We start from the raw sequence: 230,686 nt of genomic DNA, 5'->3' as shown, positions 1-230,686 counted from the left end.
TCATTGCCTGTTCAAAATCCAATGTTTTAGCCAATTGAAGCAAACGACCGCTGCTTTCTTCTTTCAACAGGAGATGATACTGCAATTGCTGCATCAATAAATTCCGTTCTACCATCATGAAGCCCTTTCTGTATTGGCTCAACCAAAAAGAAAGTCGGATGGCGGTAAGGGCCTGCTCTTCGTCAAAATAGCTGGCTACAAAACTGTTGTAGTGAGCGGTTAACCCAAATAGCAGGTTAAGCTTTAGTTCCAAGGCTGCGTAATTGGAAAAATCGACAGGTTTTAGTTTTTCGACGGCATCTATCTTTCCAGAATCTACCATAAAATCTTTGGCGTACCTGCCAAACAGCTCACGCCTGTGATGCGCAGATTTTTCGGGCAATGCATCTGATAGTTTTGCTGCAATTAAAAAATTATAGGCCTTGGGCTTAAAATAGCTTAGTAAGCCCAGGTTTTGCAAATAGAGGCTTTTGATGATCAAGGTGTCTTTGGCTTGTTCGCCGGTATAACTGGCCCCAGCTATCAATTGGTCAATCAGCATTGGCGATTCACCGTGTCTTGCCAACAAATGGTCCAGTATTTCGTTTCTGCGTGGCAAATCCACTTCATCGTCGGTGGTCAGGCTCATCAAGCCCCTGATGTATGGATTATAGGGGTCTTTTTGATAGGCGATCCAGCTTTTTTCGTCCAATTCCTTACCGGTTTCCAGCTCGATTCCATAATTAAAAATCTGGTTGTTTTTAAGCAGTCCCCTGATATTCGGAATATCGTAAACGGATTGGCCAAAATAAGTGGGTGCAAAACTTTGGTAAGGTGCCGGATAAAGCTGGTTGGCCTTTTGATACACGCTTTGATGGGCATAAAAATTTTCCAGATCGGCCGGCAGGGCGCTTTGTGCATTCTTAAACGAAAACAAAGTACCAATGTTGGCCAATTGTGCAAACTGGTTGGCCAGCACCTGATCAAAAAGCGTAAGGTAGCCTTTCAACTGTTTAGATTGGGCAATCTGAAACGGCTGGGCATTGGTCATGATGGCATCGTGGCCAACTGCATATATCTCGGGAAAGGTGTTTTGGATGGAATAATAACTGCCAATGTCCCTGAATTTGCTTTTTGGCAAACCTTCGATTGTGGCAGGTTCTGCTACAACTATCGGATTAACCTTACCTTGAAGGCTTGCAGTTGGGTCGAGTTCAAGTGCGGTATTGGCTACAGCCAAAGGCCTTCCTTTTACCTGAATTGTTAACCCATTGCCCAGCGATTGTTGCCAATCTATTTTAATAACAGTGCGCTCATTTTCTACAATAGCCGTAAGCTTTTCCAGCCCATCCAATTTAAGGTCGCTTACCGCAACTACTCCCTCCGTGCTTTCCATCAGCTGCATCAGTTGTACCAAACGCAGCGTGGTTTGGTGACTGCCCAAATCTTCGTCCAAAATCCAGCCGTTGGCCAGTTGCGGTCCGTTAAAGATCTCGTTGCTCGGTATTTGTTGTTCGCTTAGGTTTTTATTGCCCTGTTGTTTGGCTTTCGGAAAGATAAAATCGGCAATTCGCCTATCCAGGTTAGCCAGTATTTCCTGTTGGCTCTTTTCTGGCTCGATTACAATGGTACCCGTGATGAAGTGTTTTTTTGACGGCATGACCTGTGGCATCAGGAATACTTCGCCAATATTTCTGCGTTGCTGCAGGGCAAAATAGGCCTCGGCACAAACTCCTTTTGCATCGTACGGAGCAGTTTCGTCAAGGAGCAAGTACACGCTGTAAACACCTTGTATAAAAGCTGAAGGATGCAACGGAAACACCTGTACATTTCGGAGCGCAGGCATTGAATCGATCAGGTATCTCCTGTAATCGTTTAAGGTAACGGGGCTTGTGGTCAGGATTTCTTGTGGCCTGTAAAATTGGTCGGCCACCTGCAGCTGGCCCGATGCCTGGGTAAGGATGTCGGCAATAGCGAAATTATTGCAATAACCCAGCTCGGTTAGGGCAAAGCACAGCTGTTCTAAAATGGTGATGCCCGGATCGCTATCGTTCAGGTTGGTCCATTCCGTGTCTACATGCTGTTGGATATAGCGAAGCCCTTCGTCTTTAAGCTGCTTAAAATTCTGGCTCAAAGGCGGCGGGGTATTCAAGATATAGTTCATCTCATTCATAACTTACCTCGCATTTTAACTGATGGTTTAAACAAGGGACAATTAAGGTGCTTGCCTTTAGTGGGCTTACAGTTTGGCGTATCTGTTTGTCTGTATCTTCATTGGCGAGCCAGGTTTGGAGCGATGTATCTGTGACTTCCACAACTCCATCAATATTTTTAATGAAATTGACTACTTGGGCCATGCTAATGGATTCTTCGATCGTTACCTGTTGGGCATTGCTCTCGGCCCATGGTGATAGATAGCGGTTGAGCGCGGCGCCAATGCTTGCCTGCATGACACTGGGCTCAAACCCTTCTCGAATACTGATTTTCGCCGAAACTAGGAGGTACTGCATTTCAAAGGGTTGGGCATTGATAGTGGTGAATGCCGAACTGCGCTGCGAAACGTAACGCTGGATATCCTTAACCAAAACGGGTGCAACCGCAGGCAATAAGGTATTGCCTGCTGATCCGATCTTGGCTTTGCCAACCAGATAAATGATAATTTCTCGGGTAAGCTGGCTATAAACAGCCTTGGCATAAAATATTTCGGGAAATTCGCTTTTGATCAACAACAAACAGTCATCAGCGTTTCTTAGCCTGTCTTTTGTCTTCAGCCTTTTAGCAATCCTCTGGTTCATCATCCTGGCTTCCTCGGCCGCACGTCCACCAAATGAGGGAAATGGTTGTATAAGTGATTTAATGGCCGGGAACTTTAGCTTAGGCTGTGAAATCGCATTGGCGGGCAAGGATGGCACTTCATTTAGGGATTGCCAGCTTCCGGCCATTCTTTCGGCTTCAAATCCGTTGGTTTTAACAAGATAGATTTCGGCAAATAACGACGGATCTTCTGTTGTTGCTAAACAGATGCAATAGCTGCCTTTGGGCATGGTGTTATTCTGTACAGCGATGGAATTGGGAATTTTTACTTGCAAGATGCCAGAAGTACTTAAATTACCAGTGCCATCGGCTACCACTTCCAGCACTTGCCAGCCGGTTTCGCTCCAGTAAAAACAAGAAAGCGGCAATGAAGGCCTTTTATTCGACAATTGAGGCTTTACTTCAAAATATACCGACAAAATACTGGTAGGCAAAAGATCCTGCAGCTGCAAAAACAAAAATCCTTGGTAAGGAAATTCAGGTACCATTGGCAATGTTTGGCTATCGGTGCCAAAAGCAAAGCTCGAATTGACCCTGCCCTGTTTTTGATCATAGCCTAAATAATTGCCAAAAGGTGTAAAATGATAGCAGGCTAAAGGATAATCAGTATTCTTGTTTTGGCCAAGCAAATAGCTTTGCTTGGCGGTGTAGCCAGCTTGTGTAGCATTTAGCAAAGGGGCAAATGGAATTTTTGCAGGTTCTTCAAACTTTTTGCTTCTTTTATTGATGAGCCTTGCATTGGCTAAAGCCTGCTCGTAAACAATGGCAGGATAAAGCTCCGATCCAAAACCATAAGCAGGTACAGCCAATTGCAACTTGATAAACCCATTGGCACTTTCCTCATGATAAGCAAGAGCCTGCAACTGCATGGTGGCATCGGGCTTGAGCAAAGCTGGATCTGGCTCACAGCTGAAATGCGTAGCTTTGAGCAGCTTGAAATCGGCATCTTCATCAAATAAGGGTACCGAAGCCGGAATATGCGTTGGATCGGTTTCACTTACGGCATTAAGCGGCAACCAGGAACGAGCTTGGAGCAGCTTAAAATCAACCTTAAAACCTCCATTATAAAAAGGCTCTTCAAACAGGTCTGTGCTTTTGACAAACCAGCTTTTAACCCAGCGAAAAAACCTGCCCAACCAAGTTTTTTTTTGATTTTGTACAGCTGTCCATTTTTGGTGCAGGTAATCGTTATAGGCTTTGTAATACACGCCAAAATCGTCTGGAAGATTGCCCCAGTTTAACGCTAAGCTTAGTTTTTGAAGGGGTTTGCTGAAAATCTCACTGCTACCCACCAAAAAATTGCTGTTCAATAGAGGCGTTGTTCCAAAAATAGGATAAGGTGCCTTTGCAATAATGCCCCCATGATCGTTGTACAACTGCAGGTTGTTGATGCCGCTTACCTCAACCTCAATATCCAAAGCAATTACCTTACCCATCTCCCCACTTTGCGGAAAGTGCTGGAACATCATTTTGAACATAGGCCAATCTGCTTTAAAACCGTTGATGGCCTGATCTAAAATAGGTTCGATTGCGGGCTGGTCGGGCAAAAGGTTAAATTGCAACTCCAATCGCTGGTTTTGGTCCCTGCCAATAATAGCTGTAGCTGTAGGCACCATGTTTAGCCAGCCCGTAGCCGTACTCAGCGCGTAAGATACCGTTTCTAATATGGTCAAATCCAGCAATCCATTGTATTCAATGCCGATATTGATCAAACGGTTGCCTTCTTTGAGCAGCAACATAGGCGATGCAAAGGCAATGCCCATGGCTGTTTGCACCGATAATGACGCTTGGAATGGTGGCCAAGCCATCAAGTGGTTATCAGCGTCCTTTTTCGGCGTACCCGGATCAGCTACGCTGCCCAAATAATAAGATACCTGCTGTGTGGCAACGGTAGTTTTAGTGAAGGTTTGCAGGTTGGTAATTACTGCAGGATTAAGCCAAAGCCCTTTTGCATTGACAAAATAAACAGGGTTTTTCTCGGCATCTGTACCGGCATCCAAGGCAGTGCCCGGCAGCAGCCAAGCAAGCGAATCGTTGGCCATTAGTTCGGCACAAACAAAAACGCGATCGGCTTTGGCCGGCTCTGCAACCTGTTGCAATATATCCTGATAATAAAAATCGAGATGCTTGTCCGAGAGCTTGTTCATCTCGGCTTGCTGTATTTTTAGCAAATGCACAAAACTTCGCAACAGCGTAGTGTCTGGATGGATGCTCTTGCCGGCACTTAATTTTTCGAATGCCGGCTGCGCATGATTCACCACATTGTTGAAAAAGACAAATATTTCGTCTCCGGCTTTGGCAAGGGATTTGAATATGGCCTCGGGTTCGTTTTTGCTGATCGGATGTTGCAGGTTTAGAACTTCCCAATAAGGCTGCTTATTTTCGTACTTCTTCCAAACCAGTTCCTCGTGTGTTTGAAAGGCATTGAGTTTGCCAGGGTCAAATTTGCTGATGCCGGGAATGATGGTGGTTGAGAACAGCACCTGCCTAAGCGATGAAATAGCCCAAAAATATTTGCTATATACATTTTCTACCTGCAGCAGGATATAGGTTTTAAGCTCATATTCTTCTACGGTAGCCTGCAAATAGTACACCCATCTTTTGAGGTACACAAAGACCTGAAAAATCTGCTCCAGCATGTCGTTGATGCCAATGCCTATTTTACCCAATTCGATGCCCTTGGTAAAAAGTTGCTGCAGCCTGGTTTTGGTTTTAAAATAAATGGCGTGCAGGTCGGCAACTTTGGTTTTGGCTATGGTAGCCACTAAAAAAACGGGGTCTTTGAGCAAAAAAGGAGCCCAATTGCCATTTACGGTGTTGTCTTGGTCGTAAAAATTAATCAATGCCGCCAACTCGCCCAAAAAGAAAAGCCAATCCTGCTCTGTTCTGGCATCAACCAATTGGCTGGTGGCAGCGAGCGACTTTTCTATAGAAGCCAGTGAGCGATATGGATTAAAGGCAACCATCAGCTCAGATTGGTCCCTTCGTTCAGGTAAAAAGGAAACACATAATTATGCCGGGTGTTGGTGGTATTGTAGCGGTATTTCACCAATATTTCGACCCTGCCGTTGCTTTTGTCGGCAAAAACAACTTCTACATCGGTTAAGGTAATGCGGGGCTCGTTATGCAGCAGGGCATTGCTTACCGCATCCTTGATTTCTCCCTTGAGACTTTCGTCCATACGCCTGAAGAAAAATTCTTGCAAACCCGAACCAAACTGGGCATTCAGGTTGCGTTCGCCTACTTTGGTCTGCAAAATGATGTCGATCGAATCGTTTACGTTTTCTTCTAGCCTGCTGAGGTTTACCCGATAGTTCCCTGATGAAAAAGTAACCGGAAACGACCAGCCAGAGCCTAAAAAACTATTTTCGTTAGCTGCCAATTTTTATCCTCCTATCATTACGTTCATAGCGCCCAGCATGATCTGGCCGCCGTGTGCAGTTTGATCGCCCAGTCTTGCCGCCGGCATTTTGCAGATTTTTACCGTAGCCGATCCTTTAGTAATCACATCTGGCGGGCCTACGCAAACCAGCATGTCGCCCACTCGGGCTGCAGGGAGCTTTCCGATCAGCACATTAGGTGCTCCGGGTCCGGTAATTGGTCCGCCTACATGCGGAATGGGTACCACAGCCGGTGTTTGCATCGGACATTGGTGAAAATCTGTAATTCTTGCTGCTGGTGGCATATGCGTTTTAATTAATGTTGATCATTGCACTTTGCAAGGTCATGTTCATCGAACTCTGCACCGTTGCCTTCATTCCTCCGTCAACCGAATATTCGGTGGTGGCGGTTTGCTTCACATTGATGCCCTTAACCACGACGTCGCCGGCATCTGAGCTTACCTTAACGCCCTGTTTGCCCGAAATAGCCACATTTCCATCGGCCTGTAGCGTAATGTTTTTCGGGCTTTTCATCGAAATGCCACTGTCAGACATTGTTACCGTGTTGCCATTATCGTCGGCTATCGTAATCTTTTTGTTTTCGTCGTCCAGAATGATCTTGTTTTTATCGGGTGTAGAAATGGTGAAGATCTTTTTGCCGTCGTCGAACTGGATGTAAATACCCGATTTGGAAACAATGGCTTTTTGTGTGTTTTTCTGGTTAGGTGTTAAGCCCTCAAAAGGTTTGATTTTGCTGTTGCTGTACAAACTGCCCAAAATAATGGGATAGCGTGGGTCTTCGTTCAAAAAACCAACAATAACCTCATCGCCAACTTCGGGCAGAAAGAAGGCACCTGCGCCACTGGTAGAGTAAAAATTGGAAAGCCGGGCCCAAAGCCCTTGTCCCTGGTTATCTATCAGCGGTACGTCTACCAAAATCCTGAACTGCGAATCGGGATCTTCATACATCTGCTTTACGGTGGCATTGAACAATCCACGGGCACCCGTTAACAAATTAGAGGCCGTTGGCGCAGTAACATCGGGTTCTTCAACAAACCACAAAGGCGAAAGACCGATTGCTATTTCGGTGGTCCAATTGCCCTCGGCTATAGCATGTTTCAGGCCCGAAACCAAATGATCGCCATTAAAACGATTGCCCAAACCAACCAGGGTAATGTACTTGCCAAGCTCCAACAAACTGGTGCCTTGTACTTTGGCTTCGCCCCTTATTTTTGAATATTCGCTTTTAACCAACTGGGCCTTCGACCAATTTTCGAGATCTGTTTTTTCAAAAGGCGCGGTACTTTGCAGCTCATAATTGGCCAATCCTACTACTGCAGCCAGTTTTTTTGACGACAAATTGCCTGGGCCATCTACATCGCACTTGCTCACCGACGAGACCACCGTTTGGGTTTTGAAATCCCATGTACTGGCATTCACGCTGCCATATTGGCTTACCGAATCGAGGTCGGCGTTAAACTCCAGTAATCCATCGCCATATTTAACCTGCATCACCGATTTTGTAGCATCAGGTTTAAATACATTCAGTTCGCCGTTAATGGTGGCTACTAACAGGCCGTTGATTTCGGCCCTCGACAAAATGTAATCCCAATCGGTTACATAATGCTGCACCTGCTGAGGCCAGGTGGTGCTGGTTGCGGCTACTTTGGCGCTCAGCCCGCTGTAATTGCCAACAATTTTCGAAATGATATCGCTATCCTTTTGCTTTTGATAGGTTAAGCTTTTCCTGCCTACGGTTGTCTTAATGGCTACATCCCTGCATTCGATATCGAGCGAGGAGCCTATAAATTCATCAATCCTTATTGATTGCCGGGTAATGATTCCCTTAAAAATAACTTCGTTTTTAGAATCGTAGCCGGCTTCTATCGTCACTGCTTTGCCTGGCAAAAACACATCTGACGAACTGGCATCGAACTTTCCGGTATCTGATTGGCCATCGAGGATTACAAAACCAGCCGAGGCCACTTTATTGATGCGTTTATGCACATGCACCGAATGGATTGCCCAATCGTCGCTAATGCTTTTGTTGTCAATTTTGATGGTAAAGGTGGCCAAAGCACCACAGTCAACTGAATCTGGCATGGCTAAGGTTGAATTATGGGTGGAAAAACCAACTTCTCAATTCCCTTCAGGTTCCTGAATTTGTTGAGGTCGTTAAACTGGGCAACCTGAACATAATTGGCGTCATCGTTCCAAATGTTTTGACAAAGTTGGGGCAGGCTCATGCCTTCTACCACGGTAACCAGATGGCTTACATCGGGCGAAGCCTTCTTCTGCTTCTTTTCCAATGTTTTAACCGAGATGTACTGCGAAAAGGCGAGCGAAATCTTGGCACGCAAAGGGCTTCCATCGGGTCTAAAAAAGGTATAGGAAGTATCGAAAGAGCCTAACACACCCTTAAAAACGATATCTTTGCCCCATTGTACCTTTACAAAATTTGGCCGGTGGATATCTCCATTATAGGTATACACAATGTTTTTTAAGGCCTCTATTTCTGCCGTAAGATCCAGCCTCTTCGAATCGACGATTCCCGTACAGTCGATTACGATATCAAAGCTCAGCTTATCGCTTGGCGTACTTTGGTACTTTTGCGAGCCAGAACTCGAATCTGGTGCCTGCTGGTGGTTATACTCGATGCTGCGATCCCATTTGATGCTTTCGGGGTTGATCATCACCGAATAAGGATTACCCTTAAACGGCTTCTGAAACTCGGCATCGGTATAGCCGGTAATTTTCAACAGTTCTAAACTTGCTTCCATAACTTTTGCTATCTGTTGTACAAATTATTGCTTTGCTGCATAGCCATCATCCTTTTGACCTCGGCCATAAGCTGGCGTTTAAGCAACTGCAGCTCTTTGCCCCCAATGGCCGACTGGTTCTTTTTGGCATTGGCTACGATTTCGGTTTTGATAACCAATTCCCTGATTTCTATGGGCATAACTGTTTCCTTAAATTTGACACTTATTTAGCGGCCGATACATTGAAATAGGTATAAGCCAATTCAATCGACTCGATCAGCAGTTCATTTTCCATCGATTTGAGGTCGGATACATTGTATTTAACCGGATAGGCCTTATGGAAAGTCCACATTTTGGAGACTTTGCCATCGGCAGCCAGCAAACTCACCGATACATCGTTCGTTTCTACCTGCTTATGCAAACCTTCGTCTAAAGTACTGGCACACCAATCGATAAGCTTAGAGCCGCTTGGGATCATGGCCCTTCTCAGCACCAGATTCTGTCCTGTTGCCACAGTGGGAAGCTTGTACTTGAAGCGGTTTTCCCCACCTGATGCAACCTCCTCAATGCCCAGTTCTTTTGCAATGCCCGATACTTCTTTAAAAGCCGCATCCTCATCTTTGAAGGAGAGCTTAAAATAAAAGCTAAGCGGATAGTTACTTTCCATTGGTTATGGTCAGCTTTTCGTGTGCAATCTCAATGGTATCAACCGCTACCTCGTTGCCATCAGACTTGAGGTCTGTGCTGGTAATCTTGGTTGGCCAGGCATTATCCAATTGCCATTGCATGGTTACTTTGCCGCTCTCGTCTAAAAGCTTGATCAGTACCGTTCGCCTCTTGATCAGGTTCATGGTTACTTCCTTGTGCCAATTCCAAAAGGTATTGTCGTTTACAAAAACCCCTCTTTTCATGGTTACGTTGCCATACTTGGTTAAACCTGGCATTTTTACCGTAGAAAAAAGCGGGCTATTGCTCTTTCTGTATTCTATAATCTGATTTTCGACATCCATTCCAGATACTTCCTGAAATGCTACGCCTTTTAATTCTGTTCCTAAATCTACTTCGAAGCGAAACTTGGGCATTGGCCATGTTGCGCCTTCTTTGCTACCGTCTTCAGCCATGATATTTTATTTTTAAAATTTTGTTTAACAATTTGATTAACTAGATACAGCCATTTGCTGTTGGAAAGTAAGGATGATGAACTCTGCCGGGCGTACAATGGCTACTTTTACCTTCACTTTCATAAAACCCAACAAAAGATCGTCGGAGGTCATGGTGGTACCCAGCCCGCACTCTACCGAAAAAGCATCTGCTGCACTTGCCCCCTGCAACCCACCTTCTTTCCAAATGGTGGTTAAAAAACCACTGATCATTGCCTTGACAGCTTCCCAGGTGTTTTTTACGTTAGGCTCGAACACATAGGCCCTCGCGGCCAGTTTACACGACTGTTCTAACAAGGTCATGGTTCTGCGTACCGAAATGTATTTCCAGTCTTGGCTGTTGCCATCTAAGGTTCTGGCTCCCCAAATGAGAATACCAATGCCGTTAAAGAAGCGAATGGCGTTGATGGATTTGCCCGATACGGCATCCATGTTCAAACCACCCTGTTGACTCTCCGAAAGCCTGATAGGCAAGGAAGCCACACCGACCATCGATGTATTTGCTGGCGCCTGCCATACGCCTTGTGTATTGTCTGTAGAGGTAATTACTCCTGCAATTGCACCGCTTGGTGGCAATAAGTTGGCATCGGTTAAAACATGCTTGATAATGGTGCTGTATACCTTGCTCGAATTGATCAGGGCATTATGGTACTGGGTTACGGTTAAAGGCGTACCCGCTGGACTTTCGATATTCGACAAAATAGTACCCGCCGCCTGGTTTGGATTGCTGGCTGGATTGATAAGCGGTGCCAATTGCTTCACATCGCCACCAAAAAGGTTGGTGTAATCGATATCTGAATTTTGCATAATGGTTGTACCCACAAACGGATAATAAGCAGCGCCGTAATTCAAACCCACCATTCCGGTATTGTTCCTAAAGGTTTCGATATCCTTGGTGTACATGATGGGATCTGGGTTTTTGCCGCCAATTATGTCAAAAATGGCTACCGAGGTCTGCATTTGTGTACACTGCAACAACATCTCCTGCATCAAAGTGCCATTATCTTGTACCGAGAGCAGCGTGGCTTCGGGGCAGATGTACATGGTTGGTTCCTGCTCGTTGAGCAACAGTTCGAGACCTTTTTTAAGATCGTTGAGCTGTACATTAGGGTTAATAAGCTGTTCGCCAATCGCAGCTGGCTTGCCCGACGGGGCTCCATAACTGCCAATAGATACGATATAAGCATCGCCGCCACCATTCTCATAAAAAAGCCTGATGCTATTGTACAGGTAATAAACCGTGTTGGGGTCTGGCAAAATAGAATAAAACTGGTCGTTAATAAGCATGTAGTTATTATCGGCCGGCTTGCTCTTTTGTGCCACCATGTAATAGGTTGGACTGTACTGCTTGGTAGGGCTTGCCGGCGGCGCAGGGTCAGGGTAGCAATAAATAGCCTGAAACTCGGCAAACGATGTGATTTTTTGCGGCACATTCAAGTACGACCGGCCTTCGTACAAGGCTTGGGGCGTATACCCTATAAATGCTGGGACGGCGGTTGCCACCGCTACAACAGAATTCGAAAAAGCGTTCTGTTCATTCAAATAGACCCCAGGGGACTTAATGTTTGACTCATTCATAAATCTTGTTTTTTATTTTAGTGTTGCTTAAACATATACATACATGGGTGATGAAAATTGTTGGCTGTCTCCTATTTTTACCTGTCCAAATCTGTGCGGATCTGGGCATGGAAGGCCTTTTAATACAAATTTGACAGGAGCCGATTTTGAGGGCGATGTTTCGTGATGCGCCGTGGGTCTATGCAGCAGGTCGAATTTGTATTTAGGCACCTCGCTTAAAGGCAGCAATTCGTGGCCAGAAGTAAAAAGCAAAGCCGTTTGGCCAGTAGCTAACACTACAGCCGTTGGGCCAGTAAACTGGATATTGCCCTTGCCCGAAATCAGTGGATCGGCCAAAACAATGGCGCTTTTGTTAACCACATAATACTGCCATTGCGTAGCCTTGGCTTTTAAGCTGATGGCAAATACGGTGCTTTTGAACGGATGCGACAACACATCGTTGAAATGGATTTTCAATTGGCCTATTATGCCAGGTGCTAAAGTTTCGTCGCTATAGTTTTCGGCCAGTAATTTGTTTTCGTCGGCAAGCTTGCCGCTATCGTAACTCAGTTTGCCTGAACTGTCAATCGGAAATGCGGTAAAATAAACAAAATCTGCCCTGAGGCTTTCCATTTCAAAATCAAAAAAGGCATCAGCACTGACCTGCTTAAGGTAGGCCAAAAAAACCTCGCAGGTTTGCAACGTATTCGCATACAAATCAAAACCTCCAACCCTATTCACAATTTTGAGTTCGAACCTTTTTTGAAGTGCCTGGGTTATTTTTCCAGGCTTGAAACGAATGCACTTGCACAAGCCGTCTTCAAAATAAGAGTGGCTCATGTTTACGCTGCAAATCAATTTAAAAGCAGTTGTGATCATGTTGCCACCTGATTAGAAGTTTGAACAATAGCCCCATCAAAGCCTCTAACCTGATGACCTTGAATATTAATGAGCCTCATTTTATAAATGACCGAAGGCTGGTATTTTGCTCCCATAGCCGTCCATAAACCCTGCATCTGCTGGTAGTTTATTTTTTCGATTTCAAATTCCAATCGGTCGAGGCCTGCCGGCAGGTTAGCAAACGAATAAGCATTGACCAAGGTATTCACCTGAAAAAACAGCATGACCTCGTTCAGGAATTTGAGCGACTCTTTATAATCGTCGAAATTTGAGCTGACCAAAACATAGAGGTTATACCTTTCGTCGGGGTTTACGTCGGCATAATTGCCATTGGCCATTTGTTGGTGACGGGTATAAAAAGGCTGTATGGTTTCTTTTTCGATATTGATTAGCGAAAGGATAACCTTGTTTTTGTTGATTTCGGGCACCGATCCATTTCCTTCGATCAGATTGTTCAAGATCACCTTGCTCTCTTCGAGCGCAAACCGGTTTCTTAAAAACTGATCCATCAAATCATTCGTAAATTGGAGCGCTTTGCTTATCATCGCCGATTTAATTTATGGGGTGAGCGTGCTGATTCAAATGTAGCGCGAGAAGCAAGGCGAGACAAGATTTTGCCATATACCTTTCGTAGACAAGAAGATGGGCAAACAACAAATTTCCGTATACAAACCGTAGACAGGCCGTAATTTTGTATACGCCAACCCATGCACAAAAGCAAGCGCAGTGTTTTAAACCAAAAATTACAAAGGATTTTAACTAACTGTTTACGGTTCTGAGATAGCTTCTCAGGTCTTGATTTTTAGAAAGTGACATCTTTTTCTTCAAGCGGTACTTGTGTGTACGTACGCTTTCCTGGTTAATGCCCAACAGGTTTCTGATGTCGTCGTTGGTCATGTTCATTTTCAGGTAGCAGCAGTATTTGAGGTCGATGGTGGTTAACGAAGGATATTGCTGTGCCAAAGTGAGCAAAAAGCTCGGGTCGGTTTGTTCAAAATACAGCTTAAAATCATCCCATAGCTTTTTATTGCCTGCCGATTGCTTGATGGTATTTACAATGGCGGTCAGCTCGGCCCTGGTGGCGTCGTTTACCTGCGGGTATAGTTCGGCAATACGTTCTTTAACCTTGGCCAGCACTTCAACTTTCTGATCGAGCTCAAGTACATATCTGCTCAAGCTGCTATCGTTTTCATACCTCTCAACAATTTTTTCGGTTGCAACAGCAATTTCCTGCGATATGGGCAAAGTGGGTTGGTTAAGCAAAAATACAGAATTGATGCGGCTGGCCAGGTAGGACTCATTGGCAATGTGCTCCTTGGCAAAAGCAAATACAATCCTTCTTTCATTCCAAACCAAGGTTTGGGCCTCTGCCTGCGAAACGAGGCAGATTACCGGAATATTCAAAGGTCTTAAAAAAACTTCCAAGTCATTCAATACAGGTTGGTTATCCCTAAAACACAAAACAATCAAGTTTGGTTCCATGGCTTCAGCAATCCGCAGCAGGTCGGCAGTACGGGTGGCCGAAACCACACTATGGGCAAAAGTGCTGCCCTTAGTGCCGTTAAGCACCAACGCCAGGTTCGCTGTATCATCACAGCCAATCAAGATTAATTTTTCGCTGCTCATTCTAATACCTGTTGAAAAATTCAATGTGTATTGATGAAATGCCTATGGCGCCAAGAAAAGGTGTGATTTAATAGATCTAAAATGGCTGGCTTAGGCTTTCAGAAAGAAAACAAATACAATTGCTTATCTTAATGGAGCAATGCGTTTAAGGTGAGGCTTTTTGGCGTAAATAAATGTTCATGAGAGCGTTGTACTTAGTTAAGGATGAAAACTTCAATAGTCATTAAAAACAATTTGGGCTTGCCAACACTATCCTATTGCAAATAAGCATAGGCAAGAAGGACCGGAATAGAGAGGAAAAATCTACGATTGCGATACTAATGAAGCTAATTTAATTAATTTAACTACCGATTGTAGCGATGTAAAAAATTAGAGCATTTGCAAAGACCTTCTTACAGCAAAGAGCCTCCGTTTTTGGAGGCTCTTCGACATTAAAGTAGATAAAAGTGCTTAGATACGCTTAAAATGAATGGGGGATATATTCATTTTCTACACTCCCATCATCATACAGTTTAAGCAGGGCATAACCCGGCGGGGTTTCCAAATAATAGCCTTTTCCGGCCGATTCGGCATCACCTTTGCCCCACCAAAAACCGCTCATGGCTCCATTGCAGCAATAAAGCACTTCGTTATAACTCGTATGGTCAGCCAAGTGGTTATGGCCACTCAGGCAAATGCGAACCTTGTCTTTATGTTTATAGAAAAGGTCTTTTAGTTTTTTACAATCCGAATGGCCACCGCCAACCAATACCTGCGTAGTGCCCAAAATCGGATAATGGCACATCAGCAATACTGGCGTACGGGCGGGCAGGCTTTCCAGTTCGTTTTGCAGCCACTTAAACTGCTCTTCGTCTAAAGAAATTTGGCTGTTGTTGCCATCTAAGATGATGAAATGCCAGTTCTTCTTTTTAAAGCTGTAATAACGATTCGGAATTTTCAGGCGTTTAACTGCGTAATCCTTCCCATACATGGCATCGGTTTTTGCTGGCGCCTTCCACCACATATCATGGTTGCCCAGGCAACTGAAAACCTCATATTTCGCAATGGTTTTGATGCACTGATCCCATAGGGCCCACTGCTCAATTACCTGCTCTCTTATTACGCTATCATAAGAGGCATCATTGATAGAATCTCCCCCATTCAAAAAGAAATCGGGCTTATGATTGTCTATGATATGTTGCAGGCATTTGGTAAATCGTTCGGGTGCCTCATCACCTTTTCTAATGTGTACATCGGTAATATGAGCTACTTGAAGCGCTACTTTCTTGTTTTTGCTTTTATTCTGCGGTTCTACAAATGCCTGCGTACCTTCCGTTAAGGCCGCGCCTGTGGCAAGGCCAGCGACTTTAAGCAATGTTCTTCTGGATATTTTCATAAGTGTTTTTAGCCTACTATTTTTTAAAAGCGGTTACCAACCAAAAATTTGTTTGAGGTTTGGATTGAGTACGACATCCTGATTAGGGATTGGGCGATAGTAATATTTGGACTCTACAAAATTACGGGTAACCGATTCGGTAACAATTGCGCCACCTGATGTGCCATTTTTAAGAAATACGGTTGCATCAGAGCCAATGGTTCCTGTACGGTAGTAAATGAGCTTGACGCCTAGAGCATTCACTTCCTTTTGAGACTCTCCCGGAATGGTCTGCGAACGGTCTATCAAGATAACATCTTCTATTCCGTCTCCGGTGAGGTCATATTTACCTAAACCAGCAAAATACATACCCTCTGGGCTTTTCGCCAGCAATTGGCCCGCCTTCCAACGCATCAAATCATCGTAGCGGGTATTTTCGAAAGCAAATTCTACCCTGCGTTCGCGTCTAATCTCTAAAATAACGCCTTTGTTGGTTGCAATATTAGGATATTGAAGTACCATTACCGGATCGGGGTTGGCATTGGCCTGTGCCAAATTCAAATCTGGCAATCCGGCCCTCTTTCTCAACAAATTAACAGACTTGTCTAACTGAGCCTGGGTTAGCGTGCCCAATTCGGCTTGGGCTTCTGCATAGGCCAACAAAATTTCGGCATAACGGTATACCGGAAAATCGACGCCATTTAACGTGTTGTTGTCTGTACTGTTTACATAGCCTTTCAATTGGTGGTAACCGGTAAAGTTTTTATTCAGGCGTTGGATATAAGGTGAAGGATTAGCTGCACTGATCCACCCCGGATATACCAGGGTTTGCGCCATGCGCGGGTCTCTGTTTTCGAATTCCTTTACAAAACCCAGTTTGTCGTAATTGGCAATGTCTGTAAATCGGCTACCGTCTTTCATTAAATAGCTTTGTACCAAGTCTCTTGCAGGGGCCTGTTCATAATCGCCAAAAACCGTACTGTTTACATTTTGCCCCTTGTTTTTTGCCAGGTCGAAAACATTGGTCAATATCACTTCCGGATTGGTGGTTAAATCCTGGCTCGAGAAAAGCGCCCCATAATCTGAAGCTGGTTTTCCGGTATTGTAAATGGAAAACTTGCCCGATGTCATGACCTCGTCGGCGATCTTGGCGGCTGTTTGCAAAAAGGTGCTTGCCGTGGCCTGAAGGTTAAGCTCGTCGTGATATTTACGATAAGTGCCTTCATAAAGGGCTGCACGGGCATATAAGGTAGCCACCGCCCATTTGCCAGGCGTGCCAACGGGTACTTTCTCCCTGACGTTTTTATAGGCGAAATCCAAATCAGCCATTATACTGTCTACAATCAAGGTTCTGGGATCGCGGGCTTTGTACAAATCTTTGTCGTCCGGACTTAAGGTTTTCGAGTACCAGGGCACATCCGAAAAACGCTTTACCTTGGCCAGATAAAACTCTGCCCGGTAATAACGGGCCAAACCTATGTAATGCCTTTTAACATCTGAAGATACAGCCGCCTTATTATAATTTTCTAAAAAATAATTGATGTCGCGAAGCCGGGTCCAGCTCCAGCCTCCGGTTATATTTTGCGAATTGGCATTGCCCAGCATTACATTCTTGACTTCTACTGATGCTGTCGTAGCCACGTTGTCGCTGCTCTGATCGTTCAAATAGCTATTTCGGTCTGGCAATGCTAAAAGTCCATTTACATAAAGAGCCAGGTCTTCTTCGGTATTGAAGAAAAGATTTGGCGAGATGGAGGTTTGCGGAAACCTATCCAATTCGCTCTTTTTACAGGCACCCACCAAAAGCATTAAGGCTGCAAAAAGGATATATATCGTATTTTTTTTCATCTTATTAGGGTTTTGGGGTAGCGATGAAACGCTTATGAGGTTTAGGCTGCAAAAGCCTAGCTGTTTCACCCCTACAGGTTAAGTGATTAGAAATCTAGGTTCAAGCCAAATGCATATTTTCTCTGGTACGGATAGGCCCAAGCACTCGAACTTTGGTTAATGGCTTCTGGATCTACATATTTTTTGATAGACGAGAATTCGTAAACATTATCCAGCGAAGCAAAAAACCTTAGGCGGCTGGCCCTGATGCGGCGGCTCAGCTTCGCTGGCAAGGTATAACCCAGCGTGATGTTCTTGATGCGCAGGTAAGCACCATTTAACAGGTATTTGCTTTGCGGAATATCTAAACCCGCACCATAGTTTGCATCGGCCAACCACGACTGTAATACCGGATAATAGGCATTCGGATTGGCATCGGCCAAGCCAGCAGCCAGGTAAGATGCAGAATGTTTTGCCCTTTGGGCCGGAGAATCGGCAGTTGCCCTATAAAAATCCAAGTTCCAAGGATAAACATTGGCATAAGGTTGCTGATAAGGCCCCCAAAACAAGTAGTGGTGCGGATAAAAATCGCGTTTCAATACACCTTGCAAAAAGATGCCCAAATCAAATCCATTCCAATCCATGTTCAAATTGGCACCAATGCTATAGCGATCGGCACTATTGCCAATGATCTTCAGGTCTTTGGGATTATTGGCGCTTAAGCCACGCTCTATTTTGCCATTGCCATCTAAATCTTTGTATTTTGGCCAGCCCGGTACTACAGACAAGGCTCCCCAAGGCACAATGGCACTTTGATCAAGCGCTTTGATTTCGGCTGCATTCTGAAAGAAGCCATCATTCTCCAGTCCCCAGATCTCGCCAATATTTTGGCCCACTCGGTATGAAGAGAATAGGTTTTGTTCGTTTTTAAATTTGGTGATTTTAGACTTCGAATCGGCCAAGAATACTTTTGCGGAGAAATTGAATGGCTGGCTACCCAAATCGAACTTGTCTCTGTAGGTAACCGATAGCTCCCAGCCTTTTGTTCGTAAATCGGCTGCATTTTGCGAAGGCACGGTAGTGCCAAGCACGGCAGGCAACTCCTGTCCGTTGGTCAACATGCCCTTGGTATCGCGGCTATAGTAATCGAATGTCAACAAAAACTTATTGTTGAACAAACCGATATCTGTACCCATGTTTAGGGTTGATACACGCTCCCAAGTATAATTGTTCGGGTCGATAAGCAATTTTGGCGAGCCTGTAATTACTTGACGTTGCGTGCCGTCAATCAAATAGCTCGAAGTGCCTGTTGGCAGGGTTTGAATATAGGCAAAATCGCCTACATTCTGGTTGCCCAGGTCACCATAAGAGGTGCGTAGCTTAAAGGTAGAAAGTACGGGTTCCAAAGGCTTCAAAAAGTCTTCAGAACTGGCTATCCAGGCGAACGACCCCGATGGAAAAAAGCCCCAACGGCTTTTAGAAGGAAATCTCGACGAACCATCGTAGCGACCTGTTCCTTCTAAAATGTAACGGTCTTTGAAGGTATAGTTAAGCCTCCCAAAAACGCTTTGTGTGGCATAAGCACTATAGGTGGCCCCAATTTTTGCCTCGCCAGAGGTTAAGCCCAAATAAGGCAATGAAGACGAAAGCAACAAGTCGCGTTGGGCATTTACCGTCGAATAATTATAGTCTTCGCTGTTAAAGCCCACCATGGCACTCAAGGCATGGTCGCCAAGCGTTTTTCTGTAGGTGGCATACAAATTATAGGCGTTATTATAAAGGTAGCCGTTGTTTTCGCTCACAAAGCCATTGCCACCTTCCTCTCTGATATCTTTTGGCCCATAGCCTATTTTGTATTTTTTAGAGTCGTTATGGTATTTCCATAGCTCCCTTTTAAAAGATGCATCCGCGTTTACGGTTAAATCGCCCTTTAAAAAAGTAGCGGTTGCACTGGCAATGTTCTGAAAGCCAAACATGTTTTGCAGGTTATTGCCACCATCTACCAGCTTGGCGGCCAACCTGCCGGCATCGGTATTGGCCCAAGTTCCGTCAGGATTTACGGCTACATCGGTAGGTTTAAGGTAATATAAATCGGTAAGGCTGGTATTAGGCAAGGCCCGTTTGGTTTCGTAAATACTCAAATTGTTGTCCAACTTTAACCAGCTTAAAGGTGCAAAGCCCAATCTCGACCTCAAGGTATAGCGGTCCCAATAATCAGGAGCCAGTTTGTTCAAGCCGTTGTCTCTTCCATAATCGGCAGAAAGGTAATAGGTTAAAGGCTTATCGTTTAGGCTTGCCCCGCCCGAAAACGACAACGTATGGTTTTGCGATATGCTCGAATTGTTGAAAAAATAACCGTACCAATCGTTGCTGCCCATGTAGGCCCATTTGGTGGGGTCGGCCGGGTCTAGCCTGGTATCGGGAATAGAAGGATTATCGGAGCGTTCTCTTGCCCATTTATAATATTCGTCAGAAAAGTTCACATAATCCCATGGTGTATTATCGGTAGAGGTTTCCAGCACCCTCGAAAAGATATAAGGGTCGGTTACTGGTTTTGGCAATACCGTAGGTTTTCCCCACGATACAAATGCGTTATAACTGATGCTCTGCCTACCTGCTACGCCTTGTTTGGTGGTAACGAGAATAACCCCAAAGGCCGCCCTGGCTCCGTAAATAGCGGCTGAAGCCGCATCGCGAAGCACGGTAAATGATGAAATGTCTGATGGATTTAAGCGCAACAGGTCGTCATAGCTAGTTGCCGGAATACCATCGATAACCACCAATGGCGAGCCCCCGTTAATCGATGTATAGCCCCTGATGTTAACCGCCGGAATTGAACCCGGAGCACCGCCGCCATAACGGATGTTAAGCCCTGGACTTAAGCCCTGTAGCCCTTGCAATACGTTGACCGCAGGTCTTGACTCGAGCTCCTTGCCCGAAATCTGGTCTATTGCACCGGCAATATTGATTTTTTTCTTGGTGCCAAAACCAACTACCACTACTTCATCTAATTTACCGTGGTCGGGTTCTAAGACAATGTTGAGTTGAGTTTTGCCATTGAGGTCAATCGCTACTTGTTTGTAGCCAATGTAAGTAAAAATCAAAACTGCATTTGAGGGTACGTCGTTCAAAATATATTTTCCGTTGCTATCGGTGGCTGTATGCTGGCTACTGCCTTTTACACTAATGTTGACAGACGGTATGGGGCCTTTGGTTTCGGCATCGGTCACCTCCCCTTTCAAGACGATACGTTGCGCGAAGCCGTTTAATGCAAAGAGCATCAGGCAAATCATAAGTAATTTGTTCTTCATAGTCAATTTGTTTGTTAAGTTTTAAAGTTCTAGTTGCTAAGCCGAGTAAAGACTGGGCAAATCTCTCCTCTGAATATTACCTTCAAGTTAAATCTAAATAAATAAATTGAACATTCATTCAATTTATATTTAATTAAATACTAACACTCAACACACAGTATTTCATATCTTTAAGCGCTACCAATCAACCTAAAAAAACTTGCTTAAAACAGACTAGAACGATTATCTACAAACTAAAAAGAGAGATAACTCTGTAAATAAAAACAGGATGTGCTTGCAAAAAAATAGAACAACTTAACAAATGTGAAAAATTCGCAACACCAGATTTTTAAGCTAAATTGCATTTTGAACTAAAAAAAATGGGAAGAAAAAGCCTAAAAGAAATCAGGCAGCTAGAAATTATAAAGATGTTTTATAAGGTTGCCAAAAAGGAAGGCTACGAAAATACATCTATTGCGAAAATTGCTAAGGTAATGGATATCAATCCAAGCTTGATTATCCATTATTTTGAAACCAAGGAAGACCTCACCTATGCCTTGATCGACTATATTTTAGACCGGTACCTACTGATTTACAGTATCAAAAGCAAAGACGGCATTACCAAGGAAGATTTGAAACAAACCATCGAACTCCTGTTTTCGAAGAAATGGAATACACTATTTGATGACGGGTTATTCTATACTTTTTATGCCTTGGCCTTCAGGGAAAAAAAAATCAAGGCGAAATACAAAACCATCCTCGATTCGTTGCGGCTAGCCTTGGCCGATATGATCAGCCAATGCAACGCGAGGCAAGAAATACAGGTGCCAGCGCCAAAAATAACGGCCGATTTTATTTTCGTGATCCTGGACGGTGCTTATTTCTACCTCTCTATGGAAACAGATAAAAATGCCTATGCCTTAAGGCTTGAAAGCTATAAGCAAAAAGCTTTTGAGCTATTGGGAATTACCGCTTAGTTTTTTTGGACGCCTGCTGGTTTTTGAGCCAGCGCCTCAAGGCATATAGTCCAATAAACATCCATAACAAATTGGCAACGGCATTAGGCAGGTCATTGCTGTGAAGGGCAATGGTTACCAAACATAGCGCCCCCAATATATTGAACAATTGGAAACTTACCGATTCGGCTTGGATAATACCCATACTCAACAGCAGATAGCCTATGGTGCAAAGTACTACGCCGAGCCAGCCAATACTTGTAAAAATGATTTCCTGCATGGTTTAAACTAATGCCGCAAAATTAGCATAAATACATGAATTGCCATTGCTTATGTCTTCAACAACCGTATCATGGCTTTATTGTCCAACTCTTTTACCAAATCTATGGCCCTTAAACCGCTATGATTGTAAGAATTGGCACTTGCACCTTTTAGCCGCAATAGCTTGACCAATAAAGGCTAAATGGCCTTTCATTGTGGCCAGCATCATTGCCGTAAAGCCTTTTTCGTTTTTAACATCCAAGTTGCTGTCGCCTTTGGTCAATTCATGCAACAAGTAATTCTCTTTCCAGTTCCATAACTGCCTGTTAACTGTGCCACAACAAGCCAAGCCATCAAGAGTTTAAAAAATATGGTCCATAAAAACCACAAGGCCTCCAAAAAATTTGGAGGCCTTGTGGTGATCGGCTATAAAAACTAGAATTTAACCGTATTCAGTTTTTGATCAACCAATACGCCATCAAGTGCTTTCAACTCAAATTTTACCTTGCGTTTGGCTTTGAGTTTCAGGATAAACAAATCCGCGCTACCATTTAGGCTTTCCTTGTTGCCCACATTTACAAAGGTTGGATACAGCACCTTTTCGCCGTTGGTATGCAGGCGATCGTTGGTTAAATTATCCATCTGCTTGGTATTGAGGCTTTGTACGCCTACAAACTCATAATCCTGTGCATTGTATGGCAAAGCAAAGCTAAGGGCATTTACCGATTTAAGATCTACCCCTTTAACTTTGACCTCAACGATTTCGTCTTTGTTGTAGCTTGGCTTATTGCTGGTTAATAGAAGTTTACCTGCTACTTTGTCTAGCTTGCTATCGGCCACGCCACCTTCAAGTTGCGTAGCGACTACCGAGATGTCGTAAGCATCGATCAAACTGTTCTTATCGATATCGCCATTGCTGATGTAGCCTTCAAAATCGGCATCCCCTTTTCTCAAGCCCGTGTAGTTGATGTAAGAAGTCAGGTCGTTTTTATCGATCAAACGGTCGTTGTTGATATCGCCAGGCAAATAGCTTTCGGTACCAGGCACTTTAAACACATAAAGTTCTCGGCCCGAGCCAAAGCCCCCAACGCCATCGGTCACGGCTATTTTGATGTAACGCGCGGATGGATGGCCCGCAAAATTGAACACCTTCAAATCGCCCACGTTTTTCCATTCAAAATCGCCTGCTGCTGTCCAGTTCTCTTTGTTGGTGCTGTAAAAGACCTTGCCTTTCAGCAATATGCCGTTTCCTCTGCCCGTACGTGGCAGGTAATGGAATTTTTCAAGCTGGTTAATCGATTTCAGGTCGATAATCATATCGAAAGGAACAGCCTTAGCACCCCATTTGGTGTGCCACATGTTACCTTCGTCAAAGTCGAACAATTTATCGATGCCTTCCCCATCCTGATTTTCGGCAGTGGTTTCGGCTACTATGCCCTTAATGGCAAACTCTAACGGATTGGTTTTGGTTTTGGCACTCAAGGTGGTCCATTCAGAAGCCCCATCTTTATTTACAGCCCTTAACTTAAAGGTATAAGCGGTTTCTGGCACCAAGCCATCAAACAAGAAAGTAGTGTCTTTGATATGCGTATAGTGCATATCATTAAAGTCTATCTCGTAAAAATCGGCACCTGTTACAGGCTTCCATGAAGGCTGTAAGGTATAAGCTTCTCTATTTTGCTCGCTCACCTGAGCATTGTTTGGCGCGTTGAGCTTGCCCGAAGATACCAGCTGTTGATTGGCTGGTTCGAAACTAAAACCTTCAACGCTTAGTTCAATTGCGTTTGCTGTGATATCGGTAGCGGCCAGTTTAACCAGCAGTTGCGGGTTCTTAGCCATCACCACTTTTTCAAATTCGCTTCCCTTGGTGGCAAAACGGTTCAGGTTTGGCTGTGCGTCATAAAAATACACGTTATCTTGTTTCAGGAAATCTTCCATCGAACGTGCTTCGGTAAGCCTTAGCTTGCTGTTTCCAACTTTAGCCATCAGCTTTTTGGGCTTAGCTGTAACGTTAATTTTAAATTCAGTGGCTTTCTCCTTCACAAAACCATCAAAACTGCCTTGTGTCGGGTGGATGGTAACAGTTACCTTGTTGTTTTTGTCGAGTTCGGTTTCGATCAGGCTCGAAGTACCTTTGCCCAGTTTGTAGGCTTCTGTAGCGCCATCGTCATCATATTCGGTAAACGAACTCTTGCCAAAAGGATAGAGTTCGTAAATACGCAGGTTTTTGTTAATGCCTGCAACGTTATTGTTTGGGTTGGCCATCGGAATAATGGCTCCGTTTTTTACAAATACGGGCAGTTTCCAGATTGGTGCGTCAAAGCTGTTCAAAATGCAGTTGCCGGTATATTTTTCACCGGTAAAATAATCGATCCAAACACCTGCTGGCAAATAAATACCATGACGAACGTCATTGCCTTTATCGTCTGATTTGGTAGCCTGATAAATCGGTGCCACCAAAAAATAAGGGCCGTACATAAACTGGTATTGTGTTGCCGAACCCTTGGTGTAGGCATTAGGATAATCGAGAAACATGGCCCTCATGATCGGCATACCTGTTAATGCCTCTTTGGCAATGCTGTAGGTATAGGGAATCAACTCCGACTTCAACTTCAGGTAGTTACGGTTGATAGAAGCCACAGGCTCGCCCAGTGCATGTGGATATTTCTCATTAGCGCCCCAGCCATCCATGTTCAATTCCATCGGGGTAAACGTTTTCCATTGGAAGTCTCTGGTATTCACAATTGGGTTTTTGCCACCAAAAATACCATCCATATCCGAGGTAATATTAGGCTGTCCAGACAAGCCCGAACCCAAATAGGTTGGTATATGGAAACGGATGTATTCCCAAACGCCCCCGGTTTGGTCGCCAGACCATACGCCCGCATAACGTTGCGTACCTGCCCAGCCATCAAGCGAAATGATAAAAGGCCTGCTGTTATTGCCGTAATAAGGCATGATCTGCCCTACATCGGCCACGCCGTTTAAACCAAACGAATAGCCCGCACCTACCCAAGCTACATCTGTTTTCAACACGCGAACTCCGGCATCCCTCACCTCTTTAATAATATCCCTTTGTAAAAGCGCGCTGATTGTTGATTTCGGGTGAAGGTCCGACTGTGTCCATAGGCCAATCTCTACGCCGTTTTTACGGGCATAGTCGCCCAGGTTTTTGAGGTTTTGAATATTGCCGTCCAACGTTTCCGTTTGTCCGTAGCCGGCACCATAGCCATCGTTAGGCAATATCCAACCCAAAGGCATATCGTTGTTTTTATAGCGGTCTATAACCCCGCGGGCCGAAAACTGGTAGTTGTTCTTTTCGCCATTCAGTGATTCTTTGATGCCTCCGTTGTCTTTTTGGCTTTCTTTGTAGCGTTTGCCATCTTCAAACAAGATGCCTTTTTCGTCTTCTTTCCAAAAGTCGCGGTTGTAGGCATTCAAGTGGCCTTGGTAAAAGCCGAATTTTGGCAAAAGCACCGGATTGCCGGTCAATTGATAAAAATCATTTAAAAGCGCTACGGCACCGTCATCTACCATTAAAAATACATCCAGGTAATCGGTATCGTGGGCTATTTTAACCTGTCCTTTTTCCTTGGCGCCAAAATCGTACCTTCCTTTTTTAAAAGTATGCCATAGCAAGGCATAGCCGTTGGTAGACCAATAATATGGCGTTGGTGAGGCTACGCCACCATCTGTCCAGCTGTTTTGGTTTTCAATGGCAATGGCTTTGCTTTTATGCGAAAAACGGCCGTTTTGTACCCCGCCACCATAAAAATACTCTTGGGCACCTTCTTTAAGCGCAAGCGTAACTTTCCCTTTTTCGAAATTGATAGGCGCCGATTGCTCTAGGGCAACTGCTTGGGTAGCCTGATTAATCACCTTAAAAAGACCTGTACTTTTGGCTATTTGAATGGTAATTTTTGCTGTAGAGATGATGATCTGTCCATTCTGATCGCTAAGCTTAAGTCCTGCAATCGGTCTGCGCGGGTTTTCGACCAAAATTTTAGCTTCGGGTTTAGCTTCCGGATCCCTGAGGAAGCCATCATTATTGTCTTGAAAAAGCCTAAAAATGCTTTCGCCATAAAAATCGAAGGTTAGGCGCTGCTGGTCGGCAAGCAACAATTCGATGGTCGTAGGGTTGAGCTGTCTTGCACTAACTACCTGTGTTTTTTGGGCAGGTTGTTGCTTTACCAAGTTAGCTGGCGTAATTGCCGAAACGGATAAGGAGCCAATCAGCAAAGGAAAGGCAAGTGCGAGCAGGGCTACGCTTTTGGGCTTGGTTTGCCCAACGATTTTTGTCATAGTCAATAAATTTTTCATAGATAGGAACCAATCGCTGCATAAAGCAGGTATTGAGGTGCCTAATATAGGCATTATGGAAAAAAAATTAACTTATAGATTATAAAGAATATATGACAAAAGGAAATTAGCTCAGGTACTGCCTTCCAAAACGCAACTTATATCGCTGCTTTTCTTCAAAAAACATCCAAGCTGGAACGTGGGGTTTACGAAATAGGTATTTATACCCATAGTTTATGGTATTCGACCCTATTGTACACGGTAACAGCATTTTAGAAATTTGATTTAAAATTATTAACCACTTTTTAAATCCAATTTTTATGAAAAATTATTTCTACTTGATGATGGCTGTATCCATGCTATTTTTTGGAGCCTGCAAAAAAAATACAGACAGCCCTGAAGAACCTGCAACTACCGGTGGCTCGGCAACCTTAACTGCAAACAATTATGGCGTAGACGGCACTGCATCGGGCAAATTCAGTTCTACTAAGGCGGGCATTACCCAAACTACCGTAGCGGGTATTACCACTTTTGCCATTTCGGCCATTAAAGATGGCAGCAACGAATCCATCAATATCATCGTGCCTCGAAAAATTACCACAACTGGTAAGATTACTTTCGTTTACAACGACTCGAGTAACGGCGGCATTACCTTTTCAAAAGATTATACCAAACCTGCCGATGGCGCATTGAACTATAAAACCGATGCCTACAACAATACCACCAAAGGTGGCGGCGAATTGAACATCACCAAGCTCGATGGCAGCAAAATAGAAGGCACTTTTTACTTTGTAGCCATCAATGCCAACGGCAAGGAAGCATGGGCCGAAAATGGAGCATTTAGCGGGACCATTAAATAAGAAAGCCATGAAAAAGACCTTATTACTCATTTGCTTGCTAAGCTTGGGCCTGTTTGCCTGCAAAAAGAGCACCGAAGAACCTGCTCCAGAAACCCCGAAAACAGAAGAACCCACTACTTCTGGAACGCCTACCGAAGGCAACATTCAAATTGTTGACAACGCCAACAATACGGCTAAATACGACGATAAAACCATAACCGTCAAATCTTTTACCATCGAAAAGGTATTGCCTACCATTACCAATGGCTATGCGCAAGTGACGATCCAATCGATAGAAAAAGACGGCATTTTTAACAAGTATGGCATCGGCATCAATATGCTTTCGGGCTTGCCGGCTGTAGGCGTTAAAACCAATGTCGTTGCAGGAACAACCCCCATTATCGGGATCAATATTTTCCAAGACGGCACCATTTACTCGTACTCTGCCATGAACGGCACCTTTACCGTAGATGCCAATGACGGCCATAACGCCACAATGACGGTGAGCGACATAGACATAAAGCAAAGCTATACACAAGGTTTCGACGCAGCCAATAAACGCTTCAAGCTCAAGTCTTTTAAAATCAAATTCGCCTACTGATTTTGCCTGAAACCATGTTGCGTTTATTCCTGGTCTTGTTAGGCCTTGGTTCAAATTTAAGTGGCCTGCCTGGACAAACGCCAAAGCCACAAACCGAAAGCGAGGTACAACAGGTAGTTGCCAAGACCATTAACGGACTTCTGGCCAAGCCATCGTTCAAAAACAAGTTGCAAAGAAAATTCCCGGGCTTTCAGGGCCAGGTTACTATCGATCTGGGCATCAACTACAAGGGCAAAGCGGTTTCTTTCTATGTCGTGGCACAAGAGATGGCACCAACGGATTTCATCGACTTTTTGTCAAACCAGATTCTCGCCTGCCACTTCCCAATCAAATTAGACAAACACCAACTGATTAAAATCCGGCACACCTTACGGATTGAAAACTAAGCAAATTATTTCTCCATGAAAAAGCTCACTTTACTTTTACTCTTGGCCCTTTTGGGGCTCCAATCGCATGCCCAGTTCGGCAAACTCAAAGAAAAACTAGGCGGTTTGGTTGGCGGTGGCAAAGCCGGAAAAAAAACGGGCAACTTTAACACCGTATGGGAATCAGAATTTTCGAATAAGGCCAGTCGCTTGGCCATGACCAACGAAAACGGCACCTACATTTTGGGAACAGACGACAATTCTGCCACCGTACTGAATGCCGATGGCAAAGAAATTTGGAGTGGCGATTACAAAAAAATCACCACCAATAAAACCAATTCCTGCGAATTTCAATATTTCATCCACGACGAAAATGGGGGCTATTTGTTCCTCTTCGACCGCAAATCGCTCGGCAAAGACCGTATTGCAGTCATAGATGTAGCTTCGGGCAAAGAACTCTGGAATTCTGAAAACTACCAGAACCTTTTGCCTAAAGACGCCAATGAAGATACCGAAATCGAAACTGTTAAATACTTATCGGAACTCGATGCCTTTTTGATTACGCAAAAAGACGCATTGAATTTGGTAAAGGCTAAAACCGGTGAAAAAGTATGGGAAACCAAACGCTTTACCGGATCAGTAGGCAAATACCGCTATGACAAAGCAAGCAACACCATCGTCATGTTCAACTACAAGCCAACTTTACTGGCCGCCTTGTTTTCGGGCTTTAAAAACCAACTGGTAAAAATTGATGCCAGCAATGGCGAAATCCTTTGGGAAAACGAATTTAGGGGCACGGTAGAAAAGGAATTGGTAACCAGAAAAGCTGTGGCAGACCTTGAGGTTAGAGGCAACCGTATTTACTTTTGGCTAGACGGTCTGCAAACCTACGACATGGCAAGCGGAAAAAAGCTTTGGGAGGTAACCTACGAAAACGATATGCGCAAAAGCGGAAATGCCTTGTTTGGCGGCAGCCAAAAAGCTATTTATCGCACGCTTGCCGATCCGATATTTACAGATGATGCCGTATACCTGGTTGTTTTTGGCGGCGCCAACAAAACCAAATATGTAGAAAAGCACGACTTGCAAAGTGGCAAGCTGATTTGGCAATCGGAAAAGATTACGGGTGCGCTTTCCATGCCCAACATCTATAAAACCGGCAACAGAATCATGGTACAAGTGGGTGGCAAAGTACAGGTACAGGAAATCAAACACCGCAGGACTTCTTCAGGGCTTGAAATAGAATACAATGTGTATTACGACTATATGGCGCAAAAAAACGGCATCCTTTCTTTAGATGACGCCACTGGCCAAACCGTATGGCGTTCCGAGCGTTTCGACAAAAGGATTACCGACATGATCATCGACCACGACAAAACCGTTTTTGTAGGCGATGGGGATGAGTTTTACGCCTACGACATCGTAACCGGCAAACAACTCTTTGATGTAAAGCACAATGATGCCAAAGTGGGTAAGGCTACCGATGTAATCGATTTTGGCGACAATGTGGTGGTACTTTCTGAAAGGGGTTTGGCTAGCTATAAAAAAGCCGACGGCAACAGAAACTACGCAACCGAGAAAATATCCGGCGTTGACTATTTCTACCATTTGGGCGACAATTATTTTCTTCGCGACCAAAAGAACGCTAAAAACATCATTTACGGGGTCGACTTGAGCAATGGCGACATCAAAGGCAGCGTAAGCTCCAAAGGCAAAGGCGGAAGTCCAGTTTATGGGGCTGGCATCGATATTACTGCCGATGGCGAATACATCTTTGCCTTTAAGGGGAAAAAATTAGAAAAGATCAAAGTAAACAACTAAAACAACATGGCCGGAAATTAGATTTTCCGGCTTTTTGTTCTATTTTAGATTGTCCTTGCACGTCCCTTTGCCAAGACATGAACGCTACAATTAACCTTTCTACATGAATTCTACCAATCCCAGCCTGAATATTTTAATTGCCGACGACCACCAAATGGTGATAGATGGCTTAAAAAGCATGTTGCAACATAAACCCGAATACGTAATTGCCGGGGAAGCGAATAACGGCCAAGCAGCTTTCGAACTGATTGTTGCCAACCCCCAACAGTACAACATACTCATTACCGATATCAGCATGCCACTGCTTAGCGGAACCGAGCTCTGCAAAATGGTCAAAAACCAGTTCCAGCATATCCAGGTGCTTATTTTGTCGATGTACAACAATACACAGGCCGTGAAAGAGGCTGTTAATGCCGAAGCAGATGGCTATATTTTAAAAAACAGTGGCCAAAACGAACTCCTGCAGGCCCTGCACCGCATTGCCAACGACGGCACTTATTTCTCGCAGGATATAGTGCCCATTATCTACAACCAATACCAGAAACAAAAAAGCCAGGAGGAACAATTGAAACAGCTCAGTACCCGCGAAAAAGAGATTTTGATGCTGATTACCAACGAACATACCAGCGAAGAAATAGCCGACAAACTGTTCATCAGCAAAAAAACAGTAGACAACCACCGGCAGCATCTCTTAGAAAAATGCAACTGCCGCAGCACGGTAGGTTTGGTTAAGTATGCCATTAAGAATGGGCTTATCAATTTTTAATTCATTGTTCGAAAATACAAGTTATGCCAGGGCATTCAACCTTCATCTCATTTTGCCATAAACTTCTGTTTACAGCATGCCTTTGCTTAGGTTTTTCAATCGCCAGGGCCCAGCAGGAAAGCGATATTGCCAAACTCAACGACAAACTGGCCAAAGCAAAAACCGACATCGAAAAAATAGATGCGCTAACCGAACTGGGCAATGCCTACGCTTATGGCAATAACGATTCGCTAAAAGTTTGGCACTATGCCGATTTGCTGATGACGATGGCCAACAAGGCCGACAATCATATGGGCAGAGGTACCTCCTGCTATTTAAAAGGCATTTATTTCTTGCGAAAAAGACAATTTAACCGAGCGATCGGTCTCTTTCAGCAATCGGCGGTTCATTCGCGCTTGGCCAAACATACCATGAACCATGGCAATGCCTATTTTGCCATAGCCCAATGTTATGGCTACTTGGGACAGCCTGAAAACGCTATCGAGGCCTACAAACAGGCAAGAGATATTTATGCCACACAGGCCAAACTGGCGCAGCTCCTCATCAATACCGACCTTATTCTCTATCGGCTAAACGAAGCCAGAAACAACTACGACGCTTCCCTAACTTACCTGTTCGATGCACTCAAAACCAGCGAAGCGATGCCTAGTAAGTATCGTTATACCGAAATACTCATAGACTTGGGCAATAGCTATTGGCGACTTAAACAATATGAAAAGGCTAAAAGCCATTATCAAATGGTTATAGCTTATGCGCAGCAAACCAAAAACAATATCGAAATCGGAAATGGCTATGCGGGCCTGGGCTTGGTTTACCTGGATGAAGCCAATTATCCGGAGGCGAAAAAATTTACCGAAAAAGCCCTTGAAATACTGCGCAACTATCCTTTGGAAAGCGCCAGGCTCAATACCGTTTATAACAATCTGGGGGGTATTAACCTAAGGCTTGGCCATTATGAAGAAGCCATTGTTTACCTCAAAAAATCGTTGGATTATACCGAAAAAACCAAAGACGTATCTGCCACCATCGTATCGCAGGCCAATATTGGTTATGCCTATGCGCAATTGAAAAAATTTGAGGAAGCCGATAAGTGGTTCGAACTGGTAAAAAAGGCAAACCTCAGCGCCGCCTACCCTTATGCCTTAAGCAATCTGTATGCGCATTTGGCCAACCTGGATTCGCTGAAAGGCGATTTTAAAAATGCCCTTGACCACAAAAACCTTTATTACACCTATGATCAGAAAGATGCCAACCTCAAGGTAAGCCAACAGCTTAATCAATTGAACGCCTTGTATGAAACCGAGAAGAAAGAAGCACAGATTACCCTACTTAACAAAGAAAAGAGCATAGACCTGCTCAAACTCAGTAACCAGACGCTGCAATTAGCCAAAAAAGAACAGGCCCTGCAAATCAACCAGCTCGAAATCAACAGTCAGCACCAACAACTCATCAGCCAAACGCTCAGCGCCAAGGAAAAGGAGCAAGACATCAAATACCTGAAAAAACAAAACCAGATCCAGCACTTGGAACTGCGCAACAAAGCCCTGCAAATTAAGCAGCGCAACCTGATTCTCATTGGCCTTTTGCTTTTATTTACCGTTTTGGCTTTGTTAGGGTTTTCGGTATACAAACGCCACAAAATCAAATTGCAGAACGAAATTTACCAACAACAGGAACTAGCCACCAAAGCCCTTTTTGAAGGCGAGCAACAGGAGCGAATCCGTATTGCGCGCGACCTTCACGATAGCATTGGACAAATGTTATCGGTAGTAAAAATGAACCTTTCCAACCTGCAGCACCAACAGCCCGAAAATGCGGTTGCCGACCGTACGTCGCAATTGGTAGACCACGCCATAGACGAAGTGAGGCATATCTCACACAACCTGATACCCGAAGAGCTTAATTTTGGGCTTTTCAATGCCATTGAAGAACTTTGCGATAAAATCAGTGCCGGCGGTACCCTAACCACCTTAAAAGTACCCAACCACATCAAAAACTACCCTTTTAGCAAACAGAACGAACTCAGCATTTACCGCATTGTGCAAGAGGTGCTCCATAACATGGTTAAACATGCCCAAGCCACCAAAATAGAAATCGATGTAGTGGATAAGGTACAAAGTTTTAGCATTGCAATCAGGGATAATGGTCAGGGCTTCGACCCTAAAAGCCTCAAGCAATCTAAAGGCATAGGCTGGAAAAACATTTCGGCCAGGGTAAACCTGCTCAATGGCAGGTTGCGAATACATTCAGAAAGGCTGAGTGGTACGCAAATAGAAATTACACTACCCTCAAGTTAAGACGAACGAAGAATCGGCACCTTACCTATTGCTTTCTCGCGGCCGCCATTAATTGCCCGATCATGGCTTCCTTATTCCTTTTCAGTGCTTCACCATAAGACCTGGCGGCCTCATCAATAGGCAAATGCGCATTAGACCATAAAATCAGCTCTACCAAAACAGGCAAAAGATCAATACCCTTATCGGTTAAACGGTAAAATATCTTGGCCTTGCTTTCCGGATGCTCTTCCCTAGCCAAAATGCCCGTTGTTTCGAGCAACGATAGCCGATCGGCCAAAACATTGGTAGCTATTCTCTCCTTGGATCTTAAAAACTCGTTGTAGGTATTTTTGCCGTTCATCAAAATATCGCGCACAATAAGCAACGACCATTTGTCGCCAATGATATCCAAGACTGAACTAAGGGGGCAACCCGATCTTACCTTAAGTGGCTTCATTGTTCAAAGCTAGCAAATTAACTTGCAAATAACAAGTTGATTTATTAGCTTTGGTTCTAGACAATTAAACCCGGAAAATATGCTTACTGCAATCAATCCCAAGCTACCCATGCGCGACAAGGCCGTTACCAAAGATTTCTACTTGAACAAATTAGGTTTTCAGCAATTTGGGGGCGACTACGATGGCTACCTGATGGTAGAAAAAGACAATATCCAAATTCATTTTTTCGAATTTAAGGCACTGGATCCCAAAGAAAACTATGGACAAGTGTATATCCGTACCAACGATATTGGCAACCAATTCCAGTTAGCCAAGGCACAGCATGTGAATAGCACCGAACTGGAGCACAAACCTTGGATGCAACGCGAATTTTCGATACTCGATCCCGACAACAACCTGCTTACTTTTGGACAGGAGGTTTTTTAAAGAAGTCCATCGGCCAAACAACGGCTCAACTTACATGCCTTTACGGCATTATTTTGTATTGGCTTTTATCAACAAGGCCATGAGATCCTTGTCTAGGTCTAGCCAATACTTAAATCTTGCATCGATAACCTGCAGGGCAGCGGCATTATCTTTATAAAATTCCTTCAGGTCGGCTCTGAATTTGTTGTTCAACATGTTTTTTAAAAACAAAAAAGCTTGGTCTGGTTTTTCGAAGGTATAAAATACTTGCTTAGTCGAAAATGTGCCACCGGCAGTTTGGATGCCATACATATAAAGGCTTGATTGAGGACCTGTATAAATGGGCGATAGGAACTTTTTTTACCGTCTTTAATAGGTTTCGATACAAAAGCATATTGCTTGCCATCGGCAAAAAAGCCATAGCCATGTATATCAGCAGGCAGGAATTTGATGGTACCTTTTGCATCATCGACTACTTCAACTTCCTCATTAAAATCATTTGTTTTTTGGCCAAAAAAACCTTTTTTAACTTTGATTTGGGCTTTAACCGTATCATTGTTTTGGGTAATGTAATAACCTGGCAAGGCTGATTGCGCCTTGGCATCACCAATGATGAGCAAAAAGACAAATGCCATAAAGAATAGTTTCATTTTCAGAGCTTAATTTCGTTTTGAAATCTGGATATAAATCTATCCTTTTCGGAGGAGAAAAAACGGCTATTTTACTGTTAGAAAATTGTTTTCTTTATTTCTCAGCTCGGTTTCTATAGTTTTTAACCAGTACATAAACCGAGAAGGCAAAGGTAATGGCATAAATAACAGCTAACCCCGTATGTTCGAACTGGAGATTTTCGAAGTCGAATTGCTTCCATAATGTACATCCCAAAATAATGGCAATAACGCCAAAAATAAATGACGATGCTTTTTTCTTTTCCATGTTTTTAACGTTTTACGGCATACAATTCTTTTAAGCCTACCCTTATCTTAGGCCTATGCACTAGGTCAAAAATAGTTTTTCATTTGTTCAATTGCAACGGCGTTCTCACTAAAATCCGTTCAAAATCAAAAGGGATGGCAGCTACCCCATCCCTAGTATCCGATTTTTTCCTAGTGGCTGCAGCAGCCGCCCAACGTAGTGGATGTTTTGTTATGATCGTTGCCTACCTTATAACCGGCTTTTTCAATCGCCGCTATCAATTCTTCTTTAACCTCGTCGCTATCAACAGTTGCAACAAGTTCTCCGTTGGTGAGTTTTTCTACTTTTAATCCGTCGATGTCTTTAATGGCGGCTCCCACCCTCGATTGGCAGTGTGCACTTTGCATATCGGGTATGCTTAATTTTACATTTTCCATGTTATTTTTGGTGATTTAGGTTTCCAGCACAAAGCTGTTTATTAAGTTATTTTTAGGGTTTCAAGATTTATCCTGTATCTATTTTTTCCATTTCAGGCGCAAGCTGTTGCCTACTACGCTTACGCTGCTTAGTGCCATCGCTGCACCAGCAATCATCGGATTAAGCAAGAAGCCATTGATCGGATAAAGAATGCCCGCCGCTATCGGAATACCGATAAGGTTATAGATAAATGCCCAAAACAGGTTTTGCTTTATCGTAGCCACTGTTTGTTTAGATAAAGTGATGGCTTGCGGTATTTTGGTCAGATCAGATGAAATAATGGTCATTTTGGCTACATCCATGGCAATATCGCTCCCTTTGCCCATAGCTATGCTCACATCGGCTGTTGCCAATGCGGTGCTGTCGTTGATACCGTCGCCCACCATAGCTACTACTTTGCCTTGCTGTTGCAGTTCTTTCACAAAATCGGCTTTGTGTTGCGGCAATACTTCGGCCTTGTAATGCCCAATGCCAGTCTGTTCGGCAATGGCTTTGGCTGTTGCTTCATTATCGCCGGTAAGCATATAAAGGGCTATGCCCATTGCTTGCAATTGCTTGATGGCAGCTACTGATGTTTCCTTGATCTTATCTGAGATGGCAATAACGGCAAGTGCTTTATTGCTGTTGGCAAACCAGATTACCGTCCTAGACTCCCGGCCCCAACCGTCGGCTTCCCGTTGCAGTTCGTCGGCGATGGAAATATGATTTTCTGTCAGTAGTTTTTTGTTGCCTACCCAATAAGTTTCGTTGTTGTAGGCGGCTCTGGCTCCTTTACCGGTAATACTATCAAATGCCGATAAAGAAACGCTTTTCGTAGCTTCTTCCAGGTGTTTAACCACCGCTTCGGCCAAAGGATGTTCTGATTGTTTTTCGATGCTGAACAGAACATCCTGGGCATATTGATCGTTGTTTAACCATTTCACAGCCGTAACCACCGGTTTTCCTTCGGTAATGGTTCCGGTTTTATCCAACACGATAGCGTTTACTTTTTTGGCCAGTTCGAGGCTTTCCGCATCTTTAATCAGGATGCCATTTTCAGCACCCTTGCCTACCCCTACCATAATGGCTGTAGGCGTAGCCAGCCCCAAGGCACACGGACAAGCAATAACCAATACCGTAACGGCAGCCAACAATCCTTGTACCAGGCCGTTATCGCCTCCTAAACTTAACCATAACATAAAGGTAAGAATGGCGATACCCATTACCACGGGTACAAAAACACCCGCAATTTTATCGACCAGCTTCTGTACAGGCGCCTTGCTGCCTTGCGCATCCTGTACCATCTTGATAATTTGAGCCAGCATAGTGTCTTTGCCTACCTTTACCGCTTTAAACCTGAAGCTGCCTTTTTGGTTAATGGTACCGGCAAACACTTTTTCGTGCTCTGCTTTCCATACGGGCACCGGCTCGCCGCTCAGCATGCTTTCGTCTACATACGAATTACCCGAAATGACCAGGCCATCGACAGCAATTTTTTCGCCGGGTTTTACCAATATTGTATCGCCGGTGGCTATGGCTTCGATTGGTGTTTGTATCTCGGTTCCGTCGGGCTGTATTACGGTAACCGTTTTAGGTTGCAAACCAATCAGTTTTTTAATCGCCGACGAGGTATTGCCTTTGGCTTTTTCTTCCAACAGTTTGCCCAGCAGAATAAAAGCTACGATAACCGCCGCCGCTTCAAAATAAACATGGGCGTGTAAGCCGCGTTGATGCCAAAAATCGGCAAAGAACATGTTGAATACACTGAAAAGATAGGCAATGCCTGTACTCAATGCCACCAGGGTATCCATATTGGCCGAACGGTGCCTGGCTTGTTTCCAAGCATTGACAAAGAAGTCTTTACCCAGCCATAACACTACCGGCGTTGCAAATGCCCACATCATTTGGTTGGCATAAGGTATATCCATCATGAACATGCCAATAATCACCGCGGGCAACGAAAGCAACACTGCCCAAAAGGTTTTGGTTTTTAGGGCCTTGAATTTCTCTTCGTGAATGGCTTCCAGGGTTTCCTGCTGCGCGCGCTCGTCTGTGACCAGCAAATCGTAGCCAATTGCCTGAACTGCCTTTTGTAATTTCAAAGCATCTGTCATGTTGGGCAGATACTCAATGCTAAGGTTGCCCGTTGCAAAATTTACAGAAGCACTCACTACGCCAGGCTGGTGTTTTGCCATGCTTTCTACGCTGCCGGCGCAAGAAGCGCAGGTCATGCCCAAAACCGGAAAAGCATGTTTAACGGTCGTAACACCATAGCCTAAATCTTTGACAGCCTTAACCGCTTCCGATACTACTTCGGCATCGTTAACTGTAATAGCCGCCCTCCGGTTATTCAATTCAACTTTGTGGGTTCGGATGCCTTTTACCTGTGCCAGTCCTTTGTCAACAATTAATGCACAGTGTTCGCTTTCTACATCTTCGAGGGGAAGAAAAACGGTTTCGTTATCGCCAGTTGCCATATATCGTATGTTTTATTTACGATACAAAATTGGCCAAAAACAGGTGTCCGAATGTTACACTATTTAGATAAAAAGTTATAACATTTACATCTTGGCTGTACGAGGCATTGGCAAGCCCATCAAATGGTTATACCTCGTCTAATGGTTTTCTTTTTTCTGCCTTAACCTGCTTGAAATGGCTCGGTGTAAGTCCGGTTACTTTTTTAAACTGGTTGCTCAGGTAGGCTACGCTCGAATAATTGAGCCGATAGGCTATTTCGCTTAACGAAAGTTCATCGTATACCAATAATTCTTTTACCTTTTCTACTTTTTGGGCAATGAGATATTTTTCGATAGTGGTGCCCGTTACCTCAGAGAACAGGTTTGATAGGTAGTTGTAATCGTGTTGCAGTTCGTCGCTTAAGATATCAGACAGATTACGCTTGGCATCGGGTTCGTGGTAGTGCACCAGCCCGATAATGATATTCTTGATCTTTTCTATCAGCTGACTTTTTTTGTCGTCAATCAGTTCAAAACCCAAGGGTGCCAAGGCCCCATTCAGCACTTTCTTCTCCGTGGCCGTCAACTCCTTTGCTAATGCAACCTCTCCCAGCCTAACGCTTTTTGCAGTTATGCCCAACTTGTCAAGCGCTTGCTGTACCACCAGGATACAGCGGCTGCAAACCATGTTTTTTATAAAAAGAGTATACATCTTGGCACCAAATCTACAGACTTATATCGGATAAATTTATCAAAAAAAGTTTGGTTACACGCTGGCAAATGCCTGAACACCTCTTGAGCAACTTTAAAAGATATCGCATTTTATATTCAAAAAATTGATACAACAATATTTGATATATCAATTATATTTTATTTATATTTGCGCATTCATAAATGCCTGAACTGGCCTATACACTATAAAGCTTACAACAATTTAATTAAAGAATATCCCTAAAAACATGAAGCGAACCATTTTAACCTCGATTATGATCCTGCTAACCACAGCTCAGTTCTTTGGGCAAACCGTAAAGCTGACCAAAACAGAAAAAGAACAGGTGATTAACAGTTTGATTGAAAAACTGAATGACAATTATATCTTCCTCGATGTTGCCCAAAAGGCATCAAAAAACATCAAAGCATTGCAAAAGAAAGGCAGTTATGACCAAATTGAGGAACCGGCAAAACTGGCGAAACTCCTAACAGAGCAGTTGCGTGAGGTGGTGCACGACAAGCACCTTAATTTATGGTATAGCCCCAAAAAACCGGTTGCCCCAACCTCACCACAAGCACAGGAAGAATCTTTTATGCGCCAGATGAAACGGGCTAACCTCGGCCTACCCAAAATAGATATTCTCGAAGGCAATGTCGGTTACCTAAAAATAGAGGGTTTTGGTCCGGTAAACAAAGTTGGCGAAACCTGTAGCGGCGCCATGATGTTTCTGGCCAATACCGATGCCTTGATTATTGACCTGCGCAACAACCAAGGCGGAGAGCCCGACCTGGTGCAGTACCTGGCCAGTTATTTCTTTGACGACAAGCCCGTACTGATCAACAGCCTTTATTACCGCAAAAAAAACAAAACCGACGAATATTGGACGGTTCCGGTGAAAGGCAGCAAATACATTGATAAGCCCGTATTTATCCTGATCAACAACTCAACTTTCTCTGCCGGAGAAGAACTGGCCTACGACCTTAAAACACAGCACAAAGCAGTATTAGTAGGGGAAACTACCGGTGGAGGCGCAAATGATGGCGAGGTTTTCGAATTGGGTAATGGATTTTTCGCTTTTATCCCAACCGGTAAAGCCATCAATCCAATTACAAACACCAACTGGGAAGGAACCGGTGTTGAACCAGATGTAGCCGTATCTGCCACCAAAGCACTTACAACAGCCCATCAAATGGCGCTGAAAGCCGTGATGGAAAAAATGCCCGAACAAGAAAAGCCCTTTTACGCCAAAGCGCTAGCCAACATCAAGGAGTAATATCATGAACAAACATTTTCTAGTTATCGCTTTATTTGTGTTATGCTCGGTTTCATGCCACAAGTCTGACCTTACCAATCCGATGGACAACATTCCTCAAATGCAATACAAGAACCTGGAGGATAGACGAATAACTTTTGGCAACAGCTATGCTTGCGATGTGGATGACGACGGGGTAAACGATTTTGCCATTCACACCGAATACCTTGGCAAGCCAGCAGAGCGTGTTGATTGCCAACAATTTTATTTTAGTGGTGCATTTCTCACTTATTCGCCGGTAGATTCGAACGAGCAAACACCATTGTTAAATACGGGAAATGCGATTGGAAAGAACAGCTATGCTAACCACTCCTGGTACAATGCCACGCACCTTCTATTGTCGGAAAAGGTAATCACCATGTCGGGTAATGATTATTGGCAGGGAAAATGGAAAGAGGTTTCGCATAAATACCTCGCTTTTGCAGTTAAGAAAAACGGCAAGCTCCATTATGCCTGGCTAGAATTATCGTTTTCCCAAAGTACTGAAGCGCTGATCCTGCATCGCGTGGGAATTGCCGTGCTGCCAGAAAGGGATGTCTTCGCCGGGAAATAGACTTTTAAACAAACAGCGCAAACTTGTTCGCATCAAAGCCTTTTCCAAAAAACCGGCTTACAAGAGGCTCTATTTATTTAAAAATGCTCATTTTCTCATCGTAAACAGGGCTCTGAATATTTAAGAAATTCAGGACACTGTGAAATACATAGTTTTGAGATAACATTTTATTGGGCTTGAGCTGTTTTGAACTATTATCAGAATACCAAACTATAAAAGGAATCTCATATTGTTCTTTAGGTGCAAAACTAATAGGCACTCCATGCATATACAGGTTTTTTTCGCCCAAAGATTCGCCGTGGTCTGACACAAAAAGCATAGCGCTTTTGTATGCTTTTAATTGTTTCAGGTCTTCAATTACCCGGTGAAGGATATAATCGGTGTAAACAATGGTATTGTCATAAGCATTGATCAGTTCTTCTTTAGAGCAGTTGGCCAATTCAACACTGTTGCACACGGGCTTAAAGGTTTCAAATTGTGGCGGGTATTTTTTGCTGTATGTTGGGCCATGGCTTGTACTGGTGTGCAGCACGATCAGTATCTTGTTTTTCTTGCTGGCCAAAATCCGTTCTTTTAATCCGGTTAACAGCACTTCATCGTATTGGCAACCTTCGCCCTTGCAATCCTTACCCAAAATTTCTTGGTTCTGGTATTCTTGGATATGAACCGGAGGCTCGCCCCAGTTTGTGGTTCTCCAAACAACGTCTACATCATTCCTATATAAATAATTAGGCAGGATTTCGTATAAATCGTCGCTATTGGTATGTTCTAAAATACATTTTACGCCTGCAGTGGTGTACGTGGCGCAGGATGTGGCATTAAAATGAAACAAATTCTGTGTTTGCGCAAGCAGCGGGTTCGTATTCTTCTTGTAGCCGTACAAAGAAAAATTTTGGCTTCTAGCCGACTCGCCTATCACGAGCACTACAACAGATTTCTCATTATCCCCGATGGTGGCATTTGGCAATAAAATTTCTTTCTTATTTTTTTGTTGCTCATGGATATAAAAACGTGAAATATTGACAACATAAGACCAAGGCATTGCCAAGCCTCCCAATTGTTTGGAATTTTTATCGATCCATAGCCAGTTGCTGGCATTGGCAAACACCAAAACGACAATAAACAACAGCGTTAACGAAGAAGTTAGAAAGAACTTCTTTAAGGATACATTTATTATTTTGACCTTAATAAGGTAGATGGCGGGGATTATACCGAGTACAACAATGTACAAGATAAGCTTTACAGAAAAAAAGCTGCTGGCTTCTTGGTAGTTGGTATTGAGCACATTGCCAATCATACTTTCGTCGATGATCACGCCATAAGTGTTTACAAAGTAAACCGCAACTGCGCTCAGGACAAAAAACAAGACCAGCAAAGATTTTCCAACAATCCGCGACAGAAAAAACAGCAGATAAAAAACAAAGGCGTTGGTAACCAGCATGAGGACCACCAGGCTGACGATAAGTACCATACTACTCAGGCTTTTATAATCGATATGATTAAAAACATAAGCATAAAACGGAAAATGAAAAAATAAAAAATTCAGCAAACTCATCAATAAAACAAAATGAGTTATCCTTAATTCAGTTTTTAGTATAGCCTTTAGCATAGACATGAATAACTTTAAATAGTGTAACTACCAAACTCGCCAGTGAAAGGTAAAAAATGATCAAATTTTCGTCAATGATTTTGTTGATTGCGCAAATACAGCAAACCAGGAAAAACAAAACAATAATTGGATAGTATTTTTTATCGCCGATCCATGCCCAAATCCTATATTTTCGGCTGATAAAAATACCGGCAAGCCCCGCAATATAGCCTATAATACTGCCTATTATAACATCAAGCGGATAATGTGCTCCTATGCCCACCCTGGTAAACGCGAGGATCAATCCCGCGATGATTATAAAAAAAGACCACAAAACCTTATGCTTCGGCTTTTGGGGCATCAATGAGAAAAGCAGCACGGCAAGTATCGTAAAAATTGTAACCGAATGTCCTGATGGCAAGCTGTTGTGCCCGGTCAGTGTTTTTCCGACGATCACAAAATCATGATGATCTAAAACTACGGCAGGCCTCGGCACTGCAAATATATACTTTAAAAGCTTGGAAAATGCACAAGAAACCAACAAGCCCGATAGTAAAGATTCCCATATTTTTGGGGCAAACACAATAAAGAGACCCAGAAACGATAAAAAAATCGATGCATCTCCCATTTGCGTAAGGTTATATTGGAGATGGGGATATTGGCTCAGGCTGTGGTTAATAAAAAGGAAACCGGATTTTTGGATCTGAATGTATTGATTAACGCCCAAGGCACCCCAACTATACAGCAATGCAGCAATTGCAGCCAACAAAAGTACGGGTAAAATAAACAAGGACAGCTTGAGTTTTGCGTAGTTCTTTAAAATATTTATCTCCATTATTTTTTGTGCTGATTGGTTTGCGCCTTAATTAGGGTGGTTTCGGACGATTGAAGGATTAAATGCTATTCCACCATCAAGCAGAAAATACAATGAAAGGGACACGAGAAGGGTTTGAGGGACGTCCCATATTTTTACTTGTTAAAAAAACAAATTACTGTATCAATTTTGTAGTAATTCTGAATTTACTAACCTAATAAAAAGTTGGCATATTATTTCGGAAACCCATATTAAATTTCAGCCTTAGAATCTGCCTGTTTTTTTCAGGCAAGGTTGCTGGACAGACAAAACAAAAAAGCCCCCTCTGTTTTCGCAGAAGAGGCTTTCGTTTGTCGGGGTGGCAGGATTCGAACCTACGACCTCCACATCCCAAATGTGGCGCGATACCGGGCTACGCTACACCCCGATCGGTATCTTGAGCTCAAGAATAAATTCTTAAGGCTGCAAAGATATAAAAATACCGACAAGATGATAAATTTTTTAAAAAATATTTAACCTATAAGCACAAGTTATCATCAGCCATCGCTAAAACTTATAGCTGTAGCCTAATCTAAAAACCTGTGTTTCTAAATAGTAGGTGCTTTTTAGCGTAAAACCATTGCCTATAACCGTTCTTTTGGTTTTGGGGCTATTGAAAAGATCGGTGCCATTCAAGAACAATTTGCCCTTCCCTTTTTGTAGCTGTCGCTTAATGCCCAAATCGACCGAAAACCTAGAACCAATGGTGCCCTGTGGCACAATATAACTTTGGCATCGGTTATTTTTTGTAAATTGAGGCAAATCAGTAAAACCGAAGTGTTATGTGGAAAATCTATGCCCTGCTTTCGGCCTTTTTTGCGGCAGCCACAGCCATTTTGGCCAAAGTTGGCATCAAAGGCATCAACGCCAACCTGGCAACGGCCATCCGTACGGTGGTTATCGTTTTTATAGCCTGGGGAATTGTATTGGCCACCGGCGAAATCAAGGAGATTAAAACGCTTACCAAACAAAATCTTATTTTTTTGGCACTTTCGGGCGTAGCCACAGGCTTATCGTGGATATTCTATTTCAAAGCCTTGGAAAAAGGCGACGTCTCGAAAGTAGCGCCCATTGACAAGCTCAGTGTTGCCATTGCCCTTGGTTTGGCCTTCTTGATTTTGAAAGAACCCATTGAAGCCAAAACCCTGATCGGGGCCTTGCTGGTGGTGGCTGGCAGCATTATTATTATCCTCTAGTACGCCCAAAAGAATTGCTTTTTCTACTACAGTATTGCTACAGAATGTTTGAGTTGATTTAAATTAAAAACTCATGAAAAAAAGATTTTTTTCGCTAGTGGTCTTGCTAGGTTGCGCGCTGCTAGGTACTGCCCAACAAAAAATCGGGCTTCATTTGCTCAAAGTCCATAAAATTGAAAGCGACGGTGGCTGGGACTACCTCTCTATCGACCAAAAGAATGGCTTATTGTATGTATCACATGGCAATCAGGTTAACATCATCAATAAAAACACAGGCGATTCTGTGGGCATCATCCGCAATACCCAGGGTGTACACGGCATTGCCATAGCCAACGAATTTAACAAGGGCTATACCAGCAATGGCAGAATGGGTTCTTGTACGGTTTTCGACCTGAAAACTTTCGCGGTAATTACACAGGTAAACGTTGAACAAAATCCAGATGCCATCTTTTTCGACAGCTTTTCTAAAAAGGTATTTGTTTTTAATGGCAAAAGCATGGATGCCAGCGTTATCGACCCTAAAACCGACAAGTTGATAGCAACCATCCCATTGGGTGGCAAGCCCGAAACCGGTGTTTCGGATGGCAAAGGCAAAATTTATGTAAACATGGAAGATACCGGCGAAATTATCTGTTTTGATGCCAATACTTTTAAAGTGCTTTCAAGATACAAGCTCAAAGGTGGCGAAGAACCTTCCGGATTGGCCATAGACAAAACGACCTCGAGATTGTTTACGGTTTGCAGCAACAAGGTAATGATTGTTATGGAAGCCGGCACTGGCAAAGAATTGGCGGTTTTACCCATTGGTGGTGGTGCCGATGGCGTAGTTTTCGACGAAACCACCAAAACCGCCTACAGTTCGAATGGCGAAGGCAATATAACGGTGGTCAAAGAATTAAACGCCCAACGTTTCGAGGTACAGGAAACCATTGCCACCAAAACAGGCGCCAGAACCATCGCCTTAGATACCCAAACCCACCATTTGTTTTTGCCTACTGCCGATTTTGAAAAAGCGGCGACGGCGAATGCACGCCCTAAGCGGGTTCCAAAAACCTTTCAGGTATTGGAATTTGGCAAATAACCATCCTATCGCCCCGAACCAAACAGCAATATTGCTTAACTGGACCGGGGCGATTCTATTTTTTCCATTAGCGGTAAAATTTCCTGATCAGGCTTGGCAAGGCAATAAGCAATAAAGGCAGGCCAACAATAAAACCACCAATTACGGCAATAGCCAAAGGCTGATGCAGCTGTGCTCCGGCACCAATACCCAGGGCCAACGGCATTAAGGCAATAATCGCACCCAAAGCAGTCATTAATTTGGGGCGCAAACGCGTAGAAATGGCATAGGTAATGGCATCGTCTACATTTTTTTCAGGCAGCGATTCTTTAAACTGCAGGAAAGTAAAAATGGCATTTTCGCCAATAATGCCCACAATCATAATCAATCCGGTATAACTGCCCACGTTTAATGGCGTATGGGTGATGAATAGCGCCAGGTAACTGCCCGAAATCCCCAACACGGCAATCAACAAAATGAGGAAGGCAATCTTAAAATCCTTGAACAAAAACAAAATAACGCTGAAAACCAGCAGGCTCGATGCAATTAAGATGGTCAACAATTCGGCAAAAGACTGTTGCTGTTCCTTGTAGGCCCCGCCATATTCGATGTGGTAGCCGGAAGGCAGGTTAACTTTTGAGCCAACGGCCGTTTGGATATCTTTCATGGCACTGCCCAAATCGCGGTTGTCTAAACGCGCGGTAACCACTCCTATCGACTGCAAGTTTTCCCTTTGTACTTCGGCACTGCCGGCCTGTATCGCTACCTTGGCCAACTGCTGTATCGGAATGGCCGTTCCATTGGGCAGGAATATCTTCATCCTGCCAATATCCTGGATACCAAAACTACGGCTGTTGGGATATACCATACGAATAGGCGACAGCAATTGCTGATCGTATAGATCGCCAATGAGGTTGCCCTGCATGGCCGTTTGTACCTGCGTTTGGAAACTCACAGGCGTAATGCCATATTGGGCCAACAAATTGAAATTAGGCTGAATATTGACCGTTGGACCCGAAAGCACAATACCATCAAAAACATCGGCCGTGCCGTTCACTTTCGAAACAATAGCAGCCACTTTTTTAGAAAGCGACTGCAATGTGGCCTGGTCGTTGCCAAAAACCTTCACTTCGATAGGTTGCGTAGAACTCATCAAATCGCCGAGCATATCTCCTATCACCTGTCCAAAATCGATTACCAAAGCCGGCTGGCTACTTTCAATTTGGCTACGGATTTCCGAAATCACTTCTTCTGTGGTTTTGGTCCTGTTTGGCTTCAACTGGATCAGGTAGTCGCCGGTATTGGGTTCGGTAATAAAAAAGCCCATTTGGGTACCTGTACGCCTCGAATAAGCCTGTACTTCGGGTATTTTAACCAGCTTTTTTTCTACTTCTTTCAACATCCTGTCGGTTTCTTCGAGCGAAGTTCCCGGTGGCGAAGCATAATCGAGTACAATACTGCCCTCGTCCATTTCGGGCAGGAATCCGGTTTGGAGATTTGGAAACACCAATACCACAGACAGCAACAACAAGGTCAGCAAAGCAAAACTGATCCACGAACGTTGGATAAAGTAGCGCACCCAGCGCTGGGATTTCACTTCCTGCACCTTTGTTTGGGCACGCAGCGCATGCTTTCCGCTATTTTTGGTCAGCAAAAGGTAAATCACCGGTAAACCGATCCAGGTTACAAAAAACGAGCACACGAGGGCAATAATCATGGTATTGGTCATCACCTGAAAATAAGAGCCGGCAACCCCCGTCATCAGTACAAAAGGGATAAAAATAACGATGGTACTGATAGAAGAACCCAACATGGCCGGAAACAGGTAATTAATGGCCCTAATGAGCAGGTTTACGGTTGGTTCTTCCGGATGCTCCTCATGTGTACGATGAATTTGCTCTACCACCACAATGGCATCGTCGATGATCAAGCCGATAGCCGCCGCAATGGCACCCAAAGTCATGATGTTTAGCGAATAGCCTACAAAGTAGAGCACAATGATGGTTAGGCAGAGCGTAATCGGGATGGTGATCAATATCGTGGCGCTGGCTTTAAGCGACCTTAAAAAAACAATGGCTACCACAATGGCCAGGGCTAGGCCAATCCAAAGACTGTCTCTAACGCTTTTTACCGATTCATTTACAAAATCGGCCTGTACATAATAAGGTTTGATGCTTACGCCCGCAGGCAACATCCTTTTCAATTGCTTTACTTTAGCATGCATTTGGGCTGATAAATCGACCAGATTGGCATTGGGCTGTTTGATTACCGCAATGAGCACGCCATCCTTGCCATTGGCATTGATGCGAGTATACTCTACGCTTTCCTGTATTTTGACGTTGGAAATATCTTTCAGCTGCACCATACGATTGCCTTTCCGGGCCAGTACCAGGTTTTCTAAATCAGTTTTGCTTTTCACCGTGGCATCGGTAACCGAGAGGTACAGGAAATGCGATTGCGAAAGATAGCCATTGGACTTCATGAAATTGGTTTGCCCCAAAGCGGTGCTTACCTCGTCGGGCGAAATGCTCAAGGCCTGCATTTTTTGCGGATCGAGCTCGACCCAGAATTCTTTGGTTTTGCCACCAATCACCCTGATTTCGGACACGCCGTTAACTTGCGATAAAAAGGGCTTAACTGTATAATCGGCTATGCGTTTGAGCTCGGCAGGCGATTTGGAATGGCTTTCTAAACTGTAGCCACTTACCGGCAAAATGGAAGGGTTCATTTTCTCGACCGAAATATTTACCCCAGGCGGCAAGAAGCCACTTATCTTTGCAATTTGTGCCTCGATACGTTGCTGACTGAGGTCGATATCGGCACCAGGGTTCATATAGGCCGATAATTCGCAGCTGCCTCTACTGGTGGTGCTCCTTACCAACTGCAAGTCGGGTACTTGTTTCACGGCATTTTCTAAGGGCCGGGTTACCGTAAGCACCATTTTATCGACCGGCTGAAGCTCGGCCTCGGCAATGATTTTTATTTTGGGAAAAGTAATTTCTGGAAACAACGAGGTTTTGAGCTGCAGAAAGGAATAGGCTCCGCCCAGCAATACAATAACCAATACGGCCAGGATAGGATTTTTATGGGAAAGAAAAAAGTTCTTCATCTTATTGCATGATTTTGACCTTCGCCGTATCGGCTATGCCGTAATTCCCAGTAGTTACAATACGATCGGTTGGCGCAAATTTGGGACTGAGCACCTCTACAAAGCCATTATTTTCGATTCCTTTTTTTACGTTTACCTTAACGGCGGTAGAATCGTTGATCATTTTCATTACCCAAAACTCTTCTTCGGTTTCATTGGCCAATAGGGCCGATTTAGGCAATACCTGGGTATTTGCACGGTTGCTTTTAATCAGTTTCACTTTGGCAATCAGTCCTTCGGGAATGGTAGTGGACGCATTTACCTTAAGGATATAGCGTTGGGTTTGCGCCAGCGAATCGACCGAAGGCATGGTACCCGCCAAGCTACCCTGCAGGCGCTGTCCGTCGGGCAATTCAATGCTGATGTTTTTGTTGATATGGATCAGTTGGTTGTACTCATAAGGCAAATCGAGCAAAAACACCAAACTGTTGCGGTTGCTGATGGTAGCCAAGGCCTCACCATCTTGAACGTAATCGCCTTTTTGGTGATTTACCTGTACAATCAGGCCAGCTTGGGCGGCCCTGATCTGGGCAACACCAGAAAATTTGAGGCTGGGATCGAGCTTGTTTACGCTGTTGCCAATGGCCTTGGCTTCTTTGGTAATCAAACTGAAAAGCAATTGTCCGTTACCCACCTGCTTGCCGGTTTGCGCATTGGCGGTTTGGATATAGCCGTTGATGTTTGCCTTGACAAAACTTTTTTGCAGGTAGGCCGATACGGCGTTTACATCAATGGTTTCCAACAGCGAGGTATCTGCCACCGAAACTACCTGTACAGGTGTGACAGGTACGGGCGGTTCGGCTTCAGTATCGGTTTGTTGCTGGCAGGACGTTAAAGCCAATAGTGCAAAAACCGCAGGACATAAAATTTTGATAGCGCCTTTCATATGAATTAATTGTTCCAGTAGTTAAATTGATTAATAAGTTTGAGCCTATTGATGGTGGTTTGTCTCAACAGTTGCTGTGCGGCCAGGTAATTATTAATGGCAATGACATAATCTGCCACACGCACATCGCCGGTGCGCAATAGTTTGCTGTCTACCTCAATCAGTCCCTTGGCAAACTTAAGCTGCTGGTTCAGCGGACCAAACAAGCTTTCGCTGGCATGGAGCTGTTGCGCAATCAAACGCAGCTGTTGTCGCTGCTGGCGCAGAAAGAAATCTTTGTAATAGGCCGACGACGACAGGCCCAGGCTCAGTTTTTCGTATTGCATTTTGCGCTGATGCCCGTCGTAAATTGGAATAGACAAGGTAAAACCCACACTTGTCCCAAAATTTTTATAGGGTTGCAACACAAAAGAAGAATTATAGCCACCATTGGCATACACGCCAAATTTGGGCTGGTAATTGAGGTCAATAGCTTGTTTTTGGTTCAGGTTTTTCAAACTGTCGATGGTAAAACGCCGCACAAAAAAGCCGTTGTCCATTTGCGCCACCTTGCGCTCTAATTTGGGTTCGGCCAGGGCCACCGTAGCCGTATCTGTAATTCCGGCCAGGTAGTTCAAGTTGGCATAATCATTTTTGTACTGGATTTCAGCCTGTTTTAAAGCCAATTGTTGTTGTTGCAGGGTAACCAAAAAGGTAAGGTATTCTGATTGCTTGTACACATTGCTACGAGTCAATTGCTTAAGCAGGTGCTCCTCTTGCTGGAGCAAATGCGTAAGTTCTTGGTTAAATGCCACTTCTTGCTGACTGGCATAAGCCGAAATGTATTGATCGGTTATTGATTTTTTAAGATCGAAAAGCGAAAGCTGGCTGGCATATTTAACCGAATCGTTTTGCAACTTAACGCCTGCTAGCTGGTTATTGATTCTTTTTTTGTTCAGTACATCGTAGTTAACGGTAAGCAAGGCTTCTAAAGCCTGTCCGTTGGTGAGCACTTCATCGTAGCCATAGCCCTTAACTACCGGCGCATATAAACCCGCAGCACTGGCCGAAACTTGTGGCTTTTTGGTGGCAAGCGCCAGGAGGCTATCTATTTTAAGCGATTGCTGCTGGTTTTTGTAGTCTTTGAGCACGGGACTGAGGCGTATGGCTTCCTGCAGGAAATCGTCGATGCTCTTCAATTGCGTTTGTGCGCTAGCTACAAGGGCCTGCATGAGCATTATGGTGCAAAAAATCAAAAATCTCGAGATGATTTTCATCAATAAAGCGGATTTATTGTACTTAAAGTTATTGAAGAAAGTTGAAGAATTGCCACCATTAGACAGTCGCATCATCAACTTGATTTTAAAATTTATAACTGGCCATCAGCCCGTTAGCACCCTCCTGCCTATAGGGCATTACCGAAAGGTTTTGTACCGATTTACTGGTAAATACCCTTCTGATGTAAGGATAAACAAGGTAGGCGATTTTGGTAGAAGCTATACCAAAGCCCGCTCCCGCAACCACATCGCTAAACCAATGCTTGTTGTTGTACATGCGCAAAGTGCCGGTAGCCGTGGCTACAAAATAACCCGCATAGCCGTACCACGGCGAAACGCCTTTATACTCTTGGTATAAAAATTCGGCTGCTGCAAAAGCCGAGGCCGTATGGCCAGAGGGGAATGAATTGAAACCCGAATGATCTGGGCGAGGACGCTGTACCCCATTTTTAACCAAATGGGTTGAAAGCCCCATAATGGCTGCCGAGGTTACATACAGCATCGAAGCGTCCAATAAATTGTGCTGGCCTTTTATTCCGGCCAGGTTCAGTCCGTAAACAGCCAAGGCCGGCGCAAACTGGATGTAATCGTCAACATGGGCTGCAAACAGCGGGTGATCTTCCTGCAATTCGGCCCTGGTGCTTTCATCAAGTTCCTTTAATGCACCATTGTTGTAAACCGCGGCAAAGCCATAACCCATTAAGGCTACAGGGGCAATAAATGCAGCAGGCCTGAATTTAAGCGGTTTTATTTCCTGGTGGATATTCCGTAATGCGATTTGTTGTGCATCTGCCAAAGCCAGTGTATCTGGCTGCTGTGCTAAACAGGTACCAGCCGTACACAACAACAGCAGGGTGCCTGTTAAAGTGTTTTTCATTTTGGAGAGAGGTAAACTAAGGTTTAATGGAATTGCCCTGGGCATCAAAAAGCAAATCTTTGCCTTTTACCTCTGCCTCGTAAACTACTTTGCCATCGGCTTTGGTAATTTTGGCCGCTTCGGCAACTTTTTGGCCTTTCAGCTTCATTTTTACCGCATCTGGCAGTTCAGACACCTTAATTTCTACTTCGGTTTCCAGCAATACGCCTTGCGGGGTATACACTTCACTGGTTTCTTTGCCGTTTAAGGTAAATCCGGCTTCAAAGTTGGCTTTTTCCATCTCCCAGCTTACCTTGTTCAAACCCGCATGATTTTTGGCAAAGGCCGCTTTTACCGTGGCCGGCACTTTACTGGCATTTACTTTTTGGGCATAGCTTGTCGAAACCGCAAGCCCTAGTGCTAAAGATAATACAGCTATTTTTTTCATGGTGCTCATTTTTGAATAAAACTAGCATCCAATTATGTAGCAATTCTGTAGCTAAAATGTAGAAATCCTAAAGCCTTAGCTAGGGCTTAAAATTGATGGTAAACTGATGCTGCTGGTGCTGATACGCATAACGGATCTCGAAGCCATACAAGGCACAGATCTGTTTGCCAATGGCCAATCCAAGACCCATGCCCTCAGAAGCGGCCGATTTGGAAAAGCGTTCGAACAGCTGATGGTCGAGTGCTGCATTTTTGCCCGTATTGCTGATTTGCAACGAATCGGCCTGCAGCTTGATGCTCACAGTGCCGCCGGTGTGGTTGTGCCTAATGGCATTGCTTAGCAGGTTGTTCAACAGAATATCGGCCAGGTACTTGCTCATTTGCACGGTACAAGGTGCCAATTCGAGGTGCAAAACAAGGCCATCTTTTTCGAAAAGTTCTTGAAACTGCCTGGTTTTATTGGCCACCAGCTCTTCCATCGCAATCTCCTGCAAATCGGGAATGAGGTTATTTTCTATTTTGGCCAACAGCAGCAGCGATTGGTTGATCCTAAACAAACGCCCAACGCCATGATAAATATCTTCCAGTATTTCGCCCTGCTCGGCGGTAAAGGATTCGGTCTGCAATAACGAATCGAGCTTGGAATTGATAATGGCCAAAGGGGTCATCATTTCGTGCGAAGCATTGTCGGCAAAGCTTTTAAGTTCCTTATAATCTTGTTTTACGCGGGCAGCCATGGCATTAGCCGAACGGTTCAGCTCCCTAAATTCGTCAATATGGGTAGGCTCCTGCACAATATCGCCCATCTTGGTCAGTTCATAGGTCTTCATGTGGTTCAGGATGGCATAAAAAGGCCTCCATAACCTATTCAATACAAAGCGATTGATGAGCATGAGGGCCAACAACAGGATAATGGTTACCCCCAGCGTAATGAGCAGGATAATGCGTACCAGGTCTTCCGACTCTACCCTTGATTTGATGATGGTAACCTCATATTTTCTGCCGTTCAGGCTTACCGAAGTCACCAAACTTCTGCCCGGTTCGGTTTCGTGCTCTTTGGCATTGAGGTATTCGGTATAATAGAACCTGCGAACACCTACACTGGTATCGCGCAGTTCGCGGTAATGCACCTGCTGGTCGATATAACTGGAAGGCAACGGCAACTTACCGTAATGCTTGACATATTGGATAATCTCTTCTTCTTCCACCACCAGATCCTTATCCAGTTTTTCGGTAAGGATGAAGTGGATGACGGTATAATAGATAATGCCAGTGATAATAAGCACCAGCAAGGAAACAAGCAGGTTAACGCGGTTATATCTGGTGGCCAATTTCATTTAATTGCCAAATTTATAGCCAATTCCGTAAATAGACTTGAGGTAATCGGGCGAACCGTTTTCCAGCAGTTTTTTGCGCAGGTTTTTGACATGGGTATAGATAAAGTCGAAATCGTCGGCTATATCCATTTCATCGCCCCACAAATGCTCGGCCATGGCATTTTTGGTCACTACCTTTCCCTTATTGGCCAAAAAATAAACCAGTAGCTCAAATTCTTTTTTGGTGAGCGCCACCGGCTTTTTGCTCACGGTAACGGTCATGGCCATTACGTCTACATTAATTTCATGATAGGCAATTACATTGTCGCCATCAAAATTCTTGCGCCTTACAATGGCACTTACCCTGGCTTTGAGTTCGGAGAGGTGAAATGGTTTTACCAAATAATCGTCGGCGCCCAAATCGAGGCCTGCCAGTTTAGAATCGAGCGAATGCCTGGCCGAGATGATGAGTACACCATCCTTCTTTTTCAGTTTTTTCAGGTCCCTCAGCAGTTCCATACCCTCGCCATCGGGCAAGCCAAGATCGAGCAGAATACAATCATAACTGTAAAGGGCTATTTTTTCGGAGGCCGACCGGTAGTTCGAGGCCGATTCGCAAATATTGCCCTCTTCCGTAAAATAGCTCAATATGCTATCGCGTAAAGCCTTCTCGTCTTCGATAACCAGGATTTTCATGTTTCAAATTAATGAAATTAAACGTCAAGAACACAAATCAAATCAATTGTTGCAGCAGGCGGATGTTTTTTTCTTTGCAAATCTGCAATTTATGCCGTCCGAAGCTGGTGAAATATTGGTGGTTCAGCAACATTTTCAAATTGATCGAATTCCATTGCAAAGGGGTATACTCCAAACCGATTACCTCTTCCCACTCCTGCTTAAGCGACTGCGCAAAGGCGAGGTAGTTATCCATCGAGAAATGATAAAAATCGGCATCGCAGATTACCTTTTCTACAAGGCAAACAGGCTGTTGCGGAAACCGGGTGGCCAAAATGCAGGTGCTTACCTCGTCTAGCCGGTGCTTGGCCAAACCATAAGCAGCCAAAAACTGAACCGCGATTTCTACACTGGCCAATTCATGCTGCTGATAGGTTTCGGTATAGCCGGTATCGTGGAACCAGGCGGCCAACAGTACTGTTTCGAGCTCTTCGGCATCAAGACCGGCATTCATTCCAATCTCCCGGGCAGCGTTCACTACATATTGGGTATGGGCCACATTGTGAAAATAGAGCTTGGCACTCAGTTTCTCGCGAAAGAGCTGCTGCACAAAATCACTAACCAAAGCCTCTAACTGAACAAAATCCATAACTTAATAACGCACAATTTAGCGGTTAATTCTGTAGAGATTTTGAAGTAAACGAATTCGGCGCAACGAATTGAAAATTGTTTGCAACTATTTGGCACCCTGCTACGTCTAAGTTAAGTGGCCGGGCTTAAGCCCGGCTACACCAGCAAAACCAAACCAACTACAACATGACTTCTAATCATACTCAAAACCAACAACTTGAACAGTTTAAGGTAAACATTAAGATTAGGCTTGCCTTTTTATGGACAGCCGTAATGTTCTGTTATGTATATGGCGATTTCTTCTCGCTTTTTGTACCGGGCCGCCTCAAAAATCTCATGGCCGGACATTCGGGCGTAGGCCAAACCACACCTTATGCCTTATTGGGCTTTGCCCTGATGATGAGCATTCCGGCGCTGATGATTTTCCTCTCGGTTTCATTAAAAGCGAAAGCCAACAAAATAGCCAATCTGGTGGCTGGACTTCTGTTCAGTTTAATCATGGCTATGATTTTAGCTACTTCTCTAGACAAATGGATGTTGTTTTACGGCTATTTGGCCCTTGTAGAGATTATTTTAACCGCCATCATTGTATGTCTGGCTATTACCTGGCCAAAACAAAACCCCAACAACCATGAAGACTGACCAAAAAACCGCACGCCTTGCCGGAGCCATTTACCTGGTGGTAGTGCTTACCGGCACATTTAGCTTGGGCTATGTACCTTCAAAACTTATTTTTTGGGACGAGCCTGCCAAAACACTGCATAGCTTAACCGAATCTGTACAATTGTTGAGATGGGATATAGTGAGCAGCATGCTCTGTTACCTAGCCTTTTTGGCCTTGCCCTTAGCTTTGTACCAGCTCTTGAGGCAGGTAAACGAAAACTGTGCTAAACTGATGGTTATTCTGGCTATCGTAAGCGTACCCATTGCCTTGCTTAACCTGCAACATAAATTTGATGTGCTCACCTTGGTCGATGCGCCGGCATACCTCAAGGGCTTAAGTACCCAGCAGATTCAGGAGCAGGTACTTTTCTCGCTTGATAGCTACGGCCATGGCATTAAAATCGTGCAACTGTTTTGGGGCTTGTGGTTGTTGCCTTTTGGTTATTTGGTTTACCACTCCAACCGGTTACCAAAAGTATTGGGCATCTTTTTGATGCTGGGCTGTTTTGGCTACCTCATCAATGTTTTTGCAAGCATCGCCATGCCTCATTACAGCAGTTATGGTATAGCAAGCTACATCAGGATGCCAGCCAGCATTGGCGAAATAGGCGCCTGCTTATGGTTATTGATAATGGGAATTAAGGCAAAGAAAAATGTAGATTAATCAGTTCAAAAACAACAAGCTAACGTGACGCTACTTAAACAAATCATTTACCTTGACGCGAACAAAATAAAGATCGCCAACGCCTTCGTATAAAATGCCGATAGTGTTTTCGTCGATCATGGTCAGCGCCGAATAGCCATACGATTCGCGTTCGTCGATAAGCAGCTGTGCCCCTTCGCTCCAGGTTTGCCCGAGGTCTAAACTGGTTTTAAGCGTCAGATTTTTCCTCGAAACCGACGAATTGGGATTGCTGAAAAACAGCACGTCTTTTAGCTTGCCCTTTACTTTGGCCCTGGCACGGATGAGGCTGCCCATACAAATAGGGTCGGCTAAGGTATTGGCCGAAGTAGGATGCATCTGCCAGGTTTGTCCAAAATCGTTGGTCGTGGCTATGCTCCTGAATTTTCCGGCATTGTCTCGCATGTTGAGCAGCAGTTGTCCGGGCGAGGTTTCTACCACAGCGCTTTCGGTGGTATTGTTTTTGGCACCTATGCCAGCTTTCCAACTTTGCCCATGGTCTTTGCTGTAAATTATGGTGGAGTGTGGCAGTTTATTTTCATCCCAATATTGCGCCGGAAACACCAAAGTTCCATCGGCCATTACCGAGCCCGTACCCGGACCGTTAAAAAACAGGTTCCACTTCGGATTTTTTACTTCGGCGGTAATGCTTGTCGGTTTCGACCAAGTCAGCCCATCGTCGGTACTCTTTACCAAAACCAATTGCCCAGTTTCATCAGGCAAAAGCCCTGGTTTTGAACCAGCTATAGAACGATTGCCCTTGCTCCATAAGGCAGCTACCCAAAGGGTATGGGTTTGGGTATCGTATAAAATAGCAGGATCGCCCACCCCATTGTTTTCGTTGGGCTCGCCCATGTCCATAACTACTTTCATCGGCTCCCACGTTTCGCCCCTGTCTAGACTTCGGCTCATGCCTACATCAATATTAGCGGGCAAATCCCTGGCATTGAGGTAACGGATATCGTAAACCGAAATCAGTGCACCAGCAGCTGTGGTGGCAATGCCTGGTATGCGGTAGGTATTTACCTTGTCGTCGCCATGCTTCCTAACTATGCTTCCTATCCTAAACACAAACTGCTTCCTGTTCAAACGGACCTGCTTGCCGTTGTCGACCAAAAAATAATCGGGTTGCAGCATCAGCTGATGTGCCAGCTTTGCCGAGTTTTTCAGCACGATATTAAGCCAGAGGTGATGCCCGTTAAAAGTGTACGATCCGTTGAACTTGATGGTAAATTTCCGGCCTTTGATTCGGGTTTCGCCCAGCAAACGTCTGCTTGTAAAATGGCTTAGTGTATCAGAATCATACAGCTCTATTTTTTCGATATCGTTAAGTACTTCGGCACCAATGGTACCCGAAAAGGCATTTAATCGTAATGGGCTTGGATTTTCAACAGAAAACCTGAGCACGGGGTTTTGATTGGCTTGCGTAAAAACAGGCTGATTTTTGGCCAACAGGCTGATTTTAATGTCTTGAGCGCTAACCGGAGCAGGCCAAAAAAAAACCGTTGCGGCTAACCATAGGAAGATGTTTTTCATGAAGATATTAGGTAGTTGTTGTAACACCAAAAATAGGAATAGCACCGATATAATCCATAAAAATTATCACCTATGCCCTATCGCTTCATTTTCGGCTCAAAATTTGCCATCATCTCAACAAACCAAATCGACCTCCATGAAAAACCTGGTTGCGCTATTGTTATTGGCCTCATTTGGCTTTAATGTTGCTGCTCAAAAAAAGCCTGTGGCTAAACGGAAGGTCGTTTTGGGTACTACCGAAGCTTTTGAACAGTTGCCTAAGCTTCGGGCCAATGAGGTATCTGAAGCTGCATTTAACCAATTGCCAAGCCCCAAGGCTTGGACCATGCCCTATGTTGAAACCGAAAACGGCCATTTTTATATCCAAACGGCCAAAGGCAGGCAAAAATTTAAAACATACAGCAATGGTGGTGCGCGCAAGGGATGGAACGGCTATGAACTCTTGGGCTTTTTGTCACGTTTAAATTATTATGCCATTTCCAACAACTCATCGGCTGAGGGTATTGGTTTTGGACAGTTGTTTTTGCTCGACGCTAAAAACGGGTTTAGATACCCTATTGCTTCTTTTGGCGACTGGCATGTGGGTTTGCCTCTCCCATCGGTAAACTACTTGAATTTTGTTTATTACGAAAACACCGCCTATCAACATAAAAACACAGATATCGGTGTTTTGCAATACGACCCTAAAGCGCCTGTAGGCCAGGCTTGGAAAGCGATCGCCAGTTTGCATAGCAATGATTTTGCCGTGGAAGAAATCAGGTGGGCCAGCGACAGTGTATTTTACATCAAAGGCTATGAAGAAGTTTACCAGCAACAAAAATGGTTAAAAAACTACAGCTATTATCAAGTTGAACTTCCGCAAAACAGTGGCCACCCTAGCATCAACCGGCAGTAGTTTCGAGATCTTGATATACCAATAGCTTGCCCTCAAAACAATACCAAATTTGGTTTTCGGCAACAAAATACGGCGAGGAAGGATCTCTATCTATTTCCCTTTCCAATTTGGCGGTTGGCAGGTGGTAGATGATCATTTTATCGCGTTTGATGATCACAAGTTTTTCGTTGTTGAGGTATTTGGCATCATTGAAATTATCGTAGTAATGGCTATATGGAGTTTCGATAACCTGAATTGGCTTCTTTTCTTCGCTAGGAATGGCATAAACATAAATATTCATATTTCCTGGATAAGTATAATACAGCACTACAAATTCGTCTAGTCTGTAATTAAACGTCAGGTTTCTGAAAGCCCCCTCAAGCCCCACTTCAGCCATATCATAATGTTGCTTTAAGGTTTGGCCATCCAAAACTTCAACAATTTTAACACCTTGGGCTCCATAAGTTGGGTTTTCAGCAATAAAACCAAACCTACCGGTATGGCCTAAAGCAACCAGTTCTTCGATATATTCATAATCAAACTCCTTTTCTCCTATTAAATCTTCATTACCCAGCAGTTCAAAAAACGTCTCTTCGCCAGTTTCGGGCCAAAAAACCAATAGATCGTTAAAATCAAAAAACGATTGAGAATTGATGACGAAAAGTTGGTCTTGGCCAAAAGCGGCATGAGCTATATCCTTGTGCTTAAATGTCTTTTGGATCTGCTGTCTACCATCAAACCCATAACGCTCAAAACTAAACTCATCGAAATTACGACCGTCGCTAATCAGATTGGAGTTGTGATAGCTATAGCTGAACACCCGGCCAAATAAAATAACTTCTTCTTTTTCAAAATCGACCTTGAAAAAATGGAGCATTTCCAGCTCTCTAAATTTTCCGGCCACACCATTATTCGTCTCATGAAATTGTTTTTCGGGTGCGTAATTGGGATAATTATGGGGAAAGCCCGACCGGTATAAAGGAAAATATTCGGTTATCATTTTCGAAAACGATAAATCCAGGGCAAATTCGTTCGCTAGCTGCTCATCTTGCGTATCAATGATGGTTAAGTAATAATAGCCGTCCTTTTTATAATGAAGCAAAGCCAGCTTATGCCTTGCCGAACAATAATCCAATCGGACGATGTGGTATTGTTGCCCGAAAACGTCAACATGACCGCCACCTATGTAAATCGGTAATGCTGCAACTTTCTCTTCAGGTTCTTCGATAAGGTCATGATTATCTTTATTAGATTGGAGGAAATACTCCAAATCACTTTCTCTTTTTGGTTTCATCAGCCATTTAACAATCCCAACTATGATTAAAACGATGACGGCTATGCTTGCGCCCATGCTATTTAAGCTTTTTAATTAAACATTAACAAATTAATCAAACTTAAGTCAATTTATAACAAAAGGATTCCAGCTTTCAAGTTTTTGTTATGTTCTTCAGAATGTCTTCATATTTTAAACCTAAATTTATTGGATATGAAGGCAACCTCCCAAACAATTACACCCAAATACTCGTCCAAAACGCGTTTTTGGCACTGGGCTAATACATTGGTCATTTCCGGATCGTTATTAACCGTATTGGTCAATGCTACCTTGTTCGATGGCGGTTCGAGCAGCAGTTTCATTCAAAAAGAGCTGGCCAATGCTGGTGCCAACGTTTCGCAACAACAAGCCAGGTCGGTAGCGCACGGCCTCGAAGACCAGGTTTGGGATGTACATAGCTATTTTGGCTACGCCTTGGCCGCGCTATTCCTTTTTCGGATTATTGCAGAAATAGCTTCCAAAAAGGATTACAGCTTTATTCAGAATTTTAAGCTCACCTTAAAACGCTACCTGTCTAACCAAGCTGTTAAAAGCCAGGCCAGGTATGAATTGGGCATCAAATCGCTCTATGTTCTCTTTTATGTACTGCTATTCGTTATGGTAGCCACCGGCCTTACCATTGCCTTTAAAGCCGAACTTGGCCTTGACAAATCCTTCAGTCATTCGCTAAAAGAAATCCACGGGTTTTGCATGTACCCTATCCTCGGCTTTATCGCTTTGCATGTTGGCGGGGTTTATTTGGCCGAAAACAAGGATAAAAAGGGAATTGTTTCTGATATGATTAACGGAGGGCTCAAAAACTGAATATGACGACCAATCACCACGAAACGCACCTCAAAAGCTCCGACTTCATTACTGATGTAGTGATTGGGATGAGCGATGGGTTAACAGTACCTTTTGCATTGGCAGCCGGCCTGAGCGGCGCGGTAAGCAGCAATGCGATTGTGATTACGGCAGGCATCGCCGAAATTGTGGCTGGTTGCATTGCCATGGGACTGGGTGGGTATCTGGCCGGAAAAACCGAACAGGAGCACTACGAAAGCGAGCTGCAAAGAGAATACGATGAGGTAGCGCATGTACCCGAAAAAGAAAAACAAGAAATAAAGGACATTTTCGCCGCTTATGGCATCAGCGAAAGCGGGCAGGAACTGTTGGCCAATGAACTGTCGCGCGACAAGGATAAATGGGTCGATTTTATGATGAAATTTGAACTGGGACTGGAAAAACCGAATGTCAACCGGGCCCGAAATTCGGCGCTTACCATCGGTACGGCTTATTTTATAGGTGGCCTATTGCCCCTATCGGCTTATTTTTTTACGGCTACACCGGCCAACGGATTGATAGTTTCGGCCTTGTTCACTACCATCTGTCTTTTTGTTTTTGGCTATTTCAAAAGCAAAATTACAGGCCAACGCCCTATTGCCGGCGCACTCAAGGTAACCTTAATCGGCTTGCTTGCCGCCGCCGCCGCCTTTGGCATTGCCAAATTGGTGGCATGATTAATAATAAACTGCAATAAAAACGTTAAATACACCATATGAAAAATCTTTTGCTGATTGCCTGCTACCTCCTAATCACTTCATTTACGGCTTGGGAGCCTAATTTCGAAAATGCCAAGAAAACGGCCAAACAAGACCATAAACTTATTTTGCTCAACTTTTCGGGTTCCGATTGGTGCGGCCCCTGCATACGCATGCACAAGGAGATTTTTGGGGATGCTGCATTTTTGGAAATGGCCGGAAAAAATCTAGTCATGGTTAATGCGGATTTTCCCCGAAGCAAAAAAAACCAACTGGCACCCAATATCAAGAAACAAAACGAAATATTGGCCGACAGCTACAACGCCTCCGGAAAATTTCCTTATACCGTTTTGCTCAATGCCGACGGCAAAGTAATCAAAGCTTGGGATGGTTTGCCCGATGAAAATGCCCAGGCTTTCGCCAACGAAGTAAAACAGCTCTGCGATGCCAACAGATAGCGCCATTGCGACACTCCAGGCCTTTAAAAAGGCAGAAAAACTGATGGGCAACCGCTTCGAGATTACGGTAGTTGGGCCAGATCAGGCATGGGCCGAAGCCAAAATCGAGTTGGCTATAGCCGAAATCAGGAGAATAGAGCGCCTGCTCACAACTTTTGACGAAGAGAGCCAAACCAACCAAATCAATGCCCAGGCTGGTATTGCACCCGTAAAAGTAGACCGTGAGGTTTTCGAATTGGTACAACGTGCTCTGCGAATTTCGACAATTACGGATGGGGCTTTCGACATTACCTACGGTTCGATAGACAAAAGGCTTTGGAATTTCGACCGGCAAATGACGGCCTTACCCGACGAAAGTACGGCCCGAAGCCTGGTTAGGCTCATCAATTATAAAAACGTCATTTTAAACGAAGCCGACTGCAGCATCATGCTCAGAGAAAAAGGCATGCGCATTGGGTTTGGGGGTATTGGCAAGGGCTATGCAGCCGAAATGGCCAAGGCTTTGCTACTTAAAGAAGGCGTAAAAAGCGGTATCGTTAATGCATCGGGCGATTTGACTACCTGGGGCAACCAAGCCAACGGCAGTCCCTGGACCATTGGCATTGCCAATCCCGACCACCGAGAACTGCCCTTTTCATACCTCAATGTGACCGATATGGCCGTGGCTACCTCTGGCAACTACGAAAAGTTTGTTCAGATCAACGGCAAAAAATATTCGCACACCATCAATCCCAAAACCGGACTGCCGGTTACGGGCATCAAAAGCGTTACCATCATCAGCCCGAATGCAGAAATTGCCGATGCCATGGCCACACCAGTAACCATTATGGGTATTGTGGCAGGACTGAACCTGATCAACCAGATCAAACATTTGGCTTGTATCATTATTGACGACGACAATCGGATTTACACCACAAAAAACATCAATATACAATGAGAAGAAGGAATATTAAAAATGGACTTGTCCCCGCCGTGATAGCGGTTGCGGTACTGCTCGTTTCTTCCTGCACTACGGTAAAGGAATACCAAAAAAACAAGCTCAACGATGCAGAAATGGCTTTGGCTAACCGCAAGGTGGAAAAAACAGAATTGAGTTTTCAGGGCTATCGCGAAGGATCTTCAGGAGCCAATGCCGGCAAAAGTGGCGGTGGCTGTGGCTGTAATTAACCAAGAAACAAGATGAAAAAGATATTTTTAACCGCTGCCATGGCTTTTGCACTGTTGCACACCCAGGCACAAACAGCTACTCCTAAAGAAAATACGGGTTTTGAGAGCCGGAAGCTTAAACTCGACGAAATTAACCTGGTATCGAGCTATTACACACAAAACGGCAATAACGCTGCCGTAACCGGGGGCATCGGATCGCAAAAATTGAATGATATTGCCAATGTGTTCGATGTAAAGCTAAGCAAGTACGATTCGAAATCGAGAAAGCATACCTTTGGACTGGAAGTGGGCATAGACCATTATACTTCGGCCTCGTCTGACATGATAGACTTGCATGCCAATTCATCAGCTTCGCATGCCGACACGCGCATCTATCCTTCGCTAAGCTGGAGCATGGAGAACGAGAAAAAGGGAACCACCTGGGCACTGGGCTTATCTTCCTCGAGCGAGTTCGATTATCAGTCGTTTGGTGGCAATGTGAGCTTTTCGGCCAAAACAAAAGACAGAAGCGGCGAGTTTACCGCCAAATTGCAGACTTACCTGGATCAGGTTAAGCTGGTACAGCCTATCGAACTGCGAACGGGGGGACTCACGGGGCATGGCGAGAACTATGGCTCGGCCGCCAGAAATACCTTTGCGGGTTCGCTCTCCTATTCGCAGATCATCAATCAAAACCTGCAGATCATGTTCCTGGCCGATTTGGTACAGCAAAACGGCTACCTGAGCCTGCCTTTTCACCGGGTATATTTTAATGATGGCAGCGTACACCAGGAGAATCTGCCCGATAGCAGGTTGAAAATTCCGCTGGGTTTTAGAGCCAACTACTTTTTGGGCGATCGTTTCATCATCAGGACCTATTATCGTTTCTATACCGATAATTGGGGCGTAAATTCGCATACCGCCGACATCGAAGTACCCATCAAGGTGACGCCTTTCTTCTCGATCAGTCCGTTTTACCGTTATTATACCCAAAGCGCAGCCAAGTATTTTGCACCTTACCAAGTACATACCGCAGCCGACCAATATTACAACAGCAATTACGACCTGGCTAAGTTCAACAGCAATTTTTATGGAGCCGGCATCCGCTTTGCACCGCCAAAAGGCGTATTTGGCCTGCAACACCTGAGCATGCTGGAGTTGCGTTATGGCCATTATACCAAAAACATCAACATGAATTCTGATATTATTTCGTTGAATATCAAGTATAAATAAGGCTTCGATTGCCCTGAATCAAAACCTCTAAACGTAAATGTTTGGAGGTTTTGCTTTTAATCCAGATTTTCTCACCTCGAACAAAAAAGTCTCTCTGCTTTCGCAAAGAGTTTTTTTTATTATAGGAGCGGATAATTGCGATCGTTAACAAATCACTTAAAGAGAAAATAAGCGCACTTCAATAACCAGGAACAGCTATTCACTTATTGCATATTAAAATTACATTGGTTTTTTTGTATTTTTAGTGCTAAAGCCAATTCAAATTGAATCCACCTAAAGTCCATTTTCATTTTGCCACTTATCTCATTTTTTTATGGTTTGCTTTGCCGCTACTGGCTCAAGGACAGGTAAGCCATTTAGCCGATTCGCTTTTAAAAAAACTTGAAAAGCCAAATCTGCTTGATACAGCGAAAGTGAATACGCTAATTAAGCTGGGCAGTGCCTACTACGGTACCGATCCAAAAAAAATGTTGGATTATGCTCAGCAGGCAACCTCGTTAGCAGAAAAAGCAGGTTATGAAAAAGGGCTTGCGCAGGCGTACCGTCAATTGGGCATTGCCCAGTACACTATGGGTAATTTTCAAGCCGCTGAAAAAAGCTTTGCCAATTCGCTGCTGGTCAACCAAAAGATCAAAGATCAAAAGGGCATCGCTGCCTGCCTATCCAATTTGGGCAGCGTAAACATGGTGAGGAACAATTATCCCGTAGCCTTAGACTATTATCAAAAAGCCATCCGCATTGCAGATGAACTAGACGACCAACTCTCCAAAGGTATCAGCTATGGAAACATGGGGGTAATTTACAGCGAATTGCAAGATTATGACATGGCCCTTAAACACTTTCAGGGTGGTTTGGCCATACACCAGAAGATAAACTATGCCATCGGTATTGCTACCGGACTGGGCAATGTGGGTAATGTGTATTTCAAACAGAAAAATTTTGCCAAAGCACTCGACTTTTACCAACAGGCTTTGGCCAAGAACGTAAAGCTAGGTTCAAAGTTTAATATCGCAAGAGAATACGGCAACATAGCCAACACGCAAACCGAATTGAAGAGCTATGAGGATGCCTTTGAAAATTATGCGAAGGCTTTGGAGATTAACGAAGAACTGAAGAATAAAAAGGGGGTCGCCGTAAATTTGCAGGGCATAGCCAATTACTATTTCCTGACACAACAGTACCAAAAGGCGATTAGCTTTGCCCTGAGAGCAAACAGCCAGTCGGAGGAAATCAATATCTTCGATGTACAGAAAGAAAGTTTCAATACCCTGTCAGACAGTTACGAAAAGCTAAACAGGGCCGACAGCGCCTATTATTACTACAAAAAATTTGTGGCTGTTAAAGAAAAAATCGAGGGTGACGCCAACCGCAAGCAGGTAACCCGCTTGGAACTGAAATATGAATTCGATACCAAAGAAGAAAAATATAAAACAGCGCAGCTTTTGGCCAACGAAAGGCTGAACCAACAGCAGTTGATGTTGTCGCTTAACCAAACCAAGCTGATGGCCAGCAACAAAGAGCGCGATTTGGTAAGGCTCAACTATCTTAAAACGCAGGCGGAACTCCAAAACCAAAAATTACAGAAAAAATCGCAAGACAAACAGCTGGCATTGGTTCAAAAAGAAAAAGCCATACAAGAGCAACTCGCAATATCATTGTCCCAAGACCAGAAGCTGAAGGAGTTGCACATCAAGCAATTATGGCTGTATGGCATTATTGCCATCATTGGCGTTGTGTCGGTGCTTAGTTTCATCATTCACCGGCTTCGCATCATTTCGCTAAAAACCAAAAGTCAGCTGGGCCAGCAAAAGGCTGATCAGCTTCAGGCCGAAATGCAGATGAAAAGCGACCTCAAGGAAGCTGAAATGCAGACCCTGCGTTCGCAGATGAACCCGCACTTTATCTTCAATACACTTAATTCAATCAATAGTTACATCATTCAAAGCAAGAGCGAAGCGGCTAGCGGCTACCTCACCACTTTCTCCAAACTGATGCGCAACGTACTGGAGCTTTCCAGAAGCAAGACGATCACGCTTAAGGCCGAACTGCAAACCCTTGAGCTCTACCTACAATTAGAAGCACTCCGTTTAGAACATAAGTTTTCATACACCATAGCCGTGGCTGATGAGGTGGAAGTGGAACTGCTCAAAATCCCACCGCTCATCATCCAGCCCTTTGTAGAAAATGCCATTTGGCATGGGCTGCACAACAAAGCCGAGAACGGCCACTTGCTTATCGATATCACGGAAGTTGAAAATAATCGGCTGAAAATAATTATTGAAGATAATGGCGTAGGGCGATTGGCTTCCTCTAAACTTAAAAAGGGACAAACCAACCATAAATCTTACGGAATAGATATCACCATCAACCGGATCAAGATGCTGAACGAAGGAAACGAAGTCAGAATTATAGATTTATACCAACAAGAAAAAGCTACTGGAACCAGAATAGAAATCTTTTTAAACACCTGATTATAATGATCAAAGCTATTATTATTGATGATGAAAAGCATTGCATTGTAACGCTTACGCACTTGTTGGAGAGCTTTGCCGACGTACAGCTGGTGGCCAGTACGCAAGACAGCACGCAAGCGGCTTCGCTCATTGCCAAACACAAGCCTCAATTGGTGTTTTTGGATATTGAAATGCCCCAAATGAACGGTTTCGAGGTCATCAATCAATTTCCTTCTCCCGATTTCAAGGTCGTATTTACTACCGCCTATAACCAGTATGCGCTACAGGCCTTGCGCCTAAACGCATTGGATTACCTGCTCAAGCCCATTGACAGACAAGGAATTGAGGAAGCCTTGGACAAGTTCAACAAACAAGAACTGAGCATCAGCAAGGACCAGGTAAAAAACCTGCATCTGTTTACCAATGGCAAAATGCAAGATACCATTGCCCTATCTACCACCCAGGGTTTATTGTTTGTTAAAATTGAGGATATGATGTACCTGGAAGCTGATAGCTGCTATACCCATATCGTGATGAACGACAAGAGCAGGCACCTGGCTAGCAAAACCATGGCAACATTTGAGGAAGTACTGACCGACAACCCCTTGTTTTTCAGGGCACATAAGTCGAGCATAGTGAACTTGAAATACATCAAGCAATACATCAGGGGTGAAGGCGGAGACCTCATTATGCAGGATGGCAAAGCCATTGCCTTGAGCCGCAACCGCAAGCAGGATTTTCTGGGATTGTTTAAAAAAGTTTAAATGGCGATCCGCAATCGCAAATCAATTGGCCTTATTGCACTTGTTGCGGGCCTTGCCATCATCCTGTTCTGGGGTGCAAACCTCTATAAAATCTGCTCGCTCCCTTTTACGGGTATAAGTACCGATGCAGAAGTAATTGGCTATAAAATAAGCAGCAATGGCGCACGTAAGGTACAAAAGCCTTCAACTACCAAAAGCTTTGCTTCGGGACGCAGTCCATTTTTTAGTTTTGTTACGGCTGGAGGCGATACCGTGGTTACCTATAGCAATGCGCCACAGATTTTTGTGCTGTTCAACTACGACATTGGCGACCATATTACCGTTGCCTATCCTTCCAAAGCGCCCCATCAAGCGGTAATCTTAAATTGGAGAGAATTTCCAGGGCTCCTCTTGATGATTGCTTTCGGACTGCTGATGCTGATTATTTCAAAAAGTTATTTATCGAAAAGCCATCAGTAAACCGACTCTACGAGAAAACGTCTTCCTTTCAATGAGCTTTCAAAATTACGCATTTCAATAAGCCGTTCATGTCGTTGGCTTAACGCAATAAAAACAAATCCTTATTCTGTTCATCTTGCAGCCAGTAACAACTGTTAGTTTATGAGCAGATTCTTATCACTTGTCTTTTTGGCGTTTTTTACCGTCTCTTGCAATACGCCTTACTACAGCAGTGTTAACAACATGGCTGGACAGCCAGCAACTTTAACATTAAGCAACGGGCAAATCCTGTCGGGAAAAATCAGAGTAAATTCATTTGATAGCTACAGCTCCATCAGCAGTATTGCTTTTGCTGAAGGCGTAAGCAAATCGTACCAAACATACGGATTGAATGACATCCGTTTCCTGTTTGTAAACGGCAGCAATTACAGTGTGAAAAACCTGAAAGGGAATGAAATGTGGGGAGGCAATGCCCTGCGTTTTGTAAAAGAGCTTACGCCCATGAATGGCAGCTTACAGCTGTTCGAAAATGAAGTACTGAGTAAAAGTACCGATGGCACGCTACACAGGGAGCAACAGCTTTTTGTACAATTACCGGGCAATAACTTGGATGTCTACAATGCGCAGAGCGACAAGTTCATTCCCAACTTCGATGTAAAGGTACCGGCCATGCTGGCCGCCTGCCCATCGCTATGTGAAAAAATCAGCAATAAAAACAAAGACTTCTTCTATGCTTTTGTAAACCAGGGCGAAACACGCCGTAAACAGGTATGGATGAACATCGTTAATGCCTACAACCAATGCCAATAGCTTTGTTATGAAAAAACTCTTCAAATCACCCTACTTCATTGTTTTGTTGATCACGTCACTTGTTTCGTGCAAGAAAACAGCAACCATCATTCCTAGCCCTGCACCGCAGCCAACGCCTGTTTTAAGCGAGGCCAAACAACTTATCGCTTATGGCTTTAGCAAGAACGACAATCCAACCCTAAGTACCGATGTGGCTGCTGCAATTGATGAAACCAACAAGACCATCAAGGCCACCCTACCCTATGGCACTGACCTAAGTGCTTTAAGGGCCAATTTCACAATTGCTGCCAAGGCCACGTTAAAGATCGGAAGCGTCGTGCAGGTCAGTGGCACCACTGCTAATAACTTTGGGCAAGCCCTTACGCTTACCGTTATCGCCGAAAACGGCACCATGCAGAACTATACCGCAACCATCGGACTTGCCCAGCCACCGGCAGGAAGCAGCGATATAGTGATTAAAAGAGAAGAGTTTGCGGCCGGCCCACCGGTACAAACTGTGCCGATTTTAACAGCAGATTACACCTACAACAGTTCAAATTTACTTTCAAGCTATAAAGATAGCTATGGCACTTATCTATTTGACTACGATGCCAATGGATTACTGAAAACGCAAATTGTAAAAGACAACAATGGCAACACCAGCAATACGTTTACCTATACCCTAAATGCAGCCAAACAGGTGATTATCATTGCGGGAACATACGGACAGACCCAGGAGAATTTCACCTATGGAAACGCAGGCGAGTTGACAAAATATACCAAAAGCTATTACGGCGTAGTAAAAGACACCTATGAATTTACCAACGATAGCAAAGGGCGTGTCAAAACGGCAAAATACACCAGCTCCAATGATGCGGCAGGTACCTATACCCTTTACAGCTATGAGTATTATGATGCCATTTACGATCCCGACCCCATGATCGGTGTGTTCATCAGACCGGGCGTTCTCTATGGCATCGAGCCGTCTACCCGTAAAGCTTATGCCCTTAAAGGCTATAGCTCTCAAAAATACGACAATAACGGCGCAATAGGAAGCCAAACGGTGAGAGCCTATGCTTATACCACTAACGCCAATGGCTTCATTACCAGTTTACCCGATGGTTATGGAGGAGCTCTTTATAAATACACTTTTAAATAACATTTAAATTCAATACAATGAAAAAATTATTCTACAGCATTGTAGTTTGCCTAGCAACAATGGCTACGGCCCAAGCCCAAACTACGCCCGTTCAACCCAAATCTACAACGCCAAAAACGGTAGATAAAGACGTAAAAAAACTAGAAAAGAAAACTTCAAAAGCGAAGACGTTGATGGAGAGAGAACAAGAAGAAAAGAAAACTGAAGAGCAGGCCAAGCCTAACCCCATGAAATCGAAAAGCACTGAAAAGGCAATAAACCCGCAGCCTTTCCAGCCGGCTGGAGCCCCTTCAAAAAAAGTTCAGAACAGCAAGGTTAAAAATTAGAAATATGAAAATGATGTCAAAATTATTAAAAGTACGTAGTCTCGTGCTGTTATCGGCCCTGTTTTGTACAATTTCGGCCTGTAAAAAAAAAGACGACCAACCTACTAAAACAAATTATCCTGAAGAAAATCCACTCAGTGCTTTTTTGGCGACAACAGGATTAAACCAAAATAATATCTCCTTCACCAATCCCACCTCTTTTGAAATGGGCTTTGGCTTTAAACCCAAGGTAAAAGGCATAATCAAAGGCATCACCGTGAAACTCCCTTATGCAAACAGCGCTCTGAAGGTAACCATTTGGGATAAGGCAACTTCAAATGTCATAAAAACTGTTTTTGTAAATGTTCCCAATCCCGATCAGGAAATAAGCGTGGCCTTTGCCGATTTAGAAGTTGCCAAAAACACTGAATATGTCATTTCCATCAATTCCAACAAATTTTATAACCACAGGCGTACGGACAACGCTACCATTCCCTATCCCATTGATGCCGGAAACATAAGTATTACGGGTTCCTACACCAGTAGCACAAGCCCGGTAAGCATACCTACAAATGCCCGTACAACCGAATTTACCGGCGATTACAGCTTTATTTTTAAACAGACCGAATAGGTCTCAAATCTTTGCAAGGATGAAAAATACCATAAAATGCATAGCCCTGATCATGTTGCTTGCAACTACAAGAGGCTACACACAAGCGGATGTCCGCAAGAAAGCGAGCACAGAAATTACAGCTGTCATGCGCAAAAAGGCCGATGCTATTGGCATGCGTCCCATGTACGACAATGCACAGGAGGCAGACAACGGTTACATTTATTCCAAAAAAATGGACCTTGACCAGTTCAATACAGATGCCATTTACATGAGCAAAGCAAAAAATACACCCTTCGCGGTTTATGGTGCCATTGCATTAAAATATAGTGAGTTGGGTGCCATCCGATCTGAAATTGGCTATCCACAAATGGACGAGGTCAAAATGAAAGACGGTGCCTATCAGTTTTTTGAACGGGGCGCCATCTACTGGGGCCCAAAAACCGGAGCTCACCTTGTTTTGGGCGATGTATTGCAACGCTATATGAACGAAAAGTATGCCAATGGCTTTTTAGGATTCCCTACCGAAGATCTTAAAATTACACCCGATGGCAAAGCCGCCTACTGTTATTTTGAGGGTGGCTGCATCTACAACAATAAAAAATACGGTGCGTTTGTAGTGGCTGGCCATATTTTGCGGAAGTGGGGTGAAGAACGTTACGAACGTGGTTTCTTGGGCTATCCCATTGCTGAGGCCAAAGCAGCCAAGTTGGGCAGCAAATCAAACGAAATTACCCATTGGAGCCAGGAGTTTGAGGGCGGAATGCTGGTGGCTAACACCGATGGTCCGCAGGTACAACTGGTACCCGGCATGAACATGCAAAATGCCAAAGATTTCCCTGGCATTTATGCTACCTACCGGGCATTGGGTGGTGTGAACAGTTGGTTGGGCCATCCTACAGAAAAAGCCATGCATGGCAGCGGGGTTTGGTTGCAACAGTTTATGAGGGGTTACATTTACCGTAAAGACAACGATGCCATCGGCTACACCATTCGCAAAGGCCCAATCTGGAACGAGTTTGCCAAAAGAGGCTGGGAAAAAGGTTGCGGATACCCAACTGATAACGAAATGGTGAAAGGAAACACGACCTATCAGGTATTTAGCAAAGGAACCATTTATTATTTGGGCGATGTGAACCAAACGCTCTGGAAAGAGGGCGACAATGGGCAATGGTACCTCGACGGTAAAGGCAATGGCAAAGGTGCCATATCAACTTATTAAAAACAAAAAAATGAATAAAAATACAATGCTTCTTTTGGCAGCTATGGCGATAGCCCATGGTGCCCTTGCACAGAATAAAATTGATGCAAATTATAAAAAGCCAGCACTGGGCAATAAAACAAGTACCATTGCCGCTAAAATTCCGTTTAACAAAGATTTGATGATCAAGGTTTATGGCAAAAGCGAATCAGACAAAGTACTTGACAAATGCCAGGCAGAATACGATGCCTTCGACCAAAGTGGCGATGAGGTCTGGATCTATTCCGACGAATTTTTCAACGGCGAAAAGAAGATCCTGAAAATTGGCGATTATACCCTTTTGGGCAGCGCTACGACCAAAGAATTAGGCACCAACTGGAACGATAAGATCAGCAGTATGCTCATTCCGCTTTCGCTAAAAGTCACTGTCTTTATAGATGATAAATTTAAGGGACTATCCACTTCCACTTCGGGCTATGGCGTTATCAGTATGGAAACCGGGGCTCTGGGTTTCAAGGGCGATTACTACACGTTCAAGTCGGGTGGCAAATACAGTAAGGGCGGATTATACTTTGTCAGCGGCCAAACAGGTGCCGAATGGATCCTTGCCAACGACAATATATCCAGTGTCAAAATCTACCCATAAATTGATGCTTAAAGTATTGTTCTTAGCGGTCTTACTTTCACTGTCAGGCTGGGTAGAAGCCCAATCTACCAGCTGGAAAAAATATGGCATGGAGAATACCCAGCTCTATTTTTTCAGGTTGCCTGTTGGTATCGACAACCATGCTCTGCAGGTTCATGTAATAAGTGCTGCAAATCAAAAATTGCCCAAACGAATGTATTTTGATGGACAACAAATCATACAACAAAACAGGTTTGTATACATGGATAGGTCAACCAACATCTTTTACGGACAAAAACTGCCCTTTTACCTGCCCGCTAACGTTTGGGTATTCGCTTTCAATTATTCGGATGGCTTTTTATTGGTAGATGACAATATTAAAATCAAGATCACTTCGCAGGACAAGAGCACAACGGAAAAGTGGCAACTGCCAGAAATCTTTGACATGCGGAACGATTTGGCACTTTCTTTCAGGCAATATGCTTCTTTATCGCCAACCGAGCTATCGAGCAGATACATCTCCATTTTATCGCTGCAACCAAAAGCAGGAGACCCTTTGCCCGATACGACCTTGGTTTACAGCCTTAAAAAGATGCCTGCAGGAATAAAAATGATCTGCACCAATCTAAATACCCAAAGCCATGCTACACAGGAATTTGAGATTAATGGCGCTTTACGCTATCGAAATGAGCTGTTCTTTTATGTGCCCATACCGGCAGCAACCAAACCTGTAGCAAAACATCCCGACCAATGTAATGGTAAAATGACCGATATAGCAGGTAACATTGGCTTTGCCAGTGGCTGTATCACCGGCAACGGAAGCGGAAAATGTGCGGGCATTTTACAGCATAAAGCCACAAAAAAATACAAAGTGACCATCATTATTGAGCCCTAAAACAAAGTTGGAGTTTCTTCCTTGGCCAGGAACGCAACAGATGACCCACATCGCTACATGACGGCTTTTTACGGCATTAATTACCTCCGGCTACTCCGCAAAATTTCATTATCTTAGATTAATGAAAGGCATTAGCTACGAGGGAATTAAGAGATAAGAAGTAATGTTGTAGTCATTTAACTGTATAGTGATGTTTCTAAAAGAGATTAGGCCGAGCTTGCCAGTGTCTGAATTTGTCAGGCTTTACCGCATCATCGATTTCACGTTTCCCAACGATGAGCCAATTCCTCCAAAATTATACACCCCCCGCCCAGAACATTGCCTACAGTTTTTTCTGACACCGACCGTGATCGATGTGCTTGGAAAGCACATCAGCATTAAACCAAAAAATGCATTATTGGCCGGACAACATACTTTCGTGAACAACAGAACCGTGTACAAGAATTTTTTGTCGCTGCAAATCGTGTTTATGCCTGGCGCGTTATATCGTTTGCTTGGCATTGCTGCCGATGAACTAACGGACAGGTTTATAGAAGCCGGAGATGTTATAGGGCCAGCAATTGAAGAAATAACCGAACGCCTTTATCAGGCCGCCAGCCATCAGGACATGATTGCTATCGCCGAAGAATTCGTTAAAGGATTGGCCTGTACTACGAAAAAGGATAGCAGAGCCATTGATTTGGTTGCCCAGCAAATGCTAAGGCTAAATTGTTCGTTGGACCATTATGTATCGGCCGCTTTTCTTTGCCATCGGCAGTTCGATCGGCAGTTTATCAAAAGAATAGGGATTACGCCCAAGGAATATTTGAAGATAGTACGGTTTGACCAGGCCTTTAGGATGAAAAATGCTACGCCGCAAATGAGCTGGTTTAACATTGCCATTGCCTGTGGATACTATGATTATCAGCACCTCAGCAAAGATTACAAGGCATTTACCGGCTATTCGCCATCCCGGTTTTTTGCTATGGACTCACCCGAAAGGCAACTTGGATTTGAGGAGGTTTACTAAAGTCCATTTCTTACCAATAGTTTAGGGCGAAGATTTTACAATTTTAAGCCATCAAATTTTAGAGAATGGAAAGAAAAAAATTTCTAATGCAAAGTTTGGGTGCAGCGATGCTCTTCATGCCCGGAAAATCGGCATTGGCACAGCTTAAATCAACCGATAACCCGTTTAAGGTTCCTGCCGGGAAAGGCCGTTTTGGCGAATCATTCTTATACAAGGGCAAACATCCGAACGATATCAAGATATCCGGAAAAGACACAGATGGGCAACTAGCCATGTTTGAATACATAGGTTACGATAAAATTGGCCCCTCGCTACATGTTCATTTTGACCAAGATGAGGTTTTTTATGTAGCTGAGGGAAAATACCGCTTTGTAGTTGGCAAAGAAACCATTTTGATGGAGGTTGGCGATACTATTTTTCTGCCACGCAACATTCCACATACCTGGATACAGTTAACAGACAGGGGAAAGCTGGTTTATTTTGTACAGCCTGCCGGCAAAGCGGAAGAATTTTTCCGAACGATGAACAACCTAAAACATCAACCCACCAAAGAAGAAATTGATAAGATACACGAAGAATGCGGCATGAAGGTGGTAGGCCCACCGTTAACCTTGTAAAACGGTTTTGCAAATTGCCATGCTTTCGACAGGCAAAAAGTAATTTGCGCAAACCTAGGCGAAGCACATATTTTATCCTCCAAGCTTCAAAATCCGGCATTTTGTCGGTTATGTGATGATTTCCTAAGCGCAATTTACGCCAGCACCACCCATATGGACTGTGGTGACATGGCTAAGAAATGCCAACTCCCGTACCGCACCAAAAACATGAATTTTATCTCGTTTCAATAAGCCAAGCTAACACTTGGCTTATTGATGTCGATATGATTTAATCCTGTTAATAAATTAGCAGTGAAACTAGCAAGCTATAAGTACAGCTGTCTTTAAAATGTGAGCAAGTACCACCCAGCTTAAATAAATTGATAAGATATGGCCAGAATGAAATTTAAAATCCTAACCATCACCCTGATGTTGCTTGCCAATTTTTGTGCAGCACAGCAAAATTGGTTCAACCTTTATACTGATACTGCAGCTGAAATACGCGATGCGAGAGCAATTACCTCCAAATTTATTGCTGATGTTGAAAAGATAAGTCCCTCAACCAAAATAAAGGTTTCAACCATTTTAAACACCACCCCCTATCTGATCTATTATGATGGCTCACAGGAAACAAAAACTGTGAATCTGCCTATTTGGGCACAGGTCATTGAACCTCAGAAACAGTTCTTCTATAAGTTGGGAGGCAGCGAGGATGAAGGAAAGCGGATCTTCGGACTGTTCTTCAACGGGTTTTATTTGTCCCACGAATTGGGACATGCTCTGCAGCACAAGGTTCAAGGAAAACTGCTCTCACCTTATCAAGATGAGTTTTTCGCCAACCGAATCGCCATGTTGTGGTGGCGCAAGCAGGGCAGGTCGAAAGAATTGGAGCAATGTTATCAATATGCCAAAAAGATGTACGCCCAATTGCCCAATCCTGTTCCCGCAGGACAAAGCGTAGAAGAATACTTTGTTAAAAACTATGAAGAAGCGGCCAAAGATCCTTTTGTTTATGGCTACATGCAGTTTGGACAGTTTATCAGTGTCTACGAAGATCAATCGCTGCCCCGTTTTAACGCATTTGTTAAACGGTTTTTGAAACAAAGAACTAAAAAGTAAGATGAAACATCTATTTTTCATATTGATAATCACCCTTTGCGCGCAACTTGCATTGGCCCAGGTGGCCAGACCTGTTGCCTTGCCTCAAAAGTTAGCACAAGAAAATCCGGAGCTTAACAAGTTTAAGCTTTTAAAGCCACAAGGCGAAGCTTGGTTTTACGAAGATGCCAACTACAAGGGGCAGAAGTATATTCTCAAACGTGGTTTATACACCCTTAAAAACCTCGGCATGAAAGCTAATGATTTCTTCTCCTCGGCAATTATCCCCCAGAATTTGAACGTACTGGTTTTTGAGGATGATAATTGTTTGGGAGATAATTATAGTTTACAGAACGATAACGTATATGAACTTCCAAGCCCGTCTACATTCAATTCCAACTTCGAAAAGGTGTTGATCAAGAGTGGAAAAACCACATTAAATCAAGAATTAAGCGGCTATAAAAACATCAATGATAAAATAAGCTCTATTCTTATTTGGTCCGATCAGGATGAAGTTATATTTTATTTCGACTGCAATTACAATGGCACCAAATTATCGGTAAAGCCGGCGAACACCCGTTTCGTCACCAATTTCTCGAGTGCCTATAACTATGCCGCAGGCTTTTGGGGATACAATAATTTGCACAAACAAAGCCTTGCAGATCAAATTAGCTCGCTTCAATTGAAGGGTGTGGTAGAAAGCGTAACCATTTACTCCAGTGCAGAGTTTAACCTTAAAGATGGAGGAAGAGCAAAAATCATTCGTACAGATACTCCCTGTCTAACCGATGTAAGTTTCACCACTGAAAACAGCCTAATCATAGGCAATTCCAACTGGAACGATAGAATATCTTCCTTCCGCATCAACCTGAAGCCCGGACCTGTTATCATCGAGAACTAATACACCACTTAAATTTAATATTATGAGAATACTTATCACTATCCTTTTCAGCCTATTTTTGTTAAAAAGCCAAGCACAGGACAAGGCTAAAAACATGGCTGAGGCTCGAGCCAAAATGCAGGCATTGATGTCAAAAATGCAACAAAACCCATCAAAAACGGAAGGAAAGATTACCTACACCGTTAACGGAAAAACCTATTCGGTAACCAATGGCATCAGTACCGTAATCATTAACGGGAAAATTGGCGATATTTCTGATAGCGCACATACCGTTAGCATCGGAGATGGAAATGTACACGCTTTTAAGGTGGGGCAAAGTTACGACTGTAAAGGCTTAACAGTAATGGTAGATGGTGTGCAATATGTCCGTAGAAGTAAGGATAATATCGCTACGATAACTTTTTATAATGGCAAATCAATGAAAGGAAGTTTTTCCGGCACGGTTTATAACGAGCAGAGCAAAAAAACATTGCCTGTTTCAGGAACCTTTGAACTTTCCAACATTACGAAGATCTAAAAACCACCACAACCGTTAAAGCCATATTGATCGTTACCTGTTGTTCAGTTTGCGGAATCTTAGTCCGAAATGTAGATCCCTACAATAATTTGATTGAATTTCAGTCTATGATAGATTCTTGCTAACCCAACTAAAAAGATCAAAATGGGTTGCCAAATAGGCCTCATTTTCTTTGCTATTTTTCGGATAAATTGTTTGTCGGGGTGGCAGGATTCGAACCTACGACCTCCACATCCCAAATGTGGCGCGATACCGGGCTACGCTACGGTGCCCCTGTTAGCGGGGGAAACCAATCGAACACCTCTTGCTTCTCCTGACGTCGACGCTGGCTTTTTTGTTTCATGCTCGCACTTCGAGCTCAAAGGCTTGGCGCTTCGCCAAACAAAAAAAGCCTCTCTGCTTTCGCAAAGAGGCTTTCGTTTGTCGGGGTGGCAGGATTCGAACCTACGACCTCCACATCCCAAATGTGGCGCGATACCGGGCTACGCTACACCCCGATCGGTATCTTTTTGCCCTTTCTTGTAAAGGGATTGCAAACATAAGAAAACGGCATCACAAATGAAAATAGAAATAAGCATTTTTTTAGCCTAAATCAACATCCGCACTGAACAACAAGCAGTTAATTTTTCATTGGCATCAAATTTTTCTTATTGATCAGGTTTTTAATCGTCATACCTGCTGTTGCTGATGCATAATTTGATGCTTTTTAGGAAGCAGTTTTCGCGCTAAACCAGTTTAAAACAAGCCTAAATACCGGCTTTGAGGCATTGTTGCATAACAAGAAAATCGAGTTTCTCTTTGATCTACTGCAATTCGATCCACACCGGCGCATGGTCGCTTGTTTTTTCCCATCCCCGCACCTGTTTATCTACACCTGCACTGCGCAATTTTGCTGTCAGGGCATCGCTGAGCAGGAAATGATCGATCCGAAGCCCCGCATCGCGACCGTAGGCATTTCTAAAATAATCCCAAAAAGTGTATATCTTTTCTTCTGGGTAAAGCTTTCTGATGGCATCTGTCCAGCCTTGTGCCAACAGTTCCTGGTAGGCTTCACGGGTTTCGGGTCTGAACAAGGCATCGTCTACCCAACGTTCGGGCTTGTACACATCAAAAGGCGTAGGAATAACATTGTAATCGCCCACCAACGCCACAGGCAAGCCCTGATTAAGCAACGATTGAGCATGCAGCTTCAGCTTCTCAAACCATTGCAGCTTGTAGTCGAATTTTGGCCCGGGAGCCGGATTGCCATTGGGCAGGTACAAACAGCCCACTACCATATCGTTTACAATTACTTCTAAATAGCGGCTATGTTCGTCAGCATCGTTATCGGGCAAGGCGCGCCTCACTTCCTTCATTTCGTGGCCACGGCTCAGGATGGCTACCCCATTCCAGCTTTTTTGGCCATGCCAGATGGCCTGATAACCAGCATTTTCGATGGCTTTGATTGGAAACTTGTCTTGCGGAGCTTTCAGCTCTTGCAGGCAAACTACATCGGGCTGGCTCTCGCCAAGCCAGCGGAGCAGCACCGGCAGATGCCCATTTACGCCGTTTACGTTGTAAGTTGCAATTTTCATGGGATATGGTTTTGGAAGTTTAACCTAATTTAAGCATGATCAAGGCAAAAATAAAATGTAGAGCCAACACCAGGTTCGCTTTGTACCTTGATTTCGCTGAGGTGAAGCTTCAAAATTTCGGAAACCAGGTATAAACCAATGCCAAAACCTGAAATATTGCTCGAATGAAGGGTATGTACACGGTAAAACCTTTCGAAAAGTTTTTGCTGGTCGGCTGGCGTAATCCCCATGCCCTCGTCGCTTACGCTTATTTTAACCTTTGCTGCTCCTGTTTCGCAACATACTTTGATGAGGCTTTCGGTGCCCGAATATTTGGCGGCATTGCCCAACAAATTGAGCATCACCTGCCCTATTTTATCGCGATCGGCACAAATAGAAGAATCCTTATCCATTTGCAGCACGATTTCATGCCCCGGGAACAGCATCTTTGCCTCAAGAATCAGTTCTTCCAACAATTCGCAAAGGCTAAATGTAGTTTTGTTCAACGGCATCCTCCCTTCTTCCAAGCGCGACAGGTTCAGAAAATCGTGGATCATATTGGTCATTTTTTTGATCTGCACATCTGCCTTCCCCAAAGCGCTGACCGTAAATTCGTCGGGATTTTTTTTGGCCCTGGCCTGCAAGAGCTGAACATAGGTTTTGATAGAAGTCAGCGGCGTTTTCAGTTCATGGCTTACAATGGCCATAAAATCGTTTTTCCGCTGGTCTTCCTGCTTTTTCTCGGTAATGTCTCTGGCAATTTTAGATACGCCAGTAATTTCGCCGGCCTTGTTTTTGATGGGCGAAATGGTTAAAGACACATCGATGATTTTACCGGTTTTAGTAACCCTTTTGGTTTCAAAATGCTTAACCCGTTCGCCTTGTTTAAGTTTAGAGATAATAAGGGGTTCTTCTTCCTTGCGATCAGGAGGAATAAGGTTTAAAATAGATTGGCCGATCATTTCTTCGGACGAATAGCCAAACATGCGTTGCGCCGACGGATTCCAGCTGGTAATGATGCCGGTTAGGGTTTTGCTGATGATGGCATCGTCTGTTGACTCGATGATGGCCGCCAGTACGGCTTCTTTTTCTTCTTGTTTCCTCAGTTCGGTAATGTCTCTGGCTATTTTAGATACGCCAGTAATTTCGCCGGCCTTGTTTTTAATGGGCGAAATGGTTAGGGAAACATCGAGGATTCGTTTGTCTTTGGTGATGCGCTTGGTTTCAAAATGATCCAAACGTCCTCCCGAGCCTAAAATCCTTAAGATTGTTGTTTCTTCGTGATGGCGATCGGCGGGGATGATCTTCAGGATGGGCTGGCCCAGCATTTCTGTTGCGGTGTAGCCAAATATCCTTTCGGCTGCCGGATTCCAGCTGGTTACGATACCATTTAGATCTTTACTTACGATGGCATCATCAGACGATTCGACAATTGCGGCAAGAATTGCGCTATGCTGACTTAAGTTCTGGTTAGATATCATCTGTTCACAATAGGATTGATTTGCAAAATATGCAATTGCATCAACATTTGGAAACAGGAAAAGTTGTGGCTATTCAAACTTTTTAGGCAACAACGACCAAAACCTATTGTTTACCAAGCATATGGGGTTTGGCTACCTGCATTCGGCCACATGCCCGTGCGAATGGGCATTAACGCCAGGCGACAAGAATGCTATTCCCAAATCTGCACTACGCAAGATCATCAGTGCCCCCAAAAACAGCATAAACCAAGGCATGTACCTATTTACGTTAAAACTGATGTACTTTCGCAAAAACAGCCTGCTCATTGAGATGATAAGCATAAGCGGACTTGTACCCAAGCCAAACAGCAACATAAAAAAGGCACCGTCTTTTGGAGTTCCGGTGTTCAGCGCTGTTGCCAATGCCAAATAAACCATGCCGCATGGAATCAATCCGTTGAGCATGCCTACAAAGAAACCCCAAAACGGCAAACCATAAAATTTACCCAACAAATTGCCTATAGGCTTGAGCATGCGCTGCTGCAGACTTGCCAAGCGACCAATGTATCGGCCGCTGAACTGCAACAAGGCAAAGGCTATCAGTATTGAACCTACAATCAGGCTCAGTGTTTCCTGACTGGTAAAAACTTTTAGGCTGTTGCCCACGGCACCAACCAACAGGCCTAACAAACCATACACCAGAATACGGCCCAACTGATAGGAAACCAGTTGAAAAGCCGTACCTAACCAACTTTTTTGTTGCAAAGGCATACTCAGCATAAGCGGACCGCACATTACGGCGCAATGCAAACTGCCTAACAACCCCAACAAAAAAGCCAAGGGCAAACTGCTCATAACATCAGGTCTTTTTTAAAGAAATAAGCCTTTTGGCGGTTTGTCCACCGCAGCTCTACAAACCACAAACCCTTGCGCAGCTTAGCCCTGTCGAGCAGGATAAGGTTGGCCTGACCAATGGTGGCCCCGGTTTGCCTGACATCATCCTTGGCTGCCGAAGCACATTTGAGCTTCAGGTCGTAAGCCACGCTGTCTGACAGCTGTATAATAACCTGGCTTGCAGTTATGCTGATTTTCGGTTCGGCCTTGTCGGCAAAAACATTGTTGATGGCTTTATAATCGACATCATAATTTATGCCTCTCTCGTAATAATCGTCTTCCATCAAAGCATCGTTGCCATGCACTTTAAACATGTATACCACCATGCTGATGATAAACAACATGAAAATGGCCATTCCTAAAACTATTTTTCTTCCCCAGTTCATTTTAAAGCGATTGATTGGTGGTTAATAACTGTTTAATTGCGTACCGAGCGTTAATCAAGGCTGCGAGAAGAACGTGGTGCTTGCCGTACTGACGACCTTTTGCTTGGCCACCACTTCAAAAACCACTGCCGATTTATAGGTTTCGATAGCCGAAGCCTTCTTAATCAGGAAAAAAGTAAGCGTTGCTGTTCCTTCCTTGGGCAACACCAAAGGTTTTTGGATAAACTGGATACTGTCTTTTGGATCTTTAGACCGCAGCACAAATGTTATGGGCTTATTGGTTTTATTGATCAATTCGGCATTGTACAAATTGCTTACCGTGCCGTCTTCCCTAAGCTGGTAAAGCGTGCCACTGGCTCTTAAAACCGTGGTTTCAACATCCTGCCTTTTGTAAATCAGGCTCGAAAACACCAGCATGATGACCGCCAGAACTACCATGTAACCATAAGCTTTGATACCCAAACGGTAAGGTTTTTGGTGCTGGATAAAATCCTGATGGTAAAAGCCGATAAGATTTAGGGGCTTGTTGATTTTGTGCATCACCTCGTTGCAGCTGTCGATGCAGGCCGTACAGTTAACGCATTCCAACTGGGTTCCGTTCCTGATGTCGATACCAGTTGGACAAACCTGCACGCAAAGTCCGCAATCGATACAATCGCCTCTGGCCGTGCTGGCTTGGCTACGTTGCAAATGCCCCCTCGGTTCGCCACGTTGTTGGTTATACGCCACTACCAGGCTCTGGTTGTCTAACAACACGCCCTGCAAGCGTCCGTACGGACAAATAACGGTACAAACCACTTCGCGTACATAAGCAAACACCCCATAAAAAACGAAGGTGAAGATCCAAATAGATGCAAAACCGCTCATGTGCTGCGCAACAGGCTCGGTCATGATCTTATACAGCACATCGGCACCAATCATGTAGGCCAAAAAAGTATTGGCGATGCCAAAAGAGAGCAAAAGAAAAATCAAATGCTTGCTTCCCTTTTTCAGGATTTTTTCGGTATCCCACGCTTGGGCATCAAGTTTTCGCTGCTGATTGGCATCGCCTTCTATCCAATATTCTATCCTCCTGAAAACCATCTCCATAAAAATGGTCTGCGGACAGGCCCAACCGCACCATAGCCTACCCAATATTACCGTAAAACAGACAATAAAGATGATAAACAGCAACATGGCCAAAGCAAACAGGTAAAAATCCTGCGGTGTAAACAGCAGTCCGAAAAAAACGAACTTTCGTTCCAAAAAATTGAGCAGCACCAGTTGTTCTCCGTTCAATTTTAAAAACGGAAAAGAGAACAAGCAAAGCAGCAAAACGTAACTTACCCATTTACGGTAGGTATACAGCCTGCCCGAAGGTTTTTTAGGGTAGATAAAGTTCCTACCGCCTTCCTTAACGATTTTATTTTTTTGGAGTGCTTTCATTTTTCAGCGTATCAGTTGCTGCTTTGGCTTCATATTTTTCGCCTTGCGGAGCTTTGGCATTAGCCGGATGGCTTCCCTGCAACGAAACAATGTAATTAGCTACTTCGGCAATGTTAACAGAACTCATGCTTTTCTCCCAACTCACCATGCCTTTAGCCGGCACGCCGTATTTAATGGTTTTAAAGATGTCGTTGATGCTGCCTCCATGCAGCCAAAACTCGTCGGTAAGGTTAGGCCCTACCAAGCCCTGGCCGTGCTCGCCGTGGCAGGCAATACAATTGGCCATAAATACGTTTTTGCCATTTGCAATCAAGGTTTTATCTATTTTCACCGTATTCTCATCAACCTTGTTTACCGATTGAGCCAAGAATTTACGCTTGTCTTCGGCCGCTTTGGCCATTTCGGTTTCGTACTCCTGGTCTTGCTTTTGCCCATACTCGCCAATATGGTAGTAATAAATATAGCCCGCCGCAAATATCATGGTTCCGTAAAACAGGATATTGAACCATTTGGGCACCGGATTGTTGAGTTCGTGGATGCCATCGTAAGCATGTGGGATAACAAGTTCCTGCTCTTGTTCAATAGGCTTTAAGCTTAACAGTTTTGACCAGATACCAGGCTTCGATTTTTTGGTTTTGAGCCATTCTTCGTAATCCAATGGTGGCTCTGGTACATATTTCTTGTAAGGTGTTGGATGCAGCTGTTCTTTGGCCATCACCTTAAAAGCTTTGAAAAGCACCACCGAAACCAACAACAAGACAAGGGCAAACACCAACAGGGTTAGTACCAAAATTTCGGTTACCGAAAGGCCAATGCCTGGCTCTGGAATGGTTACGGCCTTGGCTTCCTGCTGGGCGGCCAAAACTGCAGTGCCAATACCCGAAAATACTACTATAAGGCTAATCTTTTTCATGGGCAACATCGGTTTGAGGGTCTTCTATTGGCATCCTGCTCATCAGGTTGCTGTGGTTTTTATTAAGTTTAACAAGGTAAATGCCTACGACTATGAAAAATACCATGAACATGATCAATGAGCTGATCAGGTAAAATTCGCCTCCGGCCAGGTCTTTAATTTGATTGAACATCGGTTTATTGATTTGAAGGAATGGTGAACTTATTTGCTTTGATGTCTACGCCCAAACGTTGCAGGTAAGCAATGATAGCAATGATTTCGCGATCGCTTTTTACAGTAATGTTATTCTGCTTCAGGTCTTTTGCAATGGTGTTGGCCTGCTCGGCAAGTACCCCATTGGCATCTCTGTCGAAATCGGCACGATAGGGCACGCCCAGTTTTTGCATGGCCCTGATTTTGCTGGCCGTAGTGGTGGTATCGAGCTTTTGCTGGATGAGCCAAGGATAAGACGGCATAATGCTACCCGGCGACATCGACGTAGGGTCTAACAGGTGGTTGAAGTGCCAAGCGTTGGAATATTTGCCTCCTTCGCGGTGCAAATCGGGCCCGGTTCTCTTGCTTCCCCATAAAAACGGATGGTCGTACACAAATTCTCCAGCCTTGCTGTACTCGCCATAGCGCTCGGTTTCTGAACGGAACGGACGAACGGTTTGCGAGTGGCAGTTTACACAGCCTTCTCTGATGTAAAGATCGCGCCCTTGCAGCTCTAAAGGGGTATAAGGCTTAACGCTGGCAATGGTTGGCACGTTAGATTGGATGGTAAATGTTGGCATCATTTCTACCATACCGCCAATCAGAATTACAATGAGCGAGAAAACCATAAATTTCATCGGCTTGCGCTCCAATACGCGGTGCCATTTTTTATCAGCCGGATCGGTCTCTTCAATCGTTTTTGGCAAAGCCATGGCTTCGGCAGGTTCGTTGGCTACCAGTTTGGCTTTGAGCATGGTTTTGGCCAGGTTAACCGTCATTACAATGGCACCCAACAGGTAAAGCCCACCACCAATGGCCCTAAGTACGTGCATAGGAATAATCTGTAGCGTAGTGCTTAAAAAGTTGGAATATTTAAGCACGCCATCGGGTGTAAACTCTTTCCACATCAAGCCTTGGGTAAAACCTGCCCAGTACATCGGGATGGCATAAAAAAGGATGCCCAAAGTACCTATCCAAAAGTGGAAAGAGGCCATTTTTTGAGAGTATAGTGTTGTTTTGTAAAGTCGTGGTACCAACCAGTACAAAATACCAAAGGTTAGGAATCCGTTCCAGCCTAATGCGCCAACATGCACGTGGGCCACAATCCAGTCGGTAAAGTGGGCAATGCCGTTGATTTGTTTAAGCGAGAGCATCGGCCCCTCGAAAGTGGCCATACCATAAGCGGTTAGGGCCACCACCATAAATTTGAGGGTTACATCTTCCCTCACTTTGTCCCAGGCACCGCGCAGGGTAAGCAAGCCATTGATCATACCGCCCCAACTTGGTGCAATAAGCATGATGGAAAAGGCCACACCCAACGATTGAGCCCAACCCGGCAAAGAGGTATATAGCAAGTGATGCGGACCAGCCCAGATGTAGATAAAAATAAGCGACCAAAAGTGCAGGATACTTAGCTTATACGAGTAAACCGGTCTGTTGGCCATTTTAGGCAAGAAATAGTACATCATGCCCAAATAAGGCGTGGTTAAGAAAAATGCTACCGCATTGTGCCCATACCACCACTGTACCAAGGCATCTTGAACACCAGCATAGATATAATAGCTTTTAAGAAAAGAAATTGGCAACTCGAAAGAGTTTACAATATGCAATACAGCGATGGTAACAAAGGTGGCAATGTAGAACCAGATGGCTACATACAAATGGCGTTCGCGACGTTTAATAATGGTGCCAAACATATTGATGCCAAAAACCACCCAAATGAGGGTAATGGCAATATCGATGGGCCATTCGAGCTCGGCATACTCGTGCGAGGTGGTAAAACCCATTGGCAGGGTAAGCACCGCCGAAAGAATAATGAGTTGCCATCCCCAAAAATGGATTTTGCTCAACGTATCGCTAAACATACGTGCCTTGAGCAGCCTTTGCAGCGAGTAATATACCCCCATAAAAATGGCATTGCCCACAAAAGCAAAAATAACCGCATTGGTGTGCAAAGGCCTGATGCGGCCAAAGGTGGTGTATTGGCTGCCCATGTTCATGGAAGGCTTAAACAGCTGCATGGCTACCAACAGCCCTACCGTCATCCCGATAATGCCCCAAACAATGGTGGCTAAGCCAAAATTGCGGACAATCTTATTGTCGTAAGTAAATTTTTCTAATTGCATAAAAGAAGCTATTGATTTGTTGTGTTCAAAGGTATTTCGGCAAGCCGGTTGCCATGGTGATGGCAGTTACAGCTAAAAGTGATCTTAGTCAGTTTTTTCATCTTGTTTGGCCGGTTTGGGGTCTTCAGGCGCATCGGGTAGTTCATCGTCAAACAAAACCCTGATGCCAGGCGTATGCACATCGTTGTGCTGGCCATCTTTCAGGGCCCAGAAAAAGGCACCCAAAAACACCAGCGCCATCAGTACGCTGCAGCCAATCAAAAAATAGAGGATGTTCATTGCAATTGATTTTGATGTGCATAAAAACGGGTTGCCAACGTGGTAAATCCAATAATGGTAACGGTGCTCAATGGCATGAGCACCGCTGCAACCAAGGGATAGAGCGTGCCTTGTACGGCAAAATACAATCCAACGCAGTTATAGGCGATGGCTATGGCAAAGCTCGTCTTGATGATTTTAAGACCAGCTTTGCTCAATTGGTGAAAATGAGGCAAATAGGCAAGCGAAGAGCCTTTGAGAATGGCATCGCAGCCTGGCGTAAAGTTGTTGATGTTATCGGTAAGGGCGATACCAAAATCGCTTTGTTTGAGGGCGCCGGCATCGTTTAGCCCATCGCCCAGCATCATAACGGTGGCATGTTGCTGCAGTGTTTGGATCGCTTCGAGCTTATCGTGCGGACTTTGCTGAAACCTGATGTCGGCATTGGCCGGAAAAATCTGTTTCAGGTACGCTTCTTCCGTATTGGTATCGCCAGAAAGCACTTTGAGCTGAAAGTTTTTTTGCAGCTTCCAAATGAGTTCTGGCAAATGGGCACGCCATTTTTGTTCGACGCTAAAACAGCCTTTGTAGCTGTTGTTGATGACCAAATGTACCCCGCTGCCAACACCAACCTTTACATCGAAAGGCAATATGGCCTGACTGCCTGCATATACCATCTGCTCGTTTACCCAGCCTTTAATGCCTTTACCGGGGATTTCCTTGTATTTGGTAATGGGATAAAACTTGTTAAAATCGAGGTATTTTAAGATCCTGCGACTTAAGGGGTGAGCCGAATGGCGGAGCAAAGACACCACCATCTTTTTTTCTTCTTCGGTTAAAAGCCCGGTAAAACAAACATCGGCCTGCTCAGTACTGGTTAGCGTACCCGTTTTATCGAAAACAATGGTATCGCAGTGGGCCAAACGCTCAACAGCATCGGTATTTTTAACATAGAAGCCCTTTTTATCGAATACCGAAAGTATGGCCGATAAGGTAAAGGGCGTGCTTAAAGCCAGCACACAGGGGCAGGCCACAATAATAACAGCCGTAAAGGCATTCCAGGCTTTGGTGCTATTGCCTTGGGCAAACCAATAGGCCAAGGTGCCAAAGGCCAAGACAAATACGGCTAGGCTAAAATACTTGGCTACGCTGTCGTTAAAGCCTTGGCTATTGTTGCCTTTGGTGTATTCTTTGTTCCATAGGCTGGTCAGATAGCTCTGCGAAACAGGTTTTACCACCTCTACTTCTATAGCCTCGCCCAGCTGTTTGCCACCGGCATAGGTTATTTCGCCCAAAACCTTTTGCTGGGGCTCTGTTTCGCCGGTTACAAAACTCATGTCGAGCCAGGCCTCTCCTTTCATCAGTATCGAATCGGCTGGTATAAGCTCTCCATTCCTGATCCACAGCCTGTCTCCCACTTTGAGTTCGGCAATAGCCGTGGCATGTTCCTTGCCATTTTGCAAGGTAGTAACAGCTATGGGAAAATAAGAACGGTAATCCCGGTCGAAAGAAATATGGTAATATGTGCGTTGCTTTACCCATTTGCCCAGCAGCAGCAGAAAAACCAATCCTGTTAGCGTATCGGCAAAACCCGGACCGTTCATCAACATGGTTGATATGGCCGTCCTGAGCAAAAGCACAGCAATAATAAGCGCCAAAGGCGCATCCAGGTTTATATGGCCGTGTTTAAGGCTGGTTAGGGCCGAGGTGAAATAATCGCGGGCACAGTAAAACGTTACCGGCAAACAAAAAAGCAGGTTTAACCAGGCAAACAGCTGCTGAAACTCTTTTTCGGTGATCGACAAGCCAAAATACTCCGGAAAGCTGAACAGCATTACATTGCCCATGCAAAACCCAGCCAAGGCAATTTTTAAAATAAGGCTCTTATCTGTTGCCTTGTGCTTCTCTTTTACCACATCCTGCAGGCTCAACAAAGGCTCGTAACCGATATTAGTCAGGATTTCTACTGCTTTTCGCAAAGAAATCTCCTGATTTTTGAAGCTAATGCTGACTTCTTTCTTTATAAAATCGATTTGCGAGCGATAAATGGCAGTGTTTATCTTATACAAATGTTCTAACAGCCACACACACGAACTGCAGTGAATGGCAGGAATATAAAAAGTAACAATCGTATTTTCCTTGTCCTTATAGTCGATCAGTTGATCTACAATTTTCGGCTCGTCGAGGTACTCAAAATGCGAATGCCCTTCTGAACGGCTACCCGGTGCATGGTTGTATGCATAATAATTGCACAAGTTGTTCTGCGACAGCAATTGGTACACGCTTTTGCAGCCGGTACAGCAAAAGTGCTTATCGTCGAAAAGGAGATCGGTACCATGGATTACGTCGCCACAATGGTAACAGCTTAGGCTTTGTAGTATTTCCTGATTTTTCATGGTGGTTAAACTGCACTGCTAAAAAGAGTGGTTGCTGGTTGTTTTTGCCAAAGCCTTTCGTCAAAAGCCATACACACATTCCTGATGAACGATTTTCCTTCGGTGGCCAGCCTAATCTCATTGCCTGTGATGGCTACCAGCCGGTCGTCTATCAAAGGCTCAAGCCTTTGCAGCAACATGGCAGGCACTTCGCCGTCAAAACGGGTGGCGTTTTTGCACATCAGGTTCAGAATGTGTTGCCTAATGTAAAGATCGCGTTCGTTCAAGATGTGGCCTTTTTCTATCGGAAAACAGCCATTCTCCAATTGTTGCAGGTAACCTTCTACGGTTTTTGCATTTTGGGCAAAGGCACCTTGGCAATCGCTGATAGACGAGACGCCAAGTCCGATTAAAATTGGTGTATACTGATGGGTATAGCCCATAAAATTACGATGCAACTGATGGTTTTGGCTCGCCTGATACAGCTGGTCGCTTTTTAAGGCAAAATGATCCATCCCAATCTCTTCGTAGCCAGCCTCCAGCAACAGGTTTCGGCCAGTGCGGTAAAGCCTGAATTTTTCCTCGCCTACTGGAATATCTTTTTCGGTAAAATGGCGCTGGCCCGGTTTGAGCCAAGGCACATGGGCATAGCTGTAAAAGGCAATACGGTCGGGGCGCATGGCAATAACTTCGGTTATAGTTTGTATGAGCCCCTCAAGTGTCTGACCAGGCAAACCGTAAATCAGATCGAAATTGATGGATTGGTAACCGATAGCCCTGGCATCGTGCACGATCTTGATTACCTGTTGGGTAGTTTGAAAACGGTTGATCATAAGCTGCACCTTGGGATCAAAATCCTGAATGCCCAAACTCAAGCGCCTAAACCCCAACCTGTGCAAAGTATCTAAATGATCGGGTGTGGTATTGTCTGGATGCCCTTCAAATGAACATTCTGTCATTTCCCCGGCTTTACCCGCGATGGCATCAATCAGTCTTTCCAAATTTGCCGGACTAAAAAAAGTTGGGGTACCGCCACCCAAGTGAATTTCTTTGATTTTCGGACGCTCGCCCAGAACCGCACAATACATCTCCCATTCTTTAATCAAAGCAGCAATGTAAGGCAATTCTACGCCATGGTTTTTGGTAATGCGGGTATTGCAGCCACAATAGGTACATAAATGCTCACAAAACGGCAAATGGATGTAGAGGCTAATGCCCTCCTCTTGGTTGTTGGCGTACGATTTGAGCAACTGGTCGAACCATTGCTGCTGGCTAAACGTTTCGTTTTCCCAATAAGGCACCGTAGGATAACTCGTGTACCTTGGTGCCGCCACATTGTATTTTCTGAGCAATGATACCGTATCCATTAGCGTTGGTCTATTGGTTTGATCCGGCAACTATTTTGGCAACAACAGGCATCGCCTACACATTTTCCCTGCGCCCAATTATCGAGGTTTTTAACCACTTGGTACATGGTCTTCATTTCGCCTCCGTTTTCGAAAGGCACATTGGCCAGCTTGAGGCCCGCATGGGCAACGGCCGATAAGTCAATGTGATCTATCCCAAAAGAAGCAGCGGCGATGTATTTGATGCCTAAGGCCTGCAAACCTTTAACCAGCTCGGCATCAAGCGCATCTTCGTTAAAAACAATCAGTGCTTCCTTGCCCTGCGCAAAAGCCAGGGTATCGAGGGTTAAGCTGTTGCTGATAATCGTGATATCGTGCTTTTTATGGTTGGCCAAAATAAGCCATTCTTTTTCTTGGGGTTTGATATGGTACGCTATTGCTTTCATCTGCATATTTTGATATATACAAAACTAAAGCATGGGCAATGGCCAGCTGATGAGCGCGGTTAGGCAAAAAAATGATATTCGTCAGAAAAGGGCGAAAGGCCAAAGTGGAAAGCAGAAAGTGAAAAGCCTATTCACTATGGACCATAGGCTATAGACTATAAACCAACCTACTGCTTAATATTTTTCAATTTCTCGATAGAAACGATATGGATGGCATTGCCGTTTTTTTCGATGAGTTTTTCGTCTTTAAAATCGGCGAGCATCCGGCTTACGGTTTCGCTGGCTGTACCCACCAAGGCGGCCAGATCGTCTCTCGAAATGCGCAGCGTACATTCGTCCGATTGTTTGTCGCCAAATTTGTGGGCCACATCAACCAAAGCTTCGGCCACCCGTTTGCGTACCGAAAAATAGGCAAGCCTGAGCAGTTGTTCATCTTTATGTTGTGCGTTGTTTGACAGCATGCTCATAAAAGCACCCGAAACTTCCTGATGGTTTTGCAGGTAGTCCATAAAATCGGCCTTGGCAATAAGCAACAGCTCTACATCGGCAAGCGTTGCCGCATTATCGGTATAAGAGGTGCCATTGCACAGACTTTCGTAACCAAAAAAATCGCCGGCATGAAATAGGGTTGAAGAAAGTTCGCGGCCGTCTTTTGCACGTTTATAGGTTTTAACCTGCCCTTTAACCACATAATAAAGATACGAGGGATGGTCGTGCTCTACATAAATAATCTGCTTTTGGCCAAAAGAACGGGTTTTGCCCTTGGCCTTCAGTTCGGCAAACAGCGTTTCCTTATCGCCAGCCAGCGCTTTGAAACCTACGGGTTTATGGCGCTTTTTAAGCCTGCTTTCTATGGCATTAAAAAGTTCTACATCGTCGAAAGGCTTGGTCAGGTAATCGTCTGCGCCCATTTCCATGCCTTTGCGCATATCGCTACGCTCGGCCTTGGCAGTCATAAAAATAAAGGGGATACTAGCCGTTTGCGGATTTTTCTGCAACAAATAAAGTACCCCATAGCCATCCAGTTCGGGCATCATAATATCGCACAAAATAATATCGGGCGTATGCTTAATGGCCAAATCCACCCCAATTCTTCCGTTTTTGGCGGTAAAAGTAACATAACCGGCCAAATCGAGTATTTCTGCCGTGCTTTCTCTAATATCGTCGCTGTCTTCTATAATCAGGGCTTTTTTCATGTGCTGTTAAAATCTAAAATGTAACCTAAACGTAGTGCGTACCTTTTCTTCGCCGATGTAGCTTACGGTTCCGTCCATCAATCCAACGTATCGCCTCACAATATTAAGGCCCAAGCCGGTTCCCGGAATGTCGCCGGTGTTATGCGCCCTAAAAAAGGGTTCGAACAAATTGTTGCGATCGGCCAAGGGAATGCCTATTCCATTGTCGGTAATATCAATGGTCAGTTCGTTTTCCCTGATGGTGCTGTTAAACTGGATCATGGTATCTTCACCAGAATACTTAATGGCATTGGAAATGAGGTTGATGATACAGTTTTTAAGCAAATGCTGGTCGAGGTAAACCTGAGCGGTAACGCCTTTGTGCTCGTACACAATCAGCTGGTTCTGCTTGCTAATGAGCTGCATCTCTTCGGCAATTTCTTCGGCAAACGAAATGATATCAAACCAGTTGGCATTGGGCTGTACCTTTCCAGCCTCCAGTTTTTCCAACGACAGGAAATCGTTGAGGATGGTGGTAAGGTTATTGATCGAGTTCCTGATCTTGTTGGTGTGCTTTTCTACATTGGCCACATCCTGTTTCAAGGTATATTTATCAATGAGCGAAGCCGAAAGCTGAATAGCGCTCAACGGTGTCCTAAATTCGTGCGAGGCCATGGAAACGAACCTTGTTTTGAGCTGGTTCAGTTCCTTTTCCTTTTCAAACATTTCGCTCACAACCTCTTTGGCCGTTTCGAGCTCGTTGATCAGTTTAATGAGGTCTTGCGTACGCTCCTTTATCTTTACCTCCAGTTCTTCGGTATAGCTTTTGATTTTTTTTTCGTCTTCTTTCTCCCTACTCAAATCGTGGATAAAGCCGGTAAATATCTTCCTGTCGCTAAATTTCACTTCGCTTACGCCCAACCTGAACGGAAAAGTGCTGCCGTCTTTACGCTGGCCTGTTACTTCCCTCCCGATGCCAATAATTTTTTTATGCCCCGTGTGGTTGTAATTGTAAATATAGCTGTCGTGCCTGGCCCTATCTGGCTGAGGCATGAGCATGGCTACGTTGTTACCAACCGTTTCTTCGCGCGAATAGCCGAACAACTGCAGGGCGGCAGGATTGATATGTTCTATCAAGCCCTTATCGTCAATGGTAATGATACCGTCGATGGCATTTTCGATAATCGCGTTTAACAGTTGTGCTCTTTCCATTGCTTATCTTGTATCCAAATATAACGAGTTTTCGTACTATTTGATTTCAATGGATTCAATAATAGTGTCCGACAGTGCATTTTCGGCGCTCAACAGCTCCTGTTCAATCTTTTCTTTTACAAATAAGGCCTGGCTAGCGAGCTGATTAAACAGATATTTATAGTAATCGATACCTGAAAGCAACTGGTTTTTGAAACGTTGCAACTGATTTTGCTTTTTCTCGTTAAATTCTTTCAGTTGCGTTTGCAATTCGGCCTGCAGGTAGTCAATGTACAGGTTCAGCTCCTTGATAAAGAAGTGTGGCCTTTTTACGCTGGCCAACAAGTCGGTTTTGCCGTAAATATGGCCTACCATGGCCTCCAAAGAATAGATTTTTGAAAAATAGGCCAAATTAGGTCCCGGACAAATGGCTACTGCTTTGTTTTCTTTGGGCTTAAGCATCTTGTTTTTAAGGTAAACCGAGCTGGTCAAGCCTTCGCATAGACAGGCCTTTTCCGTAATCTGTCCAAAGCGCTCGTCGTACTCTTTTGCCGGAAGATCCAAAGCCCTGAGTTCGTTGATTTTGAGGTACTGGTATTCCCTTGATGCCGTACAAATGGGGTTTGTAGTAAATTCGGTATTGCTGCACAGGTATTTTTTGGTGCAGGGGCTGCCTGGCCTGCCTTTTTTAATGCGCATTAAGCGCTGCGCATCGATGCTGCTTTGCCTAAAATTATTGAATGGCACACCCAAGGGTGAAGAGCCGCTGAGGTAGAAATCACTTTCTGTCGAATCGGCTAGCTGCTGCAAGGTCTCCTCATCAACATTGGTTACCTCGGGCACCAATAAAAATGGGCTTCCCCAACCTGTAGCGTCAAGCTGATAATGCTTCAATAAAAATTCGTTTTCCTTGGCGGTGCCGATGCCACCTTGTACGCTGAGCTTTTGTACCGGCATACAAATATTGCTCATGCCTTTTTCTTGCAAGGCCTGTACATAAAGCTGATACAGTTCTTCGAGCATCATCTGCCTTTTCTGCTTAAATTCTTCCAAAATCGGTCCCAAAAGAAAACCTTCGGTAGCAAAGGCATGCCCCCCACAATTCAATCCAGATTCTATCCTGAATTCTGAAACCCACAAACCCTTTTTGGCCAGGAACTTGGCCTGAATAAAGGCCGACCTGAAATCGCTTACCTTCAAAATCAGCTTCTTGTTGAGTTGTCCGTTCTTGTCTGGAAAGAAATCGGCAAATTTTTCGATATAGCTGTACAAACGAGGGTTCATGCCCGCCGAGAGGATAACCGAAGAGCTGAGGTTGCTTTCGGCAAAACCGCGCAGGGCAGCCAAGGCGTCGGTATTTTCATCGCCGGTATATTCGTCGTTCTGGTTAAAATTGGCTTTATCTACCTTGGCCATGATGTTAACGTCGATAGCACCCAGCTGCAGCTGTTTTTTAAGCAGGTTTTTGAAAATTGTTTTGCGCTCGCCTTCTGGATAATCCATCAAAAGCTCATAACCTTGTTTCAGTTGCGATTCTTCCGGCAGCAGCTCAAAATACCTGCAAATATCGGTTCCAGGCTCGAATTCCTGTTGCTTGAGTTCTTCAAACTGCTTATTTACCTCCTCGTTCATCATATTGAGGTAGGCCGTAATCCTTTGCGAACGGCTGTTGGGCGCTTCTTTTTTGATGGCTAGGTAAGGTTTTCCTTGTTTTTCGGCATAATAGGCGCGCATCCTTTCAATCAGTTCGTCGTCTACAATAGAAACAACAGATGAAATACCATATTTGGCAACTTTTAAGGGCGTATCTATCGAATAGCCTAAACCTAAAACGGGGATGTGGAATTTGTGGATCATGTGAATCTGGTCATGCTTGTTGATCCAAAATTAGCGCAAAGCCTGAGGACCGAAGACCATATTTATCACCAAAAAAAATGATTAATATCACTTTTTTAAAGGAGGCAACAAGCCAAAGCCCAACTAACGACAGCAAATGCCATAGATTACAATTCAATCAATCCTGCACATAATCATAACCAAAAGTGATTGCCGTCAAAATATGACCAAACCGATCTGCGCAATTTTGTAGCAACAAATTAATCAATATGAAAGCGCAAAGCCAAACCCCTGTTGCCAACACCTTAAGCCATAAGCATTATATCTACATCGGGTTGTTCATTCTCCTGTTGCAGGCCATTTTCCACCTTTCGGTAGATGCATCGATAGTCAGGCATCCCAAAAACAAAGCGCTCAAAGTGCAAAGCGCCCAACGAAACGGCTTATAGAGCGTAGTTTCAATTTGTTGGCAGGAAGATAAATTTTATTGGTCATTCCAAAAAGCATTCCTATATTGGTGAATTGTTACATCTTTTTGACTCATCCCGTCAATGAAACCACGTCTCCCTATCAAATGCCTGCTCCTCCTGTTGCTTTTGGCGCAGTGTTTTGTTTCTACAGCCAACAATCCGCAGGAAACCAAGGATAAGCAATTCAACGAAACCTATACCAAAATAGCCACTGAAATCGCATCCTCGGATATTAAAAAAGCCTTAAAGATGTCGGATTCGCTACTTTTAACGGCGCATGACGATTATCACAAAATGAAATGCCTAATGTTGTTGGCTACCTTGTACCAGCGTTCGGGCAATTTTGCCAGGGCCCTGGTCTGCGCGGCCGATGCCGAGAAGTTGGCTCCTGACGATGAAAAAGGCAATGCCTTTAAAGTACGGATTGCTGGCTTTCTTTCAACGCTTTATCGGGATGTAAACCTGACCGAACAGGCACGCAAGTATCTTGAAATTGCCGAAACCACCAATTCAAAGCTCCAAAAATCGCCGGCCACTACTATTTCGCAAGCGCTTATTCTTCAGGAAAAAGCCTATTACGCCATCGAAGAAGACCGTGATTACAGATTGGGCCTGCAACAGCTTGCACAGGCAGAAAAAGGCTTTCTCGAAGTGCAAGACCAAGCCTCAAAGAACGTATTTTTGGCCACCAACGATCAGCTTTCGGGCCTTTGCTATTTCAATTTAAAAAATTATGCCAAGGCCAAAGCGAGCCTGCTTAATGCCATTACCCGCTTGGGCAGCACAGAAAGCGAACTCAAGGCTTTTATTTATTGTGGCCTGGGTGATGTTGAGCTGGCCGAAAAAAGATATCAAGAGGCATTGAGCAATTACAAGCTGGCCGAAAGCTATGCCCAACGTTCCAATAACTCCAATGCCAAAATCGGCCTCAGCAAAAGCATGGCTAACTATTACAGTGTTATGGGCGACGCCAAAACTGCCCTGGTTTACCAAAATGCCTACTCAAATCTCTCAGACGAGCGTGCCGCAGCCACCAAAAAGATTTCGAACCAGTTGCTTGCCGAGCTGAAGGAAAAAGAAACTGGAAGCAACCGTCTGACCTTGTTGCTAACCGGCGCTTCGGCTTTGTTGCTGGTTGCATTGATCGTGATGTGGCTGTTCAAAAACAGGAAAGAAAAAGAGAACCGGTTCAGGTACGAGCAACTGATCAAAAAAATGGAAGCGCTCCAACAAGCCGACAAAACACCGGCCCACAGCCTTTTACCAAAAGCAGAGCATAGCGAGCTCATGTCTAAAGAATCAGAAGACCGGCTCCGCGAAGGGCTTGCCAAATTGGAAGAAAAGCACTTTTTTCTGCAGGGCGACATCTCATTATCAGGCTTGGCCAGCGAACTGAATTCGAACACGCGCTATGTTTCTTATATCATCAACAAGTACCAGGAAAAGGATTTCAACAATTACATCAATGCCTTAAGGATCGATTATGCCTTAAACGACCTTCGTACAAATCCGATGGTACGCAAGTACAAGATTGCCTACCTCGCCCAAAAATACGGCTTCTCGTCGCACAGCAAATTTGGCGCAATATTTAAAGGGATAACCGGAATTTCGCCTTCGGTATTCATCGAAAACCTGAACAAGGACGATAAGGAAAAACGAATACAACGCGTTACCCAAGAAGCCTCCTAAAGGCAAAGTATGGTTGGCAAAACCAATCAATATACCAAATTCATTGCCGAAAGGTGCTTTAAGCGCCTAAACATTATCCGTTTTAACGAATCTGGATAGTGCAACCGTTGCAATGCGCACTTATTCTCTGCAGGTTTGCAACAGCATCTGCAAAATCAAATGCAGGTACCCTGGCCTGTGATGACTATTGTATTTTCAATTACGCTTTTTTCTATCCTTTCGGCTAATATGCTGCTGGCTTTTAAAGTCTGTCGCTTAAAACCCATTGCCAAATTTGGGCTTTGGGCCAACATTGCATTGTTTATAGCTTTTGTTTGCGCCAGTAATCTTTTCGGTCTATTTGGCACCGATGCTTTTAGGTTGCCTTTTCTCCCTTTTCTGGTGCTAGCCGGACCTTTTGCCTACCTGTTTAGCTTAGCTGTAATAGACGAATATCCTAAAAACAGCAAGGTTTGCCTACACCTGTTCGTGCCCCTGCTGTTGATTATGCTCTCTCTTAAGGCAAATATCTTTAAAGGGTCGTTTTTTGCAACGCATACCACTACGGTTTGGCTCATGGTATGCTCAACGATATTATCGATTGGTTACCTGATGGCAGTCATTGCCAAGGCCATGTCTAAAAGGCATACCAGCGGCAACCATGCTGCTTTTTTGCTGTTGATTATTACACAGTTGCCTATGGCGGTCATGGCAAATATTGTAGGCATAGCCTATAGGCATACCTCTAAAAATCCGGAAGGTTTCTTTGTACCCGAAAGCACGCTCATCGTCAACTGGCTGGTCTTCCTTTCCATGGCTTTGGCCCTTTTCAGGTATTTTACAAAACAGCTTTCTGCAAAAGAAGCTACAGATGCCGAACAAAAACAATATCACAAATCGCCCCTAACGGCAAAAGACATGGAAGAAATTGCCAAGCGCCTGCTGATGGTGGCTGACCAGGAAATATACATGGAAGCGGAACTTTCATTGAAAGGATTGGCCAAGGCCATTCAAGCGCCTATACACCATGTTACACAAACCCTTAACATGCAAATGAAAACGGATTTTTATGGGTTTGTAAATGGGTACCGGGTAAAGATGGCCTGCAGAATGCTTCAAGAAACCGATATGGCCATCGATTTGATCTGGCAGGAATGTGGCTTTAATTCACGCGCCACTTTTAACCGCCATTTTCGCACGGCTACCGGTACCACGCCAAGCAATTACCGAACAGGCAAAACTGAGCTAAATTCGTGCTTAGCCTAAATCCATACACAAACCTGATACGGTTTCTTCACTTACTGTAACTAATCGTTTACAGTTTTAATTTTATGTTATATATTTGTCGTTAATGTAAAACAACAATCTAAATTAACCATCGCCTATTTTCATCTAATCAGCTCTCAAATCCAATTAAGTCTTGTCACGTATTCTTAAAAATGCCAATGGCAATTTATTTTCTAATTTTCGCACAGGTATAAAACTTTACCGTAAAGACAATCTCCAAAACAATCTCAGCAAGCTGAACAGCGCAGTGGCCAGCCTACAGTTTGCTCCCTCCGACCGATTGAGGATAGGCTATGCTTATGATTTTTCGGTTGGTCCGCTTCAGGGATATAGTTCTGGAACCCATGAACTATCCGTTAGCCTTATGTTCGCCAGGAAACACATCCCGATGCTTAGTCCTCGTTTTTTTTAGTCGGTTTAAAGGAATGCTTCTGTAAAGAAAACACGCTTAACAGTACAGAAACAAGCGAAAATATGATTACTTTAGGGCATTCAATCAGTCCTAATGAAGTATCACTACCAATTCGTATCTAAAACTATTGTTCGAATAGAGCTTATACCCGAAGACCAAAAAGATATCGCCTTAATCGAAACGCTTTCAACTTCAGCCGAAAACGATCTCAACTTGAAGGAACTCTTTAGAAAAGGCTTTGAAGCTTACGATTCCAAAGCTGAGCTGACTAAGCTAAAATTCATGAATTTTCCAAGGGTAGCCCTTTGCTCTTATATGCCAATAACTAAACCAACTAATCCCTTGCTCGAGGAAAAAGAAACACCGGCAGGTCAGGTTTCAGGCCAGCTTTCCTTTCTGTAAGTTTGGCTAATGACCCAACCTTATTACTGTTGTGGAAATGCCTATTTGCGAATGGCAATAAGTGCAATCCTGCTGCCAGTATATACGAATTGATCGGGCAAGCTATGTGAGTGGTAATGGTAAAATATTGCTATCTGGATAATCAATCCCGCCACTTCTCAAGGTTAAAGATCTGGCAGAACCCAGAGAAGGTTTGACAGCACAAGCCAATTCAGTAAAAGAACACAACTGATTGACCCCGGTCCGCCAAAAATAGAATACCTATAAATATTTGATTACGAAAAAGATAAATCGAACCTTAAATTGGCGACACAGGATCAGCTACAGCGGTTTGTACAACCGGTATAAGATTAATTACTTCCAGCATTTTCTCAGTTACAATACGATATTCTTGGATTGGTGGTACTGCCACACTGAAACTCGTACTTGCCTTGCGGATATTTTGGCGTGGGATTGTCCGTAACTTCAAGCGGAGCCATTACCTGTCCATTATAGCTCGGCATGGTAGTTTGTTTGGTAGAGCCATTGCCCAGTGCTACGTCTTTGGCAGCCACATTTCCGTTCCAGCTATAGTCAATCATCGCATCCAGCAGGCGGTAAACACCATAATAATCCAGGGCGTCATATGTCTTGCGGGAAGTGGGCATTGCGTGTTCTGTAAGATAAGTGTATCCTGCAACAGTTGATGTTTTGAAATAGATGAAATCCTTTTCACTGTTGGGGATGTTGATGTTCTTGAAAATATCAATCGCCATTCGGTGGTCGTTGAAAACATCATCCTCATAGATTTGAGTAATCATTTTAGTATTGGGTGGGAAATCCTGCAATTGCTGCTGTGTAGAATAATTGGATGGACTCCCCCAGTTAAAAGCATACCACGGAGCCATCGTAAAGAGAAAACGACCGTCTCCACCCCATCCTTTTTCTTTAAATGCTTTGTATGCCAAACCGATAGACGCTCCGCCCCCGAACGAGTGCCCCATGAAGCCCACTTTTTTGGTATCAATAATATTGGGATAATTGGCTGCCGCGGTGGTAAAGCCATCCCAAAGCGTTTCGTAGCGGTGATCAATGCTTATATCGTAAGTGCGGTAAGGCACGAAAACAACTACATAACCTTTTTTGGCAATAAAGTTATACAGTCCGATATTGTACGTTTTGTCTTCCCCTCCGTAAGGATGCGAAAAAAAGATGGTGGGCTGAGGAGTGGTAATTCCCTTGGGATAAAAAATACTTACCTGCGTGCCGTTGTATTCCGGATTGGGAAAATCTATCTCGGCCACTTCATAGGGGCCGTCAGACCCGTACCCTGATGCAGGTTTTTGGATAGGTCCTTGCAGGGTGTTGTTTGCGGGCGGATCTGTAGGTGCAGATTCATCGCCGTTTTTGGAACAGGCAATCATGGAAAAAATCGTAAGCGATACCGCTATATAAAGTACGAATAACAATCTTGCTTTCATGGTTTAAATTATTTGGATTTTCTGTTTTTCATCTTATCTTTCATTTCATCTTGCATAGCTAGATATTTAGTAAACTGGTCAGGAGCAAGTATCCCTTTCAATTCCTTTTCCTTGTCTTTTTGTGCAGCTTTCAACTTTTTGAATTTTGAAAATTTGTTATCACTGCCTTTCAGTACGGGGTCGTTCATTTTGGCGTATTTCAGGTTGATGGCACTTACCTGGCCGACTTGAGTTTCGTTGAGCGCAAGCTTGTCTTTCATCCATGCGGTCTGCAGCTGCGCCCGTTGTTCGGGAGTTCCGCCTTTCATTGTTGAATCCTGTGCACTGGCGGTTTGGAATAATGCCATCATCAGGATTAGCGACAGCAACTTGATTAGGTTTTTCATAATATCCTATTTTTAAAGTTTTGACGATGTAAAAATATAAACCTCCCGGATGCCGTGCTGAAATATCAAGGTGTAACGGCAAAATCCAAGGGTGAAATATCTTAACCGTTCAGCCAGTTTTTAAATACGTAGCTCTTGCCTTGCTTACCAACACATTTGCGGGAGTAGCGGGACTGATTTTTACAAAAAGCCGTCCGTTAAAGTGATGTTCTATTTCGGAGATGGCCTTGCGGTTAATGATGTATTGTCTGTTGGCACGAAAAAAAACACCAGGGTCCAGTTGCTTTTCAAGTTCTTCGAGCGTTTCTTCAATGATATATTGGCGAGCATCGAGGGTATGTGCGTACACCTGTTCGTTGGCAGTGTAGAACCAAGCTATCTGACGCGATTCTACGGGAATGAGTTTGTCACGGTAAGCAATAAGGAAGGATTTTCTGAACGTCTTTTCCGGCTTCTGCATCAGCTCCAGCAGGGCGGAAATATCGGGATATGCGGGGGTTGCGTTTCCCTGTGCAGTCAGGCTTTCAAATTTGGCTAGGGCAGCCTGAAGTTCCTCTTCGTCAAAGGGTTTTAAAATATAATCGATACCGTTGTTTTTAAATGCCTCAATGGCATGGTTGTCGTAAGCAGTAACAAAAACAACAGGTGTATTGACTTTTATTTTCTTGAATACCTCAAACGAAAGACCGTCGGCTAAACGGATGTCGGAAAAAATAAGGTCGTAGGAATACGGATGTTCCGAAAGCCATTCCAGTGTTTCCTGCACACTTTCGGTCATTGTCGCAATGCGGATTCTGTCATCCGCATTTTGCAGCAGATATGCCAGGTTCCTTGCCGTAGCAGCTTCATCTTCTATGATCAGTATTCGTATTGTTTTCATCCTTTTTATTTTATATTTTGACCAAAGGCAGCTTCGCCATAAACAGTTTATCGGTACATATAATATCGATATTTTTATCTGTCAGCAGATGGTAGCGTTCGTTTAGATTGGCTAACCCGGTTCCGGTAATTTCGCCCGTGAATGTTATGGGCTGAAGATTGTTGGCGACTATCAGCATTTGGTTTTCCACGTATATCCTCACCGTCAGCGGATTTTTCTTTGTGGAAATATTGTGTTTGGCAGCATTTTCCAGCAGGGTCTGGAGCGCAAGATGAGGTATTTGGGCGTTGCGGAACTCGGCCGCTACGTCAACCTCAAGCCGGAACGAATCTTCCAAACGCATTTTGACAAGATGAACGTACGATTCGGCAGTATTCAGTTCGTCGGAAACGCTTACCAACCCTGCTTTTGAGTGGGTAATGGCGTTGCGGAATATCTTAGAAAGATGTAAGATATAGTGCTGTGCAAGCGGCGGATTTTCCCGCACAATGCCGGACAGGCTGCTGAGGGAATTAAAGAGAAAATGCGGATTGAGCTGCGATTGCAATAATGCCAACTGCGACTGCAGGTTGGATGCCTTGAGGTCGGCATTGAGCAGGTCTTTTCTTTTGCTTTCGCGTATCAGCAGTACAATGCGTATGAAAACCGCCACCAAAACGCTGCTAAGCACAAAACGAGCTGTGTACCCCTTCAGTAACATATTTTTCTGATGTACATCGCCAAAAAATCGATGCTGGATATACGCTCCGGCAAGGATAAAAACAACCACAACAAATCCGTTCCAGAAGTAGTAATTGCCAGCCTGTTTGTTTTGCCTGTAACCCGCCAGAAACCTGCCTTCTGAAAGGTTAAGCACGAACAAGGCAATGCAGAAGAAATAGTTATATAAGAACTGAAAGCCATATTCAAAAATATTGAACTGCCAGTACCTGGCCACGATACCATCTTCCCGCAAAGCCAGCAACCGCGCTGCATTGACCATCAGCGCAATAAAAAAAGCACTGTACCAGCAAATGTTTCGTTCTGTCCTGTTCATTTTACAAAGTAAAAAAAAATAGATGAACCGGCGGGTTCCCTACCGGGTAGACAGGCTATATTCGGAAGTGATGCGGGAAAATTCGAAGGTGAAATGTAGGATTGGAAAAACCATAACTGATTGACCCCTCTTCGCCAAAAACAAAACGTTTGTAAACGCCTGATTACAAGAAAGATAAACCGAAACCTGAAATTAGCGACAAGGGGCCAGCTACACTGGCTTGTCCAGTCATACTCATTACCGTTGACTTGCATATTTTCATATGCCCAAACGTTAAACAACAAAAAAGCCCAACTTTTCAGTTGGGCTTCAATTGCTGGCGGTGAGGGCGGGATTCGAACCCGCGGTACCGTTACCAGTACGACAGTTTAGCAAACTGTTCCTTTCGGCCTCTCAGGCACCTCACCGTTTCTCAAAATCGTTGTTTTGAGGTTGCAAATATAGCAATTCATTGATGTTTGCAAAAAAAAATTACACAGTTTGTAAATAATCTATACGCACATGATAGATGCTCATCAGCATAGTCTTGAATATCAGCTTTATAGTTTCTAAATCTTTTAGCGTCAAATCGCAATCATCCAATTGGTTCTGTTCCAATTTGTAGTTGATGATGCGTTCAACCAGGTCGTTGATGTTCTGTGCATCCGGATTTTTAAGGCTTCTGGAAGCGGCTTCTACCGAATCGGCCAACATGAGCACACCGGTTTCCTTCGAAAAAGGAATCGGCCCCGGATAGCGGAAAATATTCTCGTCTACGAATTTCTCTGGCGAGTTCTTTAAAAACGACTGGTAAAAATAATCGACCCTGGTGTTGCCGTGATGCGTTCTGATAAAATCGATCACACTTTCCGGTAAGCGGTTTTTGCGTGTAATTTCGATGCCTTTGTGCACATGTTTGATGATGATCTGGGCACTTTGCTCGTAAGGCAACTTATCGTGCGGACTAGTGGCTGTATTTTGGTTTTCAATAAAATACTGCGGATTTTCCATCTTCCCAATATCGTGGTACAAAGCCCCTGCCCTTACCAGCAAAGCATTGCCGCCTATCTTAAAAATAGCGGCTTCGGCCAGGTTGGCCACCTGCAAGGAATGCTGAAAAGTACCTGGCGCTTTAAAAGCCAGCTCGCGCAACAGTTTGTTGTTGGTATTGGTCAGCTCGATCAAGGCCACGTCCGAAGTAATGCCAAAAACACGTTCAAAAGCATAAATCAACGGATAAGCCAACAGCGACAGCAACACGCTGAATACAAATGGCAGGAAATTGGCCCATTCTATCTGTGCAAAAGAACCTTCCCTGAGCAGAGCGATTCCTACAAACGACACAAAATAAGCCCCCAAAATAAAAGAAGCCGAAATCAGCAGCTGCTCGCGTTTGACCAAGTTCTTGATGCTGTAAATGGCCACCATGCCCGCCGTAGTTTGGTAAAACACAAACTCGAAGCTGTTAGGCACGAAAAAACCAGCAATCAAAATCACCAACAAATGCAGGTTCAGCGCCAAGCGCGTATCGAACAGAATACGAATAATGATCGGTACGATACAAAACGGAATGTAATACAAGCTGCTGATGTTAAGCTTGATGGCCCAGGTAAGCGCCAACAGCATGGAAGTAATCACCAGCAAAATAAGCGACAGCTGACGGTTATCGGCAAAAATATCTTTCCTGAAAAGGTGCAGAAACACCATCAGCAACGAAATGATAAAACCGACCAGCAACACTTGCCCCAAATAAACCAGGCGGTTATCGCCAATGGTTTTGGTCTGCGCTTCATAAGCTTCTTTGTACGACAACAGCTTTTGATACACATCATCGTCTATAATACTGCCTTTGGCTACAATCAACTCGCCTTTCTGAACCATGCCTTTGGTAGTAGAAAGGCTATTTATCGTATTTTTCTCTACAGTAAGCGTCAAAGCTTCATCAAAAACCAGATTAGGTTTCAGATGGCTTTCTATCAGGTCTAAAATTTCATCCTTAATGGCCGGTCGCGCCGATCGGAAATTATTTTTGAAGTAATCCAATGCGCTTTCGGTGGTGTAAACATCCTGAGAATTTACCCTTTGCGAAATATGGTCGCGCAGGAAAGTAAAATCGTAATGCTTGCCATCTTTCTGGTGCTTGGCCGACAGGCCGATAATTCCCTTTTTATAAACAGCCTGCAACATATTGTAAGCAGTTTTCTTAGCGGCTTCCTTCTCGTTTTCCGGGAAGGCATTCGATTTCCACTTTACGTCAAATTCATTTAAAAAAGCCTCACCCTGTCCCTTAAACACTTCATCGTCATACTTATAGATAGGCAATACGTGATTAAGGGCGTCTTTCTTGTCGCTGACCACCTGCGGGTTGGTTTTGAGGATGGCGAAACTAAATGGCGAAACGAGGTCTTTGTTAAGCCAGGCCTTGTTTTTTTCAAACTCGTACCTGAACCTTGGCTGCTTGGGCAGGTAAAGCGTAATAATGAATACACAAGCCACCATCATGATGTATTTGATGTTGGACGAATATTTTCGATAAAGGACTTTCCGCGAATTCTTTCTGATTTTGGCCAAAATTGTACAGCTTGATTAGTTCAAAATTAAGATTATTTTTTTCAATCACCTACAATTAGTTTACGGGGCACTATAGTGGCCACCCTTAAATTGCCGGATTAACCACTTGTTTGATGGTTAAATGGCAATGCGATGAATCGCAAACTGAAAACGGCCAACTGATTACTGCAGCCCGGCATCCGTAAAATTCTTTCCGATTTATTTGCAAATCTCAATTTTTATGTTTCACTTTATGATATCAAATTAATATCATTATGTATACAGAAAAAATCATCAAACCGCCTTCAGGTTATTTAACCCTAGTGTTGTTTTTAGTATTACTTGCTGGTGGCATTTTCGCCCTCACCCAAGAAAGCTTCTTTGCTGGCAGTGCCATTCTAGTTTTTGATTTTATATTGGTTTTGCCCGGACTGATTATTGTAAACCCCAACGAATCGCGTGTGCTTACCCTTTTCGGCAAGTATGTGGGTACGGTAAAATCCGACGGCTTTTTCTGGGTTAACCCCCTAACCGCTAAAAAGAAGCTTTCGCTCAGGGCACGCAACTTAAACGGCCAGCAGTTAAAGGTGAACGACAAAATGGGCAATCCCATCGAAATCGCCGCTGTAATTGTTTGGCAGGTTAAAGAAACCGCCAAAGCTACTTTTTCGGTTGAAAATTACCTGCAATATGTAAATATCCAAAGCGAAGCCGCCGTACGCCATTTGGCCAACAGCTTTGCCTATGATAATCTAGAGGACGAAAGCGCCGACATCACGCTAAAAGACGGTGCCGACAAAGTAAACATGCTTTTGGAAGAAGAACTGAACGAACGCCTCTCAAGAGCTGGAATAGAGGTGATCGAAGCCCGTATTTCGCACTTGGCCTATGCCCAGGAGATTGCCAGCGCCATGCTGCAGCGCCAACAGGCCGCCGCCGTTATTGCCGCCCGCCGACTGATTGTTGAAGGTGCGGTAGGCATGGTAGAGATGGCCCTCGAAAAACTCTCGCAAAAAGGCATTATCGAACTAGACGAAGAACGCAAAGCCGCCATGGTAAGCAACCTCCTGGTGGTACTTTGTGGCGATAAGCATGTACAACCCGTAGTGAATACCGGCACCTTATACAACTAATGGAATTTGAAGAAAAACAACGACTCAACTTTTGGTGGCTCTATATCCTTTTGGGTATAGAGACCATCATCGTGTGCAGCGTGTTCTTGCTCGACAAGAACGGGTTAAATCTACAAAGTCTTAAAAAAATGTATTTCCTGCCTGTTTTGGCTGTCCTGCTTCCCTATTTGTTGATTTACCTGATCAACAAAAGCGCATTGGTCATGAAAATAGACCAATGTGGCATCGCCTACCGGTTTTCGCCATTCGCCAGACGGGCAAAAACCATTTCGTGGACACAGATCGACAGGCTCTACCTCAGAAAATACGATGCGCTTAGCGAATATGGGGGCTGGGGCCTGCGCAGCAAGCTCTGGTTCAAATTCAACGACAAGGCTTACATCTTTAACGATAAATCCATCGGCCTGCAGGTAGAAATGGGCAATGCCAAACGTGTGCTTTTCAGCATTGCACAACCCGACGAGCTTTCGCTCTTCTTGATCAATTTTAAACGTCAATACAACATAGGAGCTATCGAAACCGATGTCAGAGAAAGATAAAAAAGCATTTGTGTTAAGAATAAACCCTGCCTTGCTCAAAGAAATCGAGCAATGGGCAGCCGACGAATTTCGCAGTACCAACGGCCAGATCGAGTACTTGCTTAACGAAGCCGTAAAGACCAAGAAAAAAGGCCGTTCCAAAAAATCAACCGGCCTGGATTAGGCTCGCCACCGCTTTTGTTTAGCCTTTTGAACACACATCTAAAGGTCAAAATCAGTTGCTTCTGCCGTAATTTGGGGCCAAATGACTAACTTGCGCCAACCAAATATCAAAAAGATCAATATATGAGAGAAGTCGTAATTGTAGTTGCCGTAAGAACGCCCGTGGGCAGTTTTGGTGGCTCGTTAGCTGGATTTTCGGCTACGCAACTAGGCGGATTGGCCATCAAGGCAGCCGTAGCCAAAGCCGGATTGGCACCAGAAAATATTCAGGAAGTATACATGGGCAATGTGCTGTCGGCTAATTTAGGACAGGCACCGGCTACCCAAGCTGCAAAATTTGCCGGTTTGCCCGATCTGCCAGCCACTACCATTAACAAAGTATGCGCATCGGGCACCAAAGCCGTAATGCTGGCGGCACAAAGTATTGCACTAGGCAATGCCGATATCATTGTAGCCGGAGGCATGGAGAGCATGAGCAACGTGCCTTATTACCTAGACAAGGCACGCAACGGCTACCGTTTAGGCCATGGCCAATTAACCGATGGCTTGATTAAAGATGGTTTATGGGATGTGTACAACGACTATCACATGGGCTCAGCTGCCGAGCTTTGTGCCGAAACCTGTCACATCAGCCGCGAGGCGCAAGATAATTTTGCCATCGAATCGTACAAAAGAGCACAAGCTGCCCAAAGCGCCGGCAAATTCAGCGATGAGATTGTTCCCGTAGAAATTAAAGACCGTAAAGGCGAAATCACCTTGTTTAGCAACGACGAAGAGCCTGCAGCGGTAAAATTCGATAAAATCCCAAGCCTAAAACCCGTATTTAAAAAAGATGGCACCGTTACCGCAGCCAATGCATCGACCTTGAACGATGGGGCAGCGGCCTTGGTACTGATGAGTGCCGAACGTGCCAAAGAAATGGGCATTAAGCCTTTAGCTAAGGTATTGGCCTATGCTGATGCCCAACAAGCGCCTGAATGGTTTACCACTGCGCCGTCTAAGGCCATCCCCTTGGCTTTGAGCAAGGCAAACCTTACAACTGCCGATGTAGACTTTTTCGAAATCAACGAAGCTTTCTCGGTGGTTTCATTAGCCAATAATCAGGAGCTCGGTCTCAAAGAAGAACAAGTGAACGTTAACGGTGGTGCCGTAGCCATTGGCCATCCACTGGGTGCCTCGGGCGCCAGGATCATCGTAACCCTGCTTTCGGTACTGGCCCAAAACCAAGGCAAAATCGGCGTAGCCGGTATCTGCAATGGAGGTGGTGGCGCCAGTGCAATAGTGATCGAAAATCTGCGTTAACCTTAACAAAACGAGTTGGATGTTTGACGCAGTTAGAAATTATACAATCCTCATGTTATTATGTTGTGCATTTACCAGGTTAAGTGCACAACATAGTTATAACCTCAACAACGACCCCAAACTCAATGCCTATCAGGATTCGTTGCGCATTTTAAGCGACGAAACCTTTATGGCCCAAGACAACCAGAGCCGTTTGGAGAAAAATGCACAGTTTGTAAAGAAATTTGTGGCTGCGCTGAAGATCAATGGCTCCTTTAACTATGGTTTTGATTCGCTTAAGCGCATTTCCATCCTCAAATCGCCCGACAATTCGTTTCGCATCATCACCTGGTTTATCCCCACCGACGAAGGTGGCTACCGCTATTATGGCACCATACAGTTGCCCCACGTCAATGGCGCACTTAAACTTTACCCCTTAACCGACGACACCAACAATCTGACGGATGCGAATGTCATTACCAGCAACAAAAATTGGTTCGGAGCACGCTATTATGAAATGGTTCCGGTAATTGTTAACGGCAAGCAGCCTTACTTTATCCTTTTGGGCTGGAAAGGCAACAACCAAAAAACAACCAAAAAGGTAATCGATGTCTTATCGTTCGAAAAAAACGAACCCGTTTTTGGCAAAAATATTTTCGAAGTGAGCAAAAACGGACCTACCAAGAACCGTGTAGTGTTCGAATACAACAAGCTCAACTCCATGACCCTGACGGTAAATGCCAAAGTAAACATGATTGTGTTTGACCATTTAGCACCCTACGATCCAAAAATGACCGGCAATTTCGAGTATTATGGTGCCGACCTGAGCTTTGATGGCTACAAGCTCACCTGGGGCAAACTGTCTTTGGTAGAAGACGTAGAACTTAAAAACGAGCCCTCACCCAACGACGACTACTACGGCAGACCGGTAAAGGCTTCTACCATTGTAACCAAATCTGGCCATTGAGTCCAAATCCCTGCTCAAAACTTAAAAATTTGCTACTCTGCCTACATGTACTTATATTGCGGGTTATACACACCTTGAAACTAGAACTATTTTAATCATTTATGTCTGCTACCCCTAAAGTAAAACACCCCAAGGGACTACCTTTCCTATTTCTTTCCGAAATGTGGGAACGCTTCGGCTACTATTTAATGATCGGCATTTTCACCTTGTACCTTAAAGACGTGAAGGCCGGATTTGCTATGACTGAGGCCGAATCGGCCGATTTGTACGGTACATTTATTGCGCTCGTATTTTTAACGCCCTTTTTGGGTGGCCTGATTGCCGATAGGTACCTGGGCTATACCAAATCTATTGTTATTGGGGGCTTGATGATGGGCGTTGGCTACTGCCTGATGGGCGTACACAGCCTCACCATGCTCTATTTGGCCATGACCCTGGTTATTATAGGCAACGGTTTTTTTAAGCCCAACATCTCTACCCTACTGGGCAATATCTATTCAACCCCCGAATATCAGGACAAAAAAGACGATGGCTACAACATCTTCTACATGGGAATCAACGTGGGTGCTTTTATCTGTAATTTCTTTGGCGCGGCCATGTACATTATGCTGGGCTGGGAATATGCTTTCTTGGCCGCAGGTATCGGTATGTTTATCGGTGTAATTGTATTTTTAACCGGCTTGAAGCATTACCGGGCCTTTGATATTAAAAAAGGCGTACAAGAAGGCGATATGTCCTTTGCCAAAATCGCCATGCTTATCCTTTTTCCTTCGTTAATTGCAGGAGTTATTGGATGGATTGTGCCCACTAAGCTTTTGGGCCATGCCCTGGTAGGTTCCAACTCAACCGACGCCTTTATTTTTGCCTGTTTGCCGGTAATTTATTTTTATGGCTCTTTATATTTCAAGGCCAGCAAAACCGAAAAAAGACCTTTGGCTGCCTTATTAACCATTTTCATCGTGGTTATTTTGTTTTGGGCGGTATTTAAGCAAAACGGAACAGCACTAACCACTTGGGCCGATCGCTATACCAACCGCGAAGTAAGCAACCCTGCGGCCAAACAGGCTTTTTCAAGCCTTAGCCTTTCGCAAAACGTCGTTTACCAGAAAGATAGCGTGGCTTTGTACGACGAGGCATTTCGCCTGCAGAAAAAAGATGGTGTGGTACAAAAAGAATTCAACTACCCTACCTATTTTAAAAACGTACCTGCAGCCCAATTGCCTAAAGAAGGCGAACATGTAGAGCTTTGGGCCACCAATTTAAGCTTGTCTATCAATCCGGCCTGGGTAATCATCCTTACGCCGCTGATTGTGGCCTTTTTTACCTGGCTAAGGCGAAGAGACAAAGAACCGAGCACTGCCAGCAAGATTATTTTCGGTGTATTTATATCGGCACTCTCGGTATTGGTTATGGTGGGTGCGGTTTATGCGGGGGGCAACGGTTCAGAAAAAGTTTCAGTGCTCTGGCTCATGGGCAGCTATGGCGTAATCACCATAGGCGAACTGTTTTTAAGTCCGATGGGCTTGTCGTTAGTTTCTAAGCTCAGCCCGGTAAGGATTACCTCGCTGATGATGGGTGGCTGGTTCTTGTCTACCTCTATCGGCAACAAACTTTCGGGCGTATTGGCCACCATGTGGGATACTTATAGCGACAAATCGAATTTCTTTTGGGTAAATTTTGCATTGTTGCTATTTTCGGCCGTTATTGGCTTCGTTTTGCTCAAATGGCTGAATGGAATTATGAAAGAAGTAGGCGTTAAATAGCTTATTCAAGACACCAAATAGACTAATTTTAATTTAACAGAACTAAAAACTAATCTAAACCATGAATTCAGAAGAAATTCAATCCCCGGCCACCAAGGGACATCCAAAGGGCCTTTATGTGCTGTTCGCCACCGAAATGTGGGAGCGCTTCAACTATTATGGCATGCGGGCCATCTTGGTGCTGTTCATGACCAAGGCGCTATTGTTCGATAAAGCATTTGCTTCTAACCTTTACGGAAGCTACACTTCTTTAGTGTATTTAACGCCGCTTATTGGGGGTTATGTTGCCGATCGTTTTTGGGGCAATAAACGCTCGATCATCGTTGGCGGCCTGGTAATGGCCCTGGGCGAGTTTGTACTGTTTTTCTGTGCTTCTAACTATAATGCGGGGGGATTATCTACCTTTCTGTTCTTTACCGGACTGGGCTTAATGATAGCTGGAAACGGTTTCTTTAAACCGAATATATCTTCGTTGGTAGGCCAGCTTTATCCTAAAGGCGACAGGAGAACTGATGCCGCCTATACTATTTTTTATATGGGTATTAACGTGGGCGGTGCCCTGGGACCGATTATTTGCGGTTTCTTGGGCGATACCGGCAATGCGTTCGACTTTAAATGGGCATTTTTGGCTGGTGGCGTGGCAATGTTACTGGGAGTAATCGTGCAACTGATCTTCCATAAGGAATATGTAGTATCTCCAGACGGACAACCTTTGGGCATGGCTCCTAAGGAAGCAGCTCCGTCTACGGCAAACCCGGTACTGATTGTTTTGGGCATGGCCGCCTTTTCAGCACTAATGATTGGCTTATTTTATGTTGATGCCAAGATTTTCAGCTTCCTTACCTACCTGCTGATTGCCTCGGTGCTTTTTATTGCCTTTATTATTTTCTCTGATAAAACCCTTAATTATATAGAAAAGCAACGAATTGGCGTAATTTTCATCGTTGCTTTTTTTGTGGTCTTCTTTTGGAGCGCGTTTGAGCAAGCCGGCGCCTCGCTTACCTTCTTTGCCGAAGAACAAACCCAACGCGATTTAGGCTTTGTAACCATTCCTGCTAGTATTTTTGCTTCGCTCAATTCAATTTTCGTAGTATCGTTTGCCCCGTTGTTCGCGTGGCTGTGGATCAAATTGGGCAAAAAAGAACCTTCTTCGCCTACCAAAATGGCTATCGGCCTATTCTTGTTGGCCCTTGGCTATTTGTGGATCGCCTTTGGCGTAAAAGACGTTTCTTCATCGGTTAAAGTAAGCATGATGTGGCTGGTAGGTATGTATGCGCTGCACACTTGTGGCGAGCTTTGCTTATCGCCAATCGGCCTGTCTTTGGTAAACAAACTGGCACCGTTAAAATTCGCTTCGCTGTTGATGGCGGTATGGTTCTTAGCTAACGCGGCCGCCAACAAACTTGCAGGTATTTTAAGTGCGCTTTATCCTCCGGGCGTAGCCGAAGTTAAAAAAGCAGCTGATGCAGGAATTAACCTACAACCCATTTTAGCTAAGCAGGCAGTGCCAACGGCCGAAGAACTGGCGAAACTCAAAGACCTTAAAATTCCTTTTGAATACCAGTCAATTTTGGGCTTCCAGATTAATTCATTGTACGAATTCTTCATCATGTTCGTGGTCATGGCAGGTATTGCTTCGCTGATTTTGTTTGCGATTACCAAGAAACTGCAAAAAATGATGCACCAAGACGTGATCGATTAACCAGATTTAACATCATTTAACCAAAAGCCCGCAAAGAAATTTCGGGCTTTTGGTTTTTAATAGCTAATTTTATCGCTGATTTAAAACATATCGAAAATCGTCAATCTAAAATCCAACATTGCAAGTGCGCGACAGCCTGGTTATCATTCCTACCTATAACGAGAAAGAGAACATTGAGAAGATCATCCGCAAGGTTTTTTCGCTCAGCCAACCTTTTGAAATCCTGATCATTGACGACGGCTCTCCCGATGGTACTGCTGGCATTGTAAAGCACCTGCAACAAGACTTTCCTGGCCAGTTGCACATCGAAGAACGCAAAGGCAAAATGGGCTTGGGTACGGCTTATATCCATGGCTTTAAATGGGCATTAAAACGCAGCTACCAGTATATCTTCGAAATGGATGCCGACTTCTCGCACAATCCCGAAGATTTGGTGAGGCTAAGGGCAGCCTGTTTGCCTGTTTCGGAATTTGTAAACGGCGGTGCCGATGTGGCAATAGGTTCAAGGTATGTTAAAGGCGTTAACGTAGTGAATTGGCCGATGGGCAGGGTGCTGATGTCGTATTTTGCATCCATGTACGTTCGTTTCATCACGCGCATCAACATCCAGGATGCTACGGCTGGTTTCAAGTGTTATCGACGCGAGGTATTGGAAACCATCCCGACAGAAAAAATCAAGTTCGTAGGCTATGCCTTTCAGATCGAAATGAAGTTTACAGCCATCAAATATGGCTTTAAAGTAGTAGAAGTGCCTATTATTTTTACCGACAGAACCGAAGGCACCTCAAAAATGAGTACGCGTATTTTCAGGGAGGCCTTTTTGGGCGTTATCCAAATGAAAATCAGCAGTTGGTTCCGTAAATACAACCGTTAAACAAGTAACAGGAGAAGCAGAAGGTTTGAGAGATGGAAGAGCTTAAAGGCTAAAGGCTTTGGGGCTACTATCATCGACTATTGGCCATTAACTATAGGCTCCCGTCTTAAGACTTCGCCCTAGCCTCCCGTATCATCTGCCCATAATTATACTTCTTGTCCATGGCCTCTACAATCATAATGATCCGTTTGGTACGCGTCGCTTCTGTTTTGGCCGAGTTTAGCCAATTGATAAAATAGTTTAGGTGCGATTTGGGCATCGATAAAAATTGCTGCATCAGGCGTTCCTCGTCGGCCAGGCAAATTTCCAGATCATCGGGCATTTCAATCTTGAAATCAGCATCGAAAACCAAGCTCAGGCTTACTGTTGCGCCTTCTTCCTTTTTAAGCTTTTTGCGCAAATCGGCCTTTAGCGGGATAATGAAATCGCCTTCGCCCATCGGCAAAAGCGCCACACCACTAATTTCTACCCCATCTATTTTTCCTTTAACCCTGAAACTCTTCTTTTCGCCAGGCTTGATTTGGTTGGCCACCGCCTGTGGGATAAAAACATAACTCCAGCCCGTTTTCTCGCCCATGGCATCGAATTTTTCTATTTCGGCTTGGTGATTAATCATGCTTAAAGATAGTTAAATTAGGCAGGAGGCTGAGGGTAAAATAATAAAGACTGAAACTGGAAGACCAAAAAAGGTGGAAGGCAGGAAATGAAATAGAAACCCTTGATACGTTTGCAGAACGCTCCTTCTCTTTGCGGTTATTTTTGGAAGCAGGGATTAAATACACAGCGATAAATAATTCTATAAGTTATTGCCTAAACTCAACTATTAACTATAAATTCGTTATTCAATCATTAACGCATGAAACTCAAACTAACGCTTATTTTCTCATTCATTTCCATTTGTACTTTTGCCCAGTTAAGGGTAGATAAAATTGACAAGAACGAAATACCTAAAAACCTGAAGTACCAAGGAAAAGCGGTCTACGCTGTAAAATGGACAGATAGCTTAGGCGAAAATGTAGTAATTGCTACAGAAACCGGAAAAATGCAAAGCAAAACCGTAAAAGACGACGATGGCTTCAAGGATGCAGCATTGTATGCCTATCATTATATCTTGGGGGGAAATGAAGCCAAATTGCTCTGGAAAATCAATGATTTTGACAAAGAATGTCCATTCGATTTAGAAGTTTACTTTATCAATAAAGGATTTGCCATAACGGATTTAGACAATAACGGAATCGCAGAGGTGTGGATGATTTATAGAAACAATTGCCGTAGCGATTACAGTCCGATGTCAAGCAAAATTATCATGTACGAAGGCGACAAAAAATATGCGTTGAGAGGGCATACTCGAATTAAGGCCACCGCAACAACATTTATGGGTGGCGATTACAAACTTGATCCCGCTTTTAGCGCAAAGCCTATTTTCAAAAAACACGTGCTCTCCTTATGGACACAGTATCAATCTGAAACTTGGAATAAACAATAAAAAATAGCTTAATGCTCCTTAATTTCTTCATATTAAAAGAAAGCAACTGCTAAATCGGCGCCCTAATTCAGGAGTCTATGCAATGACTAATGACACTAATGAACCAATAAATTAAAACTTCTCTTCTATTCCTAAGCCAAACAGGGCAAAATCGTATTTGACCGGGTCTTGCGGATCGAGTTCCCGCAATTTGGAGGTCAGCTCTACGGCCGTTTGCCAATCGGTTTGCTGGCGTTCAATCAGTCTGAGTTTCCTAGCTACACGGTCTACATGCACATCGCAGGGACAAACCAATTCGCTGGCTGGAATGGTGTTCCAGATGCCAAAATCAACGCCACAATGATCTTTGCGCACCATCCACCTCAAAAACATATTGAGGCGCTTGCAAGTCGATTTCTGCAAAGGCGACGAAATATGCTTGATGGTTCTTCTCGGGTAATCGGGCAGGCTAAAGAAATACGACCTGAAATGGTTGAGTGCCTTTTCGGCCGTAAAACTGCCGGGTTCCATTTCATCCAACAAACAGGCCGAAGAGGCCATGGCTACTTCGCGCCGCTCCAAAGCTGGCAAATAATCGGCTATCATAGTATTTCGAGGCAAAAAGGCCGTTTCCAAACTGTTAGACTGCTCGTAATGTTGCTTAAAAAAAGCCACGAAATACAGCAGATCGGTATCGTTAAAGGTACGGTGCTTAAAGCCCAGCAAGCCCTTTAAATCTTCGTCGCCATGATGGCGCATAAAATCGTACGGCGCGTGGTCCATCCTCGCCAAAAGCTCGTTACATTTATTGATGATGGTTTTACGCTGGCCCCAAGCTAAAATTGCCGCAAAAAATGCGGCAATTTCTATGTCTTGTTTTTGCTGGTATTGGTGCGGAATACAAATAGGATCGTTCGGAATAAAATTGGGGCGATTGTACTGCGCCACTTTGATGTCCAAAAAATCTTTCAGTGCCAAAAATTCCATTAAGACAAAGCTTGTTCCAAATCGGCCAATAAGTCTTCAATGTCCTCCACACCAACGCTCAAACGCAAAAGATTATCGGTTACGCCAACTTTTTCGCGTTCTTCTTTCGGAATAGAGCCGTGGGTCATGGTGGTTGGATGGTTAACCAACGATTCGACACCGCCCAACGATTCGGCCAGCGAAAACACCTTGAAGCGCGAAGCCACCCTAAAGGTTTCTTCCAAATCGGCATCTTTTAAGGTAATCGATACCATGCCCCCAAAACCGCGCATCTGCTTTTTGGCAACGTCGTGGTTAGGGTGATCTTCAAAGCCCGGCCAATAGATCTTATCAATTTTAGGATGTTTTTTTAAGTAATGGGCTACTTTTTCGCCATTCTCGCAATGCGCTTTCATGCGCAGGTGCAAGGTTTTGATGCCCCTCAGCACCAAGAAAGAATCTTGCGGGCCTGGCGTTGCGCCACAGGCGTTGTATACAAAGAACAAATCTTTATACAGCTGTTCGTTGTTGGTTAGCAAGGCGCCCATCACCACATCAGAGTGGCCGCCAATATATTTGGTTACCGAGTGCATCACGATATCTGCGCCCAAATCTGCCGGGTTCTGCAAATATGGAGAGGCGAAAGTATTGTCAACCGTTAGCAATAGGTCGTGTTTTTTGGCAATCTTGGCTACGCCGGCAATATCGATGATGCGCATGGTTGGGTTGGTTGGCGTTTCAATCCAAACCAATTTGGTACGCTCGTTGATATAGGGTACCATATTTTCTGGCTTTGATAAATCCAGAAAATGGAACTTGATGCCATACTTTTCGTAAATCTTGGTAAAAATGCGGTAAGAGCCCCCGTAAAGGTCGTTGCCCGTAATCACCTCATCGCCAGGTTTTAGCAGACGCAAAACCGCATCTGTTGCTCCCATACCACTGCTAAAGGCTAATCCGTATTTACAGTTTTCTAAAGCGGCCAAACAATCTTCCAAAGCCTTACGCGTAGGGTTGGTTCCCCTCGAGTATTCGTAGCCTTTGTGCGCGCCTGGCGATTTTTGCCAGTAAGTTGAGGTTTGATAGATTGGGGTCATTACCGCTCCGGTTGTTGGATCGGGCTCCTGACCAGCATGGATAGCTTTTGTTGCAAATTTCATACTGTAATTTATTGATGATTGAAGATAAGGCCCATGTTGCCCAGCGCTTCGCGCCAAACGTCATTCGCCTAGCTGTTTTAACTATTCTGTTGTATCTCTGAACTAAACAAATAACCTAATCGCTTGCCAGTTGGATAGCCGCTACCGGCCACCATGGTTTGCTTCTGATGCAACGTTACGTCTTTGATCTGCGCAAAAGGCGGCAGCAGCAAATCGGTATTTAAACAAAGAAGAATCGACCTTTCCAAAATATCGGTCAGCTTTTCTTCGGTAATTACGTTGGCTTCAAAGTCTTCGTACAAAAAGCCCAATGCGCCTTCGCCTTCTACCAAAAAATGCTTTTCCTTATTGATCAAAATACGCGCAATCAGCGAGCCTTCGTCGGCCAAGCGGTTATACTTGATCGAATCGGCCAGGAAATTGTGAACATAAATCACGCCACAATAGCTCAGGCTTTTATCGGCCTTCACATAATTGCTCTGGAAGATGGAATGTGCTTCGTCAAAATTAAAAACATTACTGTGCATTGACAACATGAGCATATCGCCAGAAAATTTCAGCTGTGCTTCAAACTGGTTGTTCTCTTTATAGTTCACCTCTACCGATGGATCGATCGGCGTATAATCGGCATGCAGCCTGGTGGCAATCTTTGAAAGTATATTCTTGGTCTGTCCAAATACCTCGGCTGTGCTCCGGTAAATGGCCTGTTTTAAAGAAGCCTTGCTTTCTAGCTTGCCCAGTATCTGTTTATAGTTTTCTTCGCTCATTTTCTGTGTTCGATTTGAGTATTGAGTAGTGCGTACAGCGATAAATTACATATCAACTACACTTTGCTAGCTGATCTCAATACGCTATACGCTTATCGCAATACTAGTAGGCCCTTGCAAACAGTACTCTTTGGATCGATGGCTTTCCGGTTAAGATACAAACGCCTTCTTCCTGCTTGTTGTTCAAAGGGATACACCTGATGGTGGCCTTTGTTTCTTCCTTAATTCGCTTTTCGGTTTCTGCCGTACCATCCCAATGTGCCGAAATAAAGCCGGCTTTGGTATCTAATATGGTTTTGAATTCGTCGTAGGTATTCACTTCGGTTACATGCTCGGCTCTGAACTGCAGCGCCTTGTTGTAAATGTTCTGCTGGATTTCTTCCAGCAACTGTGCAATGTAGATGTCCAAACCTTCTTGTGGAACGGTAAATTTATCCTTCGTATCTCTACGGGCAACTTCTACGGTACCATTCTCCATGTCTCTTGCCCCGATGGCCAAACGCAGCGGAACGCCTTTCAATTCATATTCAGCAAATTTGAAGCCTGGTCTTTGGCTGTCGCGGTCATCATATTTTACAGAGATGCCCAATCCTTTCAGCTTTGGCAACAACTCGTCCACGAAAGTCGAGATTTTGGCCAATTCTTCGTCGCCTTTGTGGATAGGAACGATGACCACCTGGATAGGCGCCAATTTTGGAGGCAACACCAAACCCGAATCATCACTGTGCGACATGATCAAGGCTCCCATTAAACGGGTTGATACGCCCCAAGAAGTTGCCCAAACATGATCGAGCTTACCTTCTTTGTTGGTGAATTTCACATCGAATGCCTTGGCAAAGTTTTGCCCTAAAAAGTGCGATGTACCGGCCTGCAAGGCTTTTCCATCCTGCATTAAGGCTTCGATGCAATAAGTATCTAAAGCACCTGCAAAACGTTCTGTCGGCGTTTTTTTACCCTTTACTACCGGAACTGCCATCCAGTTTTCTGCAAAATCGGCATAAACATCAAGCATTTTTTCGGTTTCGGCAATAGCTTCTTCGGCTGTAGCATGTGCGGTATGGCCTTCTTGCCAAAGAAATTCAGTAGTGCGCAAAAACAATCGCGTCCTCATTTCCCAACGCACTACGTTCGCCCATTGGTTAATCAGCAAAGGTAAATCTCGGTAAGATTGGATCCATCCTTTGTAGGTATTCCAGATGATGGTTTCAGAGGTTGGCCTAACAATCAGTTCTTCTTCCAGTTTAGCCTCTTCGTCGACAATAATATTGCCATTGCCATCGTTTTTTAGGCGATAGTGAGTAACCACTGCACACTCGGTAGCAAAGCCTTCAACATGCGCAGCTTCTTTAGAAAAGTATGATTTAGGGATGAACAAGGGGAAATAAGCATTGCTGTGACCTGTTTCTTTAAATTTGTGATCTAAAACCGCCTGCATTTTCTCCCAGATCGAATAACCATATGGCTTAATTACCATACAGCCTTTTACCGAAGAGTGTTCTGCCAAGTCTGCCTTTATAACAATATCGTTATACCACTGCGAATAATCGTCGTTTTTGCTTGTAATGCCTTTGCTCATAACTATTTGGAACGTTTTTTGTGTTAAATTTCTTGTAAAGTTGTTTACAAAGCTATAAATTTATAGCTACAATTTAATTGGGCTTACAAACAAAACACACATATCATGAAATGAGCCTCCGGCAAATTCCATGAAACAATTGATAATCTAAATACACACACATGAAACCTAACCAATTACTCACCAGTTTGCTCGGGGCAACAGCACTGCTAGTTGCTTCGTGTTCAACACCCAAATTGGCACAAAACAGTGCCATAGACGATGATGTGTACGGTACCGTGGCGAAAGCTAAAGAATACAAGCAGGCAGACCCGGTTCAACCAACAACACAAACCGATGCGGACAATTCATCGTATACCAACAGCGATCCCTATTATGATATGGATTATGCTTCGCGTATAGACAGGTTCTATTACGGCAGCCCCTATAGAGGCTACTACGATCCTTACTACAATTATTATGGCTACAACTCGTGGTACGGCTATGGAACTTATGGCCCTTACTTCGGTTTCTCATTAGGCGCCAATTTTTATAACTACTACAACTGGTACAGCCCATATTCATACTATGGCTGGGGCAATCCTTACTACGGAAGCTGGTGGGGTCCTTACTCTTGGTATGGAAACCCTTATTATGGCGGTGGCTGGTACGGGGGTGGTGGCGGCTACTATGCAGGCCGTGGTACCTATAACCCTAATTATGGGTCTAGACCTTCAAGAGGTAGCGAAAACGGCGTAGGCCGTGCAGGCAGCAGAGGCAACTACTATGGTGGAGGCGCTTCATCCGGCGTTCCATCAAGAGCTAATAACGGCAACAATAATGGTGTAATTACCAGAAGCAGAGCCGAAATGTATAACCCAGCAACCAATGGCACTTCTCGTCCGAACAGCACCAGCAGTTCTAACGACGGCAGACCAAGCAGAGGTGGTTCAACTTCCGATGCAAGACCTACCAGAAGCGAGGCCCCATCTAGGCCGGCACCTACTTATAACCCACCGGCCCAAAGTTCTCCTCCGCCATCAAGTAGCGGTGGCGGTAGCCGAGGATCAAGTGGTAGTTCTGGTGGCGGTGGCGGTGGCGGCGGAGGCGGCAGACCAACCAGAGGCGGCAGGTAATCATCCATCTAAATTAGCTTAAACACAAATGAAAAAAATTCTGACACTGTTAGTAGTGGCTATAGTAGCTACTACCAGCAATACTTACGCGCAATATGCCAGCGACGCTTTGCGCTTCTCTCAAACCAATTACGGCAGTACCGCCCGATTTAAAGCTATGGGAAATGCCCAGATAGCCAATGGTGGCGATTTGAGCTCCTTGGGTGGCAACCCGGCTGGGCTAGGCCTTTTTACCAAATCTGAATTCGGTTTTACACCAGAATTTAACCAAAGCGGCATGAATGCCAGCTACCTCGGACAAAACGACGTAACCAACAAAAGCCAACTGAACATTAACCAAATTGGTGCCGTATTCTTCGCCCCTACTTACCGACAAAAAGGAGAAGATACCAAAAAGGGACTGATTAGCGGGGTTTTTGGTATTGGATATAACAGAACCAACGATTATGGCATGGAAGTAAACTATGCCGGTTCGAATGGCCGCAATTCCATTACCGATTATTTTGCCCAATTGGCAGGAACAACTGCACCGAACAACTTGGCTCAAGGCAGCTTAGAAAGAATGGCTTACGACAATTACTTGATTAGCTTTGACAATGCCGCAGGCAACTATTTTTCGGAAACATTTGTTGACCAAACCAAAAACCAATTCAATTTTCAGCGTAAAAACGAAGTACGTTCGGGTTCGGTTTCCGAATTCAATTTTTCTGCAGCCGCCAATATCTCCAACCAGTTTTATATTGGTGCGAGCATTGGCTTGATCGACCTGAGATATAACAGTGATGCCCAGTTTGAAGAAAGCGGCAGTGCCCGCGAGTACGATGCAGCAGGCAACCTAACCGGTAACAACATCAACTACAAACTGTTATTCAACCAAAGCCAAGTTACCAAAGGTTCTGGCGTAAACGGACGTGTAGGTGTAATTTTCAAGCCTGTAGATGGCTTGCGCCTAGGAGCGACTATCCAAACGCCAACCTGGTTTGTGATTGACGACAGCTATACCGAAGGTCTTGATAACAGAGGCACTATTAGAGGCACAACAGATAAACAAACTTACGATTTCACCTACAATTTACGTACGCCGTTAAAAGGTTCTTTTGGTGCAAGTTACGTCATTGCTGGTCAGGCGTTGATTTCGGCTGATATTGATTATGTTGATTATTCGAGCATCAGATTTTCGACCAACAGCAACGGCAGCAGCGGCGATAGCAATATCATGATCGACAACAACAGCGATGTGAGAAGCAACTACAAAGGCGCAGTAAATTATAGAATTGGTGGCGAATACAAACTGAACAACCTCAGCTTAAGAGCTGGTTACGGCGTAAACGGCTCTCCTTACAAAAACGACAGTGATAATGTTTTCGATACCAAAATGTACAGCGGTGGCTTGGGTTACCGTGTAAACAATTACTACGTAGATTTAACCTATCAGCGCGTAGAAACCAACAACGATTTTACGCCTTATAATTTAGGTAATGGTGCAGAACCTGTTGCCCAGGTTAAAAATACCAAAAACAATGTTTTCTTAACCTTAGGTTTGAGATTTTAAGCACAGCACCTATTTAATACTAAAAATCCCGGTTACCAATGGCAATCGGGATTTTTATGTTTTAGAGCTTTCAACATCCTTGTTCGTTAAGAGTTTCAGATGATTCCGTAAAGCGAAGCACCTTCTTGCCCTAGCCTATCTACTTTTTTTTCAACTTCGGCATCTTTGATCAGCTCAGGTGCGTGATGAGGCTTTTTGCGGGCATCGATAATTACCGGGCCTGTACAACCCCAGTGTTTATCACGGGTAAAATCATCCACACCATCGATATCTGCGGCCGGATTACTTCTTGTAAAAGTAACCCAAACCAAATTGTTTACATTGGCTGCTGTAAATTGGGCATCATCGCAAAGCACAATCAAGGGCAAACCGCTTAAATCGACAGCTTTTAGGCTTTCCTTCAGTCTGGCTATTTCTTGTTTGGCTTGCTGCGCATCTACATAAGAACCGGCCTGCAACGCCAAAACTCCAGGAATTGCAATTTGACTGACACCAAATGGACTTGGCAAATTCAAATCGGCTGGACATACGTTGACAAGGGTTCTTTTTTTATCGCCTGCCACGGCAAAGACCACTTTCGATCCTGCATTCAGTCCATCGCCAGAATAATCGAGCGTATCAATCGTCGTATTCGTATAAAAATGCATGTCCCTGCTCGGGTCTATCCGTTCTAAAACATGATTCATGAAACCTGCGATATTGTTGGTGCTAAGGCTTTCGTCATCTTCCTTCGCCACTATAAAGAGGTATTTGGCCAAACTCAGCTGGTTTTTGCCCAAAATATGATTGGCAATAGTTAAAATCTCCTGTGGCTTGCGCTCTTTTAAATAGGGTGTGTAGCGCTCGCTTCCAATGGCGAACAACAAAGGATGTACGCCGGCCGCATCCACCGCATTTACTTCTTTGAGGCCATGGATTTCCTGCGGAATGGCCGAACCGGTAATTTCGTGTATCAGAGCGCCAAAGCTAGTATCTTCCTGAGGTGGCCTGCCCACTACCGTAAACGACCATATCGCATCTTTTTTATGGTAAACGTTGTGCACCTTCATTAAAGGGAAGGGATGTGTGAGACTATAGTAGCCCAAATGATCGCCAAAAGGCCCTTCTGGCTTGTTTTCGTGGGGATATACCGTTCCGGTGATCACAAAATCGGCATCAGCAGAGATGCAAAACCCTTCTTCATCATAAAAATACCTGAAGCGCCTGTTGCCTAAGGCACCTGCAAAAGTGAGTTCAGAAAGCCCTTCGGGCAACGGCATTACCGCGGCAAGCGGGTGCGACGGCGGACCGCCTACAAAGATGCTTACCTTTAATGGCTGGCCTTTGGCATTGGCTTTGGTTTGGTGCACGCCAATCCCCCTGTGGATCTGATAGTGCAATCCAATTTCCTTATCCTGCACATAATCGTTGCCCGCCAGCTGGATGCGATACATGCCCACATTGGCATTCATCACACCGGGTTTATCCATATCTTCCGTAAACACCTGTGGCATGGTAATAAACGGCCCGCCATCCATTGGCCAGTTTACAATTTGGGGCAAGCTGCTGATGCTTGTTTTTTGAAATGTGCTTTTAAAAAGCGACTGTTTTAAAGGCAAAGCCGATAATGCCGTTAAACCTGAGCCAATATATTTAAATGGATTTTTTAATGCCTTAATGGGATCGGAGCGCAATGCAACTAATTGTTCTACCTTAGGCAAGCTGTCTCTAAACATGAATTTGGAGCGTTCTAAGGTGCCGAACAGATTTGAAACGGCTTTGAATGGGCTTCCTTTTACATTTTCGAACAACAAAGCCGGCCCCTGTTTTTCATAAACCCTTAAATGGATAGCAGCCATTTCCAGGTACGGATCAACTTCTTCTTTTATCCTTATCAGATGACCATGTTTTTCCAGGTCGGCAATACATTCGGCTAAATTTCGATATCCCATTGATACAAAAGTAAGAAATTAGTCTGTTAGTCGATAGCTATTGGCCAGTAGCCTATCCGTAAGTTTTCGGTTGGGCGTTTGCAGCTCATCATGTAGCCAGGCATGAAGGCAAACAAAAAATCCCCGCTTGGTTGAAACGGGGATTTTTGATTAAGTATTGGCTGTTTACTTCTTGCCAGCGAAAGAACGCAACATCCAGGTATTTTTTTCCTTGAACTGCATAAAACGGTTCACCATATCGTTCGAGCCATCGTCGCCAGCCTTGTCAGTAGCCTCAAGCAGTTCTCTTTCCAGCTCGATCAGTTTGGCCATATCGTCTAAAATGGCTTCCACCATAGCCATATCGTTCATGCCAATGGTATTGATTTCCTTAATTTGCGATTCCTTGATATAATCGGCAAAACGGCTGTGCGGCGGTTTGCCCAAGGTAAGTACACGCTCGGCAATTTCGTCGATGGTGAGCTGCGCATTGGTATACAGTTCTTCGAACTTGATGTGCAACGTAAAAAAGTTCTGCCCTTTTACGTTCCAATGGCATCCCCTTAATTTTTGATAGTGGATATGGTAGTTGGCCAGGTAATCGTTAAGCATGTCAACTACTGGTTTTACTTGTTTTTCACTAAGGCTGATTTCTTTTGCATCCATGGTATTTTCTATTTGAAGGTTAATTTTTGTACTGATACAACAAAGCACGATTAAAATGGTTTTTAAAAATAGTTTTTAGGGGCAATAGAAATATCATCGTACCGTTTTTATAACATTCATCTACCTATAAGCATATTATTCGTATAATTGTGTTTCAAAATTGCTAAGATTTAATGTATAAGCTATATAAACTATTTATCATTGCGCTGCTCCTTCAAGTATCTGTTGCCCACGCCAATACAGCTATCGATTCGATCGGTGTGGAGAATTACAAAGGAAAAAAACTGATCCTGCACAAAGTAGAAGCCAAAGAAACCTACTACTCTATTGCCCGTCGCTATAATGTTAACTACAAAGACATCATGTCTTTTAACGACAGCAAGTTCCTTCAGATTGGCGTAGTGGTCAAGGTACCTACCGAAATTCCTTTTGCAGCAGCGCCAACACCTGTCATCGGCAGTCATACCGACAATGGCGCCCTCATCACCTATACGATTAAAGCCAAAGACAACCTGAATATGCTGGCCGAAAAATACGGCACCACGGTAAACGAAATTAAAAGGATCAACGGACTAAGTTCGAACAACCTGCAAATCGGACAGCAATTGAAGATCCCTGCAAACGGTAGCGCTCCAATAGAAGAAACTCCGGCAGTTGTGGCCCAGCCTACAAAAACCGTGGCGAGCAATACTGCCAATACAGAAAGTACAGGCAATATTTCGCATACCATCAAAGCCAAGGAAAACCTGAATATGCTGGCCGAGAAATATGGCACTACGGTTGACGAAATCAAAAAGCTAAACGGTTTGACTTCGAGTAACCTGCAAATCGGACAGGTGCTTAGAATCCCTTCAGCGAATGGCGATGCTACGCCAGCAGCAGCACCCGTTGAGACTCCAAAAGTAGTGGAAGCGCCTCCGGTAAAAAGCAAACAGAAAAAAACAGAAGAGGTAGCAACCCCGCCAAGCCCTGCCAACACCGATGGTGGATTTGAGCATACGGTAGTTGCAGGCGAAACCATTTATACCATTGCCAAAAAGTACAGCCTAACCACTTTTCAGCTTAAAACCTGGAACAATTTGGCATCGAACGACCTAACTACGGGTCAGAAGCTGATAATTAGGGGAGCCAAACCAGTGGCTGCGCTTTCTGATGAAGACCAGGCCTCGGAAGCCAATCCGAATACGCTCAAAGACCCTTCTTTTAAAGGCTCGCCAAGCAAATTTGGCATCACTCAATACGAAGAGAAAGGTACGGCGCTATGGATTACCGACAATGATTTAGACCCTAGCAAAATGCTGGTATTGCACCGCACGGCCCCTATCGGCACCATCATCAAGGTAACCAACCCGATGAGCAACCGATCTGCCTTTGCCAAGGTTGTTGGTAAATTTACAGAGAATGAATCCACAAAAGATGTTATCATTGTAATGACAAAAGCAGTAGCAGATGCTGTTGGTGCTTTGGATAAAAGATTTTTTTGTAATATAAACTACGGCGCTCAAGATAATGAACAATAAAAGCCCATTGATCATCGGCATTGCAGGAGGTAGCGGCTCAGGCAAAACATTTTTTCTGAACAGTTTTCTTCACCATTTTAAAAACGATGAAGTAACGCTCCTCTCTCAAGACGATTATTATATTCCTGCCGGCGAAATGACCCAGGAAGAAAACAAACTCTACAATTTCGACCTGCCTTCAACCATTGACGACGAACAGTTTCTGATCGACATCAAAAAACTGATCAAAGGCGAAGTAGTTTATAAAAAGGAATACAATTTCAACAATCCATTGGCTGTGGTCAAGATTTTGGAGATCAATCCTGCCCCTATTATCATTGTTGAGGGGCTTTTCATTCTGCATTTTAAGGAAATAGCCGATCTACTGAATCTGCGCATCTTTATCGAAGCCGATGAAGAGGTTGCCCTGAAACGCCGCATAAAGCGCGATGGCATGGAAAGAGGCTATCCTGAAGATGATGTGCTTTATAAATGGAACAACCACGTGGTACCAGCCTATAAAGAATTTTTATTGCCATACAGAGAAAGCTGCAACAAGGTGGTATTGAACAACCTTGATACACCCGACGATATCATTAGAGTTACCGAAGAAATTTCTGCAGAGCTAAAGGCGAAGTTTTGCTGATTACTTACAACTTTAGCGTTTTTTTGTTGCTTAGCCATTAAGAAATTAAGGCTGATTAGGCTTTATTGGGCTGATAGTTTAGGTTATGGCTTTACGGTTCGAAATTCGAAAAATTTGATGGTACACCAATAAAAAAACAAATTCCTAAGGCCTTCATGGCAAAATCAAACCGACTGAAATCCGGTAATCTGTGGCAAACACGACCGCAATCGGTGTTCCCATAGAACCAACCATTAAGGAATTAAGGGCAATAAGCATTCTATGGCATCAGGTAATGGTTTTACGGTTTGAAATTCGAAAAATTTGATGGCGCACCAACAAAAAAACAAATCCCTAAAGCCTTCATGGCAAAATCAAACCGACTGAAATCCGGCAATCTGTGGCAAACACGACCGCAATCGATGTTCCCATAGAACCAACCATTAAGGAATTAAGGGTAATGAGACTTTTATGGCATCAGGTAATGGCTTTACGGTTTGAAATTCGAAAAATTTGATGGCGCACCAATAAAAAAACAAATCACTAAGGCCTTCATGGCAAAATCAAACCGCCTGAAATCCGGTAATCTGTGGCAAAACATGATTCATTCCTTAATGTAGAACAAAGCGATTCGATTTAGTCAATCACCATTTCAGGTATATCGTCGCTGGCAAAGAGTTTGCCTGCAGTAGCGTTTCTGATAAAATCTACGCTTACCCCAGGTGCACGTTCCAACAGCTTAAAGCCCCCTTCAGGCAACACATCTAAAACGGCTAATTCAGTCACGATTTTTTTGATGCATTTTACGCCGGTTAAAGGCAAGGTGCATGAGGGCAACAGTTTGCTCTCTCCCGCCTTGTTGACGTGCTGCATGGCTACAATAATGTTTTTGGCCGAAGCTACCAAATCCATGGCGCCCCCCATTCCCTTCACCATTTTACCCGGAATTTTCCAATTGGCAATATCGCCGTGTTCAGAAACTTCCATGGCGCCCAAAATGGTCAGGTCTATTTTTTGTGCCCTGATCATCCCAAAACTCATGGCCGAATCAAAGATCGAAGAACCTGGCAAAGTGGTAATGGTTTGCTTGCCGGCATTGATCAGATCTGGATCTTCTTCCCCCTCAAAAGGAAATGGTCCCATACCCAACAGGCCATTTTCCGACTGCAACACCACATTGATGCCTTCAGGAATATAATTGGCTACCAAAGTAGGGATGCCAATACCCAAGTTTACATAATAACCGTCTTTGATTTCTTTAGCGATTCTTTTCGCTATTCCGTTTTTATCTAACATTTCTTGCTGCTATCGCTTATTTACTACCACTTATGACTTGCTTCTCACTGTACGTTGCTCTATCCTTTTTTCATAGTTTTTGCCTTGAAAAATACGATGCACATACACGCCAGGCGTATGGATGTGATCGGGATCCAGCATACCTACTTCTACCAGTTCCTCTACTTCGGCAATGGTAATTTTACCGGCCATGGCCATTACCGGGTTAAAATTCCTACTCGTAGAGCGGAAAATCAGGTTGCCAGCCGTATCGCCTTTCCAGGCTTTAACCAAAGCAAAATCAGCATCAAAAGCATATTCCATCAGGTAATCTTTGCCATTAAAGTTTCTGGTTTCTTTACCTTCGGCCACTTCGGTGCCCACGCCTGCTGGTGTAAAAATGGCAGGCATACCGTAACCGGCAGCCATGCAACGCGTAGCCAAAGTGCCTTGCGGAATAAGTTCTACCTCCAGTTCGCCACTGAGCAACTGCCTTTCGAATTCGGCATTTTCGCCCACATAAGAGGAAATCATCTTTTTAACCTGACGGGTCTGCAACATCAAGCCGATGCCAAAATCGTCGACACCCGCATTGTTTGAAATACAAGTCAGGTTTTTTACTCCCTTTTTTACCAAAGCTGCAATGCAGTTTTCAGGAATGCCACAAAGGCCGAAACCGCCGAGCATCAGGGTTTGTCCGTCATGAATATCTTTGATCGCCTCATCTGGCCCAGCTACAACTTTATTAATCATATAATCGTGTGTTTTGGGCTAAATTAGCAAGATATTGCCCGTCTTCCAAATCATTTAAGAGATTACAACTATGTAAGTTTTACACTAAGTATAGGTCGAAAAAGGCTCAAACAGCAAGTGAAGCCACTTTAATTTCGATTATTTTAAGCCATAAATAGCTTAGCCATTTAACTTAAATATACATAAGTAATGCCATCGCCACCTCTGTCGGCATGTTCGTCTTCCAAGCGGGTTACTTCGGTATATTTTTTAAGGTAGTCGCGTATCAGTTTTCTTAAGATACCGTCGCCTTTGCCATGGATCAGCTTGATGGAAGGGAAACCCAGCATAATCGCCTTGTCGAGGTAATTTTCTACTTCCTGCAAGGCCATTTCGCCACGCATGCCCCTCAAATCGAGTTCGGGTTTAAAATTGGTGATGGCTTCATTCATCCTTCCTGCATAAGAATTGCTTTGTACAGCTTTTTTGGCTTGTCGGTTGCTGATTTTCTGCACCTTGTTCCTTTTCACCACCGAACGCAGGTCGCCCAAAGCCAACACCAAATTGTCGCGGTTGATTTCCAATACCTGTCCGTTGGTTTCGGTATTGATCAGTTGCACCCAATCGCCTACTTCTATGGCCGAATCATCGAAACTCACTACCGGCTTGCGTTCTTCCTTTACTTCGTTTTTGGCAAGGTTCTTTTGAAGGTTTTGCCTCAATTGCTGGGTGACTACTTTATCGGCTTTCTTCTCCTTAATCTCGGCAATGGTATTTTCTACCAGCTTATTGGCTTCCTTAATAATATTTTGAGCCTCGAGCTTAGCTTCCTTAATCAGCACCTTTTTGTTTTCTTCCAAGAACTGCTTCAGTTTCTCGTTTTCGGCCACCAGGTTTTTGGCTTTGTTTTGCTGATTGGCCAAGGCAACTTTAGCTTCGTGCACTTGTCTTTTTTCCTTTTCCAAATTAACCAAAAGGCTGTCGATGCTGTTTTGGCTCGCTCCGGTTTTTTCTCTAGCCAGCTGCAATACTTCGGGTTGCAAACCAATGTTCTGCGCAATTTCGAAGGCATAAGAACTGCCTGGCTTGCCAATATCGAGCACATACAGCGGTTTCATCTTGCTGTTGTCGAAAAGCATAGAGGCATTTTCCAAACCATCGGTATGGCCTGCAAAAAGCTTGAGGTTAGAATAGTGCGTGGTAATTACGCCCCTCACCTTCTTGCTGTTGAGCACCTCTAAAACCGCTTCGGCCATTGGCCCACCAAACTGTGGATCGGTACCTGTTCCAAACTCGTCTATCAAAACCAGTGTTTTGGGCGAGGCATGGGCCACAAAGTAGCGCATTTTGGTTAAGTGTGCACTGTAGGTACTCAAATCGGATTCGATAGACTGGTCATCGCCAATATCGGCAAAAACCTGATCGAAAATACCCATTTCGCTCCCTTCGTCGACAGGCACCAGCAAACCACTTTGCAGCATCAGTTGCAAAAGCCCCACGGTTTTCATACATACCGATTTGCCACCGGCATTTGGTCCAGAAACCAAAACAATTCTCAAATTCTCGTTGATGTGGATATTTAAGGGCACCACCGTTTTCTTTTCTGCCGCAAAAGAAAGCAACAGCAAAGGGTGGCGGGCGTTAACCAGCCTGGTTTTGGGTTCTTTGAGCAACACCGGCATGTTGGCCTGTATATCGATGGCAAACAAGGCCTTTGCCCTTACAAAATCGAGCTTGGTTAAAAAGCCGTGGTACGACAGCAACAACGGTGTATAGGGCCTCAGTTCTGTAGTCAGCGCAATCAAAATCCTCACGATTTCCCTGCGCCTGTCAAATTCGAGGTCGCGCAGCTTGTTGTTGAGCGTAAAAACCTCTTCGGGCTCCAAGTAAACGGTTTGGCCACTGGCCGATTCGTCGTGGATGAAACCCTTGAGCTTTCGCTTGTTTTCGGCCAATACCGGGATGCACATGCGGCCATCGCGAACGGTTAAACTACCATCGGCAACCCAATTTTGGGCAATCGCATTTTTGTAGATGGCATCCATCTTTTTACGCACTTCCTGCTCGCCTTTGGCTATGGCCGCCGTAATATCCTGCAACTCGGGCGAAGCATTTGGTTTCATCTTGCCTTTAGCATCTAAAACACCCTCTATTTTTTTAAGGATGTTCCTTTCAATAGGCAAATGTTCAAAAAGCGCTTCTAAATTCGGGTAAACCGTTGCGCGTTCTTCAAAAAATCGCAAAACCGAAAATACGGTCTGCAGGGAAGCATAAATCTGGAAAAGTTCTTCCTCAACCAGGTAGGTTCCTTCTACTTTAATTTTATCAGCCAGTACCTTAATGTCAAAAAAGGTACTGATCTGTAAGGGCTCTTGGTTTTCCAAGATGCTTTTAAATTCGTGTGTTTGGCGCAGAAACTTGTTGATCTGGTCGTGTTTGGTCATGACCTGCATCTTGCTCACCAAGGCCTGTCCCATGGTACTTAGGCAATGCTGGTGCACCATTTGCCTCACTTCGTTAAAACCTAATCTCTCTTGGCAATTATCTGGATATAACATATTATTTTTGGGGTGTGGAAGCACTTTTAGGTACCTCAACCGGCAGCTTAACCGGTTGCATTTCCTGGGCCTGGCCAATAGAATCCTTTGCCGGTTTTGCTCCCGCTTTGGCCGGCTTTACCGTGTCGGTTGCCTTTTGCAGGGTCTTCAGTTGCTTCTCTTTTGTTTTATTGAGTTGCGTGGTTACGTTATCGTATATTTTTTTGAGGATGTCTGGATGCTGATAGTAATAGTTCATGCTTTGGTTGTAAAGGGCAGAATCGATCTGGAATTTCTTATAAATACCCTTATAAAAAGCTGATGCTATTTTTTTGGTGCTATCAGCGCCTGGCGACATGGTACTGATATAGCCATCTACCACATGGATATCGAACAGTACCTTTTCCATTTTATCAGGCTGGATAAGCTCTTTGGGGATACCTGGCTTGCAGGCATATAGCCCCGAGCACACCCATAAAACGGCAAAAAATCTTTTCATTATTGACAAAACCTTTCTAATTTCTTAGCCAAATTGCGCTAAGGTTGTTAATTTTACCAAAAATACTGATAAATGAGCATTGCCGATAAAATATTAAAATATAAAAGTGAGATAGAAAGCGATGGCGTAAAGCTGGTTGCCGTTTCTAAAAGCCATCCTGCCGAAGCGGTGCAAGAAGCCTATGATGCCGGGCAGCGTGTTTTTGGCGAAAACCTGGTACAGGAAATGGTTGATAAACAGGCACAACTGCCACCAGACATCGAATGGCATTTGATTGGCCACTTGCAAACTAACAAAGTTAAATACATCGCCTCTTTTGTAAAGCTCATCGAATCGGTTGACAGCTTAAAATTATTAAAGGAAATAGACAAGCAAGCGGCCAAAAACAATCGTGTAATCGACTGCCTGTTGCAGATTTACATTGCCGATGAAGACACTAAGTTCGGTTTACAGTTTGACGAGGCCGTTGAGCTGTTGCGTGCTGACGAATTTGCCGAATTAAAGCACATCAGGATTATAGGCCTGATGGGCATTGCGACCAACAATGCTACCGAAAAACAAACACAAGTGGAGTTTAACGAATTAAAAGTGCTTTTCGACGGACTTAAAATGAGCTTTTTTAGAAAAGACGATTATTTCAAGGAAATTTCGATGGGCATGTCGGCCGATTATAAACTGGCCATTGAAGAAGGCAGCACTATGGTTCGCATCGGAAGCAATATATTTGGCAAAAGGGTAATCAAGCATTGGAAAGCCGAATAACACATGCTTATTGCCTTATCTTAACAACAAAAAAATACCATATGAATATCCAGATCAGGACCGCAGTAAAAGAAGATTGCCCGCGTTTACTCGAATTAATCAACGAATTGGCACTGTACGAAAAAGCACCGGAAGAAGTAACCGTAACCCTCGACGAATTTATTGACGCTGGTTTTGGCCAAAAGCCGGTTTGGAAAGCCTTTGTGGCCGAAGAACACGGAACCATTATCGGCTTTGCTTTGTTCTACACCAGATACTCAACCTGGAAAGGCTGTCGTTTATACTTGGAAGATTTTATTGTAACCGAAGCCTATAGAGGCAAAGGTATTGGCAAGATTTTGTTCGAAAAGGTAATAGAAGAAGCTAAAACCAACCACTATAACGGCATGACCTGGCAAGTGCTCGACTGGAACGAACCGGCCATCAACTTTTACAATAAATACGAAGCCCGCCTGGAAGACGAGTGGCTCAATGCTTCGTTTTCAAAAGAACAGCTGCACCAATTTAACTAGAAACAAACATGAAAAAACTAGGATTATTACTCGTTGCCGGGATGGCAATCTCTTCTTGCCAAAACAAGACAGAAAAATCGGGCGAAAGTGCCGCTGTACCCGCCGATACTTTGACTTATGCCTACGATTCGGTAAAAGTGCTGAGCAAAAACCTGGTCAAGCCGGGCAAAAACGAATATGCCGACACCGCCAATGCCGTCATCAGGTTTCCTACGTTTAAAAACGACAGCCTGAACAACTACATCAAAAGACAGGTTTTCGATTATATTGCCAAAGAAGAAAAAGCAACTTCGTACCTCGATATCGCCAGCAGCTTTATCAAGGGCTACGACGACTTTTATAAAGAAGAACCCAACACCGGCCAATGGTGGTATTTGCTCATCGACATTAAAGTATTGCGCCAAACCAGCAACTACATCGCGCTGGAGCATACCCATGCCGATTATACGGGTGGTGCACATGGCAACACCATGGTTTCGTACATCAACTACAATCCCAAAACCAATTTGCCTGTGGTTTTAGACAGCCTCATCCAACCCGGTAAAATGGCCGATTTGCTTAAAGTGGCCGAAAGCATTTTCAGGAAAGACAAAAAACTAAGTCCTACAGAGAGCCTGGAGGGCAAATTCTATTTCGACAAGGGCATTTTTAGGCTGCCCCCAAATTTTTATGTAAGCGATAAAGGCCTGGTATTTTTATACAACGCCTACGAAATTGATGCCTACGCAGCTGGAAGAACAATATTGACCATTCCTTTTGCGCAGTTGCCGCAAATTGCCAAACCAAATTCGCTTCTCACACCTACCCCAACTCATTAAATGCAGGTATTCAAATTCGGTGGCGCTTCTGTTAAAGATGCAGCAGGCGTTAAAAATCTAGCCCAAATCGTCCAAAATCACGCTAAAGATAAAGAATTGCTCATTGTGGTTTCGGCCATGGGCAAAACAACCAACAAGCTCGAGGAACTTACTTGGGCTTTTGTAAAAGGCGATGAAAATACGCAACAGCTTTTTGAAGACATCAAGGTCTTTCACTTCAACATCATCAACGAACTGTTCGAAGACCATAAAAATCCTGTTTACAACGACGTAGCCAATACTTTTGTAGAAATTGAATGGCTTTTGGAAGAAGAAGCCAGCGATGGCCCCGATTACCTGTACGACCAGATCGTGTCGATTGGCGAATTGGTATCGACCAGAATAGTGGCTGCCTATTTGAACCAAGTAGGCTGTTTTAGCATTTGGACAGATGCGCGTGGCTACATCAAAACCGACAATACCTACCGAGAAGCCAATGTACTTTGGGATAAAACCGAACAGGAGATCCAAAAACACCTGCCTAGCTTTTTAGAACAGGGCATTGTGGTTACGCAAGGCTTTATTGGGGGCACCAGCGAAAATTTTACCAGTACTTTAGGCAGAGAAGGTTCCGACTATTCGGCTGCCATTTTCTGTGCCTGTTTAAACGCCGAATCGATGACAATATGGAAAGACGTGCCAGGTGTGTTGAATGCCGACCCTAAATGGTTCGACGAAACGGAAAAAATAGCCCAGCTTTCTTACCACGATGCCATCGAGCTTACCTATTACGGCGCCACGGTAATCCACCCAAAAACGATCAAACCTATCCAAAACAAGGGCATTCCCTTGTATGTGCGTTCGTTTATCCAGCCAGAAGCCGAAGGAACAGCCATTACCACCACACAAACGCCTCTGCCAATACCTTCGTTTATTTTTAAGGTAAACCAAGTACTGATTTCCATCTTCCCGAAGGATTTTTCTTTCATTATCGAAGAGAACTTGAGCCACATTTTCGACGTATTGCACCGCAACCGGGTAAAAGTAAATACCATGCTCAACTCGGCCATCAGTTTTTCGGTTAGCGTTGACAACGATGAGCAGAAAATCAAACGGCTCATTGCCGACCTATCGGAGAGCTTTAAGGTAAAATACAACAGCGGACTCGAGCTGGTGACCATCCGTTACTATAACCAACAAACCATTGATCGTGTAACGGTTAATAAAGATGTACTTTTAGAAGTGAAAAGCCGCCATACCTGCCAAATGGTGATGAAGGATAAGGCTTGATATATTAAAAGTTCAAAGTTGAGGGTTCAAAGTTGAAGGTAGCAAGTTAAACGCCAGCTGTAAATTGAATTACGCCCATCACAATATGCAAAATGAACAAACATATCCTCGATAGCGAAGTTCAGGCCTACATCAGCAATAATCTCCAAGCCGATGTAAGCAAAATTGCGTTGCTAAAATCGCCTTTTGGCGAAGTGAGCTCGGCAGAATTGGCCGGACAGATTACGGCGAAAAAAAAATCGGTACACAAGCTGCCAAGCTGGTATGCACAAGAAGGAATTTATTATCCGCCACTGTTATCAATCGAGCAGTGTTCATCCGAAACCACGGCGCGATACAAAGCCCAATTGGCTCAAGGCCACTCCCTGCTAGACCTGACCGCCGGTTTTGGCGTTGACAGTTTCTTTTTTGCCCAAAAAACAGCAAAGGTTTACAGTTGCGAAATCAACCCGGAACTTTCGGCCATCAGCGCACATAATGCAACCGTACTTGGCGCCAGCAATATCGAGTGTTTGGCCATCAACGGAATTGATTTCCTGAAAAGCACCACGCAACAATTTGATACCATTTACCTGGACCCGGCGCGACGCCACCAAAGCAGCAAGGTATTCAAGCTCAAAGACTGCACACCCGATGTAACCGAACATTTGGATTTGCTATTGGCAAAAGCCAAACGCATCATCATCAAAACTGCTCCCCTGCTCGATATCACTGCCGGACTTGCCGAACTGAAAAACGTGAGCGAAATCCATATTGTAAGCGTAAAAAACGAATGCAAGGAATTGCTTTGGGTGATAGACCAAAATTTTACCGCCGATCCGAAGGTAATTTGCGCCACTTTAAACGACGAGCAAAAGATATTCGCCTTTCAACTCGGCGAACTCCATAAACCTATGGCCGTTGCCAGCTATCAACCATCCGCTTACCTTTACGAACCTGATGTAGCCCTGCTCAAAAGTGGTGCTTTTAACCTCATTGGCGCACGTTTTGGTTTGCATAAGTTGCATCAACATACTCAGTTATACGAAAGTGACTTGTTTTTACCAGAATTTCCGGGTCGTATTTTTAAGATCGAAAACCGACTTACCTTAAACGAACTGAAAAAAGAAAAAAACTTAGTGGGCAATGTTATTGTGAGGAATTTTCCTGAAAAGGCAGAAAACCTGGTCAAAAAATACAAAATCAAACCCAATCACGACCATTTTATTATCTTCACGCAAACCCACGAAGGCAATTGGGCCATCAAAGCCAAGATTTTGCAACATTATTAGAAGTTTGTTGGTGCAATTAGCTATCTGCCACAGTAGGCTTCACCCTTTCTGGATGAGTAGGTTTTGATTTTTCAGCTTTAGTCTTTTTGCTTTAAACACATCTTCCCTCCTCATTCAACTTCCTCACTTTTAACACTTTTTAACAATCCTTTAACAAGTCGGCCATAACGGATAGGGTATTTTTGGTTAAACCTTAAACTAAACTCATGAAAACATTTAAACGCTTGAACAATGCCCTTGGCTTTGTCGTATTTGCGCTTGCCGCGCTAGCTTATTGGCTCTGTATGGAACCTACGGTAAGCTTTTGGGACTGTGGCGAATTTATTTCGGCTTCTTTCAAGCTTCAAGTTGGCCACCAGCCTGGCGCACCCTTATTTTTAATGATCGGCAGAATGTTTTCGCTATTGGCGGCCGGCGATTTGAGCAAAGTGGCTTATTGGGTAAACCTGGTTTCGGTGCTCTCAAGTGCGGCTACTGTTATGTTCTTGTTCTGGAGCATCAATGCCATTGCCTTAAAAATCGTAAAAAAAGACACGGCAACATTAAATACAACAGAATTATGGAGCATGATGGCCGCTGGTACCATTGGGGCATTAGCCTACGCTTTTTCAGATACATTTTGGTTTTCGGCCGTAGAATCTGAAGTTTATGCCATTTCTACCCTCTGTACAGCCATTGTTTTTTGGGCCATCCTGAAATGGGAACAGCAAATGAACGACAAATGGATTTTGTTCATTGCGTACATGATTGGACTTTCTATCGGCATCCACTTATTGAGCTTGCTGGCCATTCCGGCAATCAGCCTGGTTTATTATTTCAGGAAACAAGAAAACCCTACCTTTTGGGGCATGGCAAAAGCTTTTTTAATTGGCTGTGTTTTATTGGGCATTGTGCAGTTTGGCGTCATCCAATACTTTGTGCTCTTCGCCTCTAAATTCGACATCTTGTTGGTGAACAGTTTTGGCTTGGGCTTCGGCTCGGGTGCACTGGCTTTTGTAGCCTTATTCGCTTTGGCTTTGGGCTATGGCATTTATTACAGTATCAAAAAGAGATATTACCAGCTTAACTTAGGCTTGCTGAGCCTGGCTTTGGTGATATTCGGCTTTTGCTCTTACTTCATGATCATTATCCGCGCCAATGCCAAAACCGACATCAATCTTTCCAATCCTGATACTCCTGTTTCACTGTTCAGTTATTTGAGCAGGCAGCAATACGAAGACAAGCCCTTATTGTACGGGCAGTTTTACAATTCAAAACCCTTAGAAACCAAAGAAACAGGCGTTACCTACCGCAAGGGCGACAAAGCCTACGAAGAAAGCGGCAAAACCTACAAACGTGTTTACGACAATAATACTTTTTTGCCTCGTACCTATAGCGACAAACCAAGCCACGTGAATTTTTACCAGAGCTGGATGGGACTTGCCGATGGTCAAACACCAACATTTTGGCAGAATATAAGTTTCATGAACAGCTACCAGATGGGCTTTATGTACTGGCGTTATTTTGCCTGGAACTTTGTAGGCCGCCAAAACGATGAGCAGGGACAAGGCGCCATACACCAGGGCAACTGGCTCAGTGGCGTTAAACCAGTCGACGCCTTGCATTTGGGCAATCAGGATAAGCTGCCACCAAGCATTAAAGAAAATGCAGGCTACAACCTTTTTTATGGCTTGCCACTGGTATTGGGACTTTTAGGGATGGTTTACCTCTATCGCAACAACAAAAAAGACGGCTTGGTGGTTGCATTGCTATTCTTTTGTACCGGCTTGGCCATCATCCTTTACATTAACCAAGACCCTTTGCAGGTACGCGAGCGCGACTACGCCTATGTAGGTTCGTTTTATGCCTTCGCCATTTTAATTGGCATGGGTGTATTGGCTGTGAAAGAACTGTTGGCACGTATTGCTTCGAACAAGGCAAGCTTGGCTATTGCCACTTTGGTGTGTATGCTGGCTGTGCCTGTGCTGATGGCTGCCCGTGGCTGGGACGACCACAATCGAAGTGGCAAAACTACCGCTTTAGACATGGCCAAAAACTACCTCAACAGCTGCGAACCTAATGCCATTTTGTTTACCAATGCCGATAACGATACCTATCCGCTTTGGTATGCGCAAGAGGTAGAGGGAATCCGCACCGATGTAAGGGTGATTTGCCTGCAATTTTTAGGTTCTGAGGCTTTTCTTGACCAAATGAAAAAACAGCAGCACCTTTCGGCCCCGTTGCCAATTAGCATGGTGCACAACCAATACAAGGAAGGGGTTAGAGATTACATGCCTTATGTAGATTATGGCATTAAAGACAGCGTTGAACTGGCCGATCTTCTGGCGGTGCTTACTTCAGACAACAAAGAAGACAAAGTGCAAATGAACGACGGCAGCTACGAAAACTTCCTGCCTACGCAAAAACTCAAGCTAAAAATAGATCCAGCCCAAATTCTGGCTACCCAAACCGTAGCCTTGGCCGACAAGGATAAAATTGCGCCTCAAATGGAATGGGAATTTAAGAAAAACTATGCCTTGAAAAGTGATTTGGCCATGTTCGATATCATTGTGCACAATCAATGGAAAAGACCAATTTACTTCGCCACATCGGTTTCAGACGACACTTACATCGGCCTAGACAAATACCTTTATATGGAAGGCTATGCCTACCGCTTGTTGCCTTTAAAGCCTAACCAAGATGCCGACAAGACCGAACAAACCAATAATCAATTGGCCTTTAAACATTACAAAAATTTTGAATTGGGAGGCTTTAAAAAAGCTAAGTACATCGATCCAGAAAGCAGAAGGGTATTGCAGGGCACTTGGACTTACGCCAATACTTTAAGTGCGAATTTAATCCACGAAAACAGCATTGCCCAAGCCAAGGAGGTCATCAACAAAAGTATAAAAGAGCTGCCGTTAAAGAATTACACCATTATGGATACGCTGAACAAGATTTCCCTGGTACAAAACCTCTACCTGGTTAACGACAATCAACGGGCTAGCCAAATCGCCAAAGAAACTACTGGGTTTTTGGCGCAGGAGTTCGAATATATTCTTTCGTTGAAGCCTGAAGAGCAACGTGCCTTTATCAATGATATCAGACGAGGCATGTACGTATTGCAGAGCTTAGACAAAATTACGGAAGACCACAAACAAATAGACCTGAATAAAATGTTCAAACAGCAGCTCAAAGACTACGAAACCCGATTTACCAATAGCTTGAGCTAAAAACAAAAGCCTCCCGATGTAATATCGGGAGGCTTTGCTATGTAAAAATTTTTTAGACCAGATTAGACTTTTTTAACGTTTACAGCCTGTAAACCTTTTTTGCCTTCAGCGGTTTCAAATTCTACCTCATCATTCTCTTTAATCGCATCTATTCCTCCCACAACATCTTTAAAGTGAACAAAAATTTCTTTGTTTCCGTCATAGATGATAAATCCATAACCTTTTTGGGTATTAAACCACTTTACTTTTCCGGTACTCATAAAAATTGTGTAATTGTATAAGATGATTATTAAATAGTTACTGAATTAAAGTTAATTACAAAAAATTCAAAAAGAAATATTATTTGAAAATTACTTGTTAGGTTGGGGTGTAGTACGCAAATAAGGCTTAATTACCCGATGGCCTTTCGGAAACTTGGCCGGAATATCCTCGGTTTTGATGCTGTTCATCACAATTACATCCTCGCCATCCTTCCAATCGGCAGGTGTGGCCACGCTATATTCGGCGGTAAGCTGCAAGGAATCGATAACCCGGAGCACTTCAGTAAAATTTCGTCCGGTTGAGGCCGGATAGGTAATCATCAGCTTTATTTTTTTGTCGGGCGAGATCACAAACAGCGAACGTACGGTCATCGTTTCCGAAGCATTGGGATGGATCATATCGTAGGCATCGGCAATTTTCCTGTCCTGATCGGCAATAATCGGAAAATCGACAATTGTATTTTGGGTTTCGTTAATGTCTTTGATCCAGCCTTGATGCGATTCGGCCGAGTCGACGCTCAAAGCCAGAACTTTCACGTTCCTTTTGTCAAATTCGGATTTTAAGGCAGCTGTTCTGCCCAATTCGGTGGTACAAACCGGCGTATAATCGGCCGGGTGCGAAAACAGCACGCCCCAGCTGTTGCCCAGGTAATCGTAAAAGTCTATTTCTCCGATAGAAGTTATAGCTTTAAAGTCGGGCGCGGTATCTCCAATTCTTAAACTCATGGCTTTGGTTTTTAGGTTAAAAAATCAATTGTATGCGGTGAAGTTACTAAACTGAATTAAAACAATCCTCTTTGTTGTGTAATAAAATTTATGCGGGGCAGGCTGCTTTTCAGGTGCTTATTGAATTCTTGTATGGTATAATCTGCTATTAAAGGCGTGTCGGCCTCATCGTGCTGGTGCAAAAAGAAATAGATGTTTTCCAGTCCCTGGTCTAGCCAGCTCTTCAGTCTTACCACCCACTCGTCTACCCTGGCCTTATCAGAATCCAGGTACGGACCGCCATTGCCCACAAATCTTACAAAAGCGTTTGGCGTGGGCAATTCCATGTGTACGCAGTCTCTCCTACCGCTGGCATCGGTAATGGCCGCCCCCTTGCCCAGCCTGGCTAACAGGCTAAACAATGCTTTTCTGGCTTCGCCCTTAAACCAATCGGGATGCCTTACTTCTACAAACACCTTTAAATCGGCTGGCAGTTTTTCGAGGTAGCTGGCCAATACACTGATGTTGTTCGGACCGAAATTATCGCTTACCTGTAAAAAACAAGGCCCCAAGTATTGGCCAAAGGCGCTAATGGCCTTGATATACTCGTCGGTTAGGTAATCGGTATCCTTGAGGCGCTTGAGATGGGTAATGGTTCTCGAAAACTTGGGACAAAACATAAAGTCGCCATTGGTATTGGCCTTTACCTGTTCGGCCCACTTTAAGATCTGTTCTTCTTTGGGCAGGCTATAAAAAATGGCATTCAGTTCTATCGAATTAAAATGCTTGACATATTCACCCAGAAAATCGGCTTCTTTTGTTTTTTTGGGATAGATAAGCTCCTTCCACTCCTTTCGCCCCCATTTGGCACAGCCCACGTAGAACTGCGGATTGGCTACTGGCTTTAGTTTGGCCAAGGTTAAAAGGGTTTGTTCGCCATCGGGTGGCAAAGTAAAATCTATCGTATTGATTGCTTCTTCGGCAACTCTTCCAAATTCCATATGCTACTGAATTTAAAACAAAACCCCGAAAACTACCTAAAGTTTCGGGGTTTTCAAATTTTAATATTTTGGGACTGTTAATACACTTTGATCATGAAAACATAATCCTGTACTTTAGTAACCTGCCTATTCCGTTCAAGCCCCTGCAATGTGCTTCTTTTGCCATAGGCCACCCGGTTGCTCAACGAATCTTGGGGGATCGAATTCAACGCTTCCATGATATATTTAGATTTTACGGCAAAGGCTACATTTTCTGTTTTTTCTTCTTTGCCGTTAATTACCCCGACAATGTTTCCTTTATTATCTAACAAAGGACCACCACTGTTGCCTGGATTTACCGAAATAGCAACTTGGTAAGCTAAACTATCGCCATTCATGCCGGTTTTAGAGCTTACATAGCCATTGCCCAGTACGATATCATCTTTAGGATAGCCTATGGTATAAACCATTTCGCCAATAGCTGTACCTGATTTCTTAATGCTATAAGGTAAAATTCCCAGATTTCTGAATGAATTATCATTCACTTTTAAGACAGCAATATCATTAATAGGGTCTACATAAAACTTTCTTGCTTTGAATGATACACCCTTATTATTTTGGATATAAATAGAATCTGCGCCTTTAATGACATGGTAATTCGTTAAAATAAAGCCATTGCTCGAAACGGCAAAGCCCGTACCTCCAAATTTAGCCGGCGTTCTATTCGTATGCTTTGCATCGCTGGTAATCACCCTGATGATATCGCCTTGAGATTTATCTAGTCTATCAATTCTTCTATCAAGCAATTTGATATTTCCTTGTTGCTCCCTTTGTGCGTAGTAAGATAATAAAGTAACAGCAGCCAAAATCAAAAAAGAAGCGGCAACGGCAATAGCCGATCTGTTGTTTCGCCATATCCTTACCACGCGCGACGGATGAGGTTTAACTTTTTCGCTAATGGCGGCCACATCGATTTGGTCGTGCGCAGCATCCATTTGTTCTTTCAGCAACAAAATATTCGCATACTGCTTCATCGAATCCAAGAATACCTTATGGGCAACTACTTTATGGTCGACAATGGGGTCATTGCTTCTGAGTTGCTCAAAGGCCATACGCTCTTCGGGGGTTAGTTTGCCGTTGAGGTAATCTTCAATAATCGATTCTAATTCTATCTCGTTTCTCATTATATTATGGTTGAAAAAACAACTTTTTTAATCGTTGCAAACATTTATACTTCTGTGTCTTGGCATTATCCGTATTGGTATAGCCAAATTTTTCACAGATATCCTGCATAGACAGGTTATGGATATAAAAATCCTGGATAATTGTTTTGCAGGGTTCGCCCAGGCTTTCCAAGGCTACTTTCATCTTGTCGAACTGCATGTCTTTTTGCTCATGCTGCTCTACATCTTCATCTATGGCCAGTACGTCTTCAAAATCGGCAATGTTGTTGGTCTTCTTGCGCTGTTGCGTCAGCTTTTTTAACCAGATGCGCCGGCTTACCGAATACAAATAGGTTTTTAGCTTGCTGCTGAGCTCAAAATTGCCGTTCTTTATTTTATTATACAATACAATGATGGCTTCCTGGTATACGTCTTTTGCATCGTCTTCATCGCCATTATTGTTCAGAATAAACTGAAGCACCATCGGGAAATAGCCCGCGTACAACTTATTTAGCGCTTCTTCTGAGTTGTTGAGTATACCTAATACTACTTCTCTATCTGTTGGAACTGAACTGCTTAACTTAATACTCACCAATTAATACATTTAAACGTGAATGGTAACCCAATGATAGCCAAAAAAATTATTTTTTGTGGCAAGGTAGCGATCTTCTTTGTCAGACCTATCAACATTTACACTACCTAGACCAAGCTTTAATACCAAATTAAGGCAATGGTAACCTGCTAAAAAAATAAAAATATTTTCGGGGTCACCTTTTAAAATTCCGTGCATTAACGATAAAACCTATTCATCAATTTAAACGAAAACAATATGAAAAATGCATTCAAATTTGGCTTTATGGCTTTGGTATTAAGCGTATCGGTAATCGCTTGCGATTTTGGCAAACCTAAAAACGGAGCTCAAAATTTAAAAGACGGTACGGCTATCGACTCGCCTAAAGTGGATTCTTTAAAAGCAGACACCCTTAAAAACCCCATTGATACTACAAAAAAGACCGAAAAAAAATAATTTAACTTTTTTTTACATTTGCAGGGTTACCTTTTTACCTTTGCGGTATTAAGAGTAAAATTAATTAATTATTTAAACAGAAAATTAAAATGAAAAACTTATTCAAATTCGGTTTCTTAGCATTAGCTTTATCTTTATCAGTAGTTGCTTGTAACTCAGAGAAAAAAGAAACTGCTGCTGATTCAACTGCTATCGATTCAGCTAACGCTGCTGTAGATTCAGCTAAAGCTGCTGTTGACACTGCTAAAGCTGCTGTTGACACTGCTAAAAAAGCTGCTGATTCAGTTAAAGAAGCTGCTAAACACTAGTCAATAGTTTTTAAACGCATAAAAAAGCCGAGGAAATTTTCTTCGGCTTTTTTGATTCTAGGTATTTTGCAATATTTAGCCTATCAAAAATGCCTGATAAATGCTACCTTTGCGGCTGTATCAATTTTCCTTTCAAATGAATTTATCTCCGCTCCAGGCCATCTCTCCAATTGATGGGCGCTACAGAAAAACAACCGACAAACTGGCTGCATATTTCTCTGAGTCTGCCCTGATCAAATACCGTGTTTTTGTAGAGATAGAATATTTTATTGCTTTGTGCGAAGCTAAAATTCCTGGACTGGAACAATTCGACGCCACGCTTTTTCCGAAGCTGCGTGCCATCCACCAACAATTTACCGATACCGATGCGCAAACGGTTAAAGACACCGAAAGCATTACCAACCATGATGTCAAAGCGGTTGAATACTTTATCAAAACCAAATTCGACGAATTGGGCCTGCAAGCCTACAAGGAATTTATCCACTTTGGCTTAACCTCACAGGACGTAAACAATACAGCTATTCCTTACAGCTTTAAAATAGCTTTGGAGGAAGCTTATTTCCCGGCGCTCACCGAGCTTATCCAAAAAATCAGCGACTTGGCCAAAGAATGGGCCAATGTTCCCTTGCTGGCGCATACACACGGCCAACCGGCCTCTCCTACCAAACTGGGCAAGGAGTTTATGGTTTTTGCCGAACGTTTAAACATACAGTTCCAAACGTTGAAAGCCATTCCGCACAGTGCCAAATTTGGTGGCGCGACGGGCAATTTTAATGCACACCATATCGCTTATCCTCAAACCAATTGGGTTGATTTTTCGAACAACTTCGTTAACCAGATCTTAGGCTTGAACCGTGCGCAATACACTACACAAATTGAACATTACGATCAGTTTGCTGCGCAATGCGATGCCTTGAAACGGATCAACAACATTATTATTGACCTGGACCGCGATATCTGGGCCTACATCTCTAAAAATTATTTCAAGCAAAAAATCAAAGCTGGCGAGGTGGGTTCATCGGCTATGCCCCATAAGGTAAACCCTATCGATTTTGAAAATGCCGAAGGCAATGCCGGCGTGGCTAATGCCTTGTTTGAGTTCTTTGCAGCCAAGTTGCCTATTTCCCGTCTGCAACGCGATTTAACCGATTCGACCGTGCTCAGAAATATGGGCGTTCCGATGGCGCATACCCTCATTGCCATCAGCTCTACGCTAAAAGGACTGAACAAAATCTTATTGAACAACGAAGCGATTGCGGCCGATCTGGAAAACAATTGGGCTGTTGTAGCCGAAGCCATCCAAACCGTATTGAGAAGAGAGGCTTATCCAAATCCTTACGAGGCATTGAAGGCACTCACCAGGACCAACCAAAAAATTACTGCCGAAACCATGGCTGCATTTATCGACGAACTTGAAGTAAACGATACGATTAAGGCCGAACTGAAGCAGATTACGCCGTTTAATTATACTGGAATATTTTAAGGCAGAAGGTTGAAGGCGAAGAATAGACGATTTCTTTATAAATCGTGCTAAATTGCTTAAATTGACCTAAAACAGACAACAGTCTAGTTGCATTTGATTTATTTTTGTAATCTAAATTCATCAGACAATGACAATCAACGTATATACCGAGCAGACCCCGAACCCAGCTACCATGAAGTTTATGGTCAATAAACTTTTGATCAATGGCAGCGAGGATTTTGCAACAAAAGAAAGCGCTGAACACTCTCCTTTTGCCAAAGAACTGTTTAAATTCAACTTTGTTAACGGCGTATTCTTTGCCAGCAACTTTGTAACCATTACCAAAACAGACGATGCAGATTGGAGCGATATCGAAGCGATTTTAAAAGAGTTTGTGAAAGGTGCAGTTGAAGCTGAACTGAAAATCAAGGAAAACACGGCTGAAGAAGCTCCAAATTTTGAAGGCAGCGATATCGAAATCAAAATCCAACAGATTCTGCACGACTATGTTCGTCCGGCGGTTGAGCAAGACGGTGGTGCCATCAGCTACAAATCTTTCGACGAGGGCGTGGTAACTGTAGAACTGAGGGGTTCTTGCAGTGGCTGTCCATCATCTACCATTACCTTAAAATCGGGCATTCAAAACCTATTGCAACGCATGGTTCCCGAAGTGAAGGAAGTGGTTTCTGAAGCATTATAAAAGAATAACTGCTATTGTTTAATGTCGGTGGTCTGCTTAATTGCTAAACTACTCCCTACCAAACGATCGCTAGAAATAAAAAAGGCCCGGTATCGGGCCTTTTTCTTTACTGATGCTTTTTGAGAATTTCCTTGATTTTTGTATCCAAATCTAGTTTGTCTGTATCTTTAAAGGCTTTGCCGATTTGGTAAATCTTATTGGTTTGATCGAAACGATATAAACTATAGTAATTTTCTCCCGATAGGCCATAGCCCACAATAACCTTATGCTTTTGATCGTAACTGGGATTAGCGATATTATCGAAGCCCTTCACTTTGGTAAGCGTATGTTTTTTGGGGTCGACCAGGTACAACAAATAATAAGAATTTCCACCACGACCTCCGGTCCCGGTAAAAAGAACCACATCTTTTATCCCATCATTATTATAATCTACATATTCGTAATTATTTGCTATTTTGGTGGTAAACAGGCGCTCTTTCCAATAAACAACATCCATACTTCCGTTTTTCTTGCAGAAATAGATCGTCGTGTTGTCTTCATGAAGAGGAGCATCGCTATTATATTGTATGGCTAGGGCATAATTCTTATCGGCAAATGGATAAATATATTGCCAATTGTTTTGAGAATGTCCCAATAACCGCTGCTGGCCATGGGTGAAGAAAATGCAGCCCACCGTAAGACAAATCAAAATGATAATGGTCCTGCCCATATCGATCAGATTAAAATCAGAAGTACTTCTTGATTGTACTCAATATTTCGTCGGTAACCTGTCCATTGGTAGCCAGTACTTCGCGGGTTTCGAAAATTTCTTCGCCTCCCGAAAAATTAAGGATGGTTCCTCCGGCCTGCTGCACAATAAAGGCTCCGGCCGCTACATCGTACGAATTGAGGTTATATTCGAAATACGCATCGAAACGGCCACAGGCCACATAGGCCAAATCGACCGCGGCAGAACCGATGCGCCTTAAACCATGGCATTGCTGCATCATTTCGGTAAACAGCTGTATATATTGCGGCTGTTTGTCGAATTGGTAATACGGAAAGCCGGTAGCCAACAAGCATTTAGACAGGTTGTTGTTTTGCGAAACCCGGATAGGCTTGTTGTTGAGGTAGGCGCCTCCACCTCGATAAGCAGCAAACATTTCGCCCCTATTAATTTCGTAAACCACGCCAATTACCGGCTGGTCGTTTTCGTAAAGGGCAATGCTAATGGAATAGGTGGGTATGCCATGGATAAAATTGGTGGTTCCATCCAGCGGATCGATAATCCAGGTATAGGTTTGGCCTTTAACATTTTCGGTCTCTTCTTCGGTGATGAAGCCTGCTTCGGGCAAAATTTTAGTCAGGTTTTTTACAATCTGCTTTTCTGCGTTTTTATCTACATAAGAAACCAAATCGTTGAGGCCTTTGTACTCTATTGCATTGGCATCGAAAGACATGGCTTCCTTACGAATAAAATTACCCGTTAAGCGGGTAACCGCTATCACTTTCGAGCATAATAATTCGTAATTCATGTTTAGTAGCTTTTGAGTTTCTCTCTGTTTTTGTTCGAATAAATGACGAGTGCCAATCCGCCAATAAACAATAGCGACGAGATGAGCTCTGCCTGGGTAAACGGAACTCCGGCTACGACATATTTAGAATTTACCCGGATCAGTTCGATAAAGAAGCGTTCTACCCCGGTTAGCATCAGGTAAATTCCAAACATCATGCCCGGCGATTTGAGCTGCTTGCGGATTTTCCAAAGGAAAAGAAAGATCAAAAAAGCCACAATCACTTCATAAATAGGTGTTGGGTAAACCGGATTGGCCAATTCGTTGCAATAACGGCCAACGCAACCGGCAATAGGGTCGCCTTCTCTGGCTACATTATTGGGATAAGTATAGGCCCATAACCAATCTGGCAACCAAGTAAAAGGTTTAGGATGCAAATTTACAATACCCCAATCGCCATCGCCAGCCAAATGGCAACCAATACGGCCAACGCTATAGGCCAGCATCATACCTGGCCCACCGATATCGAGCATATGCAAGGGCTTGATGCCGTTTTTGCGCGCAATATACAGTACGGCCGCCCCGCCACAAATCAGTCCGCCATAAAAAGTAAGTCCGGTAAAGGCAAACAAACCACCCAGCGGATCTTGTACAAAAGTATCCCAATGCTCCAGGTTATCGAAAATTTTGGCACCCAAAAAGCCCCAAATTGCTGCCCAAACTACCATATTGCTCATCAGTTCATAAGGATGTACAACCACATCAACCTCTTTGGGCTGTGGCAATTTTGTGGCGTCTTTCTCTTTATAGGCCCAATATATAAATACGGCTGCCAAAATAAGACCGCCCAACATGTTGCCTTTAGCAGAAAGTAGTACGCCCTGCTGATCGTCTACAAAAACCTTATAATTAAGTATGGCATAAAGTACCTTATAGCCGATAATGAAACCAAAAATACCATTTGTAATCAGCTCCAGTGCAGAAGCCGGCTTGCCAACAGTTACCCTTTTTTTAATCGGATGAATAACGCCCAGGGCTTCTTTTCTCTTGAATTCTTTGGTAAATGCCCAATAAGCAGCCACAAAAGCCAAGGCTACAAAAACGCCAAAAGTATTAAATGGCAAGGGCAGATTAATGCCAAAAAGATAGGATAAAAAATGGGAAACGGTAGGAAACATATATCAAATGTTGTTTAGGCGAAGATAGGAAAAAGTTGCTAGTTTTAGTCGGGAAGTTGGAAGTCTATAGTCTGTGGGGCGAAGTACAAAAGCCCAAAGCCCGTTGGCCAGTTTATAGCTGGAAGAGCGCAGGGATGAGTGCGTTAGTGGCTATGCACCAAGGTTTCGGCTTCTTCCACGTCTACTTCGCCATCGGCAGACAAACCAAGCAATTTAACGTTCTTAAGTTCGTTAACCATTACTGGATCGTATTTGGCCCTCACTTTTACATAGTTTTTGGTAAAGCCATGCATAAAGCCATTTTTCTGGTCATCTTCAAAAAGCACTTGTCCAATTGCGCCTACCTGCGATTCGTAGAAAGCCCTTCTTTTTTTGTCGGAAAGGATATGCAGCATTTTGTTGCGTTCGAAACGGGTACTGCCGGCTACTTTGCCTTTCATGGCAGCGGCTTCGGTTTGTTCGCGTTCTGAATAGGTGAAAACATGGAGGTAAGAAACGTCTAATCCATTCAAAAACTGGTAGGTATCTAAGAAATCTTCTTGTGTTTCGCCTGGAAAGCCCACAATGACGTCAACACCTATGCAGCAATTGGGCATTACTTCCTTAATTTTGGCTACTCTTTCGGTGTAAAGCTCGCGTTGGTAGCGTCTTTTCATCAGGCCCAAAATTTTATTAGAGCCCGATTGCAACGGGATATGGAAATGTGGCACAAAACGCTTAGATGTAGCCACGAACTCGATAATTTCATTGCTCAACAAATTCGGCTCGATAGAAGAAATACGAATACGCTCGATGCCTTCTACTTCGTCTAAAGCTTTGACCAAATCGAAGAAGCGGTCTTCTCTTTTGCCTTCCCTGATGCCAAAATCGCCCAGGTTAACGCCAGTAAGCACAATTTCTTTTACGCCGCTTTGTGCAATCTGCTGTGCACGGTTCACCACGTTTGCAATGGTATCGCTCCGGCTGCCCCCACGTGCCAATGGAATGGTACAATAGGTACAAGGGTAGTCGCAGCCATCCTGAACTTTGAGGAAGGTACGGGTACGATCGCCAATAGAATAGGCCGCTATAAAATTATGGTTAACTTTTTCAATTGGCTGCTGGTGAACAACAGCTTTTGGTTTTTTGGTCAAATCGGTAATAAACTCCACGATCCTGAATTTCTCGGCAGCGCCCAAAACCATATCAACGCCTTCTATTTCGGCAATCTCTGTAGGCTTTAACTGGGCATAGCAGCCTACAATGGTGATGTAGGCGTTTGGAGAATATTTCAATGCTTCTTTTACCACCTTGCGGCATTTTTTGTCGGCATGGTCGGTAACAGAACAGGTATTGATTACGTATACGTCGGCAACGTCGGTAAATTCGACCACGCTATAGCCTGCATCGGTAAATAAACGGCCAATGCTGGATGTTTCGGAAAAATTAAGCTTACAGCCAAGCGTATAAAATGCAACCTTTTTCATTGATTCTGCAAAGATAACAATTTTGATGGAGTTAAACGCCAAGCCCACTGCGTTTGACAGCTTGGTTACAATTGTTCAATAGTTTTTTAGTTTGTTAGTTGATTGGTTTGTTAGTTGATTAGTTTTTTAGTGTATTGGTCTATTATAGGAATACTGTCCAATTCTAACGCAACAGTTGATTGGAGAAAGCGCTAATTCTTAATCATGTATTTATAGTAGTAATTGTATTTTTTGATATAGGCACGTAGGGTATCAAAGCTGAAGCTTTTTTCCTTTTTAAAGTCTTCCAACAGTTCTGGATAGCTCGCCATCAAGGCATCAAAGTTCTTTTCTCTTTCGTTTCTCGAACCGCTTAATATGGCGCTGGTTTTGATTTCCAACAATTCGCCATCATCTTTGCTGGCATACCACGTCTCTGTACTCCCGCCCCCAGTCATTACGCCCCTGGCACCCACGGTTCCTGGATAGTTCACTACTGATTTATAAAGTTTGATTTTTCCGTTCTCTAATCTTTCAAGAAATTCAGGTTTCCGCTGTTTGTTGAGTGTTAATGCTACAAAATAGCTGCTGTCTTTTGAATTGAAATATTCCTTGAACCTGTTTGTCTCCAACTTTTCGTTTTCAGCTTTTCCGCTCGCCTTGAATTTGAGCGCACCGAAAAGCGATTTGGTCATTTTCCCTCTTACAGTATCGCCATTTACCAAGATTACATAATCTTTTTGGGCAAATGCCTGGCTGGCGGTCAAAAAACTGCAATAAAAAGTGAAGAGCAACAATAATTTGGTTTTCATGCTGGTTAAATTGGCTGGTTGATGCGATGTTTTAAAAACTTGACAGGTACCTAGGGCAAGTCATTCCAACGGTAACTTGGCTGTTCCAAACCGGCCAGATCGATTACCCTATCAATGACGGTTTGGGCCAGTTCCTCGATGGTTTTGGGCAGACTGTAAAATGACGGATTGGCGGGACAGATGATTCCACCGGCTTCGGTTACGGCTTTCAGGTTGTTGATGTGGATGAGGCTAAAAGGCGTATCGCGAACAACAGCAATCAGCTTTCTTCTTTCCTTCAAAATCACGTCGGCTGCGCGCGAAATCAGGTCGTTCGAAATGCCATGGGCAATACGGCCCAAGGTACCCATAGAGCAAGGCGCAATAATCATGGTATCGAATTTGGCAGAACCCGAAGCAAAAGGCGCATTGAAATCCATTTTGGGATAAAAGGTAAAAGGATAGTTGTCGTATCCCGAATTGCCCAGCTCGAATCGCCAAACTTCCTTAGCGTTGTCAGACATCACTACGCCTACTTTTTCGATCTGACCGGAAAGCTTCAGCAGGTTATCCAACAACAGTTTAGCATAAATGGCACCACTGGCTCCGGTTATGGCAACAACGATTTTTTTCTTTTGGCTCATATGTACCAAAGATACAAAGCTTAAAAACAAAAAAGGGCCAGAAATAAATTTCTGACCCTACATCTACCTATGAAAAACATACCCCCGAAAGGGTAAGCCCAAATATAACTACATTTACTTTAAAAAGAAAGTTTAAACATACTTTTTTTATTTATCGTATAAATGTGACATAAAAAAAACTTACATCGACTAAAAAACCTTGTTTGACGCATTAGAAAAGGTATTTGGTGCTTAAAAAATTTGAACTGTTGCTGTCAATAATTTCGTTGAGCAGGTGTTTGTTGTTGTCGTTAAGCTTGGTGGCCACCAAAGAACGGATAGAAAAAGAGCGTAAAGCGTCAACAACCGACAAAGTTCCTTCGGCGCTGTCCTTTCTTCCGGTAAAAGGGAACACATCCGGACCGCGTTGGCATTGGCAGTTGATATTGACCCGGCTTACCTGATTAACCAGGGGATCGATCAGCGCGGCCACCTCCTGGTCGTTATTGCTAAAAATGCTCACCTGCTGGCCGTGGGTCGATTCGATAAGGTATTGGATGGTTTCTTCCAAATCATCAAAAGGCACTACCGGCACTACCGGACCAAACTGTTCTTCGGTATATAATTTCATTTCGGCGCTAACCGGATAAACTATAGCGGGATAAACGAACGATTCGTTGGTGACTCCCCCATTTTCGTTAACGATTTTGGCTCCTTTGGCAAGGGCATCGTCTAAACATTCTTTTAAATAGGCTGGCTTGTGCGGTTCTGGCAACGGCGTAAGCGACACGCCTTCTTGCCAAGGCATACCGAATTTGAGTTTGGCAACTGCTGCCGCAAGCTCTTCCAAAAACTGATCGGCCAGGCTCCGGTGCACAAAAATAATTTTCAATGCCGTACACCTTTGTCCGTTAAAAGAGAGCGAGCCCAATACCGTTTCCTGTACAGCCAGCTTTAAGTCGGCCTGTGCGGTAATGATGGCGGCGTTTTTGGCATCCAATCCTAAAATTGCACGCAAACGATTTACTTTGGGGTGCATTTTCTTTAACTCGTTGGCTACCTTGCTCGAACCGATGAGCGTAAGCACATTGATTTTGCCCGATTGCATCAAACCTGGAATGATTTTGTTGCCACGGCCATAAATGGTATTGACCACTCCCGGCGGGAAACAATTTTTGAATGCTTCCAGCAAAGGATAGAACAACAGCGTACCGTGTTTAGGCGGTTTAAACAAAATGGTGTTGCCCATAATCAGGGCCGGAATCAAGGTGGTGAAGGTTTCGTTTAAAGGGTAGTTGAACGGCCCCATGCACAACACGACGCCCAATGGCGAGCGACGGATCTGCGCTACAATGCCCTGTTCCATGGTAAAACCCGATGATTGTCTATCTAGATCTTTCAAGGCATCGATGGTAGCGTGGATATATTCGATGGTACGGTCGAACTCCTTCACCGAATCGGCATAGGTTTTACCGATTTCCCACATGAGCAGCTTGACGACTTCTTGTTTCTTCTCGATGATCTGGTGCGTAAACTTCTCTACGTGCTGGATGCGTTGCGCAACACCCATGGTTGGCCATTCGCCACGGCCATTGTGGTAAGCGTTAACCGCTGCCTCTAAAGCTGCCGAAGCTTCTGCCTCGTCGCAAAGCGGATAGGTTCCGATAATTTTTCGTTGCAAACCATGGGCTGTTTTTACGCATACCGGCGAGAGCACGGTGTGTACGTCGCCATTCCATGGCAACATTTGGCCATTGGAAAGGTACTCTCGCTGGTTCACCTCGGCTTCTAACTTAAAAGCACCAGGTATCTGCTCTTCCGTTGGGAAAAGATGGTCTAGTTGTTCTTGAAAACTCATGGCTTATAGGTCGTTGATTACTTTATATTTAGGAACTAGTGATTTCATGATAAACCAGGCCAGCAAATAAGCTACGGCACAATAGGCAAACATAATGGTGTAACCCACCGTCATGTTCGATTGTACCAAAGGCTTTTGAACCGCCAGTAACTGGTCAAACAAAGCGGGGTTAATTGCTTTTACTTTAGCTGCTACTTCTGTAGGCAACTTGCTGAGTTCCATGGTGGCCAAGTTTACTTTATCGCCATATTTGCTCAACAATTGAAGCGAGCTGATCTGGTTAATGAAATCGGCATTGCCCAGCTCCTTAAATTTGGCAAAAGATTCGCCTATTCCCTTATGGGCATAGCTATCAAAAATCCAGCCGCCAATTTTAGTGATGAGCACACCACCCAAACCGCCAGCCATGCCACCAATGCCCACCACCGAACCTATCGCTCTTTTAGGAAACATGTCTGAAACTGTGGTAAATATATTGGCCGACCATGCCTGGTGTGCTGAAGCGCCAACACCAATCAGTACTACCGGCACCCAATAAGAATAATGACCAAATGGCTGTGCCAATAACACGACCAACGGAAAAACCGCAATCATCAGCATGGCTTTCATCCGGCCATCATACGGTGAGTAACCTTTATTAATGAAGTGTTTTGGAAACCAGCCCCCGCCGATACTGCCCACCATGGTCATACTATAAAGTACGGCCAAGGGAATGGTAATATCCGGACCTTTCATTCCGTATTGATCTTTTAAATAACCTGGCAACCAAAACAGGAAAAACCACCACACACCATCAGTCATGAATTTACCAATAACAAACGACCAGGTTTGTTTGTAGCCTAACAGTTTTAACCAAGCCACTTTTTCTTGTTTGCCGGCAACCGTTTGTTCCTCATCGCTATTGATATAAGTTAGTTCGGCAGCGCCTAGTCTCTTTTGCTTTTCTGGACTTTCATAAAAAACAAGCCAGAAGAACAGCCATAAGAAACCAATGGCTCCAATAATTTCGAAAGCGGTTTCCCAACCCCAGTGCGAAGCAATCCAAGGAACCGAAATTGGTGCCAAAATAGCACCCACATTTGCCCCAGAGTTAAAAATACCCGTTGCCAACGAGCGCTCTTTCTTAGGGTGGTACTCGGCTGTAGCTTTAATGGCTGCCGGAAAGTTTCCTGCCTCGCCAATGGCCAAAACCGCCCTCGAAAACATAAAACCCAAAATAGAAACCGGAATGGCGGTTAAACCCAAAGTGGTGAGCAACGACGACAAGCTGCCGCCAATGGTAATGGCATAAGCGTGGATAATAGCACCGATAGACCATACGATAATGGCGATGCCGTAGCCCCATTTGGTACCCAGTTTATCTACAAACCGGCCGGCAAACAACATGGCAATGGCATAAGTAAACTGGAAAACCGCAGCAATATCTGCGTAATCGCTGTTTGACCACCCGAACTGTTCTTCGAGGGTAGGCTTTAATAAACTCAATACCTGCCTATCGAGGTAGTTTACGGTGGTAGCAAAGAACAACAGTGCGCAAATAGTCCACCTGTAATTGCCGATTTTAACTTGGTTCATTTGATTTGGTTTATGTTGGTTGATCTTGGTTTATTGATTGTTGGTAAACACTAATAGTGGTTACGGTTTTACTTTATTTACGATGGCCAAGGTTTTCGTGGTCAGTGAAAACAAGGTATCGTAATCTTTATTTTCTAAAATCTGCTTGCTTATCAGCTTGCTGCCCATGCCTACGGCACAAACGCCTGCCTTGAACCAGCTATCGATATTGCTTTCTTCAATTTCTACCCCGCCTGTTGGCACAAACAACTGGCCTTGAAATAGCTCTTTGATGGAAGATAAGTAGCTTGGCCCTAAAATATTGGCCGGAAACAACTTGATAATTCCCGCCTGGTTTTGGTGGGCCAAATTGATTTCGGTTGGACTCATGCAGCCTGGGATCCATAGCTTGTTGGCTTCGTGAACCAATCGGCCTACTTCCAAATCCACTACGGGGCAAACCACAAAATCGGCATCAATTGCCAAGAAAGCTTTCGCCTCTTCTACATTTTTAATGGTTCCGATACCCAGAAACAAATCTTGCATTTCGGTTTGAAGCGCCTGTTTAATGAACTTAAAGTTCTCCAGCGCCGCATCGCCCCTGTTGGTATATTCGAAAACCCTTACACCTGCACGGTAAAGGGTACGGATAATGTCTAAGCTTAGTTGGGCATCTTGATCATAAAAAAGCGGCAACAATCCCTGGGTTTTAATGGCCTGTATAGCGGTTTCTTTGTTTTTCATCGTTATTGGAATTGATGTTGGGTTAATGTTCGTTCGATGGCAGCTACATTAGCTGTTGTGCAATCGCTCAGGATAAACAGCTTGTTAAAGGCTGCGGCCGTGGCAAAATCAACGATATGCTGTGGCTCGTTTTGGTTGTAGAAACCATAAATCAGACCCGCCATGTAGCAATCGCCACTGCCTACCTTGTCTAATATTTCGGCCGATTTGTATTCTTTCGAAACGTACAGCTGAGCATTAGCGTACAAGGTGGTATAATATTGAATGCCTTTAAGGTAATCGAAACGGAAAGTATTGGCTACCGTTTGGCATTTGGGGTATTGTTGAATAATTTCCGCTGAAGTTTTTTGAGCTTGCGCCAGCAAAGCTTCCTTGTGGGCTTCTTCTATGCCGTTGGGCAGGCTAATATCGAGCATTTTATGGGCCGCCCAGATATTGCCCATAATCAAATCGGCGTATGGGGCCAGTTGAGGCATCACTTCGGCTGGCTGTTTGCCATATTGCCAAAGCTTGGCACGATAATTCAGGTCGACAGAGATTTTGATGTTACGTTTGCTGGCGGCCTTAACGGCTTCGAGACAAACATCGGCTGCCGCTTGGCTCAAGGCCGGACAAATGGCACTGAAATGAAACCAGCTGATGCCTTCGAGCACTTCATCCCATTTGATTGTACCGGTTTGGAGCATGGCAAAGGCCGAATTGGCCCTATCGTAAATTACCCCTGCATTTTTGAGGTCTTTGCCTTTGGGCAGGTAATATAATCCTATCCTATCGCCACCCTCATAAATGCGCGAGGTATCGATGTTGCACCCCTGCATATAACCGATCAGCTGTTCTGACATGAAATTTGCAGGCAAGGCCGTGAAATAAGCCGATGGTACCTCCCACAAGGCCAATGCCGTAGCCACATTAAGCTCGGCGCCGCCTACATAAAAGGGCAACTTGTTTTCTTTTAGCCATTCGCCGTCTCCATCTGGACAGATGCGCAACAACAATTCTCCGAAGCTCAGTACCTTGCCCATATTAGAAATTGAAATAAGTTTTGGCGTTATGGTAGCAAATGGCCTGGATTACCTCTCCCAACCAGGCTTTATCGTTTGGCAATTCGCCGTTTTCTACATCTGTACCAAACAAATCGCAAAGGATGCGCCTAAAGTATTCGTGGCGGGGAAACGACAGGAAGCTTCTCGAATCAGTTAACATCCCTACAAAACGACTGAGCAAACCCATGTTAGACAAAGCGTTCAGCTGTTTGATCATTCCATCTTTTTGATCTAAAAACCACCAAGCCGAGCCCCATTGCACTTTACCTGCCACCGTACCGTCATTATAATTTCCAATCATGGTAGCCATCAGTTCATTATCGGCCGGATTGAGGTTATACAAAATAGTTTTAGCCAAGGTATTGCCCGAATCAAGTTTATTGAGAAATTTAGCCAATTGTTTGCCCTGAACAAAATCGCCAATCGAATCGAAACCAGTATCTGGGCCCAAAGAAGTGAGCAGGCGATTATTGTTATTGCGCAAGGCACCCAAATGGTATTGTTGTACCCAGCCTTTTTCGTGATCCCATAAGGCGAAATTGAACAGCATGGCCGATTTGAACTTCAGGTTTTCTTCCCTGCTCAGGCTTTGTTTGCTTCTGATTTTGGCAAAAATGTCCCTTACTTCGGCTTCCGTATAGTCTTCGGCATAAATCTGCTCCAGGCCGTGGTCTGAAACCGATGCACCGTTGCTGGCAAAATAATCGTGTCGCGCTTTTAGGGCGGCCAAATAGCCTTCGTAATTGGCAATCTCTGTTCCGCTAATGTCGGCTAATTTATCGATATAGGCATTCAAGGCATCCACATCGTCGGCATTCATGGCTTTATCTGGCCTAAATGCAGGCAATACCTTGATCTCGCAACTGCTGTTTTTGAGCTGTTGGTGATATTCCAGCGTGTCTAGCGGATCGTCGGTGGTACAAAGCGTTTGAACGTTCATCATGCGCAACAAGCCTTGCACACTGTATTCCTTGGTTTGCAATTTGGCATTGCACGCGTCGTATATTTTTTGGGCATTGGCAGCCGATAGCGTTTCGTGGATGCCAAAATAGCGTTGCAACTCGAGGTGTGTCCAGTGGTACAGGGGGTTTCTCAACGTATAAGGAACCGTTTCGGCCCATTTTTCAAATTTTTCGAAATCCGAAGCACCGCCGGTGATGTAATATTCGTCGATACCATTGGCACGCATGGCCCGCCATTTATAGTGATCGCCATAAAGCCAAACCTGAGTAATGTTTTCAAAGTTCTGATCGGCAGCGATCTGATCGGGCATTAAATGGTTGTGATAATCAATGATCGGCAGCTGCTTTGCAAATTCGTGGTAAAGCATTTGCGCCGTTTGGCTTTGCAATAAGAAATTATCGTCTAAAAAATTTTTCACGCTGTTTTATTTATAGTTCGTTATCCGAAAAACGGGAGGTCGGAGGTTTACAGTTTTTGGTTAGCCACAATGACGTTAACGCTAAACGCCACTGAAAATCGAGAAGCCTCCGTCAACGCAGATCATGGCTCCGGTTACAAACTGCGAAGCATCGCTCAGCAGCCAAACCAACGCGCCCTTCAGCTCGTCTGGATCGCCAAATCGTTTGAACGGTGTTTGTTTGATTACCGATTCGCCACGTGCAGTATAGCCATCAGGTGTGGTTAACAGGTTGCGGTTTTGCTCGGTAAGGAAAAAACCTGGCGCCAATGCATTCATCCTGATCTTGTCGCCATAACGGTTGGCTAGTTCAACGGCAAACCATTGGGTGTAGCAATCAACCGCTGCCTTACCCATGTTATAGCCCAATACTTTGGTTACGGCTTTTTTAGAGTTCATTGACGAGATGTTGACGATACTGCCTTTTCCGGTTGCGGCAATGGCTTGGCCAAATACCTGCGTTGGAATTAAAGTACCCCAAAGGTTAAGGTCGAGCACTTTTTTCATGCCGTCCATTTTCATTTCGAAAACGCTTTCTTCGGGTTGCAGCACGCCATCGGGCATATTGCCACCAGCCGCGTTAACCAAACCGTCTATTTTTCCGAAAGCTGCCAAAACTTTTTCCCTGGCCGCAATCAGCTGGGCTTCGTCCATGGCATCGGCAATCAGGGCAATGGCTTTACCTCCATTTTTATTAATGGCATCGGCTCTTTCGTTGGCCACAGCTTCGTTTCGGCCCAAAATGCCAACCGTGCCACCTGCTTCTACAATGGCGTTGACAAATGAATTGCCCAAAATACCAGTTCCCCCGGTTACGATGATTACTTTATCTTTTAAAGAAAATGATTGTTCCATTATTTAATGTCTTTTACTGCAATGGTGTCCATATCTGCATAGTCGAGGTTCTCGCCGGCCATGCCCCAAATAAAACTATAGTTCTTCGTACCGCTGCCTGCATGGATGCTCCATGTTGGCGACAATACGGCTTCGTGGTTAGCCACGATGATGTGACGGGTTTCCTGAGGTTCGCCCATGTAGTGGAAAACACGATGGTCATCGTCGACATCAAAATAGAAATACACTTCCATCCTGCGATCGTGCGTATGTGGCGGAATGGTATTCCAGATGCTTCCGGTTGAAAGGATAGTCAGCCCCATCACCAACTGGCAGCTTTGGATGCCATCTTTGTGGATATAGCGCATGATGGTGCGCTCATTTGCGGTTTCTACGGCTCCAAGTTTTGCAGCGAATACTTCTTTGTTCTGTACATAGGTAGTTGGGTAAACCGCGTGTGCCGGTGCCGACAAAATGTAGAACACGGCTGGATGGCTGGCATCTTTGCTGGCAAAGCTTACCTCTTTTACGCCTTTGCCCAGGTACAAACCATCGAGCTTAGCCATGGTGTAGGTTTCACCATCGGCGGTAATGCTTCCTTCGCCACCTACGTTAATGATACCCATTTCGCGTCTTTCTAAAAAGAACTCGGCGCGGAGGATTTCATAGTTGCCTAAGGCTACGGTCTGCTTTTCTGGCGTAATCAAGCCAGTAACCATCCTATCGTAATGCGAATACACAAAATTCGCTTGATCTCTTTCTTTCAATCCATCCAGCAAAAAACGTTCTCTGATCTTGTCGGTCTGATAGGTTTTGAAATCGTCTGAATGTACAGCTTGTATAATTTTCATCAGTAAATATTTATTAAATTCTGTTATAAAGATACCCCTCTTTTCCAAGGTATAAAATCATCTTGGTTAAGCAAAACGGCTTTGGGGGTTATTTCTCCACTGGCCGCTTTGATGCAGTACTCTAAAATAGCTTCGCCCATTTGTTCAATGGTCTTTTCACCTTCTATAACCGGACCGGTATTGATATCGATGATATCGCCCATGCGTTTAGTAAGGCCATTATTGGTAGCCACTTTAATGACCGGGCAAACCGGATTGCCGGTTGGGGTGCCCAATCCTGTAGTAAACAAAATGAGGGTTGCCCCCGATGCTGCCTTGCCGGTAGTAGCTTCAACATCGTTTCCGGGCGTGCAAACCAGGTTGAGGCCAGGCTTTGTAGCCGGTTCGGTGTAGTCGAGTACGTCTTCGATTGGCGAGGTGCCTCCTTTTTTGGCTGCGCCGTTGCTTTTGATGGCATCGGTAATCAGGCCGTCTTTGATATTGCCCGGCGAAGGGTTCATGTGAAAGCCCGAGCCTGCATTTTCTGCGGCCTGGCTATAGGCGCCCATCAGCCTGATAAATTTTTTGGCGGCTGCTTCGTCTTTGGTGCGATCGATCATATTTTGTTCGGCACCACACAACTCTGGAAACTCGGCCAATAACACGGTTGCGCCCAAGGCCACCAGCAGATCAGCACAGTAGCCTACAGCTGGATTGGCCGAAATACCGCTAAAGCCATCGCTGCCCCCACATTTAACGCCAACATTGAGTTGGCTTAAAGGCGCTGGCGCACGTTCTATCTTGTTGGCTTCAATCAGCCCTACAAAAGTCTGCTTAATGGCTTCGGCAATCATGTTTTCTTCGCTTTGCGATTGCTGTTGCTCAAAAATGTATAAGGGTTTATCGAAATTGGGGTTTCTTGCTTTTAAATCGGCCATGAAATCGGCCACCTGCAGGTTCTGACAACCCAGGCTCAGCACGGTTACACCAGCCACGTTGGGATGATCGGCATACGCGGCCAACAATTTGCTCAATACGGCCGCATCTTGCCTAATGCCTCCACAGCCACCTTGATGGTTTAAAAATTTAATGCCATCAATATTTTTGAACAACCGATGATGCTGGGCACTCTCCAAACTTAATGGCGTCTGCAACGCAGCAATATCTTGTCCGTTTTGGTAAGCTTGCACCAAATGATGGGCATAACTTTTGTATTTGGCCGTTACCGCATAACCCAATTCGTTGTGCAAAGCCTCGCGAATAACATCCAGGTTACGGTTTTCGCAAAATACCGTTGGAATGAACAACCAATAATTGGCCGTTCCTACCTTGCCATCGGCACGGTGGTAGCCCATAAAAGTGCGATCTTTAAACCTGCTTACATCGGGTGCCTGCCATTGGTAATGGTAAGGACGGTATTGGTAAGGGGCAGCCGCATGTTTCAGGTTATCGGTAGTCATCAAGGTACCGGCTTTTAAGGGATACTGGATTTTGCCTACCAGGGTACCGTACATCAGCACTTCGTCGCCGGTAGCCATATTGTGGGTATAAAACTTATGCTTAGCCGGAACATCATTTTGGAGCTCGTAAGCTTCGCCTTGGTAGTTCACGGTTTGACCGGCTTTCAAATCGCTTAAAGCTACGAGCACATTATCTTTGGGGTGGATTTTTAAAACCAGCTGTTTCATGCTAAAATGAGTTTAGTTTCAATGGGGTCAATTCGGCCAGGGCTACATCAATTCCTTCTTGGGCAATCAATTCATATTTGAGGCATACTGCTTCTACAAAACCCGGCAAATCAGGCAATGCCGTTCCCCAAAAATGGCTGTCGTTCAACACATCTTTTACATAAGCACGAGGCTCTTTTTTCGATTGTTCGGCAAAATATGCTGCATTATCGTCGGTAATGAGGTACGACGCGTTATCGAACAAGCCATAAAACTGTCCGTTCTCTTGCTTATCAACTTGCATAAAGCGCAAATAAGCCGCAAAACCCAGCGCCATGTATGCCGGTACTCTGTTAAACAACTGATAATAGTTGAGCAAGAGCGGCAAAATGCGGATTTTCATCTTCATGCTATACTGAAAGGTAATGTTAAGCCATAAATGCCTGATAGCAGGATTGGCAAAACGGTCTTTTACGCTGCTGGCAAAGGCCGAAGTGGCTGCTTCGCTTACCGCATACGGAATGGCCGGACCAATTTCGGTGGCCATCACTTCTTCGATATAGCTGCTGAGCAATTCGTTGTCCATGGCATGCTTTACCGTATCGATACCTGCCAAAAATGCGATGCCGGAGCTTAATGTATGGGTGCCGTTGAGCAGGCGCACTTTAAGCTCGCGATAGATTTCGATATCGTTGGCTATAATCAATCCAGCATCTGCCTGGGCAAATGCAAGGGTTTTGGCCACTTTTTCGTCGCCTTCTATGGCCCATAGGCGATAGGGTTCGGCCATCGATAGCAAATGATCGGTATAGCCTAGCTCGGCCTGTAGGTTGGCCAGGGTTGCAGCATCGGGTTTGCCCGGCACAATACGGTCGACCAACGAATTGCAGAAAGTATTTTCGGCGTGCAACCAATTGATAAAATCGTTGCCTAAGGTATTAAAATTGGCTAATTCAAGCACAATTTGTTTGAGTTTGGCCCCATTATCGGGAATGAGTTCGGTGGCGATGATGACCAAACCGCTGTCTTTAGCTCCGCCAAAAGCTTTAAATCGTTCGTACAGAACGGCCAACACCTTGGCTGGAAAAGAAACCGGGGGTTGCTGGGCAATGCTTTCGTTAACGAGCTGTATGCCTACTTCGGTGGTATTGGAAACAATGATTTTTAAAGCTGCCGATTGCGCAATGTCTAAAACGGACAGCCAATCTTCTGTTGCCGAAATAACCCTGCTAATGGCCGAAGAAACGATGTTTTCTGTTACGGGCAGGCCGTTTTCTAAACCACGTACACAAAGCGTGTACAAGGAATCCTGCTGGTCGAATTCGGTCGTTGCGCCCGAAGTTGATTTAACCACGGCCACTCGTCCGTTAAATATGCCTTGACGATTTGCTTTATCTATAAAATAATCTGGCAGGCCACGCAACAATACACCTGTACCAAATTGAAGCACCTTTTCTGGGAGCTCAAAAATTTGCGTAGCGGGCAAAGTAAGTTTCGAAGCCGACAGGGCGTTCAGATTTTCTCGAGATAAAATCATTTTTAGAGTATGCTGTTCAATTTTATGTTTCGCCAACAAAGATTTATTCGGTCTTTATGGCATTTGGTTAAAGCAATTCTACATAATTATTGCTAGGAAAAACGGGTTTTTGGCGCAAATATTTGCGCAATCGTTCCCGAGAACCTTGCCGTAAAAGTCCAGCATTTTAAAGATGAACCTGCACTTTTTCTGGGCCTATCCATTGCACAAGCTGAGGCAGGTCGTAATAGCTTAATACCTTGGGGATAACCAGGCCATAGCGGTCTTTGGCCAAAGGTTCGTGCAAGAACTGCTCGTAAGTTGGCGAACTTTGATAAAGGTTAAGTTTCGTAATTTGAGGCGCCAGCAAGGCCGCGTGCAAAGCCACTGGGGCCAACTGCCCAACAGCATTGATTTCGATGTTTGCACCCTGCAGGTTGGCATCTCTTTCAATCATAGCAACGAGATTGAGCAGGTCTGTGGTACGCTGACCAATTAAGGGTGGCCCCACATGCAATGCCAACAGGGCGTTGCGGTATTCGCGGTTAAAGTATTTAGGGTCGTTCAGCTCGGCTTTGTCGGCAGTTTCGCCAACGCCGCGTACATCAGCTAAAATCAGGGCTACATCAGTCGCAACATGGGCTTGAAGCTTCGAAATGCTATCTGCTAGTTTATTTTTTCCCTTGTCGCTAAGCCAAATGACCACTTTTTTGGCTTTTTGTTTCGGATAATGGACCAACAAAGGCAGGGGCACCTGATTTGCTTGTCGCAAGATTATTTTTTCGAATTCCAAACTACCTGCTGTTACCTTGCCTTTTTGTTCTAGCGCAAAAGGTTCGATTACTTGTTTGATGCCTAATAGTTTACTGATTTTCTTCTTTTTTTCGGTCAAGGGCAATTGGGCAAAAACTGTCCTCGATTTTTGCTGCTGTTTAAATACCTTCAGGTTTTGTGTGGTGATATTGGTTTCGTTAGGATAATCCAAGCTCACTTTGCCTTTGGCTGTTGCCCACAGTTCCTGCTCGCTCAAAGTTGGCCAATCCTCTTCTTTAACAGGCTTGGCATCGTGATAAAACCATTGGCGAAACCATTGCACCGCCCGTTCGCGCTTGGGTTTGGAAATGCCGTGCCCATCGTCGAAAGTAAAAAGCGAAAGTTTTGAAGAGGCCCCAAGACGCTGGTAAACCTTTTCGAGATCGGCGAATGATTGCAACATGCCCCGGTAATCGATAAAATCATAACGTCCAGCCAATATGAGTATAGGCTTTGGTGCAGCGGCAAGGAGATAATCGGCCATTTCAAGGTTATTTTGACCTTCGCCTGGGATTTGCGCACAACCATCGGCCGCGCCCGTAGTTTCGAAAGTATGCGCCCTGCTGGCCAAATAGCTGCAAGGCACAACCACTTTTACCCGCTCGTCAAAAGCGGCAAAATAAATGGTTTGCATGCCTCCGCCACTGTTCCCGGCACAACCTATCCTGTTCACGTCTACTTCTGGCCTGCCACACAAATAATCCATAGCCCGCACATTGTCAAAGAGTTCGTAGGCTGCCACCGAACTGCCCACCAGGTTGCTCGAAAGGTTAAGCAAGGTATGTTCGGTAGTGGAGCCTCGGGTAAGTGCCTTCCCTTGTTCGTCAACGAGTTGCACACGCTCGCTTTGCGAAATAGGATCGACAACAAACACCACAAAACCGTTTTTAGCTAATAGAATGGCTGTTTTTTGATAGGATTCTGTGGCCTTGGCTGCATCTTCGTGTCCACAAAAAAGCAAAACTGCCGGAAACTTGCCTTGGCCGTCGGGCACATAGAGATTGCTTGTAACGTGATGGTTTTCGAAACTTTGGTAAACTATTTTCTCGATACGATAACCGCTTTGCTTAATGGTTCCATTGATTTGGGCTTGCAAAGCTGCCTTCGGTGGCAACTGGCCAACTAGGTCCTTGAATTTGCGTTTAACCGATTGGATATACGCCTGTATACCAGCCCGGGTTTGGAGCGCATTCGTCAACTTGAACTGCCTGTCTTGGTATTGCAAATCCATTTGCTGCACCAAATAGGTATTGAGGCTGACATCGGTTTTCCAATCGAGTACATTGAACTGCTTTTGGGAATAGCAAGAAACCACAACAAACTGTAAACCAAAAAATAATATAATTCTACCTAAAGTTTTCATTGCTAATTGCCTAGGGTCTTTAGTTTGCAGTTGACAGGTGGCAACTGTCAATAAACAAATGAGCTAAGGATTAGCCTTTTGCCATTTGGGATATTCTTTATAAACCAGATTAGCAGGCCAGGTACCGTACCAGCCATAACCATTTCTGCGTTCGAAGCTGATATCGGCCACATTGGTTTTGACCGAGTTGTCACGATCGCCGAAAATGGGCTGATTGGTGTCGAAATCGTAAAAGCGGGCCCAGATTACCGAATTTTGGTCGGCAATCAAGCCTTTATCCTTTCCGTCAGGCAATTTATCAAAACGATAGCCTTTAATCTGATTGGCCTCGAACCAAGCCACCGCATTTTGAATAGCGGATTTTACTGCCGGTGAAGGGTTTTTTAAGCGCATCAAAAAGCGAACAATGCCCACCGACTCGGAGGTGCTGAGCGAAGCTGGTTCAAAATTTCTGGCCTTGGCTGGCTTTAGGCTGTTTTGATCGTACTGCGCCGCCCAAATGCCTGGTTTTCCTTTTTGGAGTACCTGTGTTCTCAACATACAATCCACCCCTTTTGCTACGGCTTCTTGCGCTTTGGCCACATAAGCTTTATCAACTACATCAAAATCATCGCTTTGCGTGGCTATATTCAACATGATGTTCAGCACATTGGCCATGGCATCGTCATTGTAAGTGATTTCTGCGCGATAAAGGCTTTTGTCGGGATAATATTGGGGCCAGCCTCCATTGGCATATTGGGCTTTTAAAAGATAATCCAAACCCTTCTCAACCGCCTTCAGGTAAGCTTGGTTACGCGTTGACTGATATGCTTTTACCAAATAATTGATTTCCCTGCTGGTAGCCTTGTTATCAATGGTGGCATGGAGGTAAGTAGTGGCTTTGATTTTGGCCATTAATGCATCGTCTATCGGCGTTTCGTATTTCACCACGCTCTTATCTTCCAGTTGTTTCGGCCAGCCACCATTACTCAGTTGGTAAATTAGCATTTTTTCGGCCGTTGCATCAGTTTGCGCAGGTGCTACATTGGTATTTTGTGCCACTGCACAAGCCGATAGGGATAGGCAAACCAGCGTAAAAAATATTTGGTTCAGTATTTTCATTATTTTTTGATTGCATTAACCTGTTTGGCCAACCAGTTGACCAATTCGGCACCTGCTTTTAAATTATCATAGCTAGCCGGCAATTTTCTGCCATCTACATATTCGTTGTACAGCCAAGGATCGCCAATCACATAAACCACGCCTTTACCGTATTTGGTTACCGACATCACATCGTCGGCATCTTTGTCTTTTAAGATAGACTGTGCTGGCGAACTTAGTTTCAGGCTGCTGTACTCCTTGATAAAGAGGTTGCTCGATTTTTTAAAGATTTCATTCCCAGCCGGAATGGTAACTTTTGCCGTTTCAAAATTGGTAGCTACCGGAACCGTGCCTTTGGTATCGCCATTGAAATGAACGCCAAATTTGCCCGCCAATTCGTTAAAATGGGTCAGTTCCACATTAGGTGCATCATTACCCATCAATACCAGCACACCACCGGCTTTCACCCATTCTGTAATGTTGTTGATGGCCGCTGCATCAATGAAGTTGGGTTTAGGGTTTTCTTTCTCAAAATCAGGGTCTACGATGATGTAAACTGAAGCTTCTTTTAAATTGGCCAAAGTTGGTGCCTGATACAGTGTCTTGGTTTTAAAACCAGCCAAGTTAAACTGGGTGGCCCAGAACGAAAAGCCGCCGTTAGCCTGCTCATCCCATTTGTAATGCCAAGAAACCACATTATTGCTTTGATCGGTACGGGTTTCGCTGTTGAAATACGAATCGAGCAATACGGTTTTACCCGATACCAGTTTTGGCGCTGCAGCCATTTCCATTTCGTTTGCGGCCAACAAAAAAGCGCCCACGCCTTTCGGGTCGTTGGTGATTACTTTTTCGCTCAGGTAGTAGGCATAGCTGCCATCGCGGTAAGGCTTGCCACCCAAACCCGATACGCTTACCGTACCTTTAAGATTGATTTTTCCGGTCCCAGCCTGTTCAACAAATTCTTTTTGGATGCCTTTGTAGCCTTTATCGGCCACGGCAAAGTAGCTGGAAGGCAAATAGCCGTTACGTACGGCCTTGGCCAAGGTATAAACAAACATGCTCGATGCCGAAGCTTCAGGGTAATTGCCCTTGCCTTGGGGCTGGTCTAAAATATCGTACCATAAGCCCGATTTCGGATCTTGTGTTTTTTGCACTGCTGTTGCATAACGGGACAAAATGGCCAGGAGTTCTTTGCGTTTAGGGTTATCTTGCGGAAAATAATCCAATACATCTACCAGCGCCATACCGTACCAGCCCATGGCCCTGCCCCAAAAATTTGGCGATTTGCCTGTGGTTTTATTGGCCCACTGCTCGCTTTTCGATTCGTCCCAGCCATGGTACAACAAACCGGTTTTAGTGTCTCTGGCATTTTTTTCCATCCAGATAAACTGGTTGGCAATGTCGTCGAAGGCTTTTTGGTTGCCAATTAAAGCGGCATACTCGGCATAAAACGGCTCGCCCATGTACAGGCCATCGAGCCACATTTGGTTAGGATAGATCTTTTTATGCCAAAAGCCCCCTTCTTTGGTACGTGGTTGCTGTTGCAGCTGATCCCACAGCAAAGTGGCGGCCTTGAAGTATTTGCTTTGTCCGGTTACTTTGTACAGGGTAAGCAGCGAACGGCCATTTTTGACGTTATCGATGTTGTAATCGGCTTGTTTGTAGCGGTTGATGTTACCATCCTTGGTTACAAAGAAATCCATGCTTTTTTGCATGTACTTGAAATATTCGTTGTTGGCAGTCCTTTTCCAAATCCCGTCTATGCCTTCTAAAATCACGCCTTGATCATAAGCCCATTTTACGGGTTTAGGATTGGCGGGGTCGAGGTTCAATGAATCTTTCCAAATTTCCATAACGGTTGCCGCCATTTGTTGCGACAAAGGTTGGGTCTGGGCATTGGCCTGAAAAGTCAGACCTGCGAAGGCGGTTAATGCGAAGTACTTTAAAAAAGGCTGTTTCTTCATGCTACTTGTTGATTTGCAACGACTTTTCTGTTGCTCCTGCCACGAATTCGGATTTTTGCTGTGCTTTACCACTGTCTAAACCCGAACTTACAATGGCACTGTTGCGATCGCCGCTGATGCGGAAAAGCAACTGGGCAGAATTGTAATTGATGTTTTTAAGGTTGATGTTATTTCCGTTTTGTATGTTGATTAGTGGGTTGGCCTGGGCCACCACTAAATTTACACGATTTAAGCTGATGTTTTGGGCTTCCTGTAAATCGATGCCTTCTTTGGCCTTGATGCTCAGGTTGTCCAAAGTGATATTGCTGATGCTCAATTCGGGCAGCCCCCTTACAAAAATGGCTTTGGCCGCACCGTCGCATACCACATCGCTGATGTGAAAATCCCTGAACACCGGGGTTTCTTCGGTAACCGGCAGCAACTGTACTTTAGGGGCGTCTCTTTTTTCACCACTTAAAGGCACCGGATCTACCGCTGCATAATACATATCGAACAAGATGGCCTCGCCGATAATGTCTTTCATGTTGATGTTCTTGACAAATATTTTTTCAACTACGCCTCCCCTGCCTCTGGTTGTTTTAAAGCGAAGACCAATATCTGTACCTATAAACGAACAATCGTAAACAAAAATATTTTTAGCACCACCCGACATTTCGCTGCCGATTACAAAGCCACCATGGGCATGGTAAACGGTACTGTTGCGAATGATGACGTTCTCGGTGGGCATGCCACGTTTCCTGCCTGCCGCATCGCGACCGGATTTGATGCAGATGCCATCGTCGCCTACATCAAAGGTACTGCCTTCTATCAATACGTTTTTGCACGATTCGATGTCGATACCATCACCATTTTGGGCATACCAAGGATTTTTGGCGTATACATTCCTCACAGTCAGGTCTTCGCACATCAAAGGATGCAGGTTCCAGGCTGGCGAATTCTGAAAAGTAACGCCTTCGAGCAAAATCCTTTTGCATGAAGTTAAAACCAAAAGGTTGGGCCTTAAAAAATCTTTGATCGACTGGTAGAATTCTGGGGTTTTGTCGGGCGTAATTTCTCCCGGATTTTTAAGTTTTGAGCCTTTCAGGGTCTTTTCTGATGGATACCAGGTCTTTTTATCGTCGCTTACCAAACCACCAGAGGCCACCAGGTTCTTCCACTGGCTTTCGGTAAGCTTGTCTTTTTTCACCATCCGCCAGGCATCGCCGGCACCATCGATAATGCCATAGCCGGTAATGGCAATATTTTGTTGGTTGGTTGCCCAAATTGGCGACTGGTTGCGCATTTGAGGCAAGCCCTCCCAATTGCTGGCTACCAAAGGATATTGATCAAAATCTCTGGTAAACTGCAGTATTGCATTTTTCTGCAGGTGCAGGTTTACATTGCTTTTCAGCTCGATAGGCCCGCTAAGCCATATTCCTTTCGGAATAAGCACCACGCCACCGCCCTTTTGGCTGCAGGCTACAATGGCCTCGTTAATGCTTTTGGTATTGAGGGTGAGGCCATCGCTTTTGGCTCCGAATTTTATGATGCTCAAAGTGTCGGCCTTGAAAGAGGTTTTAGCTACCGAAGGCAGGTTGGCAAATGAATAAGCCGTCTTGGCATTCGACTGTGCGTTTGCCAAGCCAGGTGCAAGGGCCAAAAAGGCCAAGAGCGCCACTGTGCTTTTTTTCATTTTTGCCATACGGTTTACTTTGGTTTTTGGCTTTGTCATAACAAGTCTACTGAGTTTTAAAGAGGAATAAAATAAAATCTGTGAAAATAACTGCGCAATCGTTACCGATAGGGTGAGTAGTGAGTTTGGATATTTCTTTAATTTATCCTGAACCAATCGAAATCGGCATAGCCCGAATCGTTGGTTTGCTGATCCCGTACACAAAACAGGCCCACTTTGGCGCCAATCCATTTACCAGGTTCGGCCTGAAAGATCTCGCCTACATTGGTAAAGTTGCTGCCATCTATGCTATAGCTAAACTGACACTTAGCGCCCGCGCTTACCTTTACACGAAGGTACACATCGGAGGCTTCTATCTTTTGAACAAGCTGCTCGTTTTCCGCCTTGCCCTTTTCGGCGTTTTTGCAGCTGGTATAAGTTAAATAAATACCGTCCTTTTTACGTTTCAATGCAATATTGGCGTAGCTCAGGCCCATTATGATCAATCCTGTTTTTTCATTTTCGAGTTTGGGATTTGGACTAAAACTTAGCTTGGCAGTGGCCGTAAATTGTTCGGCCGGGAATTTTTGCAACAGCAGATTAGGCACCTCCCAATAGTTTTTGGCGCTATCGGGCATTTTGGCCGAGTATAGCCTTAAGCTTCCTTTCGCTGGGTTTAAAAAAAACCAGGTTGCCAAGGGATTGGCCTGCCACTGCCACTGCAAACCCAATTGGTTGTGGTTAAATTCATCGCTTTCTGCTGGCGTAGCTTTCGGATAAGTTTTGGCTATGTTGGGCTTTTTGTAGGTAAAAACCGGTTCGCCTTTGCCATCGCCATCGGTATCCCGACCAATGACTGGCCAATCGTTTACCCATTTCATAGGCTGCAGGTGCACGACCCTGCCATAAGCCTCCTTATCCTGAAAATGCAGGAACCAATCTTCGCCACCAGGCGTATCAACCCAGGCGCCTTGGTGCGGACCGTTGATGGTTGATTTGCCCTGATCCATCACGACCTTACGCTCGTAAGGGCCATAGATATTTTTGGAGCGCAGCACCAATTGCCAGCCGGTAGCCACACCTCCAGCCGGTGCAAAAATGTAATAATAGCCTTTGCGCTTATAAAATTTAGGGCCTTCGAGGGTGGGATCTAATTCGTGTCCATCGTATACCAATTTACCTTCGTCGATGGTTTGTGTACCGGCCGCATTCATTTGCTTGACCACAATAATGCTTTTGATTCCTGCACGGCTTCCGGCATAGGCGTGTACGAGGTAGGCTTTGCCATCTTCATCCCACAATGGGCAGGGATCTATCAAACCTTTGCCGGCTTCTACCATGATAGGTGCCGACCAGGGTCCGGCAGGATTTTTGGCCTTGGTCAGGTAGATCCCAAAATCGGGATCTGGATAATAAAGGTAGAATTCGCCGTTGTGGTAACGGATGGCTGGTGCCCAAACCCCGTTACCGTGCTGTGTTTTGGCAAAATGTTCGAAAGGGGGCTGTCTTTTGAGCGCATGACCAATGATGGTCCAGTTAACCAAATCCTTCGAGTGCAGGATGGGCAAGCCTGGAACGGCATCAAAACTGGAAGAAACCAGGTAAAAATCATCGCCTACCCGAATGACATCCGGATCGGAATAATCGGCATCGAGCACCGGATTTTTATAAGTTCCGTTACCCAAATCGGCCACCCAAACCTTAGAAAGTTCCTGCTGTTGGGCATTTACGGAAAGAGAGAGCGCGATGAAGGATAAAAGGAAGAATGATTTCATGTGTTTGTTATTTCAAAGGGTTCCAGGTACTGGAGCCTGCAAAAATATTTTTCAGGGTATATCGTTTGGCTTCGCTCTTGCTCAGCTGCTTAGACCAGTCGACACGGCTTTCTTTCACAAAACCTGGCCCATAAGAACCATATTCGGCATAAAAGGTGGTTTTATGATTTTCGTTGTTGTTCCACACATGCCAACCTTCGGGCATAATGTGCGTTCCCATTTCGGTGCGGATGAATACCGTTTTGGCGTAAGGGCGCCACGGGCGACCTAAATACACCTTTTGAAAGGCAGGATCGGCGGTTAGTTTGCAATCGATAAACACAAAGCCAAAAGGCTGCGCCTGCGTAGTTGAGGCTGCCGTGATGTACGAATTCTTTTTGCTGTGGATGTGGCAACGTTCAAAAACAACGGTGGCTGCACCAAAAATAAAATCGGTAGTGCCTTCAATATAACAATCTACGTAATACTGTCTGCTGCCATCAGCCGACGGGAACAGCGTATCCTGATTGCCTATGATGTTACAGTTTTTGATAACCACCCGGTCGGCTTCTACATGCAAAGCCACGGCTTGACCCACCGGGCCTGCCGCATTCTGAAAGGTGATGTTTTCGGCCCTGAAATCGTTGCCTTGTACCAAAACCGTATGCGAGGTGTAAGTGTTGATGCTGCCTTTGCCCGAGTAATCATCGAAAGTGATGATGGTTTTGGCTTTGTCTTCACCAATTAATGTAATCTTCGATTTCTGAGAAGGAATGACCAGTTTCTCTTGGTAAATTCCGTTTTTGATATAGATGGGAACCTGTACTTCCGATAAATCGCGCACGGCATTTACGGCCTCCTGAATGGTTTTGTAATCGCCGCTGCCATCTTGTGCCACGGTTAAGGACTTGGGATAATTTTGGGCATGAACCGAGAGCGTAATGAGGAAGCATAAGATTGTGGCAAATAATTTCATATCAGTTTTCAGTTGGCAGTTCTCGGTTAACAGTTTTCGGGTGGTAGTTATGGTTGACTATCGATAATAAGCTATTCCCTAGGGTTCCAGCCATTTAATATTTTTTCTAGCGTATATTCTTTTGCTGTTTTTTCATCCAATTGGTGCGACCATTTTACCCTAGCTGCAGGATTGGCGCCTGGACCTGTACTTTTGTATTCGGCATAATAGGCGGTTTGCTGGTTGCTTTCCTTGCCCCAGTTGTCCCAACCTTCGGCTTTGATCATTTTGCCTAAATTGCAATTGAGGAATACCGCTTTGGCATAGGGGCGCCACGGGCGGCCCAGGAAATAGGAATTTTCAGGGGCATCGCCAACAATACGGCAGTTCATGAACACGTAGCCATATTTAACGGTATCGGGCGAAGAAGAGGCTGTAATATAGCCTGCTTTTTTGCAGAAGATCTCGCAGTCGTCGAAAACGGCTGTTGAGGCCCCAAAAATAAAATCGACCGTGCCTTCGATATAGCATTTGTAGTAATATTGCCTGCTGCCATAACCATACGTATACAAGGTATCTTGAAAGCCCAGCATGCGGCAATTGGTGAATTTGGCTTTGTCGCCCGCCACAAAAAGGGCCACTGCTTGGCCAACCGGACCGGCCGAGTTTTGAAAAGTGATATTTTCGGCCGAAAAACTGGGTCCGTAAATGTAAAAACTGGAAGAGCCCGACGTTCCTTTTTCTTCGCCGAAACTATTCTTGCGCTGTGCCCAATCGTCGAAAGTCAAAATGGTTTTGGCTACATCTTCGCCAATTATCTTGACAAACTGTTTGGAATGCGAGAGGTTCAGTTTCTCTTTGTAAACGCCGTTCTTAATGAAAATGGTTGTTGTTACTTTTCTGAAATCGGGGACGGCATTCAAGGCTTCCTGCACGGTTTTGAACTGTCCGCTTCCATCTTGCGCCACCACAAAATCGTACTTTTGAGCCTGCGCGATTGCAGTTATTGCGCAATAAAAAAATAACAGAAGTACTTTCTTCATCTTATAGTTTTTTTAGGGCATTAAATACCAGCTGTGCTACGGCAACAGCACCTTCACGCTGGAAATGCGTATTGTCTTTTTGTCCTTCGGGATAGCCCGGATACAAACCCTTGTCAAAATTCATAAAATATTTCGACGTTACATAAGCTTGCCCTTTGGCTGTAAAAGCATCGATAGACAGTTGGGTCAGGTCGATTAATTTCACATTGAGCTCTTGAGCCACTTCTTTAACCGCATTGGGATATTCGCCGTGCACATTGCTCAATTTGCCATCTTTCCAGGGATAATTTCTATTAACCGGGGTAATAAGCACAGGTATGGCACCTTTTTCGCGGGTTTGGTTTACATACAAACGCAGGTACTCTTTGTAACCAGTGATATTTACATAACGTTCGGGCTTATCAACAGCCGCATCGTTATGGCCAAACTGCATCATGACCATATCGCCTTTTTGAAGCACCTTAAATACTTCGGCCCAACGGCCTTCTTCAAAAAAAGTTCTGGTGCTTCGGCCTCCGCGGGCCTTATCGATCACCACAATGCTATCTGCTTGGATTAGGTTTTTAACTTTTGCCAAGCTGTCTTTTTTAAAGAAGGGCTGAAACACTTGCCCCCAGCCATTCAAAGGGTATTTTTTCTCCATGTAGCCCGAATCCAGGCTATAGTCGGCCACCGTCGAATCGCCGATGAGGTAAATATGCACGGTCTTTTTAGCCGGCCCGAAAGATAAAAGGCCGACAACCAAAACAGACAAAGTGAATTGAAAGAAGAGTTTCATGCTACTTTTTAAGGTATTTTATCAAATCGGTATGAGTTTCCCTGATTCCTTCAACCACCAAACCCGCTATGATCTTTGCGCCTTCTGGACTTAAATGGGTATCGTCTTTTTTGCCTTCTGGATAATTGACATGGCCGGGTTCTACATAGTTGAATAGTTTTTTAGAGGGTTCATCGCCCAGGCCCACAATCAATTTTTCGGTTTTGCGCTGCATGTCGATCAAGGGCAAGTGCAACGAATCGGCCAGTTTTCTGACTACATCGGGATAGCCCAAATGGGTATCTTTAAAAACGCCATTTTTAAAACTGCGGCGCATAATTGGGGTCAACAGTATTGGATTGGCCTTTTTAGCCTGCGTTTCCTGTACAAATTTAATCAAATTGATTTTGTATTCGGCCAAGGTAGTACCTACTTCGGGCTTGTCGGTTTTTTCGTCGTTGTGCCCGAACTCGATCAGTACAAAATCGCTGGGTTGCAATTTGTCGACTACGGCCTGCCATTTGTTTTCGTTAATGAACGATTTGGTGCTGCGTCCATTTACTGCCCGGTTGTCTACTGTAATGCCATCGGTTAGAAACGACCCGATTTCCATGCCCCAGCCGGTTTCTGGAAAAGCTTTAGGCTGTTTGTTGGCCGCTGTCGAATCGCCGATGATGTACAATACAGGCTTTGCTTTTTGAGCAGTTATTGTGGCAATTCCAACAAGGGCTGTCAACAACAAAATAGACTTTAACGATTGTAGATACATGATAGTTGAGCAAAAAAGATGGAGCCAAAAGCTCCATCTCTGTTTATTTTAATAAGTCCATCTAGGATCGCCCAGAGCGATGCTGGTGCTGCTTGCCGTTCTTACCGGCGAACCTACCGGCAAGGCAAAAGTTGTGGTGGCGGCAGTCCAACCCAAATCTATTGCTATGTTTCCGGTTTGGGTAACCGTTGCAGGGAACGTCAAAGCGACATTCCCTGTCAAGGCATTATACAAACCAAATGTATTGTTGTAAGAAAACACCGAAGTTGAACCGGCACCACTAGACCTTATGGCCGCGGCATTTACAGTTCCAGATTTTGGGGTGTTGGCTACAATGCTGTTCTGTAGGCTAAAGCTGATCGGATTGGCATTGGCATCCAACAGGGCATACTTGGCGTTGCCACCAAAACCGTTAAAAGTAGAATAGCTGATATTAACCACCGGAATGGTAGCGCCTGCATAAGTGGTGCTTGCGGTAACCAAACCTGGACCGGCATTGTAAAAAGTAGATTTTGAAATGGTTAGCGTAGTAAATTCCAATTTGTTAAGGTGGAAGGTATAATAGTTTGACGAGCCATTGGCGCCCATATCATACACGATGGAGTTGTTGACGGTAATGCCTGTAATTTTGAAATCCCTGGCCGCACTGCCCCTATCGGCACGCAAAAATGCGGTGGTAGCCGCATGCACGATGCAATTATCAACCACTATATTGGTAAAAGTAGCAGCCGAAGCATTGTTGGCCTGCGAACCGATCAGGTTTAGGAAGTAAAGCGCAGCGCCCGTTGTTCCGTCCAATTCCAATCCAGAGAAGGTAATGCCTGCTCCAGTGCCTTCCAGATCAAACTCCTTGAAGTTGATTTTGGTATCGCTTGGTGTACCAGAAGTCGATTTCAAAGTAATGGTTTTCCCTGTAATAAAAGTAGTTAGCGTAGTAAGATTATAGGTACCAGGGTTCAATCCGATTACGGCACCATTGGCCACCGAAGTAATCGCTGCTGCCAAATCGTCGCCAGGCGAAAGTTTAACGCTGTAGGTTGTTACCGGCAAGGTGGTAAAGGTTAAAATACCTTTGCTTTTGGTACCTGCGAAAAGCTCGGCTGTATATTTAACATTGCCGGTTAATCCGGTTATGTTTTTGAGCTTAGCCGTTATATCTGTTGAGGTTAAGGCTACGGTAATGGCCGTACCTCCCTCTGGAGTTACTTTGATGCTACTTAAGGTAGCATCGGCCGCGAAACGCAAAGTAACGGAATTCTCTCTAATTTCACTTTCGCGTACCGGGTTTTCGAACAATTGAATGCCCGTTAAGGTAAACGAAGAACTGATTACATATTTCGACTCAGGTTGGTCGGCATAGGCATTGGCCTTGATGCGGGCATAGTAAGGCACGCGTACCGAAATGTTATCGTCGGTTACGGTAATGCCAGCCGTATCAACCACTTTGGTGTAGGCAATGGTTGCAAAAGTCTGGTCGGTAGAAAAATCGACCGTATAGGTCAGGGGCTTTCCGGCAGCAAACAGGGGAACGGCCCATTTGAGCTTGGCCGAAGTTTGTCCTGCGCTGATGGAAACATCGCTGGCTTTGAACAAGCGTTGAGGCCCCAGGTTGTCGTTTTCGTTCTTTTTGCAGGAGGCTACCAAAACAACCGCTACAAACAACAGCAACAGTTTAGTGCTGGTTTTATGGATAAAAGTCTTCATTGCATTTAATTTTTTAGCGTTAATAACCATAATTCTGTACCATGTTCGGGTTTTCGTTCAGCGCTGTTTTCGGATAAGGGAACAATTCTTTCTTGTTCGCTTCGAAATAAGTGGCAAAGCCTGTAGAGATACCGGTAACGGCATTATCTTCGGTTAGTGCTTTTCTCCAGTTTTTGAGCGTATAACCTGTTGGCGCCGTAGAAGAACCCAAACCCGGTGCAAACAAAACGGTAGATGGTGCACCGCCATACAAATCTAAACTGGCTACTTCGGCAACGCTTGGCGTAAGGTTATAATTCGATTCTTTGGCATACACATATAAAGGCACGTTGGCATAGGCCCCTTCGCCGTTAATGAGCTGGCGCAACTTGGTGCGGGTTTCTGTAAACTTGCTGTCGATCAGGTTCCACCTGATTAAATCGTATTTTCTCATGGCTTCGCCACCAAACTCCAATAAACGCTCTTTAACAATGGCATTAAAGAACCCTGCCTTATCGGTTGGTGTAGCCGGAATTGAATTTTCATAACCTGCATAGGCTCTCTTTTGCACTCTTTGCAAAGCCTCGATAGCTTCGGGGGTTGGACCATTATTGACTTCATTAGCAGCCTCTGCATACATTAGCAACACATCGGCAAAGCGCAGCAATGGCCAGTTGATGGCAAAATTCTGCGATGACGAAGAACCATTAAAAGCCGTCCACGATTTCCTGAACTTGGCATCGGTAAAGTTGTTCAGCGTGTTGATGAGTTTCTTCGAGTTGGCGGTAATTTCGAAAACCCCGATGGTTACGTCCCTCCTACAATCTTTTATCGGATCAAACTCATAAAAATAAGTAGGGATGGCATTCATACCTCCACCACCCGAACCATAGGTTGAAGCCGCATTGAAACGGATGCCATTGTAATAGCCTAATTTACTGTCGGTAGAAGCATTGCTACCAAAAGCGGCCACCTCAAACATCAGTTCGTGGGCATCGTCCATTCGGGTACCGTGCAAGGTTTTAAATACGTTTTCGTAAACCGGATTAAGCGAATGCTGTGTTGGATTGTCCATAATATCCTTGCACTCGTCTAAGGCCATCTGATAATATTTCAGGTAATCTGGGTTTCTTTCCATCAAGTGCGATTTACTTCTCAACGAATAGCCGCCCCTGGCCAAAGCAATCCGGGCCCTGAGGCCTTTGATGGCTCCTTTGGTAAAACGAAAGCTGCCATAATCGGCAACGGCCGAACGCCATGGCACCAAATCTTCGGCCTGTTTCAAATCGGCCAAAATCTGGTCGTAGGTCTGGTCCCTGTCGGCATTGGCCGGAAACAGGTTATCGGCATAGGCGGCCGGCACAAAACGCTGAGGTACATCGCCCCAGTTGCGGATCAGTTCGAAATAAAATTGTGCCCTTAAGGCCAAAGCCTCGCCATAATAGCGTTTCATCAAGGCCTGGTCGCTGGCCGAACCACTTTGGTAAATGGTCGAAGCCGGAATAAACTTGATGCACAAATTAGCCCTTTCGATGCCCGAATACAATTGGGCAAACGGATTGATCAAATCGGTGTTGTCTGAACTGGCGCCGTACATGCTCAGGCCGCGCCTGTCTGACGAGGCATAGCTTCCAGACGTCTTGAAATCATCGGCGGTCACGCCAAACAAGGTTGAAATACGGCTTCCATAGCCATTATCGCCACAAAGCCTGTTGTAAACACCTATGAGAGCCGAATTGGTATAGGTAGTGCTTTCAAAAACCGTGGCTTCTGATGATGACGAATCCGATTCGTAATCGAGCACCTTTTTACAGCTTGGGGTAAGGGTAATTGCTCCAATAGCTACAACTAAAAAAGCAATCTGATATTTAATTTTTTTCATTGTCGTAAGTATTGAGGATTAGAAAGTTAAGTTTAAGCCTGCCAAAATAAATCTGCTGCGCGGATAAGCTGCATAGTCGATGCCTGGCGTTAACGGATTTGAACGGCGGGTATTGGCCTCAGGATCGTAACCGGTGTAATTGGTAAACGTGTAAAGGTTGTTTACGGTGGCGTAAACCCTTAACCTCGAAATAAAGCCAGTTTTTTTAAGCATTTCGCTTGGCAAAGTATAACCCAGCGTAACGTTGGTAATACGCAAGAAAGAACCATTTTCGATGGCATACGAAGTCAACGCATAGTTACCTGTGGTTGGTGTCCATAGCGTTGTATTGGCGTTCATAGCGGTGAGTTGCACCGGATCGGTTACTTTTACGCCATTGGCATCAAAGTTTCTCCACCTGTCGTTCATTACGGCCAACAGGTTGTTGTCTTTGACATTGTATTGCGAGGTAAACTCTACTTTGTTGGCATTGTAAACCTTGTTGCCTACCGAGAAGTTCATGAACACGGTCAAGTCGAAATTTTTATAGGCAAACTGGTTGTTAAAACCGCCTGTAAATTTAGGTTGCGAAGTACCCAACACGGTTTTATCGTCATCGCCGATAAGCATGCTCGACGAGCTCGACAGTTTTTTCACCTTCATATCACCTGGTTGCGGATCTTTGTTGCCTAACAGTACGCGGCTGTTGGCAATGCCTGGCTTAAGGGTATAGGTATAAACACCAGTTGTGGTATTTTGGGTATAGTTAAAATCATCAACCGTATAACGGCCATCTGATACGAAGCCATAAAATTGGCCCACCGGCTTGCCTACTTCAACCTTGAAATCGGCCAAACTGTTTACCCAACCCGATTGTGCCACATAAGATTGTACGCCGTTTTGCAATTCCAATATCTTGTTTTTGTTAAACGAGAAGTTGATACCGGCATTATAGGTAAAATCCCTGGTTTTGACTACCTGTGCGTTCAACTGGATTTCCAAGCCTCTGTTTTGGGTTTTGCCCACATTTTGTTGCTGGGTGTTGTAACCGTTTATCGGCGGAATATTGGCATTGAGCAATAAATCCTTGGTCCGGTTGTCGTACAAATCCAAGGCTAACGAAACGCGATTTTTGAACAAATCGATATCAAAGCCCAAATTGCCCGAAATATTTTTCTCCCAGGTAATGTTAGGGTTGGCCAACACGCTGCCTGCAATAAGGCCAGTAGTAACCGAACCATCGGAGGCGGCATAGCCACCTGCCGTAGAGTTGGCCGTAAACAAGGTACGGAATAAATCTTGGCCTATTCTGTTGTTGCCGGCAATACCATAGCTGGCGCGTACTTTAAGGTTGCTCAGCCAATCCCATTTCAAATCTTTGATAAAATCTTCTTCAGATGCCCTCCAGGCTAACTGTGCCGAAGGGAAATTGCCCCAGCGCTTGCCTTTGGCAAAAAACGAGGAACCATCTCTGCGGAAGTTCAAAGTAGCCAAATACTTGCCTAAATAGCCGTAAGAAGCCCTGGCAAAGAAAGAAAGCTGGCGCGAACCCGAAATGAGCGAAGTTGGCTTGTCTTGTACCGATCCTACCGGCGGTTCGGCCTTTTGGATGCTGGCAAAAGCCTCGTCGGCGCTAATATTAATAGGGAACCATTTGATGGTGCTGCTGTTCGATTTGATGTCTGATTTATTCAGCTCTTCGCCCACCAAAAGGTCTAGGCTATGGTCTTTGCCCAAATTTGGCCTGTAGTTTACGGTATTGGTGTTGATGAAAGTCTGCAGGTTCGAGTTATCTAGCGTAATGGCCGGCAATCCTGCATTGTTTCTGGCCAAGCCGCTTAAAGGACCGTTAAAACCATTGGTTTTCCTATCGGTAAAGTTCATACCCAAGGTCGACCTGAAGTTCAGATTTTTTAAAATCTGATAGCTTACATAACCGCTGCTGATCAAATCGTTGCGGTAATCGTACTTCAATTCTTGGTGAGCCAGCGAAATCGGGTTAGAGAGCTGCGTAGCCAGGTAATCGGCATCAAACAAATCGCCCGAATCGGAACCGCCAGAATAAGGCTGGTAGCGCACCGAGTTTCTTAAGCGGTTGGTACCTTGCGAACCCGTGCTCGAAGTACCCACGCCGTCAACGCGTTGGCGACTATAGCGCACGTTAACGCCTACACGAAACTTGTCTGAAATGCGGTGATCGAAACGGAAAGAGGCAAAAGTACGGCGGAAGCCCGATTCGAGCATAATGCCGTCTTCCTGCATGTTGTTGAGCGTAAAATTGTAGGTGGTTTTATCTGTACCACCCGAAAGGTTCAGGATTTGAGTATTGGAGAATGCCTGACGGCCAAATACTTTATCCTGCCAATCGATATTAGGTATGTTTTTATAGATGTCCAGATCATCCCAAGTACCATATTTTTTGGCAAAGGCATCTTTTACATCTTGGGCAGTATTGTTGTTGTATAGTTCGTATTGATAAGTCACAAACTCGTAAGGGTTCATCACCTTGAGTTCGTTTACAATTTGCCTCACGCCGGCATAGCCTTCCAGCGAAACGATGGTTTTGCCGTTTTTGCCACTTTTGGTGGTGATAATGACTACCCCGTTGGCACCACGGCTACCATAAATGGCTGTAGAAGCCACGTCTTTGAGCACATCAATCGATTGAATTTCGTTTGGAGACAAAACCGATAAAGCATTTTCTACCTGAATTCCATCTACGATGTAAAGTGGAGAATTGTCGCCGGTTAGCGAACTGCCGCCCCTAACCCTGATCTGAATTTCGGCGCCCGGGCTGCCTTCGGTGGTCGTTACGGTTACACCAGCCAGCTTTCCAGCCAAGGCTTCGGCCGCGGTACCTACCGGAAATCCGGCTAGGTCTTTATCAGTTACCGAAGAAACAGAACCCGTAAGGGCTTCTTTGCGTACGGTACCGTAGCCGATGTTGACCACCACTTCGTTCAAGGTGGTTGCATTTTCCTCTAAAGCAACATTAACCTGTTTTTTATCGCCTACTTCAACTTCTTTTTCGTTGTAGCCAATATACTTTACGACCAAGGTGGTGTTGCCTGTGGCAGGAATAGCGAGTTTAAAAACCCCATTGGCATCGGTACTGGTAGCGATTTTAGTGCCTTTGATCATTACCCCTACGCCGGGTAGCGTTGAACCGTTGGCCTTATCGGTTACCGTACCCGATATTTGTCTGGTTTGTGCCTTGGCTAAACTGATGCCCATAGCAAGCACACAAAAGAACAGTAAAACTTTTTTCATACATTATTAGGTTATTTGGTTGTTTCCGGTCGACCTTTAGAGTCTTCCATTAACAAGTCTACATTGTTTTTCTTAGAATGTAAGTGCGCTATAGGGTATAAATTTGTGCAATCGTTCCCGACAACGTTGCCAAAATCCAATCAAAAAAGTTATATTTAAACTTGTAAGAAAATCGTATTCTTATCGAAGCATTTTTTTATCCTCAAAAACCGTATAATTTATAGCGTTGAAGCATGTTCGAGCCCGTTACCATAAAAGATATAGCCAAGGCCCTGGGCCTATCCACTTCTACCGTTTCAAGAGCATTAAGAGATACCCACGAAATTAGCGTCGCCACCAAGAAAATGGTGCTCGATTACGCCAAGGAAATCGGTTATCAGCCCAACCCCATTGCGCTCAGTTTAAAGGAAAGACGAAGCAAGTCTATTGGCGTGGTGGTAAGTGAAGTAGCCAACAGTTATTTTTCGCAAGCTATTAACGGCATCGAATCGATTGCCTACGACCGTGGCTACCACGTTATCATTTCGCAGACACACGAATCATACGATCGCGAGGTGGTAAACGTACAACATCTGGCTTCGCGTTCTGTTGACGGGCTTTTGGTTTCGCTATCGTCGCAAACCAATGATATATCGCATTTAAAACAATTGCACGACAAGGGCTTGCCCATGGTATTTTTTGATCGCGTAGCGGAAGAAATCAATACGCACAAGGTTATTGCCAACAACGAAAAAGGGGCTTACGAGGCTACGGCTCACCTGATCAGGTCGGGCTATAAGCGCATTGCGCACTTAACCAGCTCTAGCCAGCTTTCTATCAGCATTGAACGCCTATCGGGCTACGAAGCGGCGCTGAACGACCACGGCTTAACCATAAATGCCAACTACATTAAGCACTGCCCACATGGTGGGATGATTTACGAAGAAACCGAAAGCAAGATTAAGGAATTGTTAGCCTTGGATGAAAAACCAGACGCCATATTTGTAGCTGGCGACAGGTTGAGCACGGGTTGCTTAAGCGTTTTCAAGAATCTCAACATTTCTGTTCCTGGCGATATGGCCATTGCCGGTTTCAGCAATTCTGATGTGCTCGATTTGTTCAATCCTTCGCTCACCTCCGTACGTCAGCCCGCTTTTGAAATTGGCAAATTGGCCACGCAAATGCTCATTCAGCTGATTGAAGCAAAATATCCGGTTGAAGAATTTGAAAAAAAGGTATTAGATACAGAACTGTTTGTACGGCATACTTAACTGCAAAAACACAACCAAAACCCATATACGCCATCTTGAACTTAACCATCTGTTATTCTGTTACTTTTGATGGATTACAAAACTGCAGGCAGACAAATTGGGAAAGCATTTCCCGATTAAATTTACGAATGATACGCAAGTACAGGCCAAAAGCCTAAGGTTGTGGCAACTTGTAAGCCTGTCTGCCTAAAAGCTTCCACTCTTTGCCTTGTTTTTGCCAAACCAACAGAATGCCCAAATGCACTTCGCCGGGCTTGCCTCCATCGTTGGTTTTGGCATCGAGCTGATGACGGACCAATGCGGTATTACCGGTTACTTTTACGGTTTGGTTGCTGAGGGTTATTTCCACAAAGTCGGATTTGCCACTGGCAATCGTTTCTACAAAAGTGGCTTTATCTTCTAGTTTTCCGCTCGAATGGCCATAGCTCAAATCATTTGCGGCAATTTGTTCAAGCGCCTTCCTATCGCCACTGATCATGGCCAGCCTCATTTTTTCGACGGCGGCCAGTACGCCCTTTTCGGCAACGGTTTGGGCGTTTACAGCAAAATGGATGGTTAATGCGAAGATAAATACAGCTACTTTTTTCATGTTGGGCAATGTTTTCAAAATATTAGACAACGGCTAAAATAGCAAGCGACATCAACTTAAACAAGTTATGCGGCAATTAAATGGAAAGTTACAAACCTAAAAAAGCCTCTTAACCGAATAAGAGGCTCTGGAGATAAAATATGAGCATTTAACTTACAAAAGTTCAGATTACAGGCATCAGTGCATTTTTGTTGAGCGGTTTGGTAATGAGCCTTGATACGTTGGGATCGGCTTCCATCTGTTCGATATCGTTGGTGACTTCAGAAGCGGTGAGCACCACGATCCTGCAGGCATTTTTAACGGCATGCGGATAGTTGTTGAAGTGGCTTAAGAAATCGAAGCCGTTCAGTTCCGGCATGTCCAAATCCAAAAGGATCAGCGAGGGAATTGCCTTCAGGTTTCCTTGGTTCGAGTTGAGGTATTCAATGGCCGACTGTACGCTTTCCATCACCATGATCTCTACTTCGTCATAGCTGGTCCGCAATACCTGGGCGGTTATCATTTGGTCGATCGGATTATCGTCCACTATCATTATTCTGTTCATTAGCTGCATTTGCTTATATTTTAACTCCTGTTTAATTATCTCTTTATTGTTTGACAATGGTGAATTCTGTTCTGCGGTTCAACTGATGCTGCTCTTCGGTACACTCTACCCCGTTGGCGCATTGGTTGAGCAGCCTTGTTTCGCCATAGCCTTTGGCTTTGATCCTTACCTTGTCTATACCACGGCTAATGATATAACTCACGGCGGCATCGGCGCGGGCCTGCGATAGTTTCATGTTGTATTTATCGTTGCCTCTGCTGTCGGTATGTGAACCTAATTCGATCCAGATGGTTGGATTTTCCTTCATGATTTTTACGAGTTTATCCAATTCGATGGCAGCATCTTTCCGGATATTGCTCTTGTCGAAATCGTAGTAAATGTTTTCGAGCTTAATTTCCTTGAACAGCTCGATCGGATCGAGGTAGATGTTCTTTTTGAACACGGCTGATTTTTCGATGCCTACATTGCTGATAGTTTCGGTTTCGGCATTGCGGAAATCGGTTTTGGTGCCTTTGATAAAATATTCGGTATTTTCTTCGAGGTTGAATTTGTAACGGCCCTGGTCGTCGGTTTGAGCGCTGATGATGGTGCCATCGGCCTTGCTCAGGCTGACGATTACACCCGGCAATGGCAAGCCTGTTTTTTTGTCGAGTGCCACGCCTTCTAGCTTAAAGCTGAGGTTGGGGTTTAAAATGAAGCTGTAGATATCGTCGCTGCCATTCCCCCCTACGCGATCTGACGACAGCAGGCCTTCTTTTTTACCGGTTAGGAAAAAGGCAAAATCATCTTGTGGCGAGTTGAGCGGATAGCCCATGTTTTTAGGCTCGGCCAATCCGTTGCCTCGTTTGGTTGCCTTAAATACATCCAAGCCTCCCATGCCTATACGGCCATCAGTAGCGAAATAGAAATTGCTGTCGTCATCAAAAAAAGGACTACGCTCTGAGCCTTCGGTATTGATTTCTTCCAGGTTGATGGCCTTGCCCCAGCCGCCACCTTCGGTTCTGAAACATACATAGATATCGGTAAGCCCCTTGCCACCGGGCATATCGGAAACAAAATAAAGTGCGCCTCCATCCTTGCTGATGAACGGATCGCCTACCGAATATTCGTTTACATTGTTGTATTTGAAAGGCTGTACAGCACCCCACTTGCCGTTGGCGTCTTTTTTACTCGAATAAATTTCGACTCTTACGGTTTTAGGCACACCCTTTTCGCGTTCGATGAGTTCTGGAATACGGGTTAGCGTAAAATACATTTCGTTGCCGTCGGCGGTAAAAGTCGCGGCGCCCACATGGTATTCAGATCCGGCGTTAAACGGAAAAAGCGTTGCGCTATCTGTTCCCTTTTGGACATACAGGCGCAGGTAATTGTTGCCGGTCCAGCCATAAGTAACCTTATCAGGCGCAATGTTCGCTTCATCAAATTTCAGAAATGGCCTATTCTTCTTCACTTCTTCCTGCACCAATGCATTTCTTCTGTCGGATGTAAAAACAATGCCGCCCTGATAAGTTACTGCTCCCCAATCCTCACTCACACTATTGATATTTTTTTTATTGTTAAGCACCAAGCTTTTGGGGCTTTTCATCCAGCTCAATGCCGAGTCGCACGACAAAACGAGCATGCTCTTTTGCGTGGCAGGCAAATCCCTATTCAGCTCGCCGTATTTTTGGTACTGTATTTTTGCTTCAGCATATTTAGAATTGTTGCGCAAGGCATCTCCATAGTACAAAAAGGCTTCGGGCTTTGCTCCTTTTTCCTTAACCAGCATGGCGTACCAGCTTTCGGCCTGCGGATAGTCTTTGGTTAGTCTGTAGCAGGCGGCCAAACGCTCAATGGCATGTGTAGTTGGTTTTTTCTGATAGGCTTCGGTATACAAACCAATGGCTGTACTGTAATGGAAAAGCCTGAATTCTTCGTCTGCCTTCAGCAATACATACTGTGCCTTGGTTTGAAGGCCCATGGCCAGCAAACCTAAAAACAACCATTTGCCTTTGTGGATCATTTGATATTTTTTATTGTTCGTTTTGAGCTGCATTGTTTAGAAATATCTTGGAGTGAGCATTCTTATAATTTCTTTTGGCCTGATGGTTACACCTATCGAAATCTCGTGCGAACCGCCGCTATAACCGGCCAGTTTGCTGATCGACTGGTCGTAGGCATAGCCTACACGGACGGTTGGAGTGACATAAAAATCAACCATACCTACAATGGAATTGGTTTTTTGCAGGTCGTTTTGCAGGTAGCTCTTGTTGTAGAGCTTTACAGCCGTACGGTAGCTGCCACCAATCCAAAACCGGTTGCCAAAAAGCACAAAGGCATTTAAATCCAAGCTGGTTGGACCGCCACGGTCGTCTTTCAACAGGAACGACGGCTTAAGCTGCACTTCTTCGTTAATGGGCAACAACATACCGGCAGTAAGGTAATAGTGTGCTTTGGGCGTTTGGAAGTAAACACTCAGGTTTTTCTTGTTGATGATGTATTGTGCAATGAGGTTATCGACCGAGAAACCGGCATAAAACCTATCGTCTGAATAGAATACCCCAGCACGGGCATCGGGTGCAAGTACGTTCTGGTTGTTTACCGGAATGTAGTTGTCGCCTGCATCCCTGGCATTCAGTTTTTCGCCATCAAGGCCTTGCTGCATAACGCCAACGCCCAAGCCAAACGCCAGGCGCGAATCTTCAGACTGTCCTACCCTTAAACGATAGGCATAGCTGGCATAGGCCGAAACGTTGCTCTGAGCCCCGAGCTTATCGCTCGATACCTGAAAAGCTAAGCCTACGTTGCCCTGATTGGCAATGGCATCAACGGCCAGCGACATGCTTTTGGGCGATCCAGTAATGCCTGTCCATTGGTTTCTGTAAAAACTATGGATGTTCAACTGCTCTTTATAACCTGCATAGGCAGGATTGATATACACACCATTGAACATATATTGGCTATATTGTGCATCTTGCTGCGCCCTGCCCACGAAGGCAGCCACTAGCAATGCGAATAGGAAGAGACCTTTCTTTATCATCTTAGTTATTTCTTAATAATGTGATGTAACCTTTTGATACCGACCAATTACCTTTTGAATCTTTTACTTTGAGCAAGTAGTAATAGGTACCTTCATTGAGTCCGTTACCATTCCAATCGTTTTTGTAAGCGCCATTGCTATGGAAAACCTCATTGCCCCAACGGTTAAAGATTCTGATATTGTTTTCTGGATAAAGCTCCAGCCCATCGATTACGAAGGTGTCGTTCTTGCCATCGCCATTTGGCGTAATTACATTTGGTTTGGTATTGAGTACAAAAATTTCCTTGAGATCGGTTGCTGTATTGTTCGCTGTATTTGGATCGCCTTCTAAAGCTTTTACACTAGCGGTATTGCTGATGATACCCCCTATGTTCGCTTTTACTTTTAAGGTAAGTGTTGCCGTTGCACCCGCAGCCAATGTACTGATGTTCCAGCTCAAGGTGGCTGTGCCGTTGCTGAAGATGGCCATACCTGCAGTAGCTTGGTTTGATACGTAGCTTAACCCGGCTGGCAATACATCGGTAACTACCACGCCATTGGCTGTAAAGAAACCATTGTTTTTAATGGTAATGGTGTAATCGAATGGCGTATCTGTTCCGGTCGGCGTATTATGGTCTGACGTTTTGGTAATCGACAGATCGTTCATGATGGTTGCCGGAATTGGCGTGGTGGTTGGCACGTCTCCCACAGTGGTCAGGTCTGGCGTAGCAGTTGTTACTTTTACGGTGTTAGCCAAAGGTTGCGCTGCCAGGCTTGGGCTCGACGAACCATTATCTGTTTTTACGGTTACCTCGAAAACCACTTGTGCGCCATTAGGCATCAGGGCTATGGTTTGGTCTAAGTTGCCCATGCCGCTGGTGTTGGTTAAAGTAAAACCTGTTGCTGTTGCTTTCCATTTGCTAATGCTTGTACCTACAGGAGCATAGTCGACCACCTTTACATTGCTGGCCGCACTTGGGCCGTTGTTGGTTATGGTAATGAGGAAAGGCACTTCATCGCCAGGCACATAAGAGGTCTGCGCAGTGTTTTTCAACGTTTTTACCGTAACCAAGTTGGCATTAGGTGTTAACACTACTACCGTTGGATCATCTGGTTCAGGCGTATTCGGATCGTCTGACTTAGGTTTCGAAACGGTATTATTTGCCGGATCTTTTCCGGTAACGCTAGCCTGGTTGCTGAAAGTACCCACATTAATCTCCGCCTGTGTCAAGGTGTGTTTAGCAGTCACGGTAACCGAAGCACCAGGCAATATCGAAGCGATGTTTGCTGGCAAAATGCTGCCGGCATCGGCACCGGCATCGGCTACGACAACATTGGTCAGCGTTACGTTTCCTGTATTTTTTACCACCAAGGTATAGTTGATTACATCGCCAGCCTTGATGCCCGAGTTGTTAGCTACCTTGGTTAAGGTCATTGATGGTGTTGCACCAATTTTTACAACTGTTGGATCGTTGGCCGCCGGTGTATTCGGATCGTCGGACACCTTGTTAACGTTATTGTCTTTCGGATCTTTGGCTGTTGCACTAGCCTGGTTGCTAAAGCTTCCGGCATTTACTTCGGCCTGCGTTACGGTATGCTTGGCTGTTACGGTAGCTGTTTCGCCTGGTAAAATCGAGGCAATGGTAGCTGGTGTAATGCTTCCGGCATCGGCTCCAGCATCGGCAACTGTTATATTGCTTAAGGTAAGGCTACCTGTATTTTTAACTACCAAGGTATAGTTGATCACATCGCCTGCCTTGCTCACGGCGTTGTTGGCCACCTTGGTGAAGGTCATGGCCGCCGTACCATCAATTGTGGTTACCGTTGGGGTATTGTTGGTACCATCGGTTCCAGAAATATCGGTAATGGTATTGCCTGCCGGCGATTTGGTAGTTACCGTGGCGGTATTGGTTACGGCACCCAAATCTTTATCAGCCTGCGTTAAAGTATAAACTTCGGTTTGCACTATGCTTGCGCCTACTGCCAAAATACCAGGAATGATTTTGTTGAGGCCTAATTTCGTGTCGTTCAACAATATATCGCTCAATGGCACGCTACCCGTATTGGTAATAGTGAAAGTATAGGTAATCTGGTTTTTATCGGCACTGATTGCAGCCGTTTTAATCAGACTTACCCCACCTTTGAGCACGGTAGTCGTAGTGGTAGCGGTATTATTGCTCGGATCAGGGTCTGTGGTACCCGATGCCACATCAACGCTTGCCGAGTTCAAAATATTAGCCTGGGCAAAGTTTGGTGCAATGGTACCGGTTACGGTTACCGTTACTGTTTGATTGGCCAATAAATCGGTACCAATGGTAAAGGTATGACCGGCCGCATCGTAAGAACCACCTGTTGCGCTATAGGTTATATTTTCTAAACCTGCAGGTAGGTTTTCGGTCAGTCCGATTACCTTGCCAGCCAACAACGTTGCCGGACCCATGTTTTTAATGGTTAGCAAATAGCTGATGCTTTCGTTAGGTTCTACCCCTGCTTTGTTTGCTATTTTGGTAATCGACAGGTCTGTTATCCAATTTGGCACCTCTACGGTTACGGTAGTATTGTCTTTTTTGCTGGCATCCAGCTTATCGGTAATTTCGTAGTGCAAGGTATAGCTTCCAGGCAATGTACCTGCAGCCACATTAACCATGCCTGTGGCCGGATCAATGTTTACTTTTGGATTACTGGTTGAAAGCTGTACAATATTAACTGTTCCTGCAGTAGCTGTTGTACCGCCATTATAGGTATCGTTAGTCAGGATATTGGTTACGGCAACTCCTCCGGTAAATCCGTTGGCGGTACCTTGATCTGGCGAAGCCACAATAGCACCAGTAGTTACCGTAATGGTTACCGTAGCCTGTTTGGTTTGGCCAGGATTCAATTTATCTTCTATCTGATAAACGATGGTGTAAGTACCTACCGGCGTGTTTGGCGCCACATTTACCGCTCCTGTTGTTGGATCTAAGGTTACATTAGGATTGCTGGTTGATACCTGCGTAAGGGTTACATCAGCCAAAGTGGCCGGATTGCCGTTGTAGGTATCGTTAGCCAATACGTTGGTTACTGCAGTGCCACCGGTTAAGCCGTTGGCAGTACCGTTGTCATTGCTGGCTACCATAGCTGGTGCGTTTACAGTAATGGTTGCAGTAGCCTGTTTGGTTTGGCCGGGATTTAATTTATCCTCGATCTGGTAAACCACGGTATAAGTTCCGGCAGGTGTATTTGGTGCTACGTTTACTTTGCCTGTGGCTACATCTAAGGTTACATTAGGGTTGCTGGTTGATACCTGGGTAAGGGTTACGCTAGCTAAAGTTGCCGGATTGCCATTGTAGGTATCGTTCACCAATACATTGTTGATAGCCGTGCCTCCACTAAGTCCGTTGATGCTGCCATTGTCGTCGTTGGCCATCATTACAGGCGCATCTACCACTACGGTGATGGTTGCCTGTTTGGTTTGGCCTGGGTTCAATTTATCTTCGATCTGGTAAACCACGGTATAGCTTCCGGCCGGCGTATTTGGCGCTACGTTTACTTTGCCGGTAGCCGGATCTAAAGTTACATTCGGGTTGCTGGTCGATACCTGGGTAAGGGTTACGTCAGCCAAAGTAGCCGGATTGCCATTGTAGGTATCGTTGGTTAATACATTGTTTACCACGGTGCCACCTGTAAGTCCGTTTATTGTACCGCCATCGTTGTTAGCCACCATGGCCGGCGCATTTACCGTAATGGTTACTGTAGCCTGTTTGGTTTGGCCGGGATTTAATTTATCCTCGATCTGGTAAACCAAAGTATAAGTACCTGCAGGCGTATTTGGCGCTACGTTTACTTTGCCAGTAGCCGGATCTAAAGTTACATTCGGGTTGCTGGTCGATACCTGGGTAAGGTTTACATTAGCCAAAGTGGCTGGGTCGCCGTTGTAGGTATCATTCCACAATACATTGTTTACGGCAGTACCGCCAGTCAGGCCATTTACCGAACCACTATCGCCAGTGGCTACCATCATTGGTGCAGTAACCGATATGGTTGCCGTTGCTTGTTTGGTTTGGCCGGGGTTCAATTTGTCTTCGATCTGGTAAACCAAGGTATAGGTTCCGGCTGGCGTGTTTGCTGCTACATTTACTTCGCCAGTGGCAACATCTAAGCTTACGTTAGGATTGCTGGTCGAAATTTGGGTAATGGTTACGTCGGATGGCGTAGCTGGATTACCGTTGTAGGCATCGTTCCAAAGCACGGTGTTAATTGCCGTACCGCCAGTTAAGCCATTTACAGAACCGCTGTCATTAGTAGCCAACAACGACGGCGCCGTTACAGTGACAATAGCCGAGGCCTGCTTGGTTAAGCCTGGGTTTAATTTATCTTCGATTTGGTAAACTACAGTATAGGTTCCGGCAGCTGTATTTGGTGCTACGTTTATCTTGCCTGTAGCCGGATCAAGCGTAACATTAGAGTTTGTGGTCGAAATCTGACTGAGGTTGACCATGGCTAAAGTGGCTGTGGCACCATTATAGGTATCGTTGTTCAGCACATCTGGTATAGCGGTACCGCCAGTTAAACCGTTTACAGAACCGCTATTGTCTAAAGCAACCATAGGCGGAGCGGTAACCGTAACCATAACCTGAGCTTGCTTGGTCTGCCCTGGATTTAGCTTGTCTTCGATCTGATAAACCAACACATAATTTCCTGTTGGCGTGTTTGCTGCTACATTTACTTTGCCAGAAGTTACATCCAAGGTTACGTTTGGATTATTGGTTGAAACCTGGGTAAGGTTTACATTAGCCAAAGTGGCCGGACCCCCATTGTAAGAATCGTTGTTCAATACATTGTTTACGGCTGTTCCGCCAGTCAATCCATTTACCGAACCACTGTTGTTTAACGCATTCAATGCCGGGGCGGTAACTGTAACGCTTACCGTGGCCTGTTTGGTCAAACCTGGATTTAATTTATCTTCTATTTGGTAAACCAAGGTATAAACACCTGCCGGCGTATTTGCAGCTACATTAACAGAGCCATTGGCCGGATCGATAGTTACTTTAGGGCTGGTGCTTGACACCTGGCTGATGGTTACATGACCAACTGTTGCCGTTGCACCGTTATAAGTATCGTTCAACAACACATTGGCTACTGCAACACCACCTGGCAAACCATTTACTGAACCGCTATCGTTAGAAGCGGCCAATGCCGGAGGATCGACAGTAATGGTTACCGTAGCCTGTTTGGTTTGACCAGGATTTAATTTGTCTTCAATTTGGTAAACCAAGGTATAAGTACCTGCCGGCGTATTTGGCGCTACGTTTACTTTGCCTGTCGCTACATCCAAAGTTACATTAGGACTAGTGCTTGACACCTGTGTAAGGTTCACATCCGCCAAGGTAGGCGTATGGCCATTATAGTTGTCGTTGGCCAATACATTGTTAACCGGCGTACCTCCTACTAAACCATTGATCGATCCAGAATCATCCGAGGCAATCATTGGCGCCGCACTTACGTTGATTGTTACGGTAGCCTGTTTGGTCAAAGTTGGATTTAATTTATCGGTAATTTGATAAACCAAGGTATAAATGGCCTCTGGAGTTCCTGGAGCTACATTGACCTGACCAGTTGCAGGATCTAAGGTTACGTTAGCGCTGGTTGAAGAAATTTGCGACAGGGTTACATTGGCCAACGTAGCTGGGTTGCCATCGTATTTGTCGTTAATCAATACATCTGCAACAGCAGTTCCGCCGGTAACTCCATTAATTGCACCTGCATCGTTTAGGGCTACCATTACTGGTGCCGTTACGGTAACGGTTACTGTAGCCTGTTTTACCTGCGTCGGATCTAACTTGTCTACGATTTGGTAAACAAGCATATAAGTACCAGCTGGAGTTCCAGGAGCTACCTTTACCTGACCAGTAGTTGCATCAAGCGTTACATTGCTGTTGGTGGTCGAAACCTGCGAAAGGTTAACATTAGCCAAAGTGGCTTGCGCACCGCCATTGTAGGTATCGTTGGCCAATACATTGTTAACTACCGTACCGCCATTCAGACCATTAATGCTACCGGCATCGTTGGTTGCCGCAATGCTTGCCGAAGCCACGATTACGGAAATGCGGGCTGTTGAGGTTTTGCTGTTATCCAACTTGTCGGTAATGGTATAATCGATAAGATAGGTTCCAGCTGGTGTATTTGGCGCAACCGTTACCTCGCCTGTTGCTGTATTTAAGGTTACCTTGCCACCGCTGGTATTGCTGGCCGGAACTTCTGCAATGGTTACATTGCTCAAGCTAGCACTTGCACCGCCGTTATAGGTATCGTTGGTTAGGATATCGGCAATAGCCACGCCGCCATTAACCGTATTGGCTGTACCGGCATCGTTGGCTGCAAAAACTGCACCCGAGGCAACAGTTACGGCAATACGGGCTGTTGAGCTTTTGCTGTTATCCAACTTATCGGTGATGGTATAATCGAGAGTGTATACTCCTGCTGGTGTATTTGGCGCTACTTTTACCGAACCATCGGCCGTATTCAGGGTTACTTTGCCTCCGCTGGTGTTGCTGGCCGGAACCTCGGCAATGGTTACATTGCTTATGCCTGCCACCACGCCTCCGTTGTAGGTGTCGTTGGTTAGGATATTGGCAATTGCCGTACCGCCATTTACCGAGTTTGAGGTACCCGAATCATTCGAAGCTAGAATAGCGCCTGATGATACTGTTACCGTAACAGTAGCGGTTGAGGTTTTGCTGTTATCGAGTTTATCGGTAATGATATAATCAAGGGTATAAACACCCGCCGGCGTATTTGGCGCTACTTTTACCGAACCATCGGCCGTATTCAGGGTTACTTTGCCCCCGCTGGTATTACTACCGGCCACTTCGGCCAAAGTTACATTGGTTAAAGTTGGTGCCGAAGATGTACCGTTGTATTTATCGTTGGCTAGCACATTATTAATTGCTGTACCGCCATTCAGCGTATTGGCACTGCCCGAATCGTTCGAGGCCAGTAGCGCTCCGGAAGAAACAATCACAGTAACTGTAGCGGTAGAAGTTTTGCTGTTATCCAGCTTATCGGTAATGGTATAATCCAAAGTATAGGTACCAGCTGGTGTATTTGCGGCTACCCTTACCGAACCATCGGCTGTATTCAAGGTTACTTTGCCTGCACTCGTATTGCTACCAGCTACTTCGGCTAAAGCAACATTAACCAAACTTGGTGCCGTAGCAGTTCCATTGTATTTGTCGTTGCTAAGCACATTGCCAACTGCAGTACCGCCGGTTACGCTATTGGCTGTGCCATTATCATTGGTGGCCACCAAAGTACCCGAAGCTACGGTAATGGTAACAGTAGCGGTTGAGGTTTTGCTGTTGTCGAGCTTGTCGGTGATTTTGTAGTCGAAAGTATATACACCTGCCGGAGTATTGGCGGCTACATTTACAGAGCCATTGACAGTATTCAAAGTTATCTTGCCGGCGCTGGTATTGCTACCGGCCACTTCGGCTAAGGTTACATCGATTAAATTTGGAGCTGATGAAGTGCCGTTGTATTTATCGTTGGTTAATACATTGGCAATTGGCGTACCGCCGGTTACGCTATTGGCGCTTCCATTATCGTTAGTCGCCACCAAGGTACCAGAAGCTACGGTGATGGTAACGGTAGCGGTCGAAGTTTTGCTATTGTCGAGCTTGTCGGTGATTTTGTAATCTAGTGTATAAACACCAGCCGGCGTGTTCGCCGCTACGTTTACCGAACCATCGGCAGTATTCAGGGTTATTTTGCCGGCGCTGGTATTGCTACCTGCCACTTCGGCTAGCATTACATTGGTTAAAGTTGGTGCCAATGCAGTTCCATTGTACTTATCGTTGGCCAATACATTGGCCACAGCCACTCCACCTGTAACGGCATTAGCCGTACCGGCATCATTGTTTGCAGTTAGTGTGCCCGCACCTACGGTTACTGTAACGGTAGCCGTTGAGGTTTTGCTGTTGTCGAGTTTATCTGTAATCTTATAATCGAATGTATAAACACCCGCTGGCGTGTTTGGTGCTACATTTACCGAACCATCGGCAACATTGAGGGTTACTTTGCCTGCGCTGGTATTGCTGCCTGCCACTTCGATCAAGGTTACGTTGGTTAAGCTTGCCGAAGTGCCACCGTTATAAGTATCATTAGCCAATACATTGGCAATAGCAGTGCCACCGGTTACGGTATTGGAGGTTCCCGAATCACCAGTTGCTACAATTGCACCAGCTCCAACCACTACGGTTACAGTTGCGGTTGAGGTTTTGCTGTTATCAAGTTTATCGGTAATCGTATAATTTAAGGTATAAGTACCTGCCGGAGTGTTTGCAGCTACTTTTACTGAGCCGTCGGCAGTATTCAGGCTTACTTTGCCTGCGCTGGTGTTGCTACCTGGTACTTCAGTAATGGTTACATTGGTTAAAGATGGCGCATTTGAAGTGCCATTGTACTTATCGTTTGTCAACACATTGCCGACTGCCGTACCGCCTGTAACCGTATTCGCAGTACCGTTATCGTTGGTGGCCACCAGGGCGCCAGCTGCTACAGTTACGGTAATGGTGGCGGTTGAGGTTTTGCTGTTTTCGAGCTTATCGGTGATCTTATAATCGATGGTATAAACCCCAGCCGGAGTATTCGGAGCTACGTTTACCGAGCCATCAGCTGCATTAAGGGTTACCTTGCCTGCACTGGTGTTGCTGCCGGCTACCTCAGTAATGGTTACATTGGCCAAACCTGGGGCAGTAGCAGTGCCGTTATATTTATCGTTCGCTAAAATATTTGCAATGGAAACACCGCCAGTTACCGTATTCGAAGTTCCCGAATCGTTGGTAGCGGTTAATGTGCCAGCGCCTACGGTTACCGTAATGGTTGCTGTAGAAGTTTTGCTGTTGTCGAGTTTATCAGTAATCTTATAATCGATGGTATAAACCCCAGCCGGAGTATTTGGCGCTACGTTTACCGATCCATCGGCTACATTTAAGGTTACCTTCCCTCCACTATTATTGCTACCCAATACTTCGGTTAGGGTTACATTGCTCAAGCTTGCCGCACTGCCGCCATTGTAGGTATCATTGCTTAATATGTTGGCAATAGCAACACCTCCGGTTACGGTATTTGCAGTACCTGAGTCGTTGGTTGCTGCTATGGCACCCGATGCCACAGTTACGGTAATGGTAGCCGTAGAAACTTTGCTGTTATCGAGCTTATCTGTAATGGTATAATCAATTTTATATACGCCAGCAGGAGTATTTGGCGCTACCTTCACTTCGCCTGTAGCGGTATTCAGGGTTACTTTGCCGCCACTGGTATTGCTACCCGACACTTCGGCCAAGGTAACATTGCCAAAATTTACCGCACTGCCACCGTTGTAGGTATCGTTGGTTAAAACATTGCTAACTGCTGTACCACCGGCTACCGAATTTACACTTCCAGAATCGTCGGTTGCCAACAATGCACCGGTACTTACCACTACTTCTATACGTGCAGTAGAGGTCTTGCTGTTGTCAAGTTTGTCGGTAATGGTATAATCGATGTAATAAGTACCCGCCGGGGTATTTGGCGCGACCTTTACTTCGCCTGTTGCTGTATTGAGAGTTACTTTGCCTGCACTGGTATTGCTACCAGGCACCTCGGTAATGGTTACATTTGAAGTTGTAGCTGGTAAAGAAGTATTATAAAGATCGTTTGCCAGGATATTCGAAATCGCAGTACCACCGGCAACCGCATTGGCAGTGCCACTATCGTTGGCAGCAATCAAATCGCCGTTTACTACGTTTACCGTAACAGTAGCGGTCTTTACATTTCCCGGATTTGCGATATCTTCAATCTGGTAAACCAAGGTATAAGTACCTACTGGCGTATTTGGAGCTACTATCACTTTTCCCGTAGCTTCATCCAACATTACCTTAGGACTACTGGTCGAAACCAAAGTCAAGGTTACGTTGCTTAAAGTAGCAGGATTGCCATTGAGTTTATCATTGGCCAACACATTATTTACTGCTGTACCGCCAGCTACCGCATTTGCCGAACCCGAATCATCTGCTGCATAAACACCAGTTGGCGTAACGGTTGGCGTGTTGTTATTTGTGGCCGTACCCGAAATATCGGTTACATTGTTGTTCTGAGGATCTTTACCAGTAACTGTTGCACTATTGCTTACGCTACCCCCTACCTTTTCTGTATTCGAAATGCTATAAGTTGCGGTAGCGCTGGCAGTGGCGCCTGGTGCCAAGGTTGATGGCGTAACCGTAATCGGACCGGTAACCTTGCTATCAACAATACTTAAGTTATTTAGCGTCACGTTACCTTCGTTTTTAACCGTAAAATTGTAGGTAATGGTGTTGCCTGAAAGGTTAAGTGAACCGGTTTTAACCAGGCTAACGGCAGCATTCAGGTTTAAGGTCGCCTCGGCGGTTGCACTTTGGCCCGCAGGAATTTCGGTTGTTTTAACCGTAGCAGTATTGGTAATCTTGCCGTTTGCAGTTGGATTACCGTTGTTATTCAAATCGCTTTGGGTTACGGTATAGCTACCGGCATAAGTCCAGGTTTCGCCCTTTTCCAAAATAGCATCTTGGTTGCCACCCGTTTTAACAGGCGAAGTCAAGGCTCCACCCAGCAACGGATCGCTGACAACCACGTTATTCTGATTGGCATTGCCTGTGTTCACTACCGTGATGGTATAATTGATCACGGTACCAGCAACAGTTACTGAACTGGTATTTGCAGTTTTAGTAATCGAGATCGAAGAACAAACTGGCACTGTTACTGTAACCGTAAAGGTGCTGCCTGCACAAGTACCCGCACCCGATGCAGTTGGCGTAACCGTATACGTTACGGTTTGAACCGTTGTACTGGTATTATATAAAGTTTGGTTTATCGAATTTCCAGAACCGGCCGTCTCGCCAATTACATTGGGGTTAGAACTTACTGTCCAAGCAAACGAAGATGCTACAGCGTTACCTCCATTGGCCGTATTGTTTACGTTGGCCTGTAGGTTATAAGCCAATACGCCGGTGCAATTTAACGTAACGGCATCGTTAAATCCCTTAGGTGTTGAATTTACGGTAATCGTAGCCGTACCACTTTGCGCATTGATACAAGTGGTAGCACTGGCATCTTTTACACTCACCAAAGTGTAGGCAAAAGTTCCGGTGGTTCCTGTTGGCTGTGCCACGGTTACACTATTGCCACTGGTGGTGGTCACGGTCAAATCGGCACCGCCATTAATTTTATAAGTGAAGGTATATGGAGCCGTTCCGTTGGCCCCAGTAAAAGTTACGTTTGGCGCCGTGGCATTCTGACACACTGCTGCGGTTCCGCCGATGGTTGCCGTTGGCAATGGATTAACCGTAATGGTTGCTGTTCCGCTTTGTGCGTTCGTACAAGTTGTCGAACTGGCATCTTTTACACTGACCAAAGTATAGGTAAATGTTCCGGCGGTTCCTGTTGGCTGTGCTACGGTTACGCTATTGCCACTGGTAGTGGTAACGGTAAGGTCGCTGCCATTGTTAATTTTATAGGTAAAGGTATACGGTGCGGTTCCATTGGCACCGGTAAAGGTTACGTTTGGTGTTCCCGCATTCTGACAAACAGTTGTTGTACCAGCGATACTTGCCGTTGGCAACGGATTAACCGTAATGGTTGCCGTTCCGCTTTGTGCGTTCGTACAAGTTGTTGAACTGGCATCTTTTACGCTAACCAAAGTGTAGGCAAAAGTTCCGGCAGTTCCAGTTGGTTGCGCTACAGTTACGCTATTGCCGCTGGTGGTGGTTGCGGTCAAATCGGCACCGCCATTAATTTTGTAGGTAAAAGTATAAGGAGCGGTTCCATTGGCGCCCGTAAAGGTTACATTCGGAGCTGTTGCATTTTGACAAACCGCTGTGGTTCCGCCTATGGTTGCTGTGGGCAACGGATTTATTGTAATGGTACCGCTCAATGAAACCGCAGCACATGGCGCAGTTTGTCCGGTAGTTGAAATAGTATAATTTGAAGTGGAGGCTACTGCACCGCTTATGGTTACGGTTTGGTTAGTGGTGTTAATCGTATAGTTTGTTGCGGGCAAACCAGTAACCGTTACATTTGTTGCCGATCCACCATAAGTATAAACAACCGGAGAAACACTAGCTCCGGCACAAATCGCCTGACTGGCCGATCCACTGGTCAACACTAAAGTAGCCGCTTGGCTTACGGTAATGATACCGCTCAAGCTAACCGGGTTACATGGCGCTGCCTGGCCGGTGGTAGCAATTACATAGGTTGAATTAGCCGCTACCGCACCTTTAATAGTTACTGTTTTATTGGTGGTATTAATGGTGTAATTTGTCGCAGGCAGGCCAGTTACCGTTGCACCTGTTGCCGACCCGCCATAAGTATAAACAATATCGCTAATACTGCTTCCTGCGCAAATGGTTTGATTTGCCGTTCCGCTGGTTAATACCAAAGTAGCTACCGGATTAACCGTTACTGTAACCGCCGCACTAGTGTTTGAGGCACATGGACCAGAAGTTACAATCCTGCGGTATTGCGTCGTTTGACTTAAAGTAGCAGTGGTATAATGCTGGCCGTTATTTGTGCCACTGGCAGCTGCCCAGTTGTTCCCGCCATCTGTGCTTTGCTGCCACAAATAGGTGTAAGTACCATTGCCTCCAGTTGGTGCCGCGCCGGTTAAACTTGCTGTGCTTCCAGCACAAATGGTTTGTGCACCCGAAATGGTATTGTTGCCGATTACTGCATTAACAGTTACATCAAAAGTAAAGGCATTGCCGCTGCAACCATTATAAATTGGTGTTACGGTATATCTTACCACAGCATTTGCGGCCGTGGTATTGGTTAGGGTTTGACTAATTGGCGAACTTACCGGTGTTGATTGGTTGCTAAATCCGCTTGCCGTACCACTTTGCAAAGCTGCTGTCCAAGTATAAGTGGTACCTGATACATTGCTGGTAGGATTGACACTGAATGAAGAACCTGTACAAATGGCCGCCGGATTAGTTGCACTTGCCGTTAAGGTAGGCACAACCGTAACCGTAATGGTAAAAGAACTGCCCGAACACGACGAATAAGTAGGCGTAACCGTATAAGTTACCGTAGCTACCGTTGTACCTGTATTGGTTAAGGTTTGGTTAACCGAACCCTGGTTTGTTCCTGCTGTAGTTCCACTTACCGAACCTCCAGTGACCGTTGGTGCCGACCAAGTATAAGTAGTACCGGTTGGTACATCAATCGGGGCAAAATTAAAATTACCGGTTTGGCATAAGGTATAAGTTTGGTTATTAACCGCTGGTTTTGGAGTTACCGTAATGGTTGCAGTTGTTGAATAGGCATTAGTACAGCCATTACCGCTCACTACCGCCCTAAAAATAGTAGTAGCCTGAATATTGGTATACGTATAAGTATTGGTGGTATTGGCAATGTTAGACCAAGTGTTGCCGTTGTCTGTTGAAGCTTCCCAACGTACCACACTAGCTGTAGTGCTACCCAAAGTAAGTGTACCTGTAGTACCCGAACAAACCGGCGATGAGCCTGTAATAACACCCGTAGCTGTTACCGTTACGGTATGAGTAGCCGATTTAGTGCCACAAACTCCGGTGGCCGTTGCCGTAATGGTAGCCGTACCGTTAAAAGTAGACGACCAGGTAACCACACCGGTAGAAGAATTGATTACGCCTGCACTGGAAGGACTAATGGCATAGCTCATACTCGAACTATTGGCAGCCGTAGCCGTGTAACTTGTAGTACCCGGCGCCTGACAACGTGTAGAAGTTGAACCCATTGCAAATACAGGTGTACCCACATCTCCGTTTACCGTAATGGTACCTGTAGTAGAAACCGTGGTAGAACCACTGATAGAATTTACGGTATAGGTAAAAGTTTGTGTACCGCTTGCTGGCTCTGTTGGCGTACCGCTAATGGTAAAGGTTTTTGTACTTGAATCATAGACGCCATTTACACCTGCCGGCAAACCCGATACCGTTCCATTGGTGCTTCCACTTAAGCTATAGGTAATATTGGTGATGGCACCGCCTTTACAAATAGATTGCGCGTCGGTACCATTGGCACTGGTTAGTGTAATGGAAACCGGTGTAGGCGTAACCGATGAAGTATTGTTTGAAAGAACTGGATCAGCCTGCGGGCCAGAAATGGTAGCCGTATTGGTATAGTTTCCGGTGCTCTTAACAATTGCCGAGATAGTTAATGTCAACTGCTGTCCAGGATTCATGGCACCAATAGACCATAAACCGGTAGTTGGATTATAAGAAGTGCCCGGCGCTGGATTGCTCGACACATAAGTGTAGCCCGAAGGCAAAAGATCATTCACCGACACGCCTATAGCGTTGCCCGTACCTGTTACCGTTCCAGAAGCTGTGCTTGAATTGGTGGCCTTGATGGTAAATACCACAGTCGAATTAACGGCCGGCGTAGGGTTGCTGATGGTTTTGTTAACGTATAAATCAACGTTGCAAAGTGCCAATACAACAGGAATAGATTGCGCGCTATAGCCACAATCTAGTTTGGAAGTCACTGTATAAGAACCTGAAACAGCCGCTACATAAGTATTGCTGGTTGCACCACTAATCGGATTGCCATCTAAATACCATTGGTAAGGTGGCAAGCTGGAAGGATCGGCGGTTAAAGTAGCCGAAGCACAATCAGATTGCGTATAAGTAGGTTTTAAGGCCTGCTCTGGCAATGGCGACAAGAAGTTCGACATCGAGAAACCACCGCCCGATTGCACCATCGCTACCGTCAATCTCGAATCACTGGTTAAGGTAAAAGAGTTTGGCGATCCGATATTGGTGTTCGTAAAATCAATTACATAAGCACCTGAGCTACCCAACTGACGGCGAGCGCCTGATAAGGTTTCGATATCAACATTGGTATACGAAGGCGAGCCGCCTGTGGTAGTCAAATAAACTTTCTCAGTTGGACTTTTGGTAATGATATAGGCAAAATAAGGAAGATCGCTACCTGTATAATCCCTAAACTTATAGGTTTCGGCCTTTAATGAGCCTCCGCAACTAGAAATCGGGGCGAGTGTAGCCACATCAACTTCGCAGTTGTTGGCCGTACCCGAATAAGCTACGATGTTTTTGGTAGCCACGATACGAGAGCCAGAACCTTGATCGCCGGTTTGCCCCGAACCCGAGCCCGAACCTGCAACACCGTTGGCAAAAGTTACAAAGCTACCCGCAGCCACCAAATTATAGGTATTTGCCGATTGCAATACACCGGCCGAACTGAAGTCGTAAACCGTTACACTGGTGTTGGCTTCGGTAGCCACAATGGTGGTTTGCTCGGCCGTATTGTTGCCGGCACCACGCACTACAATGTATTCGCTACCTAATGAAGTAATCGGCGGTACCGGGTTAAACGCACCATCGCCACAACCGGCGGGGGCATCAACGTTGATACCGGTATTCATTACCGCCGGGCCCGATGTTTCTACCAAACTACCCAAAGTCGCTTGTAGAATATAGCTTTGACCGGCATTTAACGTAGTCACTGCCGTTCCGTTTAATTTAACCGTAGTACCATCATTGATTGCCATGACCGAATAAACCGGCCTTTTAGTCGATGTTGCTGTACTTACGCCATTTAAATCGCCATCCCTGTAATAACCTACCCTAAACGAAGTACCAATGGCTGGATCGCCAAAACTGAACAGCGAAGCATTGCCCTTGATATATTGATCTGATGCAGAACCGCCGCTCAAATTATCGGAAGCTACGTTCCTGATGTTAACAGAAATGGCGTTGTTTGCCGAAACGATCAGGCCGGCACCATTAAGCACGGTGTTCAAGGCGTTCCTGTTTAAACCAACCGGACTGCCCACAAAACGATAAACCGCCGGATTACCAGGGGTTGGATTCAAGGTCGTTACCGAAGTACCGTCGCTTTTCTTTACGCTAACCGTAGTTCCAGCAGTGTTGGTTGTAACCACCAATTCATTGGCATCGCTCCAATATTGCCATGGAGCAGGCGCAATGTAGTGCGTTTTGTAGGTTTGTGCCTGAACAGGATTAGACAGCAGCAAACAAAAGGCAATAATTGCCATCAATATCAAAAAGCCTAAAGAAAGTTGCCTTTTTAGGTGATTTGTAAAGGAAAGTGGTAAATTTCTAATCATAATGGCGTAGGAGAATGTCACGTTATTCGTACGCACTTATTCAAAAGAAACGCCATATTACCAACCATGGCCAGAACGGCTATAGCAGAAAGGAGTAGTACCAAAAGAATCAGCCCTGGCACTAACAGGAGCACCTTATTTTAACTCATTGTTAATATTTGAAAATGTTTCCACATAGCTCGACCTCAAAAACCACACAGATAATAAGGAGACTATTTTCCACATATTGAATTTTATAATTCCACAAACTGTAGAAATTTATGCCCGTTATAAATAATAACTTAGATTCCATTTTCCCAAACACGAAACAATACACACAGAAAGAGTAACAATTCCCCAAAAATCAACACATTAAGCATCTAAATACCCTAAAAATCATCATCGCTTAATTATCGTCAATTTGTCTTCGAAGCGTAGCAGACTTGATAATTTTGACAAAAAAAACAATGAATTAACATCAATTTCTTTTAACAACATTCGTTTGCGTTGTGGAACAGCAAAAGCCATCAACAATCAACCCGGGTCAAAACTCCCATAAATAATACATAAAAATCAGCTCCCCTACTTAAACCCTAGTTCCAATTTATCCTCTATATTTATCGGCAATAAGCAGCCATGATCTTGCTAATTAGTCCAAAAACACTTATAACAAAACAATTGATAAAAAAATGGACATTAAAATTGTATTTTCGAACATTGGAAAAATCGAGAACACCAGCATTAAACCTATTGATAGGGCAAAATCCCATCACGTTACATTTAAAATTAGGCTATGAGCAATAAACCAGCTACCATTAAAGAAATTGCAAAAATCTTAAATCTATCTGCATCGTCGGTATCAAGAGCCCTGCACGACCATTCTAGCATTGGGCTTACTACCCGCATGCGCGTAAAGCAACTGGCCAAAGAACTCAATTATGTACCTAATCAAAAAGCCATCTTTTTTCAAAAAGGCAAGACCTTTACCCTGGGTGTCATCGTTCCTGAGCTTTCCGAATCATTCTTTTCGGAAGCGGTAAGCGGCATTGAAGATTATGCGCTGAAAAAAAACTACAGCGTATTGATTGCCCAATCGCACGACGACCTGGAAAAGGAAATAACCCTGGCCGAGAAATTCAAAAGCCATCGTGTTGACGGCCTGCTGGTCTCGTTAGCCAAAACCACTTTTAACATCGACCATTTCAAACAATTCGAAGACCTGAATATCCCCATTGTGTTTTTCGACCGCATTCCTCCGGTAAAAGACATCCATTATGTGGCTTGCAACATGGAAAATGGCACTTACGATGCCGTGAATTTCCTGCTTAAGAAAAAACACCGCTCTATTGGCATGATCAATGGTCCTGAAACGCTCAACGCTTCAGCCCAAAGAAGAGACGGCTATATTCAGGCGATGGTTAAAAATAGGCTTAAATTCGATCCAAGCCTCATCATCAATTGCGATTTGACCGAGCAATCTACGCGGGAAGCCATGGACAAACTGCTGAACAACAAGAGAAAGCCAACGGCCATTGTTACCTTTAACGATTATGTAGCGCTGTACGCCATCAAATATGCGAGGTTTTTGGGCATCAAAATCAACGATGAAATCGATTTTGTAAGTTATGCCAACCTGCCTATCATCCACTACATGGACTACTACCCGATTGCTTCGGTTGAGCAAAACCCCTATCAGCAAGGCTACAGGGCTTCGGAAATCCTGCTGGACCTGCTGACCAAAAAGAAAAGCGAAAACGAGGAAAAAGAGGCCTATTACCACATTACCATAGACCCAGAGCTTATTTTGCACTAACATTTAAATCGCAGAAACACAGGCTGTCAAGGACGTAAAAATCAAGCAAACGTTTGCGTTCTCACTTCAACTAACGTTTAGTTATGTTTGAAGAATAAGAACCATTTTAATCGATGCTTGAAACTGTACTGCTCAAATTTGGACTAGATATTTCAGATTGTCTTGTGCTGCCAGTTGGCAATGGATTAATCAACCAAACCTGGAAGATTAGCCATCGCAACAGGGAGTATATTCTGCAAAAGGTCAATACTGATGTTTTTAAGGAGCCAAATGTCATAGACGAGAACCTCAACAAACTCAAATCTTTCCTCGAACAACATTTCCCAGATTATATTTTCGTTGCGCCCCTGAAGTCGCCAAGTGGACGAACATTGGTAGAGACCGAAGAAGGCGCTTTCAGGATTTTCGACTTTGTTAAGAATTCGATTACCCTAAATACGGCCGAAGATGCGCAACAAGCCTATGAAGCGGCCAAACAGTTTGGCAAATTCAGCAGGTTGCTATCTGGATTCGACGCGAGTACCCTACATCCTACCATACCCGATTTCCATAACCTACAGTTACGGTATAATCAATTTAAAACCGCACTGAAAAGTGCAAATGCCGAAAGACTGAGAAATGCTGCCGAAGCCATCGCGGCTATCGAACAGCAGCAGTACATCTTGCAGAAATACCTCGATATCCTGAGCCAAAAGCTTGAGGTGCCGTTGAGGGTTATCCACCACGACACCAAGATTTCGAATGTGCTTTTTGACCAGAACGGCAAAGGCTTATGCGTAATAGACCTGGACACGGTGATGCCAGGCTATTACATTAGCGATGTTGGCGATATGATGCGCAGCTATCTTTCTCCGGTATCGGAAGAATCGACCAGTTTTGATCAAATTGCCGTGAGGAAAGTTTTCTTCATGGCCATTTACAAAGGTTACATGTCTGAAATGGCTGATATTTTAAACGCCACAGAGAAAGACCTGTTTATTTATGCCGGCCAATTTATCATTTACATGCAGGCCGTACGTTTTTTAACCGATTACCTGAACAACGACGTTTACTATGGTGCCCGCTACGAAACCCACAACCTTGATCGCGCCACAAACCAGATCAGGCTATTGGAAGAATACACCGACCATAGCAAAGAACTCCATCTGATGATTGAGCAGATTGGCGATTTGACCAATATCTCTTAGCAAAACAGCAAACGTTTGCGCCATCAAACTCGCAAAATGGTTTTAAGGGCTCTTTGCTAAAAACAATCAAAAACTCCTCAACAAAATAACACCAAAAGAAAAGGCACTCATTATCAAGTGCCTTTTTCTTTTTTCATCAGTAGAGGTAGGGTTTATAATCCGCTGTCGTCGAGAGCGAAAGTATTTTTGCGTGTTGCCCATTTCCCTTTGGTAAAGTCAGGGAATTTTTGAGGGGCATTGCCTTCTTTTAAAGATTTGGTAGACAACGGCGTAATTACGCTCATGGTTACAGAATCGTAAACATCGATAGGCGTTTGTTTCTTTTGTTTTACCGCTTCGATAAAACCGTTGAATACAAACCAGTCCATACCGCCGTGGCCAGCGCCAACCGCTTCTTTTTCATATTTTTTCCATAGCGGGTGGTCGTATTTATCCAACCATGGCTGCGCAGGCTCCCAAACATCGTTCTTCTTGGCCTGTTTTTCAATATAAATCGATTTGTTGACGTCCATCCAAATACCTTCTGTGCCTTGTACCCTAAAGCCCAACGAGTAAGGTCTTGGCAAATGGGTATCGTGGCTCAGCAATACGGTTTCGCCATTGGCACAATTGATCATCGTAGTCGTTACATCGCCGTTTTTGTAGTTGATCTTAGCGTTCGGGTGGCCCGGCGAAAGATCGTTTACATAAGAGGCCAAACCACGGGCTTTAGAGCTGAACGAAACCAGGTTGGTGAAACGGTTGCCCCTGTTGATATTGGCACACTGCATAATTGGTCCCACCCCATGCGTAGGGTATAAATCGCCGTCTACGTCAATGTTAAATTGGGTACGCCATTGGGCCTCGCTTAGGGCTTTCGGACCGTATTCTACTCCACCGCCATAGTACTGTTTTCCGTTGTTAAACAATACGTTGCGCAAATTGTGCTGATAGCCACCTTCATAATGTACAATTTCACCAAATAGATTTTGTCTTACCATGTTCAGCACAGCCATTACGTCTCTCCTGTAACAAACGTTCTCTAAAGTCATGTAAGGCATACCGGTTTTTTCGGAAGTATTTACGATATCCCAGTGGTCTTGAACGGTTAATCCGGCAATTACTTCGCAGCCTACGTATTTACCAGCTTTCATGGCATCAACCGCTTGATCTCTATGAAACTGCCAAGGGGTAGCGATAATTACCGCGTCGATGTCTTTTCTGTCCAATAGCTTTTTGTAAGCGTCCAATCCGCCGGTGTACTCTACTGCAGGCGGTCTTCCGTTTTTGGCGATAAAAGACCTGCAGCCTTTTAGAGAGCTTTCTTGAGTATCGCAAATAGCAACAATTTCTACATCATCGCGAAGGCATCCTTCCGAAATGTGGCTCATGCCCCTGGCACCTACCCCGATGTAGCCCAGCCTTACCTTGCCTTTATCGGCGGCAAACAACCGCCCCGTGGACAGTATGCTAAACGCGGCTCCGGTCATTGCGCTATTCTTAATAAAATCTCTACGTTCCATTTGTTTCTGTTTTTTTGGTTGATATTTATATGTGTTTAGTTAGTAATCAGTATCTGCTCCACCCTTTTTAGGCGCTTTGTTTTCTAAAAACTCCCATTCTAGCAAGTGCGAAACCTGGTGTTCTTTTTTAACGATTTCGTCAAAACGCCGTACCAATTCTGGGTGTTGGGCTACCAGATTGGTAGTTTCATTTTTGTCTTGCTTCAAGTTAAAGATCATCCAAGGATTTTTTAGGTTTTTGCGCAGGTTCAGTTTTACGCCTTTCCAATCGCCCATTCTTATTGCTAATTGTCCTCCATTTTCTGGGTATTCCCAATAAATATAATCTCTTTGTACTTGTTGCTTGTTTTTGCCCAATAAGGTTGGCATCAGCGAAACGCCATCGGTATTGCCGGCCTTGGCCCCGGTAAGCTCGGCAAAGGTGGCCATCATATCGAACTGGGCCGAAACAAAATCGCTGGTACTGTTGGCTGGTATATTACCGGGCCAACGGGCAATAAACGGTTCTTTGATGCCTCCCTCAAACACAAACATCTTGGTTCCCCTGAGGCCATCGAGGCTGTTAAAAAAATCTTTATTTACACCACCATTAAAAGTTGTTCCATTATCGCTAGAAAACATGATGATGGTATTTTCGTCGAGTCCCAATTTTTTAATTTGGTCCATGATGATACCTATTTGGTCATCCAAATAGGTAATCATGGCCGCATAGGTAGAGTAAGGGTATTTAGTAGCTGCGTATCCTTGTTGGCCATAGTAAGGTTTTTCGTTAAATTGGCCAACGTACCGCTTTACATATTCTTCTGGCACCTGCAAGGAGACGTGTGGAATAGTGTAAGGCATATATAAGAAAAAAGGCTTGTTCTGGTGTTCGTTAATAAACTTGACTGCTTTTTTGGTCATCATATCGGGCGCATACACCTGCCCTTTAAAATAATCGAAATCTTTATCTGTGGCTTTTGTAGAATCCAAACGCTGGTGAACGTTCATTGCAGGATTGGCCAATGGTGCTTCCTGATCGTTTTCCCATAAATGCGAAGGATAGAAATTGTGGGCCTGTTTCTGATCTAGATAACCATAATAATAATCAAAGCCTTGTTTTAATGGCGAACCTGTAGTATTGTTCATGCCTAAGCCCCATTTACCGGTTAATGCAGTAGTATAGCCAACTTGCTTTAACATTTTAGCCATGGTAAAAGTTCCTTCTGGCAATGGCATTTGTCCGCCTTCGAGGCTATCAGGAAATCCGCCCATTTCGTAATTGCCGCGAATATAAGAATGACCGCCATGTTTGCCAGTTAACAACATGCATCGCGCAGGGGCACAAACTGGCGCACTGGTATAATGTTGGGTAAAACGCATCCCCTCTTTCGCCATTTGGTCGAGATGGGGAGTTTTTATCTTTTGCTGTCCATAAGGACCAATTTCGGCATAGCCTAAATCGTCGGCATAGATATAAATAATATTGGGCAAACGCTTAGTCTTCGGACTCTTTTGCTGCGCAATAGTGGTTAAGCCACAGCACATCAATAGTATAAGAAATGAAGTTTTCAGTCCAGTTGCTCTCATCCAGTTTTGACTTGGTTATTTAGTTAGTCCAATATTACTGATTTTCAATATCTTAAACCATTTATACATTACACAAACGTTTGACTTTGACTGCTAAAACCTTATAGTCCTTTGAAAAGTGTCTTCGAAAAATAGAGGTTGTAATCCTTAATCCGTCCGTTTGGTCCGTCTTGTCTCGGCAATAATTTCATGCTGCCAATATTATAGGCCTTGCCCAAGTCTATAACCAGCTGATGTGGTGGTTTAGGCGATCTGCCTTGCCATTGCGTATGCCAAATACTGGTAAACTGCAAATCGAATACATTTACTGCACTGCCATCATCGCCACTCAGCTCTTCGCTATCAGCAAACACTACTTTCCAATTGGTTCGAGGAATTTCTTGCCCTTTGGCGTCTAAAAGCACGATTTCGGCCACCGAAGTATAAGGTTGTCCTTTTTGTTCAGTTAGCGCTTCTAGGGCAAAATACCTGGCAACAATAGGGTTAAAACTTACGTTCTGCCATTTGGCATTATTTTCAAATGTGCCCGAAGCATAAGGTTTTTGTTCTTCGGCCAGCCATTTCTGACCAGCTTTTCTGTGTACCTGAGCCACAGCTTCGTTTACCTGATCCAATATAGGGCGGTCTAAGAAGGTCAACTCGGGCTTGGCTAACCCAAACAAATCAAAAACCACCACTTCATTTGATCCTTTTTTCAGCCAGCTTGCCGGCACCAACATGGTTTGCGTTGGACCAATGTTCCAAAAACGGCTCAAGCATTTTCCGTTTACCCACACCAAGCCTTTGTTCCATTTGCTCAGGTCTAAGTAGGTGTCTTCTAACATATTGGCTACAAAAGTACCTTTGTAAAATCCGGCACCCAGTTTTGAAACTGTCGGCAAGGCTTCATATCGGATTGGAATATTGTTTTCTCCCAAGCGGATCGGGTAGTTTTTCCACGATTTCAGTTCTGTTTTCTTGTTGTTTTCGGTCAGGAAAACCTGTCCGTGGATACCTTTTCGATCGTGCATGGCATAGCCATAGTTAACCCTGCCGGTAGCTTCTACCAACACCTTCAATATCGACGCCTGCTTGCGCGCTGGGATTTCTATACTGAATTTATTCTTGCGACGGTCTAAGGTACCTATCAACTGATCGTTTACATAAACCAAGGCATAATCGTGTATTTCTTTAAAACTCAGCAGGGCTTTTGCGCCAGCCTTCAGGCTGGTTTGGTAAAGAACGGCACCAAAATCCTGGTTCAGGTCTTCCATCAGCATGGCCGTATCGCTGGCCACGGCTTTTGGTAAATTTTTAGAGAGCGCTGCGTAAGCCGTAAACTTTACCGGATTAAGCTTCTGGATGCGATTAACCGCAGGTACGGCGGGCAAAGTCTCCCCTTCTTGCAGGTATTTGCCAAAAAGATCGCGAATGGCATAGAATTTTTCTGTTGAGTTACCGGCTTCGTCTATTGGCGCATCATAATCATAGCTACTGGTTTGTGGCAGATAAGGTGGCGCATTAGCTCCGCTATACGTACCAAAAGTGGTACCACCATGTGCCATATAAATACTAAACGATGCTTTTTGATCGAGCATGTATTTCAGTTCCTCTACAATTCTCTTGGTGTCGCCTTTATGGTGCGGCCTGCCCCAGCTGTCGAACCAGCCTGGATAATATTCGCCACACATCAATGGCCCGGTTGGCTGGATGGCTCTCAAGGCCTTAAAGTTGGCTTCTGGATTGCTCCCGAAATTAACAACGGCAAATAGGCCTTCAGGGTGGTCGTTCTTTAATTGCGTAGGTCCATCGCAATGGAACAAGGGTACGCTGAAACCAGCTTCCTGCAGGTACGATTTAATGGTATTCATATATACTTTATCGCTGCCAAAGCTACCGTATTCGTTTTCTACCTGCACCATAATGATATTGCCACCTTTGTTGATTTGCAAAGGAGCCAGCTCCTTACCTACAGCCAACAGGTATTTTTTAGCCCTTGCCATAAAATAAGGATGTTGGGTACGCAATTGGATAGTTTTATCTTTAAGCAGCCACCAAGGAAAACCGCCAAACTCCCATTCGGCACAAGAATAAGGCCCCGGTCTTAAGATAACGTATAAACCTTCTTCTTTGGCCAATTTGCAAAATTCCGCAGCATCGCTTTGCCCTTGCCAAGTAAACTGGTCTGGCTGTTTTTCGTGGATGTTCCAAAAAAGATAGGCGCATACAGTATTTAGCCCCATGGCCTTGGCCATTTGCAGTCGGTTGCGCCATTCGGCCTTAGGAATACGGGCAAAATGCATTTCGCCACAACGGATTACATAGGGCTTTCCATTCAGTTCAAAAGCTTCATTGCCAATGGCAAAAGTTTGGGCTTTACCCTGGCCGATGGCCTTGGCGCCAACGAATAACAGCAAAAAGAAAAATAAAAGCCTGCTGAGTTTTATCATGATTTAATTAAGGTTTGGTTAGGTTTTACAATCCAATAATACCCATTTACCTTAGTTAAACCCGAGCTAATATTACACAAACGTTTGCCTTAACCTCACTTTTACTGCCTGAATTAAGCTGGTGGCCATTGATATTATTTAAAACTGAGGAATGATTTTAAGTATGAAAACAATAAAACCAATACACTAAGGGCGGCAAGCCCAAATTTGGCAAGTGCTACCCCATAGGGGTTCCAATAAGCTTCGGCAGTTAAAACATGATGAAAATTATGCTGTATCATTATATTTTCGATTACATCCAATAAACCAGTCAAAAAAGCCAGCAACAAATTGAATCGCAACAAATTATTCAGCCAAACTGATTTTTCGCGTTGCATCTGCGAATTGGCCAAGGCCATCAACAGACTGACATAAACCACGATAAAAAAATAATCCAGCCGTACATTTTGCTTAGCGATATCCAGCAAGGTGCCATCACCATAAGGACTGCCATGCCATTGTTGCAAAATATTTTTGCCCGTTGCGCCGTCCTTGGCCAATTCTAAGTTGATGATGCCAAAACCAACACGCTCCAGCAGTTTTCCCTGATAGCCCATGATGAGCACGATGACCAAGAATATAGCAAAAATTACCTTTTTCATAAATTGGAGCAATTAGGTTTTAACCCGGTAAACCAAGCCGTTTGGCGAAGGTATTCCGTTAATGCATTGGATAAAGGAAGCGCCTGTTCTCTTAAAATTTTCTGGCAAAGGATGCAGCTCATCGGTCCAGCCCTTATCGCCTACTGCGCCCCTCGAATCGATATGAAATACACAATCGTAGCCGGCAATGCCCTGAAAAACCTCTCCCACTTCGATCATCATTTCGTTAAACAAAAAGATCATGGCATATAAAACATCCCGCTGTGCCTCTTCATTGGTAATTCCGCGCATATCCAATGGTGTTTTTAACCAGCTGCCATGCCCCAAAAATTTTCTGACTATGGGTATATACCATTTTAACGGGTTAAGACCAAAACCCAGTTTGCGCGAAGGCTGTGGGTAGTCATAGCCTTGCGTAATGACTTTAATACCTGGGAATTTTCCATTTTTGGGATCTCCGGTACCCCCTGTAAAAATGCCATTAAAGATGTAATAATATTGCAACTGAAAAAACATTAGCAAGGCAAAAAAATCCTTGGAAAGGTAAGTCAGGCCATTATTGAAGCGATCGGGGTCAAAATCCGTTCTCGATATGCGCATCAGTTCACGTGCCCAGGCGCTTTCCATAAACTCTTCTGATTTGCCAAGCGGATTCACCATGGCCGCAATGCGATTTTCGCCAACCAAGTCATTGCCACCCCCGCTAATGATAAAAACATCGGGGTTCATGGTAGATAATTGCTCGATGTATCTTCTGGCACTCAGCATATTGAGCAGCCAGTCGCCACCCGAAGCGAGGCTATAAACCGCCATATTCTTCTCCATCGAAACCCAATCGATCACATCGCTGAGCAAAATGGGGTAATTGAACCAGGAGTCGCCTTCTACCAAAATGATCTTATTGGCCAAATCTGCCCGAAATCCATTTTTGACCTTATCGAAGAACTTCTTATTGCGCTGCGCATTTTTAAGGGCATCAACTTTGGCCATTACAGGAGCCAATGCGGCAATCTTGCGCACCTGTTCATCGTTCAGGTCGTAGATCTTTTGGATAATAAGCGAAAGGTCAAATTCATTGATTTCCTTACGGAGCAAATGAAAATCGGCAATAGCTATCCTATTGGCGAGCAACTTCTTAATGAGCTCTTGTTTTTCTTCTGCCGTCATATCAATCAAAAGGAATTAGGAATAAACTTTAAAGCGGATGCAATTCTATCAAACCACATTGTACTGTTCGCCTTCACCTGGCCTAACGGAACCAAGCCAGTTGGAATCGAATATTTCATGAGAAAATAGCCGTCAGCTTCGCCAAGTTGCGGAGCTATCGATTGGAGAAAGTATCATAACGTTAATTTAGATGAATAGCGAACAACCTAATTTAAACAATAAACCATTGATTTACAAACATTTTAGAACTTGTAAAAAAATAGAGCAAAACAAAAAAATCAACCGTATTGGGGTTGATTTTCTATAGCTATTGAGGTGTTGTGCTTACTTTGTTTGGAATGCTACTGGAAAAGATTTGAGGGCATAGCCCTTTATAGATTTAAAACCCCTTCCTGTAATTACAAAATCATAATTGGTTCCGGCTTTCAGGTCCAGGTACATGGTCATGCTAAGGCCATCAGCCGCAAATTCGCCAGCTTTTGCAATAGGAAAATGGTCTTTCCCCAATGCGCCCAAATCTATAGAATAGCTTTTGCTGTTCATGGGTTCTGAAAAAACAATACGCATTTGCTTAAGGGCAGGATCTACGTTTTGGTCGCCGTTGGCAAATGGCTCTATCCTCAGCACCATAGGCTGTTTGGCTTCGTATTTTTTGAGCAGTTCGGCTTCGTCAAAACCTTCTGGATAATAGTTTGAGTGTTTTAAAAAAGCAGTGACCAATGCCGGCTCGTCATAATTAAGTTCGATGATTTCCTTTATCGCTTTTTTCTTGTCTTTGGCCTGCTTATAATAGCTCTTGCAGATGGCATAACCCATGTAATAGCCCAAATCGGCCACTTTTGCATTTGAGCCATTGTAAAGCCAGCTATCGGTAGCCGGGGTTAACATGTCTTCCTTAAACTGCCTTTTTAAAGAATCTTCATGTGCCCTGCCATAAGTTGCATAAGTACCATCCAACAGCTTGTCCATCACCAGTTCGGTCATAAAATCGCAGGCTCCTTCCTTAATACTCTGGCCCAAGAGATTGGGGGTATAGCCACTTTGCTGGGTATGCACATATTCGTGAACATTGAGGCGAACAAGGTTGGCTTCGGAACTGCCTTTGAACACATTGCGCAACCAATCGTTAGGAAATTCGGAGGCATCGGTTTTAGGGTTCCCGGTTGCGATTTCGGTCCCAACCAGTACCATGTCATCGGCCACCGTGCCTCCCGAACGCAAACCACCTATGGTAAAATACATTTTGGCTTCTTTGAGCTCGGGATATAGTTTTTTGAATTTTTGAATGCTTTTTTCAATCTCCTGTCTTTTGTTCTTTACCGCCAGGGTACTGGGGCGTATGGAATTCCAAAATCTGGGATAGCGTCGGATGAGCGATACATAGAGCGGGGCACTGTAGCCCCTGGCCTTCATAAAGGCCTTGAGGCCCTCGGTTCCACGGTTGATGTACAAATTTTGGATATAGTCTACCTGTTTAACACTGTCGGCAGTGGTGCGTACGCTATCAAAAGCGTTCCAAAAATTGTCGATATCTGTGGTAAAAACTTTTTGCTGTGCCTGTACTTTGCCAACTTGGCCCAAGCCCAAAGCAAGCAGAAGCGTAAAAATAGCTGGTTTGAGTTTCATAAAAGGTTTGTCTTTTTTTTAAAAGACACCGCTGAGCCGCTTATTGTTGCACGTGGTTTGATTATTTCGACGTTTCTCTCGGATCTAGCCAGCCGTGACTGTATCAAAATCAGGCTAAATAGCCCAATCAACTACATTGACGCACAATTGCAGAAAAACTTAACGAATTATTTACACTTATTTGTTTATTAGCTAATTTGCACTAGTTTTGATTACCGAGAACTTACTTTTCCTCAGTCTAATCTTAAAAAATTAGTTGATAAAGTAAAAATCCAGTGGTTGTGCGATGGTGTCCTATGATTATCCTTCTGATAGCGAATTGATCCAGTTACTGAAAAGTGACGACGGAATAGCTTATACCATTATCTATAATAAATACTTCAACAGTTTGTACATCCATGCCTACCAAAAGTTGCGTAATAAGGAAGAAGCCCAAGATGTAGTGCACGAGCTTTTTGCCCATTTGTGGAACAAGCGCCACACATTGGCTATCGATTCGAATTTAACCGCCTATCTCTATACGGCGGTTAGAAACAGGATACTCGATTTTATTGCCCACCAGCAGGTAGAATCGAAATACATTTCTTCCCTGCAAGGCTATATCGACCAGGGCCATTGCATTACCGACCATCTCGTGCGCGAGAAACAATTGACCCAACTGATCGACAATGGAATTTCGGCCCTACCCGAAAAAATGAAGGCCGTTTTTGAAATGAGCAGGAAACAAAAGTTAAGTCATAAGGAAATTGCCAAACAGCTAAACCTATCCGAACAAACGGTTAAAAAACAAATAAACAATGCATTAAGGCTATTGAGAGTGAAGTTGGGAACGATGCTTTTTATTGCCGTCTGAAATTATTTTTAACTTTTTTTTATTTCATCTACCACCAACCTTACCCCCTTGCCGTCTTATTATGCAAAAGAGAGATTCTTTAAAACATGCAAAAAATAGACGCCAAAACATTACTTCAAAAATATAGGACCAACCAGTGTACGGAAGAAGAGCTCGCTTTGCTGGAAAGCTGGTATGTGGCCGACGAGCTTGAGCCCATCGATTTAACCCTCGAAGACCTTCAGGAGGCAAAGGCAAACACTTGGCAACAGCTGCCGGTGCATCAAAAGAAAGTGGTTCGCCTGAACTGGCCGTATCCAAAAATAGCAGCCGTAGCGGCCATCTTCGCTATTTTATTTTTCGGAACCTATTTCTTCTTCAACCGAAATCAGCCTCGAAGCCAAAGCCAAAACGAACTGGCTGCTGCCAAAATCGTACCCGGTGGCAAAAAAGCCATCTTAACTTTGGGCAATGGTACTTCTATCGTTTTATCTGATGCCAAAAACGGCAAACTGGCAGACCAAAACGATGTGCATATCTTCAAAACCGAAGACGATGCCTTGGTTTACAATGGCCAGCAAGCTATTAATCCGGGCACAAACGATATCAATACGCTTACCATTCCTAGCGGTGGCTATTACAGTCTTACCTTAGCCGACGGCACAAAAGTCTGGTTGAATTCGGAATCTTCGTTAACCTATCCTACGGCATTTAATGGTACGGAAAGGGTTGTAAAACTAAGCGGAGAAGGCTATTTTGAAGTTGCCCACCGCCATAACCAGCCTTTTAAAGTCATTGCCAATAACCAAACCGTTGAAGTGCTGGGCACCCACTTTAACATCAATGCTTATGCCAACGAAAGGGCTACGGTTACCACTTTGTTACAGGGCAGCGTTAAGGTTAGCACCAGCAGCGGCAACACCAGAACGCTTGCGCCAGGACTGGAAACAGTTGTAGTTAAAGACAATATCGGCATCAGGCCTGCCGATGAAGACAATGCTATTGCCTGGACTGAGAATAATTTTGTTTTCAACAAGGAAGAGCTGGGCAGCATCATGCGAAAAATTTCTAGGTGGTATGACGTTGACATCGTTTGCCCGCCAAATATAGCGGGGCTTAGCTTTTCGGGTTCCATTTCAAGAAGCAGAAATATCAAGCAGGTGCTCAAAATCATGGAACTGACCAACAGTATTCACTTTAAGTTCGAAGAAAGGAGAATCATCATTATGCCATAAACTTACGCTCAAAAAGCAGTAGGCCAAAAAAAGCCAAGGGTGGTTGCAACACCCCTGGCCTTAAGCGCCTTGCGGCGCAATATTCGGGCAATACTGTCAAATCATCAATGCTTATTAACATTTGAACCTAAACCCTAACAAACAAATGTATGAATTTTTACATGACATTTAAGCATGGCCTAAAAAGCCATGCCTATGCCAAAATATTATTAAAATTGAGATTAACCTTTATCGTAGTAATCACTTTTATTTTGCAGGCCAAAGCCACGCTCAGCTTTGCCCAAATTACGCTTGATGAAAAGGCAGCTCCACTAGAATTCGTGCTCCAAAAAATCAAAAAGCAAACCGGTTATGATTTTTTCTATAGCTCAAACATGCTGAACCTGGCCAAGCAGGTTACGCTTAAAGTTAAGAATGCGCCAGTTGAAGCAGTGCTGCGCATTTGCTTCGAAAACCAACCGTTAACCTACACCATCGAGCAAAAAGCGATCGTGCTGCGCTTTGTTTCCCCTGAAATCCTGGCCAAAAGAGCCGTAGTGGTTACGGGCAAAATTGTTGACGAAAATGGTAAGCCACTTACCGGTGCGTCGGTGCGCATTAAAGGCTCTAACCAAGCCGCTGTAGTAACCGACGAGAATGGCAATTTCAGGATTACCGCTCCAACAGAAGACGATGTGCTTTTGGTGAGCTTTATTGGCTACAAACCACAGGAAGTAAGGCTAAAAGGCAGGAAAATGCCACTTAATATTTCGTTAGAGGTGGCCGAAACCACCATGAAAGATGTGGTGATTACGGGTATGTTCGAAAGAAAGAAGGAATCTTTTACCGGAGCGGCCTCTACCTACACCGGCGAACAGCTCAAAGCCTTGAACAACCAAAACCTGATCCAAAGTTTGCGTACCGTTGATCCCGCCTTTATCCAGATAGAAAACAACGCCATGGGTTCAAGCCCGAATGTGTTGCCTACAATCGAATTGCGTGGACAAACCAGCATATCGACCAATGCTTTGAGAGACCAGTTTTCGGCCGATCCTAACCAGCCTTTGTTCATTTTAGATGGCTTTGAAACCTCATTGCGTACCATTATAGACCTCGATATGAACGTAGTGGCTTCAGTGACTGTACTTAAAGATGCGGCCTCGACCGCTATTTATGGCTCCAGAGCCGCCAATGGGGTTATCGTAGTGGAAACCAAAAAACCATTGCCAGGCAAGCTGCGTGTTAGCTATACTTCCGATTTAAAGGTAGAAATGCCCGACCTTTCTTCCTACAACATGATGAACGCCTCCGAAAAACTAACTTTCGAGAGTTTGGCAGGCAGGTACAAAGACTATACAGGCGTGGTTTCGAGGCAACTGCTTTTAGACGAGGTGTACAACAATCGTTTAAAGGAAGTATTGAGAGGAGTAGATACCTATTGGCTAAGCCAGCCCCTACAAACCGGCTTTTCGCAACGCCATTCGGTCAATGCTTCGGGTGGAGACAACACGATCCGCTATGATATAGGCGCCAACATCCGCCAAAACAACGCAGCCATGAAGGGCGAAAAACGCGACGACTGGGGCGCCAATCTGAACCTGAGCTATCGTTCGGGCATTTTCAATGTATCTAACCGCGTATATGTATCTGGTGCCGAAGCAACTTTCTCGCCTTACGGCAGCTACTCGCAATGGGTGCAAACCAATCCTTATTACCGTTTGTTGCCTGCCAGCGAAAAATACCTTGAAGTGGCCCTCTCTCCTACCGTTTATGCAACAGACCTGACCGACGGCAACGAGTTGATCCCTAATCCGCTTTACAATGCCTCGCTAAGCAGCTTCAATACCAACTCGAATTTTAACATTACCAACAACTTTCAGGCCATAGCCGATTTGAATAAAAACCTAAGGCTGCAGCTCAACGCCCAGATTAACAAAGGCAATACAGAGGCCATTAATTTTGTGTCGCCCCTAAACACTGTATTTGAAAATGAAACAGACCCTACTTTAAGAGGTTCTTACGCCTATCAGAAAATAAGTGCGCTCGGCTACAATGTAAACCTTGGCCTCACCTATTCGAAAGTAATTGCAACCAAGCACTCGCTTACAGGATATATGCGCGTAGAGATGGCCCAAAACAACCAGAAGCTGAACGGTTATAACGCCGTAGGCTTTCCCAACGCAAGCAATGGCAATCCATCCTTTGCCTATGGCTTTGCCAGCGGATCTACGCCAAACGCTTCCAATTCGCTGACCAGGAGGAATTCTTTTGTAACCTCTGTCAATTACTCTTACAACCAGCGCTATAACGTAGACCTGAGCTTTAATGTAGATGGCTCAACAGCATTTGGCTCCAACAAAAGGTACAAGCCTTACTATGCGGGGGGCCTATCGTGGAATTTGCATAACGAAGCTTTCCTAAAGGGGATCAAGTGGATTAATTTCCTGAAGCTGAGAGCCAATATCGGTATTACCGGCAACCAAAACTTTGGCAATGTGAGCCAATCTGTTTACAACTATTACGCTACCATCAATAGCATAGGACAAGGGGTATACTTGTCGGCTTTAGGCGCTCCAGACCTGGAATGGCAATCGACCCAACAAATTAGCCTGGGCTTGGATGCCAATTTATTAGACAACAGGCTGAATCTGCAACTGAATGCCTACCGCAAATACACCGATCCATTGGTGGTAGCCATTACCTTGCCCTCGTCTACCGGCCTGAACAATTATCCTTTTAATGCCGGAGCCTCTGTGAATAAAGGTTTGGAAGCCACGGTTAACTTCTCGCCCATTTTCCAACCTGGAAAATTTGTATGGACCATTGGGCTGACAGGAAGCATGCTGAAACAAAAATACAGCAAATTCGACAACAAGCTTTCGTCCTTAAATACCGAGCTCAGACAAAGCAACTTGTTAACCAGATACCGCGACGGCTATAGTGCCTACGATTTATGGGCAGTACCATCGCTTGGTATCGATCCGGCAACCGGTCAGGAAGTGTTTGTGAAACAAAACGGCCAATACACGTTCGACTACAATGCCAACGACCAGGTAGTCGTAGGCTCATCGAGGCCCAAGGCAGAAGGCGTAATCAGCACCACCATAAAATACAAAGGCATCAGTTTCGGTGCGTTTATCAGGTACATTTGGCACCGCGACCAGTTTAACAACGCTCTTTACGAAAAGGTTGAGAACATCTCTTATGCTTCGTTGCGGTATAACCAAGATAAGCGGGCATTATACCAACGTTGGAAAAACCCCGGCGACGTTGCCGAATTCAAAAACATTTCGGCCACTTCAACTACCCCGGTCTCGTCAAGGTTCATCCAGACAGAAAATTCGTTCAGCGGCGAATCGATCAACTTGGGCTACGAATTTAGGGGGCAAAAATGGCTAGATAAGGTAAGCCTCTCTGCATTGACCTTAAATGCCTATTCAAACGACCTTTTTTATGCTTCGACAGTGAAACGTGAAAGAGGTATCGATTATCCATTTACGAGATCAGTTTCAATGAGTATAAGAGCCACTTTTAAATAATTAAACCATGAAAAAGAAATTTATATATATCGGCGTTGCACTGGCTATTATGGCTTTGGCGGGATGCAAAAAGTGGTTAGATGTAAAACCTGAAAACAAATTTGTGGAAGAGCAGCTTTATGCTACGCCCCAAGGATTTGAGGATGCCATGAATGGTTTCTACATCAAGAACGGATCAAATGAAATGTACGGTTCTGTTTTAACCATGACCACGATGGATGTACTGGCGCAATATTACCTGGTAAACTCTGGCAACAACCAATATACCATGTCTACCTATAATTACTCCGACGCAAAATCCAGGGCCATCATCGACGGTATCTGGTCGAACATGTACCTGAATATCCTCAATACAAACAAGTATTTTGAAAGCTTGGACAAATACGGACAGATCCTTAGCGACAAGTCTTTGAAAAGGCTTAAAGGCGAAGCTTATGGCCTGAGGGCATTTTATTATTTCGACTTGATGCGCATGTTTACCAAGCCTTACACGGTTGACTCGTTGAGCAAGGTAATGCCTTATTACGACAAGCCTACCTACAACATTTCCGAATTTCAGCCAACCAACTTCATCATGCAAAAGGTGCTGGAAGACCTGTCGAAGGCCGAACAATTGTTGCTGGAAACCGATCCTGCGGTTACGCAGGCCCAGGTAAGCAGGGTTACGCTTGCTTATGGCCGCAACACCAGGAACTATCAAATGAACTATTATGCGATCAAAGCGTTGCAGGCAAGGGTTAACCTTTGGAAAGGCGACAAGGTGGCTGCTTTGGCCGCGGCCAAGTTCCTGATTAACAACCAGGCTAAATTTCCTTGGATCAAACAAGCAGATCTTAATACCGCCATATGCAATAAAACATTCGCTACCGAAATGATTTATGGAGTAGAGAACCCTAAACTGAACGATGTTTTCCTGAACAATTTCTCGCCAAGCTTATTCGATTCGAGCATTTTGGCACCTAATGCTTCAGGAACCTTCATCAGCAACACTGTTTTTGAGGGAAATCCTACCGACTACCGGAGCCAGTACATCTGGAAAGTTAATGGCAAGCCCTACCCTACCTTTTTCAAGTTCAATGACGATGGTAACGTTAATCCTGCCTACAATTTTTACAGGACCGTACCGCTGATCCGCATGAGCGAAATGTACCTGATTGCAGCCGAGTGCGAACCCGATCTGACGGTAGCCGCTGGCTATGTTAACCTTTTGCGCACCAACCGCAATTGTCAAACCATAACCATTGCCAATACCGCAGCCTTAAACACTGCCATCATGAAAGAGTTCCGTAAGGAGGTTTGCGGCGAAGGGCAGCTCTTCTTTTATTTCAAGAGAACGCAGGCATTGAGCATTATTGCCGGAGGAACCAACGCCAATATGAGTATTAGCGCAGCCAACTATGTTTTTCCATTACCATTATCAGAAACCACACCTAGATAATATTCAGTAAAAAAACGATGAAAAAGTTATTGTTATATCTATGCGCAATGGCAACAGTTTTGCTGGGCGCATGCAAAAAAGACGGTTTAACCACATATAATGACAAGGCCAGCAAAAACAGCATCTACTTTCCAGATGCAAAATCGACCAATAACCAGGTTTTCGTTTCCTTTGGCTATGCCAAGAGCAATGTAAAGGATTCTATCGTTAAAATCTTGGTCAGGCCAATTGGAGCCGCTATGGATTACGACAGGCCTTATAACCTGAGCATTGCCGATAGCAGCACCATGAAGGCCGGTACAGATTATGAAATGATGAGTCCGCGCATCATCAAAGCTGGTCGAGTGGCCGATACGCTCAAAATAAAGCTCTTAAGAACAACCACCCTAAGAAGCGGTCCGCTGTTCCTCTATATGGACCTTAAACCCAACGACAATTTTACCAACGACTATTTGAGCTATAACACTACAACGAACGGGGTTACCAAAACCAGGTATTATACCCGCATGACCATTATGGCCGATGATATTGCCGGTGCCCCACCGTTTTGGTTATCCGGCAGTTCTTACTACAGCTTTACCGTTGGCTATTTGGGGACTTTTAGCACCTTAAAATTCCAGTTGCTGGTAACCATGTATAACCTCAACGTAGAAGAATTGGTGCAGCCCAATTGGTTCCTCAACAATGGCAACTACCGTCGTATAAGTGGCTGGGCCGATGGCTTGAAAGCTTATTTGAACAGAATGGCGGCATCAGGCACGCCAATTTACGAAGCCGATGGGGTTACGCCTATGGCCATGGGTCCAAATGCCAAATAGTTTCACGATTTAATTAGTTATCAAAATGATCGAAAAATATTTCAGATATGGCATGCTGCTATTGTTTTTAGCGGCAAGCCTATGCAGCTCGTGCCGAAAGGACCTGGGCAATTACAACTACGAAGAAGTAAACGAAGGTACCATTTCTAACATAGAAGCTACCTATTCGGCTTTAAGAGGCAGTCTTTTAACCATCAATCCAACATTGATCTTTACCAAAGACGATGGAAAAGACACCACCAAATACACTTATGCCTGGTACAGTATCGACGAAAGCGCATTACCGATTACCAAAAAAACAATAGGCACTAGCCGCAACCTGAATTGGACCGTTAGCCTGCCTTCGGTTAATACGCCTTATACCCTACTTTACGAAGTGAAAGAGGTAAGCTCGGGCATTATTTACCGCAAATCGTGCAAACTAACCGTAACTACCAATATCTCCGATGGCTGGCTGGTACTTAACGACATCGACGGCTCGGCAAGGCTCGATTTTTTCAATTACCTTACCGCATCTAACGATTTCCAGAACTATACCGATTTGTTGGCTACCCAAAGTACACTCAAATTGACAGGCAAGCCTAAATTGGTCTACTTTTATCAACGACGCGATCCATTTTCAGCAGTTATTGCCCGATCTATTTTCATCGGTACCGACCAAAGCACTTTTGTAATCAATACTCAAAACAATACTTTTAGCAGCTTTGTCAACATTGCTACCATTACTTCTTCTTACTCGCCACCACCCTATTACGCAGAAAAAGTAGTCTCGCAAGCTTCTCCTTACTTGGCCTACCTTTTAGATAGCAATGGGGAATTGTATTTTGAAAACGCAACCGTAGGCTACGCCTTTGGCACCAGGGTAAACAAAACCAGCAATGGCGTAAACTTTAGGATTTCGCCTTATTTTGCAGAAGCCTATAGAAATGGAACTACCTATGCCTTGATGTACGATACAGACAATAAGCGTTTTATGGAGCATAAAAGTTCCAACACTTCCTCATCGGTGCCGGTTACCACCTCTATCTTGTTTACACCAGGCAACATGGGCATGGAGCTGCTTTATATGGCTTCTACGCCTGCCATTTCCAATCAGACTTTTGCACTTTTCAAAAACAGCGCCAATAAGCTTTTCCTGGCCAGAATTGTGTGCAATTCTACTACTTTCTCGCCACAGGCCTTTGATGAAATTACCACCGCGCCCGAAATGAACAGCGCTACACAATTTGCCATCGACCCTTCCGAAGGATACATAATGTATGCAGTGGGATCTAAAGTTTACCGCTACAACCCCTTTGACAAGAGCAATACCATGGTACTCGATTTAGGAAACAGGAAAATAGCCCTGATCAAGTATCAGAAAATGACCTACCTGCCTACCAATACCAGGTATGCCGAATATGCCAAAAAGCTGATTGTTTGTACTTACGATGCGGCCAGTCCAAATACTTCGGGCACCATGGATCTGTACAATGTACCTAACTTAAATGGCGCATTGAGCCTGTATAAGTCGTTTACTGGCCTTGGCAAAATTGTCGACGTAAGCTACAGGGAATAAATGCATCACAATCTATCAATCAACTGATCAAATCAAATTTGCTATGGTAAATAGCAGTTCAACTATTATTCAATATATGAAAATCAATAAAATTCTTATCGCCATCTTATTAACCACACTCTCGCTAACCAGTCTTGCACAAAATCCCGTGCAGGTAAAGGGATTGCTCAAATCAAAACGTAACATCGTCAAACTATTCAAGGTGAATGATGGCAGATTGGTAGAAATTGCCAATGTAACAACCAATAAAACAGGCCGGTTTGGCTTGATGTTCTATCCCGAATACGAAGGCATCTACGTAATCGGGATGGGCAACGATTTGTCGGGAACTGATAACTACAATTTCTATTTCAAGGGTGGCGAGCAGCTTGATGTAACCCTCAACGATTCTACCTATGTATTGAATGGCAAACTAAATTCGAAAGAAAACATGGTGATGGAGCAATGGAAGAACCTGACCTATCCACTTTACAAAAAGTCGATTAATTTTTTCCGTGCCGGCAACAGTACGTTCATGGATTACTTTCCGCAACAAGAAGAAATAGTGGCCAAATCGAAAACATTCCTGGCCGGAAAAGCTACCGGAAACGCCAAATTCGACAAACAGATCAAAAACATTATGGAAATGGACCTGACCAACTTTGCCACCAATTTCCTCAATACACCTCGCACTGCACATCCCTCAGTAGAAGAATACAGCGCATTTTACAGCACGTTAAAAGCACCTAAAATTGCACAAACCACCGAGAAAGTGTATGATTACCCTTATGGCCAGCGGGTTTTGTCGTCCCTGATCAGCGTGAACATGCGTCAGGACGGAACAACCTATAAACCAGGCTTGAATGGCATCGCAATCTTCAATTCGTACGTACCAAACGATACTTTGAAAGGCGATATAGCCCTCGATTTTATTGCAAGGTACAAAACCTACGACGAGTACAGAGAAGCGATGAATGTATACGAAAAATACATGTTGACCAAAAGCCAAAAAGAAAAAAGCCAGGCATTGATGTCGCCGTTGCTGACCTATAAAGCCGGTACCGACGCCTTCCAGTTCTCTTATCCAGACAAAGACGGCAAAACCGTTACGTTGGCCAGTTTAAAAAACAAGGTGGTATTGGTTGATGTATGGGCAACCTGGTGCGGTCCGTGCAAAGCCGAAATCCCGTTTTTAAAACAATTGGAGAAAGACGTAGAGGGCCAACCCATCCAAATCATCAGCCTGTCTACCGACGACCCTAAGGATAAAGAAAAATGGTTGCAAATGATCAAGGACGAAAACCTGGGCGGATTGCAGTTATTTGCCAACGGGCCGGGAAACGATTTCTCCAAATACTATAAGATCAATGCCATTCCGCGCTTTTTGGTATTCGACAAAAACGGAAAAATCGTGACTGTCGATTCGCCACGCCCATCCGATCCGAAACTAAAGCAACTCTTATTGGCTGAGGCCGCAAAATAAAGGTTAGAGGTTGTCAATGGATATTCGTATCCGTTGGCACCTCTTCTCATTCCCTCCAACTTTATTCTATATCCATGAAAAGAATATACAGGGCTTCTTTTTGCCTATTATTTTGCCTGCTCAGCATCGGCACACTTGCCCAAAGCAAGGCTGATGTCCTGATCAAGCAGCTCAACCTGATGTTCAAGCATAAGAATGCCGATACTTTACAAAGTTCATTGAGTGTCGATTTTTCGATCGCTGCCTATACCATGCCCTACGCCCAAAAGTTATTGAAAATCATCGTAGAGCGCTATCCCTGCGATTCTGTACAGCTCCAAAGCGAAAGCAAACAGGACAAATTGATCAGGCTCAATGTAATCCCCTACAACAAGGGAAAGGCAGACAAGGCGCAAGTTTATATGGTGGATGAGCAATACAAGCTCTGTTATGCCACTGCTTTCGATGCCTTGTATGGCATGAACCGTTACCAAGTTTCGAAACTTCGCGCTAAAATACCCTTCGAATTAGACAATGGCTCGATCATTTTGAGCGTCAAGCTTAACAACCAAGCAAAACCGCTAAAAATGCTGTTCGATACAGGGGCCGATGGCATGGCAATTACCAAAGCCAAAGCTGATTCTTTAGGCATTAAAGGCAACCGGTCGCAAAATGCTTCGGTGGTTGGCGGCAACTTACAAATTACGGTTTCGGAAGGCAACACCGTGGTGCTGGATACTTTTGTTCTTAAAAACCAAAGCATTGCGCTCTTCCCCGAAGTAAAGGGTAACTATGATGGGATTATGGGCAATGCCATGGCCAAAAGATATATCACCCATGTAGATTTCGACAAAAAAGAGCTTTCTCTTTACGATTTTGGTGATTATCAATATCCCGACAAGGGTATTTCGGTGCCTATAACCGCACCTAATGGCCTGTTCATCATTGCCGGGGTTTTGGGCGTGGGCAATGGCCCCTTGGCCGAAGGCAATTTTGTATTTGATACCGGAGCCTCCTATAACCTGATCTGTTTCAGGCCTTTCGTCAAGCAGCACAAACTCTTGATCAATGGCTTTAAATCAGAATATTTTGGCTCTACCACCAGTATGGGCATTACTACTCCTACATATAGTGGCAGGGCAGCTTCTTTTGCATTCAAGAATATGCCCAAGTTATTAAACTACCCTGTAACCTTAATGGCTGGCAGTGGACAAAGCGAAAATTGGAACCCGGGTTTTGACGGTTCTATTGGTATACGCATCATTAGCCGTTACAATTTTACCATCAATATGCAGGCCAAGGAAATCCACTTTGTACCCAACAGTTCCCTTAACCATCCTTATGATTTTGTTTTGGGCAACTACCTGTTCGGTTTTGACCATGACGGCAACCTAAGCGTTTTGGCCACCGTTAAACCTGCACAAAATGCCAATTTAAAGGTTAATCAACGTATTTATGCTATTAACGGCGTTTCGGCGGGTGTGTTATTGAACAATGCCAAACCACTAGAGGCCCTGCTCGCGCTTCAAGCCGGAAGCCCTATCAGTTTAAACATCAATGCTACCGACCCCAAGCAGGTTATCGTTGTGAACAAATAAGCTAATTCTTAGAATCAGGATTTTGCTTATCGGTATCTTGAGGTCTCGACCGATTGCCATGTCCATCGGTTTGCGTTGAACTGCCATAGGCCACCGGTCTGCTCCCAGAAAGATGTTCGTTCTCATGCGAGCGATTAAGTGCATCAGGCACCTGCTCTGCTGTTTTTGGCAATTTTTTCTTTGGCTTTTCCATCATTGCAGGCCAACATGCCTTGATGCATGTTGGCTTTTTACAAAGGAGTGGAAAGGCCAAAATGTTTTGTTTTTTTTATAAACATGAAACCGGCTGTACCAATGCCCTAATTTGTGCAGCATCAATTTGGGTAAAATCGGCAACCGTAGCATCCGTTAATGATGCCAGTTCGGCTTCGCTGTGTGTGGTGGTAACACCAATTACATGCATGCCTGCACTTTTGGCCGATTGGATCCCCGAAAAGGAATCTTCAAAAACCACGCAGCTGCCAACATCGACACCTAAACGCGCAGCCGTTTTGAGGTAAATTTCTGGATGAGGCTTAGAATGGGTAACGTGCGAGGCATTGGAAATAATATCAAAATAAGGCGTAACACCTGCCATTTCGAGTACAACGGCCACATTTTCGCTAGGCGATGAAGTAGCAATGGCAATTTTGATTCCCGCATCCAGCAAAGATTCGACGAAGGTTTTAAGCCCCAGCACAAGCTGTCCTTCGCGCCTGTACCTTTCCAAAATCCCCTCTCCTACTTTCTCGAGGTGCATGGCCACTTCTTCTTCACTTAAAGGCCTATCAAATACCATATTCAAGGTATCTTTTCCCATCCGGCCAAAAACATAATGGTTAAGCTGTTCTTCGTTTAGAACAATCTGGTGCATGGCGAAAAAAGCTTGCCAGGTAGCGGTTATTAAAGGATTGCTGTCTACAATCACGCCGTCCATATCAAAGATAACGGCAATTTCAGGTTGATTATTCATGTGTGCTTATATTTATTTGCAATAAATTGCAACATTACATCACAAAAGTAGCAAAAAAAAAGCACTAAAATTGCAATAAATTTGCAATTATTTTTATTAATATTGCATGATTATGCAAAGTTTAAGCAAAGAGGAACGCCAGCAATTGATACTGGAACAGGTTTCGGATGTCCGCAAAGTAGACATGAAATCGTTGAGCCAAAAGCTCTCTGTTTCCATAGATACCATCAGGAGGGACATTAAGGAACTGGCCGACCAGGGTTTGCTGAAAGCCACGCGCGGCGGTGCCATTGCGCATTCGCCCATACCTATTCATTTCCGCGACCGTGAGAAGTATGATGTAAGTGGCAAACAGCAAATTGCGCTAAAGGCACTTTCGCAACTTAAAGACGGCCAGGTGGTGCTATTTGACGGCGGAACGTCTACCTTGGCCATTGCGATGAACTTGCCCAAAGCCCTCCAGATTACGGTGGTAACGAATAGCTTTCCGGTGGCCAACGTACTGGAAGACCACCCGAACGTAGAAGTGATTTTTGCCGGCGGACGATTGTCTAAATTCGGCTTCAACACCTCTGGCCCCGAAACCATGCAGGCTTTTGAAAGCATCAGGGCAGACATTTGCTTTTTGTCTATCTACAGCATCCACGCCGAAGTAGGAATCACCACCCGTCATTACGAAGATGCACTGATGAAAAAAACAATGGTTGGCACTTCTAAAAGGATTATTGGCTTGGCCACCTTAAACAAAATGAATATGGCAGAAGCTTTCTACATTTGTCCGGTTACCGATTTAGACATGCTCATTACCGATGCCACCGGCGGACAAGAGGAGCTGTTACTCAGTTTCAAGAAAAAAGGAATTGAAGTGATCTAATTATTCGCCGATTTCGATAGCTAATTACCCTTAACGCTGACGCAGTTTCTTGTTATAGGCCTCTTGTAGTTCGGCTAATGTTTGATCATAGCCTTTTCTATCGATAAAGGCCTTAGGGTTATAAGCATCGCCTGGTTTATGTTTGCCATGCAGGTTAAATTGACTCGCATGCGAAGAAAGCCAAATATCAAAAGCCTGGTTTTTGAGTGAATTTAAGGTATAGGCGTAGTCTTTAGCAATGCCTGGATAAGCTTTTACTTCTGAGAATTTCTTCTCTGTTACAATGCTCGGCATATTGGCAATCAATACGCGATAGGTTCGGGTTTTGTCTTTTACGTTAAATAAAAAACTACATGAGCCTTTGGTATGGCCAGGATGATGCAATAAGGTAAGTCGCATTCCTCCCAGTTCAATTACCGCCTGATCAGGCAATAATTTGTCGGCTTTAATTGGTGCAAAAGTCATTTTTCCATTGCCGAAGGCATAATCAGAACGTCCTCCATCAGCCATTACCGCAGCATCTTTATCATCGACCATCATGTTGGCACCTGTCATTTTTTTGATGGCTGCCATGGCTCCCAAGTGGTCGAAATGGGCCTGTGTGGTCAACAAAATCTTAATATCGGCAAACTTAAACCCCAACGCTTCCACATTAGCTTTCAACTGGTTAGCTGATGAAGCCAGTCCAGTATTGATAAGGATATGCCCTTTGGGTGTCGTAATCAGGTAACAGGCCAAGTCGTAGGTGCCTACATAATAGAGATTACCTACAATTTGAAATGGCTCGTAGGGTTTAGACCAATCAGGATCGCCACCAGTGGGCTCGTGTACCTGTTGGGCCGTTACAGAAAGACCGGCCACGAGCAAGGCAATAGCCAATAAAGCAGTTTTGAAAGAGTTCTTGAACATCTGTGGAAAT

The 230,686-nt window shown here is 44.4% G+C and carries 191 protein-coding genes and 3 tRNA genes (1 of these 194 only partly in view); 76 read left to right on the top strand and 118 right to left on the bottom strand.

The window, feature by feature from the left end:
* The 16 genes from AC6H1S_RS07795 to AC6H1S_RS07720 all read right to left on the bottom strand — a co-directional run.
* Positions 1-2,152: the 5' portion of a baseplate wedge protein gene (locus tag AC6H1S_RS07795; RefSeq protein WP_497565770.1), read on the bottom strand. 485 nt of this gene lie to the left of the window's left edge; the window shows 2,152 of its 2,637 coding nt (coding positions 1-2,152); the start codon lies at positions 2,150-2,152; its stop codon lies off the left edge, out of view.
* Positions 2,145-5,759: a baseplate J/gp47 family protein gene (locus AC6H1S_RS07790; protein ID WP_497565769.1), complete on the bottom strand. Its 3,615-nt coding sequence runs from the start codon at positions 5,757-5,759 to the stop codon at positions 2,145-2,147. Before AC6H1S_RS07790 ends, AC6H1S_RS07795 begins: the two co-directional genes overlap by 8 nt.
* Positions 5,759-6,175: a GPW/gp25 family protein gene (locus tag AC6H1S_RS07785; protein WP_497565768.1), complete on the bottom strand. Its 417-nt coding sequence runs from the start codon at positions 6,173-6,175 to the stop codon at positions 5,759-5,761. The genes AC6H1S_RS07790 and AC6H1S_RS07785 overlap by 1 nt, the downstream gene beginning before the upstream one ends.
* A 3-nt stretch (positions 6,176-6,178) precedes the next feature.
* The gene (locus AC6H1S_RS07780; protein ID WP_199139840.1) at positions 6,179-6,478 is read right to left on the bottom strand and encodes a PAAR domain-containing protein; all 300 of its coding nucleotides are present in this window, start codon (positions 6,476-6,478) and stop codon (positions 6,179-6,181) included.
* A gap of 7 nt (positions 6,479-6,485) precedes the next feature.
* Positions 6,486-8,276, bottom strand: a complete 1,791-nt coding sequence (vgrG, locus tag AC6H1S_RS07775) for a type VI secretion system tip protein VgrG (protein WP_497565767.1) — start codon at positions 8,274-8,276, stop codon at positions 6,486-6,488.
* Positions 8,277-8,278: 2 nt separating this feature from the next.
* Positions 8,279-8,953, bottom strand: a complete 675-nt coding sequence (locus AC6H1S_RS07770; RefSeq protein WP_199139844.1) for a CIS tube protein — start codon at positions 8,951-8,953, stop codon at positions 8,279-8,281.
* Between the two features lie 8 nt (positions 8,954-8,961).
* Positions 8,962-9,132, bottom strand: a complete 171-nt coding sequence (locus tag AC6H1S_RS07765; protein WP_199139846.1) for a DUF5908 family protein — start codon at positions 9,130-9,132, stop codon at positions 8,962-8,964.
* 23 nt (positions 9,133-9,155) lie between these two features.
* Positions 9,156-9,599 carry a phage tail protein gene (locus AC6H1S_RS07760; RefSeq protein WP_199139848.1) on the bottom strand — a complete coding sequence of 148 codons (444 nt, stop codon included), beginning with the start codon at positions 9,597-9,599 and terminating at the stop codon, positions 9,156-9,158.
* Entirely contained in the window at positions 9,589-10,053 is a 465-nt protein-coding gene (locus AC6H1S_RS07755) for a phage tail protein (protein ID WP_199139850.1), read from the bottom strand. Before AC6H1S_RS07755 ends, AC6H1S_RS07760 begins: the two co-directional genes overlap by 11 nt.
* 36 nt (positions 10,054-10,089) lie before the next feature.
* Positions 10,090-11,634, bottom strand: coding sequence for a phage tail sheath family protein (locus AC6H1S_RS07750; RefSeq protein WP_199139852.1), 1,545 nt, complete (start codon positions 11,632-11,634; stop codon positions 10,090-10,092).
* A 63-nt stretch (positions 11,635-11,697) separates the two neighbouring features.
* Complete coding sequence (locus AC6H1S_RS07745; RefSeq protein WP_497565766.1) at positions 11,698-12,528, bottom strand: hypothetical protein; 831 nt, start codon at positions 12,526-12,528, stop codon at positions 11,698-11,700.
* A complete protein-coding gene (locus tag AC6H1S_RS07740; RefSeq protein WP_497565765.1) occupies positions 12,525-13,094 on the bottom strand; it encodes a Pvc16 family protein in 570 nt (189 codons plus the stop codon). Before AC6H1S_RS07740 ends, AC6H1S_RS07745 begins: the two co-directional genes overlap by 4 nt.
* Before the next feature lie 214 nt (positions 13,095-13,308).
* Complete coding sequence (locus tag AC6H1S_RS07735; RefSeq protein ID WP_199141250.1) at positions 13,309-14,175, bottom strand: helix-turn-helix transcriptional regulator; 867 nt, start codon at positions 14,173-14,175, stop codon at positions 13,309-13,311.
* Between the two features lie 460 nt (positions 14,176-14,635).
* A complete protein-coding gene (locus AC6H1S_RS07730; RefSeq protein WP_199141249.1) occupies positions 14,636-15,550 on the bottom strand; it encodes a metallophosphoesterase family protein in 915 nt (304 codons plus the stop codon).
* A 33-nt stretch (positions 15,551-15,583) separates the two neighbouring features.
* Positions 15,584-17,377, bottom strand: a complete 1,794-nt coding sequence (locus AC6H1S_RS07725) for a RagB/SusD family nutrient uptake outer membrane protein (RefSeq protein ID WP_497565764.1) — start codon at positions 17,375-17,377, stop codon at positions 15,584-15,586.
* An 86-nt stretch (positions 17,378-17,463) separates the two neighbouring features.
* A complete protein-coding gene (locus tag AC6H1S_RS07720; protein WP_497565763.1) occupies positions 17,464-20,667 on the bottom strand; it encodes a SusC/RagA family TonB-linked outer membrane protein in 3,204 nt (1,067 codons plus the stop codon).
* Between the two features lie 359 nt (positions 20,668-21,026).
* On the opposite strand from AC6H1S_RS07720, the gene AC6H1S_RS07715 reads away from it, so the two are divergent.
* Positions 21,027-21,623, top strand: a complete 597-nt coding sequence (locus AC6H1S_RS07715) for a TetR family transcriptional regulator (protein ID WP_497565762.1) — start codon at positions 21,027-21,029, stop codon at positions 21,621-21,623.
* Here the strand turns inward: AC6H1S_RS07715 and AC6H1S_RS07710 are convergent.
* Positions 21,613-21,882, bottom strand: coding sequence for a CBU_0592 family membrane protein (locus tag AC6H1S_RS07710; RefSeq protein ID WP_199141242.1), 270 nt, complete (start codon positions 21,880-21,882; stop codon positions 21,613-21,615). The genes AC6H1S_RS07715 and AC6H1S_RS07710 overlap by 11 nt on opposite strands.
* A gap of 416 nt (positions 21,883-22,298) precedes the next feature.
* Positions 22,299-26,165 carry a TIM-barrel domain-containing protein gene (locus tag AC6H1S_RS07705; RefSeq protein WP_497565761.1) on the bottom strand — a complete coding sequence of 1,289 codons (3,867 nt, stop codon included), beginning with the start codon at positions 26,163-26,165 and terminating at the stop codon, positions 22,299-22,301.
* A gap of 317 nt (positions 26,166-26,482) precedes the next feature.
* On the opposite strand from AC6H1S_RS07705, the gene AC6H1S_RS07700 reads away from it, so the two are divergent.
* From AC6H1S_RS07700 to AC6H1S_RS07675, 6 genes are all read left to right on the top strand, one after another.
* On the top strand, positions 26,483-27,022 hold the full coding sequence (locus tag AC6H1S_RS07700; RefSeq protein ID WP_497565760.1) for a hypothetical protein: 540 nt from the start codon (positions 26,483-26,485) through the stop codon (positions 27,020-27,022).
* Between the two features lie 7 nt (positions 27,023-27,029).
* The gene (locus tag AC6H1S_RS07695) at positions 27,030-27,602 is read left to right on the top strand and encodes a hypothetical protein (protein ID WP_497565759.1); all 573 of its coding nucleotides are present in this window, start codon (positions 27,030-27,032) and stop codon (positions 27,600-27,602) included.
* Between the two features lie 14 nt (positions 27,603-27,616).
* The gene (locus AC6H1S_RS07690; RefSeq protein WP_497565758.1) at positions 27,617-27,988 is read left to right on the top strand and encodes a hypothetical protein; all 372 of its coding nucleotides are present in this window, start codon (positions 27,617-27,619) and stop codon (positions 27,986-27,988) included.
* Between the two features lie 15 nt (positions 27,989-28,003).
* Positions 28,004-29,788 carry an outer membrane protein assembly factor BamB family protein gene (locus AC6H1S_RS07685; protein ID WP_199141237.1) on the top strand — a complete coding sequence of 595 codons (1,785 nt, stop codon included), beginning with the start codon at positions 28,004-28,006 and terminating at the stop codon, positions 29,786-29,788.
* A 103-nt stretch (positions 29,789-29,891) separates the two neighbouring features.
* Entirely contained in the window at positions 29,892-30,554 is a 663-nt protein-coding gene (locus AC6H1S_RS07680; RefSeq protein WP_199141236.1) for a response regulator transcription factor, read from the top strand.
* Positions 30,555-30,577: 23 nt separating this feature from the next.
* On the top strand, positions 30,578-32,851 hold the full coding sequence (locus AC6H1S_RS07675; RefSeq protein WP_497565757.1) for a tetratricopeptide repeat-containing sensor histidine kinase: 2,274 nt from the start codon (positions 30,578-30,580) through the stop codon (positions 32,849-32,851).
* Positions 32,852-32,876: 25 nt separating this feature from the next.
* Here AC6H1S_RS07675 and AC6H1S_RS07670 read toward each other — a convergent pair whose 3' ends face one another.
* The gene (locus AC6H1S_RS07670) at positions 32,877-33,287 is read right to left on the bottom strand and encodes a winged helix-turn-helix transcriptional regulator (protein ID WP_497565756.1); all 411 of its coding nucleotides are present in this window, start codon (positions 33,285-33,287) and stop codon (positions 32,877-32,879) included.
* 79 nt (positions 33,288-33,366) lie between these two features.
* On the opposite strand from AC6H1S_RS07670, the gene AC6H1S_RS07665 reads away from it, so the two are divergent.
* Complete coding sequence (locus tag AC6H1S_RS07665; RefSeq protein ID WP_497565755.1) at positions 33,367-33,714, top strand: bleomycin resistance protein; 348 nt, start codon at positions 33,367-33,369, stop codon at positions 33,712-33,714.
* A gap of 48 nt (positions 33,715-33,762) precedes the next feature.
* Here the strand turns inward: AC6H1S_RS07665 and AC6H1S_RS07660 are convergent, their stop codons facing one another.
* The 6 genes from AC6H1S_RS07660 to AC6H1S_RS07635 form a co-directional block, all read right to left on the bottom strand.
* The gene (locus tag AC6H1S_RS07660) at positions 33,763-33,909 is read right to left on the bottom strand and encodes a hypothetical protein (protein ID WP_497565754.1); all 147 of its coding nucleotides are present in this window, start codon (positions 33,907-33,909) and stop codon (positions 33,763-33,765) included.
* Between the two features lie 5 nt (positions 33,910-33,914).
* Positions 33,915-34,343, bottom strand: coding sequence for a hypothetical protein (locus tag AC6H1S_RS07655; protein WP_497565753.1), 429 nt, complete (start codon positions 34,341-34,343; stop codon positions 33,915-33,917).
* A 94-nt stretch (positions 34,344-34,437) separates the two neighbouring features.
* Complete coding sequence (locus AC6H1S_RS07650) at positions 34,438-34,629, bottom strand: hypothetical protein (protein WP_497565752.1); 192 nt, start codon at positions 34,627-34,629, stop codon at positions 34,438-34,440.
* Between the two features lie 170 nt (positions 34,630-34,799).
* Complete coding sequence (locus tag AC6H1S_RS07645) at positions 34,800-35,045, bottom strand: heavy-metal-associated domain-containing protein (protein WP_497565751.1); 246 nt, start codon at positions 35,043-35,045, stop codon at positions 34,800-34,802.
* A 78-nt stretch (positions 35,046-35,123) separates the two neighbouring features.
* A complete protein-coding gene (locus AC6H1S_RS07640; protein ID WP_497565750.1) occupies positions 35,124-37,541 on the bottom strand; it encodes a heavy metal translocating P-type ATPase in 2,418 nt (805 codons plus the stop codon).
* 127 nt (positions 37,542-37,668) lie between these two features.
* Complete coding sequence (locus AC6H1S_RS07635; RefSeq protein WP_497565749.1) at positions 37,669-38,208, bottom strand: helix-turn-helix domain-containing protein; 540 nt, start codon at positions 38,206-38,208, stop codon at positions 37,669-37,671.
* A gap of 271 nt (positions 38,209-38,479) precedes the next feature.
* Between AC6H1S_RS07635 and AC6H1S_RS07630 the strand changes: the two genes are divergently transcribed.
* Both AC6H1S_RS07630 and AC6H1S_RS07625 read left to right on the top strand, forming a co-directional pair.
* Positions 38,480-39,505: a S41 family peptidase gene (locus tag AC6H1S_RS07630; RefSeq protein ID WP_497565748.1), complete on the top strand. Its 1,026-nt coding sequence runs from the start codon at positions 38,480-38,482 to the stop codon at positions 39,503-39,505.
* Positions 39,506-39,509: 4 nt separating this feature from the next.
* The gene (locus AC6H1S_RS07625; protein WP_497565747.1) at positions 39,510-40,097 is read left to right on the top strand and encodes a hypothetical protein; all 588 of its coding nucleotides are present in this window, start codon (positions 39,510-39,512) and stop codon (positions 40,095-40,097) included.
* Positions 40,098-40,170: 73 nt separating this feature from the next.
* Here the strand turns inward: AC6H1S_RS07625 and eptA are convergent, their stop codons facing one another.
* The 4 genes from eptA to AC6H1S_RS07605 form a co-directional block, all read right to left on the bottom strand.
* Positions 40,171-41,706: a phosphoethanolamine--lipid A transferase EptA gene (gene eptA / locus AC6H1S_RS07620; RefSeq protein ID WP_255530782.1), complete on the bottom strand. Its 1,536-nt coding sequence runs from the start codon at positions 41,704-41,706 to the stop codon at positions 40,171-40,173.
* Positions 41,681-42,520 (bottom strand): phosphatase PAP2 family protein, encoded by an 840-nt coding sequence (locus AC6H1S_RS07615; protein WP_497565746.1) that lies wholly within the window; start codon positions 42,518-42,520, stop codon positions 41,681-41,683. Before AC6H1S_RS07615 ends, eptA begins: the two co-directional genes overlap by 26 nt.
* Before the next feature lie 332 nt (positions 42,521-42,852).
* Positions 42,853-42,926, bottom strand: a tRNA-Pro gene (locus AC6H1S_RS07610).
* 119 nt (positions 42,927-43,045) lie between these two features.
* Positions 43,046-43,300, bottom strand: coding sequence for an outer membrane beta-barrel protein (locus AC6H1S_RS07605; RefSeq protein WP_497565745.1), 255 nt, complete (start codon positions 43,298-43,300; stop codon positions 43,046-43,048).
* Between the two features lie 20 nt (positions 43,301-43,320).
* Between AC6H1S_RS07605 and AC6H1S_RS07600 the strand changes: the two genes are divergently transcribed.
* Together AC6H1S_RS07600 and AC6H1S_RS07595 are read left to right on the top strand one after the other, a co-directional pair.
* Positions 43,321-43,734, top strand: a complete 414-nt coding sequence (locus tag AC6H1S_RS07600) for an EamA family transporter (protein ID WP_497565744.1) — start codon at positions 43,321-43,323, stop codon at positions 43,732-43,734.
* A gap of 73 nt (positions 43,735-43,807) precedes the next feature.
* Complete coding sequence (locus AC6H1S_RS07595) at positions 43,808-44,815, top strand: YncE family protein (RefSeq protein WP_497565743.1); 1,008 nt, start codon at positions 43,808-43,810, stop codon at positions 44,813-44,815.
* A 67-nt stretch (positions 44,816-44,882) separates the two neighbouring features.
* On the opposite strand, the gene AC6H1S_RS07590 is transcribed toward AC6H1S_RS07595, so the two are convergent.
* The 8 genes from AC6H1S_RS07590 to AC6H1S_RS07555 all read right to left on the bottom strand — a co-directional run bounded on the left by AC6H1S_RS07590 (position 44,883) and on the right by AC6H1S_RS07555 (position 54,027).
* Positions 44,883-47,903, bottom strand: coding sequence for an efflux RND transporter permease subunit (locus AC6H1S_RS07590; RefSeq protein ID WP_497565742.1), 3,021 nt, complete (start codon positions 47,901-47,903; stop codon positions 44,883-44,885).
* 1 nt (position 47,904) lies between these two features.
* Positions 47,905-48,828, bottom strand: coding sequence for an efflux RND transporter periplasmic adaptor subunit (locus AC6H1S_RS07585; protein ID WP_497565741.1), 924 nt, complete (start codon positions 48,826-48,828; stop codon positions 47,905-47,907).
* Between the two features lie 5 nt (positions 48,829-48,833).
* Positions 48,834-50,159, bottom strand: a complete 1,326-nt coding sequence (locus tag AC6H1S_RS07580; protein WP_497565740.1) for a TolC family protein — start codon at positions 50,157-50,159, stop codon at positions 48,834-48,836.
* A gap of 10 nt (positions 50,160-50,169) precedes the next feature.
* Positions 50,170-50,961 carry a phosphatase PAP2 family protein gene (locus AC6H1S_RS07575; RefSeq protein ID WP_497565739.1) on the bottom strand — a complete coding sequence of 264 codons (792 nt, stop codon included), beginning with the start codon at positions 50,959-50,961 and terminating at the stop codon, positions 50,170-50,172.
* 16 nt (positions 50,962-50,977) lie between these two features.
* Positions 50,978-51,388, bottom strand: a complete 411-nt coding sequence (locus AC6H1S_RS07570) for a hypothetical protein (protein ID WP_497565738.1) — start codon at positions 51,386-51,388, stop codon at positions 50,978-50,980.
* 79 nt (positions 51,389-51,467) lie between these two features.
* Entirely contained in the window at positions 51,468-52,724 is a 1,257-nt protein-coding gene (locus AC6H1S_RS07565) for a sensor histidine kinase (RefSeq protein WP_497565737.1), read from the bottom strand.
* Complete coding sequence (locus tag AC6H1S_RS07560; RefSeq protein ID WP_497565736.1) at positions 52,725-53,399, bottom strand: response regulator transcription factor; 675 nt, start codon at positions 53,397-53,399, stop codon at positions 52,725-52,727. It abuts the gene before it with no gap.
* Positions 53,400-53,436: 37 nt separating this feature from the next.
* The gene (locus tag AC6H1S_RS07555) at positions 53,437-54,027 is read right to left on the bottom strand and encodes an HD domain-containing protein (RefSeq protein WP_497565735.1); all 591 of its coding nucleotides are present in this window, start codon (positions 54,025-54,027) and stop codon (positions 53,437-53,439) included.
* 167 nt (positions 54,028-54,194) lie between these two features.
* On the opposite strand from AC6H1S_RS07555, the gene AC6H1S_RS07550 reads away from it, so the two are divergent.
* Together AC6H1S_RS07550 and AC6H1S_RS07545 are read left to right on the top strand one after the other, a co-directional pair.
* Positions 54,195-54,650, top strand: coding sequence for a DUF6326 family protein (locus AC6H1S_RS07550; protein ID WP_497565734.1), 456 nt, complete (start codon positions 54,195-54,197; stop codon positions 54,648-54,650).
* The gene (locus AC6H1S_RS07545) at positions 54,640-55,335 is read left to right on the top strand and encodes a DUF4386 domain-containing protein (protein WP_497565733.1); all 696 of its coding nucleotides are present in this window, start codon (positions 54,640-54,642) and stop codon (positions 55,333-55,335) included. The genes AC6H1S_RS07550 and AC6H1S_RS07545 overlap by 11 nt, the downstream gene beginning before the upstream one ends.
* Positions 55,336-55,365: 30 nt before the next feature.
* Here the strand turns inward: AC6H1S_RS07545 and AC6H1S_RS07540 are convergent, their stop codons facing one another.
* Positions 55,366-56,889 carry an exo-alpha-sialidase gene (locus AC6H1S_RS07540; protein ID WP_497565732.1) on the bottom strand — a complete coding sequence of 508 codons (1,524 nt, stop codon included), beginning with the start codon at positions 56,887-56,889 and terminating at the stop codon, positions 55,366-55,368.
* 136 nt (positions 56,890-57,025) lie between these two features.
* On the opposite strand from AC6H1S_RS07540, the gene AC6H1S_RS07535 reads away from it, so the two are divergent.
* Positions 57,026-57,784: a hypothetical protein gene (locus AC6H1S_RS07535; RefSeq protein ID WP_497565731.1), complete on the top strand. Its 759-nt coding sequence runs from the start codon at positions 57,026-57,028 to the stop codon at positions 57,782-57,784.
* Here the strand turns inward: AC6H1S_RS07535 and AC6H1S_RS07530 are convergent.
* Positions 57,771-59,057, bottom strand: a complete 1,287-nt coding sequence (locus AC6H1S_RS07530) for a hypothetical protein (protein WP_497565730.1) — start codon at positions 59,055-59,057, stop codon at positions 57,771-57,773. The two genes, AC6H1S_RS07535 and AC6H1S_RS07530, sit on opposite strands and share 14 nt — an antisense overlap.
* A 192-nt stretch (positions 59,058-59,249) precedes the next feature.
* Between AC6H1S_RS07530 and AC6H1S_RS07525 the strand changes: the two genes are divergently transcribed.
* From AC6H1S_RS07525 to AC6H1S_RS07425, 21 genes are all read left to right on the top strand, one after another.
* Positions 59,250-59,900 (top strand): cytochrome b/b6 domain-containing protein, encoded by a 651-nt coding sequence (locus AC6H1S_RS07525; protein WP_199141374.1) that lies wholly within the window; start codon positions 59,250-59,252, stop codon positions 59,898-59,900.
* Positions 59,901-59,902: 2 nt separating this feature from the next.
* Positions 59,903-60,595: a VIT1/CCC1 transporter family protein gene (locus AC6H1S_RS07520; protein WP_497565729.1), complete on the top strand. Its 693-nt coding sequence runs from the start codon at positions 59,903-59,905 to the stop codon at positions 60,593-60,595.
* A 38-nt stretch (positions 60,596-60,633) separates the two neighbouring features.
* On the top strand, positions 60,634-61,074 hold the full coding sequence (locus AC6H1S_RS07515; RefSeq protein WP_497565728.1) for a thioredoxin family protein: 441 nt from the start codon (positions 60,634-60,636) through the stop codon (positions 61,072-61,074).
* Positions 61,061-62,011: an FAD:protein FMN transferase gene (locus AC6H1S_RS07510; protein WP_497565727.1), complete on the top strand. Its 951-nt coding sequence runs from the start codon at positions 61,061-61,063 to the stop codon at positions 62,009-62,011. The genes AC6H1S_RS07515 and AC6H1S_RS07510 overlap by 14 nt, the downstream gene beginning before the upstream one ends.
* On the top strand, positions 62,008-62,241 hold the full coding sequence (locus AC6H1S_RS07505; protein WP_497565726.1) for a DUF4266 domain-containing protein: 234 nt from the start codon (positions 62,008-62,010) through the stop codon (positions 62,239-62,241). The genes AC6H1S_RS07510 and AC6H1S_RS07505 overlap by 4 nt, the downstream gene beginning before the upstream one ends.
* Before the next feature lie 12 nt (positions 62,242-62,253).
* Positions 62,254-63,453: a DUF3570 domain-containing protein gene (locus tag AC6H1S_RS07500; protein ID WP_497565725.1), complete on the top strand. Its 1,200-nt coding sequence runs from the start codon at positions 62,254-62,256 to the stop codon at positions 63,451-63,453.
* 263 nt (positions 63,454-63,716) lie between these two features.
* The gene (locus AC6H1S_RS07495) at positions 63,717-65,924 is read left to right on the top strand and encodes a tetratricopeptide repeat-containing sensor histidine kinase (protein ID WP_497565724.1); all 2,208 of its coding nucleotides are present in this window, start codon (positions 63,717-63,719) and stop codon (positions 65,922-65,924) included.
* Positions 65,925-65,929: 5 nt separating this feature from the next.
* Positions 65,930-66,670, top strand: a complete 741-nt coding sequence (locus tag AC6H1S_RS07490; protein WP_497565723.1) for a LytR/AlgR family response regulator transcription factor — start codon at positions 65,930-65,932, stop codon at positions 66,668-66,670.
* Positions 66,671-67,129 (top strand): DUF3592 domain-containing protein, encoded by a 459-nt coding sequence (locus AC6H1S_RS07485; protein WP_497565722.1) that lies wholly within the window; start codon positions 66,671-66,673, stop codon positions 67,127-67,129.
* Between the two features lie 141 nt (positions 67,130-67,270).
* Positions 67,271-67,918, top strand: coding sequence for a hypothetical protein (locus tag AC6H1S_RS07480; RefSeq protein WP_497565721.1), 648 nt, complete (start codon positions 67,271-67,273; stop codon positions 67,916-67,918).
* Positions 67,919-67,925: 7 nt separating this feature from the next.
* Positions 67,926-69,056, top strand: coding sequence for an SGBP N-terminal domain-containing protein (locus tag AC6H1S_RS07475; RefSeq protein ID WP_497565720.1), 1,131 nt, complete (start codon positions 67,926-67,928; stop codon positions 69,054-69,056).
* 17 nt (positions 69,057-69,073) lie between these two features.
* The gene (locus tag AC6H1S_RS07470) at positions 69,074-69,382 is read left to right on the top strand and encodes a hypothetical protein (RefSeq protein WP_497565719.1); all 309 of its coding nucleotides are present in this window, start codon (positions 69,074-69,076) and stop codon (positions 69,380-69,382) included.
* 10 nt (positions 69,383-69,392) lie between these two features.
* Positions 69,393-69,992, top strand: a complete 600-nt coding sequence (locus AC6H1S_RS07465) for a hypothetical protein (RefSeq protein WP_497565718.1) — start codon at positions 69,393-69,395, stop codon at positions 69,990-69,992.
* Positions 69,993-70,011: 19 nt separating this feature from the next.
* Complete coding sequence (locus tag AC6H1S_RS07460) at positions 70,012-71,193, top strand: LGFP repeat-containing protein (protein ID WP_497565717.1); 1,182 nt, start codon at positions 70,012-70,014, stop codon at positions 71,191-71,193.
* Positions 71,194-71,203: 10 nt separating this feature from the next.
* Positions 71,204-71,818 (top strand): hypothetical protein, encoded by a 615-nt coding sequence (locus AC6H1S_RS07455; protein ID WP_199141361.1) that lies wholly within the window; start codon positions 71,204-71,206, stop codon positions 71,816-71,818.
* A gap of 4 nt (positions 71,819-71,822) precedes the next feature.
* Positions 71,823-72,692, top strand: a complete 870-nt coding sequence (locus tag AC6H1S_RS07450; protein WP_497565716.1) for a hypothetical protein — start codon at positions 71,823-71,825, stop codon at positions 72,690-72,692.
* A gap of 190 nt (positions 72,693-72,882) precedes the next feature.
* Complete coding sequence (locus tag AC6H1S_RS07445; protein ID WP_497565715.1) at positions 72,883-73,701, top strand: helix-turn-helix domain-containing protein; 819 nt, start codon at positions 72,883-72,885, stop codon at positions 73,699-73,701.
* 65 nt (positions 73,702-73,766) lie between these two features.
* Positions 73,767-74,318 carry a cupin domain-containing protein gene (locus tag AC6H1S_RS07440; protein WP_199141358.1) on the top strand — a complete coding sequence of 184 codons (552 nt, stop codon included), beginning with the start codon at positions 73,767-73,769 and terminating at the stop codon, positions 74,316-74,318.
* Between the two features lie 378 nt (positions 74,319-74,696).
* Positions 74,697-75,416, top strand: coding sequence for a hypothetical protein (locus AC6H1S_RS07435; protein ID WP_497565714.1), 720 nt, complete (start codon positions 74,697-74,699; stop codon positions 75,414-75,416).
* A gap of 1 nt (position 75,417) precedes the next feature.
* Positions 75,418-76,296, top strand: a complete 879-nt coding sequence (locus AC6H1S_RS07430) for a hypothetical protein (RefSeq protein WP_497565713.1) — start codon at positions 75,418-75,420, stop codon at positions 76,294-76,296.
* A 22-nt stretch (positions 76,297-76,318) separates the two neighbouring features.
* Positions 76,319-76,813, top strand: coding sequence for a hypothetical protein (locus AC6H1S_RS07425; protein ID WP_497565712.1), 495 nt, complete (start codon positions 76,319-76,321; stop codon positions 76,811-76,813).
* A 423-nt stretch (positions 76,814-77,236) separates the two neighbouring features.
* Here the strand turns inward: AC6H1S_RS07425 and AC6H1S_RS07420 are convergent.
* The 16 genes from AC6H1S_RS07420 to AC6H1S_RS07345 all read right to left on the bottom strand — a co-directional run bounded on the left by AC6H1S_RS07420 (position 77,237) and on the right by AC6H1S_RS07345 (position 94,410).
* Positions 77,237-77,310: transfer RNA gene (locus AC6H1S_RS07420), tRNA-Pro, on the bottom strand.
* Positions 77,311-77,616: 306 nt separating this feature from the next.
* A complete protein-coding gene (gene xth, locus AC6H1S_RS07415) occupies positions 77,617-78,387 on the bottom strand; it encodes an exodeoxyribonuclease III (protein WP_199140457.1) in 771 nt (256 codons plus the stop codon).
* 29 nt (positions 78,388-78,416) lie between these two features.
* Positions 78,417-79,847 carry a PAS domain S-box protein gene (locus AC6H1S_RS07410; RefSeq protein ID WP_497565711.1) on the bottom strand — a complete coding sequence of 477 codons (1,431 nt, stop codon included), beginning with the start codon at positions 79,845-79,847 and terminating at the stop codon, positions 78,417-78,419.
* Positions 79,848-79,979: 132 nt separating this feature from the next.
* Positions 79,980-80,681, bottom strand: coding sequence for a sulfite exporter TauE/SafE family protein (locus AC6H1S_RS07405; protein WP_199140453.1), 702 nt, complete (start codon positions 80,679-80,681; stop codon positions 79,980-79,982).
* Positions 80,678-81,106, bottom strand: coding sequence for a FixH family protein (locus AC6H1S_RS07400; protein ID WP_497565710.1), 429 nt, complete (start codon positions 81,104-81,106; stop codon positions 80,678-80,680). Before AC6H1S_RS07400 ends, AC6H1S_RS07405 begins: the two co-directional genes overlap by 4 nt.
* Positions 81,107-81,160: 54 nt before the next feature.
* Complete coding sequence (gene ccoG, locus AC6H1S_RS07395) at positions 81,161-82,531, bottom strand: cytochrome c oxidase accessory protein CcoG (protein WP_497565709.1); 1,371 nt, start codon at positions 82,529-82,531, stop codon at positions 81,161-81,163.
* Complete coding sequence (locus tag AC6H1S_RS07390; protein WP_497565708.1) at positions 82,509-83,444, bottom strand: cbb3-type cytochrome c oxidase N-terminal domain-containing protein; 936 nt, start codon at positions 83,442-83,444, stop codon at positions 82,509-82,511. The genes ccoG and AC6H1S_RS07390 overlap by 23 nt, the downstream gene beginning before the upstream one ends.
* The gene (locus tag AC6H1S_RS07385; RefSeq protein WP_199140447.1) at positions 83,431-83,616 is read right to left on the bottom strand and encodes a hypothetical protein; all 186 of its coding nucleotides are present in this window, start codon (positions 83,614-83,616) and stop codon (positions 83,431-83,433) included. The genes AC6H1S_RS07390 and AC6H1S_RS07385 overlap by 14 nt, the downstream gene beginning before the upstream one ends.
* A gap of 4 nt (positions 83,617-83,620) precedes the next feature.
* The gene (ccoN, locus tag AC6H1S_RS07380; RefSeq protein ID WP_199140445.1) at positions 83,621-85,762 is read right to left on the bottom strand and encodes a cytochrome-c oxidase, cbb3-type subunit I; all 2,142 of its coding nucleotides are present in this window, start codon (positions 85,760-85,762) and stop codon (positions 83,621-83,623) included.
* Positions 85,763-85,846: 84 nt separating this feature from the next.
* Entirely contained in the window at positions 85,847-86,041 is a 195-nt protein-coding gene (gene ccoS / locus AC6H1S_RS07375) for a cbb3-type cytochrome oxidase assembly protein CcoS (protein WP_199140443.1), read from the bottom strand.
* Complete coding sequence (locus AC6H1S_RS07370) at positions 86,038-88,416, bottom strand: heavy metal translocating P-type ATPase (RefSeq protein WP_497565707.1); 2,379 nt, start codon at positions 88,414-88,416, stop codon at positions 86,038-86,040. The genes ccoS and AC6H1S_RS07370 overlap by 4 nt, the downstream gene beginning before the upstream one ends.
* A 5-nt stretch (positions 88,417-88,421) precedes the next feature.
* Positions 88,422-89,762, bottom strand: a complete 1,341-nt coding sequence (hemN, locus tag AC6H1S_RS07365) for an oxygen-independent coproporphyrinogen III oxidase (protein ID WP_497565706.1) — start codon at positions 89,760-89,762, stop codon at positions 88,422-88,424.
* Entirely contained in the window at positions 89,762-90,187 is a 426-nt protein-coding gene (locus AC6H1S_RS07360) for a Rossmann-fold NAD(P)-binding domain-containing protein (protein ID WP_199140437.1), read from the bottom strand. Before AC6H1S_RS07360 ends, hemN begins: the two co-directional genes overlap by 1 nt.
* A 167-nt stretch (positions 90,188-90,354) precedes the next feature.
* Positions 90,355-91,383 carry a response regulator gene (locus tag AC6H1S_RS07355; protein WP_199140435.1) on the bottom strand — a complete coding sequence of 343 codons (1,029 nt, stop codon included), beginning with the start codon at positions 91,381-91,383 and terminating at the stop codon, positions 90,355-90,357.
* A gap of 6 nt (positions 91,384-91,389) precedes the next feature.
* On the bottom strand, positions 91,390-92,574 hold the full coding sequence (locus tag AC6H1S_RS07350) for a PAS domain-containing sensor histidine kinase (RefSeq protein ID WP_497565705.1): 1,185 nt from the start codon (positions 92,572-92,574) through the stop codon (positions 91,390-91,392).
* Positions 92,575-92,610: 36 nt separating this feature from the next.
* Positions 92,611-94,410 (bottom strand): hypothetical protein, encoded by a 1,800-nt coding sequence (locus AC6H1S_RS07345; protein ID WP_497565704.1) that lies wholly within the window; start codon positions 94,408-94,410, stop codon positions 92,611-92,613.
* 248 nt (positions 94,411-94,658) lie between these two features.
* Between AC6H1S_RS07345 and AC6H1S_RS07340 the strand changes: the two genes are divergently transcribed.
* The 5 genes from AC6H1S_RS07340 (at position 94,659) to AC6H1S_RS07320 (ending at position 98,628) form a co-directional block, all read left to right on the top strand.
* Entirely contained in the window at positions 94,659-94,838 is a 180-nt protein-coding gene (locus tag AC6H1S_RS07340; protein WP_497565703.1) for a hypothetical protein, read from the top strand.
* Between the two features lie 102 nt (positions 94,839-94,940).
* Positions 94,941-96,548, top strand: coding sequence for a helix-turn-helix domain-containing protein (locus AC6H1S_RS07335; protein ID WP_497565702.1), 1,608 nt, complete (start codon positions 94,941-94,943; stop codon positions 96,546-96,548).
* A gap of 159 nt (positions 96,549-96,707) precedes the next feature.
* Positions 96,708-97,793, top strand: a complete 1,086-nt coding sequence (locus AC6H1S_RS07330) for a helix-turn-helix domain-containing protein (protein ID WP_497565701.1) — start codon at positions 96,708-96,710, stop codon at positions 97,791-97,793.
* A 154-nt stretch (positions 97,794-97,947) separates the two neighbouring features.
* The gene (locus tag AC6H1S_RS07325) at positions 97,948-98,226 is read left to right on the top strand and encodes a type IX secretion system membrane protein PorP/SprF (protein WP_497565700.1); all 279 of its coding nucleotides are present in this window, start codon (positions 97,948-97,950) and stop codon (positions 98,224-98,226) included.
* Between the two features lie 93 nt (positions 98,227-98,319).
* Entirely contained in the window at positions 98,320-98,628 is a 309-nt protein-coding gene (locus AC6H1S_RS07320; protein WP_497565699.1) for a hypothetical protein, read from the top strand.
* A gap of 371 nt (positions 98,629-98,999) precedes the next feature.
* On the opposite strand, the gene AC6H1S_RS07315 is transcribed toward AC6H1S_RS07320, so the two are convergent.
* The 6 genes from AC6H1S_RS07315 to AC6H1S_RS07290 all read right to left on the bottom strand — a co-directional run bounded on the left by AC6H1S_RS07315 (position 99,000) and on the right by AC6H1S_RS07290 (position 104,940).
* Positions 99,000-100,088: an alpha/beta hydrolase gene (locus AC6H1S_RS07315; RefSeq protein ID WP_497565698.1), complete on the bottom strand. Its 1,089-nt coding sequence runs from the start codon at positions 100,086-100,088 to the stop codon at positions 99,000-99,002.
* An 8-nt stretch (positions 100,089-100,096) separates the two neighbouring features.
* Positions 100,097-100,474 carry a DUF4890 domain-containing protein gene (locus AC6H1S_RS07310; RefSeq protein WP_497565697.1) on the bottom strand — a complete coding sequence of 126 codons (378 nt, stop codon included), beginning with the start codon at positions 100,472-100,474 and terminating at the stop codon, positions 100,097-100,099.
* A 109-nt stretch (positions 100,475-100,583) separates the two neighbouring features.
* Positions 100,584-101,354, bottom strand: a complete 771-nt coding sequence (locus AC6H1S_RS07305; RefSeq protein WP_497565696.1) for a LytR/AlgR family response regulator transcription factor — start codon at positions 101,352-101,354, stop codon at positions 100,584-100,586.
* A gap of 10 nt (positions 101,355-101,364) precedes the next feature.
* Positions 101,365-102,390, bottom strand: a complete 1,026-nt coding sequence (locus AC6H1S_RS07300; protein WP_497565695.1) for a sensor histidine kinase — start codon at positions 102,388-102,390, stop codon at positions 101,365-101,367.
* Positions 102,391-102,707: 317 nt separating this feature from the next.
* Positions 102,708-102,797, bottom strand: a tRNA-Ser gene (locus tag AC6H1S_RS07295).
* Positions 102,798-102,861: 64 nt separating this feature from the next.
* Positions 102,862-104,940, bottom strand: a complete 2,079-nt coding sequence (locus AC6H1S_RS07290; RefSeq protein WP_497565694.1) for an HD family phosphohydrolase — start codon at positions 104,938-104,940, stop codon at positions 102,862-102,864.
* Positions 104,941-105,194: 254 nt separating this feature from the next.
* Between AC6H1S_RS07290 and AC6H1S_RS07285 the strand changes: the two genes are divergently transcribed.
* From AC6H1S_RS07285 to AC6H1S_RS07250, 8 genes are all read left to right on the top strand, one after another.
* The gene (locus tag AC6H1S_RS07285; RefSeq protein ID WP_330106963.1) at positions 105,195-106,052 is read left to right on the top strand and encodes an SPFH domain-containing protein; all 858 of its coding nucleotides are present in this window, start codon (positions 105,195-105,197) and stop codon (positions 106,050-106,052) included.
* A complete protein-coding gene (locus AC6H1S_RS07280; protein WP_497565693.1) occupies positions 106,052-106,591 on the top strand; it encodes a hypothetical protein in 540 nt (179 codons plus the stop codon). Before AC6H1S_RS07285 ends, AC6H1S_RS07280 begins: the two co-directional genes overlap by 1 nt.
* Positions 106,575-106,754: a type II toxin-antitoxin system antitoxin gene (locus AC6H1S_RS07275; RefSeq protein ID WP_199141571.1), complete on the top strand. Its 180-nt coding sequence runs from the start codon at positions 106,575-106,577 to the stop codon at positions 106,752-106,754. The genes AC6H1S_RS07280 and AC6H1S_RS07275 overlap by 17 nt, the downstream gene beginning before the upstream one ends.
* Positions 106,755-106,876: 122 nt before the next feature.
* Positions 106,877-108,055, top strand: coding sequence for an acetyl-CoA C-acyltransferase (locus AC6H1S_RS07270; protein ID WP_497565692.1), 1,179 nt, complete (start codon positions 106,877-106,879; stop codon positions 108,053-108,055).
* A gap of 52 nt (positions 108,056-108,107) precedes the next feature.
* Positions 108,108-109,001, top strand: a complete 894-nt coding sequence (locus tag AC6H1S_RS07265) for a hypothetical protein (RefSeq protein WP_497565691.1) — start codon at positions 108,108-108,110, stop codon at positions 108,999-109,001.
* 101 nt (positions 109,002-109,102) lie between these two features.
* The gene (locus AC6H1S_RS07260; RefSeq protein WP_199141568.1) at positions 109,103-110,764 is read left to right on the top strand and encodes a peptide MFS transporter; all 1,662 of its coding nucleotides are present in this window, start codon (positions 109,103-109,105) and stop codon (positions 110,762-110,764) included.
* Positions 110,765-110,825: 61 nt separating this feature from the next.
* Entirely contained in the window at positions 110,826-112,466 is a 1,641-nt protein-coding gene (locus tag AC6H1S_RS07255; protein ID WP_497565690.1) for a peptide MFS transporter, read from the top strand.
* A 124-nt stretch (positions 112,467-112,590) separates the two neighbouring features.
* Entirely contained in the window at positions 112,591-113,340 is a 750-nt protein-coding gene (locus AC6H1S_RS07250; protein WP_199141574.1) for a polyprenol monophosphomannose synthase, read from the top strand.
* A 106-nt stretch (positions 113,341-113,446) separates the two neighbouring features.
* Here the strand turns inward: AC6H1S_RS07250 and AC6H1S_RS07245 are convergent, their stop codons facing one another.
* On the bottom strand, positions 113,447-113,956 hold the full coding sequence (locus AC6H1S_RS07245; protein WP_497565689.1) for a YdeI/OmpD-associated family protein: 510 nt from the start codon (positions 113,954-113,956) through the stop codon (positions 113,447-113,449).
* Positions 113,957-114,196: 240 nt separating this feature from the next.
* Between AC6H1S_RS07245 and AC6H1S_RS07240 the strand changes: the two genes are divergently transcribed.
* Positions 114,197-114,826, top strand: coding sequence for a M949_RS01915 family surface polysaccharide biosynthesis protein (locus tag AC6H1S_RS07240; RefSeq protein ID WP_497565688.1), 630 nt, complete (start codon positions 114,197-114,199; stop codon positions 114,824-114,826).
* A gap of 111 nt (positions 114,827-114,937) precedes the next feature.
* Here AC6H1S_RS07240 and AC6H1S_RS07235 read toward each other — a convergent pair whose 3' ends face one another.
* The 4 genes from AC6H1S_RS07235 to proS all read right to left on the bottom strand — a co-directional run bounded on the left by AC6H1S_RS07235 (position 114,938) and on the right by proS (position 119,274).
* Positions 114,938-115,792 carry a TIGR02757 family protein gene (locus AC6H1S_RS07235; protein ID WP_497565687.1) on the bottom strand — a complete coding sequence of 285 codons (855 nt, stop codon included), beginning with the start codon at positions 115,790-115,792 and terminating at the stop codon, positions 114,938-114,940.
* Positions 115,792-116,931: a cystathionine gamma-synthase gene (locus AC6H1S_RS07230; protein ID WP_497565686.1), complete on the bottom strand. Its 1,140-nt coding sequence runs from the start codon at positions 116,929-116,931 to the stop codon at positions 115,792-115,794. The genes AC6H1S_RS07235 and AC6H1S_RS07230 overlap by 1 nt, the downstream gene beginning before the upstream one ends.
* Before the next feature lie 77 nt (positions 116,932-117,008).
* On the bottom strand, positions 117,009-117,698 hold the full coding sequence (locus AC6H1S_RS07225; RefSeq protein ID WP_497565685.1) for a hypothetical protein: 690 nt from the start codon (positions 117,696-117,698) through the stop codon (positions 117,009-117,011).
* A gap of 103 nt (positions 117,699-117,801) precedes the next feature.
* A complete protein-coding gene (proS, locus tag AC6H1S_RS07220; RefSeq protein ID WP_497565684.1) occupies positions 117,802-119,274 on the bottom strand; it encodes a proline--tRNA ligase in 1,473 nt (490 codons plus the stop codon).
* A 161-nt stretch (positions 119,275-119,435) separates the two neighbouring features.
* Here proS and AC6H1S_RS07215 point away from each other — a divergent pair, with 161 nt between their 5' ends.
* Positions 119,436-120,389 (top strand): hypothetical protein, encoded by a 954-nt coding sequence (locus tag AC6H1S_RS07215; RefSeq protein WP_497565683.1) that lies wholly within the window; start codon positions 119,436-119,438, stop codon positions 120,387-120,389.
* A gap of 28 nt (positions 120,390-120,417) precedes the next feature.
* Positions 120,418-121,941, top strand: coding sequence for an OmpP1/FadL family transporter (locus AC6H1S_RS07210; protein WP_199141814.1), 1,524 nt, complete (start codon positions 120,418-120,420; stop codon positions 121,939-121,941).
* Positions 121,942-122,036: 95 nt separating this feature from the next.
* On the opposite strand, the gene AC6H1S_RS07205 is transcribed toward AC6H1S_RS07210, so the two are convergent.
* Together AC6H1S_RS07205 and AC6H1S_RS07200 are read right to left on the bottom strand one after the other, a co-directional pair.
* A complete protein-coding gene (locus AC6H1S_RS07205) occupies positions 122,037-123,872 on the bottom strand; it encodes a UbiD family decarboxylase (RefSeq protein ID WP_497565682.1) in 1,836 nt (611 codons plus the stop codon).
* Positions 123,873-124,037: 165 nt separating this feature from the next.
* Positions 124,038-124,517: a Dps family protein gene (locus tag AC6H1S_RS07200; protein ID WP_199141816.1), complete on the bottom strand. Its 480-nt coding sequence runs from the start codon at positions 124,515-124,517 to the stop codon at positions 124,038-124,040.
* Between the two features lie 173 nt (positions 124,518-124,690).
* Between AC6H1S_RS07200 and AC6H1S_RS07195 the strand changes: the two genes are divergently transcribed.
* Both AC6H1S_RS07195 and AC6H1S_RS07190 read left to right on the top strand, forming a co-directional pair.
* Positions 124,691-126,037 (top strand): LysM peptidoglycan-binding domain-containing protein, encoded by a 1,347-nt coding sequence (locus AC6H1S_RS07195; RefSeq protein ID WP_497565681.1) that lies wholly within the window; start codon positions 124,691-124,693, stop codon positions 126,035-126,037.
* A complete protein-coding gene (locus tag AC6H1S_RS07190) occupies positions 126,027-126,662 on the top strand; it encodes a uridine kinase family protein (RefSeq protein ID WP_497565680.1) in 636 nt (211 codons plus the stop codon). Before AC6H1S_RS07195 ends, AC6H1S_RS07190 begins: the two co-directional genes overlap by 11 nt.
* Before the next feature lie 615 nt (positions 126,663-127,277).
* On the opposite strand, the gene AC6H1S_RS07185 is transcribed toward AC6H1S_RS07190, so the two are convergent.
* From AC6H1S_RS07185 to AC6H1S_RS07170, 4 genes are all read right to left on the bottom strand, one after another.
* A complete protein-coding gene (locus tag AC6H1S_RS07185; RefSeq protein ID WP_199141104.1) occupies positions 127,278-127,937 on the bottom strand; it encodes a CoA transferase subunit B in 660 nt (219 codons plus the stop codon).
* A gap of 30 nt (positions 127,938-127,967) precedes the next feature.
* Positions 127,968-128,669, bottom strand: coding sequence for a CoA transferase subunit A (locus tag AC6H1S_RS07180; RefSeq protein ID WP_497565679.1), 702 nt, complete (start codon positions 128,667-128,669; stop codon positions 127,968-127,970).
* A gap of 167 nt (positions 128,670-128,836) precedes the next feature.
* Positions 128,837-131,206, bottom strand: a complete 2,370-nt coding sequence (locus tag AC6H1S_RS07175; RefSeq protein ID WP_497565678.1) for an endonuclease MutS2 — start codon at positions 131,204-131,206, stop codon at positions 128,837-128,839.
* A 1-nt stretch (position 131,207) separates the two neighbouring features.
* Entirely contained in the window at positions 131,208-131,684 is a 477-nt protein-coding gene (locus tag AC6H1S_RS07170) for a DUF4296 domain-containing protein (protein ID WP_199141107.1), read from the bottom strand.
* 72 nt (positions 131,685-131,756) lie between these two features.
* On the opposite strand from AC6H1S_RS07170, the gene AC6H1S_RS07165 reads away from it, so the two are divergent.
* The 6 genes from AC6H1S_RS07165 (at position 131,757) to AC6H1S_RS07140 (ending at position 139,528) form a co-directional block, all read left to right on the top strand.
* A complete protein-coding gene (locus AC6H1S_RS07165; RefSeq protein ID WP_497565677.1) occupies positions 131,757-132,446 on the top strand; it encodes a YggS family pyridoxal phosphate-dependent enzyme in 690 nt (229 codons plus the stop codon).
* A 41-nt stretch (positions 132,447-132,487) separates the two neighbouring features.
* Entirely contained in the window at positions 132,488-132,958 is a 471-nt protein-coding gene (locus tag AC6H1S_RS07160; RefSeq protein ID WP_497565676.1) for a GNAT family N-acetyltransferase, read from the top strand.
* A gap of 8 nt (positions 132,959-132,966) precedes the next feature.
* Positions 132,967-133,776 carry a DUF3298 and DUF4163 domain-containing protein gene (locus tag AC6H1S_RS07155; protein ID WP_497565675.1) on the top strand — a complete coding sequence of 270 codons (810 nt, stop codon included), beginning with the start codon at positions 132,967-132,969 and terminating at the stop codon, positions 133,774-133,776.
* Positions 133,777-135,045: an aspartate kinase gene (locus tag AC6H1S_RS07150; protein WP_199141111.1), complete on the top strand. Its 1,269-nt coding sequence runs from the start codon at positions 133,777-133,779 to the stop codon at positions 135,043-135,045.
* A gap of 92 nt (positions 135,046-135,137) precedes the next feature.
* Entirely contained in the window at positions 135,138-136,316 is a 1,179-nt protein-coding gene (locus tag AC6H1S_RS07145; RefSeq protein WP_497565674.1) for a THUMP-like domain-containing protein, read from the top strand.
* Positions 136,317-136,522: 206 nt separating this feature from the next.
* The gene (locus tag AC6H1S_RS07140) at positions 136,523-139,528 is read left to right on the top strand and encodes a glycosyltransferase family 117 protein (protein WP_497565673.1); all 3,006 of its coding nucleotides are present in this window, start codon (positions 136,523-136,525) and stop codon (positions 139,526-139,528) included.
* Positions 139,529-139,590: 62 nt separating this feature from the next.
* On the opposite strand, the gene AC6H1S_RS07135 is transcribed toward AC6H1S_RS07140, so the two are convergent.
* The 5 genes from AC6H1S_RS07135 to AC6H1S_RS07115 all read right to left on the bottom strand — a co-directional run bounded on the left by AC6H1S_RS07135 (position 139,591) and on the right by AC6H1S_RS07115 (position 143,228).
* Positions 139,591-139,788 (bottom strand): cold-shock protein, encoded by a 198-nt coding sequence (locus AC6H1S_RS07135; protein ID WP_199141114.1) that lies wholly within the window; start codon positions 139,786-139,788, stop codon positions 139,591-139,593.
* 90 nt (positions 139,789-139,878) lie between these two features.
* Positions 139,879-140,514 (bottom strand): peroxiredoxin, encoded by a 636-nt coding sequence (locus AC6H1S_RS07130; protein WP_497565672.1) that lies wholly within the window; start codon positions 140,512-140,514, stop codon positions 139,879-139,881.
* A gap of 56 nt (positions 140,515-140,570) precedes the next feature.
* Complete coding sequence (locus tag AC6H1S_RS07125; RefSeq protein ID WP_497565671.1) at positions 140,571-141,494, bottom strand: DUF72 domain-containing protein; 924 nt, start codon at positions 141,492-141,494, stop codon at positions 140,571-140,573.
* Positions 141,495-141,571: 77 nt separating this feature from the next.
* Positions 141,572-142,657 (bottom strand): S1C family serine protease, encoded by a 1,086-nt coding sequence (locus tag AC6H1S_RS07120; protein ID WP_199141117.1) that lies wholly within the window; start codon positions 142,655-142,657, stop codon positions 141,572-141,574.
* Between the two features lie 4 nt (positions 142,658-142,661).
* Positions 142,662-143,228: an RNA polymerase sigma factor gene (locus AC6H1S_RS07115; RefSeq protein ID WP_199141118.1), complete on the bottom strand. Its 567-nt coding sequence runs from the start codon at positions 143,226-143,228 to the stop codon at positions 142,662-142,664.
* 237 nt (positions 143,229-143,465) lie between these two features.
* On the opposite strand from AC6H1S_RS07115, the gene AC6H1S_RS07110 reads away from it, so the two are divergent.
* The 4 genes from AC6H1S_RS07110 to AC6H1S_RS07095 all read left to right on the top strand — a co-directional run bounded on the left by AC6H1S_RS07110 (position 143,466) and on the right by AC6H1S_RS07095 (position 146,133).
* Entirely contained in the window at positions 143,466-143,663 is a 198-nt protein-coding gene (locus AC6H1S_RS07110; RefSeq protein WP_199141119.1) for a hypothetical protein, read from the top strand.
* An 89-nt stretch (positions 143,664-143,752) separates the two neighbouring features.
* Complete coding sequence (locus AC6H1S_RS07105) at positions 143,753-143,971, top strand: PG1828 family lipoprotein (protein WP_199141120.1); 219 nt, start codon at positions 143,753-143,755, stop codon at positions 143,969-143,971.
* A 136-nt stretch (positions 143,972-144,107) separates the two neighbouring features.
* Positions 144,108-145,454: an adenylosuccinate lyase gene (gene purB, locus AC6H1S_RS07100; protein ID WP_199141121.1), complete on the top strand. Its 1,347-nt coding sequence runs from the start codon at positions 144,108-144,110 to the stop codon at positions 145,452-145,454.
* 127 nt (positions 145,455-145,581) lie between these two features.
* Entirely contained in the window at positions 145,582-146,133 is a 552-nt protein-coding gene (locus AC6H1S_RS07095) for a NifU family protein (protein ID WP_199141122.1), read from the top strand.
* A 106-nt stretch (positions 146,134-146,239) separates the two neighbouring features.
* On the opposite strand, the gene AC6H1S_RS07090 is transcribed toward AC6H1S_RS07095, so the two are convergent.
* The 27 genes from AC6H1S_RS07090 to AC6H1S_RS06960 form a co-directional block, all read right to left on the bottom strand.
* Complete coding sequence (locus AC6H1S_RS07090) at positions 146,240-146,842, bottom strand: XAC2610-related protein (protein ID WP_497565670.1); 603 nt, start codon at positions 146,840-146,842, stop codon at positions 146,240-146,242.
* A 16-nt stretch (positions 146,843-146,858) separates the two neighbouring features.
* Complete coding sequence (locus AC6H1S_RS07085) at positions 146,859-147,647, bottom strand: inositol monophosphatase family protein (RefSeq protein ID WP_199141124.1); 789 nt, start codon at positions 147,645-147,647, stop codon at positions 146,859-146,861.
* Between the two features lie 2 nt (positions 147,648-147,649).
* Positions 147,650-148,804, bottom strand: a complete 1,155-nt coding sequence (locus tag AC6H1S_RS07080) for a prolipoprotein diacylglyceryl transferase (RefSeq protein WP_497565669.1) — start codon at positions 148,802-148,804, stop codon at positions 147,650-147,652.
* 143 nt (positions 148,805-148,947) lie between these two features.
* Positions 148,948-150,270 carry a tRNA (N(6)-L-threonylcarbamoyladenosine(37)-C(2))-methylthiotransferase MtaB gene (gene mtaB / locus AC6H1S_RS07075; RefSeq protein ID WP_497565668.1) on the bottom strand — a complete coding sequence of 441 codons (1,323 nt, stop codon included), beginning with the start codon at positions 150,268-150,270 and terminating at the stop codon, positions 148,948-148,950.
* A gap of 191 nt (positions 150,271-150,461) precedes the next feature.
* Positions 150,462-151,061, bottom strand: a complete 600-nt coding sequence (locus AC6H1S_RS07070) for a hypothetical protein (protein ID WP_497565667.1) — start codon at positions 151,059-151,061, stop codon at positions 150,462-150,464.
* Positions 151,062-151,111: 50 nt separating this feature from the next.
* Positions 151,112-151,684, bottom strand: coding sequence for a UbiX family flavin prenyltransferase (locus AC6H1S_RS07065; protein WP_199138976.1), 573 nt, complete (start codon positions 151,682-151,684; stop codon positions 151,112-151,114).
* A gap of 211 nt (positions 151,685-151,895) precedes the next feature.
* The gene (locus AC6H1S_RS07060; RefSeq protein WP_497565666.1) at positions 151,896-153,521 is read right to left on the bottom strand and encodes an NADP-dependent glyceraldehyde-3-phosphate dehydrogenase; all 1,626 of its coding nucleotides are present in this window, start codon (positions 153,519-153,521) and stop codon (positions 151,896-151,898) included.
* 3 nt (positions 153,522-153,524) lie between these two features.
* A complete protein-coding gene (locus AC6H1S_RS07055) occupies positions 153,525-155,096 on the bottom strand; it encodes an MFS transporter (RefSeq protein WP_199138972.1) in 1,572 nt (523 codons plus the stop codon).
* Between the two features lie 60 nt (positions 155,097-155,156).
* A complete protein-coding gene (locus tag AC6H1S_RS07050) occupies positions 155,157-155,819 on the bottom strand; it encodes a beta/alpha barrel domain-containing protein (protein ID WP_497565665.1) in 663 nt (220 codons plus the stop codon).
* Positions 155,820-155,821: 2 nt separating this feature from the next.
* The gene (locus tag AC6H1S_RS07045) at positions 155,822-156,841 is read right to left on the bottom strand and encodes a PfkB family carbohydrate kinase (protein WP_497565664.1); all 1,020 of its coding nucleotides are present in this window, start codon (positions 156,839-156,841) and stop codon (positions 155,822-155,824) included.
* Between the two features lies 1 nt (position 156,842).
* The gene (gene uxaC, locus AC6H1S_RS07040; protein ID WP_497565663.1) at positions 156,843-158,243 is read right to left on the bottom strand and encodes a glucuronate isomerase; all 1,401 of its coding nucleotides are present in this window, start codon (positions 158,241-158,243) and stop codon (positions 156,843-156,845) included.
* A gap of 81 nt (positions 158,244-158,324) precedes the next feature.
* A complete protein-coding gene (locus tag AC6H1S_RS07035) occupies positions 158,325-159,137 on the bottom strand; it encodes an SDR family oxidoreductase (RefSeq protein WP_199138964.1) in 813 nt (270 codons plus the stop codon).
* A complete protein-coding gene (kduI, locus tag AC6H1S_RS07030) occupies positions 159,137-159,967 on the bottom strand; it encodes a 5-dehydro-4-deoxy-D-glucuronate isomerase (protein WP_497565662.1) in 831 nt (276 codons plus the stop codon). Before kduI ends, AC6H1S_RS07035 begins: the two co-directional genes overlap by 1 nt.
* 23 nt (positions 159,968-159,990) lie before the next feature.
* Positions 159,991-161,634, bottom strand: a complete 1,644-nt coding sequence (locus AC6H1S_RS07025; RefSeq protein WP_497565661.1) for a UxaA family hydrolase — start codon at positions 161,632-161,634, stop codon at positions 159,991-159,993.
* Between the two features lies 1 nt (position 161,635).
* A complete protein-coding gene (locus tag AC6H1S_RS07020) occupies positions 161,636-163,150 on the bottom strand; it encodes a tagaturonate reductase (RefSeq protein ID WP_497565660.1) in 1,515 nt (504 codons plus the stop codon).
* 166 nt (positions 163,151-163,316) lie between these two features.
* Positions 163,317-165,305, bottom strand: a complete 1,989-nt coding sequence (locus AC6H1S_RS07015) for an alpha/beta hydrolase family protein (RefSeq protein WP_497565659.1) — start codon at positions 165,303-165,305, stop codon at positions 163,317-163,319.
* 63 nt (positions 165,306-165,368) lie between these two features.
* On the bottom strand, positions 165,369-166,406 hold the full coding sequence (pelA, locus tag AC6H1S_RS07010) for a pectate lyase (RefSeq protein WP_497565658.1): 1,038 nt from the start codon (positions 166,404-166,406) through the stop codon (positions 165,369-165,371).
* A complete protein-coding gene (locus AC6H1S_RS07005) occupies positions 166,406-168,349 on the bottom strand; it encodes a glycoside hydrolase family 88 protein (RefSeq protein ID WP_497565657.1) in 1,944 nt (647 codons plus the stop codon). The genes pelA and AC6H1S_RS07005 overlap by 1 nt, the downstream gene beginning before the upstream one ends.
* Before the next feature lies 1 nt (position 168,350).
* Positions 168,351-170,021: a glycoside hydrolase family 28 protein gene (locus AC6H1S_RS07000; protein WP_497565656.1), complete on the bottom strand. Its 1,671-nt coding sequence runs from the start codon at positions 170,019-170,021 to the stop codon at positions 168,351-168,353.
* Positions 170,022-170,158: 137 nt separating this feature from the next.
* Entirely contained in the window at positions 170,159-171,775 is a 1,617-nt protein-coding gene (locus AC6H1S_RS06995; protein WP_497565655.1) for a glycoside hydrolase family 43 protein, read from the bottom strand.
* A 7-nt stretch (positions 171,776-171,782) separates the two neighbouring features.
* The gene (locus AC6H1S_RS06990; protein WP_497565654.1) at positions 171,783-172,730 is read right to left on the bottom strand and encodes a pectinesterase family protein; all 948 of its coding nucleotides are present in this window, start codon (positions 172,728-172,730) and stop codon (positions 171,783-171,785) included.
* Positions 172,731-172,801: 71 nt separating this feature from the next.
* On the bottom strand, positions 172,802-173,752 hold the full coding sequence (locus tag AC6H1S_RS06985; RefSeq protein WP_497565653.1) for a pectinesterase family protein: 951 nt from the start codon (positions 173,750-173,752) through the stop codon (positions 172,802-172,804).
* Position 173,753: 1 nt separating this feature from the next.
* The gene (locus tag AC6H1S_RS06980) at positions 173,754-174,530 is read right to left on the bottom strand and encodes a rhamnogalacturonan acetylesterase (RefSeq protein WP_497565652.1); all 777 of its coding nucleotides are present in this window, start codon (positions 174,528-174,530) and stop codon (positions 173,754-173,756) included.
* Between the two features lies 1 nt (position 174,531).
* Positions 174,532-175,278: a rhamnogalacturonan acetylesterase gene (locus tag AC6H1S_RS06975; protein WP_497565651.1), complete on the bottom strand. Its 747-nt coding sequence runs from the start codon at positions 175,276-175,278 to the stop codon at positions 174,532-174,534.
* 48 nt (positions 175,279-175,326) lie between these two features.
* Entirely contained in the window at positions 175,327-176,982 is a 1,656-nt protein-coding gene (locus AC6H1S_RS06970; protein ID WP_497565650.1) for a hypothetical protein, read from the bottom strand.
* Between the two features lie 19 nt (positions 176,983-177,001).
* Complete coding sequence (locus AC6H1S_RS06965) at positions 177,002-178,843, bottom strand: RagB/SusD family nutrient uptake outer membrane protein (protein ID WP_497565649.1); 1,842 nt, start codon at positions 178,841-178,843, stop codon at positions 177,002-177,004.
* A gap of 18 nt (positions 178,844-178,861) precedes the next feature.
* A complete protein-coding gene (locus tag AC6H1S_RS06960) occupies positions 178,862-182,092 on the bottom strand; it encodes a SusC/RagA family TonB-linked outer membrane protein (RefSeq protein ID WP_497565648.1) in 3,231 nt (1,076 codons plus the stop codon).
* A 233-nt stretch (positions 182,093-182,325) separates the two neighbouring features.
* Between AC6H1S_RS06960 and AC6H1S_RS06955 the strand changes: the two genes are divergently transcribed.
* Positions 182,326-183,342, top strand: a complete 1,017-nt coding sequence (locus AC6H1S_RS06955) for a LacI family DNA-binding transcriptional regulator (RefSeq protein ID WP_497565647.1) — start codon at positions 182,326-182,328, stop codon at positions 183,340-183,342.
* Between the two features lie 154 nt (positions 183,343-183,496).
* Here the strand turns inward: AC6H1S_RS06955 and AC6H1S_RS06950 are convergent, their stop codons facing one another.
* From AC6H1S_RS06950 to AC6H1S_RS06930, 5 genes are all read right to left on the bottom strand, one after another.
* On the bottom strand, positions 183,497-183,931 hold the full coding sequence (locus AC6H1S_RS06950) for a nuclear transport factor 2 family protein (RefSeq protein ID WP_199138935.1): 435 nt from the start codon (positions 183,929-183,931) through the stop codon (positions 183,497-183,499).
* A gap of 163 nt (positions 183,932-184,094) precedes the next feature.
* A complete protein-coding gene (locus tag AC6H1S_RS06945; RefSeq protein WP_199138933.1) occupies positions 184,095-184,475 on the bottom strand; it encodes a response regulator in 381 nt (126 codons plus the stop codon).
* Positions 184,476-184,518: 43 nt separating this feature from the next.
* On the bottom strand, positions 184,519-186,477 hold the full coding sequence (locus tag AC6H1S_RS06940; RefSeq protein ID WP_497566023.1) for an OmpA family protein: 1,959 nt from the start codon (positions 186,475-186,477) through the stop codon (positions 184,519-184,521).
* Between the two features lie 36 nt (positions 186,478-186,513).
* Complete coding sequence (locus AC6H1S_RS06935; RefSeq protein ID WP_199138931.1) at positions 186,514-187,494, bottom strand: PorP/SprF family type IX secretion system membrane protein; 981 nt, start codon at positions 187,492-187,494, stop codon at positions 186,514-186,516.
* Position 187,495: 1 nt separating this feature from the next.
* Positions 187,496-203,518: a CLIPPER-2 domain-containing protein gene (locus AC6H1S_RS06930; RefSeq protein ID WP_497565646.1), complete on the bottom strand. Its 16,023-nt coding sequence runs from the start codon at positions 203,516-203,518 to the stop codon at positions 187,496-187,498.
* 844 nt (positions 203,519-204,362) lie between these two features.
* On the opposite strand from AC6H1S_RS06930, the gene AC6H1S_RS06925 reads away from it, so the two are divergent.
* Together AC6H1S_RS06925 and AC6H1S_RS06920 are read left to right on the top strand one after the other, a co-directional pair.
* The gene (locus AC6H1S_RS06925) at positions 204,363-205,382 is read left to right on the top strand and encodes a LacI family DNA-binding transcriptional regulator (protein WP_199141474.1); all 1,020 of its coding nucleotides are present in this window, start codon (positions 204,363-204,365) and stop codon (positions 205,380-205,382) included.
* Between the two features lie 113 nt (positions 205,383-205,495).
* On the top strand, positions 205,496-206,569 hold the full coding sequence (locus tag AC6H1S_RS06920) for a phosphotransferase enzyme family protein (protein ID WP_497565645.1): 1,074 nt from the start codon (positions 205,496-205,498) through the stop codon (positions 206,567-206,569).
* A gap of 152 nt (positions 206,570-206,721) precedes the next feature.
* Here the strand turns inward: AC6H1S_RS06920 and AC6H1S_RS06915 are convergent, their stop codons facing one another.
* From AC6H1S_RS06915 to AC6H1S_RS06890, 6 genes are all read right to left on the bottom strand, one after another.
* Entirely contained in the window at positions 206,722-208,071 is a 1,350-nt protein-coding gene (locus AC6H1S_RS06915; RefSeq protein WP_199141472.1) for a Gfo/Idh/MocA family protein, read from the bottom strand.
* A 39-nt stretch (positions 208,072-208,110) separates the two neighbouring features.
* Positions 208,111-209,640 carry an arylsulfatase gene (locus AC6H1S_RS06910; RefSeq protein WP_497565644.1) on the bottom strand — a complete coding sequence of 510 codons (1,530 nt, stop codon included), beginning with the start codon at positions 209,638-209,640 and terminating at the stop codon, positions 208,111-208,113.
* Between the two features lie 101 nt (positions 209,641-209,741).
* Positions 209,742-212,069 (bottom strand): beta-galactosidase, encoded by a 2,328-nt coding sequence (locus AC6H1S_RS06905; RefSeq protein WP_497565643.1) that lies wholly within the window; start codon positions 212,067-212,069, stop codon positions 209,742-209,744.
* Between the two features lie 134 nt (positions 212,070-212,203).
* A complete protein-coding gene (locus tag AC6H1S_RS06900; RefSeq protein WP_497565642.1) occupies positions 212,204-212,710 on the bottom strand; it encodes a hypothetical protein in 507 nt (168 codons plus the stop codon).
* A 12-nt stretch (positions 212,711-212,722) separates the two neighbouring features.
* Positions 212,723-213,877 carry a hypothetical protein gene (locus tag AC6H1S_RS06895; protein WP_199141469.1) on the bottom strand — a complete coding sequence of 385 codons (1,155 nt, stop codon included), beginning with the start codon at positions 213,875-213,877 and terminating at the stop codon, positions 212,723-212,725.
* A 324-nt stretch (positions 213,878-214,201) separates the two neighbouring features.
* Positions 214,202-215,503, bottom strand: a complete 1,302-nt coding sequence (locus tag AC6H1S_RS06890; protein ID WP_497565641.1) for a hypothetical protein — start codon at positions 215,501-215,503, stop codon at positions 214,202-214,204.
* A 286-nt stretch (positions 215,504-215,789) separates the two neighbouring features.
* Here AC6H1S_RS06890 and AC6H1S_RS06885 point away from each other — a divergent pair, with 286 nt between their 5' ends.
* The 8 genes from AC6H1S_RS06885 to AC6H1S_RS06850 all read left to right on the top strand — a co-directional run bounded on the left by AC6H1S_RS06885 (position 215,790) and on the right by AC6H1S_RS06850 (position 227,941).
* Positions 215,790-216,356, top strand: a complete 567-nt coding sequence (locus AC6H1S_RS06885) for an RNA polymerase sigma-70 factor (protein ID WP_199141467.1) — start codon at positions 215,790-215,792, stop codon at positions 216,354-216,356.
* 86 nt (positions 216,357-216,442) lie between these two features.
* Positions 216,443-217,570 carry a FecR family protein gene (locus AC6H1S_RS06880; RefSeq protein WP_497565640.1) on the top strand — a complete coding sequence of 376 codons (1,128 nt, stop codon included), beginning with the start codon at positions 216,443-216,445 and terminating at the stop codon, positions 217,568-217,570.
* A 149-nt stretch (positions 217,571-217,719) separates the two neighbouring features.
* Complete coding sequence (locus tag AC6H1S_RS06875) at positions 217,720-221,088, top strand: SusC/RagA family TonB-linked outer membrane protein (RefSeq protein ID WP_497565639.1); 3,369 nt, start codon at positions 217,720-217,722, stop codon at positions 221,086-221,088.
* A gap of 7 nt (positions 221,089-221,095) precedes the next feature.
* Entirely contained in the window at positions 221,096-222,526 is a 1,431-nt protein-coding gene (locus AC6H1S_RS06870) for a RagB/SusD family nutrient uptake outer membrane protein (RefSeq protein ID WP_497565638.1), read from the top strand.
* A gap of 47 nt (positions 222,527-222,573) precedes the next feature.
* The gene (locus AC6H1S_RS06865) at positions 222,574-223,344 is read left to right on the top strand and encodes a DUF4843 domain-containing protein (protein WP_199141970.1); all 771 of its coding nucleotides are present in this window, start codon (positions 222,574-222,576) and stop codon (positions 223,342-223,344) included.
* A gap of 25 nt (positions 223,345-223,369) precedes the next feature.
* Complete coding sequence (locus AC6H1S_RS06860) at positions 223,370-224,902, top strand: PKD-like family lipoprotein (protein WP_497565637.1); 1,533 nt, start codon at positions 223,370-223,372, stop codon at positions 224,900-224,902.
* 76 nt (positions 224,903-224,978) lie between these two features.
* On the top strand, positions 224,979-226,364 hold the full coding sequence (locus AC6H1S_RS06855) for a TlpA family protein disulfide reductase (protein WP_497565636.1): 1,386 nt from the start codon (positions 224,979-224,981) through the stop codon (positions 226,362-226,364).
* Between the two features lie 74 nt (positions 226,365-226,438).
* Positions 226,439-227,941 (top strand): retropepsin-like aspartic protease, encoded by a 1,503-nt coding sequence (locus tag AC6H1S_RS06850; RefSeq protein WP_497565635.1) that lies wholly within the window; start codon positions 226,439-226,441, stop codon positions 227,939-227,941.
* 1 nt (position 227,942) lies between these two features.
* Here AC6H1S_RS06850 and AC6H1S_RS06845 read toward each other — a convergent pair whose 3' ends face one another.
* Together AC6H1S_RS06845 and AC6H1S_RS06840 are read right to left on the bottom strand one after the other, a co-directional pair.
* Positions 227,943-228,137 (bottom strand): hypothetical protein, encoded by a 195-nt coding sequence (locus tag AC6H1S_RS06845; protein WP_497565634.1) that lies wholly within the window; start codon positions 228,135-228,137, stop codon positions 227,943-227,945.
* Positions 228,138-228,209: 72 nt separating this feature from the next.
* Positions 228,210-228,893: an HAD family hydrolase gene (locus AC6H1S_RS06840; protein ID WP_497565633.1), complete on the bottom strand. Its 684-nt coding sequence runs from the start codon at positions 228,891-228,893 to the stop codon at positions 228,210-228,212.
* Between the two features lie 112 nt (positions 228,894-229,005).
* On the opposite strand from AC6H1S_RS06840, the gene AC6H1S_RS06835 reads away from it, so the two are divergent.
* On the top strand, positions 229,006-229,767 hold the full coding sequence (locus AC6H1S_RS06835; protein ID WP_497565632.1) for a DeoR/GlpR family DNA-binding transcription regulator: 762 nt from the start codon (positions 229,006-229,008) through the stop codon (positions 229,765-229,767).
* Between the two features lie 30 nt (positions 229,768-229,797).
* On the opposite strand, the gene bla is transcribed toward AC6H1S_RS06835, so the two are convergent.
* On the bottom strand, positions 229,798-230,676 hold the full coding sequence (gene bla / locus AC6H1S_RS06830; RefSeq protein WP_497565631.1) for a subclass B3 metallo-beta-lactamase: 879 nt from the start codon (positions 230,674-230,676) through the stop codon (positions 229,798-229,800).
* Between the last annotated feature and the right edge of the window lie 10 nt (positions 230,677-230,686).

It is taken from the genome of Pedobacter sp. TM02 (assembly GCF_059705275.1).
The sequence above is the reverse complement of the archived record's forward strand: the minus strand, read 5'-3'. Positions and strand labels throughout refer to the sequence as shown.

Excerpts from the sequence above, each read along its gene's own strand:
- AC6H1S_RS06945 (WP_199138933.1), bottom strand. The coding sequence starts at position 184,475 with ATGAACAGAATAATGATAGTGGACGATAATCCGATCGACCAAATGATA.
- AC6H1S_RS07165 (WP_497565677.1), top strand. The coding sequence starts at position 131,757 with ATGAGCATTGCCGATAAAATATTAAAATATAAAAGTGAGATAGAAAGC.
- AC6H1S_RS07400 (WP_497565710.1), bottom strand. The coding sequence starts at position 81,106 with ATGAACTGGGGAAGAAAAATAGTTTTAGGAATGGCCATTTTCATGTTG.
- AC6H1S_RS06985 (WP_497565653.1), bottom strand. The coding sequence starts at position 173,752 with ATGAAGAAAGTACTTCTGTTATTTTTTTATTGCGCAATAACTGCAATC.
- AC6H1S_RS06940 (WP_497566023.1), bottom strand. The coding sequence starts at position 186,477 with ATGATCCACAAAGGCAAATGGTTGTTTTTAGGTTTGCTGGCCATGGGC.
- AC6H1S_RS07525 (WP_199141374.1), top strand. The coding sequence starts at position 59,250 with ATGAAGGCAACCTCCCAAACAATTACACCCAAATACTCGTCCAAAACG.
- ccoN (WP_199140445.1), bottom strand. The coding sequence starts at position 85,762 with ATGCAATTAGAAAAATTTACTTACGACAATAAGATTGTCCGCAATTTT.
- AC6H1S_RS06920 (WP_497565645.1), top strand. The coding sequence starts at position 205,496 with ATGCTTGAAACTGTACTGCTCAAATTTGGACTAGATATTTCAGATTGT.
- AC6H1S_RS06915 (WP_199141472.1), bottom strand. The coding sequence starts at position 208,071 with ATGGAACGTAGAGATTTTATTAAGAATAGCGCAATGACCGGAGCCGCG.
- AC6H1S_RS06855 (WP_497565636.1), top strand. The coding sequence starts at position 224,979 with ATGAAAATCAATAAAATTCTTATCGCCATCTTATTAACCACACTCTCG.
- AC6H1S_RS07110 (WP_199141119.1), top strand. The coding sequence starts at position 143,466 with ATGAAAAATGCATTCAAATTTGGCTTTATGGCTTTGGTATTAAGCGTA.
- AC6H1S_RS07640 (WP_497565750.1), bottom strand. The coding sequence starts at position 37,541 with ATGGCAACTGGCGATAACGAAACCGTTTTTCTTCCCCTCGAAGATGTA.
- bla (WP_497565631.1), bottom strand. The coding sequence starts at position 230,676 with ATGTTCAAGAACTCTTTCAAAACTGCTTTATTGGCTATTGCCTTGCTC.
- ccoS (WP_199140443.1), bottom strand. The coding sequence starts at position 86,041 with ATGAACATCCTCTATTTTTTGATTGGCTGCAGCGTACTGATGGCGCTG.
- AC6H1S_RS07025 (WP_497565661.1), bottom strand. The coding sequence starts at position 161,634 with ATGAAACAGCTGGTTTTAAAAATCCACCCCAAAGATAATGTGCTCGTA.
- AC6H1S_RS07570 (WP_497565738.1), bottom strand. The coding sequence starts at position 51,388 with ATGAAAAAAATAGCTGTATTATCTTTAGCACTAGGGCTTGCGGTTTCG.
- AC6H1S_RS06895 (WP_199141469.1), bottom strand. The coding sequence starts at position 213,877 with ATGACGGCAGAAGAAAAACAAGAGCTCATTAAGAAGTTGCTCGCCAAT.
- AC6H1S_RS06930 (WP_497565646.1), bottom strand. The coding sequence starts at position 203,518 with ATGGCAATTATTGCCTTTTGTTTGCTGCTGTCTAATCCTGTTCAGGCA.
- AC6H1S_RS06910 (WP_497565644.1), bottom strand. The coding sequence starts at position 209,640 with ATGAGAGCAACTGGACTGAAAACTTCATTTCTTATACTATTGATGTGC.
- AC6H1S_RS07545 (WP_497565733.1), top strand. The coding sequence starts at position 54,640 with ATGAAGACTGACCAAAAAACCGCACGCCTTGCCGGAGCCATTTACCTG.
- AC6H1S_RS07275 (WP_199141571.1), top strand. The coding sequence starts at position 106,575 with ATGTCAGAGAAAGATAAAAAAGCATTTGTGTTAAGAATAAACCCTGCC.
- AC6H1S_RS07675 (WP_497565757.1), top strand. The coding sequence starts at position 30,578 with ATGCCAGGGCATTCAACCTTCATCTCATTTTGCCATAAACTTCTGTTT.
- AC6H1S_RS07155 (WP_497565675.1), top strand. The coding sequence starts at position 132,967 with ATGAAAAAACTAGGATTATTACTCGTTGCCGGGATGGCAATCTCTTCT.
- AC6H1S_RS07340 (WP_497565703.1), top strand. The coding sequence starts at position 94,659 with ATGAAAGCGCAAAGCCAAACCCCTGTTGCCAACACCTTAAGCCATAAG.
- AC6H1S_RS07320 (WP_497565699.1), top strand. The coding sequence starts at position 98,320 with ATGAAGTATCACTACCAATTCGTATCTAAAACTATTGTTCGAATAGAG.
- AC6H1S_RS07450 (WP_497565716.1), top strand. The coding sequence starts at position 71,823 with ATGCTTAAAGTATTGTTCTTAGCGGTCTTACTTTCACTGTCAGGCTGG.
- AC6H1S_RS07020 (WP_497565660.1), bottom strand. The coding sequence starts at position 163,150 with ATGATTTTATCTCGAGAAAATCTGAACGCCCTGTCGGCTTCGAAACTT.
- AC6H1S_RS07405 (WP_199140453.1), bottom strand. The coding sequence starts at position 80,681 with ATGAGCAGTTTGCCCTTGGCTTTTTTGTTGGGGTTGTTAGGCAGTTTG.
- AC6H1S_RS07085 (WP_199141124.1), bottom strand. The coding sequence starts at position 147,647 with ATGAATTACGAATTATTATGCTCGAAAGTGATAGCGGTTACCCGCTTA.
- AC6H1S_RS07330 (WP_497565701.1), top strand. The coding sequence starts at position 96,708 with ATGCAGGTACCCTGGCCTGTGATGACTATTGTATTTTCAATTACGCTT.
- AC6H1S_RS07185 (WP_199141104.1), bottom strand. The coding sequence starts at position 127,937 with ATGTTAGATAAAAACGGAATAGCGAAAAGAATCGCTAAAGAAATCAAA.
- ccoG (WP_497565709.1), bottom strand. The coding sequence starts at position 82,531 with ATGAAAGCACTCCAAAAAAATAAAATCGTTAAGGAAGGCGGTAGGAAC.
- AC6H1S_RS07370 (WP_497565707.1), bottom strand. The coding sequence starts at position 88,416 with ATGAAAAATCAGGAAATACTACAAAGCCTAAGCTGTTACCATTGTGGC.
- AC6H1S_RS07195 (WP_497565681.1), top strand. The coding sequence starts at position 124,691 with ATGTATAAGCTATATAAACTATTTATCATTGCGCTGCTCCTTCAAGTA.
- AC6H1S_RS07625 (WP_497565747.1), top strand. The coding sequence starts at position 39,510 with ATGAACAAACATTTTCTAGTTATCGCTTTATTTGTGTTATGCTCGGTT.
- AC6H1S_RS07390 (WP_497565708.1), bottom strand. The coding sequence starts at position 83,444 with ATGAAAAAGATTAGCCTTATAGTAGTATTTTCGGGTATTGGCACTGCA.
- AC6H1S_RS07555 (WP_497565735.1), bottom strand. The coding sequence starts at position 54,027 with ATGGATTTTGTTCAGTTAGAGGCTTTGGTTAGTGATTTTGTGCAGCAG.
- AC6H1S_RS07485 (WP_497565722.1), top strand. The coding sequence starts at position 66,671 with ATGGCGATCCGCAATCGCAAATCAATTGGCCTTATTGCACTTGTTGCG.
- AC6H1S_RS07745 (WP_497565766.1), bottom strand. The coding sequence starts at position 12,528 with ATGATCACAACTGCTTTTAAATTGATTTGCAGCGTAAACATGAGCCAC.
- AC6H1S_RS07710 (WP_199141242.1), bottom strand. The coding sequence starts at position 21,882 with ATGCAGGAAATCATTTTTACAAGTATTGGCTGGCTCGGCGTAGTACTT.
- AC6H1S_RS07655 (WP_497565753.1), bottom strand. The coding sequence starts at position 34,343 with ATGAAACTATTCTTTATGGCATTTGTCTTTTTGCTCATCATTGGTGAT.
- AC6H1S_RS07280 (WP_497565693.1), top strand. The coding sequence starts at position 106,052 with ATGGAATTTGAAGAAAAACAACGACTCAACTTTTGGTGGCTCTATATC.
- AC6H1S_RS07430 (WP_497565713.1), top strand. The coding sequence starts at position 75,418 with ATGAAACATCTATTTTTCATATTGATAATCACCCTTTGCGCGCAACTT.
- AC6H1S_RS06835 (WP_497565632.1), top strand. The coding sequence starts at position 229,006 with ATGCAAAGTTTAAGCAAAGAGGAACGCCAGCAATTGATACTGGAACAG.
- AC6H1S_RS07445 (WP_497565715.1), top strand. The coding sequence starts at position 72,883 with ATGTTTCTAAAAGAGATTAGGCCGAGCTTGCCAGTGTCTGAATTTGTC.
- AC6H1S_RS06865 (WP_199141970.1), top strand. The coding sequence starts at position 222,574 with ATGGCAACAGTTTTGCTGGGCGCATGCAAAAAAGACGGTTTAACCACA.
- xth (WP_199140457.1), bottom strand. The coding sequence starts at position 78,387 with ATGAAAATTGCAACTTACAACGTAAACGGCGTAAATGGGCATCTGCCG.
- AC6H1S_RS07285 (WP_330106963.1), top strand. The coding sequence starts at position 105,195 with ATGTATACAGAAAAAATCATCAAACCGCCTTCAGGTTATTTAACCCTA.
- AC6H1S_RS07355 (WP_199140435.1), bottom strand. The coding sequence starts at position 91,383 with ATGAAAAAAGCCCTGATTATAGAAGACAGCGACGATATTAGAGAAAGC.
- AC6H1S_RS07180 (WP_497565679.1), bottom strand. The coding sequence starts at position 128,669 with ATGATTAATAAAGTTGTAGCTGGGCCAGATGAGGCGATCAAAGATATT.
- AC6H1S_RS07650 (WP_497565752.1), bottom strand. The coding sequence starts at position 34,629 with ATGGAAAAGAAAAAAGCATCGTCATTTATTTTTGGCGTTATTGCCATT.
- AC6H1S_RS07135 (WP_199141114.1), bottom strand. The coding sequence starts at position 139,788 with ATGAGTACCGGAAAAGTAAAGTGGTTTAATACCCAAAAAGGTTATGGA.
- AC6H1S_RS07760 (WP_199139848.1), bottom strand. The coding sequence starts at position 9,599 with ATGGAAAGTAACTATCCGCTTAGCTTTTATTTTAAGCTCTCCTTCAAA.
- AC6H1S_RS07225 (WP_497565685.1), bottom strand. The coding sequence starts at position 117,698 with ATGAGCGAAGAAAACTATAAACAGATACTGGGCAAGCTAGAAAGCAAG.
- AC6H1S_RS07630 (WP_497565748.1), top strand. The coding sequence starts at position 38,480 with ATGAAGCGAACCATTTTAACCTCGATTATGATCCTGCTAACCACAGCT.
- AC6H1S_RS07540 (WP_497565732.1), bottom strand. The coding sequence starts at position 56,889 with ATGAAAAACATCTTCCTATGGTTAGCCGCAACGGTTTTTTTTTGGCCT.
- AC6H1S_RS07210 (WP_199141814.1), top strand. The coding sequence starts at position 120,418 with ATGAAAAAAATTCTGACACTGTTAGTAGTGGCTATAGTAGCTACTACC.
- AC6H1S_RS07515 (WP_497565728.1), top strand. The coding sequence starts at position 60,634 with ATGAAAAATCTTTTGCTGATTGCCTGCTACCTCCTAATCACTTCATTT.
- AC6H1S_RS07440 (WP_199141358.1), top strand. The coding sequence starts at position 73,767 with ATGGAAAGAAAAAAATTTCTAATGCAAAGTTTGGGTGCAGCGATGCTC.
- AC6H1S_RS07740 (WP_497565765.1), bottom strand. The coding sequence starts at position 13,094 with ATGATAAGCAAAGCGCTCCAATTTACGAATGATTTGATGGATCAGTTT.
- AC6H1S_RS07695 (WP_497565759.1), top strand. The coding sequence starts at position 27,030 with ATGAAAAAGACCTTATTACTCATTTGCTTGCTAAGCTTGGGCCTGTTT.
- AC6H1S_RS07790 (WP_497565769.1), bottom strand. The coding sequence starts at position 5,759 with ATGGTTGCCTTTAATCCATATCGCTCACTGGCTTCTATAGAAAAGTCG.
- AC6H1S_RS07765 (WP_199139846.1), bottom strand. The coding sequence starts at position 9,132 with ATGCCCATAGAAATCAGGGAATTGGTTATCAAAACCGAAATCGTAGCC.
- AC6H1S_RS06860 (WP_497565637.1), top strand. The coding sequence starts at position 223,370 with ATGATCGAAAAATATTTCAGATATGGCATGCTGCTATTGTTTTTAGCG.
- AC6H1S_RS07680 (WP_199141236.1), top strand. The coding sequence starts at position 29,892 with ATGAATTCTACCAATCCCAGCCTGAATATTTTAATTGCCGACGACCAC.
- AC6H1S_RS07310 (WP_497565697.1), bottom strand. The coding sequence starts at position 100,474 with ATGAAAAACCTAATCAAGTTGCTGTCGCTAATCCTGATGATGGCATTA.
- AC6H1S_RS06980 (WP_497565652.1), bottom strand. The coding sequence starts at position 174,530 with ATGAAACTCTTCTTTCAATTCACTTTGTCTGTTTTGGTTGTCGGCCTT.
- AC6H1S_RS07470 (WP_497565719.1), top strand. The coding sequence starts at position 69,074 with ATGAAAAAATTATTCTACAGCATTGTAGTTTGCCTAGCAACAATGGCT.
- AC6H1S_RS07235 (WP_497565687.1), bottom strand. The coding sequence starts at position 115,792 with ATGGAATTTTTGGCACTGAAAGATTTTTTGGACATCAAAGTGGCGCAG.
- AC6H1S_RS06890 (WP_497565641.1), bottom strand. The coding sequence starts at position 215,503 with ATGAAACTCAAACCAGCTATTTTTACGCTTCTGCTTGCTTTGGGCTTG.
- AC6H1S_RS06840 (WP_497565633.1), bottom strand. The coding sequence starts at position 228,893 with ATGAATAATCAACCTGAAATTGCCGTTATCTTTGATATGGACGGCGTG.
- AC6H1S_RS07050 (WP_497565665.1), bottom strand. The coding sequence starts at position 155,819 with ATGAAAAACAAAGAAACCGCTATACAGGCCATTAAAACCCAGGGATTG.
- AC6H1S_RS07060 (WP_497565666.1), bottom strand. The coding sequence starts at position 153,521 with ATGAGTTTTCAAGAACAACTAGACCATCTTTTCCCAACGGAAGAGCAG.
- AC6H1S_RS07425 (WP_497565712.1), top strand. The coding sequence starts at position 76,319 with ATGAGAATACTTATCACTATCCTTTTCAGCCTATTTTTGTTAAAAAGC.
- AC6H1S_RS07645 (WP_497565751.1), bottom strand. The coding sequence starts at position 35,045 with ATGGAAAATGTAAAATTAAGCATACCCGATATGCAAAGTGCACACTGC.
- AC6H1S_RS06870 (WP_497565638.1), top strand. The coding sequence starts at position 221,096 with ATGAAAAAGAAATTTATATATATCGGCGTTGCACTGGCTATTATGGCT.
- AC6H1S_RS07700 (WP_497565760.1), top strand. The coding sequence starts at position 26,483 with ATGAAAAATTATTTCTACTTGATGATGGCTGTATCCATGCTATTTTTT.
- AC6H1S_RS07685 (WP_199141237.1), top strand. The coding sequence starts at position 28,004 with ATGAAAAAGCTCACTTTACTTTTACTCTTGGCCCTTTTGGGGCTCCAA.
- AC6H1S_RS07770 (WP_199139844.1), bottom strand. The coding sequence starts at position 8,953 with ATGGAAGCAAGTTTAGAACTGTTGAAAATTACCGGCTATACCGATGCC.
- AC6H1S_RS07080 (WP_497565669.1), bottom strand. The coding sequence starts at position 148,804 with ATGTTTCCTACCGTTTCCCATTTTTTATCCTATCTTTTTGGCATTAAT.
- AC6H1S_RS07205 (WP_497565682.1), bottom strand. The coding sequence starts at position 123,872 with ATGGGATATCGAAATTTAGCCGAATGTATTGCCGACCTGGAAAAACAT.
- AC6H1S_RS07065 (WP_199138976.1), bottom strand. The coding sequence starts at position 151,684 with ATGAGCCAAAAGAAAAAAATCGTTGTTGCCATAACCGGAGCCAGTGGT.
- AC6H1S_RS07595 (WP_497565743.1), top strand. The coding sequence starts at position 43,808 with ATGAAAAAAAGATTTTTTTCGCTAGTGGTCTTGCTAGGTTGCGCGCTG.
- AC6H1S_RS07660 (WP_497565754.1), bottom strand. The coding sequence starts at position 33,909 with ATGTTGAACAACAAATTCAGAGCCGACCTGAAGGAATTTTATAAAGAT.
- AC6H1S_RS07360 (WP_199140437.1), bottom strand. The coding sequence starts at position 90,187 with ATGAAAGCAATAGCGTACCATATCAAACCCCAAGAAAAAGAATGGCTT.
- AC6H1S_RS07500 (WP_497565725.1), top strand. The coding sequence starts at position 62,254 with ATGAAAAAGATATTTTTAACCGCTGCCATGGCTTTTGCACTGTTGCAC.
- AC6H1S_RS07690 (WP_497565758.1), top strand. The coding sequence starts at position 27,617 with ATGTTGCGTTTATTCCTGGTCTTGTTAGGCCTTGGTTCAAATTTAAGT.
- AC6H1S_RS07000 (WP_497565656.1), bottom strand. The coding sequence starts at position 170,021 with ATGAAAAAAAGCACAGTGGCGCTCTTGGCCTTTTTGGCCCTTGCACCT.
- AC6H1S_RS06965 (WP_497565649.1), bottom strand. The coding sequence starts at position 178,843 with ATGAAAAAAATTAAATATCAGATTGCTTTTTTAGTTGTAGCTATTGGA.
- pelA (WP_497565658.1), bottom strand. The coding sequence starts at position 166,406 with ATGAAAATACTGAACCAAATATTTTTTACGCTGGTTTGCCTATCCCTA.
- AC6H1S_RS06845 (WP_497565634.1), bottom strand. The coding sequence starts at position 228,137 with ATGATGGAAAAGCCAAAGAAAAAATTGCCAAAAACAGCAGAGCAGGTG.
- AC6H1S_RS07005 (WP_497565657.1), bottom strand. The coding sequence starts at position 168,349 with ATGAAGAAACAGCCTTTTTTAAAGTACTTCGCATTAACCGCCTTCGCA.
- AC6H1S_RS07755 (WP_199139850.1), bottom strand. The coding sequence starts at position 10,053 with ATGGCTGAAGACGGTAGCAAAGAAGGCGCAACATGGCCAATGCCCAAG.
- AC6H1S_RS07725 (WP_497565764.1), bottom strand. The coding sequence starts at position 17,377 with ATGAAAAAAAATACGATATATATCCTTTTTGCAGCCTTAATGCTTTTG.
- AC6H1S_RS07270 (WP_497565692.1), top strand. The coding sequence starts at position 106,877 with ATGAGAGAAGTCGTAATTGTAGTTGCCGTAAGAACGCCCGTGGGCAGT.
- AC6H1S_RS07460 (WP_497565717.1), top strand. The coding sequence starts at position 70,012 with ATGAAAAATACCATAAAATGCATAGCCCTGATCATGTTGCTTGCAACT.
- AC6H1S_RS07410 (WP_497565711.1), bottom strand. The coding sequence starts at position 79,847 with ATGATATCTAACCAGAACTTAAGTCAGCATAGCGCAATTCTTGCCGCA.
- AC6H1S_RS06905 (WP_497565643.1), bottom strand. The coding sequence starts at position 212,069 with ATGATAAAACTCAGCAGGCTTTTATTTTTCTTTTTGCTGTTATTCGTT.
- AC6H1S_RS07230 (WP_497565686.1), bottom strand. The coding sequence starts at position 116,931 with ATGAAATTTGCAACAAAAGCTATCCATGCTGGTCAGGAGCCCGATCCA.
- AC6H1S_RS07565 (WP_497565737.1), bottom strand. The coding sequence starts at position 52,724 with ATGAAATTGGCCACCAGATATAACCGCGTTAACCTGCTTGTTTCCTTG.
- hemN (WP_497565706.1), bottom strand. The coding sequence starts at position 89,762 with ATGGATACGGTATCATTGCTCAGAAAATACAATGTGGCGGCACCAAGG.
- AC6H1S_RS07120 (WP_199141117.1), bottom strand. The coding sequence starts at position 142,657 with ATGAGAAACGAGATAGAATTAGAATCGATTATTGAAGATTACCTCAAC.
- kduI (WP_497565662.1), bottom strand. The coding sequence starts at position 159,967 with ATGAAAATTATACAAGCTGTACATTCAGACGATTTCAAAACCTATCAG.
- AC6H1S_RS07615 (WP_497565746.1), bottom strand. The coding sequence starts at position 42,520 with ATGGAGATAAATATTTTAAAGAACTACGCAAAACTCAAGCTGTCCTTG.
- AC6H1S_RS07480 (WP_497565721.1), top strand. The coding sequence starts at position 67,271 with ATGAGCAGATTCTTATCACTTGTCTTTTTGGCGTTTTTTACCGTCTCT.
- AC6H1S_RS06925 (WP_199141474.1), top strand. The coding sequence starts at position 204,363 with ATGAGCAATAAACCAGCTACCATTAAAGAAATTGCAAAAATCTTAAAT.
- AC6H1S_RS07045 (WP_497565664.1), bottom strand. The coding sequence starts at position 156,841 with ATGGGCAAGGTACTGAGCTTCGGAGAATTGTTGTTGCGCATCTGTCCA.
- AC6H1S_RS07305 (WP_497565696.1), bottom strand. The coding sequence starts at position 101,354 with ATGAAAACAATACGAATACTGATCATAGAAGATGAAGCTGCTACGGCA.
- AC6H1S_RS07600 (WP_497565744.1), top strand. The coding sequence starts at position 43,321 with ATGTGGAAAATCTATGCCCTGCTTTCGGCCTTTTTTGCGGCAGCCACA.
- AC6H1S_RS07735 (WP_199141250.1), bottom strand. The coding sequence starts at position 14,175 with ATGAGCAGCGAAAAATTAATCTTGATTGGCTGTGATGATACAGCGAAC.
- AC6H1S_RS07465 (WP_497565718.1), top strand. The coding sequence starts at position 69,393 with ATGATGTCAAAATTATTAAAAGTACGTAGTCTCGTGCTGTTATCGGCC.
- AC6H1S_RS07300 (WP_497565695.1), bottom strand. The coding sequence starts at position 102,390 with ATGAACAGGACAGAACGAAACATTTGCTGGTACAGTGCTTTTTTTATT.
- AC6H1S_RS07200 (WP_199141816.1), bottom strand. The coding sequence starts at position 124,517 with ATGGATGCAAAAGAAATCAGCCTTAGTGAAAAACAAGTAAAACCAGTA.
- AC6H1S_RS07215 (WP_497565683.1), top strand. The coding sequence starts at position 119,436 with ATGAAACCTAACCAATTACTCACCAGTTTGCTCGGGGCAACAGCACTG.
- vgrG (WP_497565767.1), bottom strand. The coding sequence starts at position 8,276 with ATGCCAGATTCAGTTGACTGTGGTGCTTTGGCCACCTTTACCATCAAA.
- AC6H1S_RS07590 (WP_497565742.1), bottom strand. The coding sequence starts at position 47,903 with ATGAAGAACTTTTTTCTTTCCCATAAAAATCCTATCCTGGCCGTATTG.
- AC6H1S_RS07035 (WP_199138964.1), bottom strand. The coding sequence starts at position 159,137 with ATGGAACAATCATTTTCTTTAAAAGATAAAGTAATCATCGTAACCGGG.
- AC6H1S_RS07475 (WP_497565720.1), top strand. The coding sequence starts at position 67,926 with ATGAAAAAACTCTTCAAATCACCCTACTTCATTGTTTTGTTGATCACG.
- AC6H1S_RS07585 (WP_497565741.1), bottom strand. The coding sequence starts at position 48,828 with ATGAAAGGCGCTATCAAAATTTTATGTCCTGCGGTTTTTGCACTATTG.
- AC6H1S_RS06995 (WP_497565655.1), bottom strand. The coding sequence starts at position 171,775 with ATGAAATCATTCTTCCTTTTATCCTTCATCGCGCTCTCTCTTTCCGTA.
- AC6H1S_RS07315 (WP_497565698.1), bottom strand. The coding sequence starts at position 100,088 with ATGAAAGCAAGATTGTTATTCGTACTTTATATAGCGGTATCGCTTACG.
- AC6H1S_RS06935 (WP_199138931.1), bottom strand. The coding sequence starts at position 187,494 with ATGATAAAGAAAGGTCTCTTCCTATTCGCATTGCTAGTGGCTGCCTTC.
- AC6H1S_RS06900 (WP_497565642.1), bottom strand. The coding sequence starts at position 212,710 with ATGAAAAAGGTAATTTTTGCTATATTCTTGGTCATCGTGCTCATCATG.
- AC6H1S_RS07150 (WP_199141111.1), top strand. The coding sequence starts at position 133,777 with ATGCAGGTATTCAAATTCGGTGGCGCTTCTGTTAAAGATGCAGCAGGC.
- AC6H1S_RS07575 (WP_497565739.1), bottom strand. The coding sequence starts at position 50,961 with ATGAAAAACACTTTAACAGGCACCCTGCTGTTGTTGTGTACGGCTGGT.
- AC6H1S_RS07435 (WP_497565714.1), top strand. The coding sequence starts at position 74,697 with ATGAAATTTAAAATCCTAACCATCACCCTGATGTTGCTTGCCAATTTT.
- proS (WP_497565684.1), bottom strand. The coding sequence starts at position 119,274 with ATGAGCAAAGGCATTACAAGCAAAAACGACGATTATTCGCAGTGGTAT.
- AC6H1S_RS07240 (WP_497565688.1), top strand. The coding sequence starts at position 114,197 with ATGAAACTCAAACTAACGCTTATTTTCTCATTCATTTCCATTTGTACT.
- AC6H1S_RS06975 (WP_497565651.1), bottom strand. The coding sequence starts at position 175,278 with ATGTATCTACAATCGTTAAAGTCTATTTTGTTGTTGACAGCCCTTGTT.
- AC6H1S_RS07580 (WP_497565740.1), bottom strand. The coding sequence starts at position 50,159 with ATGATGCGACTGTCTAATGGTGGCAATTCTTCAACTTTCTTCAATAAC.
- AC6H1S_RS07095 (WP_199141122.1), top strand. The coding sequence starts at position 145,582 with ATGACAATCAACGTATATACCGAGCAGACCCCGAACCCAGCTACCATG.
- AC6H1S_RS07245 (WP_497565689.1), bottom strand. The coding sequence starts at position 113,956 with ATGATTAATCACCAAGCCGAAATAGAAAAATTCGATGCCATGGGCGAG.
- purB (WP_199141121.1), top strand. The coding sequence starts at position 144,108 with ATGAATTTATCTCCGCTCCAGGCCATCTCTCCAATTGATGGGCGCTAC.
- AC6H1S_RS07145 (WP_497565674.1), top strand. The coding sequence starts at position 135,138 with ATGAACAAACATATCCTCGATAGCGAAGTTCAGGCCTACATCAGCAAT.
- AC6H1S_RS07670 (WP_497565756.1), bottom strand. The coding sequence starts at position 33,287 with ATGAAGCCACTTAAGGTAAGATCGGGTTGCCCCCTTAGTTCAGTCTTG.
- AC6H1S_RS07055 (WP_199138972.1), bottom strand. The coding sequence starts at position 155,096 with ATGAACCAAGTTAAAATCGGCAATTACAGGTGGACTATTTGCGCACTG.
- AC6H1S_RS07125 (WP_497565671.1), bottom strand. The coding sequence starts at position 141,494 with ATGGAATTTGGAAGAGTTGCCGAAGAAGCAATCAATACGATAGATTTT.
- AC6H1S_RS07715 (WP_497565762.1), top strand. The coding sequence starts at position 21,027 with ATGGGAAGAAAAAGCCTAAAAGAAATCAGGCAGCTAGAAATTATAAAG.
- AC6H1S_RS06880 (WP_497565640.1), top strand. The coding sequence starts at position 216,443 with ATGCAAAAAATAGACGCCAAAACATTACTTCAAAAATATAGGACCAAC.
- AC6H1S_RS06960 (WP_497565648.1), bottom strand. The coding sequence starts at position 182,092 with ATGAAAAAAGTTTTACTGTTCTTTTGTGTGCTTGCTATGGGCATCAGT.
- AC6H1S_RS06990 (WP_497565654.1), bottom strand. The coding sequence starts at position 172,730 with ATGAAATTATTTGCCACAATCTTATGCTTCCTCATTACGCTCTCGGTT.
- AC6H1S_RS07190 (WP_497565680.1), top strand. The coding sequence starts at position 126,027 with ATGAACAATAAAAGCCCATTGATCATCGGCATTGCAGGAGGTAGCGGC.
- AC6H1S_RS07015 (WP_497565659.1), bottom strand. The coding sequence starts at position 165,305 with ATGAAAACTTTAGGTAGAATTATATTATTTTTTGGTTTACAGTTTGTT.
- AC6H1S_RS07130 (WP_497565672.1), bottom strand. The coding sequence starts at position 140,514 with ATGAGTTTAAGAATTGGAGATACCGCGCCCGACTTTAAAGCTATAACT.
- eptA (WP_255530782.1), bottom strand. The coding sequence starts at position 41,706 with ATGCTAAAGGCTATACTAAAAACTGAATTAAGGATAACTCATTTTGTT.
- AC6H1S_RS07520 (WP_497565729.1), top strand. The coding sequence starts at position 59,903 with ATGACGACCAATCACCACGAAACGCACCTCAAAAGCTCCGACTTCATT.
- AC6H1S_RS07105 (WP_199141120.1), top strand. The coding sequence starts at position 143,753 with ATGAAAAACTTATTCAAATTCGGTTTCTTAGCATTAGCTTTATCTTTA.
- AC6H1S_RS07665 (WP_497565755.1), top strand. The coding sequence starts at position 33,367 with ATGCTTACTGCAATCAATCCCAAGCTACCCATGCGCGACAAGGCCGTT.
- AC6H1S_RS07140 (WP_497565673.1), top strand. The coding sequence starts at position 136,523 with ATGAAAACATTTAAACGCTTGAACAATGCCCTTGGCTTTGTCGTATTT.
- AC6H1S_RS07635 (WP_497565749.1), bottom strand. The coding sequence starts at position 38,208 with ATGGTTTGCAGCCGCTGTATCCTGGTGGTACAGCAAGCGCTTGACAAG.
- AC6H1S_RS07510 (WP_497565727.1), top strand. The coding sequence starts at position 61,061 with ATGCCAACAGATAGCGCCATTGCGACACTCCAGGCCTTTAAAAAGGCA.
- mtaB (WP_497565668.1), bottom strand. The coding sequence starts at position 150,270 with ATGAAAAAGGTTGCATTTTATACGCTTGGCTGTAAGCTTAATTTTTCC.
- AC6H1S_RS07175 (WP_497565678.1), bottom strand. The coding sequence starts at position 131,206 with ATGTTATATCCAGATAATTGCCAAGAGAGATTAGGTTTTAACGAAGTG.
- AC6H1S_RS06950 (WP_199138935.1), bottom strand. The coding sequence starts at position 183,931 with ATGAAAAAAGTAGCTGTATTTATCTTCGCATTAACCATCCATTTTGCT.
- AC6H1S_RS06850 (WP_497565635.1), top strand. The coding sequence starts at position 226,439 with ATGAAAAGAATATACAGGGCTTCTTTTTGCCTATTATTTTGCCTGCTC.
- AC6H1S_RS07505 (WP_497565726.1), top strand. The coding sequence starts at position 62,008 with ATGAGAAGAAGGAATATTAAAAATGGACTTGTCCCCGCCGTGATAGCG.
- AC6H1S_RS07090 (WP_497565670.1), bottom strand. The coding sequence starts at position 146,842 with ATGGGCAGGACCATTATCATTTTGATTTGTCTTACGGTGGGCTGCATT.
- AC6H1S_RS07560 (WP_497565736.1), bottom strand. The coding sequence starts at position 53,399 with ATGAAAATCCTGGTTATCGAAGACGAGAAGGCTTTACGCGATAGCATA.
- AC6H1S_RS07720 (WP_497565763.1), bottom strand. The coding sequence starts at position 20,667 with ATGAAGAACAAATTACTTATGATTTGCCTGATGCTCTTTGCATTAAAC.
- AC6H1S_RS06885 (WP_199141467.1), top strand. The coding sequence starts at position 215,790 with ATGGTGTCCTATGATTATCCTTCTGATAGCGAATTGATCCAGTTACTG.
- AC6H1S_RS07385 (WP_199140447.1), bottom strand. The coding sequence starts at position 83,616 with ATGTTCAATCAAATTAAAGACCTGGCCGGAGGCGAATTTTACCTGATC.
- AC6H1S_RS07255 (WP_497565690.1), top strand. The coding sequence starts at position 110,826 with ATGAATTCAGAAGAAATTCAATCCCCGGCCACCAAGGGACATCCAAAG.
- AC6H1S_RS06955 (WP_497565647.1), top strand. The coding sequence starts at position 182,326 with ATGTTCGAGCCCGTTACCATAAAAGATATAGCCAAGGCCCTGGGCCTA.
- AC6H1S_RS07350 (WP_497565705.1), bottom strand. The coding sequence starts at position 92,574 with ATGGAAAGAGCACAACTGTTAAACGCGATTATCGAAAATGCCATCGAC.
- AC6H1S_RS07170 (WP_199141107.1), bottom strand. The coding sequence starts at position 131,684 with ATGAAAAGATTTTTTGCCGTTTTATGGGTGTGCTCGGGGCTATATGCC.
- AC6H1S_RS07265 (WP_497565691.1), top strand. The coding sequence starts at position 108,108 with ATGTTATTATGTTGTGCATTTACCAGGTTAAGTGCACAACATAGTTAT.
- AC6H1S_RS07335 (WP_497565702.1), top strand. The coding sequence starts at position 94,941 with ATGAAACCACGTCTCCCTATCAAATGCCTGCTCCTCCTGTTGCTTTTG.
- AC6H1S_RS07530 (WP_497565730.1), bottom strand. The coding sequence starts at position 59,057 with ATGAAACCAAAAAGAGAAAGTGATTTGGAGTATTTCCTCCAATCTAAT.
- AC6H1S_RS07550 (WP_497565734.1), top strand. The coding sequence starts at position 54,195 with ATGACTTCTAATCATACTCAAAACCAACAACTTGAACAGTTTAAGGTA.
- AC6H1S_RS07260 (WP_199141568.1), top strand. The coding sequence starts at position 109,103 with ATGTCTGCTACCCCTAAAGTAAAACACCCCAAGGGACTACCTTTCCTA.
- AC6H1S_RS07160 (WP_497565676.1), top strand. The coding sequence starts at position 132,488 with ATGAATATCCAGATCAGGACCGCAGTAAAAGAAGATTGCCCGCGTTTA.
- AC6H1S_RS07535 (WP_497565731.1), top strand. The coding sequence starts at position 57,026 with ATGAAAAACCTGGTTGCGCTATTGTTATTGGCCTCATTTGGCTTTAAT.
- AC6H1S_RS06970 (WP_497565650.1), bottom strand. The coding sequence starts at position 176,982 with ATGAAGACTTTTATCCATAAAACCAGCACTAAACTGTTGCTGTTGTTT.
- AC6H1S_RS07345 (WP_497565704.1), bottom strand. The coding sequence starts at position 94,410 with ATGATCCACAAATTCCACATCCCCGTTTTAGGTTTAGGCTATTCGATA.
- AC6H1S_RS07730 (WP_199141249.1), bottom strand. The coding sequence starts at position 15,550 with ATGAAAATATCCAGAAGAACATTGCTTAAAGTCGCTGGCCTTGCCACA.
- AC6H1S_RS07705 (WP_497565761.1), bottom strand. The coding sequence starts at position 26,165 with ATGACAAAAATCGTTGGGCAAACCAAGCCCAAAAGCGTAGCCCTGCTC.
- AC6H1S_RS07490 (WP_497565723.1), top strand. The coding sequence starts at position 65,930 with ATGATCAAAGCTATTATTATTGATGATGAAAAGCATTGCATTGTAACG.
- AC6H1S_RS07070 (WP_497565667.1), bottom strand. The coding sequence starts at position 151,061 with ATGAAAACCAAATTATTGTTGCTCTTCACTTTTTATTGCAGTTTTTTG.
- AC6H1S_RS06875 (WP_497565639.1), top strand. The coding sequence starts at position 217,720 with ATGAATTTTTACATGACATTTAAGCATGGCCTAAAAAGCCATGCCTAT.
- AC6H1S_RS07455 (WP_199141361.1), top strand. The coding sequence starts at position 71,204 with ATGAATAAAAATACAATGCTTCTTTTGGCAGCTATGGCGATAGCCCAT.
- AC6H1S_RS07780 (WP_199139840.1), bottom strand. The coding sequence starts at position 6,478 with ATGCCACCAGCAGCAAGAATTACAGATTTTCACCAATGTCCGATGCAA.